We start from the raw sequence: 230,686 nt of genomic DNA, 5'->3' as shown, positions 1-230,686 counted from the left end.
GGAAATGGAAGCCGATGGCGATCCGCCCCGTGAACGTCCCGCCGATCTCGGGAAGGGTGAACCCCCGCTCCAGTACGCCCTCTTCGGCGAACGCGGCAAGGACGTGGCGCACCGACTCGTCGTAGATCTTGAACGGGTCGCGGCCGAGATCCTGCTCGATCCAGTACGTACGGTCGGCGCCCGAGCCGCGTGCCGCCGCCGCGAATCCGTGGTGCTGCGCGGTCATGTGCGCCACCAGGTCACGCAGCGTCCAGCCGGCGCAGGGCGAGGGCCGTTCCCAGGCGTCGTCGCGAGCGGCGCGCAGGACGCGGAGCGATTCCTGGACGGCGGTGCGGTCGAGTGCGATGAGGTCGGTCATGGGGTCCTCACGGTCCTTCCGAGGTGTGAACGGCCTTGTCCGGCCAGGGGGTCGGGTCGCAGATCAGGGCGTGCGCGGCGGCCCAGGAGGCATTGGGGTCGAGCTGGTCCGCCGTCCAGGTGGTGGCGCGTGCCGTGCCCCGGTGCCGGTACGCGCGGACGATCCGCAGGTGGTCGGGGCGCCCGACGAACCCGTACAGCGATCGCTCGTCGGCCCAGACCGAGACGGAACCCGAGCGTTTGTGCCACGGGTCGAGCCAGAGCCACATGCCGACCGCGCCGGGCGTCGTCGGCCAGCTCCGGCGCAGCCGCAGCCCCGACAGGGCGATCGGGAGGGTCCGGCCGTGACGGTCGGCGGTGAACTCCGTGACGCTCACCAGGACCGGGCCCGGCGTGGACGCCTCGGGGCCCGCTTGCCATGGCGCACGCAGAATCGATGGAAGCATGCGATGAGCGTAAATCTAAACGAACGGTCGTGCTACTTGTTTACCGAAGCCGGTTCCACCGCCGAACCGGCCGGACGGTCAGGGGAGTCGAGGCACCAGCGACGGGTCCGTCGCCGCAGCGCGCAGCCGGGCCGTGATGGCGATGGCCGCCCTGCGGTAGGCGTCCGGTTCGTCGTGCAGGACCGAGTGCGCGTTCGCCGTCTCCATGAGGGCGATGAACTCGAAGGCGAGCTGGGGGACATCGGCGTCCGGGCGCAGTTCGCCGGTGTCGCGCGCCTCGGTGAGGCAGCGCTCCACCTGGCCGGTCCAGTCGTGGTTGGCGCGGACCAGCGCGTCGTGCACCGCCCCCTCGCGGGCGTCGAACTCGGCGATCACCCCGTAGAAGAAGCAGCCGCCGGGGAAGATCCGCTGCTCCGAGTAGTCGAGCCAGCGCGCGCACAGCTGCCACACGCGGCCGAGGCCGGGCGGTGACTGGTGGGCCGGTTCCACCACGTTGCCCAGGAAGATGCGTCCCGCCGCGCGGACGGTCGCGAGCTGCAGCTCCTCCTTGGAGCCGAAGAGCGCGAAGACCCCGCTCTTGCTGAGCTTCAGCTCGGTGGCGATCCGGCCGACCGACAGCGCGTCCAGGCCCTCGACCGAGGCGATGTCGACCGTGCGGCGCAGGACCAGGCGCCGGGTCTGGTTGCCGCGCTCGACGCGGCCGTCGAGTTTGGTGTCGACCGTGCCGTCGGCTCTGGTGCCCATCTCGGTCTCCTCGGCGCGGGGGCGGGGTGGTCGGCGACCACGGTGCGGGAACCGGGCGCGACTCCATGCGACCACAGAATATGCGGTGCTCGGGGGAGTCGAGCAGAGGTGGTCGGGCGGCAGGGGTGGTCTGGCGGCAGGGGTGGTCAGGAGGCCGGGCCTCCGGGTGCGCGAAGTGTCCGGCGGACGGCGTCGCGGAGCCAGTGGTGTCCCGCGTCGGCCGCGTGGCGTGGGTGCCATGCCATGCCGATGGTCAGGAGCGGCAGGGGCACGGGGATGTCGAGGACGCGCAGGCCGAGGGTGGTGGCGGGGTCGGTCAGGGGAGAGGGGGTGGCGCCGGGGAGCGCGGTGGGGACGAGGCAGACGACATCGCTGCGGGCCGCGAGGGTCATCGCGGCCAGGTGGCTGGGCAGGACGACGGCGACCCGCCGCCGAAGGTTCCGCTCGGCCAGTGCGGCGTCCAGGGGGCCGGTGAACCGGCCGCGGCGGCTCACCACGACGTGCTCGGCTGCCGCGAGTCGGTCCGGGGTCAGGGGCCCGTCGGTGAGGGGGTGGCCGGGCCGGACGGCCGCCGCCATGCGGAGGGTGACCAGCTCCTCGACCCGGGTCTCGGGGTCGATGTGGTCGATGGATCCGACCTCCAGGTCGATCCGGCCGTCGCGCAGGGCGGGACCGGCTTCCAGCTCCTCGGCCCGGACCCGCAGGGAGACCCCCGGCGCCTCCTGCCCGGCCAGCTCGAGCAGCCCGGGAGCCAGTGCCGCGCCGACCAGGTCGGCCGCCTGAAGGGTGAAGGTCCGTCGCAGGTCGGCGGGGTCGACGCCGGCGCCGGGAGCGAGCAGCGCCCCGAGGCGGTGCACCACCGCGGCGACCTCCTCGCGCAGGGCCTCGGCGCGCGGGGTGGGGACCATGGTCTGGCCGGCCCGGACAAGCAGCGGGTCCTGGAGGACGCGGCGGAGGCGGGCGAGCGTGCGGCTCATGGCGGCGGGGGACGTGCGCAGGCGTGCGGCGGCGCGGGTGACGCTCTGCTCGGTGAGCAGGGCGTCCAGCGCGACGGCGAGATTGGCGTCGACAACAGGCTCTGGACCGCAGGTCATGGGAGTAATTCCATTTCAGGCAATGATTGCGTGCTGAAGTTCCCATTGTGGCAATATCCCCGGCCTCCGCAGGATGAGGGACGTACCGATCCGGCACGGCCCACGAGGTTTTTCATGATCGTCATCACTGCTCCCACCGGGAACATCGGCCGCCACCTGCTGCCCCTGCTCCTGGAGTCCGCCCCCGCCCGCGGCGAGGAACTGCGCGTGATCGTGCGCGACCCCGCACGGCTTCCCGACGCGGTGCGCGAACGCACCGAGGTGATCACCGGCTCGCACGGCGACGCCGAGGTCGTCGACCGGGCCTTCGAGGGCGCGGACGCCGTGTTCTGGCTCGTCCCGCCGGACGCCTCCCTGACCCCCGAGGACGCCTACTCCGGCTTCACGGGCCCCGCCGCGAAGGCCCTCGTCGCTCATGGCGTCGGCCACGTCGTCGGCGTCTCGGCGCTCGGCCGCGGCACCCCGGTCGCAGGCAGCGCGGGACTGGTCACCGCTTCGCTCGCCCTGGACGACCTCATCGCGGGCACCGGCGTCGCGTACCGCGCCCTGGCCAACCCGTCCTTCTTCGAGAACCTCCTGGAGGAGGCCGATTCGATCCGCGAGAAGGGCGTCTTCACCGACGCCGTCGACGCCGACCGCAGGGCTCCCCTCGTCTCCGTCGCCGACATCGCGGCCGTCGCCGCGGGCCTGCTCCTCGACCGCTCGTGGACCGGCAGCGACAGCGTCCCGGTGCTCGGCCCGCAGGACCTGTCCCCCGACGACCTGGCCCGCATCATGACCGAGCAGCTCGGCCGACCCGTCCGCTACGCATGCCAGCCGCTCGACGAGCTGCGCGCCACTCTCCTCGGCTACGGCCTCAACGAGGCGTTCGTCCAGGGCATCGTCGACATGAAGCGGGCCAAGAACGAGGGCCTCGACGCGGGCGTCGCTCGCACTCCGGGCGCCACCTCCCTGACCACGTTCGAGGAGTGGTGCGCCAAGACCCTCAGGCCCGCCGTCATCTCCTGAACGCGCGGAACCGAACACCCGGAACTGAACACACTACGGAGGCACCCGTCATGACCACTGAGACAACCGCACCGCCGGTCACCGCGTTCATGCTCATCAAGACCCAGCCCGAGTGGCTCGCCATGACCCCGCAGGAACGGGTGAACGCCTTCACCACCCAGGTGATCCCCGCGATCAAGGCCAAGACCACCGGAGTCCGGTCACGCTTCTACGACACGGAGTTCTACTCCACCCGCGTCACCGACGTCTGGGTCTGGGAGGCCGACGACCACGAGGCCTACCAGCTCCTCATCGACGCCCTGCGCGAAACCCCGTTCTGGGACCGCTACTTCGAGGTCGTCGACCTCCTCGTCGGCGCCGAGAACGGCTACGCCCGTACGTACGGCCTCGAACCGGTGGCTACGATCAGTACCTGAGCGTGGGGTGCGGCGGGGTGTCGGCTCAGCGCAAGGCCGGGTGGTCGGCGACCACCGTGCAGGAACCCGGCGCGATCTCCGTGAAGCCCGCGTCCCGCACCACCGGCAGGCCGCTCGCCACGAGTTCGCGCCAGAGCGCGGCGTCCGGGGTGCGGACCGAGAGCGCGAATCCGGCGTCGCGCCAGGCCGCGCGCTCCTCGTCCGACAGCTCCCACCAGGCCAGTTGGGCGCCGTGCCCCGCCTGCGCCATCGCCTTGCCGGCCGACATGTCGACATCGGGGTTCATCCACAGGACCGGCGCGGTCGCGTCCGCCGGCGGTACCGGCTCCGGGTCGTCCAGGTCCGTGCCGGACACCTGGAGCCGCGCCAGGTCCTTGGGCCAGCCGTCCAGCGGCACCGGCGGGAAGACGCGGACCTCCGCCGACTTGCCTGTGACGGTGATGCCGGGGAGCGCCTCGGCCCGCCGCCACTCGGCGCCGCGGGCCCGCCGCACCACCTTGCGGATCCGGGCGTCCTGCCAGTCCCGCATGGCCTGCGCCCACTCTCCCTCGCCCAGGGACCGCTCGTCGTCGAGCATGACGAGCACCGCGCGGGCCGCGGTCTCCAGGGCGTCCGTACGGTGCGGAGGCTCGGCGCGCTCGATGCGCGCCACCAGCGGCAGCACGAACTGCGGTGCCTCGTCGCGTGTCGTCTGCGCCACGCGGAACGGGCTGTCCTGGGGGTCTTGGATGTCCTGCGGCTGGGGGTTCCCGGCGGACTGGTCGCTGCTCACGCGTCCAGTCTGCCAGGCGGAAGATCGGGCCCGTCAGGGGCTTTGCCTCTTGCCCCGCCACCGGACCCCTGCGCGAGGATGGCCGCATGGACAGCGATCTTGCGGGGGCCGCGCTGCGGCTCGACGGGGTGGGGCGGCGCTATGCCATGGGCGGGCCGTGGATCCTGCGGGGTGTCGGCTTCGGCGTACGCGCGGGCACGCTGGTGCGGATCGAGGGCGCGAACGGCACCGGCAAGTCGACCCTGCTGAGGCTGCTCGCCGGGATCGACGCCCCGACCGAGGGCCGTGTCGTCGGACGGCCGCGCACGGCGTACGTTCCCGAACGCTTCCCGGCGGCGCTGCCGTTCACGGCCGCCGGGTACCTCACGCACCTGGGCCGCATCCACGGCCTGGCGAAGGGGGTGGCCGCGCGGGCGGCGGAGGAGTGGCTGGAGCGCTTCGGGGCCGGGAGTTACGCGCGTACGCCCCTGTCGGAACTGTCCAAGGGCAGCAGCCAGAAGGTCGCGGTGGCCCAGGCGCTCCTCGCAGGACCCGAGCTTCTCGTCCTCGACGAGGCGTGGACGGGCCTGGACACCGCGGCCCGCGACGAACTCGACCGGGCCGTGGCCGAACGGGTCGCGGACGGCGGCGCCGTGGTCTTCGTGGACCACGACCCGCGGCGGCTCGCGGGGACGGTCGACGCGGCGTACGCGGTGGTCGGCTCGGCGGTGAACCGCCGTACGCCGGAAGGCACTTCACCGGAGGGCGGCGCTTCGGATGCTCCTACGGTCGTGATCGTGACGCAGGGGCCTCCGGGCGCCGAGCCGCCCTCCGTGCCGGGTGCCGTCACGGGGCACTCGCCTGAGGGGGCGCTGCGGCTGACGGTGGCGGCGACGCATTCGGATGTCGCGCTGCGGGCGCTGCTGACGGCGCGTCCGCCGTGGCACGTGGTGTCGGTGTCGGTGACGGGTCCGGGTCCGGGTCTGGGTCTGGGTCTTGAGCCGGGTTCGGTGTCGGGGGCCGCCTCAAGGGCCGTCCCGGAGGCCGTAGTGGGAGCCGACTCGGGGTCAGGCCCGGAGGGTGTCCCGGGCCCTGCCTCCGCCGGGCCCGCAGCACCCGCCCCGCTCGCCGTTCCCGCCCCGCCCGCGGCAAACGCCGTGCCCGCGGGGCCCGCTGCGGGATCCGCCGCCTCGGCGGGGCCCCAGCCCGCGGGGCCCGCGCCTGCAGGGCCCGCGCCGACGACGAGCACGAGTACGAGCGCGAGCGCGAGCACGAGCACGAGCACGAGCACGAGCGAGGTGCGCGACCGGTGAACGCCCTGCTCCACTACCAGTCCGCTCTCCTCCTGCGCTCCCAGCGCTGGCTGGCCCCCGTCATCCTGTACGCCGCGTTCCTCGCCGTCGGCGTACAGAGCGGACAGCCGATCCTCGACTCCCTCGCTTACGCGGCCGCCGCGCTGCTGCCCGTCGCCGCCTGGCTCGTGCGGATCTGCGCCACCAACGAGCCGCCCGCGGCCCGCAGTTGTGCGGCCGCTGCTGCCGGTCCCTGGCGGGCGCAACTGGCCTGTCTGCTCTCCGCGTTCCTCGCGACCGCCCTGCTCGGCGCTGTCGCCACCGTCGTCGTGGCCGTGATCAGCGACCCGGCGAGCACCGATCACCGGACGGCCGTGAACCGGCTCGCGGCGAGCGGTGCGGGGCTGCTCGCGATGCTGGTGAGCGCGCTGACGGGCACCGCCGTGGGCGCCGTCACCAGCCGGCCGCTGATGCGCTCGCCGGGGCGGGCGATCCCGGTGATGCTGCTCGCCTCGCTGCTCGCCCTGGTGACCACGGGTTCCCCCGCGAAGTCGATCATGACCGCACTCGTCACGGGGTCGCGTGACGGGGTGGTGCCGGTGCCGCTGCTGCCGGTCGCGGGGGCGGCGGTGCTCGCGCTGGCGGCGGTGGGGGTGGCCTGCGGGATGGCTTCGCGCAGGGGGTGAGCGCCTGACGGGGCGGGTTCGGCTCAGCCCGAGCAGGCCGTGCGCTGCGCCTCGTGCCACTCGCACACGGGGCACAGCGTCACGCCCTTGTGCGTCTCCGGGTACTCGGTGGGCTCGCGGCACAGCACGCACTCGGCGAACGGGCCCTCGGCGGTGTCGTCCATGCGGCCCAGACTATCCGCGCGTACCGGCCGCCTTTCCTGCCTCGGTCGCCCTACCTGCTTCGGCTGCCCTACCCTCCCCGGCCGCCCGGATCTGCTCCGACACCCGGACGAACCGGAAGCCGCGCTCGCGCAGCTTCGGGACGATCGTCCGCAGGGCATGCTCCGTCCTGGGAGCCGCGCTGCGCGTGCAGTGCATGACGACGACGGAGCCGGGCCGCACCCCGTCGAGCACCTGCCGGGCCACCGCGTCGGCGTCCGTCGCGAAGGCGTCGCCGCTGACCACGTCCCACTGCACGGCCGTGACACCGCCCGGAGCCAGCGCGCGCAGCGCCCGCTTGTCGTAACAGCCGCCGGGGAAGCGGAAGTACGGAACCTGACGCTCGACGCCCGCCTTGCGGAAGGCGGCGAAGGCGCGCTCCATGTCGGCGCGCATGCGGGAGGCGGGGACGGTCGGCAGGCCGTAGCAGCGGCCGGTGAAGGCGTAATGGCTGTACGAGTGGTTGGCGACCTCGAAGAGCGGGTCCCGCCCGATGTCCTTGGCCTGCGCCGGGTACTCCTCGGCCCACCGCCCGGTCATGAAGAACGTCGCCGGAACCTTCAGCCTGCGCAGCGTCGCCACCAGCGCCGGATTGTCGAACCGCTCACCGGCCGCGGCGCGGGGCCCCTGGTCGGCGGTCATGTCGGCGTCGAAGGTGAGGGCGACGGTGGGGGCGGCGGACGCCGGGGTGCGGGGGGCGTTCTTGAAGACGGGGGTGAGGCCGGCGGGGCCCGGGGCGAGGGTCGCCGGGCGGGGCGGAGCACTTGCCGAGTGGCGTGCGGCCTGGTCGCGGCTGCCCGGTGCGGGGCCTGTGCCGCAGGCGGAGAGGGAGGCGAGCGCGGTGAGGGTGAGGGCGGTCAGGGCGGAGGCGGTGGTGAGTCTTCGCGTGGGGGTGATCATCCGGCGAACATAACGTCACATAAAGGACGAAAGGATGAAGAGCGGGCTGCGCCGCCTCGGACGGCCGAACCATCAGAACCACGGTGCTCGCCGCGATGTGCTCCGCAGGGTCGTCGATGCGCTCACTCCACGGGACGGTCTGCGCGCTCCCCGGCCGCCACTCTGCGCCGGCCCTGCCGCGCGCTCACGGTGGACAGGGCGGATCGTCCGTGCCAACGCAAGCAGAAGAGCTCGCCGTCCAGGCGCCAGCCTGCGTCAGCCTGCAAGAAGGACGACCGGCGCCGGTCCGGGAAGACGTGGAAGTCCCGCCGGACGGCGGCCATCGTTTCGGCGCGAGCGATGAATGGCGTGACCGAAGCGGCGGCTGGCCACCGGGCTTCGACGAGCACGCACTACTGCGCGTCGAGGATTCCAGGGGTGTCGTGCAGGACGACACTCTGTTCGAGCGGGATGCGTCCCATGTGGAAGCTGTTCGCCGGTGCGGCCAGGTCGGCGGTACCGAAGGAGATGCCGAACAGCAGCTTGAGATCCTCGGGAACGCCCAGGAACTCGCGGACGGTGTCGGCGTACATCCCGAGCATGGTCTGCGGAATGCCGCCGAGTCCCCGGGCGGTCAGTGAGAGCAGGAAGTTCTGGGCGTACATGCCGATGTCACCGGCCACCCGCACGCCGTCGCCGAACGCGGGCATGAAGAGAAACGCGGCGTGGGGGGCTCCGTGGAAGTCCAGGTTCTCCCGGGCATGGGCGTTCCTTGCTGCCCGGTCCGAGCGGGGTATCCCCAGAGCCCCGTACACGGTCGCGGCGTGGTCGTGCGCCCGGTCGAGATAGGCACCCTCGCCGAAGTCGGCGTAGCTGAAGGAGAAGTCCGAGGAGAACCGCTCCTCCTCATCGGCCTTGAGCAGTTCCTTGCTCAGGGCGTCGCGCGCCGCGCCCGAGACGACATGCACCGTCCAGGGCTGGGTGTTGCAGTTCGAAGGGGCGGCTTGAGCGTCTTCCAGCACGCCGCGGATGTCCGACGGGGGCAGCGGTGTGGGGTGGAACTTCCGGACGGAGTACCGGGAGCGCACGATGTCGGTAATGGGCGAAGCTGTGCCGGGCACAACGATTCCTTTCGTGGGGGCCGGTCCGGTGACCGCGGTTGTGTCTGAGGGGGTTGTCGCAGGCTTGGCGGCGGCGCCAGGCGCGTCAGCGGTGGAGGGAGCGGTTGAGCTCGACGGTCTCGTCCAGCGTGGGCATGGAGGTGAGGGCGGCGAAGCGCTCCATCTGGCGGTCCCGGTTGCGCGGGGCCTCGGCCTTGTCAGCCCGTTCCAAGGCCAACTCCAGGTCCGTCAGGCCCAGTTCGGTGCAGTAGGCGGGCGTCATCGGCTGCTGGCGCCAGGAGTCGGCCAGCACGCCGGCGTCGTACGGGTCGAAGCCGCTGTCGTCCACCAGGCGCATGGCCACGCGCCGCGCCTCCTCGGAGTCGGCGGCTACGGGGAGCGCGATGCGGCCGGGGGTTCCGGCCGGTACGCCCTTGGTCTGCAAGGTGCCGGCCAGGGCGGCGTTCCACGCCTTGACGACGGGCCGTCCCAGTTGCTCGGCGACCCACAGGCTCTCCACCTGGCCCTGCTCCACCGCGTCGATGGGGCCGCTCAGGTGGGGGAAGTAGTTCGAGGTGTCGATGACGACGGTCTCGCCGGGTACGGCGGCGAAGAGATCCGTCAGGGACGGGATCCGCCCGAAGGGGACGGAGAGGATGACCACGTCCTTGTCCCGAACTGCGTCGGCCGCGCTCACCGCCTCCGCGCCGTATTCCAGCGCGGAGGCGTCGATCGTCTCGGGGCCCCGGGAGTTCGCCACCTGGACCTCGTGTCCGGCCGCGCTGAACTTGCGCGTCAGCGTGGCCCCGATCGCGCCTGTGCCGATAACGCCAATTCTCATGATTTGTTCCTCTCGATGTCGCACCACCCCCAGAGAGGGGACGGCAGGGTGTGATGGATGACCGCGCGGGGAGAACGCCGCCGGGACTCCCGACGGCACCGGCGGCCGACAGCGAGGAAAGCGGCCGGTGGCCTACCCCTAGTCGTTCTGTTCGCGGTATCCGCTCTCGATGAGCGTGCGCAGGCGGCCGAGCGATTCTTCATCGGTGGCGCCCGTGCCGCTGATCCAGGCGGTGGAGACGGCCGCGAGGTACAGGTCGTACCCCTTCACCGAGGGCCGCGCGCGCCCTGCGGCCTGCGCGGCGCGCAGATACTCGTCGGTGGTGGCGATGAGGTCGTCACAGGGGAGGGTGAGCGGGTTGTCCGGCTCCCGCTCCCTGGCCGCGGTCATGAGCGGTTCCGGCAGCCCGCTGAAGGCGCTGAAGTACTCCTCCATCGCGCGCAGCCACTGCCGCAGCCTCTCGGAGGCGTCACCGAGCCGCGCGATCTCCGCCCGGCGGGCCACCAGCTCCTCGGAGCGCATCTGGAGCACGGCCGCCAGCAGCGCCTCCCGGGTCGGGAAGTGCCTGTACAGCGTGGCGGGCCCGACACCCGCCTCCTTGGCGACCCCCTCCAGGGAGGCACCGACGCCGTCCTTCAGGAAGTGACGCTGCGCCGCTTCCAGGAGGGCCGCACGGTTGCGCTGGACGTCCGCACGGGGCTTGCGCTCTCGCTGTTCCTTGACGCCCATGTGCCCTCCGACCTCGTGCGTTCCCGCGCTCACAACAAAACGGAGGCTGACTCCGTACAGATCGAGAGTAAAACGGAGGCAGCATCCGGTCAACTCGTGACTGCTGCTCCGTCCACGCCGGGACGGCATGAGGACCGACACGCCTGGTCACACGACACTGAAGAAGTCCACGACAACCGGCCTGCCCCCGGCGGGCACGGCGAGCGCTCGGTCGCCGTCGGCGCACGGCGGAACCCCCTTCCGGACGCCGCGGTTGGCGATCGCGCAGGAACGGAGGATCGTTGCCGGGAGAGGTGTGACTCGGGAGGCGCTTTTGACCCGAGGAGGACAGATGCGTCAGATGCGTCGCGTGTCCGCGGTGTTGCTGAGCGCGTGCGCCGTACTGGTGGTCGGGGCTGCGGGACCCCAGACGATGGCCACTTCGGCAGGTGCGACGGTTGCCGCATCGAGCACGGGCCGTCAGTCGGTCGACGGGCCGTCCCCTCGGGAGCCCGGGGTCGGAACAACGCTGTCCCTGACGGGGATCGGCAGTGGCGAGCGGCTCGACGTCACCGTGGTGAAGGTGGTGGACCCGGCGCGCACCGCGAACGAGTTCCTGGTCCCTGATGCGGGCAACCGGTACGTCGCCGTGCAGTTCCGTCTGAAGAACACGGGCGATGATCCGTACAAGGACAGCCCGTCCAACGGCGCCGCGCTGGTCGACGCGGACGGCCAGCATTTCGACGCTGCGCTGATCGCTGAGACCACGGCCGGTCCGTCGTTCCCCGGCGCTCTCTCCATCTCGCCCGGTGACACCGCGCTCGGATTCATCACCTTCGAGCTGCCGACGTCCGCCCGCCCCGTGCAACTGCAGTTCTCCATGAACAGCGGGTTCTCCGATGACGTCGGCGAGTGGTCCTTGGTGTCGCCGCCGAAGTAGCGCACGGGGCTCCCTAGACCCAACCGTCCAGCGACCCCATGAACGCATCGAAGTCGTCGCGGTGAATCGTGTGTCCGGCGCCCTTGACCGTCCGTACCTCGAATCCGCGGCGCTCCAACTCCCCCTTCAGCTCATCGGAGATGAGGAAACTGGGGTCCGCGACCTGCACCAGGGACGGGACCGTCGGCGTTGCGGGTGTGCGGTCGAGGGCGTTCGGGCCGGAGAGGCCGAGTGCGGTGTCCGGGTCCCAGGCGGCCAGTGTGGCGACCTCGATGTCGATGTCGGCCTCCTCCCAGCGCGGGTTCAAGGTCGCGATCGTCGCCCGGGTCGCGTTCCGGAACTCGACGAACACCGCAGGGTCCACCGGCCCGGCCGCGCCGAGCGCCCACGCCGGGTCGGAGTAGACGGCGCGTGCCGGGGCCAGCCGCTCCGCCGCGAGGGCGAGCGTCAGGCCGCCCAGCGAGTGCCCGACCGCGAGCTCGGCCCCGCTCGGCAGCGTCTCGACCAGGTCGTCCGCGAAGAGCTCAGGGCTGTACGCGCCGCGCCCGCTCGCGCCGTGCCCTCGCAGGTCGACGCCGATCACCCGGTAGCCCTTGTCGGCGAGGGCCGGACCCACGCGGCGCCAGGTGCGGTGGTCCGACATGATGCCGTGGACCAGGAGGGCGACGCGGTCGCCGCTGCCCCATTCGCGGGTGTGCAGCTTCATCGTGGTGGCCTGCTTTCTTGTTTCTCGTACGTGAACTTGTGTGTGCCCGCGCGCAGTTGTGCGTGGACTGGTGTGTGTGCACGCCGTGCGCGGTCGGTTGTGCATGGACTGCTGTACGTCGACTGCTGTACGTCGACTGCTGTACGTGGACTGCTGTACGTGAACCACCTCGCCCCTGCCGCCGATTCCTCAGCGCACTCCGCGGATCGGGCGGACCGCGAGCGCGCCGAGGACGGACAGGGCGGCGCCCGTGACGAACAGGGCCGTGTAGCCGCCGCCGTCACTGCCCCCGCAGAGCGAGACGATGACGGACGCGACGAACGGGGCCAGGATCTGCGGGCCCGCCTGCGCCATGTTCAGGACGCCCAGATCGCGGGCGGCGTCGTCGGCGCTCGGCAGGATCATGGAGACCAGCGCGTTGTCGACGGCCATGAAGCAGCCGAAGCCCAGGCCGTTGAGGGCGGCGAAGACGATCATCGCGGTCCAGGTCGGCGAGACCGCCGGGATGACGAGGGCGACCGCGGAGATCGCGGCGGATGCGGCGACGAACAGCTTGCGCCGGTCCATCCGGTCGGAGAGTACGCCGCCGACGACGGTGGACACGGCCATCGCGACCGCGTTCACGGGGGCGATGATGGCGACGGCGTCCTCGGGCTCGATGCCGGACGGCAGGTCTATGTGGTCCTGGAGGATGTAGAGCTGGTAGCCGAAGACGCAGAAGTAGCCCAGCACCAGCAGCGCGCGCCCGATGAACGCCCAGCGGAAGTCGTGGTGGCGCAGGGCGCCGAGGAACGCGGCGAGCTGCCCCTTGACGGGGGCCGGGGCCGGGGCCGGGGCCGGGGCTGGAACCGGGACCGGCCCGCGCGTGTGCGCCGCCGGCTTCGGCTTCTCGCGCGCGAAGGCGGTGAACAGGACCGCCGAGAGCGCGACGAACAGGCCGAGCACCAGATATCCGGTCCTGAGGTGGTCGGCGAACGCCGAGCCGATCAGCGCGCCCAGGGTCGCCCCGATCGGCAGTCCGATGCCGACGGCGGCGGACGCCTTGCCGCGGGCGGCGAGCGGTACGCGGTCGGGGACGACCGAGGTGAGCGCGGCCTGGAAGACGTTCATCACGGCCTGGCCCAGACACCAGGCGATCGTCACGAGCAGCACCGTCCGGACCCCACCGAGCAGCGCCATCGCGCCGACGGCCGCGACGCCGCCGCCGAGTATCCAGGGATTGCGGCGGCCGCTGCGGTCGGAGAGAGCGCCCGCTATGGGGTTGAAGACGGTGGCGAAGACCGCGCTGACGCCGCTGACGAGGCCGAGCATGGCGACCTTGTCCGCCTTGTCGATGTGCTCGATCTGGAGCGGCAGCAGCACGCTGCCCACGCCGACGTAGAGCGTGTACATCGCGGTGTTGGCCAAGGCCAGGAGGGGCATGAGGCCGCGCGGGGCCCGGGTGGCGGCATCCGGCGGAGTCCGGTCCTCCGGGGGCGTGTGGTCCTGGTGAGCGGAAAGGGCCACGTTGCCCTCCTCCTCAGAAGGTCGGTCGCGATGACCGAACGGTTCGTGACACGTGTAACTTGACACGTGTAAGTGCACTTTCTAGCACTCGCCTCATGCCCGCACCAGAGCCGCGGCGGGAAAGGATGCGCAGCAGGATGAACGACAGCTCAGGGCGCGAGGGCGCCGGACCAGAACGCGGAGGCGCCGGACCAGAACGCGGAGGCGCCGGACCAGAACGCGGAGGCGCCGGACCAGAACGCGGAGGCGCCGGACTCGTGCCCCCGACCAGCACGTCCGTCGCCCGGTACGCCGGAGTCTCGCGTGCGACCGTCAGCTACGTCCTGAACGGCCTGGCCGCGGGCCGCGTCAGCCCCGCCACGCAGGAGAAGGTCCGCGAGGCCGCCGAGGAGCTCGGATACGTTCCGCACGCCGCCGCGCGGTCCCTGCGGTCCGGCAGCAGCGGGCTCGTCCTGATCGCCGTGCCCGCCGATGTGGTGCCCGCCTTCGGGCCCCTGTTCACGGGCTTCATCGCCGCGTTCCAGGCGGAGTTGCAGGCGTACGGACACACCGGAGTCCTGCACGGCGCGAGCGCCGGGGACACGCCGCAGGCCGCTGTCCGCGCCTGGGCGGAGCTGAGGCCCGCCGCCGTCATCGCCATGATCGGCGCACCGCTCGACGAGGCCTCCGTGGAGATCCTGAAGCGCTCGGGCACCTTCGCCGTCGTCTCCTACGGGCCGCCCCCGGCGCCCGGCGCGCACGGCATCGCCATGGATCAGGAGGAGGTCGGCGCCGTGGCCGCCGCGCATCTCCTCGCGGGCGGGCGGCGCGACATCGGCGTCGTCGTCCCGGTCGAGCACGGCCTCGGCCTGTTCAGCCAGCCGCGCCTCAAGGGTGTCCGGGCCGTGGCGGCCACGTGCCCCGGCGCGCGGGTGGTGCCGGTCGAGCTGGCCTATACCGAGGAGTCGGCGGCCGAACTTGCCGACCGGTGGCGCGACTTGGGCCTGGACGCGGTGTTCGCCTACAACGACGAGTACGCGATGCTCCTGATGCGGGCCCTCCAGGACGCCGGGGTCGACGTCCCCGGAGATGTCGCCGTGGTCGGCGCCGACGACCTGCTGCTCGGCAGGCTGCTGCGGCCGACGCTGACCAGCGTACGCATCGAACTCCCCCCGCCCGCCGAGGTGGCCGCTCTGGTCGACCGCCTCATCCGCGAGCCGGAGACACCGCCCGCGGTGCACCGGCGCTCGACGGCACACATCGAGGTTAGGGAGTCCAGCCGCCGCCCTGCGGGATGAGGTCCGCCCGCAGGGTCACCCCGCGCCGACCATCGCCCCGGCCCCCGGCAGTGCGAGCGACGCCGCATCGGCGAACCGCTGCCGCAGCAGTTCGTACTCCGCATGGCGGCGCGGCAGCCGCCCCGGCGGTCGTTCCACGGCGCGCGGGGCCGTGACCTGCTGGCCCAGCAGGAACTGCTCCCGGGTCAGGTCCAGTTCGACCCCGCTCGGGAGGCGGTTCCACCAGTGATGCCCCTGCTGCTCGCCATCGGCCGACCAGACCTCACCGACGACCAACTGGCCGCCGAACAGGTCGTGCACGACGAGCGCGGTGATGTCGCAGTGCCCCCAGGCGGGGTTGTCGGCGGTCCACGGGGCGCGGGCGACGTCGTCGGGGGAGCAGGTGTCGGCGGACCACGCGGCGCGCAGTGCCGCGTGGAGGCCGGGCAGGGTCAAGGGCTTCTCGGAGGCCTGGGCAAGCGGGTTCATGGCGTTCACCATGACACCCACCACTGACAACGCCCCGGCCACGGACGACGCCTGCGCGGCAGGCGGCACCGGACCTCGCGACCGGCGTCAAGACCTCCGGCCGTTCCGCCGTAGCCGCGCGACTATTCGCCAGGGTTCGCCAGGGCCCGCCAAATGGTGTGCCACTGGATCGGGATGGTTGGTATGGGGACACCAGCGTTCAGGAGGACCGGTGTCCGACCGCAGCGAAGATCAACCCAGCACGCCACCACCCCAGATCGAACTACGCCTGGGTGGTGTGCACTTGACGGTCAAGCGCATACCCGCATGGCTGATCTCACTCGCGACCAGTGCTGTTGCCGCCGGGATCACTTGGTGGACGAGCCGCTGAGCGGGGCGGCGGACGCGGACTGTATCGCCCCAAGCGCCTTCGCCCCAAGCTCCTGCACCCCAAGCTCCTGCACCCCAAGCTCCTGCACCCCAAGCGCCTGCGACCCAAGTGCCTGCGGCGTCGCTCGGCCTCCCGCTCACCAGTCGTGCACGGACCCGTCCCGCAGCCGGTTCACCGGCAGGTACCTGCGTTCGTACGGGAAGCGTGCCGCCGCCTTCTCGTCGAACTCGACGCCGATTCCCGGCTGTTCACCGGGGTGCATCAAGCCGTCCTCGAAGCGCCAGGACGTCGTGAAGACCTCCTCGTACCCCGGCAGGTGCTCCATGTACTCCTGCATGCCGAAGTTGGGCACGGACAGGTCGACGTGGAGCGCGGCGGCGAAGGACGCGGGGGAGAGGTCGCCCGCGCCGTGCGAGCCCGTGCGCACCCCGTACAGCTCGGCCAGCGAGAAGATCTTGCGCAGATGGCTGATGCCGCCCGCGTGCGAGACCGACGTACGGATGTAGTCGATGAGCCGGTTGGTGATCAGATACTGGCAGTCCCAGATGGAGTTGAAGATCTCGCCGACGGCCAGGGGCGTCGTGGTGTGCTGCCGGATCAGGCGGAAGGTCTCCTGGTCCTCCGCCGGGGTGGGGTCCTCGATCCAGAACATGCGGTACGGCTCGAGGGACTTGCCGAGCCGGCCCGCCTCGATCGGGGAAAGACGGTGGTGCGCGTCGTGCAGGAGCTGGAAGCCGTACCCGAACCGCTCGCGTACCGCCGCCATGTAGGTGGGGACGAAGTCCAGGTAGGCGCCGGTGTCCCAGTCCTCCTCGGAGGGCAGCGCGCCGTCGGCGGGCTCGTAGGTGACGCCGTCGCCCTTGCGCATGCCGTAGACCCGCTCCAGGCCCGGCACAGCGGCCTGCGCGCGCACCGCGCGGAAGCCGCGGTCGAGGAACCGCTGTACGTCGTCCAGGAGTTGGGGGACGGTGTCGCCGCTCGCGTGGCCGTAGACGGTGACGCCGTCGCGTGCCGCGCCGCCCAGAAGCTGGTAGACGGGGAGCCCGGCCACCTTGCCCTTGATGTCCCACAGCGCGACGTCGACGGCGGCGATCGCGGTCATCGTGACCGGACCGCGCCGCCAGTAGGCGCCCTTGTACAGGTACTGCCAGATGTGCTCGATGCGGTCCGCGTCCTGCCCTATGAGGACGGGGCACACGTGGTCGCTCAGGTAGGAGGCCACGGACAGTTCACGGCCGTTGAGGGTGGCGTCGCCGATGCCGGTCACACCGTCGGACGTGGTGAGTTTCAGGGTGACGTAGTTGCGGCCGGGGCAGGTGACGAAGACCTCGGCGGCGACGATGGTGGCCATGCCTGGGCTCCCTTTCGATAGGGGGAAGTGAAGGACGTGCGGGAGAGGGAGGGGGAGGGGGTGGAGAGGGTCAGCGGGCGGTACGCGGCACTTCTCTCAGTGCCGCCTCGATACCGCTCGGCGTCCCCAGCGCCGTCGCGTACTCGGCGACGAGCGAGGTGAACTCCGCGTTCCCGGCGACCTGTTCGGGCAGGAGGCCACCCGACTCGATCAGGATCCGCGCCGCCTCCGCCGGGCCACCCGCACGCGCCGCGAGCTTTCGCAGCCGCGCGGCCGCCGGGTCGGCCACCACGCCGAGTGCCGCCTCGTCGTACGCGTCGGGGCCTCCGGTCACCACCTTGATGTACGCCGCGACCCCGAGCGCGAGGACCGTTGGGACGCGCCCGGCCGCGAGGTTCTCCTCGATGGCGCCCGCCCAGCGCACCGGGATCTTCAACGAGCCGTCGGAGCCGACCTGCGCGGTGCGGTGCCCCAGGGCGGGATTCGCGAAGCGCCGCAGCAACTCCGCCACGTACGCAGGGCCGTTGACGCCTTCCGGCAGGGTCAGGGTCGGCAGGATCTCGTCGGTCATCGCGGCGCGCACGGCAGCGCCCACCGACGCGTCGGCCACCGCCTGGTCCATCCGCGCCAGACCGCGCAGCAGCCCGAAGTAGGCGAGGAGCGAATGGGCGCCGTTGAGCAGGCGCAGCTTCATCAGCTCGTACGGGGCCACGTCTGATGTGAAGACGGCACCGGCCTCCTCCCACGCGGGACGCGACGCACGGAAGTCGTCCTCCAGGACCCATAGGCGGTACGGCTCCGCGACCACCGGCACGGTGTCGCGCACACCGAAGCAGCGGGCCGCCAGCGCGCGGTGCTCGTCCGTTGTCGCGGGCACGATGCGGTCCACCATGGTGCTCGGTGTGGACACCGATGCGGCCAAGTAGGCCTGGAGATCGGTGCGTTCGGGGGCGGGCAGAGCCCCGATGAACGCGTCGAGCAGCGCCCGCAGACGCCCGCCGTTGTCCATGAGGTTGTCGCAGCTCAGCAGGGTGACGGGTGCTGCCTGGCCGCGCATCCGGTGCTGAAGGCCGCGGACGAGGAGCCCGATCGCGGTCATCGGGTCGCCCCGGCCTGCGAGGTCCGCGCGGACCGCCGGATCGTCGAGGTCGAGCGAACTGCCGTCAGCAGTAAGGGAGTAGCCCTTCTCTGTGACGGTCAGCGAGACGATGCGCGTGATGTCGGAGGCGATGGCCTCGATCACTTCGGGCGTCTGGTGCGCGGCGACAAGGCCGCGGTGATGGACGCCCGGCACCTGGGCGGCTGGACCGCTGCCCTGACTTAGCGTCAGTACCGTGTAGAGCTCGTCCTGTTGGGACATACCCTCGATCACGGGATGCGGCCCGCTGCGGCCCCGGCCGGTGGCCACACCCCGGATTCCCCACGGGCCCTCGGCGTGCCGCAGTGCGTCGGCGGTGTACACGGCCTGGTGCGCGCGGTGGAAGTTGCCGAGCCCGAGGTGGACGATGCCTGCCTCGGGGGCACGCGGCGGACGCTTGATCCCGGGCACGGGCAGGCGGCTGCGGGCCAGGCGGGGCAGGGCGTTGCCGGGAGCGGGGAGGTCAGCCACGGGCCCGTCCCTCCTGCCAGGTTCCGGAAAGCCCTCCGGAGGCCGTCGCGAGCCCCGGTTCGACGAGCACCTTCAGCTGCGAGCGGTCGGTGAGCGCGGCCGTCAGCGCCGCGTCCGCCCGGTCGAGCGGGAACGACGCCGTCACCAGCGGTTCGAGCCGGATCCGCCCCGTCCCCGCGAGCGCGATCGCCGCCGGGAAGTCACCCGCGTACCGGAAGGCGGTGACGAGGGACATCTCCTGGCGCTGCATCCACGCGAGCGGCAGCTCGGTGACCGGCGCCGACGGATTGCCGACGACGACCGCGGTGCCGCCGGGGCGAAGGGCCCGGATCGCACCGACGAGGGCGCCGCCGTTGCCGGAGCAGTCGAGCGCGACGTCGAAGCCGCCCGGGTCGGCGAGGGCGGTGGCCCTGGCCGGGTCGGGGGTCAGCTCCGCAGCGCCGACGGTCTCGGCGCCCAGTTCGGCGGCGTGCCGCAGCCTGGCACCGGCCACGTCGGAGACCGTCACCGAAGCGGCGCCCGAGGCCAGGGCCACCTGGAGGACGAGCAGCCCGATGGGCCCCGCGCCGGTGACGAGGACCCGGTCGCCGGGTGCGATCCCCGACCGGCGTACGGCGTGCACGGCGACGGCCAGCGGCTCGATCAGCGCGCCGTGGCGTACGTCCATGGAGGCGGGCAGCGGGTGGACGAAGCCCTCCGGGACGACGAGGTACTCGGTCAGGGCGCCGTCGGTGGGCGGTGAGCCGAAGCACGTGCCGCGCGGGCAGAGGTTGTAGCGCCCGGCCCGGCACAGCGCGCACCGGCCGCAGGGGTGGGCGGGTTCGACGGCGACGGGCGTGCCGGGCTCGGGGTGTCCGGCGCCGGGCCCCGCGGCCACGACGACACCGCTCGGCTCGTGGCCGAGGACGGTCGGGGCGCGGAGCACGTTCGGGCCGTTCTCGCCGTGCGCGTAGTAGTGCAGATCCGATCCGCACAGGCCGACGGCGGCGATGCGGACGAGGACCTCGCCGGGCCCTGGCGCGGGCACCGGGCGTTCCTCGACGCGCAGGTCCTTCGGCCCGTGCAGGACCGCTGCGCGCTGCGTCTCGGGCCCGTGCGGCACCGCTGCTCGCAGGCTCTTCGTCTCCTCGGTCACGAGGCGTCCATTTCTCTCGCGGGTTGTCTTGCGGGGCGGTCGAGCGGGAGGGGCGTCAGCGGATCGGCAGCGGCTCCACCCGCTGGATCACGAACGCGTACGTCAGCGCGCCGACCACGGAGAGCGCACCGGACACGAGCAGCGGCACCACGTACGAGCCGCCGGAGGCGGCCAGCAGGAATCCCGTGACGATCGGCCCGAGCGCACCCGCGACGTTCGACGCGAAGTTCTGGATGCCGGCCAGCGAGGCGACGTGCCCCGGTGTCGGCGCCACATCGGCGGGCAGCGAGGCGACGCTCGCCGTGGCGAACGTCAGCGAGGCGTAACTGACCGAGAGCAGGGCGAGGGCGCCCGCCGCCGTCGGCACCACGACCGTGAGGGCGATGACCGAGGAGCAGAGCGTGCCGGAGATGAGGCAGGTCTTGCGGACCTTGGTGGTGGACCAGCCCTTGCGGAGCAGCCGGTCGGCCGTCCAGCCGCCGGTCAGGCTGCCGACGATGGCGACGAGGCCGGGGATGGTGCCGAAGAAGCCGAGGCTCAGGAGGTCGAAGCCGCGCTCGTCCACGAGGTAGCTGGGGAACCAGGTGATGAAGAAGTAGATGACGTAGTTGAGGCAGAAGAAGCCCAGCATCATGCCCCAGACGGTGCGGTAGCGGAACAGGTCCCGCCAGCGCAGCAACTTGGCCCCGCCGTCCGTCCGCTCCGCCGCGTCGCCCGCTTCCTCCGGCTCGAAGCGCGCGCCCCCGCCCTCGATGTAGGCGCGCTCCTCCGTCGTCAGCTTCGGGTGGTCCTCCGGCTCGTGGTACCAGCGCAGCCAGGCGACGATCCAGACGAAGCCGAGCAGACCGCAGACGATGAACGCGGCCCGCCAGTGGAAGGCGGAGACGATCGCCGTGACCAGCGGCAGCGCGATGGCCGTGCCCACGCGCGCACCGTTGTCCCAGACGCTGTTGGCCAGCGTGCGCTCACGCCGCGGGAACCAGCGGGACACCGCCTTGGCGGGCGCCGGATACCCGGCGGCCTCACCGGCCCCGAGCAGCATCCGCGCACCGATCAGGGTGCCGACCCCGCGTACGAGACCCATGGCGACGGTGGCGAGCGACCACCAGATCGCCCCGATGGCGAAGACCCGCTTGACGCCGAACTTGTCCAGGGCGGCGCCCGCGGGCAGCTGGCAGATCGCGTACGTGATGAAGAAGGCGCTGAGGACGAAGCCCTGGATCTCCGGGCCTATGTCCAGGTCCTTGGACATGGCGGGCAGCGCCACGCTCAGCGTCGAGCGGTCCAGGTAGTTGACCGCGAGGCCTCCGAAGCAGAGCGCCACGATGCCCCAGCGGACGTTCTTCCCCCGGCCGCGCGGGCGGGGCGGCGCGGTGTCCTCGCCGGGCCCGTCCGTCGGTCCCTGGGGTGTTCCGGCTGCGGATTTCTTCTGGAGGCCCGGGGTGGCCGGCGTCGTCGTCATCGGACTCCTTTGTACGAGGGACGGGCAGTTGCGGCTCGGGCGGCTCCCGGAGCAGCACCCTTTCTACCTGCGACAGAGCTACCATACAAGGCTTGTATGGTAGTGAATTCCAGACGCGGGTGAGAAGCTGACCCCATGGATCGCCGACCGTCACAGCCCCGCAGCGCCGCCTCGCCCACGCCCGAAAGCGCCGCACCGCGGGTCCGGGAAGGCGCCGCACCGCGGGTCCGGGAAGGCGCCGCACCGCGGGTCCGGGAAAGCGCCGCATCGCCGTCCCGGGAAGGTGCCGCATCGCCCGTCCGTGAATCGGTCCGCACGCGCGTGCACGGGATCCTGCGCGGCCAGATCACCTCGCTCGAACTGCCCCCGGGCAGCCCGCTGTCGGAGAACGAACTGGCCAACGAGCTCCAGGTGAGCCGCACTCCGGTGCGCGAGGCGCTGATCCTGCTCGGCGAGGAGGCGCTGGTCGAGGTCTTCCCGAAGCTGGGCACGTTCGTCTCTCGTATCAGCGTCCCCGCGGTGATGGAGGCTCAGTTCGTGCGCGAGGCCATCGAGTTGGCCGCGCTGCACGAGGCGGTCAAGCGCTCCGACGCGCAGGACATCGCCGACCTGCGCGCGATCCTCGATCTCCAGCGCGAGGCCTGTGAGGCGGGCGACGCGGATACGTTCTTCGGGCAGGACGAGGCGTTCCACCGCCGCCTGATGGAGGCCAGCGGGCATCGCACGCTCTGGCGCACGGTGACCACGGCCAAGGCCCACCTCGACCGAGCCCGCCGGCTCAGCCTGCCGCTGCCGCACCGGGTCGAGACGCTCATCGAGGAGCACGCCTCGGTGGTCGACGCGCTGGAGAGCCGGGACGACGCGGCGGCCGTGGCGGCGCTGCGCGGCCACCTCCAGGGCGTGTTCGACGACATCGGCACGATCCAGGCCCGCCACCCCGAGCTGTTCGTGGCCGACGGCGATGGCGCCGTGCCGGTGCGGCGGCGGGTGCATCCGGGAGTGCGCGGCCAGGTCTGATTCCTGACTGGTTCAAGGGGGATGGTTCACCCCCACAGTTCACCCCCACCCACTTCTGAAGCGATCGATTCAGAATGTGCTAGCGTCCTGACCGTCAGTTTTGGAGCGGGTGCTCCAAAAGGTGGGTCGCGATCATGAGGGGCATCAATGCCACCTGCGGTGTACATAGTTGGGCTCGGCATCTTCACCCAAGGAACCTCGGAGTTCATGCTGTCCGGCCTCCTGCCGGGCATGGCAGCCGACCTGGGTGTGTCGATCCCGGACGCGGGGCTGCTGATCTCGGCCTTCGCGATCGGCATGGTCGTCGGCGCCCCGCTGCTCGCGGTGGCCACCCTGAGCTGGCCCCGGCGGACCGCCCTCGTCTGGCTCCAGGCGGCCTTCGTCGCCGCCCACGTGATCGGCGCGCTCGCCCCCGGCTACGGGGTCCTCTTCGTCACGCGCGTGGTCAGCGCCCTCGCCTACGCGGGGTACTGGGGCGTGGCCGTGGCCACCGTGGTCGCCCTCGTGCCGCCGGCGGCCAAGGGGAAGGCGGTCGCCGTCGTGGCGGGCGGGCTCACGCTGGCCACGGTCGTCGGCGTACCGGCGGGGACCGTCCTGAGCCAGTACTCCAGCTGGCGTGCCGCGTTCTGGGCGGTGGCCGCGGCCACCTTGGTGAGCCTCGTGTGCACGCTGCTCGTCGTCCCCGGCGGCCGGGCCGAAGCCGGGCGTACGTCGGTGAAGGCCGAGCTGCGCGGCATGGCGCGTCCCCAGCTCTGGCTCTCGTACGCCGTCACGGCCTTCACCTTCGGCGCGGTCATCGTCACCTTCAGCTATCTCGCGCCCCTGCTGACCGAGGTGAGCGGAGTGTCCGAGGGGTGGGTGCCCGCGGTCCTCGCCCTGTTCGGCGTCGGCGGGATGGTGGGTCTGGTCATCGGCGGACGCACGGCCGAAGCGCACCCTCTGCGGACCCTCGGCCTGGGGCTCGGCGCGCTCGCCCTCTTCTCCGCGCTGCTCGCGCTTACGGCGCGCTCCACCGTCGTCGTGATCGCGCTGGTCTTCCTGCTCGGCCTGGTCGGATACGTGACCAATCCGGCGCTCCAGTCACGCGTGTTCACCCTCGCCCCGGAGGCCCCGACGCTGGTCGGCGCCACCAATACGGCCGCGTTCAACGTCGGCAACACCCTGGCCCCGCTCCTCGGGGGCCTGACGATCGACGCCGGACTCGGCTACGCCTCGGTCGCCTGGGTCGGCGCCGCGCTCGCCACGGCCGGAGCGGTGGCCGTCCTCTGGGCGGCGCGCCTCCAGCGGGCGGGGCGGGACGCCGTGACGGAGCCCCGGGAACGTACGCGAGTGACCGCATGACCCAAGCCGCACGACGCGTCCACATGACAACGACCCGATGAGCAGGACGAGAGACAAGAGATACGACATGTCGCAGATCCCCGCACCAGGCACCTCCGCAGGCACCGCCGCACGCACCCGCGTCACCGCCGACCCCGACTGGTACGCCTCCGCCGGAATCTCGCTCGGCATCCGCGTCGGAGACCTTGTCTTCGCCTCGGGGCAGGCCCCGGTCGACGAGCGCGGCGTCACGGTGGGCGCCGGGGACTTCGAGGCGCAGGCCCGCCGGGCGCTGGCCAATCTGTCCATCGTCCTGACGAACGCCGGATCCCGACTGGACAAGGCCGTGAAGCTCACGGTCTTCGTCACCGACATGGCCCATCAGGACGTCTTCGCCGCTCTCCGTCAGGAGTTCTACGTACCGCCCTTCCCGGCGGAGTCGTTCGTCCAGGTCGCCGCGCTCGCCGATCCCGAGTGGATGATCGAGATCGAGGGCATCGGCGCTCTCGCGTAGCCAGCCACGGGCGATATTTTGTACGCATGTTCCAAAACCCGTACTGTGGGGGCCATGGCCAGGCCACGAGAGTTCGACGAGGACCGCGTCGTCACCGCGGCCATGGAGACGTTCTGGCGTCATGGCTACGAGGGCACGTCCACGCGCGCGCTGTGCGACAGCACCGGGCTCGGCCCCTCCAGCCTCTACAACACCTTCGGCGGCAAGCGTCAGCTCTATCTGCGCGCCCTGCAGCGTTACTACGAGACCAGCACCGCCGAGCAGATCGAGATCCTGCGAGGCGAAGGAACGGCGAAGCAGCGGCTGCGGGACATGATGGTCCACGCCGTGGACGCCGATCTCGACGAGGCGGACGGGCGCGGCTGCTTCGCGATCAACGCGGCCGTCGAGATCGGCGGGCTCGACCCGGAGGTCAAGGACGCGGTCCGGCGCACCTTCGACCGGGTGGAGGAGGAGCTGCGCACGGTCGTGGCGACCGGTCGGCGCACGGGCGAGCTCCGCTCCACGGCCGACGCGGCGGCCGTAGCGCGCCGCGTGCAGAGCACGTACTACGGCCTTCGCGTCATCGCCCGCGTCCAGGACGACCGGCAGGCGCTGCTCGACACGGTGGAGAGCACGCTCGCCGATCTCTGATCCCCGGGGCCGGCGGGACCCCTCCCCGCCGCCACCGGGGTCGCGCGTTTCAGTCTTGGCGGGACACACAAAAACGTCACGCTCCCGCCGCGACTTCTTTGTTCACGTGAAGTATCCCCAGAAGTAATCACGGCTGATTGGATTGCGGCGCCACATCAGTCACATCCCCATCCGTCACATCACGTGCATCCGCACAACAACCCCCCACTCCCAGGAGATTCAGTGCCGCACCCAGCGCTGCGCAGGACTCACGCCGCCGCGATCACCACCGTGCTCGCCGCGGCCACGCTCGCCGCCGTCGCCCCGTCCGCGACCGCCGACGCGCCTGCCGCCTCTGTCGACACTCCCGCACTCAAGGTGCTCTCGTACAACGCGTTCCTCTTCAGCAAGAACCTCTACCCGAACTGGGGCCAGGACCACCGCGCCAAGGCCATACCGGCCGCGGACTTCTTCCAGGGCAAGGACGTGGTCGTCCTCCAGGAGGCCTTCGACAACTCCTCGTCCGCCGCGCTGATGGCCAACGCCGCGGACCGCTACCCGCACCAGACCCCGGTCATGGGCCGGAGCAAGGACGGCTGGGACGCCACCGGCGGCGCGTACTCCTCGGTGTCCCCGGAGGACGGCGGCGTCACGGTCCTGAGCAAGTGGCCGATTGTGCGCAAGGAGCAGTACGTCTACAAGGAGGCCTGCGGCTCCGACTCCTACTCCAACAAGGGCTTCGTCTATGCCCAGTTGGACGTCAACGGCACGAAGGTGCACGTCGTCGGCACCCACACCCAGTCCACCGACCCGGGCTGCGGCTCCGGCGAGGCGGCCGCGACCCGTGCCACGCAGTTCAAGGAGATGGACGCCTTCCTGGACGCCAAGAACATCCCGGCGGGCGAACAGGTCGTCGTGGCGGGCGACTTCAACGTCGACTCGCACAGCGACGAGTACGCCTCCATGCTCGCCGACGGCGGCTTCGCGCCCGCCGACGGCCGCACGGGCCACCCGTACTCCTTCGACACCCAGGACAACTCCATCGCCGCCGAGCGCTACCCGGACGACCCGCGCGAGGACCTGGACTACGTCCTGCACCGCAAGGGCCACGCCCGCCCCGCGAGCTGGCACAACGAGGTGGTCAAGGAGCAGAGCGCGCCCTGGACGGTCTCCAGCTGGGGCAAGCAGTACACGTACACCAACCTGTCCGACCACCACCCGCTGATCGGTTCCTAGCGGTCGCGGACCGACCCACGGGGTGCGTGGCGGCCTACCGCCACGCACCCCGCGTCAGGTCAGGTCAGGTCCTGTGCCACGGCCCCGTCACGGCGAACGTCGTGCCGGGGTTGTAGCAGTTGACGTACATCGTGTCGTGGTCCGGCGAGAACGAGACGCCCGCGAACTCGCCCCACTCGGGCTTCTCCGGAGTGCCGATGTTCTGCCGGCCGCGGGCCATCGTGTAGACCTCTCCGCGGCGCGTCAGGCCGTACACGTGCTGCGCGCCGTCACCGTCCTCGGCCACCATCAGACCTCCGCTGGGGGCGAGGCAGATGTTGTCCGGGGACTCGCCGGGCAGCTGGATGTCGGTGCTCGGGCCGAAGACGATCACGAGGGTGAGGCGGCGCTCGGAGGGGTCGTAGCGCCAGATCTGGCCGAAGTGGTCGCCCGCCGAGCCCTCCGCGCTGTGCGCGAACGACGACACGAAGTAGACGGACTTCCCGCCCCAGTAGCAGCCCTCCAGCTTCTGCGCGTGCGTGATGCCCTTGGGGCCGAAGTCCTGGTTCCTGATGGGTGTTTGAGCGGCCAGCGGGTCAGGTACGTCGACCCACTCGATGCCCTCGAAGCACGCCCCCGTCTCCTGGATCGCGGACAGGTCGGGCACGCCCGGCACCCGCATGGCCTGGAGCTTGCCGCCCGCGCGGAGTGAACCGCGGCCTCCCTCGGGCTTCTTGGGCAGGAAGCGGTAGAAGAGGCCGAAGGGCTTGAGGAAGGCGTCCTCGGTCTCGTAGACGACACCGCGCCTGGGGTCGACGGCGATCGCCTCGTGCTGGAAGCGGCCCATCGCGGTGAGCGGCACGGCTCCGGTGCGGTGCGGGTCGACGGGGTCGACCTCGAAGATGAAGCCGTGGTCCTTGGTGTAGCCGTTCGTGCCGGCCTTGTCCTCGGTCTCCTCGCAGGTGAGCCAGGTGCCCCAAGGGGTGGGCCCGCCGGCGCAGTTGACCGCGGTCCCGGCGATCGCCACGCGCTCGCTCAGGACGTTGTTGTGGCGGTCGAGCGAGAGCGCCGTACAGCCGCCCTTGCCCATCGGGTCGTAGGTGAGGCCCTTGACCGTGGGCACGGGGGTTCTGCCGTTGTGGCGGTTCTCGTGGTTGCGGACGAGGTGGACGCCGCCGTGCTTGCCGCGGAAGGCGTCCATGCCGTCGAAGTTGCTCGGCACCTTTCCCTCACCGGACGGCAGGTCGCCGCCCTCGCGCGAGAGGACCTTGTAGCGGAAACCTTTCGGCAGATCGAGCAGACCGGCGGGGTCGGGCACAAGCGGCCCGTACCCAGCCTTGCCCTGAGCGGCCGCGCTCCCGGCGAAGAGCTCCGAGAGCGCGCCGGTGAAGGCGATACCCGCACCCACCGCACCGGTACGAGCTAGTACTTGACGTCGTGTCGTGGACATTACGGTCGACCTCCTGCTGGCGGACAGGAACATGACCGGATGTGTGTACCACGCGCCCAGGCGTGCGGGAACCACGCGCGTAGAGGCGAGTCGCTACGGCCGCACGAGTCCCTTCGCGTCCCGCGCGAGCGCCGTGAGCCGCGAGATCGCCCGGAAGTACTTCTTCCGGTAGCCGCCGTTCAGCATCTCCTCGCTGAACAGCTGGTCGAAGGGGACACCCGAGGCGAGCACAGGGACCTCGCGGTCGTACAGCCGGTCGGCGAGCACCACGAGACGCAGCGCGGTCGACTGGTCGGGGACCGGCGTCACATCGGTGAGGCAGACGGCGTGGAGCCCGTCGGTGAGCGCTCCGTACCGGCTGGGGTGGACGCGCGCGAGGTGGTCGAGCAGCAGCGGGAAGTCGTCGAGGCTCGCGCCCTCGGTCGCGTACGCGGCCTTGGTGACCTGCTCGTCCGAGTACGGAGCCGGAGCCTCCGGAAGACCCCGGTGGCGGTAGTCCTCGCCGTCGATGCGCAGCGACCGGAAGTGGGTGGACAGGCCCTGGATCTCGCGCAGGAAGTCGGCGGAGGCGAACCGGCCCTCGCCGAGCTTGCCCGGCAGCGTGTTCGAGGTCGCGGCGAGCGCGACGCCCTCCTCGACGAGCCGCGCGAGCAGCGAGGACACGAGCACCGTGTCGCCCGGGTCGTCGAGCTCGAACTCGTCGATGCAGAGCAGCCGGTGCCCGCTGAGCGTGCGCACGGTCTGCTGGAAGCCGAGCGCCCCGACCAGGTTCGTCAGCTCGACGAAGGTGCCGAACGCCTTCTGCTCGGGCGCGGCGGGCGTCGCGTGCCAGAGGGAGGCGAGGAGGTGGGTCTTGCCCACGCCGTAGCCGCCGTCGAGGTAGACGCCACGAGGGCCCGTGGGGGCGGCCGCCTTCTTCTGGAACCAGCGGCGCTTGCCCGCGCCGGACGCGTGCGCCCCGCCGAGCCCGGCCGCGAAGCCGCTCAGGACCCGCACGGCCTCGGTCTGGCTCGGCTGGTTCGGGTCCGGGATGTACGTATCGAAGCGGACGGAGTCGAAGCGCGGGGGCGGCACCATCTCGGCGACCAGACGGTCGGCGGGGACATGGGGCGCACGGGCGCACAGCGACAGGGGAGCCGCTTCGGCTATGGGGCTCTGCCCGGGGGCGGCGGTGGAGGACGACACGGTTCCTAACTCTAAGCGCCGTGCAAGACTGCTGGACATGCGACGCCTGTTCCCTGTGACCGACCAGACAGACGAAACATCAGTACGAGAGTGGGGGCTGGGGGAGCTGGCCGACGCGTATGCCTATCCCTCGGGCGGCGGCGCCTGGCTGCGCGCCAACATGGTGTCCACGCTCGACGGGGCGGCCCAGCACGACGGCCGGTCGCAGCCCATCTCGAACGCCACGGACATGCGGATCTTCGGCACCCTGCGCGGGATCGCCGACGCCGTGGTCGTGGGTGCGGAAACGGTCCGCCAGGAGGGTTACCGCCCGGCACGCGCGCGTGAGGCCTTCGCCGAGCGCAGGGCGGCCGCCGGGCAGACGGTGGCGCCCGCGATCGCCGTGGTCAGCGCGAGCCTCGACCTGGATTTCACTCTTCCGCTCTTCACCGCGCCGCCGGTGCCCACGCTCGTGGTGACCGGTGCGGCGGCGCCCGCCGAGCGGGTCGCCGCGGCCGAGAAGGCGGGCGCCGTGGTGGTGATCGCGGGGGAGGGGGCAGCGGTCGAGCCCGAGCGGGTCGCACCCGCCCTGGCCGAGCGCGGCCTGACCCGGCTGCTCACGGAGGGCGGGCCCCGGCTGCTCGGCCAGTTCGTGGCGGCGGGCGCCCTGGACGAGCTCTGCTGGACGGTGTCCCCGATGCTCACCGCGGGGGACGCGCAGCGGATCGCCTGGGGGTCCGCGGTGGCGGTGCCGGAACGATTCGCTCTGGCTTCCGTACTGGAGGAGGCCGGGTTCCTCTTCACCCGATACCGTCGAACCTGACAATCAGCGGAATCGACCGTTCCGTTTCGCTTCCGCTGGGCACACTAAAAGTCGCAGACCCCGTGCGGCCACGGGGCAGGATGGTTTCCGCAGGGGCCTGTCGAGACAGACTCTCGGCAGCCCACGGATGAGAAGGGCGCCTGTCGTGTTCACAAGCGTATTGATGATCGAGAAGGCCCTGACCTCCGCCGACGTGGAGTTCGTCACCACCTTGCACGGCGACGAGACGGTCACCTTCCGGGTGCTGCTCCAGCCCCGTGGCGATCAGGCTGACCGCCTGCTGCGGGCCATCGACGACGTGGCTCTGGGGGAGCTCGACGAGGCGGCGAGGGAAGGGGACGTCCCGGAGGGGCAGGACGCGACGGCCCCCGCGCAGAAGGCGCTGGAGGTCTCTCTGATGGCGCTGCACGCGGCGGGCTGCGAGGCGACGGGACAGCTGATCGAGGACCACCCCCTCGACGCGCTCAAGCAGCTGGTCGACGAGGCAGACGCGGACGAGGTCATCGTCCTGACGGACCCGCACTACGTGGAAGAGTTCTTCCACCGTGACTGGGCGTCTCGTGCCCGGCACAAGGTGGGCGTTCCCGTCCTGAAGCTGTTCTCGCACACGGAGGACTGAGCGCTTCGCTGGAATTGCGGTGACGGCTCTGCGGGCCGGTGGGGGCTGGTCGCGCAGTTCCCCGCGCCCCTTACGGGGCGCAGATGTGCCCGCTGTCCGCCCGAGGCAATAGTCTGGGCCCTGCTCAGCAGCTCAGCTGCCGTAACTCTTGGATCTTGGGGAGACACACGTATGGCACCCGGCCTGCCCACCGCCATGGACCGACCGCACTTCATCGGCATCGGCGGCGCCGGAATGTCGGGCATCGCCAAGATCCTCGCCCAGCGCGGCGCCAAGGTCGCGGGCAGTGACGCGCGGGAGTCGGCCACGGCCGAGGCCCTGCGGACCCTGGGCGCCACGGTCCACATCGGCCACGACGCCGCGCACCTCGCCTCCGACGCGACCTGCGTGGTCGTCTCCTCCGCGATCCGCGCCGACAACCCCGAGCTGGCCCGCGCCACCGAGCTCGGCATCCCGGTCGTGCACCGCTCGGACGCCCTGGCCTCCCTGATGGAGGGCCTGCGCCCGATCGCGGTGGCCGGCACGCACGGCAAGACCACGACGACGTCGATGCTCGCGGTCACCCTCTCCACCCTCGGCCTCGACCCCTCGTACGCGATCGGCGGCGACCTGGACGCCCCGGGCTCGAACGCGCTGCACGGCGTGGGCGACATCTTCGTGGCCGAGGCGGACGAGAGCGACCGCAGCTTCCACAAGTACGCGCCCGAGGTCGCCATCGTCCTGAACGTGGAGCTCGACCACCACGCCAACTACGCGTCGATGGACGAGATCTACGAGTCCTTCGAGACCTTCGCGGGCAAGATCGTCCCCGGCGGCACCCTGGTGATCGCGGCGGACCAGTCCGGCGCGGCCGAGCTGACGCGGCGCGTGCGCGACCTGGGCGAGCTGAAGGTCGTCACGTACGGCGAGTCCGAGGGCTCCGACCTCCGGATCCACAAGGTCACCCCGCGCGGCCTGACCAGCGAGGTCACGGTCATCCTCAACGGCAAGTTCCTGACCTTCACGGTCTCGGTCCCCGGCCGCCACTACGCCCACAACGCGGTGGCCGCCCTGGCCGCGGGCATCGCGCTCGGCATCCCGGCGCACAACCTCGCGTCCGCCCTCGGCTCGTACACCGGCGTCAAGCGCCGCCTCCAGCTCAAGGGCGAGGCGAAGGGCGTCCAGGTCATCGACTCGTACGCGCACCACCCCACGGAGATGACCGCGGACCTGGAGGCGATGCGCTCCTCCGCGGGCGACTCGCGCCTCCTGGTCCTCTTCCAGCCGCACCTCTTCTCCCGCACGCAGGAGCTGGGCAAGGAGATGGGCCAGGCCCTGGCCCTCGCGGACGCCTCCGTGGTCCTCGACATCTACCCCGCCCGCGAGGACCCGATCCCCGGCATCACCAGCGCCCTGATCATCGACGCGGCCGTGGCGGCGGGCGCCGACGTACGGGCCGTGCACGACAAGACGGAGGCAGCGGCGGTCGTCGCGGGAATGACGAGGCCCGGCGATCTCGTTCTCACCATGGGAGCGGGCGACGTCACGGACCTCGGCCCGCAGATCCTGGCAGAGCTGTCGAAGTAGCAAGTCGAAGCATTAAGGGGTTCAGTCTCATGTCGTACGACGTCGAGAAGCCGGACGAGCAGTGGCGCGCGGAGCTCAGCCCCTCGGAGTACGCGGTCCTGCGCCAGGCCGGGACGGAACCGGCCTTCGTGGGTGAGTACACCGACACGAAGACGAAGGGTGTCTACTCCTGTCGTGCGTGCGGGGCGGAGCTGTTCACCTCGGAGGAGAAGTTCGAGTCGCACTGCGGCTGGCCGAGCTTCTTCGACCCCAAGGACACGGACGCGGTCGAGCTGCTCCAGGACTCCTCGCACGGCATGGTGCGCACGGAGGTCCGCTGCGCGCGGTGCGGGTCGCACCTCGGTCACGTCTTCGAGGGCGAGGGGTATGCCACGCCTACGGACCAGCGGTACTGCATCAACTCGATCTCGTTGACGCTGGCGCCCGAGGAGGGCTGAGCCACCGGGTCGTCGCCCGCTCGGGAGCCGAGAACCGCGGCGACTGCTCCGCTTCCGCCGAACCCGGTACGCCGTCGTCGCTGATCGGCACAATGTGAAGGTGCCCAACTTCACTGAGCTCGAACTCGCCGACGGGACCGCCATCCGTTTCGAGGTGTTCCCCGCCCAGGGACAGCCGCCCGTGCCGGAACCGGAGTCGGACGGGGACCTGCCCGACGGCATGGGCCACAGCGTTCCGGTGTCACGGGGCGGCGACGCGGTGGCCGCGTTCGCCGTCGAGGCGCTGCGCACCACCCTGCGCCCGCTGGGTCCCCTCATCCGCGAGGTCCATGACGCGGTGATGGAGTCCGAACGGCCCCCGCAGGAGGCGAGCGTGACGTTCGGGGTGCAGGTCGGGCAGGATCTCAAGCTCGGCATCGTCGGCGGCAGCGCGCAGGCCCACCTCACCGTCTCGGCGACGTGGCAGCGCCCTGCGTCGGCCGGCTGACATGGGCTGGTTCCTGACCGAGGCCGGGTCCCCCTCGGCCGACCCGCGGCACTGCGTCGTCTCGGTGCTGCGCACCCGCGACGTCAAGACCGCGGGAGCCGGGGTGTTGTTGACCCCGACCCGGCTGCTGACCTGTGCTCATGTCGTCAACGACGCCCTGGGGCGCAGGCCGTTCGAGACCCGGCACCCCGGTCGCGAGACGGTGCACGTGACCCTGCGCGGGCCGTCCGCCTCCGTCAACCACGAGACCAGGGTGGTCCATTGGGTGCCGCCACGCCGTCTCGACGGCGCGGCGGAGGTGCAGGAGAAGAGCGATCACGAATGGCTCGGCGACCTCGCGGTGCTGCGCCTCGACTCGATGCCCCACGAGGCTGTCCCCTCGCCGTTGTGGCAGCCCATGGTGCAGGGGCAGTCGCTGCGGGCCTGGCACGGCAGCGGCATGAGCAGTTCCTTCGCCGACGTACGGGTCAAGACCTGTGACGACCTGCTCGGTTACGTGGACGGAGAGCCCACCGGGATGGCCATCGGCCCCGCCTTCAGCGGCGGCCCGCTCTGGTCGGTCACCGACAATGCCGCCGTGGGCCTGGTGGTCGCCCACATCATGCCGCCCGCCGACCCCGTCACCGGGGCGGCCAGGCCCTTCAGCTCCCAGCACCTCTCGCGCCGCAGCTGGGGCATCCCCTGGCAGCGCATCGAGGCCGAACTGCGGGCCGTCGGCGCCGATGACCTCCTCGACGTCGCCGTGGCCGACCCGGACGATCCCGCGTTACCGGTGCTCACCGAACTCCTCGAGGGCATCATGCCCTCACCCGAGCTGCGCGGGGACCACGCGCGGGCCGTCGCGCGCCGGTGCGGATATGGCCACCCGGGCGGCGAATCCGCCCCCACTCCCGCGGAGTTCGCCCAGCTCCTGGTCACCGAACCCCGCGCGCTCGCGGCGCTCGCCGAAGTGCTGCGGCGCCCCGAACCCGCCGCCGTCCGCCCGCTGTTGGACGCCGGACAGTTCTCCCCGGTGCCCCGGCTGCTCTCGCCCGACGAGCACCGCAGACTCCACCAGGCGCTGAAGGGGGTCCCCGCGGCCACCCTGGCCCGGCTGCCGGAAGCGGTGCGCGCCGCACTGCCCCTGGCGGCCGCCTTCCCCGGGGCGGACTCCACCGACGCCTATCTCGATCACCTGGAATGCCTGCCGGGCGACAGCCGCACGGACGGGGAGGGGTTCCGGGTTCCGGCCCTGCTGCGGGTGATGGAGTACATGGCGGCCCTGTGCCTGCCCGCGCAGTGCGCACGGCTGCGGATGTGGTCGGACGGCGTCGCCAAACGGCTCGGCATCCCCCGCTCGGCCCTCGCCGAACGCCGTTCCGACGCGGTGGACTGGTCCAGGACACAGGGTCAACGGGACGTGCCACTGCGGGTGTTGGTGCAGGTGAGCCGCAGCGGTGAGGACCGCTACCGGCTGCGCGTCTGGTGCGACGAGGGCGCCGGGCCCCGGCAGGTGTCGACGGAGGGCGATGTCACGTTCAGCGCGGCGCTGGCCGCGCGGGAGCTGCTGCGGGTCCTGGAGTCGCTGCACCAGGCCTCGCCGAGCGACCGAAGACCCCTCGTGGAGGCGCTGGTCGACCGGGCGGGTCTGAACCTGCCGATAGACGAGTGGGAGAGCTTCGGGCCCGACGATCTGGTGCCGGGGGTCATCGGCGCGGAGTACCCACTGGTCGTCAACTGTCCGGAACTCCTGCGCCGCAACGAACGTTTTCTCCCTGACTGGCGCCGCCGCTGGCGCCAGCTCGACACGGGCGTCTCCCTGTTGTTCGCCGACGAGTCGCTGGGACGGCGCGAGATCTACGGCGCGTTGATGGACCACGCGGACGCCGTGCGCGTCGCGGTGGACGTCCCGCCGCGGCTGCGCGACGAGGTCGTGCAGGCATGCCTGGTGGTCGGGATCCCGGTGGTCGTGTGGGACCGGGGCCTCGGGCGCGAGTCCCACGCCGTGGAGCGGATGAGCGGCGTGACCACCCGTGAACTCCCCGAAGGCGTGCGGTCGTACCGCGCCAAGACGGTGCACCAGCCCCGCGCCTTTCCCGGACGACCGGTCCTCGCCTGGGCCGACCCGGACCGCACGGTTCCGCAACTGCATCTGTCCGAGCCCCAGGAGGGAACATGAGCACGGACTCCAACGGCAGCTGGCGGATCTTCCGCGGCGACGGCATGCCGCGCCCCGTCACCATGCCGCCCGCCCCGCCCTGGCGCCGGTTCAGCCCGCCGGACGGATCGGCGGCGCCGCTGCCCTATCTGATCGCCCGGGAGCACGCGGACGTGGTCAACGCGGCACTGCATCTGCGCAGGCCGCTCCTGGTGACAGGTCCCGCGGGCACCGGCAAGTCCTCGCTCGCGCGGGCCGTCGCGCACGAACTCAGCCTCGGCGAGCTGTTGCGCTGGCCGGTCAACAGCCGCTCCAGCGTGCAGGACGCCCTCTACCAGTACGACGCCATCGGACGCCTGAGGGAGACCACCCTCAGCCGTGACCGCGGAGACCGCGAGCCCTCCATCGGCAACTTCATCCGGCTCGGTGCTCTGGGCACGGCCCTCGCCCCGACCGGCACACCTCGGGCGCTGCTCGTCGACGAGATGGACAAGGGCGACGTCGACCTGCCGAACGATCTGCTGACCGTCTTCGAGGAGGGCGTCTTCGAGATACCCGAACTGGCCCGGCTGCCCGAGGAGATGGCGACCGTCGACGTCCTGACGGCGGACCACCACGGCTCGGTCGCCGTCGAGCAGGGCCGGGTGCAGTGCGTCGAGTTCCCCGTCGTCGTCATCACCAGCAACGGCGAGCGCGACTTCCCGCCCGCCTTCCTGCGCCGCTGCATCCGGCTCGACCTTCCGGTCCCGGACGAGGACCGGCTGCGCGCCATCGTCTCGGCGCACCTGGGGGACGGAGCGCTCCTGGAGGTCGACGACCTGCTACAGGCGTTCCTGCGCCGCCGGGCACCCGGCGAACTCGCCACCGACCAGCTGCTCAACGCGGTGTTCCTGCGGGCAGGGGGAGTGGACCTGGACGCCGAAGGGCTGCTGGACGCGGTGCTCCACCAGCTGACGGGAACCCTCTGACCGTGGACCGCAGGGACGACACCCTGGCCACCGCCCTGCGGGTCCTCAAGGCGGCTGGGCAGAGCCTCGACGCGCAAGAAGTCCTGGACGTGCTGTGGCTGGCCCACCGCCTGACCGACGGCCCCGGAGAGCTGCCGCTGGAACGTGCGAGCCGCCGCGCGCACAGCCGCCCGGAGCCGTCCCCGCACGGCGAGGCGTCCGAACCGGCCGAGGACGACGGCGAACCCCCCGAACCGGCCACGCCCGACGACGACCTGCCCGACCTCACCACGCCCGAGCTGCACGCCGCGTCCCTGCCCCCTCTTGTTCCCGACCGCCCCGCGCCCCTGCCGGCGGACGAGGAACAGCCCGCCCTTCCCCTGCGTGTCCCCGAGGACAAGGCGCTGCGGCAGGAGCTGCTCATCGGACGCGCGCTGCGCCCGCTGAAGCGCAAGCGGCCCAGCAGGTGGCGTCAGGAACTGGACGAGGCAGCCACCGCGGCGGCGCTGGCCGAGACGCGGCTGCCCGATGTGGTCATGCGTCCGGCGCGTGAACGCTGGCTGCATCTGGCCCTTGTCGTCGACGGCGGCCTCTCGATGCTCCTGTGGCACCGGCTCGCCGCCGATCTGCGCACCGCGCTGCAACGCCTGGCCGCCTTCCGCTCCATCCGGGTCCTCGGTCTCGACACCCGTGGCGCCGACACCCCGGTCCTGCACGGCAGGCCCTTCGACAGCGGCGGCTCCACCATGTCGCCGAGCACCCTGCTCGACCCGACCGGACAGACACTGGTCCTCGTCGTCAGCGACGGCCTCGGCAGCGCCTGGCGGCGCGGCACCATGCACGACACTCTGCTGGAGTGGGCCACCAGAGGTCCGGTGGCGGTGCTCCACACCCTGCCGCCCGCGCTGTGGGACGGCTCCGGCATCCAGGCCGACCGCTGGCAGGCCACCACCCGCAGGACCGGCGGCGCCAACACGTCGTGGGAGATCACCGACCGGGTGCTGCCCGTGGGCGTCGCCGACTTCTCCGGCGTGCCCATCCCCGTCCTCGAACCGGTGGCGGAGTCGCTGCGGGACTGGTCGCTGCTGCTCACCTCGCCGGGCACCACCGTCGAACTGCCCCTCCTGGCCCGCCCGCAGCGGCTCGCGCCGATCACCCCGGGGCGCGAGGTCCGCGGCATCCAGCACTTCCGTGACGCGGCATCCCCGGAGGCGTACCGGCTGGCCGCGCATCTGGCCGCCGTCTCCCCGCTGTCCGTGCCCGTCATGCGGCTCGTGCAGTCCGCCGTGCCCTGGCGGGCCCCGGCCGCGCAGCTGGCCGAGGTCTTCCTGGGGGGTCTGATGCACCCGTACCCGGCTCCCGTGCCGGGGCCGCTGCCCGCGAAGCACCGCATCTTCGACTTCACGGAGGAGAGCAAGACCGCGCTCCTCGACGCCGTGCCCAGCTCCGAACTGCTCCGCACCGGGCGGGCCATCGGCCGGCGCCTGGAACAACTGGCCGGCCGCTCACCGGACTTCCCCGCCTGGCTCACCCACCCCGAAGGAGCGGACACGGTGCCCGCCGCCTTCCATTCCTTCACCGCGGTCGAACGCCGGCTCCTCGCACGGTTCGGCGTGGCGGCGCAGCCCCGTGTCCCGGCCTTCGACGCGCCGGACGGGCCCCGTGCGGAGCCGTGGGCACCCTTGACCCCGCAGGATCCCAAGCGCCTCGGCCGCTTTCAGCTGCTCGGCCGCAGGGCAGGCACCCGCACCTTGGTCTACCGAGGCCGGGACGACAGCGGCGGCGAGGCGGCCCTGCGGGTGGCACGTCCCGATCTGCCCGTGGCCACCGAGCAGTTGCTGATCACCGAGGCCGAGGCGCTGCGCCGGATGAACGGGCGCTACGCCCCCGAGCTCCTGGCCTCCGGACTCGACGACCGCCCCGCCTGGCTCGCCATGCGGCTGGTCGCGGCCCCCGGGAACACGGATCTGCAGCCGCCCCGGCTCAATGAACTCCTCGCGTACGAAACGCCGGAAGGCACCTCCGCGTTCGACATCCTCACCAGCCTGCTGCTCGCCTGGCACCTGGCGAGCGCGCTGAGCATCTGCCATCTCAACGGGCTGGTTCCGGCCGGTCTCACCCCGGACTCGGTGATGGTCCTGGAACGGTCCGTGGTGCTCGTCGGCCTCTCGGACTGCGTCGTGGACGGTGAGTTCTCCGGTGCGGGAGCCGCGCCGACGCGAGAGGACAACGTCAAGTCCCTCGGCGAACTGCTGCGGTTGATCAGCAGCAAGCGGCAGACCTCCCTGCCCGGCCTGCCCGACGGCATGCAGCTCTGGCAGGGCACCACCTGGCAGCCCCTTCGCGACATGGTCAAGCAGTGCCTGGACGCGGACCCGGGCAGGCGGCCCACCGCAGCCTCGGTCGCCGACAGGCTGGCCCGGTACGTCGCGATCGCGCAGGCCATGCGCGGCGACGGGAAGCCCTCCGGACAGCCGGCGGCCTCCTCCGGCCGCGTGCCTCCGCGCCCGCCCCTGCAGACCACGGCGAGCGAGCAGAGCGCTCCGGCCGCTTCCCGGATCGGCCGTCGCAGCCTCCGCGTGGACCTGGGGATCGGAGGCGCCCGCGCCGCGCACGAGAACCGCCTGTCCCTGGCCCGCCGCCCCCTCACGTACAGCAGACGCGTCATCGTGGTCGGCGCCCACCCGAGCTGCGGCCGGTCCACCACCACGTTCATGCTGGGCTCGCTGTTCGTGGCGGTGCGCGGCGAGCCGGTCCTCGCCATGGACGGCGCCCCGGTCAGCGGTGACCTGAACGGCTACCTGGTCCGGCAGAACACCGCGACACCCCGCGATCTCACCAGGCTGCCGATGGACGCGGGCCACGCCGACATCCGCCGCCTGACCAGCCTCGCCCCCTCGGGCCTTGAAATCCTCGCGCACCGGGCCAGCTACGCCGTCCGCAGCCCGGCCTACGCCGAGGAGTACCGCCGCATCCTCACGATGACGGCCCGCCACTACCCCGTGATGCTGACCGACTGGGCGGCGCCGCCGCGGGACCCGGCGCTCGACGTGGCCCTGGACATGGCCGACCGTCTGATCGTCTGCTGCACGACCTCGACCTACTCCGTGACGGCCGCCGCCGAGCTCCTCGACGACCTGCGCGAGCGGGGTCGCGAGGAACTGGCCGGCCAGGCCCTGATCGTCGCGTCCCGCCTCGGCGGCATCGACAAGCCCCTGCGGGACACGGAGGTCGAGGAGCGCTTCACCGACGCGTGCGCCGGCACCGTCCTCATCCCCTTCGACCTCCACCTCTCCGAACACCGCGCCAAGGAACTCGCCCGCCTCAGAGGACGCACGGCGGAGGCGTTCCTGGATCTGGCGGCGCGGGTCGTGTCGGGTCCGCGGGAGGCGGGAGCTCCCGACGCCGGGTAGACGCGGGAGCCACCGCCGGACGGAGCGGGGTCAGAACGTCAGCTTCCAGCTGTTGATGTAGCCGGTGTCCTGCGCCGCCACGTCCTGCACCCGCAGCTTCCAGGCGCCGTTCGCCGCCTCGCTCGACGCGTTGACCGTGTACGTCGCGATGACGTTGTCGGCCGAGTCGTTGCTGCTGGAGTTCTTCAGGCGGTAGGCCGTGCCGTCCGGGGCGAGCAGGTCGACGACCACGTCGCCGCGCCAGGTGTGCCGGATGTCGACGTCCGCCTTGAGGGTGGCCGGGGCGTTGCCCGTGCGGCCGGTGACGTTCACCGTCGAGGTCACGGCCGCGCCGTTGTCCGGGATGGCGACGTCCGTGGTGTTCTCGTACGAGTCACCGGGCGGGACGGGAGTCTCCGTGCCCAGGGTCCAGACGGCGTGGGCGATGGCGTCGCTGTTGCGGTCCAGGGCGGTGTCGTTGATGTTCGCCGTGGTGTCGCAGGACGAGTGGTAGCAGCGGTCGAAGGCCTGGCCCGCCGTGCCGCCCCACTTCTGGGCCTGGGCGCTGGACTTCGTACGGCTCGCGCCGGTGAAGAGGCCGCCGACCGGGATGCCCACGTTCTTGAAGCTGGCGTGGTCGGAGCGGCCGTCGCCCTCGGTCTCTATCTCCGTGGGGACGTTCAGACCCGCGTAGAAGTCCTTGAAGGTCTTCTCGATGGTGGGGTCGTCGTCGTAGACGAAGTAGCCCGGGTTCGGGGAGCCGATCATGTCGAAGTTGAGATAGCCGGAGACCTTCGAACGCTCGGTGGCGGGAAGGTTGTTGACGTAGTACTTCGACCCGATCAGGCCCAGCTCCTCCGCGCCCCACCAGGCGAACCGCAGGTGCTTGGTCGGCTGCAGCTGCGCGCGCGAGACGGCGAGCGCGGTCTCCAGGACACCGGCCGAGCCCGAGCCGTTGTCGTTGATGCCGGGGCCAGAGGTGACGCTGTCGAGGTGGGCGCCCGCCATCAGGACCTTGTTCGGGTCGCCGCCCGGCCAGTCCGCGATGAGGTTGTAGCCGGTGGCGCCGCTGGAGGTGAACTGCTGCACGGTGGTGGTGAAACCGGCCGCGTCCAGCTTGGCCTTCGCGTAGTCGATCGATGCCTTGTAGCCGGGGCGTCCGTGGGCGCGGTTGCCGCCGTTGGCCGTGGCGATGGACTGGAACTGCGTCAGGTGCGCCTTGACGTTGGCGAGCGGGATGTCGGGGGCCGCGAGCGTCGGGGACGGGGCCGCGAGGGCGGTCGGCGCGGTGACGGCGATCAGCCCTGCCGCGGCGAGGGTGGCGACGCCTGCGGTGGCCCGTCTTATGGCGCGGGGCATGGCGGGTCTGGAGATTCTCATGTGGGGCTCCGAATTCCGAACAGCGAGGGGGACGGAACGTACTGACGCCCTGCGACGCGGATGCCGCAGGGCGCTGGAGCTGCGCTGAGCGTGAGGTGAGGTGTGTGGCGCGATGTGCGTTGCCTGATATTGAAGGTGGGACGACCCACCGTCAAGGGAGGAAACCGGTCAGATGCCGGTCAGCCATATTCGGATACCGGACACGCTCCGGACCCCGCTCAGGGAGCCCGGCGGGGCTCAGTCCTCGTCCGGCGTCTCGGGACGCAGCAGCGGGTGCTTCACGCCCGGGAAGACCGTGGCGCGGATCACCGGCTCGGCGGACGCGCCCTGGATCACCGTCTCGGCGACGCCCCACGGGCGGCCGGGCAGGACGACGGTGATCGTGTACGAGGACGAGCAGCCCATGCAGTCGTAGCAGTCGACCCAGGTCTCGACCTCGGTGCGGCTGCCGGGGTAGCGGGCCACGTGGCGGTGGCGGGCGTGGCAGTGGTCGCACTTCTCGCCGGGCTCGCAGGTGCCGCCGCAGGGGCACGGCACGTCCAGGGTCTCGGCGGGCTGCCAGCGCTGCGTGACGACGGCCTCGCGGGTGGCGCCCATGTCCTTCATGGCCTTGAGGTTGCGGGCGGCGACGTTGTACGACTCGCCGGTCGACGTCATCCGGTTCCGGATCACGTCCTTGCGTCCGCGGTTCGTCGTCATGCTGGGCCTCCTGGGGTTCACGCAGCCCACCAGGAGGCCCATGAGATCGGTACCTCTACGGTACCCGCCGTCCGGCCCTCTCTTGTTCGATCCCTACTCGATGACGAGCTCGACCTCGATGTTGCCGCGCGTGGCCTTGGAGTACGGGCAGTACGCGTGCGTCGCCTCGACCAGCTGCTGACCGGTCTCGCCCGCCAGGGAGTCCGGCAGCTCCACGCGCATCACGACCGCGAGGCCGAAGCCCGCGCCGTCCTTGCCGATGGAGACCTCGGCGGTCACCGAGACGTCCTTGGTGTCGACCTTCATCTCACGGGCGACCGCGCCCATCGCGCTGGCGAAGCAGGCCGCGTACCCGGCGGCGAAGAGCTGCTCGGGGTTGGTGCCCTGGCCGTTGCCGCCGAGGGCGGGCGGCATGGCGAGCGCGAGGTCGATCTGGCCGTCGGAGCTGACGGCGCGGCCCTCGCGGCCATTGGCGGTGGCGACGGCGGTGTACAGCGCGTTCATGGGGGTGTCCTCTTCCCTCGGTCGACGAACGAGATGAACGGGGTTCGTTCGCTCGGTCACGTCAGTAATGGTTGCACACGATTTAGTTGTGCACAACTGAATGGCGTGTGGCAGGTACCCTGGATCCATGACGCCATCGCCGACCACGGAACCGGGACTGCCCGACGCCGAGCTCCTCCGCCTCGACCACCAGGTCTGCTTCTCGCTGCACGCCGCCTCGCGCGCCTTCGGCGGCGTCTACCGCGATGCCCTCAAGGACCTGGGCCTCACCTATCCCCAGTACCTGGTGATGCTGGTGCTCTGGGAGAGCGGCCCGCAGCCCGTCAAGGCGATCGGCGAGCGGCTGCGCCTGGACTCCGGGACGCTCTCACCGCTCCTGAAGCGGCTGGAGACCGCGGGGCTCGTACGGCGTGAGCGCAGTGCCGCCGATGAGCGCTCCGTCACCGTCCAGCTGACCGAGGGCGGAGTGGAGCTGCGTGAGCGTGCCCTGCCCGTGCCGCGCCGGATCCTCGCCTCGACCGGCATGACGGTCGAGGAGGTCCTTGTCCTGCAGGGCCTCCTCGGCCGCCTGACGGGCGCCCTCGACGAGGCTCAGTGAGGCGCGACTCGGTGAGACGAGGCTCAGTGAGTCGCGGCCGGCTTCACCGCTTCAGTTCCCGCACGTACTTCCCGAACTTCTCCAGGCCGTCGATGTTGCGCGGCCCGCTGATGCCCTCGTTGTAGTCGAGCACGAAGAAGTTGTTCTTCTTCACGGCGGGCAGTTCCTTGGTGTGCGGGGACTTCTTCAGGAAGTCGATCTTCTTCTTGGCGGGCATGTCGCCGTAGTCGAAGATGATGACGACCTCGGGCTCGGCCTTGGCGACGGCCTCCCAGTTCACCTGGGTCCACCGCTCGTCCAGGCCGTCGAAGATGTTCTTGCCGCCCGCGGACTTGATGATGTCGTTGGGCGGGACCTGGCTGCCCGCCGTGAAGGGCTGGTCCGTGCCGGAGTCGTAGAGGAAGACCGGGACCGGGGCGCCGCCCTTGGGGGCCTTGGACTCTACGGCCGTCACGCGCTTCTTGAGGTCGCCCACGACCTCGTCCGCCTTCTTCTCGACGTGGAAGATCCTGCCCAGACGGTCCAGGTCCGAGTACAGGGCCTTGAACGGGGTGACCTTCTGCGGGTACTTGGGGTAGTTGAAGCAGCTCTCCGTGTGCATGAAGCTCTGGATGCCGAGCTTGTCCAGGATCTGCGGGGTGATGCCCCGCTGGTCGCTGAAGCCCGAGTTCCAGCCGGCGACCACGAAGTCCGACTTGGCCTCCACGACGAGCTCCTTGTTGAGCAGGTCGTCGCTGAGCATCTTCACCTTGGCGTACTCCGACGCCCAAGGGGACTCGCTCACCGGCGGGTTGGCCGGTGGCATCACATAACCCTGGACGTGCTCGGTCAGGCCGAGGCTGAACATCTTGTCCGCGCTGCCGCCCTCGTAGACCACCGCGCGCTGCGGGGTCTTGTACGTGACCGGCTCGCCGCAGCGCTTGACGGTGGTCTTCTCGGAGGGGCCCGCGGACTTGGGGTCCGCGTCGACCTCGGCGCCGCAGCCGCCGAGCAGCAGGGCGGCCGCGAGCGCGGATCCGACGGCGGTGCGTGTACGTGTGCGTGTATGTGTGCGTGTACGGGTTCTGGGCATGGCCTGGTGGTGCCTTTCGGTGTTCAGAGGGGGGGCGAGGGGCTCAGTGCGTAGAGGAGCTGGGGGTCGCCGGTCAGGGGGTGGCTGATCACGCTGGCCTTGACGCCGAACACCTCGTCGACGAGCCCCGTGGTCAGCACCTCTTCCGGCGTTCCGGCGGCCACCAGCGCACCCTGGGACAGCACCCCGATGCGGTCGCACGCGGCCGCCGCGAGGTTCAGGTCGTGCAGCACCACGAGGACGGTGAGGCCCGAGCCCTTCAGGAGCGAGAGGAGCTCGATCTGGTGGCGCACGTCGAGGTGGTTGGTCGGTTCGTCGAGGACCAGGATCCGCGGCTCCTGCACCAACGCCCTTGCAAGGAGAACGCGTTGGCGTTCACCGCCCGACAGGGTGAGTACGCCGCGGTCGGCGAGGCGGGTCAGGTCGAGACGGGCCATCGTCCGCGCGCACAGGTCCCGTTCGCGCGCGCCGAGTGCCTGGTTCCCGCGCAGATGGGGCGCGCGGCCCAGGGCCACGACCTCCGCCACCGTGAAGTCGAGGTCCACCGCGCCGTCCTGGGCCATCGCGGCGACGACCTGCGCGCTGCGGCGTGGGGTCAGCCGTGAGAGGTCGTCGTCGCCCACCCTGACCACGCCGGAGCTGGGGCGGAGCGCGCGGTAGACGCATTTGAGGGCGGTGGACTTCCCGCTGCCGTTCGGGCCGACCAGGCCCACGATCTGGCCGTCGCCCACCGCGAGGGACAGGTCGCGGACGAGGAGTTTGCCGTCGATCGTCACGGACAGCCCGTCGAGTGCGAGTTCCATCTCAACGACCCCCGAACATATAGCCCTTGCGCCGCATCAGCGCGATGAACACCGGCACCCCGACCAGCGCCGTGATGACCCCGAGCGGCAGCTCGCGCGGCGCCACGAGCGTCCGCGACACGAGGTCGACCCAGACCATGAACACCGCTCCGACCAGCGGTGCGACGGCAAGGACCCGCGCATGCGTGGCGCCGACCACCATGCGTACGAGATGGGGCATGACCAGGCCGACGAAGCTGATCGCCCCGCTCACGGCGACCATCACCCCGGTGATGAGGGAGGCGAGCAGGAGCAGGCCCTTGCGGTGCCGGTCGGGGCTGATGCCCAGGCTCGTCGCGGTCTCGTCGCCGAGCGCCAGGACGTCGAGCGCCCGGCTGTACCGGTACAGCACGGCGAGGCCGAGCAGCACGCAGGCGGCCACGACGGGTAGGGCGCCCCAACTGGCGGCGCCGAAGCTGCCCATCGTCCAGTACAGGACCATGCTGGTCGCCTCGCTGTCCGGCGCGAAGTAGATGATCACGCTCATCACGGCCTGGAAGCCGAGCGCCATGGCCACGCCCGTCAGGACGAGCCGCAGCGGCGAGAGCCCGCCGCCGCGGCTCGCGGAGGCGACGTACACGAGAACGGAGGCGACGAGCGCGCCGATGAACGCCCCCGCCGACACCGCGTAGATGCCGAGCGCCGCGAGCCCGCCCGTGACCGTGACGCCGACCGCGCCGACCGACGCCCCGGAGGAGACGCCCAGGACGAAGGGATCGGCGAGGGCATTGCGCACCAACGCCTGGATGGCGACGCCGACCGCGCTGAGGCCCGCGCCCACAAGTGCCGCCAGGAGCACGCGAGGTGTGCGGATCTGCCAGATGATCTGATACGTCGTCACCTCATCGGCATCGATGCTCCCGCCGCTCATCGCGGCCCACAGCAGCCGGGCGGTGTCGCCCGGCGTGACGACGGCGGAGCCGAGGCCGATGGCCACGACGACGGAGACGAGGAGGGCGACGAGCAGTACGGCGCACGCTGTTGCCAGGCCCGCCCGCGAGGCGAGCCGGGTCCGCACGCCCTTGGCCGGGGGATCCGGAGGGGGCGTTTCGGGCGCCAGGGCAACGGCGGCCGTAGAGGAGATCGCGGGCGGCGGGGTCATGGTGGTCGCGCCTTTCGAGTCGGGCGGGATCAATGGGCGGCGCTATGGGGTGGACCCAGGGGGTGGGTGAGCCGGGTGGGACGGGCGAGACGGGTGAGACGGGTCGGTTCGAAGCGGCTCGGTGAGGTGGCCGGAGCGAGGTGGCCGGAGCGCGGCAGTCTTGGACGAGGCCGTTCGCCCGCTGCCAGGACAGGGGGTGGACGGCCGCCCGCGAGGGTCAAGCGGTGGCCCCGGCTCCCTTCGCCGGAGCCTCGTCAGCCGAATTCCCGTCCGCCGGGGCCTCGTCAGGTGAACTTCCGTCCGCCGGGGCCTCGTCAGCCGAATTCCCGTCCGCCGGGGCCTCGTCAGCCGAATTCCCGTCCGCCGGGGCCTCGTCAGGTGAACTTCCGTCCGCCGGGGCCCCGTCCGCCGAACTTCCGTCCGCCGGGGCCTCGTCCGCTGAACCTCCGTCGGCCGGAGCCTCGTCAGCCGAATTCCCGTCGGCCGGAGCCTCGTCAGCCGAACTTCCGTCGGCCGGAGCCTCGTCAGCCGAATTCCCGTCGGCCGGAGCCTCGTCAGCCGAACTTCCGTCCGCCAGGGTCCCGTCCGCCGAACTCCCGTCAGCCGGAGCCCCGTCCGCCAGAGCCCCGTCCGCTGAACCTCAGTCCGGCGGGGCCCCGTCCGCCGAACTTCCGTCCGCCGGGTCCCCATCCACCGGCCCTGCCCTCAGCACGAGTCCCGCCGCCACCAGCGCCGCGACCACCAGCGCCCCGAAGGCCGCTGCGATCCCCGGATAGCCGGCGAGGCCGAGGCCGAGTCCGCCCAGGCCCGCGCCCACGAAGACCCCGAGGCTCATCCCCGCGGCGTTCACGCTCAGGGCCGCGCCCCGCTGGGTTCCGCAGCGCCGGACGAGCAGGCTGACCACGCACGCGGCCACCACGGCGTGGCTGGCCGCGTGCAGGGACGTCATGGCGAGCGCGAGCGGCAGCCAGTGCGTGAAGTAGAAGCCCACGACCGAGACGAGCGCGGCGACCAGGCCGATGGCCAGCATCCGTTCGGTGCCGATCCGCGGCTCGGCGGAGTTCGTGATCCGTCCCGTGAGGAGATTGCTCACGAAGAACGAGGCTCCGCTGAGCGTCCACACGAACGCGAAGAGCCCGGGGTCGAGTGCGAACCGGTCGTCGTAGTAGGCCGCGAGGTAGGAGAGGTAGCCCATGAACACGGCCGTGCGCAGCAGGGCGATGAGCAGCAGCGGCACGACTCCGGGGAGCGCCCCGAGCGCCTTGAACGAGGCTATGTAGCCCAGGCGTTGACCCGCGTCCTGCTCCTCGACCGGCTTGTCCTTGCCGCGTACGAAGAAGACGGCGGCCAGGAGCAGCGACACCGCGGTCACGGCGAACAGGTCGCCCTGCCAGCCCCAGAACAGGGCGGGCAGCGCGATGACAGGCGCCGCCAGCATCGCCGTCATCGACTGGGTCGCCGTGACGAGCGTCGCCGCGCGGCCTGCGGCCTTCCCGGAGCCGAAGCGGTCGGCGGCGGCCGCCGTCAGCGCCGGGTTCAGGACCGACGTACTCGCGCCGACGAGCAGGCAGAACACGGCCAGCAGGATGAAGTCCCCGCTCGCGCCGAGGGCGGCGGACACGCCCAGCGCGGCGAGTCCGCCCGCGGCGGCCCACTCCTTGCGCACCCGGTCGATCAGCGGGGCGAGCGCGGTGCCCACCAACAGGGCGGCGAGACCGCCGAGTCCGCGCAGGCCGCCCAGCGTGGCGACGCTGCTGTCGGCGTCCTTGGCCATGGGGACGAGGTAGGTGCTGAAAACGGTGAACGGCAGCAGACCGACCGCGGACGCGACCAGGACCGGCCACAGCGCGCGGGCCATCCGCAGGTCGCCCGGTATCGCCTCGTCGTCGGCAGGGGCCCGGGAAGCCACGTCGGAGCCCTTGGAGTCGACGCTCACGCCGCCTCCCGGTAGCGGTAGAGGGGCGTCTCGTCGGCGCTGAACTGGGAGAACGCGAAGGGCTCGGCGGACAGGCCGGTGACCCCCGCGGGCAGGAACGCGCGGGCCACGGCGCTGCCGCTCTGCGCGTACACCACCAGCGGCACCTCGTGCTCGCGGCAGTGCGCGAGGATCAGGTCGAAGGTGCCGTTGCTCAGTGTCATGCCGGTGGCGACCACGGCGTCGGCTTCCTTCAAGACCTCGGTCATGTCGTCGGTGATCTGGTCGCCCCACTGGGTCGTGCGGAGATTGAGGTCGCAGGGCAGACAGACGCCGCCCCGCTCACGTATCGCCGCGACGAGCGGGTTGACCACGCCGATGAGGGCCACCTTCGCGCCCGGCTCGATGTCGAGCAGCCCGGCGATGGCGGCGTCGCGGGCCATGGCCCGGACCTCGGGGGTGCCGGTGGGCAGCGTGACGCGCTCGGCTCCCGCGGCGTCACGGTGCGGGCTCACCTGCGCGAGATAGGCGTCGAGCGCGGCGATGCGTACGGGGGTGGACTCGGCGCGCAGGAGCTTGTCGAGGGTGTGGCCCGAGGCGTTCTCGCAGAAGTCCGGGGCGAGTTCACCGGCCTCGAAGGAGCAGGCACCGAACGCCGTGCCGACCCGGAGCAGCAAGTAGTGGTTGTGGTACGTCACTTGGCTGCCCGCGAGGCGGGTGGTGTTGTACAGCCAGAACGCGCTGGTGACGGAGAGGTCCTTGGGGTCGGGTCCGTAATCGCCCGCCAGGACGGCGTCGATGAGCTCCGCGACGTTGTGGGGCGTACGCGGCTCGGGGTGTGACATGTGGAGTGCTTTCAGAGTGGTGGTGGACGCGGTACGCGGTGGTGAGGCCGTACGCGGTGGTGAGGCGGCATGCGGTGGTGACGCGGTCAGGGAAGGTCGGGCCAGGAAGTGGTCGACCAGGGGTGCCTCAGCTCGTCGAGCGAGGTGATCTCGTGCGGCTTCAAGGTGTCGATGTCCGGTGCCTTGGCGTGTTGCGCGTAAGCGCTCTCGACATAGCGGTGGCCCGTGTCCGCCGCGATGAAGACGTACGTACGGGAGTCGTCGCGGCGCTTTTCCCACAAAGTGGTCAGATAGGCGGCCCCGGTGGAAAGCCCGGCGAAGATGCCGCTGGTCCTGAGAAGCGAGACCGCGCCGGACACCGCGCAGTCGAAATTCACCCAGTGCACGCGGTCGTAGGCCTTGTGCCTGACATTCCTGAATTCGATGGCGCTGCCGATCCCGGCGATGATCATGTCGGGGTCGGCCACGTGCTCCGAGCCGAAGGTGACGCTGCCGAAGGGCTGCACGCCGACGAGCGACACGTCGCGGCCCGCGTCCCGCAGATATCCGGCGATGGCGCCGGTCGACGCCCCGGAGCCGACCCCGCCCACCAGGGCGAGCGGCCCTTCGGGGACCTCGGCCTCGATGGTCTGGGCCACATCGCGGTATCCGAGGTAATGAATGCTGTCGTGGTACTGCCGCATCCAGTGGTACGACGGATTCGCCTCGAGTATCTCGGCGATGCGCCGCACTCTCAGCTCCTGGTCGAGCCGGAGATTCTTGGACGGCCGCACCTGTTCCAGCGTGGCGCCGAGTATCTCCAGCTGGATGCGCAGGGTGCGGTCCACGGTCGTGGAACCCACGATGTGGCATTTCATTCCGTAGCGGTGACAGGCGAGAGCCAGGGCCTGTGCGTAGATGCCGCTGGAACTGTCGATGAGGGTGTCGCCGGGTTTCACGGCACCTGAATCCAGCAGGTGACGGACTGCTCCCAGAGCCGAATAGATCTTCATCGTCTCGAATCGGAGACAGACCAAGTCCGGCTCCAGGGATATGAGATCGGGTTTCTTCACCGCTTCGGCTATGTGGTCGTGCATGTCTGCCCTCTGCCCCCTGTGTTCGGTCGCCGAGCCGAGAGCATCACACTAGATGAAAATGATTGTCAAGACGGTTAGGGCTGTGGCAGCCTGTGGGTCCGCAGGGGATGCCGGACGACGAGAGGAGACCCGTGAAGCTGTCCCAGGAGGTCGGACCGCGGCCCCGCCCGGCGGGCGGGAGGCCGGGTGCGGGGCCGGACGCGGGAGTGGCCGGAACCGGAGTGGGCACCGCCTTCGGGACCTTCGGCGAGCTGCTTCAGGGCGTGCTGCCGGAGGAGGACGGGGACTTCCTGGTGACGTTGCCCGTCGCGCGGTGGACGATGGCCACCTATCGGCGGGAGCCCGGCCTCGAAGACGTAGTGGTGCGTCCCGCCGGGAAGACCAAGGCGCTCAGACTCGCCCGTACGATCGGTGAGTTGGCCGAGCGTCAGACCGGAGTTCCGGCCGTGGGAGGAACCCTCCACGTCAACAGCGTCATCCCCGAGGGCAAGGGCCTGGCGAGCTCGTCGGCCGACCTGGTCGCGACCGCGCGGGCGGTCGGGCAGGCGCTGCGGGTCGAGATGCCGCCGTCCCGGATCGAGCGGCTGCTCGCGGACATCGAGCCCACGGACGGGGTGCTCTACCCCGCGATCGTCGCCTTCCACCACCGCACCGTGCGCCTGCGCGGGGTCCTTGGATCACTCCCGGTCATGGCCGTGGTGGGGATCGACGAGGGCGGTTCGGTCGACACGGTCGACTTCAACCGCATCCCCAAGCCATTCACCCTGGCCGACCGTCACGAGTACGCGCGCCTGCTCGACCGCCTCGCCTGCGCCGTCCGCCGCCGCGACCTGGCGGAGGTCGGCAGGGTCGCGACCCGCAGTGCCCAGATGAACCAACTCCTGCGCGACAAATGGTCGTTGGAGCCGATGCGGGAGATCTGCCGGGAGGTCGGCGGCCTGGGCGTCGCCGTCGCGCACAGCGGCACGACGCTCGGCATCCTCCTCGACACCGGCGACCCCTCGTACACGCAGCGCGTCAGTGCGGCGGCGCAGGCGTGCGGGGAGCTCGCGGGCGGGGTGACGGTGTACCGGACGCTGAGTTTCCCCGGGGGTGGGGGAAGGGCCCGTGGCTAGAACGGCCCGGGGCTAGAAGAACACGGAGCTAGAAGAACACCCCGCACCGCAGCAGCACGTTCGCGTACGGAGTGGCCTCGCCGGTGCGCACCACCAGGCGGGCCTTCGCCGTGCGCAGCTTGAGCTCCTCGTGCGGGATCAGAGTGAGAGGCGTGACGCGGGAGGCCAGGAGCGCGGCCGTCGCCGGGTTCGAATCGCGGACCTCGGCCGCCGCCGTGCCGCCCTCCGTCACCAGCTCGGCGAGCAGCCCGTCAAGGACCTCGGCGAAGGACGGGACGCCCGCGCGGAACGCCAGGTCGACGACGCGCGGCCCCGGCGGTATGGGCATGCCCGCGTCGCAGATCAGGACCGTGTCCCCGTGGCCCAACTCGGCCAGGGCGCCGGAGAGATGGCGGTTGAGGATGCCGGTCTTCTTCATGCGGACGGCACCTCGGTCTCGGCCTCGGGCTCGGCCTCGACCTCGTCGGACGTGGGGTACGACTCCTGCGCGCCCCGCCGGGTGACCGACGCCGCCCCGACGCGCGCCGCGTACGCCGCCGCCGTGGGGAGGTCGTCGCCCAGGCCGAGGCGCCAAGCCAGGGCCGCCGTGAACGCGTCGCCCGCGCCGGTCGTGTCCACGGCGTCCACCTTCGGGCTGGGGACGGCGACGGGGGAGCTGTCGCCGTCCGCCGTCAGCGCTCCCTCGGCGCCCAGGGTGATCACCACCGAGCGGGGGCCGAGGGCCAGCAACGCGCGCGCCCAGTCGGCGGGGGAGTCCGTGGCGGACGCGTCGTCGCCCAGGATGTAGCGCGCCTCGTGTTCGTTCACCACCAACGGGTCGCAGGCGGCGAGGACTTCGGAGGGCACGGGCGCCGGAGGCGACGGGTTGAGGACGAAGCGGGTGGCCGCCGGCAGGGTGCGTACCACCTCCGTGACCGTCTCGATCGGGATCTCCAGCTGGGTCGAGATCACCCGGGACGCGGCGAGCAGGCTGCCCGCCGCGCGGATGTCCTCGGGGGTCAGCCGGGCGTTGGCGCCCGGCGAGACCACGATGCTGTTGTCGCCCGACGGGTCGACGGTGATCAGCGCGACGCCCGTGGGCGCCCCGCCGACCAGGACGCCGACCGTGTCCGCGCCCGCCGCGCGCTGCGATGCGAGCAGGAGCCGGCCGTGGGCGTCGTCGCCGACCCGCGCGAGCAGGGCGGTGCGGGCGCCCAGGCGGGCCGCCGCGACCGACTGGTTGGCGCCCTTGCCACCGGGATGCGTGGCGAGGTCGGAGCCGAGGACCGTCTCGCCGGGGGCGGGGCGGCGCTCGACGCCGATCACCAGGTCGGCGTTGGCCGACCCGACGACCAGGAGGTCGTACGTGGCGTCGTCGTGGTCGCGGTCGTGGTCGTGCATCTGTGGATCCAGCTCCTGCTCGTACGGGGTGACGGCGACGGCGGGGCTGCGTGCCCCGGGGGTGGGCTTCAGGAGAAGTCGGCCACGTTCTTCTTCGTGACCACCTTCACCGGGACCTTCACCATCGACTCGACGTCCTTGCCGCGCACCGCCTTCACCGCGTTCCGCACGGCGATCCTGCCCAGCTCCTTCGGCTGCTGCGCCACGGACGCGTACAGCGTGCCCGCCTCAACTGCCTTGAGACCGTCGGGAGTTCCGTCGAAGCCGACCACCGAGACCGACTTGCCCGCCTTGCCGCCGAGCGCCTTGGCTGCGCCGAGGGCCATCTCGTCGTTCTCGGCGAAGACGCCGTCGATGCCGGGGTTGGACTGGATCAGGTTCGTCATGACGTCAAGGCCCTTGGTGCGGTCGAAGTCCGCGGGCTGGGAGGCGACGACCTTGATGCCGGGGTACTCCTTGATGCCCTCGGCGAAGCCCTTGCCGCGCTCACGGCTCGCCGAGGTGCCGGCGACGCCCTGGAGCGTGACGATCTTGCCCTTGCCGCCCAGCTTCTCCGCGAGGGTCTTCGCTGCCAGCTTGCCGCCCGCGACGTTGTCGGAGGCGACGAGGGTCGCCGCCTTCGCCTTGTTCACGCCGCGGTCGGCGGCGATCACCGGGATGTCGGACTTGTTGGCGCCGCGCACCGCCGGGCCCACCGCGTCCGAGTCGACCGGGTTGACGATGATCGACTTCATGCCTTCGCCGGTGAAGTTCTGCAACTGGTTGGTCTGCTGCGACGCGTCGTTCTGCGCGTCCGTGACCGTCAGGTCGATCCCGGCCTTCTTGGCCTCCGCCTGCGCGCCCTCCTTCATCTGGACGAAGAAGGGGTTGTTGAGAGTGGAGAGCGACATGCCGATCTTCGTCGACGTACCGGACGAACCGTTGTTGAAGAAGGAGACGGCGCCGATCACGGCCGCCACGAGCACGGCGGCGATCCCGAGCTTCAGGACCTGCGGCCCCTTCTTGCCGCCCCCGGCCGCTGCGCCGGTGGAGGCTCCAGGAGTCGCCCCCGCCTTCCTGCGCAACGTATCGAGCAGGACCGCGAGCGCGATGACGACGCCGATCACGACCTGCTGCCAGAAGGCGGACACGGAGAGCAGGTTGAGGCCGTTGCGCAGGACCGCGAGGATCAGTGCGCCGATCAGGGTGCCCGACGCCTTGCCGACACCGCCCGCGAGGCTCGCGCCGCCGATGACGACCGCGGCGATCGCGTCCAGCTCGTAACCCTGCGCGGCCTGCGGCTGCGCGGAGACCAGACGGGACGCCAGGACGATGCCCGCGACGGCGGCGAAGAGGCCGGACAGGCCGTAGATGACGAGCTTCTGCCGCTTGACGCGCAGGCCGGAGAGGCGGGCGGCCTCTTCGTTGCCGCCGATCGCGTACATGGAGCGGCCGATGTACGTACGGGCCAGGATCAGCGCGGTGACGAGCCCCATCACGATCATCACGATGACCGGGACCGGCAGCCAGCCGCCGATCGTGTCACCGAGGTTGGAGACCGAGTCGGGGAACGGGATCGGGCTGCCCTGCGAGATGACCAGGGAGAGGCCGCGGGCCACCGAGAGCATCGCCAACGTCGCGATGAACGGCGGGAGTTTGCCGTACGAGACGAGCAGGCCGTTGACGAAACCGCACGCTATGCCGGTGCCGACGGCGAAGATGATCGCCAGCCAGACCGGAAGGCCCTGCGAAGTCGCCGTCCAGGCAAGGACGGTGGCCGAGAGCGCGGCCACCGAACCGACCGACAGGTCGATGCCCGCCGAGACGATGACGAAGGTGACGCCGAACGCCAGGATCGCCGTGACGGCGGCCTGCACGCCCACGTTGAGCAGGTTTTGGGTGGTGAGGAAGTCGCCCGAGAGCAGCGACATCGCCACCAGGAGGACGACCAGGGCGCTCAGGGCGCCGTTGTCGAGCAGCACGCGGCGCAGACCGGTGGCGCCACCCGCGTTGCTCTTCAGCGTTTCAGTGGCCACGGGAGGCCTCCCCTTCGGTTGTTCCGTTCTCGACTGCTGCCTGAACTGCCGGACTGCTGACGGCGAGTGCCATCACCGCGTCCTGTGTCGCGTCGTCCGCCGCGAGTTCGCCCGCGATGCGGCCCTGCGCCATGACGAGCACGCGGTCGCTCATGCCGAGGACCTCGGGCAGATCGCTGGAGATCATCAGGACCGCGTGGCCCGAGGCCGTCAGTTCGTTGATGAGTTGGTAGATCTCGACCTTCGCGCCCACGTCGATGCCGCGCGTCGGCTCGTCGAGGATCAGGACCTTGGTGTCGGCGAGCAGCCACTTGCCGATGACGACCTTCTGCTGGTTGCCGCCGGACAGCGTGCGCACGTGCTGGCCGATCCCGGCCATCCGCACGCCCAGCTGCTCGGCGATCCGGGCCGCCGCCACGCGCTGCCCCTTGAGGTCCACGAGCCCGGACCGGGTCGCCGAACGCAGCGTCACCAGACCGAGGTTCTCCTGCACGGAGGCGTCGAGCAGGAGCCCCTGCCCCTTGCGGTCCTCCGGTACGAGGCCGATGCCCGCGCCCATCGCGGCGATCACGTCATGCCGGGGCAGCCGCTCACCGCGTACGTCGACGGAGCCCGCGTCGTACGGATCGGCGCCGAAGACGGCGCGCGCCACCTCGGTCCGTCCCGCGCCGACGAGCCCCGCGAGGCCGACGACCTCACCGGCCCGCACCTCGAAGCTGACGTCGCGGAAGACGCCCTCGCGGGTCAGGCCCTGCACGGTGAGCAACGCGCCCCCGGTGTCCGGGCGTTCGCGCGGGTACTGCTGCTCGATGCTCCGGCCCACCATCAGGCGGACGAGCTCGTCCTCCGGGGTCGACGCGGGCACCTGGTCGACGCTGCGGCCGTCGCGCAGGACGGTGACGCGGTCGCCGAGCGCCGCGATCTCCTCCAGGTGGTGGGTGATGAAGACGACGCCGACGCCGTCCGCGCGCAACTGCCGCACGATCGCGAAGAGTTTGTCGACCTCCTCGCTCGTCAGGACGGCCGTCGGCTCGTCCATGATCAGGACGCGGGCCTGAAGGCTGAGCGCCTTGGCGATCTCCACCATCTGGAGCCGGGCGATGCCCAGTTCGCGCACCTTGGCGCGCGGCGACACCTGGACGCCGACGCGCTTCAGGAGCTTCTCGGCGGCCTCCTCCATCGCCTTCCGGTCGATCATCCCGAAGCGGCGGGGCTGGCGGCCCAGGAAGATGTTCTCGGCGACGGTGAGGTCGGGTACGAGGTTGAACTCCTGGTAGATCGTGGCGATGCCGAGCCGCTCGGCGTCCTGAGCCCCGTGGATGCGGGTCTCCTTCCCGTCCACGAGGATGCGGCCGCTGTCGGGGCGGTAGGCGCCGGAGAGCATCTTGATGAGCGTGCTCTTGCCCGCGCCGTTCTCGCCGAGCAGGACGTGCACCTCGCCGCGGCGGAGGTCGAAGTCCACGGAGTCGAGCGCGACGACGCCGGGGAAGGTCTTGCGTATGCCTTCGATCCGCAGCAGTTCGGCCGCGTCGTGCTCTGTGGCGCGCGGCAACTCGTCCTGGTTGCTCACGTGGTGCTCCTCTGGTCGGTGGGGGACTCGCCGCAGGAGCGGCGTACGACGAGACGTGCGGGCAGGGTGACGGACCGCGGGCTTCTGCCCTCGATCAGGTCGACCAGGGCCTGCACGGCGGCCCGGCCCAGATCGCCGGTCGGCTGGGCGATGGCGGTGATCGGCGGATCGGTGTGCACGAACCACGGGATGTCGTCGAAGGCGGCGAGCCCGATGTCGTGCGGGACGCTCAGGCCGCGCGCGCGGATCGCGTCGAGCGCGCCGAGCGCCATCAGGTTGTCCGCGGCGAAGATGACGTGGGGCGGCTCGGGCAGCGCGAGGAACCGCTCGGTGGCCCGGCGCCCGCTGTCGGCCTGGAAGTCGCCCTGCCCGATGTGGTCGTCGGGCAGGGGCAGCCCGTACGCCCCGAGCGCCTCACGGAAGGCCTCGACGCGCTCACTGCCCGTGGTGGTGGCCGCGGGCCCGGCGATGATCGCGAGCCTGCGGTGGCCGATGCCGTGCAGGTGGGCGACCAGGTCACGGACGGCCGCGCGGCCGTCGGCGCGGACGACGGGGACGTCCACGCCCGGGATCCAGCGGTCCACGAAGACCATCGGGGTGCTGGAGCGCGCGGTGTCGAGCATCAGCGGGGAGCCGCCGTCGGTGGGGGAGACCAGGAGCCCGTCGATCCGGCGGTCGAGGAGCGTGCGGACGTGGTGGTCCTGGAGCTCGGGCCGCTCGTCGGCGTTGCCGATGATCACGCTGTAGCCGAGTGTGCGGGCCGCCTCCTCGACGGAGCGGGCCAGGGCCGTGAAGTACGGGTTCAGCACGTCGCTGATGACCAGGCCGAGAGTGCGGGTCCGGTCGGTGCGCAGCGAGCGGGCGACGGCGTTGGGGCGGTAGCCGAGGCTCTCCGTCGCGGCGAGCACGCGGGCCCGCGCGGCCGGGCTGACCGAGGGGTGATCGTTCAGGACGCGCGAGACCGTGGCGACGGATACGCCTGCCTCGGCCGCGACGTCCTTGATGCTCGCCATCGCCGGTCCACCTCCTTGTGGAATCGATTACACGGAGGATTGGAATCGATTACACGGGTGGGTGGCAAGACCCTGGAGGGGCAGTGAGACCAGATTGTGATGCGGGGTGCTCAGGTGAGCGGAGTGGTCACGCTCGGCGGCGGAGGGTCACCGGGTCAGAGGGTCACCGGATCATGCGAACGGCACCGTCAGCCACGGGCTGTCCGGATCCGAGACCAGCTCGCGATGGGCCTGGAGCACCGTCGTGTACCAGTCGCCGAACTGCTCCTCGTCGAAGTGGAGGCAGCGGCCGAGTACGTAACCCGCGGAGAACTCCTCCCACGACGTGTACGACGACCGTGCCTCGCGGCTCGCGCGCTCGATCGCCCTCTCCAGCTCCGCGTGGGACGCGTACCGCGCGCCCCGGCCCCAGCGGGCCATCTTCGACGCGCGGCCGATGTCCCAGGCCGCGACGGTGCGGACATGGCCGTCGGGCGGCAGGAGATCGTCGGCGCGGAACCGGGACTCGTAGCGGATGACCTTCCCGACGAGACCGCGCAGCGCCGCGACGAAGTCGTCCAGCTCGGGGTCGTCGCCCGGCTTGTGCGCCGATTCGGGCCCGCCGCTCTCGGCCATGCGGTTGCGGATCGTCACCTCCACGCACTGGCGCCACAGCTCGGCGTCGACGCGCGGGCCGAACTGCTCGATCAGCGACGTACGGGCGCCGAGCACGAAGTCCCAGTACCACGGGCTGACTTCACGGCTCAGGAGCCGCTCCTGCGTGCCTAGCCAGTCCTCGCGGCTGTGCACGCCCCACCACTCCGCAAGGCGCTCGACCTCGGAGTTGTGGCCCGCGCCGTGCCAGTCGAGGGTGTTCCAGGCGTCGCCGTTGGCGAAGCAGAGATGGGCGCCACAGGCCAGGCCGTGCAGGAGGACCGGGGATTCGGGGGCGCCGGTGCGGCGCGTGTCGATGCGGTCGTGCAGGCGGCCGTCGACGTAGTGGTCCGCGTGCAGGTCCGCCCAGACGTCCCGCTCCTCCTCGGTCGTCAGGTAGAACTGCTGGCAGGGCGTGGCCGCGTTGACCACCAAGATGTCTATGTCGTCCGGCAGTTCGGCCGCGAGCGTGCCGAGCGTGACGAACTCGTACACCACCTCGGGGTGCGGGCGGGGGAGCAGTCCGACGGTGTACATCTGTGCGATGCGGCGGCCGTCGGGGAGTTCGACGGTGAGGACCGGGCGGTCGGTCGCGCCCGGCTCGATGTCGGCCACCGACACCGGGCGGTACAGGCCGGTAATGGCTATCGCCCGCAGATATGTGTACCCGTCGTCGGCCTCGCACAGTTCGTACAGGTGCTCTTCGAGGTCGGCGGGCGCCTGCCAGGGGGTGCCGTCGTCGGGGGCGTCGACGTTCGGGAAGACGTCGTCGTGGTACTCGTCCTCGGCTTCGGGGGCGACTGCGCCGTGCATGCGGGGTCTCCGTCGGGGGTGGCGCGCGCGGGTGCGCGGGGAGGACATCGGGGCGGATCTTGAACCGTATCCGATGTCTCCGAGCGGCCGTTCGCGTGCCCGCACCCGCGTCTACATCTGTACCGGCACCGACTTCAGACCGTTGATGAAATTGGAGACCAGGCGCCTGGGCGGGCCCGCCAGTTGGGGAGGTGTGGGCCGTGTGGCGCGGAACTCCTCGTACAGGATGGAGAGTTGGAGACGGGCGAAGTGTGCGCCCAGACAGACGTGCGGTCCGTCGCCGAACGAGACATGGGGGTTGGGGGAGCGGGACAGGTCCAGGCGGTGGGGGTCCGTGAAGACGCGTTCGTCGTGGTTGGCGGAGGCGTGGAAGACGACCACCTTGTCCCCGGCGCCAATCGCCCGGCCCGCCAGGGTGGTGTCCCGGGTGGCCGTGCGGCGGAACGTGAGGACGGGCGGGTGATGGCGCAGGAGTTCGTCCACGGTCGTGGCGGTCGTGGCGTCGCCCGCGTGGAAGCGGCGGTACGCGTCCGGGTGCTCGGCGAACGCGAGCAGCCCGCCGGGCGCCGCGCCGCGCACGGTGTCGTTGCCCGCGACGGTGAGCAGGAAGAAGAACATCTCCAGCTCCGGGTCCGTCAGTTCGGGGTCCGTCGCGAGGGTGGTCATGATGTCGGCGGGCGCGCGGCGCTTGTGTGCCGCCAGGTCCTGCGCGTAGGCGAACATGTCACGCAGCATCGCGGGTGAGCGCGGATCGACCGGCCTGCCGTCCGGGCCGCGGACCGCCTCGCCCGCCTCGTCGGGGTCCTGGTAGCCGATGACGCGCTGCGTCCAGTGCAGGAGCAGGCCGCGGTCGCTCTCGGGAACGCCGAGGAGATCGGCGAGATTGAGCAGGGCGTAGTCGTCGGTGACGGCGGTGACGAGATCGCAGGTGCCGTCGGCGTCACGGGCCCGGTCCGCCGCCGTCGCGAGCAGGGTCCGGGCCCGGTCGCGGACCAGGGACTCGAAGCGCTCCACGCGCCTCGGCGTGAAGGCCCGGCTGACCAGGCGCCGCAGCCTGCCGTGGTCCGGGCGGTCCTGGTTGAGCATCATGCGGCGGATGAACGGCAGGTCGTCCGGGGCGGGATCGCGGATCTGCGTGGCGCCCAGGTGCGAGGAGAACGTGGTGGAGTCCCGCAGGACACGGACGACGTCCGCGTGCCGTGTGACCGCCCAGAAGCCGGGTCCGGACGGCCAGTCGAGCACCCGTGGCTCCTCCTGCCAGGCGACGGGGTGCAGATCCCGGAGCAGGCGGTAGCGGTCGTGCGGGACCCCGGCCGCGTACTGCCGCGGGTCGAACACGTCGGGGACCGCGGCGATTTCACCGCCTCGGGACGAGGTGCCCGCGTTCATGACGCGCCGCTGCCCCCGCCGTCCGCCCGCAAGAAGTCCTCCACCGCGCGGATGAGGGCGAGCGGCGTCTCGTCCATCGCGTAGTGGCCCGACGCGGGGAGTTCGGTGAGTTCGGCGCGCGCGTACCAGCGCAGCCACGTCCGGCGCATCAGATCCGCACCGAGCGCGGGGTCGAGGGCCCCGACCACCGCGAGCGCCGGCACGGTCGAGCCCTCGATCCGGTCGTGGAAGTCCTCCCGCGCCCAGGAGTCGAGCCAGGTGCGGAAGGCCTTGGCGTCGCTGACCTCCAGCGAGCGCGCCACCATGCGGTCGAGCCAGGCCGCGGGCCGCACCCCGCCGGTGGTGATGTCGATGATCGCGCGGCGGTTCTCCGGAAGCCGGTCCGCCTCGGAGAACAGCTCCCACTGCTCGGGCGGGAGGTCGAGTCCGGACGCGGGCACGGGCGAGACGCCGACCAGCCTGCGGATCCGGTGCGGGGCGATCGCGAGGACCCGCTGGGCGACGCTCGCGCCCATCGAGTGGCCGATCAGCGAGAACCGGTCCCAGCCGAGGCGATCGGCCAGGGCGACGACATCGGCCGCCCCCTCGGAGGCCGTGTACGCGCCGACCGCGTCCTTCGCCTCCCCGTACCCGCGCAGGTCGGGCACCGCGTACCGGAACGAGGCGAGGTCGAGGTCCGCGAGCACCGGCGCGTACGCCGAGCGGTCGGCCAGCCAGCCGTGCACGGCGATCACCTTGTGCGGGCCGTCGCCCAGCAGGACATGGGGGAGTGCGAAGGAGGCCACGTCGACTCCGATCAGGGTCAGCGTCAGGAGACGGGCCGTTCGGTGGCGGCCCGCGCACCACCGTGGCCTCAACTCCCCCGTACCGCAAGAGCGCACGGCGTCAACCGGATGCGGGGCACGGGGGAGCCGGGTGAATCCCCGTGAAGAGGGGAAACTTGGCGGACGGCCTGCGATCGGGGCATGCGGTTGGTCAGAATGTGGCATGGCCATCCGCCGACTCAGCTACCGGCTCGACGAGGAGCCGGACACCGGAGCCGTCCGTCTGATCCCCGCACCGGCGGGACCGCAGGAGCAGGAGAAGGAACACACCCTCGAATCCCCGGAGTTGGCGGCGTTCGCGCTGGCCGTCGGACAGCGTCAAGGTCTCAGCCGCAGCAGGCTTCCGGACGGCGCGGGGCTCCTGTGCCACACCGTGGCCGGGCCACCCGGAAGCACGCCCGCCGAGCACCGCGTCGACGTGGCGTACGCGGACGGCACCGATGAACTGCCCCTGTCCCTGACCCTGGGTGACGTCGCCCCCGAGGGGCTGGTCGTCTTCGCCCGCGCGCACGCTCCCCGCGTCGCACCCTTCCTCGCCGACGTGCGCCGTCTGTTCGACGAGCGGGCCGGGCGGCAGATCGTCGTCGCCGAGTCCGCCCCCGAGACCGTGGCCTGCTGGATCGCCCTCGCCTGCGCCTCGCTGCCCGACGCGTACGCCGCATCGCTGACGTTCAGCACCTGGACCGCGCAGCCGCGCAGAGCGCCGCAGCAGATCCTCGGCATCGGGCCCGACGCGGACTTCGACCGGTTCGACGGGCCCACGCTCGACCACTTCTACCGCGTGCACGACGGGCTCGGCGGCCAGGGAAGCACCCCGATCCCCGACCCATGGGCCGAGGTGACCGCCCGGCAGTGGATCGAGGGGACACCGCCCGAGCCGCCGTGCGAGGGCGACGACCCGTTCGCCTTGACCCACCCGCCCCTCGACATGCGGCAGTTGGCGGCCCTTTCGGGCGACACCCGCCGGGACGTCGTGCGCGCCCATGCGGCGTCCGTGGCGCAGGAGGATGCGGGCAGCCCTCTCGTCGACGAGCTGTACGGACTCTGCCGCGCGCTCGGGGCCGAGGACCCCGCGGCGGCCGAACCGCTGGCCCTCGCCCTGGTCCGGCACTACGTGGCGGTGGCCGAGCAGCAGGGCACGCTGCCCGACCTCGCCGCGTGCCGGCGGCTCCCGCTGGACGCCGACGCCTGGCAGCGGCTGTGCGGGGACTTCGGCAGCCGCGCGGACGACACCCTGCGGCGCAGCCTCCATGAACCCATCGGCGCCTGGACCGAACGGCTGCGGCTGGTGCTCGACCTGGGTGCGGGCGCCGGGCGCGGCCTGGAGAAGGCGACGGAACGGCTCGCCAACGCGCTGCTCAACCCCGGGCGGCGGGCGTGCGCGGAGGCCGTCGAGGTCCTGGAGGCGCTCGGCCACACGGGGCTGAACCGGCAGGTCCTGAGTCTGCTCGGCGGGGGACTCACCGAGGGCAAGCTGGGCAAGCTCCGCGACTTCGCCAACTCGCCCCAGGGGGAGTGGCTCCGGCGGCGCGTCGAGGCCGGCGAGGCGCCGCTCGTGCTCCATCTCGCCGAGGCCGGTGCCCGCTTCCAGCGGCAGCCGCACTGCCTGCGGGGCGCCCGGCTCTTCGCCGCGCTCGTGGAGCTGGTGCCGGGCCGGAAGGTGACCGACCCCGTGACGCTGAAGTGGCTGTGGCGGATCGTGTGGGGCGGCAAGCAGCCCGACCCCGCCGACCTGGCGGAGCTCGCCCGCACCTGCCCGACGCGGCTGTTCGTCGAGGCGGGATACGCCGTCCCGCTCGCCGTCCTGCTCAGGTCGCCGGAGCGGGTCGACCGCGACCTGGTCGAGTTCGCGAGGGACCTGCGGGCGACGGGTCAGCTGACCGCGCTCCAGCGCGCCACGGCCGAACTCCTCATGACGTCGTACGAGTTCGCCGACGGGCACCTCTCCCTGCGCACCGCCGTCGAGCGCCTGCGCGTCCAGTCCGAGCAGGCCGCGCGGCTCGGTGCCGTCCTGCGGGAAGGGACCGGTGCCTGGGTCGGCCGGGGGTTCGCCCTGGCGGCTCCCGTCGAGTTGTGCCACCGTCCCGCCCTGGACTTCCTGATGAGCACGGGCGAAGACGTACTGCGGCCCTATCGCGAGATGTTCCTCGACGAAGGCGCATGGGAGCGGCGGTTCCGCGAACTGCCGGGCCGACCGGCCGATGTCGCCGCGTTCTACAACATCTGGCGCCCCCGCCACGGGCAACCGATCACGAAGGAGTGGCAGCGGGTCGCCGACGAGCTGCTCACCCGCGTCCTCGCTCCCGTGGTGCCGTACCTGGACTCCTGGACGCTCGGCCAGGTCGCCACGGAGATCGCCCGGCAGCCGCACGGGCGGGGGTCGCAGCGGGTCCAGGAATGGAACGCCTGGCGCAGCAGGCAGGCGGGGGCGCAAGGGCCACCAAGACCCGGCTCCGGTCCTGGGCACGGCCCTGGCCACATCCCTGGCCACGGTCCTGACCGCGGCCGCTGACCCGGCAGCCCGGACCGGCCGCACACCTGGGCCACCGCCCCGAGCCACCGCCCCCGAGCCATCGACCTCCTGAGCCACCGACCTCCTGAGCCACCGACCTCCCGATCCACCGATCCACAGACGCGCGAGAGGACCAGCGTGAGGAACACCAGCGACACCAGCGACACCAGTGTGACCGTCAAGGCCCATGCCGCCGCCGACAATTTCCCCGGCGGCAGCATGGCCAACCGCCCCGTCCACTTCATCTGGATGCTCGACTGTTCGGGCTCCATGGGCGTGAACGGCAAGATCGGCGAACTGAACTTCGCCATCCGCGAGGCCATCCCCGAGATGCAGCAGGCCGCCGAGTCCAACCCGGCCGCCTCCCTGCTCGTACGCGCCATCTCCTTTGCCAGCGGCGCCAGTTGGCATGTGAGTGAGCCCACCCCGGTGGACCGCTTCGCCTGGGAGGACGTGCACACGTACGGCGGCACCGACATGGGCGCGGCGTTCAAGCTCGCCGCGGGTGCGCTCCAGACCCCGCCGATGCCGCAGCGCGCGCTGCCCCCGGTGCTCGCGCTCGCCTCCGACGGTCAGCCCACCGACGACTGGCGCGCGGGCCTGCGGGAGATCGACGCGACGCCGTGGGGCAAGCGTGCCGTGCGGGTCGCCGTGGCCATCGGGGACGACGCGGACAAGAGCATGCTCAAGGAGTTCCTCGCCAACCCGGAGCTCGAGCCCCTTCAGGCCAAGAACCCCCGCCAGCTCGCCGCGGCCATCCGCTGGATGTCGACGGCCGTCGTGAAGGACGCGTCGACGCCGAAGGTCGAGGACGCCAGGCCCGCGTCCCCGCTCGGACCGGCGCCGCTGACCAAGGACGACGAAGACGACATCTGGTGAGCGGGCCATCGACACCGGCACGGACACGGGCCACGACCGGCGGCTTTGCCATCCTCGGCGCCACCGTCAAGGGAGTCGGCAAGAAGTACAGCCAGGACAGCTGCGGCACCCTCTCCGTGGCCCAGGGGCGCGCCGCGGTGCTCACGGTGGCCGACGGGCACGGTTCCGCCGCGCACTTCCGCAGCGACCTCGGATCCTGGTGGGCCGTCGAGGAGTTCACCGCGTGCGCGGAGGGCTTCGCGCGGGAAGCGGTGCGCGTCGGCGACGACGCGAAGGGCTGGACCGGCCTGCGCGCCGAGGCCCGCAGGCTGCCGCAGCAGGTGGCGCACCGCTGGCGCGAGCGCGCGCTGCTGCACGACTGGAACTCCCCTGCGCACGGTGGACTCCGGCTGCCGGGCGCGGTCGGCGGTGCGCCCGACCTCGCCGTGTACGGCAGCACCCTCATCGGTGCCGTGCTCACCGAACACATGCTCTTCTGCTGGCAGTTGGGCGACGGGGACATCGTCCTCGTCGACGCGGACGGCACCCCGCGCACACCGCTCTCGACGGGGCCCGACATGGGGGACGAGACGGACTCGCTGTGCGAGCCGGAGCCATGGCGCAAGATGCGGTCGCACTGGGAGCCCTTCACCACGGGCCCGCCGCCGGCCGTGCTCATCTCCACCGACGGGCTCTCCAAGAGCTTCGCCGACCACCAGGGGTTCCTGGACTTCGCCACCGGCGTCACCGAGCGCGCCGCGGGGCAGGGCGTGCCCGCGGTGCAGGCACAGCTCGCGGACTGGCTGGAGCGCGCCGCCAAGTACTCCGGTGACGACACGACGTTCGTGGGCGCTCTCGCGGCCACGGCACCCGCTGAGCCCAAAAGCGCAGTCGATGGCTCAGCCGATGGCTCAGCCGAACAGGAAGCCGAGAAAGGAACCGCATGGTGAACGGCATGCTCGCCGCCGGAAAGACCCTGGTGGCCGAGTCGGGGGAGAAGGTCACGGTCGCCGAGCTCTTCGGCTCCGGCGGCCAGGGCGAGGTCTACCGCGTGACGACGCCGCAGGGCGATCGCGCGCTGAAGTGGTACTACCCGCAGCTGGCCGACGCCCGCCAGCGCCAGATCCTCGAAGGGCTCATCGCGCGGGGCTGGAGCGACGACCGCTTCCTGTGGCCCACCGCCATAGTCCTCGATCCGGAGGGCCCCAAGAGCGGTGCGCCGGGCTTCGGCTATCTGATGGACGTACGCCCCGGACGCTTCCAGGACCTGCCCGCGCTGTTCCGCCGCGACCCCTCGGTGTCCGCCGCGACGATGCGCACGCTGGTCACCGTGGCGCTGCACACCGTCGAGGCGTACCGGTCGCTGCACTCCAGGGGCATCGCCTACCGCGACATCAACTGGGGCAACATCTTCTTCGACCCGCGCACCGGGGACGTCCTGGTGTGCGACAACGACAACGCGGTGGTGGAGGGCGAGTCCGCCGCCGTCGCCGGGACCATGGACTTCATGGCGCCAGAACTGGTCCGCCGCGACAAGGGGGCCCAGCCCGGCACGCAGACCGACCTGCACTCGCTCGCGGTGCTGCTCTTCCTGCTCCTCATGAACGACCACCCGTTCAACGGCGCGCAGGCCCTGCAGATCCGCTGCATGGACGAGGCGGCCAAGCGGCGTCTGTACGGCACCGACCCGGTCTTCATCTACGACCCTTCCGACGCCCGCAACCGCCCCGTGCCCGGCGAGCAGCCGACCGTGGTGGCCACCTGGGGCGCGCTGCCGCAGATCCTGCGCGACCTGTTCGTCCGTACCTTCACGGAGGGGGTACGGACGCCGGTCAAGCGGGTGCGCGAGTCGCAGTGGTGCGACGCCCTGAGCCAGGTCCTCGACGCCATCACCCAGTGCGGCTCGTGCGGCAAGCAGAACCTCACGCAGCCGGACGGCGCGGCCCCCGACTGCTGGAAGTGCGGCCGTACGCTGGTGCTTCCGCCGCGGCTCGAACTGGTCACCGGCACCGGGACGTCGCGCACCCGGCGCGGCATCAGGCTCGCCCCGAGCGCGCGGGTCTACGCCCATCACCTGGTCGAGTACCCCGACCGGCACGACTTCCGGGCCGTCGTGGGCGAGGTGACCGAACACCCCCAGAACCGGGGCAGGTTCGGACTCACCAACCACACCAAGGACGTGTGGACCGCGCGGAAGGACGACGGGACGGTGCGGGACGTGGAGCCGGGCCGGACGATCGCGCTGCGGGCGGGTCTGCTCCTGGAGTTCGGGGGTGGGGCGGAGGCGGAGGTGCGGGACTAGAAGCGCAGGTGCTGGGCTAGAAGGGGGCGGGCGTTCGCTTCGAACGCCACCGCTGCCACCACGTCCGCCACCAGGGGGCGGCCACCGGCGGGAGTGTCGGCGCCGGTGGCGGCTCGGCGGGCAGCACGGCCCGCGCCGACGGCGCCCCGATGGCCACGGCATCAGGGCGTGGCAGCGCGGTCACGGTGAACCGGCACTCCGCCGGGGAGACCTGGAGCGCCACGGCCTGCCCCGCGACATGCTGGCTGCGCGCCACGCGCCGCTCACTGCCCCGCGCGCCGTCCTCCCAGGAGATCAGCGTGAGCACGGCGGGCTCGGGCCACGCGAACCGAAGCTCCGCGCGGTCGGCGGCCACCCGCCGCACCTCCAGGTCCCGTACCTCCCCCTGGTGTTCGACGACTACGTTCGGCCCCGAGACGGCGCGGTCGCCGAGCACGCTCACCGCCGTCATCCGCAGCCGCTCACGGGGCGGCGGCAGCACGTCGACGGAGGTCGGCGGGGCGCCGGCGGGCGGTGCCAGCCTGCCGAGGTGCTCGGACACGTCCGCGCCCGGCGGCACGGGATGCGCGAACCACGGCACCAGGTGGCCCTCACCGCGCGACGGCGGCCGCCACGCGATGCGGACGCGGCCGTCGTCGAGGCGCCGCACACTGAGCTCCTCCACCGGTGAGGGCCAGCGCTCGACGCGGGCGGTGATGGTGCGCCCCGGCGACTTGACCAGGCGGCCGGCGGGCCCCGAGTAGCAGCAGCGGACCTCGTAGACGTACGGGCCGACGGCGAGCGGCGCGTCCAGGAGCTGGTCGTGCTCGCAGAACACCCGCTGCCCGGGGCCGTCGTCGCCGTCGGCCTTCCGCACGACATGGACTTCCAGGGCCGAGGGGTCGGGCCGCCACCGCAGCCGCACGCCGTCCGGCACCGCTTCGACGCGCAGCTCCGAGACGTCAGGGGTGAGCAGTACCTGCCGGGTGACGCGCGGCACCCCGGCGATGCGGCCTCGGCGCACCGGGAACACGGCGTAGCGCAGGGGGCGTCCGGTGGGGGCGTCGAGGTCGACCGCCGTGCGGGCGGCGTTGCCCTCCGTCACCTCGACGGCGAGCTCGGGAGCGTCTTCGAGGTACCGCAGCACGCGGTACGTCACCGCGTCCCGGCCGTGGCCCGGGGCGTGCCAGGACAGCCGTACGGTCCGGTCCTCGACGGCGGCCGTCACCTCCGACTCCTCGGCGGCCAGGGGGTCGTCGGCCAGGAGCGCGGCCACGCGCAGGAGGCCCGCCTGCGCGTCCACGTCGTCGCGGGCCTGCCGCAGCGCGCCGAGCCAGGCGGCCGCCGCGGCACGGAGGTCGCCCCGGTCCGCCAACTGCTCTGCGGTGAGCGTCAGTTGACGGACCGCATCGGACCGGGCGTGGAGCGTGCCGAGCGCCGCGGCCAGTACGTGATCCGTGGGCGCCGGAGGGATCAGCTGCGCGAGCCGCTCGGCCTCGCGCAGCCGGGTGCCCGGCCAGATGTCGTGGAGGGTCTCGGCGGCGTGCCGTGCGGCACCGGCCGCGGGGAAACGGACGGCGGTGATGGCGGCCACGAGCAGGTCGGCCTCGCTGCGGTGGACGCCGAGGGCCACGGCGTGCGCGGCGGATGGCGGCGGGTAGGCGGCCTTGGCCCCTCGCCCGTCCTTGGCGCCTTTCCCGGTCGTGGCCCCTCGCCCGTCCTTGGCCCCCCGCTCAGCGGCGCCGTCGCTCAGGCGGCAGCACAGTTCCCACAGCACGATGCGGCGCAGGCCCATCGGGTCTTCGAGCAGGACGGATTCCAGGACGTTCACGACGGCGGCCGCGTCCATGGCGCGCGGATGGCTGGAGGCGATCCACCGGGCGCCGCAGTCCTGGACGTACGCCCGGTCGACCCGCTGCCACAGGCCGCCGCGGGCGGGGAGCCACAGGCCGTCGAGGACGCGGAACCCGTCGTCGGCCGCCGCCTTCGGCAGGGTCCCGAACAGGGCCTGCGTCGACTGCTGGGGCGCTGGGGCACGGAGGGCGTCGGCCGCGTGACGGAAGCTCAGCTTCTGCAGGACGTCGCGCAGCGCCTGATAGCCGCTCATCGCCGGGGTGGCGGGCAGCACGGGCAGGGGCAGGCCCGCCGCGTCGTCCGGCGGGCGCTCGCCAGGGTGCCAGTTCGTCATGGTTCAGCCGCCCGGCGTCGTGTAGAAGTACACCCGGACCTTCGCCGTCGACGCGGGGTCGCCCAGGTTGTGGAAGTCGTCCGTCGCCGTCTTCTTGGTGAACATGTCCGGACGGCCCTTGCCGAGCAGCGAGTTGACGCGGTGCGCGTACGCCTCGCCGTTGCGGGAACCGCCGAACGTCAGCACCAGCGCCGCCTCACGGCCCGCCCACTTCCCTGTGTTCTTGTGGATCTGCCGGGTGAGATCACCCTTGTCCGCGCCTTTGACCCGGAACTCCTCCGGTTTCAGCTCGACCGAGCGCGGGCCCGTGGGGGGCTTGGACGGCGGCGGCTTCGACTCCCTCTCGGACGCCTTGGGGCGGTCGGCCAGGGGGTCGGGGCGGTCGGCCATCGACACCAGGGCGAGGACGAGGAGCAGATCGGCGAAGAGCCACCCCGCGAGGACCACCACGCTGATCCGCCCCCGGCGCCGCGGTCGGCTCACGCGTCGCTCCCGCCGGGCGGCTGGTGCCGGGGTTGCGGCGGCGCGTCGACAGGGCCCGCTGGGGAGGGGATGTGACGTCCGCGGGCGGGCAGCACGCGGGTCGCCTCGCTCCGGAGATCGTCGTCCGGGCCGTCCGGGCCGTCGGTGTTGCGGGGGTCAGCGGCGGTCCGTCCGTCGCCGCCGCCGTGCCCGTTGGCCGGGTAGCCGTGGCCACCGGTCGGATCGCCATGGCCACCGGCCGGATCGCCGTTCGAGCCGCCCCACGCATGTCCGTTCCCGTCGGCCCCGGCCGACGCGGGCACGGTCCGCGTCCCCAGTGAGGCCGACGCGGGCACGGTGGCAGAGCCCGGCAGGCCCGACGCCCCCACCAGCGCCCCGATCCGTGCGTCGAGCCGCGCCGCCGCGTCCTGCCAGTGCGCCGCCGCCGCGTCCCACCGCTCCGTCGCCTCGCGCATCCCCTCCACCGCGTCGCCCGTGCGCCCCGTGCTGGCGACCAGCGCCTGCGACGCCCGGTCGGTGGCCGCCGCCACCGACTCCGACTTGGTGACAAGTGACTGCTGGGCCGCGATCAGGGACTTCAGGGAGGCCTCGACCGTGTCGCCCGCCGCCTTGACGCGATCGGCGATGCCGCGCGCCGCGTCCGTGCCTGCCACGCTCGCCTTGTCCGCCGCCGTCCTGCCGTCGCGCAAGGTCTGCTCGATGCGGGACGCCGCGACGCCCAGCTTCGGCACTTCGACGGTGAGTGCGTCCGCCGCGGCCTTCAGCGCGTCGATGGACCTGCTCACCGCCGTCGTCGTGCCGGTGAGCGCCTTGTGGCTGGTCTCCGCCTTCGACGCGAGCAACTGCATCTGGGTGGCCGCCTTGGTCAGCTCGGAGGTGAACTGCTGGGGCGACGCGCTGCGGTGCGGGGCGAGCACCATCTGCGTACGCGTGAGGACGGACGCCAGCTCGGCGAGCAGGCGCTCGCGCTCGCTCTGCTGCTCCACCTCCTCCCGCTCCGTGCGCGCCCGTACCCGCGCGTGCCACACCGAGAGCAGCACGAGGAGGGCGATCAGGAGCACCGCCATCAGCGCGACGTTCTCGAAGCGGCCGAGGGCCGACAGATGCCCGCCGAAGCCGGACTGCCACAGCTGGAGGAAGGGCCGCGTCGACTCCTTGGGGTCTTCCTTGCTCAGCTCCCCGTACGCGCGCACCGCCTCCCGCAGTCCGAACCACGTCACCAGGAGCGGGATGAAGACGAGGATCCCCAGCGCGGCTTCGAGGCGGCCGTCGTGCCGCCCCGCCTGCCCGACGGGCGGGGTGACCACGCTCTCTGGGCGTACGTAGGCGTCCACGAGGTCCACCTCGGCCCACCGGTCGAGCTGGTGGGCCGGTTTCAAGTCCTGTGCAAGTACCGCAAGTTCGGCCGAGCGGGGTGCGAGTGATGGATGGGCTGCCAGACGCTGCAACTCGTCGACGAGTTTCTGCTTGTCCAGCAGTTCTGCGGGCGTCAAACGCTTCCCCCTGCTCTCGGGCCTCGCCGGCTCCTTCCGTCGCGGTTCAACCGCCGCAACAAGGCCTCGGCATCGGCGTGTTCAGGATCCCATGTGAGGCACTTCCCCAGGGCCTCAATCGCCTCATCGCGTCCCCCGAGGCGCTGCACTTCGACCGCGTGCCGGTAGGTGCGCTCGGCGAGGAGCCCGCGCACGCGTTCGCTGGTCGGGTCATGGCTGTACGCGCACCGCAGCCACCGCTCGGCGTCGGGGAAGTGACCGGGCGCGGAGTCGGCCATCGCGGCCGCGCAGTGCACGTCGATCATCGCGTCGAGCACGTCGGCGCCCGCGGCCTTGGTGGCCGCCCCGAGCCACGCCGCGTGCGAGGCCTGCACGGCATCGTCGTACCGCCCGAGTTCCAACAGGCTCTCGGCTCGGGCGAGTTGCCGCATCGCGATCCGGTCGGCGGGAGGCGGGGTGTCGGACTCGGCGGCCACCGGTGGCGGAACCGGCAGCGCGTTCGGCGGTGCGTCCAGCGATGCCTGCGGTGCCTGCGATGCCTGCGGTGCCTGCGGTGCTTGCGATGCCTGCGCGGCCCGCGCCGCCTTCGACGTGAGCGTGTCGAGCAGCGCCCCCGCCTCCGCGACGATCCCCCGCAGCAGCGCCACCGCCTCATCCGTGCGCCCCTGCCCCGCGAGTACCCGCGCCCGCTCCACGTCCCTGCTGGGCGGCGCGCCCCGCACCGGCTCCGCGCCCCCGCTCCCGCCCGCGCCCCCGACCAGCGTGGCCGTCAGGGCAGGCGGGTCCGAGAGCGTGTCCTCGGCGGGGTCGGCGGGCTGAAGTGGGCCCTCCTCCAGGGCGGCGGACCCGGCCGCCGCACCGCCCGCGAGCCGCACCGCGTGCTTCAGCGCCCCCAGGGCGAGCAGCTCGGGCGGTGCCTGCACCCGGTGGCCGCCGAGCTCCGCCACCCCCGAACTCACCTGCTCCATCAGGGTGTTGCCGCCGGTCAGAAGCAGCGTATCCACGTCCGCCGGTGTCATCCCCGACTGGTCCAGGAGCGACCGTGCCCGGTCCACCGTGCGCCGCACATGCAGGGCGAGGAAGGCGTCCAGATGGGGCCGGGTGATCCGTACTTCCAGCGGCGGCCCCGTGCCCACGTCCAGGGACAGCTCGGCGGCCCCCGCGCTCCCCGGCGTGCTCAGCGCCTCCCGCGCCTCCTGCGCCCGCGCCCGCAGCGCGAGCCACACCTCCGGGGCGACCCCCGACACCGATCCGGGGCCGCGGTGCCTGCGCAGCAGCCGTACCGCCGACGAGAGCACCTCCCCGTCGAAGGCGCGCCCGCCCGAGGTGACCGCCCCCTCGTGGCCGAGCGCGCGGTAGTGGCCCCGCACACCGCGGACCAGGCCGATCTCGAACCCCTCGTACCCCATCCCGTACACGAGGAAGGTGCCGCTCTCCCGCTCCGACGCGTGCCCGACGACCGCGGCCATCGCGTCGCTGATCAGCCGCGCGGGCGCGAGCCCCGCCTCCCGCGCCGCGTCCCGCAGCGCCGAACGCTGCGCCGACCGGTAGGCCGCGGGCACGCTGATCACGGTCTGCGCGACCGTCCCCGACGTCCGGGCCTCGACACGCTCCCGCAGCACCCGCAGCATCGGGACCACCAGATGCTCCGGCGGGAGCGACGCCCCGCGCACCAGGACGGGCCGCCCGCTGCCGAGCCGGCTCTTCACGCTGGGGAAGGTGACGGGCAGTACGCCCGCAGGGGCGGGCTCGCACAGCGGCCACGGCCAGTCGCCGGCCGCGTCGTCGAGCCGTCGCGCTGCCTCTCCGGGCAGCGCGAACAGCGCGCGCACGCCCGTGCTGCCGAAGTCGAGCCCGAGGCACACAGGGGTGCGCCCCACCGCCGCGGTCATCCGTCGACCGTGTCTTCCCCGACCTGGAGGATGCCGCCGTAGTCGGGCCGGTCGGGCAGCGACTGCACCCGGCGCTCCGACTGGGCCACCGCCACCAGACTGCGGAGGTTGCGGGCCTGCTGCGCCGTCTGCACCCGGTTGCCCTGCCGGTGGGCCTGCTTGACGTAGTCGACCGCCTCGTTGATCTGCCGCACCGTGTCCGGCGGCGCGCCCTCCGACGCCAGCTCCGCCTGCCGGAACTGGCTGGCCAGACCGCACTGGTGGAACACGTCGTCGAGCAGCAGCTCGGTGAGCCGCTTGTACTCGCCGCTGTCGCCCATCGCCGCCGCCCGCTGGGCCTGCTCGATGTCGCGGCGCACCTTCATCGCCTGCACCGGCTCGATGTACGTGCCGTACCGCTTCAGGAAGTGATCGGCCTCCCGCTCGGCGTACCCCAGCTCCTCGCGCAGTACATGGCTGTCGACCTCCGCGCCCGTCTCCGGCGGCGGGGTCCTCGGCCGTTCGCGGTTCGGGGTCGCCTCAAGCGTCATGTCCGTGCCGCGCACACTGATGCGTACGGTGATGATGCGGTCGGCGGAGTAGTTGAACGACACGTCCACGTGCCGGTTGACCTCGATCTCCTGCGGGAGGTCGAACTCGACGACGCCCTGCTCGTGGTTCTCGCTCGCCACCTGGCTGTCGCCCTCGTAGACCGGGACGCGGATGCGGCGGCTGTCGGTCGCGTGGAAGGTGCGCCGGCGCGGTTCGGGCAGCGGATACGGCGAACCCGCCGGAATGATCTCGACGAACACATCACGCTGATCGCCCTTGACCGCGGCGATCCCCATCGCCATGGGCGTCGACTCGTAGAGACCGGTCGAGCCGACGGGGCGGGCGTTGACCAGGCTCTCCGCGCAGTCCTCACAGGTCTGCGCCGCGTCGTCGTTGACCTTCGCGCACTGCGGGTCGGGGCACTCCACGCCGTCCAGGGTCTCGGCGAGCACACCCGCCCCGAACGCGACGCACTCCATGGGGTTGATGTTCCTGCGGACCTTGTCCTTGCCGAAGTACGCCTCGACCGCCTCGTAGACGGGCCGCGTGAGCGTGCCGCCGCCCACCAGGAGGACGTCGGAGATATCCGTGGGCGCCAGTTCGTAGCGGCCGAGGGTCTCCGTCACCAGGCCCATCGTCCGGGACACAAGGGGTGCGATCATCGCGTTGAACTCGCCCTGGGAGAGCGTCATCTCGACGTCGACGAGGACACCCTTGTGGCTGCGGTGGGCCGCCGGGATCACGATGTACGTCTCGTCGAGGTCGTTCAGCTCCCGCTTGGCGCGCTCGGCCGCCTTCTTCGCCTGGAAGAGGAACGCCTTGTCGCCCGACGGGTCGACCTGGTGCTCGTCCTTCATCCACTGGATGATCCGCTCGACGATCGCGAGATCGAAGTCGTCGCCGCCGAGCCAGATGTCGCCGGCCGAACGCAGCACCTGGAACTGGCTGTTGCCATCGCGGTCCTTGACCGCGTTCAGGACCGAGATGTCGAAGGTGCCGCCGCCCAGGTCGTAGACCAGGACGCGGCTGCGCTCGCCGCCCGGCTTGTGCAGGCCGAAGGCGACCGCGGCGGCCGTCGGCTCGTCCACGATCTTCTTCACCACCAGGCCCGCACGCTCGGCCGCCTCACGGGTCGCGGCCCGCTGGGCGTCGCGGAAGTACGCGGGCACGGTGATCACGGCGTGCGTCACCTGCTCGCCCAGGGTCCGCGTCGCGTCCTGGACGAGTTTCTCCAGGATCATCCGCGAGACGTCGGCGGGCGTCAGCGTCCTCTCGCCGAGCACCACGTGCGCGCGCGGGTCGTCGTCGGGGCCCGCGACGATCTCGTAGCTCAGCCTGCCGCGCGCCTCGGCCACCGAGGTGTCCGCGAAGTCGCGGCCCATCAGGCGCTTCACGGACACCACGGTGTCCTTGGGCTGCCTGATCGCCCAGTTCAGCGCGTCCTCGCCGACCAGCGGCTGGTGCGGGCGGTCCTGCCGGGCCAGGCCCACCACGGACGGGGTGAGCCGCTCGCCCTTGCTGTTGGTGAGCACCGCGATGTCCGCGCGGTGCGGGTCGTGGGCCGCCACCGCGCTGTTCGTGGTGCCGAGATCGATGCCGATGGCCTTCATGAACGCTCCGTTCCCTGCTCGGCGCCGCCGGTCACGGCGACAACTACCCGGGCGGCGCGCAGGACGTGCCCCCGGTATCGATATCCGCGCTGCACAATCTCCAGGACCTCGTCGTCGGCCGCTCCGGGGGCGGTGCGGACCTCGGTGACGTGATGGGTCGCGGGATCGGCGCGCTCGCCGACCCGGCCCACGGGCTCGACCCCCTGTCCCGTCAGGGCCGTCTCCAGCTGCCGGGCGATCAGTTCCAGGCTTCTGCGGTACGAATTCGGGTCGACGTCCGCCCCTTCGGCGAGCAGCCGGTCGAAGGAGTCCAGGGTGTCGGCGAGCACGAGGAGCAGCTGTTCGGTCAGCGCCCGGTGGGCGGCGTCCCGCGCGGTCAGGGCCAGGGAGTTCTCGTAGGCGAGGCGTGCGGCGGTGGCCGTCGTCGCGGGGTGCGGGTGCGGGTCCTGCGTGCTCATCGAAGGCGGGCTCCTCGGTGTCGCGGGGGCGTCACGTGTCGAAGGTGATGAGGTCGTCGAGGAGGCGGGCGGTTTCCTCCGGGAGCGGGATGGCGGTCGGTTCGGGGTGCTCGGCGGCGGCGAGTGCGCGGTCGAGCGCGGCCTCTGCTGCGGGGACGGCCGACTCCAAGTCCACGTCGTGCAGAAGGAGTTCCACCACCATCCGGCGGCGTACGACGCGCAGTTCGTCCCATGCCTGCTGGGTGACCGGGGTCATCAGGCGCCGGGCGAGCAGCTCGAAGGAGGCGTCCTGGAGGTCGGCGTGCGACGTCCTGGGGGTGACGCCCACCTCGGCGAGCGCGTCGTAGGGGAACGGGCCGCCGTCCCAGCCTGTCGACGGGTCCTTGATCACGGAGCCTCCTCCTGTGTGTCCTGCTGCCCGTCCGTGTCCTGCTGCCCGTCCGTGTCCTGCGGCCCGTCGCCGTCCGTCAGCGCGTCGAGCCTGCGCTGGACGGCGTCGAGCAGTGCGCGCCGGATGCGGCTGTTCGTCGGGTCGGCGCGGGTGGCGCGGATCAGATGGTGCAGGGTGCGCTGGATGTCGCCCGCGCCGAGGGAGTCCTCGGCGCGGTCCGTCAACAGACGTGCCCAGGCGGCCAGTTCGCTCTCGTCGGGCGGCGTCTCCTCGCTGTCGCTGCGCATCAGGTCGCGCAGTCCGTCCACCCCGAGATCCCGGGCGAGCAGCCGCTCCAGCTCGTCGAGGGCCTCGCCGAGCGTCTCGCGGTAGCCGTGCGTCAGGGCCTGCCCGAGGCCCACGTCGAGGAGGCCGAGCGCCTCGTGGAGGATCTTCAGGCGGCCCGGGATCGTGTGCGTGTGCGCGTCGAGGGTGAAGACCAGGGCGCGCGCCAGGTTGTCGCGGGCGTGGCTGGACGCCGGGTTGAGCTTCAGGGCGCGGCGCAGGTCGGCCTCCGCCCCATAGGCGTCGGAGCGCATGCCGTACTTGGTGCGGGTGTAGCCGCGCCACACGCCGCGCATCGACAGCAACGCCGAGAGTTTGGTGTTCAGTTGGTCCACCAGGTCGCGGTCGAGCGGATGCAGGACCGGCGGCACCGCCTCGACGAGCGTGACGGCCTCGTCCAGGCAGTCGCCGCGCTGGGCGCCGCCCCGGTCGACCAGAGCCTCGACGCGGCCGAGCACGGCGGTGACCACCGCCTTCTTGCTGCGGGCCTGCATCCCGGCCCGCCGGGACACCTTGACGAGCTCGGACCACTCCTCCAGAGCGCGCGCGAGGCCGCCCGCGCCGTCGGTGAGGGCGGTGCGGGCGAGGGAGAGCCGCACGCGCACGGCGAGCTCGACGCCGTCCTGGAGCAACTTGGTCCGTCGATCGGGCAGTTGGACGTACGCGGGATTGCGGCGCAGGAAGTCCTCGCAGTGCGCGCAGGCCTCGATGTGCGCGGACGGCGTGGGTCCCGCCGTCGGGCCCGCGCAGTCGGCGGGCAGCGTGGTCAGGGTGGCGAAGGCGGGCAGTGCGCGCAGGGCGGGCCCGAACTTGTGGACTTCGGAGAGGACGAAGCTCTGCGCCAACTCCGAGAAGGCCCAGCGCAGTTCGCGTACCGCGTAGACGCCGGGGTCCTTGCCCTGCTCGGCCGCCGCGTCCAGAGCGGCGGCGAGCGCGCCGAGCGGTGCCTCCAGGTGGAGCAGGCGCAAATAGCGGGGGCCGCAGGCGAGCGGTGCGGCGCCCGCGCCCGGCACGTCACGCAGGCCGCCCATGTCCTTCAGGACGCGGGCCGCGCCCAGCTCGGCCTCCAGGAGGGCGGCCAACTCCTGGTAAGCGGCGGCCTGTTCGGGGCGATCCTGCTCGGTGTGGCGCTGTTCGCAGACGGACAGCTGCCCGAAGAGGTGCTGGCTCAGTTCGAGGCGCAGCTGGGCCATGTCCTCGCCCGGCAGGTCCCGTGCGTAGCAGGCGGCGCGCTCGGCGCGCCAGCCGTCCCAGTACTCGTCGTCGCTCAGCAGTGTCGCCCAGTAGGCGAGCGCCGACTCCCAGGCGGTGACGGCGTGCTCCCAGGCCCCGCTCTGCTCCAGCTCCTGGGCCTGCCAGAACCGGGCGGCGGCCAGTCCGTGCACGACGGCCATGTCCCCCGGAGCCGCCGCGAGCCGCCGCTCCCACTCGGCGGCGGCCGCTTCCCGGTCCCGGGCGAGCAGCAGCAGGAGGGGCGCGTCCTGCGGAAACCGCTCGCACAGGTCGCCGATGAGCCCCGCCCCCGCCCCCTCGTCCGGCGAGAGCCCGGCCATCGCGTCGCGCAGCGCGGCGGGGGAGTGCCACCGGTACAGGAGGGCGTCCAGCTGGAGCCGCCGCCCCGGAAGGCGCAGCCGGTCCCAGGCGACGCGCTCGGACCAGGTCATGCCGCCGCGTTCGAGGAGCGTGTACGAGGCGTCGTTGACGACGTCCATGGTGGCGCCGGGGTCGACGCCCGCGTCACGCAGCGCGAAGTACGGGTACGTGCGGTCGCTCGACGCGAAGGGGTCGGCCACCAGCGGGGCACTGGTCAACCCGTCGGCCCACGGCAGCAGTTCGAGGAGCCGTCGAAGCCTGCGGCACCGGGCGTCGGCTCGGTCGAGTCCGCCACCGGCCCGCTCGTACGCGGCGACGGCATCGCTCCATCGCCCGTCCGTCTCCAGCAACCGCCCCTGCGCATAGGCAAGATGGGCCTCCGCGTCCCGATGTCGCAGGCACGCACGGAAGGCGTCGACGGCCTGCCGCCACTCCTGGTGGGCGTCGGCCAGGCGCCCGCGGGCGTAGGAGCCGAGCGCCGCGGCATCCCGGTGATCCCCGAGCGAGGCGGCCTCCTCCTGGACGCGGCCCCAGTCCCCCTCGGCCTCGGCGAGCCGCACCAGGGCGTACTTCCGGCGGGCGGCGGCGTCCTCGAAAGCCCCGGGTTCCACGGCACTGAAGGCGGCCACGACGGCACGCCACTCCACGGCACTCACGGCGCCACCCTCGGCGATCCGCGCCCGCGCGTACCGCCGCCGCACCACGACATCGGCCCAGCTGTCGGGCAGCGCCTCGTAGGCACGACAGACGTCCTCCCACGCACCGGCGAGCTCGTGGGTGCGGGCGAGGGCGTAGCGGTGGAGGTGGTGGAGCTCTTGGTGGGGGGCGTCGTGGGGGCCGGTTGGGCAGGGGTCGGGGTTGCTGTCTCGCGTGGTGGGGGAGTGCGGGGTGCTGTCCTGTGCGTTGGCGTCCTGCGTGTCGGGGGCGTGCATGTCGGGGGGGTGCGTGAGGCGGTCCGGCGTGCCGCGATCGTGTGTACCGCTGTCTCGCGCGTCAGCGGCCCGCGTGTCGCCGTCCGGCGTGCTGTCGTCCTTCGCTTCGGTGTCCTGCGCGCGGACCCCCGGCGTGCCACTGGCCCGGTTGCCGTCGCGCTGCGTGCCGCCGCCGTCCTCTGCTTCGGCGTCCGTCGTGTCGGTGTGCTGTGCGTGGCTGTCCTGCGCGTCAGTGGCCGTCGTGGCGGCGTCCGCCGTGCTGCTGTCCTCGGCTTCGGTGCCCGTCGTGTCGGTGTACTGCGCATCGGCCGTGTGACCGCCGCTGCCCTGCGCGTCAGCGGTCGCCGCGTCGGCGTACGTCGCGTGGGCGCTCTCCGCGTCGCCGTACGCCGTTGGGGAGTCCTCCGTGTGCGTCCCCTCCGCGCGGACATCCCCCGCGCAATCGCCGCCCCCTTCCGCGTCTGCGGCAAGCGCCCCTGCATAGATCTCGCACGCTCCGGCCCAGTCGCCCGCCGCCTCCGCGAGGCGGCCCTCCGCCTTGCGGCGCAGGGCGCCGACCGCGCCGGCGCGGCCCGTGTCCGGTACGTCCGTGAGCAGGCTCAGGACCGCTCCCCAGTCGCCGCGCAGTTCGGCGGCGACGCGGGCGCGGGCGTAGCGGCGGCGGTCGCGGACCTCGCCATGGGCGTAGGTGTCGGGCAGTCGGCCGAAGCCGTCGATCACGCCGGCCCACTCGGCGCGGGCGTCGGCTGCCCGGCCGCGTGCGTACAGGAGGCGGTCGGGCACGTCGAGGAGGTCCGACGACAGCCGGGTGAAGCAGGCGAGCGCGTCCTGCCAGCGCGACTCGTCCTGGCAGCGGCGCCCCTCGGCGTACGTCCGCAGCGCGTCGGCGTCGTCGAATCCGCAGCCCGCATCGGCCGGGCCCGCCGCGACACACTCACCGAACGCGTCCGCCGCCTTCGGCCAGTCGCCGCCGGAGGCCGCGACCTGGCCCTGGACGTAGCACTTGCGTGGCCCCACATCGCGGTAGCCAGGGGGCAACAGGTCGAGGTTCGCCAGCGCGTCCGCCCAGTTCCCGACCGCCGCCGCGTCCAGAGCCCCTCGGTAGGTCCGCTCCCGCAGCCCGCTCAACCACGGCTCCGTGTCCCACCCTTGAGCGGCGGCGGCCTCCAGGTCGACAAGCGCCTCGGGCCAGGCTTCCCGGTCCGCGGCACCCCGGCCCCGCGCGTACAGCAGCCGTACGCCCGCGTCCAGGAAGCCGTCGGCGCCGGCGAACCCCTCGACGGCTTCGGCCCAGGCACGCTCACCCTCGGCGACTCGCCCGGAGGCGTAGGCGTGCCAGGAGGGGAGGTCGGGGCCGGGGCTCTCCTCAGGGGCCTCTTGGGGGTCTTCTCCGGGGCTCTCTCCGGCGTTCTCTCCGGGGTTCTCGACGGTCGGCCGCAGGTCGCCACCCTCCGCCCTCAGTGCCTCCGCCCTCAGCGCCTCCGCCTCAGCGAACCCCTCGTACGCTGCCCCCCAATCCCCCGCCTCGGCCGCCCCCCGCCCCCGGACGTACGCCACCCGCGCCACGGAATCCGCGAGCCCCGCGCACGCCACGTACCCCGCCTCAGCCGTGCCCCACTCCCCGGCGTCCTGCGCGACCCGGCCGCCCACGTACTCGGCGCCCGCCCTGGCACCCTCATGGCCGGAGCGCCGGGCGACGACATCGGCGTACGCGGCTGCGGCGGTCGCCCAGTCGGTGCGGTGGCGGGCCCGCTCGGCGGCTGCGAAGGCCTCGGCCACGTGGAGTTCGTCGCGGGCCGCGGCGAGGCGGGCCGCCGTGCCCCTGATGCCCGCCGGGTGAGCGGTGAGCAGCTCCTCGTAGCGCGCGATCGCCTCGCCCCAGTCACCGGCCTCCTCGGCGGCGCGCGCCCGCTCCGCGAGCCCCGTGAGGTGCCGGAGCCGCTCCACCTCCGCCGTGAGGCAGGCCGGCGGCGGGCCGGGCAGCGCGTCGCGCAGGGACGCGAACTGGTCGACGACGGCGTCCGCGTCCCGCTCGGCCGCCAGCAGGGCGCAGAGCTTCTCCAGCTCGTCCCAGGCGAGTTCGAACGCCGCCTCCGCCCGCAGCCGCCGCTGCTCGTCCTCGAACTGACGGGTCTCGGCCCGCAGTATCCGCTGCACCTGCGCCCACTGCCCCAGATCGCGCTGGTACCGCGCCGCACCGATCAGGACCGTCGAGTCGACGTGCCCGACCGGGCTCTGGAAGGCCCGCAGCGCGTCCGCGCCCTCGCGCAGCGGATCGGCGACGGCGCCGCCGTCGTCCCGTACCTCCCGCGCCTTGAACAGCCAGCCCTGCCGACAGGACTCGTGCAGGAACAGCGTGGGCGTCGCCCACTCCACCGCCGTGTGCCCCGGCAGATGCGAGATGCGGCGGCGCGCGGCGCCCATGGCCTCGTCGATGGTGCGGTTCGCCGCGAGCCCCTTGAACAGCTCCGGGCTGAACTGCCCCGCCGACACGTCACTCACCCGCCCCCGCATCGCCACCACGGCGGGCACACCCCCGCCGATCAGTGCCTGGGCGAGCCCGGAGAACGGCTCAGCGAGCGAACTGTCCGCCCCGGAACAGAGGTTGAGCGTCACGAGGCGCAGCCCCGGCGCCTTCAGGAGGATCCCGCTGAGCAGATCGGCTGGCACGCGGTCGACGCCGCCGTCCTCGGTCTCCAGGGCCACCACGCCTTTGCCGAGTTCGTGGTCGTACGTTCCGTGCGCGATGAGCAGCAGTGCGGTCGGCAAGGGGGAGTGGGCGCCGATGGCCGCCTCCAGGCTCTTGCGCGTCGCCCGTCCGAGCACCGTGGTCTGCACGGCGACCTCGGGCAACTCAAGGCGCAGAGCGGCTACTTCGGCGTCGGGACGCAGCGGCGGCAGGCCCGCGCCGACGGGTGACGCACAGGCCACGAGCAGCCGGATCAGGCTCGGCTCGTCCGCGGGCTCGGGAAGGCGCTGGCCCAGCGGGCCACCGGGCAGCGAACGCACCAGCGAATAACCGTGGTTGAGGGCGAGCGACTGCTGCGGCTGCCCCGGCGGCGCGCACAGCGCCTCCAGCGGCAGGTCGCGCAGCTCCTCCGGCACGTCGAACCGGATCCGCAGCCCGCGCGCGGGCCGCATCCGCTGCGCCCGCTCCAACGCCAGGCCGACGCACGCACCGACACCTTCCGGGTGCCGCTCGCCTTCGCCCGCTCCGAAGAGCAGGCGGAAGACGCCGCGGCCAAGGCCCCTGAGCTGCGCCACCGTGTGCTGCTCGCCCATGGGGGACAGGCCGAGCTCGGCCGAGATCAGCTGGTCCCACTGGGCACGGAACGCGGCAGGCTCGCCGTTCACCGCGATCACTTCGGCGGCGGTCGCGGGGCCGTTGGCGGTGACGAGATAGCGGGACATGCCGATGGGGCGGATGCGGATGCGGAGTTCTTCATAGGCGAGCATCGGCCGCCGTCACCTCCCGCTCTCTTGCTGTTCTGCCGTGACGTGATCCAGGTCGGCGACGGCCGCGTCGCGCTGCTCGGTCAGCTCGGGATCGCCGGGGAAGTGGACGAGCGCCGCGGTGAGTTGGTCCAGTGCTTCTTGCAGGGTCGCCCTGGCCCCGGACACGCTCCCCGAACGCCAGCGCCGCGCCGCGAGCCCGCGCAGTACGACACCGAGGCTGACCTGTGCGCGCAGCAGATGCGGGTTGAAGGCGACGGAGCGCCGCAGATCCTCGGCGGGCGCGTCGAGCGAGGTGCCGTCCCGGTTGACCGCCGAGATGCCTCGGTCGGCGAGCAGCCGCGCCAACTGCCCCTCCAGGCGGCCTCTTTCATTGGCTCCGGTAATGGCACGCACCGCGTCGAGCGTGTCCACGGCCCGCGTCGGATCCCCCGCGCGATGCGCCGCGCGCGCCGCGCCGAGCGCCAGGTCGACGACGGCTGCCTGGGTCTCGCGGTAGCGCTCCAGCTCCCTGCTGTGCACGAGGGCGCGCCGCCAGGATGCCGCCGCAGCTCCGAAGTCGGGGCGATCAGCGGTGAGTTGACTGCGCCCCAGATCGAGCCGGGCCCGCAGCGCGAGGGTGCGGGCGTCGCGCGCGAGGCGGCGGTGCTTGTCGGGGTGCCCGGCGTAGGAGGGGTTCAGCTCGTCGAAGCGGCCGCAGCCCGGTTCGCAGATGGCGGCGGCCACGGGGGGCGGACTCGCCGCGTCTTTACGCCGAGTTGTGCTCGCCTGAGTTGTGCTCGCCTGGTTCGTGGTCGTCCGCTCGCGGCACCTGCGGCAGCGCAACTCGGTGAGGGCGGCGAGAGCTTCGGCGGGCTTGCCCTGCTTCAGCAGGAGCTGGGCGAAGCCGAGTTCGGAGAAGGCGTAGGTCAGTTGAGCCCGGCCGTCGGTACCGGTACCGGCACCCGCATCGGCGTCCGCGCCCGCACCTGAACCCGCACCCGCGCCCACGTCCGCACCCGCACCGGAATCAGCATCGGTGCCGACGCCGGTCGCGGCGAACGCCCCGAAGTCGTCGACCAGGCCAAGCCCCGCGACACGCAACGGCCCGCACACCAGGGTCTCACCACCGAGCCCGGCCGCGAACCCGCCCACCCCGGCCACGATCTTCGCGGCATCCGCCTCCCGCTGAAGCAGCGCCCCCGGCGGCACGCGGCCCCCTGCGTCGCCCTCCGGCATCCGCCGCTCAAGTAGCTCCCGCAGATCGGCCCGGAGCCCCGCGTCGAGCGCCTCCTCCACGGGCACGCCGAACCTGGCCTCGGCAGATGCGCGCCGGTGTTCCCAGAAGGCGTCGTCGTGCAGCAGCGCGCCCCAGGCGGCGACGCACCGCTCCCAGCGTTGCGCGGCGTCATCGTCCGTACGGCCTTGTGTGTCAGCCGAGTTGAGCAGTGCGAGGGCCAGCGTGTGGGTGATCCGGTGGTCGGCGGGGTGGCGTCGGGCGGCGTCCTCCAGGAGTTCGACGGCGGCTTCGCGGCGCCCGCCGAGTACGAGGGCGACCGCGTACAGCGGCACGAACTCACCCTCCACCGGACCGGGCAGCCGCCGGGAGGCATCGATCAGGAGGGCGACCCGATCCCGGTCCCAAGCCCGACCCCCAGCCCCAGCCCGACCCCCAGCCCGACCCGTCCCGGACTCGCCGCACCCTCCTGAACCACCCGGCATCCCGGCCAGCGCCGCCTTCCGCAGCAGCAGGGCGAGCTCACCCGACGCGCCGCCACCGGACAGCGCCTCCATCACCCAGCGTGCGTCGGCGTCCAGCACGTCCTTGTCGCTCGCCGCGCGCAGATCGTCCAGCGCATCCGCGTACCGCCCCAACCGCGCGCGTGCGTAAGCGCGTTGGACCAGCGATCGGCGGTGGGGTCCCGCACACCTGAGTGCCGAGGTGAAGTACGCGTCCGCGGCCTGGTACGCCGCCCGGTGTGCCGCCGCGCACCCCAGCCAGTGCAGGGGCCCGGCATCGTCGGGCCGCAACTCGTGCGCCCGCTCGAACTCGACGGCACCCTGCTCGGCGTCCCCCGCCGCGAGGCGGACCCGCCCGAGCCCGACATGGACGCGGCCCAGGATGGCCTCGCGGCCTCCCCCGTCGTCGTCCACCCTGTCCCGGCCCTCCCCGTCCCGGCCCTCCCCGTCCCGGCCCTCTCTGTCCCGCTCCCCGACCAGGGCGAGCGCATCCAGGAAGTCCCGCTCGGCGGCGTCCCCGTCGCGGCGCGCCAGGCTCGACTCACCCCTGGAGCAAGCCTCTTCCGCCCCGGAACACGCCTCTTCCGCACGGCCCAGGTCAGCATGCGGCCCCACGTCACACCACCCCCGTTCCCCGTTCTCCGTTCCCCGGCGGGTCAGCCGGCCGCTTCGTCCAGTTCGGAGCGCCAGCGGCCCTGCGCGCTGTCGTAGTGCAGCGGCCCCTCGCTGAACCGTGCCAGGTCGAGGCCCAGGAGCTGCTCGTACGCCTCGCCCGGCAGACCCGGCTCCAGGACCACGCGCAGTCCCGTACGCCGGTCCTGGAGCACCAGCGGCCGAGGAGCGGGACCGGCGGGGTCAGTGCCATGAGCGGGATCCGCCGCGCGCGACGACCGGCGTACGACATCCTTGAACGCCGTGTACGAGTCCTTGACCGCCTCCGCGCCGAGCCCGCTCAGGAACGCCTGTAGGGGCAGGGACGCCAGCATGATCCAGGGGATGTCCGCAGCGCCCCGGTGGTCGACCGCGCGGCGCACCCGCGCCGTGTGGACGCCGAGGCCCTCCAGCGCGGAGACCAGCTCCCGCCGCAGGTCGTCGGAGACGTCCCGGTCGAGGAGCAGCTCCGCGGGCAGCGGTGCGTCGGTCATGTGGGCGGTCCTTCCCGGAGGTGATCTCGATCCCCCGCCCGGAGCCGATGCCGTACTCCCGCTCCTGCCGAGCTGATCTCCGTCCCGCAGCCTAGAGGCGGCGGCCGCACCGGTGCGGGAAAATCTACGATTCCGCCGCTGCCGCTTCCACGGCCCTGCGCTCCAGCTCGGCGAGGCGCGCGTCGGCCGCCGCGCGGCCCTCGTCGGTGTCCTGGAGCGAGCGGTGCAGGCGCTGCGCCCGTATCGCCTGGGTGTAGTCGCCGATCAGTGCCAACTCGTCGCGTAGGACGGCCAGTTGTGCCGTGTCGGGACCCGTGTCGTCCAGCTCGCGGATCAGATAGGTGCGGGCGGCCTCCACCATCCCCTGGTCCCGCGCGAGTTCGAGCCAGGTGGATTCCGGTTCGTCGTCGGGGTCCATCCCATAGTTGGAATCGTCGAACGAGCGAGCCCACTCCTGGACTTGACCGGCCTCGTCCGGGAGCCCGGCGAGACCGCACCAGGTGTCGTACGTCGTCTCGTGGACCTCGCGCAGCAGCGGCAGGTCCTCGGCAAGGCCATGGAGCCCCACCAGGACGACGGCGAGCCGCAGTTCGTCGGACATGGAGGCGTCCGCCTCGTGCTTGAGGAGGTGGCGCAGGAGTGCGCGGTCGGTGTTCCGCCGGTCGTACTGCGCGGCGCGCAGCGCAGCCACCCGGCGCGGCCGGTCCCCGGCGACGCCGTCCCAGACCGTGCGGTCGCCCGTCCGCAGCAGGGCCAGGTCGGTGCGGCCCTTGGCGAGCACCTGTTCCCACAAGGGCGGGCGCGGGTGGGGGTCGAGGCGCTGGTACGCCAGGTGCTCGACCGCGTTGAGGAGGAGGTGGTCCGGTTCGGTGCGCAGGAGCGCGGTGTGCAGGCGCGCGACAAGCTGTGCGGGGGAGCGCTCGGGGAGCCCGAGCGCGGCTCTCAGCTCGGTGCGGCGCGCGTCGAGATCGGGAACGCAGTCCTCGCGGAAGTCACCCTCCGTGTCGGCGATCTCGGCGAGTATCCGCGCCTCGCCGTCGGTGGGCGACAGGCCTACGTAGTCGTGCCAGCCGGGCAGGCCGACGAGGATCTCCAGGGCCTCGTCCACGCTGTCCCCGATGGTCCCCGCGGACCCCTCGGAGTCGGCGTACAGCACGGATCCGTCCCCGCAGACGAAATACGTGCCCCCGGAATCGTCCCCCGCGATCGGTTCGAGCGGCCCACCCGACGCGAGGCGGACCTCTTCGACGTGGTCCGCGCGGGACAGGTCGAATGCGAAAGGGAACGCGGCCAGCTCGGCCAGACGTGGGTCCTGTCGCAGCAGACGGAGTGCACGTTCGGTCATGCTCCGAAAGTAACAGCGGTCACTGACGCCAGACCCTCAACAGGACTACCCGATTCCATATGGGGTTTCCGATACTTTTCTTGCGGAATGAGGGATTCGCGGAACTTGGCCGAGGCGTCGCGAGTCTTTTGATGTAAGGGGGCGGCCACTGACCGGGCCGTTCAACCGGCCGCACACCAGCGGCCATTGCACTGCTTTGCATCGCGTTCTTGCTTTGCATTGATCAACACGGGGGTGTTCATCTTGACCGACATCATCGAGCGCATCACCGACCGCCTGACGGGGCCCGCCGACGCGGACGCGACCCCGGCACCGGCACCGGGGGAGCTGACTCCGTACGTCACACCGCTGCCGGTGCCGCCGGTCCTGCGGCCGGACTCCGTCGACATGCGCGACGAGACCGACGTGCCCGCGGAGACCGAGATCGCGCTGCGGCCGGCCTGGATCCGGCTGCATCCGCAGCTGCCGCCGACCCTGATGTGGGGGTATGGCGGCTGCGTGCCGGGCCCGACGATCGAGGTGCGGCGTGGCCGTCGCATCCGGATCGCCTGGACCAACCGCATCCCGAAGGGCAGCGAGTATCCCGTCACCTCCGTGGAGGTGCCGCGGGCCGACCCGAGCCCCGCCACGCTGCCGGGCCGGGCGGGCGTCGCACCGAACAAGGACGTGGCCGCGCTGCCGCCCTGGTCGGTCACGCACCTGCACGGCGCGCAGACCGGCGGGGGCAACGACGGGTGGGCGGACAACGCGGTGGGGACCGGCGACGCGCAGCTCTCCGAGTACGCGAACGACCACCAGGCGGTTCAGTGGTGGTATCACGACCACGCCATGAACATCACGCGCTGGAACGTCCAGGCGGGGCTCTACGGCACGTATCTGGTGAGGGACGACGAGGAGGACGCGCTCCATCTCCCCTCCGGGGAGCGGGAGATCCCGCTCCTGCTCGCCGACCGGAACCTGGACACGGACGAGGACGGACGTCTGAACGGCCGCCTGCTGCACAAGACCGTGATCGTCCAGCCCAAGAACCCGGAGACGGGCAAGCCGGTGTCGCTGCCCTTCACGGGCCCGTTCAGCACGGTCAACGGCCGCATCTGGCCGTACGCGGACGTCGACGCGGCCTGGCACCGCCTCCGCCTGGTGAACGCGTCGAACGCCCGGATCTACGACCTCGTCCTGGTCGACGAGGACAACAACCCGGTGCGGGGCGCCCTGCACCAGATCGGCAGCGACGGCGGCCTGCTGCCGCGCCCCGTGCCGGTCGACTTCGACGAGGCGCTGCCCACGCTCACCGTCGCCCCGGCCGAGCGGATGGACCTGCTGATCGACTTCCGCGCGCTCGCGGGCAAGCGGGTGCGTCTGGTGAACAAGGGCAGGGGGCAGGCCCCCGGGGTGCCGGACCCGGCGAACGACGTTCGCTACCCGCAGGTCATGGAGTTCCGCGTGCGGGAAGCCGAGTGCGACGACCCCTTCTCGCTCCCGGAGATCCTCTCGGGCTCGTTCCGCCCGCTGAGCCACGACATGGAGCACGGCCACCGCCTGGTCGTCCTGACGCCGCCCGCCACGAAGGGCGGCGGGGGCCACCCGGAGATCTGGGAGATGACCGAGATCAAGGACGCGGGCGACATCCGCGTCCCGACCGAGGGGATCATCCAGGTCCGGGGTGCGGACGGCAAGACCAAGACCTATCGCCGTACGGCCCGCACCTTCAACGACGGCCTGGGCTTCACCATCGCCGAGGGCAGCCACGAACAGTGGAGCTTCCTGAACCTCGCGGTGGACCCGCCGGTGACCCACCCCATGCACATCCACCTGGCTGACTTCCAGCTCCTGGGCCGCGACGCGTACGACGCGTCAGGCTTCGACGTCACCGTGGGCGGCACCCGGGCCCCGATCTCCTTCGACCCGAAGACGGAGATCCCCCTCGCCCCGAACGAGCGGGGCTGGAAGGACGTCTTCCTGGTCCCGGGCGGTCAAATGCTGCGCGTGATGGGCAAGTTCGACGGTGCCTACGGCCGCTTCATGTACCACTGCCACCTCCTGGAGCACGAGGACATGGGCATGATGCGCCCCTTCGTGGTCATGCCGAAGGAGGCCCTGAAGTTCGACCACGGGGCGGGGCACGGCGGTCATGACGGGGGCCACGGCGGGAGCGGGCACGAGGGAGGTCACGCGGGCTGACGGAGACCGCGGGCTGTCGGAGACCGCGGGCTGTCGGAGACCGCGGGCGGCCGGCGTCCGCGTCGGCCGCACACGTGGACGTCACTCTTTCGTGAATCGTCGCGCCGGGTCACGCCGGGTAGGGCTGTGGCCGGAGGCGAGCCATGGAACAGACTGCGTTGCGTCCCAAGCCGATGCCCGGACAGGATTCCGGCGGAGGCGGCAAGTTCGGCATAGGCCGGAAGCTCGGCATCGGCCGGAAGTCCGGCAGAGGCGGCGGGCTCGGCATGGCCCGGAGGCTGGGCATGGGCCGGAAGGCCGGTGCCCGGCGGACATCCGGCACGGGCCACCGATCCGGTCCCGGCCACCGCCCGCACGCCGCGCGGCGGCGCGGACGGCGGCTGATCACCCTGCTCCTCGGGCTGCTCTTCTCGGCCGTCCTCGTGCTGTCGGGGGTGGGGCTCGGCACCGTCAGCGCCACTGTCATCGGCATGAGCAAGCTCGCCGACATGCAGAAGCAGGCACAGAAGCAGGCCCAGGCACAGGGTGGCGCCAAGGGGCAGGGCGGGCAGACGGGACCGGAAGCACCCGGAGGACCGGCGGGGCCCGGCGCGCCGGCCGCTCCGGGTACCGCGTCCAAGCCCGCCGCCCCGCCGAAGCCGTCGAAGCCGCCGGGGAAGGAGCCGGACAAGGCCGGGGAGCGGGCCGCCGCGCGCCCCGCCATCGGCGTGGAGGCCGTCGACGCCCCCACGGGGCCAGGGGCCCTGCTCGTCGGCGTGCACAGTCCGGGTCCCGGCCACACCGCGGGTCTCGTACGCGGCGACGTGGTGCTCGCCTTCGGCGGGACCCGCACCGCTTCGGCCAAGGCCCTTGCGGCCGCGGTCGCCGCCGCGGCCCCGGGAAGGAACGTCACGGTGAGCGTCCGCCACGAGAGCGGAGGGCGGCAGTCCCTGTCGGTGACGCCGGGCTTCGTGACGTGAAGCGACGTGAACGTGCGTGAACGTGAAGGGACGTGGCGGGGGCCGCCGTAACCCGGTCGCGCACGCGCGGCGGTGCGGGCAGGATCGGCTTCATTGGCAGCGCGCCGTACGAGCAGCAGGCCGTACGCGCACCAGTGAGCAGCCCTGGAGGCCCCCATGACCGGCACCCCCGCGCCCTTCACCGCCGACGACTACAAGGCCCGCATGGACCGTGCCGCGGCCACCGCGGCGGACGCGGGGCTCGCGGGACTGCTCGTCGCACCCGGCCCCGACATGGTCTGGCTCACCGGCTACCGGCCGACCGCCGACACCGAGCGCCTCACCGTCCTGGTGCTCGCGGCGGGCCAGGAGCCGGTGCTCGTGGTGCCCACCCTGGAGGCCCCGGACGCAGGGCGGGCGGCGGGCGCGAGCGCGCTCTCGCTGCGCGACTGGACCGACGGGAAGGACCCCTACGCCGCGACCGCGCCGCTCCTGGATGTCGACGGGCGCTTCGGGATCAGCGACAACTCCTGGGCCATGCATCTGCTCGGCTTCCAGAAGGAGCTGCCGAACACCTCCTACGTGTCCCTCACCGAAGCGCTCCCCATGCTGCGCGCCGTCAAGGACGCCGCGGAGCTCGAACGCATCGCGGCGGCCGGTGCCGCCGCGGACTCGACGTACGAAGAGATCAAGAAGGTTTCGTTCGCGGGCCGCAAGGAGACCGATGTCGCCGCCGATCTCGCCGATCTGCTGCGGCAGTTCGGGCACTCCCAGGTCGACTTCACCGTCGTGGGATCCGGCCCGAACGGCGCCAATCCGCACCACGAGGCGGGACACCGCGTCATCGAACGCGGCGACATGGTCGTCCTGGACTTCGGCGGCCTGCTGCACGGCTACGGCTCGGACACCTCGCGCACGGTGCACGTGGGCGAGCCCGACGCCGAGGAGCAGCGGGTCCACGACATAGTCCGCGAGGCGCAGGAGGCCGGCTGCCGCGCGGTGCGGCCCGGCGCCGCCTGCCAGGACGTCGACAGGGCGGCGCGGGCGGTGATCACCGAAGCCGGGTACGGCGAGCACTTCATCCACCGCACCGGGCACGGCATCGGCGTCACCACCCACGAGCCGCCCTACATGATCGAGGGCGAGGAGCTGCCGCTCGTGCCCGGGATGTGCTTCTCCGTGGAGCCCGGCATCTATCTGCCGGGCCGCTTCGGAGTGCGCATCGAGGACATCGTGACGGTCACCGATGACGGCGTACGCCGCCTCAACTCCACCCCGCGCGAGCTGGCGATCGTCAACTGACCCCTGCCGTCGGCCTCATGGCGTCGCGAGCACCGCACACGACTCGGCGGGCAGCCGCAGCAGCCCGTCCGCGCCCGGCGCGGTGACCGGCTCCCACGCCGCGAGCACTCGCGCTCCCCGGCCGCCCAACGGGATGTCGACCGCCTCCTTGCCGATATTCACGGCGATCCGCAGATCACCGCGCCGGACCGCGAACCAGCGCGCGCTCTCGTCGTACGCGACCCGCAGCGCCGCCAGATCGGGGTCGAGGAGGTCGCCGAGGGCGCGGCGCAGGGCGATCAGCTCGCGGTACCAGGCCAGCACGCGCGCGTGCGGGTCGGTCAGGGGCTCGGCCCAGTCGAGACAGGAGCGGGTCCTGGTGGCCGGGTCCTGCGGATCCGGGATGTCGTCCTCGGCCCACCCATGCGCGGCGAACTCCCGCCGCCTGCCCCGGCGCACGGCATCCGCGAGCTCGGGATCGGTGTGGTCCGTGAAGAACTGCCAGGGTGTGGCGGCGCCCCACTCCTCGCCCATGAACAGCATCGGCGTGAACGGTCCTGTGAGGGTGAGTACGGCGGCGCAGGCGAGCAGGCCGGGGGAGAGGGAGGCGGAGAGCCGGTCTCCTTGTGCGCGATTGCCGATCTGGTCGTGGGTCTGCGTATAGCCGAGGAAGCGGTACGCGGGCGTCCGGGCGCGGTCCACGGGACGGCCGTGCCTGCGCCCCCGGAAGGTCGAGTACGTTCCGTCGTGGAAGAAGCCGCCCGTGAACGTCTTGGCGAGCGCGGCGAAGGGGGCGTGGGCGAAGTCTTCGTAGTAGCCGTGCGATTCGCCGGTGAGCGCGGTGTGCAGCGCGTGGTGGAAGTCATCGTTCCACTGCGCGTGCAGGCCCAGACCGCCCTGCGCGCGCGGGGTGACGACCCGCGGATCGCCCTGGTCGGACTCGGCGATCAGCGAGAGCGGCCTGCCGAGTTCCCCGGCCAGCTCGTCCACGGCCGCCGAAAGGTCCTCCAGGAAGTGGCACGCGCGCGTGTCCCGCAGCGCGTGCACCGCGTCCAGACGCAGGCCGTCCAGACGGTAGTCGCGCAGCCACGCGAGCGCGCTTGTGATCAGATACGCGCGCACCTCGTCCGAACCGGGGGCGTCCAGGTTGACCGCGGCGCCCCACGGCGTGTGGTGGGTGTCCGTGAAGTAGGGGCCGAACGCGGGCAGATGGTTGCCGGACGGCCCGAGGTGGTTGTGGACCACGTCGAGCACGACACCCATGCCGTGCGCGTGCGCCGCGTCGACGAAGCGTTTCAGTGCCTCGGGGCCGCCGTACGGCTCGTGCACGGCCCACAGGGACACGCCCTCGTAGCCCCAGCCGTGCTGCCCCGGGAACGGGCAGACCGGCATCAGCTCCACATGTGTGACGCCCAGTTCGGCCAGATGGCCGAGCCGCCCCGCGGCCGAGTCGAGCGTGCCGTCCGGTGTGTACGTCCCCACATGCAGCTCGTACAGGACCGCGTCCCGCACCCCGCGCCCCGCCCAGGGCGCGCGCCACGCGTACCGGTCGTGGTCGACGAGGGCGCTGAGCCCGTCGGGGCCGTCCGGCTGGCGCCGCGAGCGGGGATCGGGCAGCACGGGGCCGCCGTCGAGCGAGAAGCCGTAGCGCGCCCCGTCGGCGGCCTCCGCCTCCGCCGTCCACCAGCCGGCCCGGCCGTCGGCGCGCTCCATCGCGCGCGTGGTGCCCTCGCACAGCAGCGCCACGCGCTCCGCTCCCGGTGCCCACACCTCGAACTCCACTGACAGTTCCCCCTTGTCTGTCATCCGCTGCCGGTCATCCGTGTCGATCTGTCTTCATCCGTACGTCATCAGTGGTGACGCCCGTCCATCGTGCTGCAGAAGTGATCGGTCCGGGGTCGTTCCGCGTTTTCTGGACACCCCGGCCGAGCTGACCGACAATCAGCAGGGTGACGTCGTCCTTTGAGATCCACACGTACCCCGCGCGGCTGACCGACGCCGAGCGCGACAGGGCACTTGAGGTGCTCAGGGAGGGCGCTGCCCTCGGCAAGCTGTCGCACGACACGTTCGTGCGGCGCATGGAGCTGGCGCTCGCCGCTCGCCAGCCCGACGAACTCGCCGCGCTCACCGCCGACCTGCGGACCGAGGGGCGCTTCTCGCGGGCGGTGTTCGGCACCGTCGGCGCGGTCTCCGGGTTCACGGTCAGGCTGCGCAGGGCCTGGCAGGCCGAGAAGCTGCCGAAGCTGCTCCTGCCGGTGCCGACGAACCCGCATCCGCTGCGGATCGGCCGCGACCCCGCGAACGGGCTCAGGCTCAGCCACGAGACCGTCTCCCGGGTGCACGCCGAGCTGAGCAGGCAGGGCGGCATGTGGGTGCTGCGCGACCTCGGGTCGACCAACGGCACGTCGGTGAACGGCCGCAGGGTGATCGGTGCGGCCGTCGTCCAGGACGGCGATCAGATCAGCTTCGGGAAGATGGGCTTCCGGCTCTCCGGTTCGTGAAGCCCCTTCGGGGACGGCGCGCGTTGTGCGTGCGGTCAGTTGTGCGTGCCGTCAATCGCCCCGCACGCGCGCGTGGCGCACGGCCGCGACCGTTGTCCGTGACTGGTGCTCGACCTGGTCCGCCAGCGGCACCCAGCGCGCCCCGAACCGCTCGGCGAACGCGTCGCTCCAGTGCAGGACGAGCCGTTCGAGGCGGGGCGCGGCCCGGTCGCCCGCCGCGTCAAGGACCCGCAGCAGCATCGCGGCGGCCCGCAGCGGAAGACGGCGTCCGAAGGCGTCGACGCTGCCGATGTACGCCATCGACGTCCCGGCGGGCGGCAGCCCCGCCCAGTCGTCGGCCAGGCCGGGCACCAGGTCGAGTGCCCAGCGCGCCGCGCGCAGCAGTGGCCCCTGCGCCTCGGGGAGCCGCGGCAGCGCCTCCCGGAGGATGTCCTCGACCAGGCGCGCGTCATGGCGCAGCCGCTGCGAGAAGCCGCGCAGCGCGAGCACCGGGGAGGGATGGAGGGTCAGGTCGTCCACCAGGTCGCTGGCCCACATCGGGACCTCGACGATGGCGGTCAGGCCGCCGTACCGGTGGGCGTGGTGCCAGGTGGTGTGCCGGGCGTCCTCGGGGAGGCTCGGATAGGCGGCCGCGGACCCGGGGCCCGGCAGCACATGCACCCCCGGCCCCGAGACCGGCCAGCCCGCGGCGTCCGAAGCCCCCGTCTCCACCGGGATGTGCAGCTCCGCCGCGGACTTGGCGAACGGCTCGGCGAGCCCCGGTATGTCCCGCGTCAACTGCACCCAGCTGCCGCCGAGATCGGTTCCGTGCAGGGACACCTGGAGGTAGGGGCGCAGCTCGTCGATGACGCCCGTCAGGGTGCGGGTCTCGGGCGGCAGCCGGTCGGGCGGAAGCACCGAGGGCGACCACTCCGGCTGCTCGGGGCCCGCGGGGCGGAAGAAGTGCCGGTGGTAGTCGAACAGGGTGCGCGGGGCGGGCGTGCGGTGCAGGTTCGCGCCGTCCGGGTCGGCGCACAGGAGGAAGTGCCAGGAGGTGTCCGAGCGCAGGTCCTCGTCCCGCAGGGCCCACTCGGCGAGGTTGAGCAGCGTCGAACCGCCGGTCGGTTCGTTCGAGTGCGCGCCGGCGACGATCAGGACGGCGCGGCGGGAGCGGCCGACGGACAGCAGGTGCAGTGGCCTTCCTGCGCGCGACGAGCCCACCTGGCGCAGGGAGCTGAGCTCGGGGCGGTGGGCCGCCAACTCCCGGGCGGACATCACGAGTTCGGCCACATTGGGATACCTCTGCTCCGCCAGTTGACTCACCCCCGTCTTGTCCGCTGACGCAATCCGCAGTACGCCACGCAGTAGGGCGGGTGTCAAGCGCCCGACCCAAGGGATGTCATCCCGCGGCGGCCTTGCCCCACAGCGTCACCCGAATGGGCGTATGGAACTGCGCACGGCGCCCTCCGATGGTGCCCTGAAACCGTGTCAACGAGCTCGGCCCCCAGCGGGCACCGCCTGTCACCGGCTCCGCCGAGCTCGTCCCCGAACGCCGGACGGGCCGGGGCCGCCTCGCGCGCCGTGCTGCCCAGTCTCCTGGCCCCTGGCGTGGAGCGTGACCCCTATCCGGTCTATCGCGCCCTCCGTGAGGACTTCCCCCTCGTCCACGACGAGCTCCTCGGAGCCTGGCTGCTCAGCCGGTACGCGGATGTGCGGGCCGCGCTCGGTGACGTGCGGTTCGGGCCTGCGGCCGACGGGCCGGGCCCGGCCTATCGGAGGCTCATCGAGCCCTTGCTGCGGGCCGCCGCCGAGCGCACCGCCCACGTCCTCGCCCGGCGCCTGGCCGGACGGCGCGAGGTCGATCTCGTCGCCGAGTTCAGTGCCTGGCTGCCCGCCGCGGCCGCCGTCGCCGCGCTCGGGCTGCCCTGGGAGGACGCAGCCCGGGTACGGGAGTGGTGCCGTACGGGAGGGCTCGCGCGTCCCGGCGGCCTCCACCCGGAGCTGAACGGCCTCCTGCGGCCCCACGTCACGCGGCGGCGCGCCCACCCCGGCGCGGACCTGCTCTCCGTGCTGTGCGGCGCCCGGGTGGACGGGCAGGCCCTCTCCAACGAGGCCGTCACCGGCCTTGCCGGGACGCTCCTCACCGGCGGCGGCGAGGCCACCGCCCTCGCGCTGGCCTCCTTCCTGGCCAACCTCCTCGACCACCCCGCCCAGTTGGACCTCGTACGCACCCGTCCGGGGCTGATACCCGCCGCCTGGGCCGAGTCCCTGCGCCGGGATCCGCCCACCCCCGTCGTGCTGCGCCGCGCGAGCGTGCCGGTGTCCCTGGGCGGCACCACACTGCCCGCGGGAGCCGTCGTCGCCTGCCTCATAGGCTCCGCGGGACGCGACCCGTTCCGCTTCGCCGACCCCGACCGCTACGACATCTTCCGCACGGACCCGGCCCACCTCGCGTTCGGCGCCGGACGGCACTTCTGCCCGGCCGCCACCCTGGCGGGGCTCGCCGCCGAGTGCGGCCTGCGGGCCCTGCTCGACGTCATGCCGGGCCTGCGCTGGGCGCCCGGCTTCAGGCCCGCGCCCCAGGGGCTCATGGCGCGGGCCCCGCGCCTGCTACTCGTCCGCCCCTGAGGCAGCGGGGTCAGTGGACACGCGCTCCAGAAGCACCACCGGCAGTTCCCCGAAGAGCTCCTCCACGCGCGCGTGCCCCGTGAACTCCCGCTCCCGGGTGAGCAGATCTACCCACCGCCCTTCCGGAAGCGCGAGTTCCGTCGTCCGCCAGCCGCCCGCATCGGCCAGGCGCAAGGAGAGCCGGGTCACCGCCGCGATCACCTCTCCGGAGCGAGCGAAAGCCACGCAGTGCGCCGCGCCGGGGCCCCGCGCCGCCAGCGGCTCGTACGTCGCCGCGCCGCCGAACAGCTCCGGGCGGCGCCTGCGCAGCCGCAGCGCGGTCGCCGTGAGGGCCAGCTTCTCCTCGGAGAGGTCCCAGCGGTCACGGTGCTGCTCCAGGTACTCCAGGACATGCGCCTGGAACCGCACGGGCCGCCGGTTGTCCGGATCCACCAGGGCCCGGTACTCGCCCTCGGTGCCCTGGTAGAGGTCGGGCACCCCCGGCATCGCCAGCTGGAGCAGCGTGGCCCCCAGGACGTTGGCCCGCACATGGGGCCGCAGGCCGCCCGCGAACTCCGCGACCGTGTAGAGCGGCGGCCCGCAGGGACCGGCCTCCACGAACGCCGTCACCGCCTTCTCGTACGCCTCGTTCGGCTCGGTCCAGCTCGTGTGCAGGCCCGCCTCGCGCACGTGCTTGAGCAGGGCCTTCTGGAGCCGTTCGTCGTAGGGGAAGCCGAAACCGACGGCCGTCTGCCAGGCCGCCCAGGCCAGTTGGGGATCCGGCGCGCTGGTGCCGCCCACGCGCGCGGTCTGCTCGGTCACGTCGACCAGGAGGTCGGCCCACCGCTCCGGGACTTGCGTGAGCACGGCGATGCCCGCCCGTACGTCCGCGCTGCGCTTCGTGTCGTGCGTGCTGAGCACCGTCCCCGCGTACGGCCAGTCGCGCTGCACGCGCGCGCAGTAGGCGTGAAAGGCCTCCGGGGTCACCGCGGGCCGCTCGGGAGAGCCCCCCACCTCGGCTGCCGAGAGGAGCGGCGCGTGCCGGTAGAACGCCGTGTCCTCGACCGCCTTGGCCCGCAGCGCCGACGAGGTCTGCGCGAACCGCGCGCGGAAGCCGTCGAGCGCGGGCCCGGACCCCAGACGCCCGAGGACCAGGTCGCGTACGACATCGACCGCCTCGGCCTCCTCCCGCACGGCGAAGGCGGCCTTGGCCTCGTCGGCGGCCCTCACCGTGAGCACCGAAGCCGGTTCGGCGCCCCCGGAGACGTAGGGCCGGTAGACGGGAAGACGCACGAGCAGTTCCACGAGCGCGGTGCGCAGCGCCCACGGCGCGTGGTCGCGCAGCGCGGGGTCCGGGGCGCAGAGCGCGGTCGCCTCGCGCGTGAGGCGGTCGGTCTCGGCGGCCAGCTCATGGGTGAGCACCTTGTACGCGGCGCGCCGCACCGTCGCCCCCCAGTCGCCGCCCCGGTCCACCGCGGGCGCCGTGAACCTCCGGTACTGGCCCAGGAGCTCACCCGCCCCCGCCGGGTCCGTGAACAGGCCGTCGAGGTGGCGCAGCGCGTCGTACCCGGTGGTGCCCGCGACGGGCCACGCGGCGGGCAGCTGCTCCCCGTCGGCGAGGATCTTCTCCACGACCGTCCAGCGCCCGCGCGTGGCCTCCTGGAGCCGCTGGAGGTACGCCCCCGGGTCCGCGAGCCCGTCGGGGTGATCGACCCGCAGCCCCTCCACGACCCCTTCCCGGAGCAGTTCGAGGATCTTCGCGTGGGTCGCGTCGAACACCTCGGGGTCCTCGACGCGCACCCCGATGAGGTCCGAGATGGTGAAGAAGCGCCGGTAGTTGAGCTCGGTGCGGGCAAGGCGCCACCACGCGAGCCGGTACCACTGGGCGTCCAGGAGCTGAGGAAGCGGCAGCTCCCCGGTGCCTTCACGGAGAGGGAACGCGTGCTCGTGGTAGCGCAGCTCGTTCCCGTCGACCCGCAGGCGCTCCAGCTCGTCCCCGACCCCGCGTCCGAGCACGGGAAGCAGCACCTGCCCGCCGCCCGCGTCCCAGTCGATGTCGAACCACCGGGCGTAGGGCGAACGGGGGCCCTCCCGCAGCACCTCCCACAGGGCGTGGTTGTGGCGCGGAACCGCTGCCATGTGGTTCGGCACGATGTCCACGACGAGACCCAGACCGTGTGCCCGCGCGGTGCTCGAAAGGGCCCGCAGCCCTTCCTCGCCGCCCAGCTCGTCGCGCACGCGCGCGTGGTCCACGACGTCGTAGCCGTGCGCGGACCCCGGAACGGCCTCGAGCACCGGGGACAGATGCAGATGCGAGACTCCCAGCGAGGCCAGGTACGGGACGGCCGCTTCGGCGGCCTCGAACGGGAACTCCGGCTGGAGCTGCAACCGGTAGGTGGCGGTGGGCGGTGGTGGCACCGCGGGCTCTGGGCGCTCAGGCGTCATGGGAACGTACGTACCCGCCTGGCGGGCTTTCGTGTCATCGGCTCATGCGTGTGCCCGGCCGGACGTCGTTAGCGTCGGACGATGGCGACGAAGGAACAGACCGGACGGCACGAACCCGGCGCACGGGGACTCCTGGACACCTACCGGGAAGTGATCGGGCACACCGGAGCGCTCCTTCCGGTGATCTCGTTCCTCGGCAGGCTCCCCGTGGCCATGATCCAGTTCGGCAGCGTCCTGCTGGTCACGGAGACCAGCGGATCGCTCGCCACGGGCGGCGTGGTCGCCTGCGCGCTCGCGCTCGGCCAGGTGACCATGGGCCCGGTCGTCGGCCGCCTCGCCGACCGCAGCGGCCAGCGCGCCGTCGTCCTCGGCTTCTCGCTGCTCAACGCCGTCGCCATCGCCGCGTACACGCTCGGCGCCCTCATCGAGCTGCCCACACCCGCGCTGATCGTCCTCGCCGTGCTCGCCGGTGCCAGCATCCCCGGGATCGGCCCGCTGGCTCGCGCACGCGCCGTCCCGCTGGTCCGCGGGGCGGGCGGCGACGGCCGTCTGGTCAACACCGTGCTGTCCCTGGAGAGCACCATGGACGAGCTGTCCTTCGTGCTCGGCCCCGCCCTGGTGGGCCTCGCAGCCGTGGCGGGCCACCCGGCGTACGCCTTCGGGGCGGCCGCGCTCCTTGTCGCCGTCTGCGGCTCCGGCTTCGCGCTGCACCCCACGGGCCGGACGGCCCACACGGCGGAGCGAGCGCCACGCGCGCGTGGCGGCCGGGAACGGCTCCCGCGCCAGGTCGTCGTCGTCCGCGTGGGGCTCGTCTTCGTCGGTGTCCTGCTCGGCGCCTGTGGAGCGGGCATCACGGCCCTCACCGAGGAGTTGGGACAGCCGGGCCAGGCGGGCCTCGTCTACGCGGCCATGGGCGTCATGAGCGCCGTCGTGGGGCTCTCCATGGCTGCGCTGCCCGAGCGCTTCGGCCTGTACGCGCGCTGGCGCGTGGCGACGGCGGCCGCGGCGCTGCTCTCGCTGCCGCTGGTGTGGACGGACAGCATGACGGGCCTGTACCTCGTGGTGACCGTGTTCGGCGCCATCTTCGCCCCGAACCTGATCACCGGCTTCGCGCTCACCGAGCGCTCCTGCCCGCCGCGGCGGCTCGCCGAGGGGATGACGTGGGCCGCGAGCGCCTTCGTCGGCGGCCAGGCGGTCACGCTCGCCGTGGCGGGGCGCCTGGCCGAGTCCTACGGCCCCGGAGCGGCGTTCGCGCTCGGCAGCGCGGCCGCCGCCGTCGCGTTCCTCGTCGCGCTCGCCGCCCGCCCCGCGGCGGACGACAGCGCGCACACCACCTCCTTGGTCAGGCAGGGCGCTGCAGGACGGTGAGGCTCCGGTCGGCGAGCGTCAGGCGCTCGCCGGCCCCCGCCTTCGGCCCCGTGTCCGGCGGCACACCCTCCGCCCGAGCGGTGTCCACGACCACCTGCCACTGGCGGCCGTGATTGACCGGAATCACGAACTCCAGCGGCTCGGCCGACGCGTTGAACATCAGCAGGAACGAGTCGTCGGCGATCCGCTCGCCGCGCGTGCCCGGCTCGGAGATCGCGTTGCCGTTCAGGAACACCGTCAGCGCCCGCGCCTGCGAGGCGTCCCAGTCCTCCTGCGTCATCTCCTCGCCCTCGGGCGTGAACCACGCGATGTCCGAGAGCTCGTCGTGCGTGCCCTCGACCGGGCGGCCGTGGAAGAACCGCCTCCTGCGGAAGACGGGGTGGTCGCGCCGCAGCCACGCCATCGCGCGCGTGAACTCCAGTTGCGTGCTCCCGCCCTCGGGCCAGCGCACCCAGGCGATTTCGTTGTCCTGGCAGTAGGCGTTGTTGTTGCCCCCTTGCGTCCGGGCGAACTCGTCGCCGTGGCTGAGCATCGGGACGCCCTGGGAGAGCATCAGCGTCGCGATGAAGTTGCGCATCTGCCGCGCGCGCAGCTCCAGGACGTCCGGGTCGTCGGTCTCGCCCTCGGCGCCGCAGTTCCAGGAGCGGTTGTGGCTCTCGCCGTCCTGGTTGTCCTCGCCGTTGGCGTCGTTGCGCTTGTCGTTGTACGAGACGAGGTCGTGCAGCGTGAAACCGTCGTGGCAGGTCGTGAAGTTGATCGACGCCAGCGGGCGCCGGCCGTCGTCCTGGTAGAGGTCCGACGAACCGGTGAGCCGTGAGGCGAACTCGGCGAGCGTGCGCGGCTCGCCCCGCCACATGTCGCGCACCGTGTCGCGGTACATGCCGTTCCACTCGGTCCACAGCGGCGGGAAGTTGCCGACCTGATAGCCGCCCTCGCCGACGTCCCACGGCTCGGCGATCAGCTTCACCTGGCTCACCACCGGATCCTGCTGCACGAGGTCGAAGAACGACGACAGTCGGTCCACCTCGTGGAACTGCCGGGCGAGCGTGGCCGCGAGGTCGAAGCGGAAGCCGTCCACGTGCATGTCCGTGACCCAGTGCCGCAGCGAGTCCATGATCATCTGGAGGACGTGCGGCGACCGCATCAGGAGCGAGTTGCCGGTCCCCGTGGTGTCCATGTAGTAGCGGGGATCGTCCGTCAGGCGGTAGTACGAGGCGTTGTCCAGGCCCTTGTAGGAGAGCGTCGGGCCCAAGTGGTTGCCCTCGGCCGTGTGGTTGTAGACGACGTCGAGGATCACCTCGATGCCCGCCTCGTGCAGCGCCTTGACCGCCTGCTTGAACTCCAGGACCTGCTCGCCCCGGTCGCCCCAGGAGGCGTACGCGTTGTGGGGCGCGAAGAAACCGATGGTGTTGTAGCCCCAGTAGTTGTTCAGGCCCATGTCGACCAGACGGTGGTCGTTCACGAACTGGTGCACCGGCATCAGCTCAAGAGCCGTCACCCCCAGTTGGGAGAGGTGATCGATGACCGCCGGGTGCGCGAGCGCCGCGTACGTGCCGCGCAACTCCTCGGGAAGATCGGGGTGCTGCATGGTCAGGCCCTTCACATGGGCCTCGTAGAGCACGGTTTCGTTGTACGGGGTGCGCGGCGGACGGTCGTCGCCCCAGTCGAAGTACGGATTGACCACCACGGAGGTCATCATGTGCGGCGCCGAATCCAGGTCGTTGCGCTTGTCCGGGGCGCCGAAGCGGTAGCCGTACACCTCCTCGCCCCAGTCGATCCGGCCGCTGACCGCGCGGGCGTACGGATCGAGCAGGAGCTTCGCCGAGTTGCAGCGGTGCCCCTGCGCGGGGTCGTACGGACCGTGCACACGGAAGCCGTACCGCTGGCCCGGCATCACGCCGGGCAGGTACGCGTGCAGCACGAACGCGTCGGACTCCCGCAGCTCGACGGCTGTCTCCGAGCCGTCGTCGTGCAACAAACAGAGCTCTATGCGGTCGGCGGTCTCGGAGAAGACCGCGAAGTTCGTTCCGGCGCCGTCGTACGTGGCACCGAGTGGATACGCCTGCCCTGGCCACACCTGCATGCATACGACTCTTCCACTACCGCCCCCTCGGCCCGGGGTCACTTTGGTCAGAGTCTCCCCGAAAGTGGGGCAACCACGCGGGAGTTGAAGCCGTCTAACCGACCGACCACAAACTCGGTATGCCCCTTCTTGGGGCTCGTGGGGGAAAAGGGGAGTAAGTGCGAGAGCTAGTCAGACGCAACCTGGGCAAGGTGATGGCGGGCGCGGCAGTCGCGGTGGCCGCCACCGCGGTGCTCGTGGGCGTCACACTGCCGGGGGCGGGCGAGTCGGGGGACCGCCAGGCCAACGCGGCGGACGCGAAGCAGAACGCCATCGCGAAGGACGGCGTCGTCGAGGCGGCGCCCGACGAGGGCGAGAAGGGCATAGGCAGCGACCCGCTGACCGACGCCGAGATCGAGCGCGCCGAGAAGGCATCGGTGTCGGGCGCCATGCGCTCCAGCGCCAGGGACGTCGAGGGCGACCGCGGCCCGCAGCTCCTTTCGACGAACCTCAGCGAGCCGGACCCCAGTGACGCGGGTGCCGCGGGCGCCGCGGCTCCGCGCCGCGCCGAAGTCGTCTACTACGACTACAAGAAGGACGCGGTCATCACCAAGACGGTCAACGTGGAGACCGGCAAGGTGGAGGACTCGAACACCACGCAGAACGTCCAGCCGCCGCCCAGCCAGGAAGAGCTCGCCGAGGGCGCCCAGCTGCTGATCGCGGACCCGCTCGGCAAGGGCCTGAAGCAGGACTTCAAGCACGCCACGGGCAAGGCGCTGACCGGCCCGGGACAGCTTCAGCTGAGCGGCATGGTCTTCCGCAAGGAGACCGTCGAGCGCGTCCCGTCCGACCTGACCGAGTGCGGAAAGCACCGGTGCCTCCAGGTCGTCACCAAGGTCAAGAACGGCCCGTGGATCGACACCCGGTCCCTCGTCGTCGACCTGAGCACCCGCTCCGTGGGCCGCCTCGGCTGATTCCGGCCGCTCGCGCACGACACCACACTTCTGCTTCTCCTCGTACGAGGGAGTTCACACCGCAATGCACGTCAACAGACTTTCGCGCGCCCGCACCAGGGTCACCAGGGCCCTAGCGGTCTCCGCGCTGATCGGCGGCGTCGTCACCGTCGCCTCGCCCGCAACGGCCGCCCCCCAGGCGCCGAGCGCCCCCGCGGCGCCGGCCGCCGACTGCAGCGACGCCTACAAGATCGAGCAGACCGTCGACGGCGGCACGACCTGGCGCATGTGCTGGCACTACAACACGCTCTCCGGACTGATCCTCGACAAGATCAGCTACCAGCCCAAGGGTGAGGCGAAGCCGATACCCGTCCTGACCAGCGCCCGGCTCGCGCAGGTCCACGTCCCCTACGACGACGGCGAGGCCGAGTACGACGACGTCACCGGCACCGACTTCGGCCAGGCCCTGCAGAACCTGAACCCCGGCGAGTGTCCCGGCGGCACCATCAAGACCGTGAAGGTCCCCCAGCGGGGCAACGTGAAGGGTCTGTGCACCACCACGCGCGCGCGTGGGCACGCGTACCGCCTCAACGACGACGAGAGCACCGGCGGCACCGGCAAGGTCTACACCGGCCAGGGCAAGGACCTGCTCGTCTACACCGTGAACAAGGCCTCCTGGTACGAGTACATCACCGAGTGGCGCTTCTCGTCGGACGGCACCATCACCTCCCAGGTCGGCGCGACCGGCAGCCTCTCGCCGTTCGACTACGACGGCGGTGACAGCCGCGGCTGGCCCATCGGCAAGGGCGACCAGGCCAAGGCTGAGAGCCACGCCCACAACGTCTTCTGGCGGCTCAACTTCGGCCTGGACGGCTCCCCGAAGGCCAAGGTCGAGCAGTACGACTCCAAGGTCACCCCGCCCACCGGCCAGGGCAGCCCCAAGACGAAGACCACCCGCACCAAGGTCACCAAGGAACTCGCCGGTGACCGCAAGGACATGCGCTGGTGGCGCGTGGTCAGCGGGGCGGGCAAGAACGCGGACGGCCACCCCCGTTCGTACGAGATCGTGCCGGGGCCCAGCACCAAGCACGCCGGACGCCCCTTCACCAAGCACGACGTGTACTTCACCGAGTACAAGAAGTGCGAGCAGTACGCGAGCAACAACCCGGGGTGCGCCAACGGAGCACCGACGAGCGTCGACAAGTGGGTGAACGGTCAGTCCCTGACGCATCCGGTCACCTGGGTCCACGTAGGCTTCCACCACATCGCCCGTGACGAGGACCAGCAGCCGATGCCGGTCCACTGGCAGGGCTTCTCGCTGGCCGCGCGCGACGTGACCGCTATGAGTCCGCTCACTCCGCAGGACCTCGCCGGCCAGAACGGGCAGCCGCCGCTGGGCGGTTGAGAATCCACCCTTGCCATCCGGCTGCACCGCCCGCCGCTCCCGGAGTACCCTTCCTTGATCGTTGAACGGGGGAGTGCTCGGGGGAGCGGAAGGGGTGCGCTGGGTGAGCTCGGGAGGGCGGGAACTGCCCCCTGGTGACGAGGGTCACGAGGGGGGTTCCGCGGACGGCCCGCCCGGAGCGGTGTCCCTGGCGCGGCCGATGGAGATGGGATCTCAGATCGGACCCGAACTGGACTGGGGCGCCGACGCCTGGCGCGAGGTGCGCACGCGCGCGCAGCGCGCCGGGCGGGCCTACATCTGGCTGAATCTCGTGGAGCAGCGGCTGCGCGCGGTCGTGGCCGCTGTTCTGCGACCCATCTACGAACCCGTCCACGCCGACGACTGGGTGGTCGCCGCCGCAGGACCCGCGGGGCAGGAGTGGGTGCAGCGGGCCGTCGCCGTACGCGAAGTCAGCCGGCGCAAGGGCTACTTGCTCGACCCGGCCGACGACAACGTCCTCAGCTTCCTCACGCTGCCCCAGCTGCGCGAGCTGATGGTGCAGCACTGGCCGTGCTTCGAGCCGTACTTCGACGACCGCAGGGACGTCGAGCTCGCTCTGGACGAGCTGGAAGTGACCCGGAACGTCGTGTCGCGCAACCGCGCCCTGTCCACCGCCGTGCTCGCCCAGGCGGAGCGCGCATCGGCGAAGCTCCTGGACATACTCGGCACGGGCACCGACACGCCTTCCGTGCGCCGGTTGCCCATCGACGCCGTCGAGTCCCTGGTCGGCGACCGGTACGCCGACGTGGTGGGCGTCCACTCGGACCGCGTGCGGCTGCTTCGGCAGTTCCCGGCCGAGGACATCTTCGGCGGGGCCCGCCGCCTCGACGCGATCGGGATAGGCCTGAACCTCCTGGTCCAGAACTTCTCCGGACGCCGTCTGGTGCGCCTGGCGGAGTCCGGCTGCCGGGTGCGGCTGCTCTTCCTCAACCCGGCGAGCAGCGCGGTCAAGCGCAGGGAGCGCGAACTGGGCCTGAAGCGGGGCGAGCTGAGCCGCAGCGTCGAGATGAACATCCTGCACATGCGCCGGGTGCGGGCCCGCCTGCGTGATCCGGGCGCCTTCGAGATCCACGTCTTCGACGAGACGCCGCGCTTCACCGCGTATCTGGTCGACGGGGACGGCGCGGACGGCATCGCGGTCGTCCAGTCGTACCTGCGCAGGACGCGCGGGATGGAGGCGCCGGTGCTCGTCCTGCGCGGTGGCCGCCGGGTGGTCAAGGCGGACGAGCCGGAAGAGAGCGGACTCTTCGAGACGTACCGGGAGGAGTTCGAGCTGGCCTGGGCGGACTCGCGGCCGGTCTCCTGAGCCGTCCGGGGCGCCCGCCGGGGCGGCAAGCGGAATGCGCGCCTCGGATTGTCAGTGGTGCGTGGGATCGTGGTGGTCAATGGGGGAAAGCACCACAGAGAAGGGGGCGGCCATGGGCTGGCACCGGGAGCTGCTGATCGGGTTCGACCTGGAGACGACAGGGACGGACCCGCGCGAGGCGCGCATCGTCACGGCGGCCGTGATCGAGGTCAGAGCGGGCGAGACGCTGGGCCGCAGGGAGTGGCTCGCCGACCCGGGGGTCGAGATCCCTGCGGAGGCGGTGGCGGTGCACGGCATCTCGAACGAACGGGCCGCGGCGGACGGCAGGCCGGCCGACGAGGTCGCCGACGCGATAGCGGCGGTGCTCGTGTCGTACTGGCAGTCGGGCGTTCCGGTCGTGGCCTACAACGCGACCTTCGACCTGACCCTGCTCTCCGCCGAGTTGCGCAGGCACGGCCTGCCGTCCCTGCGCGAGCGCCTGGGCGGCGCGCAACCGGCCCCGGTCATCGACCCGTACACCATCGACCGCTCCGTCGAGCGCTACCGCAAGGGCAAGCGGAACCTGGAAGCGGTCTGCACGGAGTACGGAGTGCTTCTGGAGTCGGCCCACGACGCCACGTCGGACGCCCTGGCCGCGGCCCGCCTGGCCACGGCCATAGCCGACCGCCACCCCAAGCTGGCCGCGTTCGGCCCGGCCGAGCTGCACCGGCGCCAGATCGACTGGTATGCGGAATGGGCGGCGGACTTCCAGAAGTTCCTGCGGAAGAAGGGCGAGACGGACGCGGTGATCGACGGCACGTGGCCGCTGCGCGAGGAGTTCAGCGCGTCCGGCGTCTGAGGGCGGCAGGCCGCGGCTCGGCGGCGCTCAGAAGGGGTACCACCGCACGGCCGGATCCCCGTCCCGCAGCGAGGCCACCCGACGACGGAACTCGGCCAGGGCCTTCGGATTGCTGGGGGCGTGCTGGGCGACCCACGCACAGCTCGCCGTCTCCCGGGCGCCCCGGAGCACCGCGCACCCCTCCCACTCCCGCACGTCCCAGCCGTACTCCGCGACGAACCCGTCGTACGCGTCGGCGGGCAGTCCGTAGCGGTCCCGCGAGAGCGCCATCACCACGAGGTCGTGCTCCCGCAGATCGGCGGAGAAGGTCTCCAGGTCCACCAGGACCGGGCCGTCCGCGCCCACCAGGACATTCCGGGGGAGAGCGTCGCCATGAATGGGGCCGGGAGCGAGGCGGGGGGCGAGCGCCGACGCCGCCGCCTCGAACCCGTCCCTGCGCTCCCGCAGATAGTCCGCGTCCTCGACGTCGATCGCGTCGCCGGCGAGCCGCAGCCACCGCTCGACCCCGCCCAGGAGCTCACGCCGGGGCAGCTCGAACCCGGGCGCGGGAAGCGCGTGCACGAGCCGAAGCAGCGCGGCGAGGTCACGCGGCTCGGCAGGGCGCACGGCCTGCGGCAGCCGGTGCCACACCGTCACCGGATGCCCGTCCACCAAGCGGGGCTCCTCCTCGGCCGCCCGCACCGCGGGCACGCCCGACTCCTCCAGCCACCGCGCGACCCGCAACTCCCGCCGCGCGCGGTCCAGGAGCTCCGGCGCCGCACGCCCGACCTTGACCACCGACCCACCGCTGCCGAACACGGCGTTCTCGCCCAGCGCGAGCAGCGCCGCGTCCCGCTCAAGACCCGCAGCGCCCAGTACGTCCCGTGCCCGCGCCTCGTCCATCCCTTGCCTCCCGCACCGCTCGCTGCATCCGCCACGTTCGCCGGCACAGTCTCCCATTCGCACAGGCCAAGCGGCTGCGGGGCCTGCGCAGCTGCTTGACGTATCAAGATCCCATCAGCACGATGACGGGGGCCGCCTGGGCGGCCAAACCCCGATGAGCCGCCCAAAGGAGCCGATTCCGTGACATTGGCGACCGCAACGAAGCGGTCAGCGAACGGCGCGTCCGCCCGTAGAGGCGCGGACCACGGCGCCTGGTTCCTGGTGCTTCCCGCGCTGATCCCGATCCTGGTCCTGAGCGTGGGCCCGCTCCTCTACGGCATCACGCTCGCGTTCACCGACTCGCAGTCGGGCCGCACCGAACCGACCCAGTGGGTCGGCGCCCTCAACTTCCAGGACCTGCTGCACGACACGCTGTTCTGGGACTCGTTCCGCATCGGCCTGATCTGGGCGTTCGGCGTCACCGTGCCGCAGTTCTTCCTCGCGCTCGGCCTCGCGCTCCTGCTCAACCAGCCGTTGCGGATGCGCTGGCTGGCGCGGGCGCTCGCGATCATCCCCTGGGCGATGCCCGAAGTGGTCGTCGGCATCATGTGGCGGCTCGTCTACCACCCGGACGCGGGCGTGCTCAACGAGACGCTCTCCAACCTGGGCCTCGGGGAGGGCAAGGACTGGCTGACCGGGACGGCCACGGCGCTCTTCGCCGTCATCGTCGTCGGCGTCTGGGCCGGCATGCCGCAGACCACCGTCGCGCTGCTCGCCGGGCTGCAGAACACCCCGCGCGAGCTGCACGAGGCCGCCGCGATGGACGGCGCGGGCGCATGGCGCCGCTTCCGCACCGTCACCTGGCCCGCGATCAAGCCGATCGCCCTCGCCATCACGGCGCTCAACTTCATCTGGAACTTCAACTCCTTCGCCCTGGTCTACGTCCTGACCCAGGGCGGCCCCGGCGGCCGCACCCGCCTGCCCATGCTCTTCGCCTACGAAGAGGCCTTCCGCTACGGCCAGTTCGGCTATGCCGCGGCCATGGGCTGCGTGATGGTCGCGGTGATCTCGGTGATCCTCGCCTTCTACCTCGTCGGCCGCCTGAAAGGAGGCGACGAGTCATGATGCGTACGAAGAAGTCGACGCGCGCCGCGCAGTACACGGCTCTCGCCGCCTATCTCGTCTTCCTCGCCTTCCCGTTCCTCTGGCTGATCTCCACGGCCTTCAAGCCCGCACGGGAACTTGGCAGCCTGCACCCCACCTGGATCCCTAAGGATCCGACCCTGGAGAACTTCCGGCAGGCCTTCGACGAGCAGCCGCTGCTCCAGGCCGCGGGCAACTCCCTGATCGCGGCGCTCAGCGCGTCCCTGATCGCGGTCGTCATCGCGACCCCCATGGCGTACGTCATGGCGCGGCACCGCAATCGCGTCTCGAAGGCGGCGACGGGCTGGGTGGTGATCAGCCAGGCGTTCCCCTTCGTCCTGATCATCATCCCGCTGTTCCTGATCCTGAAGAACCTGCACCTGATCAACTCGCTGCTCGGCCTGATCATGGTCTATGTGGTGTGGTCGCTGCCCTTCGCGCTGTGGATGCTCGTCGGGTACGTCCGTGCCGTGCCCACCGAACTGGAGGAGGCGGCGGCGGTCGACGGCGCGAGCAAGGTGCGTACGTTCGTCTCGGTCGTCGCGCCACTGCTCGCCCCCGGCATCGTCGCCACGGCGATGTTCGCCTTCATCACCGCATGGAACGAGTTCTTCTTCGCGCTCGTCCTGCTCAAGACCCCGGAGAAGCAGACCTTGCCGGTCATCCTCAACCGCTTCATCGGCTCCGAGGGCGTCGCGGACCTCGGGCCGCTCGCCGCCGCGGCGTTCCTCGCGACCATCCCCTCGCTCGTCATCTTCGCGATCATCCAGAAGCGGATCACGGGCGGCATGCTGGCAGGGGCGGTGAAGGCCTGATGCGCACGGCACCACGCCTCGGCCCACGCCTGGTGACCGCGGCCGCCACCGCCCTCGCGCTGCTGCTCACCGGCTGCAGCGGTGACTCCGGGGACGACGACGGGAAGATCACCCTTCAGTTCCAGTCCCTTGCCTGGCAGAAGGAGTCCGTCGACGCCAACAAGGCGCTCGTCAAGGAGTGGAACGCCACCCACCCCGATGTCAAGGTCGAGTACGTCCAGGGCAGTTGGGACAGCGTCCACGACCAGCTGCTCACCTCCTTCGAGGGCGGAGAGGCGCCGGACATCATCCATGACGCCTCGGACGACCTCGCCGACTTCGCGTACGGCGGCTATCTCGCGGACATCGGCGACCTGCTCCCCGAGCGGCTCAAGTCCGATATCCCGAAGCGCAGTTGGGAGACGACGACCTTCGGGGGCAAGGTCTACGGAGTGCCTTTCCTCCAGGAGCCGCGCGTCCTGATCGCCAACGCGAAGTGGCTGAAGAAGTCCGGCGTGCGGATTCCCACGCCCGAAAAGCCGTGGAGCTGGGCGGAGTTCCGGTCGGTCAGCAAGGAACTCGGCGACGGCACGGACGGGAAGTACGGGGTGGCCTGGCCGCTCAAGGAGCCGGTGTCCGCGACGCTCAACCTCTCGCTCTCGACCGGCGGAAAGATGTTCCACCGGGGCGCGGACGGCAAGGTCGACGTCCGCTTCGACGCGGCCGACGAGATCATGCCGCGCACGGTCCACGACCAGGTCAACACCGACAAGAGCGCGTCCGGTACGACCCTGGGCATGGGCGGCTCCGACACGCTGCCGGGTTTCTTCGGCGGCAAGTACGCGATGGTCCCGCTCGGCTTCTCCTACCGCCAGCAGATCGTCCAGCAGGCGCCCAAGGGCTTCGACTGGCAGGTGCTTCCCGCCCCGGCGGGAGCGGAGGGGCTCGCGCAGGGCGTCAGCCCGCAGACGCTGTCCGTCTCCGAGGACAGCCCGCACAAGAAGGAGGCGGCCGAGTTCATCGACTTCTTCCTCCAGCCGGACAACATGGTGAAACTCGCGCGCGGCGACTGGATGCTGCCGACTGGCGCGGAGGCCCTGAGGGATCCTGCCCTGCGGACGAAGAAGGACGACTGGGCGGCGGGCACGGCGCTCGCGGAGCACTTGCGCCCGGCGCCCGCACAGTCGGTGCGGGGGTATCCGGAGTGGAAGGACAAGGTGGCGACCCCGGCGCTCCAGGAGTACTACAGCGGGGCGATCGGCCTGGACGAGTTGCGCAAACGGCTCGTGAAAGACGGGAATCTGGTGCTCAAGAGGTACCAGCGGTAGGCCGTGGCCGGGAGTTCAGGGACGGGCCCCGTTGCCCTGCCCCGCCCGCACGAGCCCCGACTCGTACGCGGCGATGACCGCCTGCGCGCGGTCACGGACGCCCAGCTTGGCGAAGACGCCGGTGGCGTGGTTCTTCACGGTCTGGACGCCGATCTCCATCCGCTGCGCGATCTCGGTGTTGTCGAGGCCCGCGGCGATCAGGCGGAGCACGTCGACCTCGCGCGGGGTGAGCCCGGCGAGGTCCGTGGCCGGCGGATGCGACGCCGGAGCCGGGGTCACGAAGGTGGCGAGCAGCCGGGTGAGCAGCCGCGGGGCGACCACGGACTCACCGCGGTGGACGGTGCGCAGCGCGGCCACCAGCTCCTCGGGGGAGACGTCCTTGGGCAGGAACCCCGAGGCCCCCGCCCGCAGGGCACCGACCACGTGCTCGTCCATGTCGAAGGTGCTGAGCGCGAGGACCCGGCACCCGGGCAGCTCGGCGGTCAGCCGCTCGGTGGCCCTTACGCCGTCGAGGACGGGCATGCGGATGTCCATCAGGACCACGTCGGGGCGGAGTTCGAGGGCCGAAGCGACGGCCTGCTCGCCGTCGCCCACCTCGCCGACGACCCGGATGGCGGGGTCGGAGCGCAGGATCAGGGACAGGCCCCGGCGCACCAGCGGCTGGTCGTCCGCGATGAGGACGGTGAGGCCGTCGGGCTCGGCCCCGGTCCCAGCCACGGGCGCGGGTTCGGGCGCGGGTTCGGCGGAGGATGTCATCGGATCCTGTCCTTCTCGTAGGTGTCGGCGGGCAGCGGCACGCTCGCGACCACCTCGAACCCGCCTTCCGCGCGGCTTCCGACACGCAGTGAACCGTCGTGCAGAGCGATGCGTTCCCGCATCCCCAGCAGACCGTATCCGCCGCCCGCGACGCTCCCGCCGGGTGCCTTGCCCTCACCGGTGCCGTCGTCGGCCACTTCGACGGTGACCCGGTCCGGGAGGTACGCGAGCCGCACCGTGGCGCGGGCCGCGGGGCCCGCGTGCTTGCGGGCGTTGGTCAGCGCCTCCTGCACGATGCGGTAGAGGGTGAGGCCGACCGTCATCGGCAGGGCCACGGGCCGCCCGGTGACGTGGAGTTCGGCCGGCAGACCCGCGGCGGTCGAATCGGCGACGAGCCGCTCGATGCCGTCCACCCCTGGCTGGGGTTCCGACGGCGTCTCCTCCAGCGTGTCGGTGCTGCGCAGGACCCCGAGGAGCTGGCGCATCTCGTGCAGCGCGGTGCGGCCGGACTCCTCCAGGGTCACCAGGGCCTCGCGTGCCGTCTCGGGATCGCGGTCCAGGGTCGACCTGGCCCCGCCGGACATCAGGTACATGGTGGTGATGTGGTGGGCCACGATGTCGTGGAGCTCCCGCGCGATGCGGCGCCGTTCCTCGGTCACCGCGCGGTCGGCCAGGAGCGTGCGGTTGATGTCCAGCTGCCGCTTCCACTGCCGCACGGCCAGGCCCACGGCGACGATGAGGCAGGGCGTGAGCAGCACATCGGTGATGCCCATGCCCAGGAACGGTATGTCGTTGTGCAGATAGCGCACGAGCTGCACGGGCGCTGTCGCCACGACACCCAGCGCCACGGCGCGCGGCCCGCTGTACCTGGCCACGGTGTAGAGCGCGACCGCGACGGCGCCTCCGTAGCTGTTCGACATCGGGGCGCCCGGGTCGACGGCGAGACCCAGATTGACGGCGAGCTGCACGACGAGGACCGCGCCGAGCACCGGCACGGGGTGATGGCGCCGGAAGAGCAGCGGGAGCACGGAGGAAGCGACCAGCAGGACACCGAGCACGGTGACCGGCGCCCCCGGGCCCTCCTCGCCCGGGGCGAGGTAGGCCAGTACGTCGAGCCCCACCGCGACGACGGCGACCGCCACGTCACCCGGCGTCGGCCGCGCCCTGCCCGTGGGCGGTACGGGTGGGAAGAAATCGCGGCCCATCCGGGCGCCTCCAAGAAAGCCGGTTCGGCGGGCCCTGTCGTCCCGCCTTTACGCCCCATTACATCCCGGCGCACGGGCACATGAATGGCCGCAGGGGCGGTTCTTCCACCCAGTACCGGAGTACTGCCCGCCACGAAGTACCGGACCAGGGTCAGGGGTGCGTCCCCTTCCGGCGGCCGACGCTCTCAAGGGGCCCCGCGTGATGACCTGTTGGCATGATTCGCAAGCTGACCTCGTTCTCCACCCGACACCGATGGCTGACCATCGTCGTCTGGACCATCCTCGGAGCGGCACTGTCGTTCGTGGGGCAAACGATGATGTACGACGTCACCGACTCCCAGGCCGGGGACTTCCTGCCCAAGAAATACGACTCGGCCGTCGCATTGCGCATCGCGGAGGACGAATTCGGCACCAAGCCCGACCCCAACGCCCTGACCGTGCTGGTCGCCAGGGACGACGGCGGCAAGCTCACGGCGGGCGACCAGCGGCACATCGCGGCCACCGCGGCCGACCTGGGCCGGGAGCGGATCGTCGCACCGAAGCCCGAAGAGCTCATGAAGGACCATTCCCAGACCCCGCGCGTCTCGCCGGGTGCCGTGGCCCCGGACAAGAGTTTCCGGCTCCTCACGGTCTCTCTCGACGGAAATCCCAATGACCCGGGTCTGCAGGACGTCTACAAGGAATTCCGTGACGGCGCGAAGGACGAATTCGCCGCCGACGGCCTACGCGTGGGATTCACCGGCGGATTGGCCTCCACGGTGGACAACACGGACGCGGAGGAATCCACGGGGAAAGTCGTCGGCATGCTGACGATGGGCCTCATCGTCCTTCTGAACGTGCTGGTGTTCCGCAGCCTGGCGGCCGCGTTCGTGCCGCTGATCGCGGTGGCGCTGATCGGCGGTGTCGCATCGGGAGCGGTGGTCGGCGCGGCGAAGCTCTTCGGTATCGTCCTCGACCCTTCCACGCCCTCGCTGATCGGTGTCGTGCTCCTGGGAATCGGCATCGACTACTTCCTCTTCCTGATGTTCCGCTTCAGGGAGCAGTTGCGTAACCACCCCGAGCAGAACGCCCGGACGGCCGCGGCCGAGACGACCGGGCGTGTGGGCAACGCGATCACGTCCGCCGCCCTGACCATCGTGGCGGCCTTCGCGACCCTCGGCCTCGCGAGCTTCGGACAGTTCCGGGTCCTCGGCCCCGCGATCGCGATCTCCGTACTCGTGATGCTCCTCGCCAGCCTCACGCTGATGCCCGCGCTTCTCGCCCTGCTCGGGCGCGGCATGTTCTGGCCCGCACGTGCCTGGAAGAAGGAGCGCACCGGCGGCGTCAGCGCACGCCTGGGGCACGCGGTGAGCGCCAGGCCGGTGCGGTACGCCCTCGGCAGCCTGGTGCTCCTGTGCGCCCTCGGCGCGGGCGCGGTCGGCATGAAGATGAGTTACGACCAGCAGGGCCTGCCCGAGACCGCGTCGGTCAGGACGGCGGAGCAGATCGCGCGCAGCCTGCCCGCGGGCGTGTCCGACCCGCACAGCGTGTACGTACGGAGCACGAACGGCTCCGACATCAAGGAGAGTTCGCTCACCGGGATGACCCGTGCCCTCGGCAAGGCGCAGGGCGTCGGGGAGGTCGGCGAACCGGTGCTCAGCAAGGACCGCACGGCCGCGCGGGTCGATCTCTTCCTGAGCGTCGAGTCCGATACGCAGAAGGCGCGCGACCTGGTCTCGGGGCCGGTCAGGGACACGGTGGCGCGGACCGCTCCGGAGGGCACCGAGGCGTACGTCACGGGAACGGCCGCGCTCTTCGCCGACATCTCGACGGCCGTGGAGAAGGACCTGCGTCTGGTGTTCCCGGTCGCGGCCCTGCTGATCGCGGTGATCCTCTTCCTGCTGCTGCGCTCCTTGCTGGCACCGGTCGTGCTGCTGATCGCCGTGGGGCTCGGGTTCGTGGCCACCCTCGGCGCGAGCACGCTGGTCTTCCAGCACGGCCTCGACAGGACCGGGGTCTCGTTCACGCTGCCCCTGGTGCTCTTCCTGTTCGTCGTCGCCCTCGGCACCGACTACAACATCCTGATCACCGACCGGATCAGGGAGGAGATGGAGAAGCCGGTCCCGGCAAGGCACGCCGTGGCCGAGGCGGTGCGGCACACCGCACCCGCCGTCGCCACGGCCGGAATCGTGCTCGCCGGTTCCTTCGCAAGCCTGGCCGCGAGCCCCGCGACCCAGGAGATCGGCTTCGCGACCGGCCTGGGGATTCTCCTGTCCTCGCTGGTGCTCTCCCTCGTCCTGGTGCCCGCGCTCGCCGCGATCCTGGGCCGCGGGCTGTGGTGGCCGCGCAGGTCGAACAAGACCCGGGGCCGCCACCACACGCCGGACGGGCCGCCACCCGCTCCCGAGGAGTACTGGCCGCAGGCCTCTGCCCGGGCGTACTCCGAACGGCACTAGGCGGCACGGCCGTCACGGAGTCGGTGGCCGTCACACGGCCACCGACTCCTCCATCTCCTCCTCCTGCTCCCGCTGTTCGTGCCCGGCCTCGTGGCCGGGCACGGGCGCGTCCACCGCTGCCCGCGCACGCCGCTCCCAGAGCGCCGCGATGCCGGTGATCACCAGGCCGAGCAGCAGCCACGCGGCCAGGGTCCACACGTGCTGGGCGAGGCCGTGGACGCCGAAGTACAGGTGGCTGCGGATGCCCTCGACGAATCCGGCACCGTTCCAGAAGGCGTGCAGGGAGCCGAAGAAGCCGTTCTGGAGCTCCGGCCTGAACAGACCGCCGGACGAGGTGAAGTTGAGCATGACGAAGAGGACCATCATCGTCAGCGTCGTCCAGCGCTTCAGGAACGTGTGCAGTCCGATGCCGATGAAGAGGATGCCGGCCGCGTAGAGCCATGCCATGGCCCACACGCCCCACAGGCCCTGGTGCACCAGGTGGAAGACGGGCCCGGCGAGCGCCGCGCCGATCAGGCTCACGGCGAACGAGACGCCGAGGGCGAGCGCCGCCCGGGCCCGCATCCGCATTCCGGCCCCGGCGGCCCCCAGCGCCGCCACCGACGCGTACGAGCCGATGCTCACCGCGACGAGCAGGAAGAACAGGCCCTGCCCCGTGGGGTCGTCGTCGACGGTCGGCGCCACATCGGAGACCTTCAGCGGCACGCCCCGCTCCGCCGCGACCGGCGTGAAGATCTTCTCGACCGCCATGGCGCTCATGTCGGAGCCCGCGGTGGCCACGATCACCTCGGGGGTCTTGGCGTCGGGGACGTAGGCCCCCGATATATCCATCGACTTGAGCGCGTCGACCGCCTGGGCGCGTGAGCCGACGGTCCGTACGTCGAGGGCGTCGCCCGCCTTGTCCTTGACGGTCTGCGCGAGGGCCTGCGTCTGCTCGCCCGAACCGACGACGGCGATCGGCAGCTCGTGGGGCTGCGGCGTGACGAACGCGCCCATGTAGGCGAGGCCCATGCCGAGGCACATCAGCAGGGGTGTGACGAGGTGCAGCAAGACGTGACGGAGTGGTCCGGAGGCTGTTGCCGGGCCGGCTGATGCCTTGTGGGCGGGCGCCGAGGTGGCGGTCATCGGAAGACCTCTCGCGATAGTTGGCGTATACACTCATTCTCGGTGTTGTACTGTACAACCATTCGTGGAGAGGGAGAAATCGTGGCCGACCGGGACGCGTCCATCGAGATCATTCAGCGGGAGATGACGGCGTTCGCGCGGCGGGCCCGCGCCACCGCCGCGCGGATGCACCCCGAGCTCTCGCTCGTGTCGTACACACTCCTGAGTCACCTCGAGTACCAGGGCGGATGCCGGGCCACCGATCTCGCGGCGCACTACACGCTGGACAAGTCGACGATCAGCAGGCAGGTGGGGGCCCTGGAGAAGGCCGGTCTGGTGGAGCGGCGGCTCGATCCGACCGACCACCGGGTGCACGTGCTGCACCTCACCGACCGGGGTATCGAGGTGCTCGCGCAGGTCACCGATGCGCGCCGGGTCGCGTTCCAGGAGCGGCTCACGGAGTGGAGCGGGCCCGACCTGGAGAAGTTCGCCGAGTGTCTGCTGCGCTACAACGACGCCGCGTCGCGGAGCGGCCTTGACGTCGAGTAGGCCGGGCGGATCCGGAGGTATCGAGTAGGCCGGGCGGATCCGGAATGGGGTTGCACGAGACGTCTCGTCTCGTTTAAGGTCCGGGCATGACCACACGCCAGCGTGCCCATATCGCCATGTTCTCCATCGCCGCGCACGGGCACGTCAACCCGAGCCTCGAAGTGATCCGCGAGCTCGTCGCCCGCGGCCACCGCGTCACGTACGCGATCCCGCACCTCTTCGAGGAGAAGGTCGCCGAGACCGGCGCCGAGCCCGTCCTCTTCACGACGACACTGCCCGGCCCGGACGACGACCCGGAGGCGTGGGGCACCGAACTGATCGACAACATCGAGCCGTTCCTCACCGAGGCGATCGAGACGCTGCCGCAGCTGGCGGCGGCGTACGAAGGAGACGAGCCGGACCTCGTGCTGCACGACATCACCTCCTATCCCGCGCGCGTGCTCGCCCGCCGCTGGGGTGTGCCCGAGATCTCGCTCTCGCCGAACCTGGTGGCCTGGGACGGGTACGAGGAAGAGGTCGCGGAGCCGATGTACGCCGACCTGAAGGAGACCGAGCGCGGCAAGGCCTATTACGCGCGCTTCCACGCCTGGCTGGAGGAGAACGGGATCAGCCAGCACCCCGATCCCTTCGTCGGCCGCCCGCCGCGCTCCCTCGTCCTGATCCCCAAGGCGTTCCAGCCGAACGCCGACCGGGTCGACGAGACGGTGCACACGTTCGTCGGCGCCTGTCAGGGCGACCGGTCGGCGCAGGGCGACTGGGAGCGTCCCGCCGGCGCGCAGAAGGTACTGCTCGTCTCACTCGGCTCGTCCTTCACCAAGCAGCCCGCCTTCTACCGTGAGTGCGTCAAGGCGTTCGGGGGTCTGCCCGGTTGGCATGTCGTGCTTCAGGTCGGCAAACATGTCGAGGCGAGTGAACTGGGGGACGTCCCGGGGAATGTGGAAGTCCGTCAGTGGGTGCCGCAGCTCGCGGTCCTCAAGCAGGCCGACGCCTTCATCACGCACGCAGGCGCGGGCGGCAGTCAGGAAGGTCTCGCCACCGCGACGCCGATGGTCGCCGTGCCGCAGGCCGTCGACCAGTTCGGCAACGCGGACATGCTCCAGGGGCTCGGGGTGGCCCGGCACGTACCGGTGGAGGAGGCCACCGCCGAGACGCTGCGGGCGGCCGTGCTCGGCCTGGTCGACGATCCGGAGGTGGCGCGTCGACTCGCCGATGTGCAGGCCGGGATGGCGGGGGAGGGCGGCACGAAGAGGGCGGCCGACCTGATCGAGGAGGAGCTCGCGAAGGCGGCCGGGCGGGCCGGGGCGTAACACTCCGTGAAGCGTTTCTGTTACGAACTGGTCATTTTTGTTACGACCCGGTCATTCGGTAACGCTCAGGTAACGCAGGGTGGTTCTGGCATAGGTATTGACTCGTCCTGAAAGGTTGACCGTTACCCCCCACCAAAGGTTGCACACCCAGGTTCTTGTTCCTTGAACCAATGTCTTCTTAGCGTGAGGTGAACGTTCCGCGAACGCCAGGAAGTTGACCCCCATGCGACGAGACATACCGCCCCTCGACGAGGTGCGCCGCATCACCCAGAAGAAGCGCGATGCCTGGTGGACCGTGATTCTGGTCGACCCGGTCGCCACGCCGCTCGTGCGGTGGACGGCGATGCGGACCAGAATCACGCCCAACCAGATCACCTGGGGCGCGTTCTTGCTGGGGCTCGTCTCCGCGGCGTTCTTCGCGCTGGGCGACTGGCAGTGGCTGGTCGCCGGTGCCGTCGTCTACCACTTCAGCTTCATCCTCGACTGCATGGACGGCAAGGTCGCCCGCCTCACCGGCACCGGCTCGGTGTTCGGGGCGTGGCTCGACTTCGTCTTCGACCGCATCCGTGTGATGGCGTGCGCGGTGGCCCTGATGGGCGGCCAGTTCCACCGCACCGGGGACGCGTTCTACATCTGGGCCGCGGTCGCCGTGGTCGCCCTCGACACGCTGCGTTACATCAACGGGCTCGAGATCTTCAAGATCCGTCACACCATGCGTAAGCAGATCAAGGTCCGCATGAGGGCGGCCCGCCGGGCCGAGAACGAAGCCGAGCTGGCCTTCATGGAGGACCTGCTCCGGGACAACCCCGAGGCCGACATCGAGCAGGACATGCAGAAGGCGCAGTCGGAGCAGGGGGTTCCGGAAACCCCGGAGGCCCCTGAGCCCGTGTCCAAGCGCCAGGTCATCGACCTGCACCAGGAGTTCCGCCACAAGTTCCCCGCGTACCTGCGGGCGCGGTCCTTCCTGCTGCGGCACCGGATCCGTACGCACCTGGTGAGCGGCATCGAGTTCCAGATGGGTGTCTTCATGATCGGCCCGCTGTTCGACGTGGTGCTCCCGGCGACGATCGTCTCCGGTGCGCTGCTCCTCGTCTTCGAGCTGGCCATCATCTACAAGCTGCTGCTTTCGACGCGGGACTTCACGCGGACGATCGATTCCTTCGAGGAGCGCAAGCTGATCGCGGCAGCGTAGGCGGGCCGGGGGCCTGGGGCGCCGTTCATCACCGGCTTCGCCGAGTTCGTCCTCAAACGCCGGACGGGCTGAAGCTTCCCGGCCGGGCTGGATGTCTCCAGCCCGGCCGGGAAGTTCTAGCCCGTCACTCGGACCCGCTCCCCGGGCCGGGACACCGGCACCTCCTCCGCGGAGGACTCGTCATGCGTGAAGTCCGGTAGCCACCTCAGCCACCGCGGTAGGTACCAGTTCCGCTCCCCGAGCAGCGCCATCACCGCCGGGAGCAGTACGCCCCGGATCACCGTCGCGTCGATCAGGACCGCCGCCGCGAGGCCTACGCCCATCTGTTTCATGGACTGCATGGACAGCGTCCCGAAGATCGCGAAGACGGCGACCATGATCACGGCCGCGCTCGTCACGACGCCCGCCGTGGTCACCACGCCGTGGCTGATCGCATCCCTCGTCGTACGCCCCTGAAGCCGCGCCTCCCGGATCCGGGACACGACGAACACGTGGTAGTCCATCGAGAGGCCGAACAGGATCACGAACAGGAACAGCGGCAGCCACGCGATGATCGCGCCCACTCCCTCGGCGCCCACCAGCGACGCGCCCCAGCCGTGCTGGAAGACCATCACGAGGATTCCGTAGGCCGCCCCCACCGACAGCAGGTTGAGGACGGTCGACGTGACCGCGATCGTCAGCGAGCGGAACGACAGCAGCATCAGCACGAACGCGAAGACCACCACGAATGCGAAGACCGGCGGCACGGACGACGAGAGCTGGTCGTTGAAGTCCTTCGACCCGGCCACCTGGCCCGTCACCGGGGCCTCGACCCCGTCGACCTCGCCCAGCGTCGCGGGCCGCACGTCATCCCGTAGCAGGTCGAGACTCTTCTCGGCCTTTTCCTGGTCGGAGCCGCCGACCAGCGGCACGGTCAGGAACGCGACGTTCTCGCCCTTGTGCACCTTCATGTCGACCGGTCCCTTGGAGGCCCCCGAACTCACCGCCCGCTCGCGGAAGTCGGCGATCGCCGCCCGCACCGGAGCCGCATCGATGTCGTCGGCCTTGACCACCACCTCGGCGGGTTCCGAGCCGCCGGGGAACGCCTCGTTCACCCGCTCGTACGTCGCCACGATCGGCAGCGAGTCGCCGAACTCCTGGTCCAGCGTGAGCTGTTGGGTCTTCATGCCGAGCGCAGGCAGCGCGATCGCCGCCAGGACGCCCGCCGCGATCACCACCGAGACGACCGGACGCTTCAGGACCCGGCCGACGACCGCGCGCCACAGCCTGCTCTCGCTGGGTACGCCGCCCGCCCGCTCCTTGCGCCGCAGGAACGGCACGCGGCCCTTCTCCACCCGCTCGCCCAGGAGGGAGAGCAGCGCGGGCAGGACCGTCACCGAACCCACCATGGCGACCGCGACCACCATCAGCGAGGCGACGCCCATCGCCTCGAACTCGCCGATGCCGGTGAACAGCATGCCCGCCATCGCCACGCACACCGTGATGCCCGAGACGACCACGGCCCGGCCACTGGTGGCCGCCGCGATGCGCAGCGCGGTCTGCGCGTCGTGGCCCTTGGCGCGCTCCTCGCGTTCGCGCCGCAGATAGAAGAGGCAGTAGTCGACGCCGACCGCGAGGCCGACCAGGAGCATCACCGAGTTCGCGGTCTCGCTCATCGGCTGGACCTGGCTGACCAAGGCCATCAGGCCCATCGTCGCCATGATCGCGGTGACGGCCAGGGCCACCGGGAGCAGCGCGGCGACCAGCGCGCCGAAGGCGATGAGCAGGATGCCGAAGGCCACCGGCACCGCGGAGTACTCGGCCTGCTGGAAGTCCTTGCCGAAGGCGTCGTCGAACGTCTTCTGCATGCTGGCGCCGCCGAGCTCCTCGATCCGCAGCCCCTCGCGCTCGTGCGCGTCCGCCACCTTGTCGACCGCGTCGAGGACCGGCCCCACCCGGTCGCCCGCGGTCTCGTCGTCACCGCGCATGTCGAACCGCACCAGGGCACTGCGGCCGTCCTTGGAGACCGAGTCGCTCTTGTACGGCGACGTCACCGCCGTCACCTCACCGGTGGCCCCGACCGCCTTCATGACGTCGTCGACGGCCTGGCGGAAGCGTGGATCGGTCGCCTTGAGGGCGTTGCCGCCCCGCTCCTTCGTCTGGATCAGGACGCTCTCGCCGACCGGTTCCTTGATTCCGGCGTCGTCCACGATCCCTGTCGCCTGGTTGATCTCGCCCTTGAGATCGTTCTGGTCGACGTCGGTACGGCCCACGGCCGAGCCGATCCCCATGGACACGACGACGAAGAGCACCCAGATGCCCACGGCCGCCCATCGGTGCCTGGCGCTCCATCCGCCGGCACGGGCGGCTATCCCCCGTACTCGCCTGTTCTGATTCCCCATGGCTCGAAGCTAGGGCGGGGCCGGGAATCGCTCGTCGTGCTGGCCGGTGAACCGGGCGGGCGCGCTCTCCTCCCTGCGGACCGCAGGCCCTCCTCGTCAAGAAGGAGCAAGGCCGTCACAAGCCCCTTACATCTATGACGACTTGAGGGGAGGGGCCGCGCGGTGTCCGATCTGCCGACGGGGGCCCGTTTTGTTATTACAGAACCTTGTTGAACAAGTCACAGGTGCATGTAGGTATTGATCTGCGCGCGTCAATCAGACATGGTTTCGTCCCAACGCCCGGAGATCTTCCGGATCTCGGGGGCCGTTGCAGTGAAGTTTTGAAACCCCCCACATCCCCCCACATCACCACGAGGAGATCCCTCTTCATGGCAACACACAAGCGTGCACGCTCGGTGAAGCTCGTCTCGGCGATAGCCGCGACCGCCACCGCAGTCGGCGTCACCGTCTTCGCCACCTCGTTCGCCGGTGCGGCAACCCCCGCCGAGGGCAAGGTCTACGGAGCCGACGCCAAGGGTGCCGTCTCCGGCAGCTACATCGTCATGCTCGACGAGAAGGCCGACAAGGGCGCCAAGTCCGACCTCGCCGAGGAGTACGGCGGCGAGCTGAAGCGGAACTACTCGTCCGCGATCAACGGCTTCTCGGCCAAGAGCCTCACCGAGACCGAGGCCAAGCGCCTGGCCGCCGACCCGGCCGTCGGCAAGGTCGTCCAGTCCAAGAAGTTCAGCATCGACGCCACCCAGGACAACCCGCCGTCGTGGGGCCTGGACCGCGTCGACCAGGCGGACACCGCGGGCGACAAGAAGTACACGTACCCCGACGCGGCCGGTGAGGGCGCCACGGCGTACGTCATCGACACCGGCGTCCGCGTCAGCCACAAGGACTTCGGCGGTCGCGCCACGTCCGGCTTCGACGCCATCGACAACGACGACAACGCGGACGACGGCAACGGCCACGGCACGCACGTCGCCGGCACCATCGCAGGTGAGGCGCACGGCGTCGCCAAGAAGGCGAAGATCGTCGCGGTCCGCGTCCTGGACGACCAGGGCTCCGGCACCACCGAGCAGGTCGTCGCGGGCATCGACTGGGTCACCAAGAACCACCAGGGCCCCTCGGTCGCCAACATGAGCCTCGGCGGCGGCGCCGACGAGGCGCTCGACGCGGCGGTCCAGAAGGCGATCGCCTCCGGCGTCACCTTCGCGGTCGCGGCCGGCAACGAGTCCTCGGACGCAGGTCAGGGCTCTCCGTCCCGCGTGAAGGAAGCCATCACGGTCGCCTCCTCCACCAAGGACGACGAGCAGTCGGACTTCTCCAACTTCGGTTCGGTCGTGGACATCTACGCCCCGGGCTCGGACATCACGTCCGCCTGGAACACGGACGACGACGCCACCAACACGATCTCCGGTACGTCGATGGCGACCCCGCACGTCGTGGGCGCCGCAGCCATCTACGTCGCGGCCCACCCGGACGCCAAGCCGGACGCCGTCGCCAAGGCGCTGACCGACGGTGCGACCGCGGACAAGATCTCGAACCCGAGCGAGGGCACGCCGAACAAGCTGCTCAAGGTCGTCGAGTAACACCCGGTCGGGCAACACCCATAGGACCGACGGCCGTCGCGCCCACCCCCACGGGGTGCGACGGCCGTCTTATGGTGTGCGGATGACGGTCAAGGCATACGCGGCGCTTCTTCGCGGCATCAATGTGGGCGGCAAGAGGAAAGTGCCGATGGGGGAGTTGCGCCCGCTCCTCTCCGGTCTCGGATTCGGCGACGTACGCACCCATCTGCAGAGCGGCAACGCGGTCTTCACCTGCGAGGCCGCCGACGAGGACGCCCTGGCCGCGCGGATCGGCGAGGCCATCGAGCGGCACTTCGGCTTCGACGTGGACGTCCTGGTGCGCGACGGCGCGTATCTGAAGGCGGTCGCCGACGCCTGCCCCTTCCCCGCGGCCACGCTCGAAGGAAAGCAGCTGCACGTCACGTACTTCTCCGAGCCGGTGGACGCCTCCCGGTTCGACGCGCTCGACCGGGCGGCCTTCCTGCCCGAGGAGTTCCGACTCGGTGACCGCGCCCTCTACCTCTACGCCCCGGACGGCCTCGGCCGCTCCAAACTGGGCGAGGTCCTGTCGCGTCCGGCCCTGTTCAAGGGCGTCGTCGCCACCTCCCGCAACTGGAACACGGTCTCCAAGCTGGTCGAGCTGACGCAGGAGCCGAGCCGTGGCTGACCGCACGCCCGCCGTCGACGCGGCCATCGAGGCCGAACTGCGCCTGCTCGCCCCCGAGGTCCGTGCGTCGCCCGAGCTGCTCGGGGAGCTGCTGCACCCGGAGTTCACCGAATTCGGCACCTCGGGCACCCACTGGGACCGCGCGTCGATCATCAAGGCCCTGACCGAGAGCGCGAACAGGACCGGCCGCCCGATCATGACCTCGCGGATGCGGGGCGTCCAGCTCGCCGACGGCGTCGTGCACCTCACCTTCGACACCGAGAGCAACGGCCGCCTCGCGCACCGCAGTTCGCTGTGGCGGCTGTACGAGGGCGAGTGGCTGCTCTGGTTCCACCAGGGGACGCCGTTCAGCGTGGAAGCGCCGCCGGAAGCCTGATCTTCGCGCCGTGATGTGCGAGGCTCGGCCCCATGCGCTACATCATCATCGGAGCAGGGGCGATCGGCGGCACCGTGGGCGGACGCCTCGCCGAGAGCGGACATGACGTGGTCCTCGTCGCGCGGGGTGCGCACTACGAGGCGGTACGGGAGAGCGGGCTGCGGGTCAGGACGCCCGACGGGGCGGTGACCCACCGTCTGCCCGTCGTCCAAACACCCGCCGAACTGGGCGAGTTGAGAGCGGACGACGTGCTGTTCCTCGCCGTGAAGACACAGGACGGCGCGGCCGCTCTCGACGCCTGGAGCGGGCGTCCGGTGGCGGGCGGCGGCACGGCGGGCGAGGTTCTTCCGCTGGTCTGCGCGCAGAACGGCGTGGAGAGCGAGCGCATCGCGCTGCGCCGCTTCCGCAGGGTGTACGGCATGTGTGTCTGGCTGCCCGCGACCCATGTCGAACCGGGCTCGGTCTCCGCGGCGGGTGCCCCTTACACCGGCATCCTGCACCTCGGCCGCTACCCGCAGGGCACGGACGACACCGCCCGCCTCATCTCCGCCGACCTGGAGAAGTCGAAGCTGCTCTCGCCCGTCGTGGCGGACGTGATGCGCTGGAAGTACGGCAAGCTCCTCGCCAACCTGGCCAACTCCATCGAGGCGGTCACGGGCGTGCTCAGCGGCAACGAGGCCATCGCGCTCTACCGGCGGGCGCGGGCCGAGGGCGAGGCGGTGCTCGCCGCCGCCGGCATCGAGGCGGTGAGCGAGCAGGAGCAGAAGGAGGCCCGCGGCGACCGCATCCGCTTCGAGCCCTTCGACGGCGCGGAGCGCGGCGCAGGCTCGTCCTGGCAGAGCCTGAGCCGGGGCACGGGCACCATCGAGGCGGACTACCTCAACGGCGAGATCGCGCTGCTCGGCCGCCTGCACGGAGTGCCGACGCCGGTGAACGACACCTTGCAGGGCGTGGCGAACGCGTTCGCGCGCGAGCGGCGCGACGCGGGGTCGATGCCGGTGACCGAACTGCTGGGACTCGTGGCGAAGGCAGAGGAGAGGGCGGCAGGGGAGAGGTCCTCGTAAGGCCCGTCGGCAGGGGCGGCGCATGGCCCGGAGGCCTCGACTTCAGCTGCGTACCTTCAGCCGAGCACCGACGTCATCAGGAGCGTGGTGCGGCCGTTGTCCTCAGGGACCGCTCGGCCCTGCGTGAAGCCGAGGCGCTTGAGGATGGTGAGGGACGCGATGTTCTGGGCGTCCACGGTCGCGTGCACCTCGCTCAGGCCCAAGGTCTCATGGCCGTACGTGGTGAGGAGCCGGGCCAGCTCCGTGCCGAGGCCCTTGCCCCAGCTGCCCCGGAAGAGGCCGTAGACGATCTCGTGGCCGTCGAGCCACTTCTCGGGGGACGGCTTGATCTCGGCGTGGCCGACATAGTGCCCCTCGTGCCGCACCGCCCAGACCGGGAACTGGTTCTCGGCGTACACGAGGCCGAATATCCGGCGGAACAGGGCATGGGTCTGCTCCACGCTCTGCATCCCGTCGCCGAACCAGCGGCCCACGGCCTCGTCCTGAAGGAGCGAGACGAACTGCTCCTCGTCGGCGGCGACATAGGGGGTCAGGCTCAGACGCTCGGAACGGAGTACGGGGGTCATCGGCGTGACGGTAGGGGCAGGAACCGTACTTCGGCAACCGGATTGACTAACCCGTGGGCTGCGGAAGGCCGATGGGATTGGGGAAGGGGACGACGTTCGCCGCCAGGATGTGCCGCACCGGACGTTCCAGCGACGCCAGGAGCGTGTCCGCGTCCCGCGCGGCGAGCGGGCGCAGCAGGCGCGCCGACAGGCGGTCCGTGTCGTCCTCGATCAACTCCCGCTCCGTGCGGCCGCGCTCGGTGATGTGCCCGTCACCGTCCACCAGGCCACGCCCGCGCAGCCGGTCCACCGCGTGCGCCCAGTCCTGCTCGCTCCACCCGCGGTCGTGCCGGATGGTGTCCGGGTCCACGCGGCCCGTGGCGGCGGCGAGCACCAGCGCCTCGCAGGCGTCGAGGCCGTGGTCGGCGAGTGCGGCGACATGCGCGTCGCCCCTGAACTCCCTTACGCAGGTCACCAGTTGCCACAGCCGCTGCACAGGGTCGGTCCGCTCGCTCACGTCGCGGTTCGCCGTGAACAGTGGGCGGGCGAGCGAGGGGGCGTCGTCGACCATCGCGGTGAGGGGCGGACAGAGGGCGATGGCCTGGTCGTCGATGCCCGGCACCAGTGCGCGCAGGGCCCGCGCCGTGTAGGCCGCGCGCTCCTCCACGATCCGGCCCGGCGACACGTACTGCCAGGCGGAGGGGAGGGCCCGCTCCACCATGCCGGGGGCGAAGACGCCGAGCGCGGCCGTCGCGGGGCCCGACTCGACCGGGCCCATGGGGGCGGTGCGGGCCGCGAAGTAGCCCATCCAGAATCCCTTGAGGCCCAGCGCCCTGCCCAGATCGCGGCAGTGCTCCTCGAAGTAGATCACTGCGTGCAGGGGCTCGGTCCGCAGCCAGAGCGTGCGGGATCTGGTAAGGGTCATGAACCCACAAACTAGGCCAGCACGGGAACCCGCGCCACCCGCCCGACCGCACCGGACTCGGCGCGTGCCTCGTCGTAGCGCTGCACGAGCAGCCGCGCCAACCCGTCCGAAGGGCCAAGGACTTGGGCCGTGACGTCCGCTTCGGCCGCGCCCCGCGCGATGCGGTCCGGCAGGAAACCGGGCGCGATGACGTACGGCGCCACCGCCACCCGTCGCACACCCAGGTCACGTAGCTCCCGCACGGCGTCCTCCGTACGGGGCAGAGATGCGGAGGCGAACGCAGGCCGCACGGCGCACCAACCGGTGTGCCGCCACTCCCGCGCGATTTCAGCGATCACTGCGATCGCCTCCGGGTCCGATGACCCCGCCGAGGCCAGTACGACCCCGGTCGAGGACTTGTCGGCGGGCGTGAGGCCCGCCTCGTACAGCCGCTGGTCCAGAGCGGTCAGGAGCAGCGGCGAGGGGCCGAGCACCGCCGCCTGCCGGATGCGCAGGCGGGGCGGGGCCTGGCTCAGGACCGCGGGGATGTCCGACTTCGCGTGGAACGCCCGCGTGAGGAGCAGGGGGAGCGCGATGACGTCGCGCACTCCCTCGGCGTCCAGGGACTCCAGGAGCTCGGGGACCGAGGGCGAGTCGAAGTCGAGGAATCCCGTCTCCACCCGCAGCCCCGGCCGCTGCTCCCGGACCCGTCGCACCAGGGCGCGCACCGTCGCGGCATGCCGCGGATCGCGGCTGCCGTGGGCGATGACGAACAGGACGGGACGGCCGTGCATGGTGGGTCAGCTCCTCACGAGGAGTCCGCGGCTGCGCAGGACGCGCCGCTCAAGGGGGCTGAAGATCAGCAGGTCGATGGCGATGCCGACGATCAGGATGAGCAGGATCGCGAAGAACACCTGCGACATGCTGCTGTTCGTGCGGCCCGCCTCCAGGAGCTGGCCGAGCCCCATGCCCAGGTCGGGCGACTGCGCGATGATCTCCGCGGCCATGAGCGAGCGCCACGAGAACGCCCAGCCCTGCTTGAGCCCCGCCAGGTAACCGGGAAGCGCCGCCGGCATGACGATGTGCCAGGTGTGGCGCAGGCCCGTCGCCCCCAGGGTGCGGCCCGCCCGCAGGAAGAGCGGCGGCACCTGGTCGACGCCCGCGACCAGGCCGTTGGCGATCGAGGGGACCGCGCCGAGCAGGATCACCGCGTACATCATCTGGTCGTTGAGCCCCAGCCAGATCACGGCGGGCGGCACCCACGCGACCGAGGGCAGCGACTGCAGACCGGACAGGATGGGCCCGATCGCGGCCCTGACGAACCGCACCCGGGCCACGATCAGACCGAGCGGCGTGCCGATCACGAGCGCCATCAGGAAGCCGAGCAGACCGCGCGAGACGGACGTCCAGATGTACTCCAGGAGCGTGCCCTGAAGCCAGGCCTCCTCCACCTCGTCCCAGACGGCGGAGGGCGCGGGCAGCTTGTAGGAGTCGGTGACCTTCGCCCACACCAGGACCTGCCACACCACGAGGACCAGCACGATGGCGGTCACCGGGGGCAGGATCTTCTGGACGAGGGTCTGGCGGAAGGGCGTACGCCGGGTCTGGACCGCGTCCAGGGCGTCGAGGCCCGCCTCCAGACCGGCCAGGTCCTGGCTGCTGTCCCTCGCGGCGCCGCTGTCCCTCTCGGCCTTGTCGACCGGAGTGTCAGTGCTGGCCATGTCGGCGGATCTCCCCACGCAGTTGTTCGGTGATCTCGACGGACAGTTCCGCCACGGCGGAGTCCTCGATGCGGCGCGGGTGGGGGATGTCCACCCGCCACTCGTGCGCCACCCGGCCCGGACGCGACGAGAGGAGCACGACGCGCTCGGCGAGGCGGACCGCCTCGCGCACGTTGTGCGTGACGAACAGGACGGAGACGTTGGTCTCGCGCCAGATGCGGGTCAGCTCGTCGTGCAGGACGTCACGCGTGATCGCGTCGAGCGCCGCGAACGGCTCGTCCATCAGCAGGATCTTGCTGTCCTGCGCGAGTGCGCGGGCCAAGGCAACGCGCTGGCGCATGCCGCCGGACAGCTCGTGCACCCGCTTGCCGTACGCCCCTTGGAGCCGTACGAGGCCGAGGAGCTCCTCGGCGCGCTCGCGCCGCTCGGCCTTCGCGACACCGCGCAGCTTCAGGGCGAGCTCGATGTTCTTGCCCGCGGTCAGCCACGGGAACAGCGCGTGCTCCTGGAACATCAGGGCAGGGCGGCCGTCGGTGGCGATGTCGCCCGCCGACGGCTTGTCGAGCCCGGCCACCAGGTTGAGCAGCGTCGACTTGCCGCAGCCCGAGGCTCCCAGGAGGGTGACGAACTCGCCAGGAGCGACATCGAGCGTGATGTCGTCCAGGACGAGCTGCTGCCCGGCGGGCGTGGCGAAGGACTTCGAGACATGCTCGATCCGGGCAGCGTGCGGGGCGGCCGTGATGTCTTCCGCCGCCTTGGCGAGGGTGGTCGTCGCCATGGTCGTCACCTCCTGGGAACTGGTCGTATTCCGGGGTTACTTGACGCCGAGACCGGCGTCGTCGACAGCGGGCCTGCCCTCGGCCTTGAGGACCTTGTTCAGCGGCTTCAGGTCGTAGATGCCCTTGAGGTTCGGCTTCTCCAGGAGGCCCGCCTTCACGGCGTGCTTGGCCTCGGAGTCGAGGGTGCGGGCCAGCGGGTCGTCCGTGGTCTGGATGGACTTCCATGCCGGGTCGATGACCTCGGCGGGCAGCGCCTTGCCCGACGCCTCCTTGAGGGCGGCGTTGGCGGAGGCCTTCGCCTTGTCGGGGTTGTCCTTGATCCACTGGTTGGTCTTCACCGAACCGCGCAGGACCGCCTCGACGACCTTCGGGTGCTCCTTGAGGAACGACTGCGACACGATGATGTTCGTGATCACGAACTTCTTGTCCGGCCACAGGTCGGCCTCGTCGAGGATCACCTTGCCGCCGTCGGCGACCAGCTTCGACGCGGTCGGCTCCGGCACCCAGGCGCCGTCGATGGAGCCGGACTTGTAGGCGTCCGGGGTGATCTTGTTGTCGGAGCGGACCACCGAGACGTCGCCCTTGCCGCTCTCCGCGTCGACCTTCCAGCCCTTCTCGGCGACCCAGTTGAGGAAGGCCACGTCCTGGGTGTTGCCGAGCTGCGGCGTCGCGATCTTCTTGCCCTTGACGTCGTCGAGGGACTTGATCTTCTTCGGGTTGACCACCAGCTTCACGCCACCGGACGCCGAGCCGCCGATGATGCGCAGGTTCTTGCCCTGGGACTTGGTGTAGCCGTTGATCGCGGGCGACGGGCCGATCCAGCCGATGTCGATGGACTTCGAGTTCAGCGCCTCGATCTCCGAAGGACCGGCGTTGAACTGCGTGTACTTGGCCTTCGTCGCGCCCAGTTCCTTCTGGAACAGGCCCTCCTGGTCACCGACCAGGGCGGTGGCGTGCGTGAGGTTCGGGAAGTACCCGATCTTCACCTCGTCCAGGCCCTCGATCTTCTTCGCACCGGCGGCCACCTTGGCCTTGTCGTCCTCCTTGTCCGCGGAGGATCCGTAGCCGCAGGAGGTGAGCACCACGGCGAACAGCGGCAGGGCGGCCACGGCGGCAAGAGCGCGGCGGCGGCCGGTGGTGCGTGGAGTGCGGAAGCTGGCAGGCACGGGAGGTGGTCCTCTCGTTGGCCCGGCTCTCACGCCCTCAGGGCGTGGCCGGGAGATCGGCAGGTTTTCGTCTTCGCAGGTCGAACTCGCGGGGGGTGTGGGCGCGCAAGCGGTGCGCGTACGTCATCACGCACATCGCCCCACCCCGCCCTGACCGCTGCCGAGGGCGCCGCTGCCGACGCGGCCGCCCTCCTTCGCGAAGGTCGAGAAGTAGTCGATCGAGGTCATGGTCAGAAGTCCCAGCCCTCTTCGTCCGCGACCGGCGCGGCCTCTTCGGCCGGCTCGGAGACGGTGGCGAACGCGTCGCCCGCCATGCCCGCGGCGAGCGTCGTGCCGTCCGCCGGGTCGATCAGGAGGAACGAACCCGTGCGGCGCGACGCGGCGTACGAGTCGACCGCGATCGGCTCCGCGGTGCGGATGACGACGCGGCCGATGTCGTTGGCGACCAGCTGTCCGGGGTCCGGGTGCTGGGAGAGGTCGTCCAGGGTGAGCCGCGAGGGGATCTCCTTGACGATCGCCTTGACCGTGCGCGTGGTGTGCTTGAGCAGCACCCGCTGGCCGACGGCCAGGGCGGTGTCCGCGACATGGCAGACCGTCGCCGTGAGGTCCTGCGAGATCGGCGGCTGGTCACCGCTCGGCACGATCAGGTCGCCGCGCGCGATGTCGATGTCGCTCTCCAGGAGCAGCGTCACGGACTGCGGCGTCCAGGCGACGTCCACCGGCTCGCCCAGGAGGTCGATCCCGGCGATCTTCGACGTCTTGCCCGAGGGAAGCACGGTCACGGTCTCGCCGACCCGGAAGGTGCCCGCCGCGATCTGTCCCGCGTAGCCCCGGTAGTCGGGGTGCTCGGCGGTCTGCGGGCGGATCACGTACTGGACGGGAAGGCGCGCGTGGCAGGAGGTCAGGTCGTGGCTGACCGGGACCGTCTCCAGGTGCTCAAGGACCGTGGGGCCGCCGTACCAGTCCATGTTGGAGGACGGCTCCACCACGTTGTCGCCGGCGAGCGCGGAGATCGGGATCGCGGTGATCTCCGGGACGCCCAACTCACTGGCGTACGCGGTGAATTCCTCGGCGATCTTCGCGAAGACGGTCTCCTCGTACGCGACGAGGTCCATCTTGTTCACGGCCAGCACCACGTGCGGGACGCGCAGGAGCGCGGCGACGGCGGCGTGCCTGCGGGTCTGCTCGATGACGCCGTTGCGGGCGTCGACGAGAACCACGGCGAGGTCGGCCGTCGAGGCGCCGGTGACCATGTTCCGGGTGTACTGCACATGGCCCGGGGTGTCGGCGAGGATGAACCGGCGCGCGGGGGTGGCGAAGTAGCGGTAGGCCACGTCGATGGTGATGCCCTGCTCGCGCTCGGCCCGCAGACCGTCGGTGAGCAGCGCCAGGTCGGGCGCCTCCTGGCCACGGCCCAGCGAGACGCGCTCCACGGCCTCCAACTGGTCGGTGAGGACCGACTTGGAGTCGTGCAGGAGCCGCCCCACCAGGGTGGACTTGCCGTCGTCGACGGACCCCGCGGTGGCGAACCGCAGCAGGGTGGTGGCCGACAGCTGCTCGGTGGAGAGCGGCTGCGCCTTGTCGGGTTCGGTGGTGCTGGTCATGTTTAGAAGTACCCCTCGCGCTTGCGGTCTTCCATCGCGGCCTCGGACATCTTGTCGTCGGCGCGGGTGGCGCCGCGCTCGGTGAGACGGGACGCGGCGATCTCGGCGATGACGGCGTCCAGCGTGGTGGCGTCGGAGTCGACGGCGCCGGTGCAGGACATGTCGCCCACCGTGCGGTAGCGGACCAGCCGCTTCTCCACCGTCTCCTCGTCCTTGGGGCCGCCCCACTCACCGGCGGTCAGCCACATGCCGGAGCGGGCGAACACGTCCCGCTCGTGCGCGAAGTAGATCTCGGGGAGCTCGATGCCCTCGCGGGCGATGTACTGCCAGACGTCCAGCTCGGTCCAGTTGGAGATCGGGAAGACGCGGACGTGCTCGCCGGGAGCGTGGCGGCCGTTGTACAGCTGCCACAGCTCGGGGCGCTGGCGGCGCGGATCCCACTGCGAGAACTCGTCCCGCAGGGAGAAGACGCGCTCCTTGGCGCGGGCCTTCTCCTCGTCCCGGCGTCCGCCGCCGAACACGGCGTCGAACTTCTCGCTCTGGATCTTCTCGGTGAGCGGCACGGTCTGGAGCGGGTTGCGCGTCCCGTCGGGGCGCTCGCGCAGCTTGCCCGCGTCGATGTAGTCCTGCACGGAGGCGACGTGCAGGCGAAGGCCGTGCTCGGCGACCACGCGGTCGCGGTACTCGAGGACCTCGGGGAAGTTGTGCCCGGTGTCCACGTGCAGGAGGGAGAAGGGAATCGCCGCGGGGGCGAAGGCCTTCAGCGCCAGGTGCAGCATGAGGATCGAGTCCTTGCCGCCGGAGAAGAGAATCACCGGCCGCTCGAACTCGCCCGCCACCTCGCGGAAGATGTGCACCGCCTCGGACTCAAGGGCGTCCAGGTGGGACAGTGCGTACGGGCTGTCCGTCCCCTCGGTCACGGTGGCCACGGTGGTCGTCATGCCAGACCCCTTTCGATGAGCAGCGCACGCACGGCCGCCGCGGACTCCTGCACGGTCTGGTCCTGGGACTCGATGCGCAGATCGGGTGACTCGGGTGCCTCGTAGGGGTCGTCGACGCCCGTGAGTCCGGAGATCTCGCCGGCCGCCTGCTTGGCGTACAGACCCTTCACGTCGCGTACGGAGCAGACCTCCACCGGCGTGGCCACGTGGACCTCCAGGTAGGGCGTGCCGCCCGTCTGGTGGCGCTTGCGCACCGCCTCGCGGCTGTCCGCGAACGGCGCGATCACCGGCACCAGGACCTTCACGCCGTTGCGCGCGAGCAGTTCGGCGACGAAGCCGATGCGCTGCACGTTCGTGTGCCGGTCCTCGCGGCTGAAGCCGAGGCCCGCCGAGAGGAACTCGCGGATCTCGTCGCCGTCGAGCACCTCGACGCGGTGGCCGTCCTCGCCGAGCTTGCCCGCGAGTTCGTAGGCGATGGTGGTCTTGCCCGCGCTGGGTAGACCCGTGAGCCAGATGGTGGCTCCGGTGGTCACGTGCTTCTCCGATACGTGTCGGGGCTCGGTCGCCGTCTGAGGACCTGTCAGCTCTGTCATCAATGGATCCCGCACTCGGTCTTGGCGTTGCCCGACCAGCGTCCGGCGCGTGCGTCCTCGCCCTCCAGGAGGCGGCGGGTGCAGGGCGCGCAGCCCACGGAGCCGTAACCGTCCATGAGAAGGGGGTTGGTGAGGACGCCGTGCTCCAGGACATAGGCATCCACGTCGTCCTGCGTCCAGCGCGCGATCGGGGAGACCTTGACCTTCCGGCGCTTCTCGTCCCAGCCGACGACCGGGGTGTTGGCCCGGGTCGGGGACTCGTCGCGGCGCAGGCCCGTCGCCCACGCGGCGTACGAAGTCAGGCCCTCCTCAAGGGGCTTGACCTTCCGCATGGCGCAGCACAGGTCGGGGTTCCGGTCGTGCAGCTTCGCGCCGAACTCGGCGTCCTGCTCGGCGACCGTCTGCCGAGGGGTGAGCGTGATGACGTTGACGTCCATCACGGCGGCGACGGCGTCACGGGTGCCGATGGTCTCGGGGAAGTGGTAGCCGGTGTCGAGGAACACGACGTCCACGCCGGGGCGGGCCCGCGAGGCGAGGTGGGCGACGACGGCGTCCTCCATGGAGGAGGTCACGCAGAAGCGCTCGCCGAACGTGTCGACGGCCCACTGGAGGATCTCCAGCGCGGACGCGTCCTCCAGGTCCCGCCCGGCCTGCTCGGCGAGAGCCTTCAACTCGTCGTTCGTACGCTGCTCTTGGGTCTGAACGGCTCTCATATCTCTTCCCCTCCACCACTGCTGCGCTGAACTCCCTGGGCGAGGAGCCCGAGGAACTTCAACTGGAAGGCTCGATTGCACGCGGCGCATTCCCATGCGCCGTGACCGGTCTCGTTCGGGCGCAGGTCCTCGTCACCGCAGTAGGGGCAGTAGAAAGGGGCGGCACGTTCGCTCACTTCAGTGCCTCCTCGCTCGCACGGGCCACCCAGGTGGCGAAGCGCTCGTCGTCGGCGCGCTCCTCCTGGAAGCGCGTGAGGACCCGCTCGACGTAGTCGGGCAGCTCGGCCGAAGTGACCTTCAGGCCGCGGACCTTGCGGCCGAACCCGGCCTCAAGTCCGAGCGCGCCGCCCAGGTGCACCTGGAAGCCCTCGACCTGGTTGCCTTCGTCGTCCAGGACGAGCTGGCCCTTGAGGCCGATGTCGGCGACCTGGATGCGGGCGCAGGCGTTCGGGCAGCCGTTGATGTTGATGGTGATCGGGTGGTCGAACTCCGGGATGCGGCGCTCCAGTTCGTCGATGAGCGAGGCGCCGCGCGCCTTCGTCTCGACGATCGCCAGCTTGCAGAACTCGATGCCGGTGCAGGCCATGGTGCCGCGCCGGAAGGGGGAGGGAGTGACCCGCAGATCGAGGGCTTCGAGCCCGGCGACGAGGGACTCGACCTGCGCCTCTTCGACGTCGAGCACGATCATCTTCTGCTCGGCGGTGGTGCGGAGGCGGCCCGAGCCGTGGGCGGCGGCGACGTCGGCGATCTTTGTGAGCGTCGTGCCGTCCACGCGGCCGACGCGGGGGGCGAAGCCGACGTAGAAGCGGCCGTCCTTCTGCTTGTGCACGCCGAGGTGGTCGCGCCAGGTGCCGGTGGGCTGCTCGGGCGCGGGTCCGTCGATGAGCTCGCGCTTGAGGTACTCGTCCTGAAGGATCTGCCGGAACTTCTCCGGGCCCCAGTCGGCGACGAGGAACTTCAAGCGGGCGCGGGTGCGAAGGCGACGGTAGCCGTAGTCGCGGAAGATGCCGATGACACCGCCGTACACGTCCGGGACCTCGTCGAGCGGCACCCAGGCACCGAGCCGTACGCCCAGCTTCGGGTTGGTGGAGAGGCCGCCGCCGACCCAGAGGTCGAAGCCGGGGCCGTGCTCGGGGTGGTTGACGCCGACGAACGCGATGTCGTTGATCTCGTGCGCGACGTCGAGCTGGGGCGACCCGGAGATCGCCGTCTTGAACTTGCGGGGCAGGTTCGAGAACTCGGGGTTGCCGATGAAGCGGCGCTGGATCTCGTCGATGGCGGGGGAGCCGTCGATGATCTCGTTCTCGGCGACACCGGCGACGGGCGAACCGAGGATGACGCGGGGCGTGTCACCGCAGGCCTCGGTCGTGGAGAGCCCCACGGCTTCGAGCCGCTCCCAGATCTCGGGAACGTCCTCGATGCGGATCCAGTGGTACTGCACGTTCTGCCGGTCGGTGAGGTCGGCGGTCCCGCGCGCGAACTCCTGCGAGATCTCGCCGATGACGCGCAGCTGCTCGGTGGTGAGGCGTCCGCCGTCGATCCGCACCCGCAGCATGAAGTACTCGTCGTCCAGCTCTTCCGGCTCAAGGATCGCGGTCTTGCCGCCGTCGATGCCCTGCCGACGCTGGGTGTAGAGCCCCCACCAGCGCATACGCCCACGAAGATCGTTCGGGTCGATGGAGTCGAACCCGCGCTTGGAGTAGATCGTCTCAATGCGTGTCCGCACATTGAGACCGTCGTCGTCCTTCTTGAACTGTTCGTTCCCATTGAGCGGCGTGAAGTGGCCAACGGCCCACTGGCCCTCACCACGGTGACGGCTCGCCTTGCGCCGGGGCGCGGCAGTCGTGGGTTTTTCAGGGGTGGCAGCCATGGCTATACGTCCTTCAAGGCGGGCTGAGGGCGGCTCTGACCTGCACACTTCGCGCTAGGGGCGCGGCGGTGCGCAGATAAGGGGTCAAGCAGAGAGAGTCGTCGGCGCTGGTGCTGTCAGCTCGCCGGACACATGGCGCTGGACATGCGGCAGAGATCGACGTGACGCCGACTCACCAAGGCAATTCCAGTGCGATCCATGACGGAAGCGTGTCACGGGACTTTCGGCCCAGTCCACCATTATCCAGAATGTGGACGGAGTGGTCTCGCAATGCGAGACGTGTGGTGTCGGTCACTCGCCATCGCCCCGGCGATGGCGCCCCAAAGGGGCGCGGGGAACTGCGCGCCCAGCCACAACGAACCCGCAGTCGAATCCCGCACGGCCGCCCGCACGGCCGCCCGCACGGCCGCCCGCAGGGCTACGCGCCGGGCCAGGGGCCAGGCGTAGCTACGTCCCGCTCCTGCGAGACCTCCGTGTCGAACAGCTTGAAGCCCCGCCGCAGGTAATTGTCCATGGCGTGCTCGCCGTCCTTGGAGCAGGTGTGCAGCCACACCCGCTTGGTCGGCGTGAGCTCGGGCCAGCGCTCGGCCAGGTCCCAGGCCCGCCGCACCCCGTACGAGAGCAGATGCCCGCCGATCCGCCGCCCCCGGAAGGCGGGGATGAGCCCGAAGTACACGATCTCGACGACACCGCCCTCCTGCGCCGCCAGCTCCACATACCCGGCGGGAGTCCCCTTGTCGTACGCGACCCAGGTCTCGACGCCCGGCTTCCCGAGCTCCTCCTGCCACTGGGCGTAAGAGAGGGAGAGCCGGTCCGTCCATCGGATGTCGCCGCCGACGGAGGCGTAGAGGAAGCGGCTGAACTCGGGGGAGGGGACCTCGGCCCGGACGATCCGTACGTCATCGCCTTCGGGGGCGGCGGCAGGCAGCAGATCGGTGGGAGCGGTCTGCTCCAGGGACCAGGTGGTGACAGTGAGGCTCATGCAGGTCAGAGAACCATGGGGCGGGGGTGAGGGCCAAGGCGGGCCCGCCTCGACGCCGTCCCCGGGCGGCGGTACGACTGCCGGCGGTCAGACGCACTCAAGGCTCCGGCACCCTCCGTGCCTCGCGCACCGCGGGCGCCGTCGAATGCGGCAGGAGGTTCGCGGGGTGCTCGGGCAGGATCACGTCCACGTCCACGTCCTCGGGGAAGCGATAGGGGCGGTGGGCCAGGAGTCCGCCCAGATAGCGGCGGACCCGGGAGATCTCGGCGCGGACCGTCACCGTGCGCGCCGGGTCGCCGAACATGTCCTCGGCGAGGCCCGAGGCGCTGCGGCCCTTGCGGTGGGTGGACAGGAGATAGAGCAACTCGGCGTGCCGCGGGCTCAGTTCATGCGTCCAGCCGCCCGCGCCACCGCCCTCGACGGTGACCGACCAGCGGCGCGGCCCGCTCACGTCAAGCACCACGCGGGTCGGGGCCAGCGGCTGCGGCTCCTCCTCGACGCGCAGCAGCCAGCCGCAGGGCAGCGGCTCCACCGCGCAGGTGCCGAGCGAGGGCAGCCACATGTGCCCCGCGGCCAGCTGCTTGGGCAGGGCGAGCCGGTCGGTGTGCGGGATTCCGGTGACCGCCGCCGTCCAGCCGTGCGAGTCCACCGCGACCGCGCGGCCCTCCAGGCGGGCGAGGACCGGCGCCGCCACCGAGCGCAGCCGGTCAAGCGCCGTCAGATGGCTCTCGCGCAGCCGGGCCTCGGCGAGCTTCGCCACCGTGTCGACCAGGGCGAGCATCGCCGGATGCATCGTGTTCAGCGGACCGCTGATGTCGACCACGCCGAGCAGGCGGCCGTCACGGGGATCGGTGATGGGCGCGCCCGTGCACGTCCACGCGTGATGCGTCTCCACGAAGTGCTCGGCGGAGAACACCTGCACGGGCCGGCGCACGACGAGCGGTGTCCCTATGCCGTTCGTGCCGACGATGCTCTCGGCCCAGTCCGCGCCCAGCTCGAAGCCGAGCGAGTCCGCCTTGCGCAGCACCGTGGAGTTGCCCTCGCGCCACAGCACCCGGCCCTCCGCGTCGCAGACGACCATGATGTGGTGCGCCGTGTCCGCCACCGAGACGAGCGCGTCCCGCAGCACCGGCATGATGTCCGTCAGAGGCGAGGCGCGGCGCCGCTCCTCCAACTCTTCGTAGCTGAGCAGCCGGGAGCGGAAGTCGCGGTCCGGATCCACCCCGTCGAGCAGCATGCGCCCCCAGGACTCCTCGATCACCGGACGCGGAAGCACGGGCGGCTGCTGTCCGGCGAGCGCCGCGTGGCGGACACCCGCGAGCAGTCGCGCGGCCCGCGCGGAGTCCATGGTGGAGATCTTCGCGAGGTTGATCGTCGAAGTCGCGTTCATCACCGGGTCCTTCCCGAGCGGGGCCAGTGCGCCGGGGCATCCACCCATCGTGCCCCCTCGGCGCACGCAAGGGTATTGGTTCAGTAATGAACCGATGTAGTCCGGTGATGAACCGATGGCGGCTTGCAACGGTCTGCAACTCTCGCGAACAGCAGTGCGGCGGTCGAAGCTGATGACAACGCCGCTCAGGCGGTGTTCATGCTCCGCAACGGGGCTTGAGAGCGGGGGTGGTGCCGTGTCGGCGCAGCACCACCCCCGCGCTCCCGCTACTCGCCGCCGGGAGCGGCCCGCTCCACCACGGAGGCCAGATCGAGGGTGTGCGGCAGCGTCCCGAACGCCGAGCCCCAGTCCCCGCCGAGCCGCGAGGCACAGAACGCGTCGGGCACCTCCGGGGGCGCGTACCGCACGAGCAGCGAACCCTGGAGCACCAGCGCCATCCGCTCCACCAGCCGCCGCGCCCGCGCCTCGATGCCGTCCAGATCGGCCAGTTCGGTGAGCAGCCCCTTGATCGCGCCGTCCAGACGGTGATCGGCGCCGCGCGCGCGGCCGACCTCCTGGAGGAAGGCGTTCAGGGCCAGCGGCTCGCGTTGCAGCGCACGCAGCACGTCCAGGGCCTGTACGTTCCCCGAGCCCTCCCAGATCGAGTTGAGCGGCGACTCGCGAAGCAGCCGCGGCATCCCCGACTCCTCGACGTAGCCGTTGCCGCCGAGCACCTCGAGGGCCTCCACCACGAGCGGCGTGCAGCGCTTGGTCACCCAGTACTTCGCGGCGGGCACCGCGATCCGCAGGAACGCCCGCTCCTGCTCGCCCCCGTCGTCGTACGCCGCCGCGAGCCGCAGCGCGAGCGTCGTGGCCGCCTCCGACTCCAGGGCCAGATCCGCGAGGACGTTGCGCATCAGCGGCTTGTCGACGAGCTTGCCGCCGAACGCCTCCCGGTACGTGGCGTGGTGCACGGCCTGTGCGACGGCCTGCCGCATGATCGCCGCCGAGCCCACCACGCAGTCGAGCCGGGTGGCCGCCACCATCTCGATGATGGTGCGCACCCCGCGCCCTTCGTCGCCGACCTGGCGCGCCCACGTCCCGTCGAACTCGACCTCGCTCGACGCGTTCGACTTGTTGCCCAGTTTGTCCTTCAGGCGCTGAATGGCGAAGGCGTTCCGGGTGCCGTCCTCAAGAACACGCGGCACGAGAAAGCACGTAAGTCCCGCGTCGGTCTGCCCGAGCACGAGAAAGCCGTCGGACATGGGTGCGGAACAGAACCACTTGTGCCCCGTGAGTTCATAGGTGCCGTCCTCCGCGAGGGCGCGCGCACGCGTCGTATTCGTGCGCACATCGCTGCCGCCCTGTTTCTCCGTCATGCCCATCCCGAAGAGCACTCCGGCCTTCTGGGAAGCGGGCCGAAGACCTTCGTCGTAGACAAGAGAAGTGAGCCCCGGCTCCCACTCGGCGGCGAGCGCGGGATCGGTCCGCAGCGCGGGCACCGCCGCGTGCGTCATCGACAGGGGGCAGCCGTGCCCCGCCTCGACCTGCGTCCACACCAGGAATCCGGCAGCGCGCCGCAGATGACCGCCCGGCCGCGACCAGGCGGTCGTCAAGCCGTGCGAAACGGCCTTGCCGAGCAGCCGGTGCCACGAGGGATGGAAGGCGACTTCGTCGATGCGATTCCCATAGCGGTCATGGGTGTGCAGAACGGGCGGATTCTCATTGGCGAGCACTCCCCATTCCTGCGCCTGGGCCGATCCCGCCGTGCGCCCGAGTTCGGAGAGTTGCTCACGAGCGGTACCGAGAAGGGCGGGATCGAGATGCCGTTCGACTCCCTCTGCGAGAGCGCGGTCTGACGTAAAGACGTCATATCCCACCAGGGGCGGAGCCTGGTTGGTCACTGTGTGGGTGGTGGCTGCCATGCCGCTACGGTAAGGAGGTGCACCAGGCAAATGAAACACCCGGGAGGCCGTCCGGCCGCTGGCACCGGGCCCGCGCTCTCTACAGCAACGTCTCCAAGCGCAGGACTGCCTGGCTGCTGCTCAAGGACACGGTCAACTCGTGCGTGGAATACCGCATCCTCGGTCTCGCGGCCGAGGCGGCGTTCTTCACGCTCCTGTCCGTGCCGCCGCTGCTCCTGAGCCTGATCGGCCTTCTCGCGTACGTGGACCGCTGGACGGGCGCGAACACGATCGCCAGCGTCGAGAACAACATCCTTGAGGCGTCCCGCACGGTCCTCTCCGACAAGGGCGTCAGCCAGATCGCGCAGCCGATACTGGAGGACGTGATGCGGGTCGGCAGGCCCGACGTCATCTCGATCGGTTTCCTCTTCGCCCTGTGGTCGGGCTCGCGCGCCGTGAACGTCTTCATCGACACGATCACGGTCATGTACGGCCTGGACGGCGCACGCGGCATCGTCAAGACCCGGCTGCTGGCGTTCGGCCTGTTCATCGTGGCGCTGCTGATCGGTTCGGTGGCGCTGCCGCTGATGGTGGCGGGGCCCGACGCGGTGGTGAAGCTGGTGCCCGGTTCCACGACGGTGGTGCAGGTCCTGTACTGGCCGGTGGTGACGCTGCTGTCCGTGGTGTTCCTGACCACGCTGTACCACGTGTCAGTGCCGGTGCGCTCGCCCTGGGTGGAGGACATGCCCGGTGCGCTGATCGCCCTGGGGATGTGGGTCCTGGGGAGCTTCCTGCTCCGGATCTACCTGACGAGCACGGTCGAAGGGCCCACGATCTACGGCTCGTTGGCGGCGCCCGTCGCCGTGCTCCTGTGGATAGGCGTGTCGGCGTTCGCGGTCCTGGTGGGGGCCGCGGTGAACGCGGCGATCGACCGGGTGTGGCCCTCCGTCGCCACGGCGGCCGCGCGAGCGGCCAACGACCGGATCAGGGAGGCGCGTGCGGTGGAGGTGGTGGCCCGCGCGGCCGCCGCGCGGGAGGCTTCCGCGGACCCCGACGACCAGGACATGCCGTCCGAGTTCCCGGAGCGGTGGTCGCGTTTCCTTCCGCCGGACGATGTCTCCTCGCGCCTGCGGACGCATGTGAAGAAGAACGGGGGGGACGGGGAAGCACCGCCGGAGTAGGGCCTTTTCCGCCCCGCTCCGCAAACGCCGGAGGGCTGAATTTTCAGCCCTCCGGCGTTTGAGGAGGCCCCCGCGCAGCGGGTTTTCGGGAAAGGGTGGGGTTGGGGAAAATTCACGCCTTCCAGACGCCCGCCTCCGCATGCTCCCTGGCGAATTCGGCGAAGTCACGAGGCGCCCGCCCCAGTACCTCCCGCACCCCCTCGGAGAGATGCGCGTTGCGCCCGTCCAGATTCGTCTCGAACAGCTCGATCAGGAACTCCGTCTCCTCCTCCGGCACCCCGTACCCGGCGAGAGCACCCCCGTACTCCCTCGCCGATACGGGGACGTACCGGATCTCCCTCCCCGCGGCCGCCGCAATCTCGGCCACCGCGTCGCGGAACGACAACAGGCGCGGCCCCGACACCTCCACCACCCGTCCCGCGTAACCCGAGTCGGGACGGAGCACCGCCACCACCACGTCCGCGATGTCCCGCGTGTCGATGAACGGTTCGAGCACCTCCCCGCCGGGGAACACCAGTTCCCCTTCGCGCATGCTGTCGAGGAGATGGCCCTCGCTGAGGTTCTGGGCGAACCAACTCGCCCGTACGACGGTCCACTCCGCTCCGGACTCCCGCACCGCCCGCTCCGTGGGCTCCGCCTGGTCCTCGCCCCGTGCGGACAGGAGCACGATCCGCCGCACACCGAGCTCCACCGCCTGCCGGGCCAGCGCACCCACCGCATCGCCCGCGCCGGGCGCGCCGACGTCCGGCTGGTAGGCGAGGTACGCGGCGTCCGCGCCCCGCAGCGCGTCCTCCCACGTCGAGGGGTCGTACCAGTCGAACCGCACCGCGCCCGACCGCGAAGCGGCCCGCACCGTGTGGCCCGCCGCCTCGGCGGCCTCCGCGACCCGGCGTCCCGTCTTGCCGGAAGCGCCCGTGACCAACACCGTCATGCTCTGCGTGTTTACCGCGTTTTCTGTCATGCCTTCAGTGAACTGGCCCGCGCCACAAGGAGCCATCCGTCAGGGACTCACCCCCATACGCGTGCGTCTACGCTTCCGGTATGGACGTACTCGCAGGCTTGCTGGAGGGCCCCCGCGCGCGAGGAGCCTTCATGATCCGTGCGTGCTTCGACCCGGCCTGGTCCGTCCGCATCGCGGACGAGGCACCGCTCTCGGTCATGATCATGGTGCGGGGCACCGCCTGGATCGTGCCCGACCACGGCGAACCCCAGCTGATCCGCCCCGGAGACGTCGCCGTCGCGCGCGGCCCCGACCACTACACCGTCGCCGACGACCGGACGAGGAAGCCGCACGTCGAGATCCGGCCCGGCGAGCGCTGCGTCCCCCTCGGCGACACCCCGGCCGAGCAGTACCGCGACCTCGGCCGGCGGACCTGGGGCCAATCGCCCGACGCTGCCGCGGAGATGCTGATCGGCACCTACCAGGCGCGCGGCGAGATCACCGGACGGCTCCTCGACGCGCTGCCCCCGCTCCTGATCCTGCCCACCGAGGTGTGGGACTGCCCGCTCACCCCGCTGCTCGCCGACGAGATCGACAAGGACGAGCCGGGGCAGGACGTCGTGCTCGACCGGCTGCTCGACCTGCTGATGATCGCCACACTGCGCGCCTGGTTCTCCCGGCCCGAGGCGGAGGCCCCCGCCTGGTACCGGGCGATGGGCGACCCGGTCGTCGGGCAGGCGATCCGGCTGCTCCAGGACGACCCCGCGCACCCTTGGACCATCGCGGTGCTCGCCGCGAAGGCGGGGGTCTCGCGGGCCGCGCTCGCCCGGCGGTTCACCGAGCTCGTGGGCGAGCCGCCGATGGCGTACCTGACGGGCTGGCGGCTCGCGCTCGCCGCCGACCTGCTGCGGGACACCGAGCAGACGATCGCCGCGATCGCCCGCCGGGTCGGGTACGGCAGCGCGTTCGCGCTGTCCAGCGCCTTCAAGCGGGTGTACGGGGTCAGCCCGCAGGAGCACCGCTCACCGGCCGCGTAGCCCCCGGGCGGCGTAGCCTGGAAGGCGTGTCGCACGAGACCGTCGAGTACGCGGAGTGGCCGTCCCGGGTCCCGGGCGCGGTCCTGTGGACGCGTGCCGGCGGCAGCGCGGACCGCGCCGTGTACCCCGTGCTTCCCGACGGCTGCATGGACCTGCTGTGGACCGGCGGCAGGCTCCTGGTCGCGGGACCCGACACCCGCGCGTACCGTCCCGAGGCCAACCCCACCGCCCGGTACGTGGGCATCCGCTTCTATCCCGGCACCGCCCCCGCCTTCCTCGGCGTGCCCGCGCACGAGCTGCGCGACCGGCGCGTCGACCTCGCGGACCTGTGGCCGTCAGCCGACGCGCGCCGCCTGACCGAGCGCATGGACGCGGCCCGCGATCCGGCTGCCGTCCTGGAGTCCCTCGCCGTGGCGCGCGCGGGCGAGAACGAGCCGCCCGACCCGCTGCTCGCGCACGTCGTCAAGGCCCTGGAAGCGGGGCGGTCCATCGCGGCGACCGCCGACGAGGCGGGCATCAACGCCCGCCTCCTGCACCGGCGTTCCCTGGCCGCGTTCGGCTACGGACCCAAGACGCTGGCCCGCGTCCTGCGCCTGCAACGCGCCCTCGCCCTGGCCGGGGGAGGCCTGGCCTACGCGGAGACCGCGGTCGTCGCCGGCTTCGCCGACCAGGCCCATCTGGCGCGTGACGTCAAGGAGTTGGCGGGCATGCCGCTGAGCGAACTGCTCAGCCGGCGTCCGGACTAGGCAGCCGTACTAGGCAGGCGGGCCGGGCAGCGGCGCGAACAGGTCGACGCCGTTGCCGTCCGGGTCGAGGACCGAGGCGTACCGCTGGCCCCAGAAGGCGTCCCACGGCTCCAGCTCACCGTGATACCCGGCGCCGACCAGCTCCTCGTACGCCGCGTCGACACCCTCGGGGATCTCGCAGTGGAAGGCGAGCCCGATGCGGCCCGCGCTCTGCGGCGGCTCCCAGTTCTTGTCGAAGGAGCGGATGGTCTCCTCCGTGTCGAACGCGATGCGCAGACCGCCGGGGAGCGCCGCCTCGACGTGCGGCTGGCCCTCGGAGCCCTCGGGGAACTCCAGGCCGAGTCGGCGGTAGAAGGCGAGCGTGGCGGCCATGTCGGAGACGACGATGCCGACGAGATCGAAGCGGGGTGTGATGTTCGTGTTCATGCTCCGCAGCCTAGGCAGCCGCCGTCGGCCCGTCTTGAAGAAAACGGACCGCGCGCAGGGGCGCCGCACAAACGGACGCCGCGCCACTCCTTGCCGCCGCCCGCGCACGGTCGTACATGTGCAGGAGGTCCACAGCACGGGGGCGAGGGGAGCTGACCGCCATGTCCGCCACGTCCGCCGCCGTGCCCGCGTCGACCACGCTCGACAAGCACCCGGCAAGTCCGGTCCGTCTGGAGGTGCGGGACGACGACGAGGTGCTGTCCCGCTGGCTCTGGCTGGTGAAGTGGCTGCTCGTGATCCCGCACCACGTCGTCCTGTTGTTCCTCTGGATCGCCTTCCTGCTCGTCACCGTGGTCGCCTTCTTCGCGATCCTGATCACCGGCGGCTATCCGCGGGCGCTGTTCGACTTCAACGTCGGTGTGATGCGCTGGACTTGGCGCGTCGAGTACTACTCGTACGGATCACTCGGCACCGACCGCTATCCGCCCTTCGCGCTGCGGGACGTCGCCGACTACCCGGCCCACCTGGACATCGCCTACCCCGAGCACCTCTCCCGGGGACTCGTCCTCGTCAAGAGCTGGCTCCTGATCCTGCCGCAGCTCCTGGTGGTCGGTCTGTTCACGGGCGGCATGCGCGTCAACTTCGGCCTCGCCGGGATCATCGCCTTCTTCGCGGGCGTGTCCCTGCTCTTCACGGGCCGCTACCCCCGCGGCATGCACGAACTCAACGTCGGTCTGCACCGATGGGCCGCGCGCGTCCTGGCCTATGGCCTGCTGCTCACGGACGTGTACCCGCCGTTCCGCCTCGATCAGGGAGACCGGGAGCCCCTCGGCTGACTGTCCCGGTCCCCGAATCCTCGCTACGGTGGGTGCCATGGACTTGCCGAGCGACAACCGACTGGCGGCTGCCGTCGTGGCGCACCGCGGGCGTGTGCTGCTCGTGCGGCGCAGTGAGACAGAGCGGTTCCTGCCACGGGTGTGGGGCGTCCCCTGCGGGAAGCTGGAGCCCGGCGAGAGTCCGCTGGACGGCGTGCTGCGGGAGCTGAAGGAAGAGACCGGACTGCGCGGCGAGGTGCTGCGCAAGGTCGGCGAGTCGTCCTTCGTCAGCCGGTATCGCGGGCACGAGGTCAAGAACTGGCAGGACAACTTCCTGGTGCGGCCGTTGAGCCTGGACGTGTCGCTGCCGCACCCCGACCAGGACCACCGCTGGCTCGCCCCTGCCGACCTCGGAACGGTCGAGATCGACGACTACAACCTGGGCATCGTGCGGCAGGCGTTCAGCGGCTGAGCAGTTCCGCGAGCGACTCCAGCTCCGCCAGGTAGTCCTTCACGTCCATCGGCCGCTTGACGACCGCCTCCGCGCGGCCGCCCGAGCCGGTCGCGTCGGTCGCGTCGGCGAACACGTCCGTGTACCGCCGCCGCCCCGCACCCGTCTCCAGGAACAGGGTCACCGCCGTCCCCGCCGAGGCGCACCACGCGCGGTGCAGGGCGTACGACGGCAGTCCGTAGCCGCTGCCCGTGCCGTACTCCGCGGTCTGCGTGAGCCGCAGCCGCGCCGGGCCCGCCGGTTCCAGGAGCCAGTGGCCCTCCACGTCCGACAGGGACTCCCGGAACCAGGAGGCCGCGACGCCGCTCTCGCCCGGGTTCGCGGTGCTGCGCAGCGGCTCGTACAGCTCCATGCCGAGCCTGCCCCGCACCACGTAAGAGGCAAGCGGCGAGCGGTGGTTGTGGATGTCCTCGCGGCCCGCCGAGCGCGTGCCGGGGTGCCAGACGTGGGCGCGCAGCATGTGTCCAGGGCCGCCGTCGATCAGGAGCAGCTTGTCGAAGCCGAGTACATGGCGGTACGAGAGGAGCGCGCAGGCCGAGGGGGCGCCGACGCCCGTCGCGAGTTCGCGCACGAGGTCGAAGAGCCTCTCGGGGGAGCCGAGTTCGGCGACGACCGCACGCGCCGCCCGCACCAGCTGCTCCTCGGGCAGCGCCGCGTCCAGGGTCCCTTCGAGAAGATGCCGGGCCCTGTGGACGTGCCGACCACCCATGCGGTCACCCCTCCCCCTCGGTCGCGCGCGCCGCCGGGGATCATCCGCCCGGCTGATACATCCATACGGCATGGGCCCGCAGCGCCGAAAGCCCTTGATAGGTCATCCACATCGGGCGGCCGAGATCGTACCCGTCCCAGTTCCAGATCCCGTCGTCCTGCTGACGCCACACCGCGCCGACCGCGCCGGCCACCAGCGCGTGCCACGCGTCCTCGCGGCCCTCCTCCGACGCGATCTCCCAGGCGGCCGGCGTGAGCAGCGCCCGCATCATCCACGCCGCGGTGAAGTGCCGTACGGAGAGCACCTCTTGGCGCCAGGAGTCGACCGGATGCGGGCGGCGCACCTCCTCCTGGGTGTTGCGCAGGTCGGCGCAGTCCTCGTGGGCGGGGGCAGGGCAGGCGAGCAGCCAGCGGATGCCGTCCTCGCGTGCGGCGCGGGTGTTGCTGTCCTCGCCGAGCACGCGGGCCGCGCGATCGAGGGCGACCACCGCCTGCGCGGTGTGCACCGCCGACGGGCGCGTGACCGGGGCGCGCAGGGCGGGGCCCCAGCAGCGCCGGTGCTCCCGCAGGGGATCGGTGACCGTCCGGTCGACCAGCTCGGCCCGCAGCCGCGTGAGGTCGGGGGAGTCCGGGGCCGCGCGCAGCAGACCGCGCAGCATGGTGGTCACGACATGGGTCCTGCCGAGCCCGGACGGTTCGAGCTCCTCGGTGAAGTGCGCCGCGCACCGCGCCGCCTCCTCCGCGAGGCGCCCCGGATCCGCGCCCGCCCGCGCGAGCGCGCCGAGCACCAGGGCGGTCACCTCGGGGCGGGCCGTCGACCCCTGCGAGCGTGCGGCCCAGCCGCCGTCCGCGAGGCGGAGGCGCCACAGGGTCTCCACCAGTTCCGACGCCCTCAACCTGCCGTCGTGCACGCCGAGTTCGAGCACGATGTGCAGTCCGTACGCGGTGCCGGTCGGGGTTGGCCGCACCGGCAGCGTCGGCTCGTCGAGGGCGTGTGCCCAGCCGGTGAGGCGGCCGCTCCCGGGGGCGTCGACGGTGGCGAGTTCCGCGGTGAGCGTGGCATACGTGGCGGCGGCGAGCCGCGGGAAAGGGCCGGGGGCGGGCGCGGCCCGCGGCCCCGGAAGGGCGGGCCGCAGGGCGCTGTCGTCCGCGTCGGCCCTGGCCCGGATCAGCGCGGCGGCCAGCCAGGCGGCGACGCCCGTGCCGATGCCGCTGACCGCCGCGATCGCATAGCGGGCGGTGTCGCCGGAGATCGCGTCCGGCAACACGCCCACCAGGGACTGGAACACCGCGTACCCCGCGGCGGCGCAGCCGAAGCCGCCGAGCCAGCCCACGAACCGACCGGGGCGCGAGTCGCCCGGCGGGGGAGGAGGGGTGGACGGTGGCCTCAACGGACTGCGGCCCAGCCGCGGTTGTGACAAGGGGTGCTCCCTCCCCCCAAGGCGGCACGTGGTTCGACGGTGGCTTCCAGTCTAGTGCTGAGTCACCGGAAAACCCCGGTCAGGGCGAGGTTCGCCCCGGCGGAGGTCCTACCGGCGGCGGCACCTGGGGTGCGGCATCGCGGCGCGCGAAGGTGAACGCGAACTCGGCAGGCGCTGCGTGGAGTTGGTGCTGCGGCAGCACCCCTGGCCCACAGGACTGCGAGCCGATGCCGTGCTGCCCGTGGTCGAGATGGACCCAGACCGTGTCGCCGGGCACGAGATCCGTGCGGTGCGTGGCCGCGTCCAGCTGCTCGGTGGTCCAGCGGCGCGCCGTGAACCAGAAGGCCGGCTCCCCGGCCACGCGCACCCCTTCGCCGTCGAAGCCCGCCCGCAGCTCGGCCCAGCGGACGTCCGCTCGCGCTCCGTTCTCCTGCGGGCGCACGTAGGGGGTCTGCATCCGGTCGACCTGCATGAACCAGGTGCCGATGTCGGAAGCCGCCGCCGTGTCCGGATACGCCTCGCAGGGACCGCCGCCGAACCACTGCGCGACCCCGTACTCCGCCGGAAGGCCGAGCCGGATGCCGAGCCGGGGCAGCGGCACGGTCCACTCGCCCTCGGGCATCACGGACACGGCGAGGCGCAGCCGGGTGGCGTCGGAGGTCCAGCGGTAGACGGTGCGCAGGCCGATGTCGCGCGCGGCGGGCGCCACGCGGGTGCGGACGGTGAGCAATTCGTCCGTCAACTCGACGGCGTCCAGGCGGTGTTGCATGCGATGCAGGCCGAGCTCGCGCCAGACGAGCCCGTTGCGCTGCCCGCCCTGCCAGGAGGCTCCGTTGTCGTTGTCGGTGGGGGCGCGCCAGATGTCCAGGCGCGGCGCGCTGGTCAGGGGGATGTCGTTCAGGGTGTGCAGCTCGCCGGTGCGGGCGTCGAAGGTGCCGGGGCCGAGGGTGATGAAGTCCCCTTCGCGCTGAGGGCGTTCACCGGTCGCGGGTGGGATGGCGGGCCGTGGCGAGACGCGGAACTCGGCCCGCGCGACGCCGTGGTCCAGCTTCGTCCAGTTCGTCGTCGTGACGCCCACCATCGCCGCCAGATGCAGGAAGGTCTCGGCGTCGCGGCTGGCCAAGGGCGGGTCGGGCAGCTTCAGTTCGACGGATTCTCCGGGGCCGAGCTCCGGCGGCACGGCCAGCTCCCCGCCTTCGGAGGCCTCGTCGTCGCTGATGTACGTCCACTCGAAGGACAGATGGGAGAGGTCCGCGAAGTCGTGCAGATTGGTGACCCGGACCGTCCCCGCTCCCGCGTCGTACGCGAAGCCCACCGGCTGGATGACCCGCTTGTACGCCTCCAGCCCCGGCGACGGCATCCGGTCGGGGAAGACGAGGCCGTCGCAGACGAAGTTCCCGTCGTGCAGCTCCTCGCCGAAGTCGCCGCCGTAGGCGTAGCCGAACTCCGGGTGCGCGAGGCCGTGGTCGATCCACTCCCAGATGAAGCCGCCCTGATTGCGCTCATGGGCGTCGAACAGTGCCTGGTACTCGCTCAGGCCGCCGGGGCCGTTGCCCATCGCATGCCCGTACTCGCAGAGGATGAAGGGGAGGTGACGACGTGAGCGCGGGCCGTCCGTGTCCTCGCGTCGGCCGATGCGCTCGACCTCGGCGTGGTCGGCGTACATGCGCGAGTACATGTCGGTGTCCGCGCAGGTCGCGTCGCCCTCGTAGTGGATGAGGCGGTCGGCGTCGCGTGCGCGGATCCAGCGCGCCATGGCGGTCAGGCCGCGGCCGGTCCCGCACTCGTTGCCGAGGGACCAGATGATCACCGAAGCGTGGTTCTTGTCGCGCTCGACCATGCGGGCGGCGCGGTCGAGGAGGGCGGGTGTCCAGCGGTCGTCGTCGACGGGGTTGCCGCGCCACCCCTGCTCGGTGAAGCCGTGGGTCTCCAGGTCGCACTCGTCGATGACCCACAGGCCCAGCTCGTCGCAGAGGTCGAGGAAGGCGGGGTGCGGCGGATAGTGGCTGGTGCGCACGGCGTTGATGTTGTGCTGCTTCATCAGCAGGACGTCGGTGCGCATCGTGGCGAGGTCGAGCGCGCGGCCCGTCTGCGGGTGGAACTCGTGCCGGTTCACGCCGCGGAACAGGATCCGGCGGCCGTTGACCTTGATGACCCCGTCCTCGACGGCGACCGTACGGAAACCGATCCGCAGGGGGACGCGCTCGCCCGGCGTGGCGAGGACCCCGTCGTACAGGCGGGGTGTCTCGGCCGTCCAGGGCTCGACGTCCACCGTCACCGACTCACCCGTGGCGACATCGACGCCCAGCTCGGGCACGGTGACCCGGCCGTCCACGTCCGAGTCCACCCGCAGCGTCCCCGTCCCCGCGCGATGGTCGTACGAGGCGTGCGTGAAGAAGTCGAGCGCGCAGCCCTCGGGGCGGTGCAGCAGGGTCACGTCCCGGAAGATGCCGGGCAGCCACCACTGGTCCTGGTCCTCCAGATACGAACCGGAGGACCACTGGTGGACGCGGACCGCGAGGACATTGCCCGAGGGCTTCAGGAGGTGGCCGACCGTGAACTCGTGCGGAAGCCGGGAGCCCTTGAACTCGCCGAGCTCCGTGCCGTTCAGCCAGACGCGGGCGCAGGACTCGACGCCGTCGAAGCGCAGCGTCGCGCCGCCGATGGTCGTCGTGGGCCAGTCGTCCGGCAGGTCGAAGGTGCGCAGGTGGTCGCCGGTCGGGTTCTCGGTGGGGACGCGGGGCGGGTCGACCGGGAAGGGATAGACCATGTTGGTGTAGATGGGCGCGCCGTGCCCCTGCAACACCCAGTGTCCTGGCACCGCCACGGTGTCCCAGGCCCCGGCGTCGTAGCCGTCCGAGGCGAAGGAGTCGTCGGCGGTGTCGGCGGCCGGGGAGAGCCGGAAGCGCCAACTGCCGTTCAGGGAGAGGGAAGTGGCGTCCGACCGTGCGTACCACGCGCGGGGCGGGAGGCTGCCGGTGCCGGGGGATACGTCCTCAAGGTAGGGGAGCTCCATGGCTTCCATCAGACAGCGGGGAGGTGGGACGTCACAACCGTCACGCGGCGGGGGTTGTTGGATTCTCGGCGGCGGAGTTGGACGAAAGGTGCAGGGGCTGCGGATTTCGTCGTACGTCGTCGATGTGGCGGTTGTAATTCGTTGAGGTGTGGCATTTCGGGCGCGATATCGGTAGCTTGCGGAGGCGTGACCACCAGCAAGCAGCAGACCACGCTCCCGGAGACCGACCGCACCCGCCACAGGCGCCTGCGCGAACAGGGCAGCCTGAACCGCGCCGACCTCGAAGCGATCCTCGACGCCGGGTTCATCTGCCATCTGGGCGTCGTCGTCGACGGCCACCCCATGGTGGTGCCCACCGTCTACGGCCGCGACGACACCCAGCTGTATCTGCACGGCTCGGTCGCCAGCCGCAGCCTGGCCGCCGACCCCGAAGCGACGATATGCGTCACCGTCACCCACGTGGACGGCCTGATCCTGGCCCGCTCCGTCTTCGAGCACGGCGTCAACTACCGCAGCGCGATGATCTACGGCGTCCCGCGCAAGGTAACCGACCCGGACGAGAAGCTGACCGGCCTGCGCCTGCTCACCGAGCACGCGACCCCCGGCCAGTGGGACTACGCCCGGAGCCCCAGCCGCAAGGAACTCGCGGCGACGACCGTGCTCGCCCTCTCCCTGGAGGAGGCATCGGTCAAGACGAGCGTGGGCCCTCCGGACGACGGCGACGGGCCGGACGCCGAGCTCGGCATCTGGGCCGGGAACCTTCCCCTGACGGCCAGTTGGGGCACCCCGGTCGCCGACCCGCTGCTCCCGCCGGGCATCGCGGTCCCGCCGCACATCGCCGAGCGCGGCGGCACGCGGCACGGCTGATCAGGTCAAGGCTTGACGGAATCAGGCGTCCCGCAGCCGTGCGCCTTGGCCGAGCCTTCCGCGAAGGCCTTGAGCGCGGCGCGCTGATAGGCCCGGTCGGCGGGCGTGGGCTTGTCCTTCTGGTCCTGTTGGTACGAGGGGGAGTCGGACCCCGGCGGCTCGACGGTGAACAGGGCCCGCTCGCCGTCCTTCTCGCACGCCGCGCTCACCCAGTAGCCGCCCTCCGGGAGGCGGCCGGAGGGCGCCGCGCCGGGGATGCGGTCCTGCGCCAGGTAGTCGTAGCGGTCCTGATAGCGATACCGCTCGTCCTGCGCGTACGGGCCGTAGGAGGCGCTCAGCCGATAGTGCCCTCCCACGTCGTCGGTCGACCTCGCCACCGGAAGGCCGTCCCCCGTCACGGTCCCGGGCCCAAGGACACACACCTCGACCGGCGTCCCGCCGCGTGCGCCCTCCCACACCCGCGCGACCTCGGAGCCACGCCCCGGAACGCCCCGGCAGGACGCGGTGGCATCGGCAGGCGGCACCGCCTCGTCCGAGTTCACGGGCAGGGCCACCGTGCGCGGGGGCTTGCCCAGGCCGGCGTCGCAGCCCCAGTGGCCGGAGGCGTTCGCCGCCGTGGCGGTGGCGATCCGGGCGAAGGCGGTGCGCTGCCGGGGGTCGTCGAGGGGCACGCCCTCGTCCTCGGCGTCGACCGTGACCAGGAGCCCGCCACGGCCGCGCGCGCAGTCGAGCAGGACGGCGGTGGTGGCCGACGCCTTGCCGCCGCTCGACTCGTCCGCGGAGAAGACGCCGTTCCAGCCGGGGCCGACCGCGACCGGTGGCAGGGAGGAGTACACGTCCGGGTACACCCCGTCGTACTCGCCGGTGAAGTCCTCGCGCCGCCGCTCCCGTGCCGCAGAGCCGGTGTCGTCCTTCGCGACCCGCTCCGGCACCGCCCGCACGTTCACCTTCACCGCGCCGTGGCGCGTGGGCGCGCCCGTGTGGTGCTCGGTGTCGCGGGCGATCGTGCAGTCCACGCGCAGCGAGGCATCGCTCAGCGCGCCTTCCGCCCGGTCGCGCGTGTCGTCCTTGAACGGCCCCGCGCCCAGTACGTCACGTACTTCGGCGGCCGGGAGCACTCCGTCGCAGGCCCCGGCCACCAGGCGCTGCGCCACCCACCGGTCGTAGCCCCCGCTGAACCAGAAGTACCCGCCCGCCACCAGCGCGAGGGCGAGCAGCGCCCCGGCCGCCGTGGTGAGCTTCCTTCCCGCCCCGGACCGCCAGGTCAGCCCTGCCACTGCTCCACCTCTCCCATGATCTGCGTGTCACGGCAGTGCGAGCGCCGGGGCCAGCCGTCGTCCGCGGCCAGATAGCGGTCGAGCACGGCCCGCGCGTCCGCCGGGATCCGCCGCCATTCCTTCTTGTCCACGACGACCTCGTCCTGGTGTCGGAAGTCGAGGGCGGGCGTGACCGTGACCCGGTGGAACGTCGGCCCGCCGTCGCACACCGACCGCGCCCAGAGCGCGAGCAGCGGATCGTCGCCCGGCATGCCGAAGGTCAACTGGCCCTCGGGGCCCCGCTCATGGCGGCTCTGCTCGGTCCCGGGGACGTGACCGCTGCCGCTGAATCTCTCGTACGCGCCCGCCGCGAGGACACCGGACCAGCTCTCGGCGCCCGCCGCCTTGACCTTCAGATCGTCGGCCCAGCCCGCCGCGTCGTCCCACTGCCCGCCGCACGCACCGGCGCGCTCGCTGTACGCCGTGTCGTTCTCGTCGAACCGCCATGTGCCCCGCGCGAACTTCAGCGGCTTGGGGGAGAGCCAGTCGCACAGGGCGTCGGCGCTCCTCGGCTTCTCGGCATCGGCCAACGGCTCTGTTCCGCAGCCCTGTTCGCGGCTCACCCAGTCGGCGACCCGGACCGCGGTGCGGGACGCCAGGAGCCGGTCGGACTTGGGGATGTCGTACTCGCTGTCGGCGTGTGAGGGCAGGTCCACGGAGACGAGCAGATCCTTCGACGGCCGGACCCGACCGCTCAGCCCCTTCGGGCACTCGGTGAGCAGGGTGGCCGACACCTGGCTGCCGTCGAGCCGGTCCTCGCTGGAGCCCGTGCCGCCCAACGTGCCGCTCGGCAGGGGCAGTTCGAAGTCCCCGGCCGGTGCCTGGGCCTTGCCGAGCACGGCCTCGGCCCGGACCCGCACCTGCGCGTCGGGCTCAAGGCCGCCGGCGTCACCACCCCACGACAGCGTGCAGTCCAGCAGCGCCCTGCTCTGCTGCCGTGACGTCAGGAGCGTGCCGTACTCGTCCAGTACGCCCTCCGAGTCGTCCGGCACGAAGGAGCTCAGCTCCTCGGGGAGCAGGCCCGCGCAGGCCCGGTCCAGCTGGTCCCGGTTGGCGGCGATGCGTTCGTCACGCCCCTGCGACTGCGAGACGGCGATCCCGGTCCCGGTGGCCGCGAGCGCGAGGACCGCCACTCCGGCGACCACCAGCCACGTACGCCTCCGGACGGCACGCACCCTGGGCATGGCGCTCCCCTTCCCCCGCGAGCCACGTCAGACGACACGTTCAGATGACATGTCAAGATCAGAAGAGCGACGCTATCAACCGGGGGCGGGCCTCCCGGACGAGGGTCAGGCGAGCTTCAGTTCCCCGGAGATGACCCGCCGGGCCACTGAATCGAGGGACTCGCCCACGGCGTACGCCCGTGCCTGGATGAGGGCCAGGGCGTCATCGACCGATCTGCCCGTCTGCTGGGACAGCACGCCCGATGCCTGGTGGACCACGGCACGCAGATCCGTGCCGCCGTACAGGCCGGGGTCCGCGTCCGGGCCGAGCAGGACGGACCCGGTCAGCGCGTCGGCGACGGCGTCGAAAGCCCCGGCCCGGACGAGTTCGGGCAGGGGATCGAAGACGGTGAGTGCCCCGAGACAGCCACCGGGCACCCGCAGCGGCAGCGCGGCGACCGAGCTCAGGCCGAGGGCCGCGAGGCCGGAGCCATAGCCGGGCCAGCGCCTCTCCAGGTCCGCCCCCGACGCGTGGACCGCATGGCAGCTGCGGGTCGCGTCACGCCCGGGGCCCGAGGTCATGACGTACTCCAGATCCTGGGCGCCGCGCGAACGCCGGTCCGAGGCGGCGACCGCGAGCTGGTTCAGGTCCACCCCGACGAGCGTGAGTGCGGCGCTGAGGGTCCCGCAGGCCTCCGCGACCCCGGCCATGAACAAGGGGCCGCGATCGTCCTCGCCTCCTGCGCGCGGCGGATCCGCGCGGCCCGCCGACCATGCCCTGACGCGGCGGGCGTACGTCTCCTGCAGTCTGGCCGCCGTGCGATGCCGTTCCTCGACCGCGCGGTGCCGCTCCGCCATCTTCGCGTGGAACTCGCGTCCGGACTGCCGGTAGAGCCTCTCGTGCCGCTCGGCGGTCATCGATGCCAGCGCCGCGCGTTCGCCCGCCGTTACAGCACGCTGCCAGGCGGCGTCCGCCCGGCCGTCACCTGCGCGTGAACTGCCCTCCATGGCGCTCATGTTCACAGAATACGACTGGGGCCGTCAGCTGCCGTCCCCGTTGGCGAGGTCTTCCATCAGCAGGACGACGCCGCCGTTGTGGCCGTCGAACGGAGAACAGATGATCGAACAGTTGATTCTCCGCCCGATGCGGTTCACAGCGGGGATCGTCACCGGGCCCGCGCGCTTGCCGGATGCGACGCACTCCTGGATGATCCCGCGCAGGTCGTCGGTGGGGAGCCCGAAGTCCAGGGCGAAGAAGTGCTCGCCGAGCACCTCGTCGGGCCGAAGCCCCCACAGGTCGACCGCACCGCGGTTCCAGCTCTTGGCCCGCATGTCGGCGGAGAGCACCACCACCCCTGCCGCGATGCTGCTCACCACGCCCTCCAGGAAGGCGCGGGCCTCGTCCAGGTCAGTGGTGCGCAGGCGCATCTCGTCGTTCATGGTCTCGAGCTCTTCGTTGCCGGACTGGAGCTCTTCGTTCGTCGTCTCCAGCTCCTCGTTCGTGGACTGGAGCTCTTCGTTGGTGGTCTCCAGCTCCTCGATGCTCGACTGGAGTTCCTCGTTCGTCGTCTCCAGCTCCTCGTTCGTGGACTGGAGTTCCTCGTACGCGGTCTCCAGGTCTTCGCGTACGCGCTTGACCTCGGCCTTGAGCTGCATGGCCAGGGTGACGTCCGTGAAGGTGATGTTGGTGGCGACCGGCAGGCCGGGGCCGCTCGCGATCGGCTGGATGACGATGTCGAAGTACTGGATCTCGGTGCCGATGCGCCGCTCGGCACCGTTCACCCGCAGGGTCCGGCGCTCATGGACGGCCTGGTCGATCAGGGAGCGGAGCTCGGTGGGCCGGTAGGAGAGCTCCAGGTCCTGGAAGGGGCGTCCCACGTCATGGGTCGTGAGCCCGAACTGGGACCGGGCCTCGTTGTTGATCATCACCAGAATGCCGTCGCCGTCCAGGGCGACAGCGGCACCCGGAGCCGCGTCGAGGATCAGGTCGCGCAGCTGGCGGGTGCGGGTGGCCGCCTGCATCTCGATGCCCACACCGGGCCTGATCTTCACGGGAATCGAGGGGTAGGGAGCGGCGCTGCCGCCCGGCCGGCGCCGGAAGACGCGCTGGCGGATGCTGACCGCCTCGAACCGCTCACCGTCATTCAGGAGCATCTCGGCCTTGCCGAGGAAGAGGTAGCGGCCCTCGCGCAGGGCGAAGTGGAAGCGGTCGACGATCTGGGCCTGCGCCTCGACGTTGAAGTACATCAGGGCGTTGCGGCAGACGAGGAGGTCAAGGCGGGAGATCGGGGCGTCGCGGGTGATGTCATGGCGTCCGAAGATCACCCGGCGCCGCAGGTCGGGGCGGAAGACGTAGTGGTTGTCATGCTGCTCGAAGTACTTGTCACGCAGCTCGACCGCGAGCGATTCGAGGCTCTTTTCCGGGTACTGCCCGGCGCGTGCGTCGCGCAGAGCCTCCTCGTCGACGTCCGTGGCGTAGATCTTGACGCGGTTCAGGCTCTCCTCGATGCCGAGCGCCTCCGCGAAGATGATGGCCAGGGAGTACGCCTCCTCGCCGCTGGAACAGCCCGCGCTCCACACCCGGATCTCGTCGTCGGCACCCAGGTCCGCGATCAGCTCCGGCACCACCTCACGCTGGAGAAGCTCCCAGGCCTCCGGGTCGCGGAACATCGAGGTGACGTTGATCAGGATGGTGTTGAAGAGGGTGCGGAACTCCACCGCGTCGGTCTCGAGCACATCGCGGTAGTCGGCGTAGTCACGCGTGCCGACGTCGTCCATCCGCTTGCGGATGCGGCGGCCGAGGGTGGACCGCTTGTAGCCGGTGAAGTCGAATCCGCGCGAGTCGCGAATGAAGCCGAGCAGGTCCTCAAGACCCTGGTCGACAGCCGGGTCGGGCGCGCGCTCGGATTGTCCGGCTCGCGGCTCGGCGCCTTCATCGGTACCGGCGCCGGACGACTCACTCATCACTGCCTCTTGTCCTCGACAAGTCCGCGGACCGCCGCGGCGATTTTCTCAAGACGGAGCACGAAGTCCGCTGCTCCCGTGGCGACCGCCGCCTGGGGCATCCCCGCGAACTGCGCGGTCTCCGGATCCTCGACGATCACGGTGCCGCCCCGGTGCTTGACCGCGGCCACGCCCGTAGCGCCGTCCACGCCCGTGCCGGTCAGGACGCAGACGATGGCCCTCGACCCGTACGATTCGGCCACCGACTCGAAGAGCAGGTCGCCGGAGGGGCGCACGAAGTGCACGGGGTCCGTGCTCGTCAGGGCGAGAACCCCGTCGGGCCCCACGAGGAGGTGCAGGCCGGGCGGCGCGATGTACACCGTCCCCGGCTCTATGCGCTCCTGGTCCTCCGCCAGCTTCACCGCCAGCTCCGTGCGGCGCGAGAGCACTTCGGGGAGGAGGGTCCTGTGGCGCGGATCGAGGTGCTGGACCACGAGCACGGGCACGGGAAGGTCGGGTCCCAGGCGGCTCAGGAGGGCTACCAGGCCTTGGATGCCACCGGCTGATGACGCGACAGCCACGACGGCGTACGGCCTTGAAGTGTGCTGTTCCGACATCACGTGACGAGCCTAGCCGCTGGCGGTCCGGCAAGCTGCACATGGATGGCCGGGCCCTGACCCTTGTCGGCGGTCCGGGCATCTGCTTGACTCCGCCCGCCCAGCACGCCAGAAGATCAGAAGACCAGAAGGTCCAGTACGTCAGTAGATCCAGAACACCAGAACGCCACATCGCCAACGCACCGGCGGAGGACGCCATGGAGATCACCCGCAGACGCCTGTTGTCCGCTCTCTCGGCCGCCGGTCTCCTGGCGGTGCTCCCCACGCTGCCGGTGAGCGCCGCGGAGGCCGCCGCCGACAGCGCGCGGCTCCTGGCCAACACCGTGGGGATCTTCGCGGGGACCGCCGAGTCCAACGCGCGCCCCGAGACGGCCGCCAAGCTGGCCGCCGTCGCCAAGACCGCCCGGACGAACCTGAAGGCGATGGACGACGCGGGCGACGGCGAGCTCTTCGACGGCCTGGTGCTCGGCACGGACGACGCCAACCTCAACACGGCCTACAGACGCCTGTACGAGATCGCCCTCGCCACCCGCACCCCGGGCACCCCCTCCGACCTCCACGACAACACCGCCGTGCAGCGCCGCGTCATCGACGGTCTGGTCTGGCTGCACGAGCGCCACTACGGCGACCAGTCCAAGGGCTATTACGGCAACTGGTTCAACTGGGAGATCGGCATCTCCCAGTCCGTCAGCAAGACCCTCGTACTCCTCGTCGACGAAGTGCGGACCTACAAGCCCGGCCTCATCGCCACCTACGTCGCCTCGATGGACGCCTATCTGCGCAACGGCACCGACGGGGACGTGAACCTCGACTCGCGCTTCCACACCGGCGCCAACCTCGCCGACATCACCACCAACCGGATCCTTCAGGGCGCGCTCATCGGCGAGGGCGGCGAGGCCCGCATCCGCAAGGCGCTCACCGACCAGCTGACGGTCTTCGTCACCATCGACCCCTACCACCTCGACCACGGTGTGACGGACGGCTATTACGCGGACGGCTCCTTCATCCAGCACGCCTCCGTCGCATACACGGGCTCGTACGGAAAAGGCCTGCTCACCCGCGTGGTGCAGACCCTCAAGATCCTTGACGGCACAGGCTTCGCACACGGCGAGGAGCTGGTGCCGACCGTCCGGAGATGGGTGCGCGACGGCTTCGCGCCGGTCATCTTCGAGGGCTGGATGATGGAGATCGTCAAGGGGCGCGCGGTGTCGCGGCCGGACGGCGGCTACACCGACGTCGCGGTCGTCGTCGAGGCCGTCGTCGACCTCTCCTCGCTGGCGAGCGGCGCCGACGCCACCGCGCTCAAGAGCTACGTCAAGCACATCCGCTCGACCTCGCGCGCCGCCCTCAACCCCACCGGCTTCGTCTCACCCATCAGCATCGTGCGCTACACCGACATCATCGGCGACGCCTCGGTGCCGCCCGCGGACCTGAACCCGGCCTCGCGCAGCGTCGCCTTCAACGCCATGGACAAGACCGTCCACCGCAGACCGGGCTACGCCTTCGCCCTCGCGCGCAGCTCCGACCGGATCAGCAAGTACGAGTACATGAACGGCGAGAACCTCATGCCGTGGTTCCAGGGAGACGGTGCGTACTACCTCTATCTCTCCGGCCAGGACCAGACGCAGGCATACGGGGTCGACTACTTCACCACGGTCTCTCCGTACGGCCTCGCGGGCGTGACGGCGCCGGTCGAGCAGCGCAGGACGGTCCCCGACCTGTACGGGAAGCCGTACTACGACAACCCGGGCCATCCGCTGAACTTCACTTCCTCCTCCGAGTCGCAGAACAAGTACGTCTACTTCCCGCGCGGCACCAACCAGTACTCCGGGGGCGCGGTCCTCGGGACGTACGGCGCGGCCGGGGCCGTGCAGTCCAGCGATGTCGCCTTCCGCGACCGGGAGTTGCTGCCGGACGACTTCGTGGTCCACCGGGGCGCGACGGCCACGAAGTCGTGGTTCCTGCTCGACGAGGAGATCGTGGTGCTCGCCGCGGGGGTGGGCGACGGTGCGGGGCGGGCCGTGACGACGACGGTCGACGCGCGGACCGCGGCGCCGGGCGACCAGGTCTCCGTGACGGGGGAGCTGCGTGACGGCACCCCGTGGAAGGGCGCGGGCACGGGTGACCTGCGGTGGCTGCGCCACGCCAACGCCACGCAGCGCACCTCCGTCGGCTACGTCTTCCTGGACACCCCGAAGGTGCGGGTCACCCTGGACGAGGTCACTCGCAGCCGCCGGGTCGTGCGCACCGCGAACCCGGACACCCCGGTGACGCGCAGGGTCCTTGGCGTGACGGTGGACCGGGTGGCCGGGGCGAAGCCTGTCTCCCTCGCCTACGCACTGGTGCCGAACGCGGGCGAGGCGGGGCTGAGGGCCTACCGGAGCGGGCGGCCGCTGAAGGTCCTCTCGAACACGGTGCGGCTACAGGCGGTCAGCCACGCGGGCCTCGGTCTGACCGCGGCGAACAGCTTCACCTCAGGCCGCCATGAGGCCGCGGGGCTGCGGATCGAGGGCCCCGCATCGGTCCTCGTACGGCGCGAGCGGCGCGGCCCGACCACCGTGGCGGTGTCCGATCCGACGATGGACCGCGACAGGGTGAGCGTGCTGCTCCGCGGCCGTGCGCTGCGGAAGGTCACGGCCGACGAGGGGGTGCGCGTGCGCCGGGTCCGGGGCGGGACCCGGATCGACGTCGACACCCGGCACGCCTACGGACGCAGCTTCACGGTGACGCTGCGCGAATAGGGCACCCGGCGGGGCGACCTCGCCGGTGCGGCATGATGCCGGGATGCCTGATCCACGGGGGCAGTCCAGTGCGTCCTGACGCTGCTGCTGCGCGGCAGCGTCAGGACGCTGCTGCTCGGCGTCTGCGTGATGCGCGCCGCCGACGCGGGCCGCCCCGGCCCGGTCCGCGTCCTGCACCGCTGGCTCGCCGGTCTGTGCTGGCTGCCGCTCCAGCCCTGGTAGGGGCTCCGGGAGAACTTCGGCGGCAGCACGGAGAACTCGGTGCGCAAGAGCTGGACGGGCGAGCTCTACGACACCGCCATCGCCGGGCTCCGCTCCGTGCTGAGCCCGAGGAGCGTTCAGGAGTCGTCGACGCTGACGGTCACGGCCTGCACCGGGCAGGCCCGCACGGCCTCACGCACCAGGGGGTCGCCGCCCCCGTCCTCGCGGCCGGGGAGCACCTCGCTGAAGCCGTCGTCGTCCTGGGTGAAGACGCTCGGTGCGGTGAGTGCGCACATGCCCGCCCCCACGCACCGCTCGGATTCGACATGGACCCGCACGCTCATGTCCTGCCCTCTCTCGCCGCTGTCTCGTCCATCTCCTACCAAATGACGGGGAGTTCGAGCATCCCCTGGATCGTGTCGCCCGGCTTGAACGGAATCTCCCGCGCGGGCACGGCCAGGCGGAGCTCCGGCAGCCGGTCGAAGAGCGTCCGCAGGGCGATCTCGATCTCGGCGCGGGCGAGGTTCTGGCCGAGGCACTGGTGAATGCCGAACCCGAAGGCCAGGTGGTGGCGGTTTTCGCGGTGGAAGTCCAGTTCCTCCGGCGTCTCGTAGGCCGAGCCGTCACGGTTGATGAGGGAGGTGGAGAAGATGACGCCGTCGTCCGCGCGAATGGTGCTGCCCGCGACGTCGATGTCCTCCTTCGCCACCCGCAGCATTCCGTCCGCGATGGACAGGAAGCGCAGCAGCTCCTCGACCACCGCGGGCATCAACGACCGCTCGGTACGCAGTTCGGCGAGCTGCTGCGGGTGCTGAAGGAGGGTGAACGTACCCAGGGAGATCATGTTCGCCGTGGTCTCGTGCCCCGCGACCAGCAGGATCGTGGCCAGGCTGACCAGCTCCTCGCGGTCGAGCGCGCCCTCGGCGAGCTGTCGGTGGATGAGCTCGTCGAGGAGCCCGTCCCCGGGCTCCCGGCGCTTGCTCTCGATCAACGCGTGGAAATACGCGTCCAGTTCGTCCCGCGCCCGCTCGGTGTCCTCGGCGCGGGGGCCGCGCAGCAGCCGGCGTGACTGCTCCTCGAAGAACTCGTGATCGGCGTAGGGCACGCCGAGCAGGGCGCAGATCACCATGGACGGAACCGGCAGCGCGAACGCGCCGACCAGCTCGGCCGGAGCCCCCTTCGTGATCATGGTGTTGATGAGCCGGTCGACCGTCTCCTGGATGCGCGGCCGCAGCGCGGCGATCCGCTTGACCGAGAAACTGGGGATGAGCATGCGGCGCTGCGCGTTGTGCTCGGGGTCGTCGACGCCGAGCAGGGCGATACGGCGGTTGCGTACGTTCGCGAAGCGCTCGGTGGGCGCCGGGAACGCCTCGTTCTCGCGGTCGGTGGAAAGGCGCGGGTCGACGAGCAGGTCACGGGCCGTCCCCTGCCCGGTGACCACCCACACGGAACGCCCGTCGAACAGCCGGACCCGGGAGAGCGGCCGGGCCTCGCGGAGCGGTTCGTACGCCTTTGGCGGGCGGTAGGGGCAGGTGCGGTCCTGCGGGAAGGCGACTGATTCGGACGCGACTGATTCCGTCATGGACTTACCTCACAAGCGGAGGGGCTCCCTTTACCTGTTCCAGTAGATGCCTGGGGCATCTACTTGGTCCACGGCAAACCAAGCCAGAAAGCGAGCGGTCCAGCGGTCGAATCTGGCCGGAATCACCCCCTCCGCTCAACCTTTCTGCGTCGGCGGCCTCCGGCCGGCCCCGGTCGGCTCCGGAGCACGCGGGGCGTACGGTCGCGCCGTGGGGGCGTGCGGTTCGTGGGTACGCTTGTCCGGCGTGTGCCGAGGGCAGGTGTTCGGTGTGCGACCCCTTGGGGGATTCGAAGGGATCCCCGCCCCAGGTGTCGCTAAAGTCCCCCCATGCTCATCCCCGCCTTCGTCGATATGCGGCCCATCGGAAGGTGCAATCTCAGCTGCCCCTTCTGCTTCGGCCCGAGGCATGAAGTCCCCTCCATGCCCCGGGAGACCGCACTCCGGGTCGCATCCGCGCTCAAGGACGGGGGAGTGCGTGGCGTCGTCATCTCCGGGGGTGAGCCGACCTTGCTCTCCTATCTCGCGGAGCTCGCCGCGGCGCTGCACCGCCCCCTTGGCGACCGCCCCTCGCCGCAGGTCGTCCTGAGCACGAACGGCCTGGCACCGCTGCGCACGATGGAGCGCGTACTGCCGAGCCTCTCCTGGATCGCGCTGCCCCTGGAGTCCGCGGACGCTGCGGAGCACAGTGCCCTGCGCACCGGAGTCGCCCCGCACCGGGAGAAGATGCTGACCCTGCTCGGCGAGGTCCGCAAGAACCACCCGTACGTCCAGGTGAAGCTCGGCACGGTCGTCACCCGACTGAACGTCGGGGGCGCGCCCGACGTACTGAGCCTCATTGACGACGCCTGCCTGCCCGACGTATGGAAGGTCTACCAGATGTCCGAGACCAACTACGGTTCGGACAACCGGGATTGGCTCGCCCTCGGCGACGAGGAGTTCGAGGACGTGGTCCACCGCTGCGAGGCGGCGGCGCGCGAGCGCGGAGTGAAGCTGAGGGTCTATCGCAACAGGACCCGCACGGGCAGCTACTTCTTCATCGACCCGGACTGCGAGGTCGTCGTCATCGACGAGGACGGGGAGCGCAGGATCGGGAACTTCTTCGCACGGCTCGCGGACGCGGACCCACCGCTGTCGCACCAGGTCACGGGGGACAGGAACGTCGAGAATTTCACCGGCACTTACCCGATGACACGGGACACGCACCCGGATGCATGAGGAGTCCGCGATGACGACACAGGTACGTGTAGGGGTCCAGGCGATCGTCCGTGCGGGCGGCCGCGTACTGCTCGGCCTGCGGGCCAACACCTTCGGCGACGGCACCTGGGGACTGCCCGGCGGGCATCTCGAAGTGGGGGAGTCCCTCGTCGGCGCCGCCTGCCGCGAGCTGGCGGAGGAGACGGGCCTGCGCGCGATCGGTACGCGCGTCGCGTGCGTCACCGACCCCGACCCGGCGGCCAATCACCACATGCAGGTCGGCGTGGAGATCCTGGACTTCGCCGGTGAACCCCGGGTCCTTGAGCCCGAGCGGTGTCTGCGCTGGGAGTTCTGGCACCTGGACGAGTTGCCTGACCCGCTGTTCGTCGGCTCGGCGGGGGTGCTGCGCAGCATCAGGGACGGTGCTCTGCATCTGCCTTGAACCGGTCGTCCGACTGCGCGCGCACGGCGTCCCGCAACGCGGTCTTGTGCTGTTCCTCGCTCGCCTCGAACTGGTCCAGGGTGCTGGCCAGTTCCCACTGGATGTCGAACTCGGCCCGGCTGTCGGAGTAATACCTGCTGTCCTTGTGAAACTCCACCTCAAGGACGTTGAGTTTGCGCCGGGTCCTGCGCTCCGGATTGGAGGTGATGTAAGGCTCGAAGAATCCGCGGTCCGTGGTGAGCAGGGTCGACCCGGGGATGTCGATGTGCGTGAGGCGTAACTCGATCCGGTCGTGATACGTATCCCGGAGCGTGCGGTAGGCGTCTATGACATGCAGAAAAGTCTTTGAGTAGTAGTCGCTCGCCGCGATGATGTCCACGATGTTGTGGGAGTTGGGGCGCTCCGCCGTCGCGTCGTGCTTGGTGAAAATGGCGAGGTTGTTCCAAGGGCTGCTGATGATGACGTAGAAGTAACTGCCTTGATTCAGGGCGTGGATGACCTGCGGATGGAAGAGCTTCAGGTCTTTCAGGAAGAAGGACGCGCCCGCGTGCGCGACCAGCCTGATCACATTGCGCTCCTGCCGAAGGGCCTGGCCCTTGGCCTTGTTGCGGGCGCTGTTCTCCTGGGGTGTGTAGACATGCTCGATGAGATAAGGGAGTTCGTCCGACGGCGTGGTGGCATCGCGCATGTCCGCGAGCGCCGCGCGCAGCGCGAGCGTCTGGGAGTGGTCACGGCCCAAGGTCCTGGCGGCCGTGACGGCCGCCGAGTCGAGCAGGGACACGGCCTGCTGCCTGCGTGACGCGCAGAACGCGGTGCCGTCGGCCGCGTCGAACTCGGCCGTGGCGAGCGCCGCCTGGGCGACCAGCGTCTCCTGGTGATCGGCCCCGAGGAGCGTGGCGGCGCGGAGATGGGAGATCTCGAGCTCGGCGAGTTCCGCCTCGATCCGCTCCTCGTCCTGCACCGCCTTGGCCGCCTGGAACCTCGCCTGGGCCAGCGCCGAACGGGCCGCGACGGCCTTCGGGTCGTCGTCGTTCGTGAAGCTCGTGTACCAGTCGACCGAGGAGGCGAAGTCGCCCAGGGTGCGGGTGAGTTCGGCGGTGTCCCGGCGGATCGACGCCACCTCGACCCGCACCCAGTCGGCGGTCAGCCGCGCCTCCGGGTCGCCGCCGTAGTACTTCCCCAGTACGGTGACCGCCTTCTGCGCCCAGACCCTGGCGTCCTCCAGATGCCCGGCCCGCAGGCTCACGGCGCTCAAGTTGGCCAAGATCCTGGCGAGTTCGGGGGCCGCCGCGCGCTGCGCGCGGTTCAGGGCGTAGTTCAGGACCATGCGGGCCCGGTCGAGATCGTCGTGCTCCGCGAGCAGCGAACCGAGTTCGTTCCAGGTGTCGGCCGCGAACAGCTCCTGGTCCGCCTCGGCAAGCTCCATGTGGCGCAGGGTCACGGCGGCCAGGGCGTGCGAGCGTTCCCTCATGTCGAGCGCGAGGAGCAGCTGCGCGAGATTGATGTGCTGGCGGGCGTGGGGCCGAAGGAGTGCGTAGGGCGCTTCGGGGCTGGTGAGGCGCTCCACATAGCCCGCGAGTGATTCCTTGAGCTCGGACCGGGCCTTGCCGTCCGCCTCCAGGGCGTCCTCCGCTGCCGCCAGCCCCTCGCTGACGTTCGCGATCTTGGTCATGTCCCCTCCGGGAGACGGGCCGCCGTGGTGGGCGGCATGCTCTTCACGGCCGGGGCCGGTGCCAGCGCAGGTTCACATAGCTGGTCACGGCGGCCAGGCCGGCGGGCACCGTGCGGTCCTTGCGGGCCAGTGCTTCCGCTTCGTGGTCCTGGCGCACCTCGTAGATGCGTTCGGAGCCGGACAGTGTCTGTTGTGGTGCGGGGCGGAACTTGAAGGTGTCGAATCGCCGCACCGCCTCGTCGATCGTGCCGGCGAACAGCGTGTCCTGAGGCGCGTCCGTGGTGGCGGGCCGTGCGACGAGGAGCCCGAGGACGACCGAAGGCAGGTCGGGGTCGGGCTCACCCCGGCCGACGGGGCTGCCGGCGAACTTCCGCACGTCGTCGTGTGCACCGTCGTGCCGCAGCCGGTGGCAGTTGACGGCCTGCTCGCCCGTGCTCTGATAGATGACCGATACGTCGCTCACGGTTCCGCGCAGCATGCCGTCGTCCGGCCGGGGGTGGACCGCCGTCCATGATTCGCCTTCGCGCGCGACATCGAAGTGGATGCCGGGAAGCGGCACACTTTCGCCTTTCTGGAACACGATCTTCAAGAGGGCCATGTCGGCGAGGAGATCGAATTGCTGCACCTCGCCGTCCAGGTGCCTGCCGTCCGGAAGGCGGAGGAGGACCGGGCGCATGCGATTCTCTCTGTCATCTCCCAGGCAGTGTGCGGCAGTCAGGGCGAAATACCTGGTGAGGCGCACACCCGAACCGATGTGATCGTTGTTCCGGAATACCTGGATCAAGTGCTTCTGGTGCGGCTCGTGATGCGACATGGGTTCGTCCCCCCGTCCGATCCCAGGAGCGAGCAACTGCCCCGTGCAGTGGACTGCCCCGTGCAGTGGGTGGCTGCTCGTGCGCTGTGAATATGCAATGGTAGCCACGAACGGATCCAGGGCGGGAGCTACCGGACAAGAAACGTTCTCAGGCCCCGAGTTGAGGAGATCCATCCGGATCCGCACGCCGGAAAGGGCGCCACTTCCACCACGATCTTCTTGGTTTCCTCTTTCCGTGCACCTCATCGCGCAGGATGCCCAGGAGCTTGTGGTCGGAATCCTCCGATTCCTCGACGAGCTCGGTGAATCTTTTCCACAGCGGGTCGGTCTGGCTCACCCGGGGATTGGTCCCCTCCTGGTTGTCCCAGTCGTGCCACGCGCCGATCCAGGCACGCATCGCCTGGAACGCCGTCCAGTGCGCTTCGAGCACCTGATCCGTGGCGTAGATCTCCAGCCGGGCGGCGAGCACATGGACGTCGCTCACCGCGGCGCCGGTGTCGTCCGGCCACTCTCCCGTGCTCGACAACTGCGCGCGCAGGTTGCCGACGCGGTGGACGGCGACCATGGCTTCTTCGTAGACGTCCATGCACCGCGACCACACGCGGTTCTCGCGCTCGCGCCTGTCCGTCGCGTGCTGGGTGAGCCAGGCCCCGGAGAAGGAGGCGATGGCGCCCAGGGTCATGCCGGTGATCGCCGCTTCGGCCGGATTGAGTCCCACCCCGTCAGCATGAGGGGTCGGCCGTGACGGCGTGGCACGGTTGCGGCTGGATTTCCTACTGCGGGGTAGGCCCGCATGGCGCCCTTGTTGTACGTTCCGTCCAGCATGCCTCGGCCGCGAGGGCCGTACGCGGCAACTCCGGGAGGCGGCAGTCGAGTTGGAGGACGTTGATCCGTGGCTGACCACGACCTGACGGGATTCACGCGGAGCCTGTTCACGCACGAGGGCACCACCCGCAAGGTCCTGCGGCGCGGGGAAGGGCCCGCCGTCATCGTGATGGCGGAGGTCCCCGGGATCACGCCCAAGGTCCTTTCCTTCGCCGAGAAGGTGGCCGCCATCGGATGCACGGCCGTGCTCCCCGTCCTCTTCGGCACGCCGGGGCGCGACGCCAACCCCAAGGCCCACGGTGCGCTGAAGTCGAATCTCTACATCGCCTCGACCATGCTGAAGGTGTGTGTGAGCCGGGAGTTCACCGCATTCGCCACCGGTCGCAGCTCGCGCGTGGTGACCTGGCTGCGGGCCCTCGCCGCGCACGAGCACAAGCGGTGCGGCGGCCCCGGGGTCGGCGCCGTCGGCATGTGCTTCACCGGTGGCTTCGCCCTGGCGATGGCCACCGACGACCGGCTGCTCGCCCCCGTGCTCTCCCAGCCCTCGCTCCCGCTGCCCGTCAACGGCCGCCGCGCGTGCACCATCGACATCTCGGACGACGAACTCGCCGTGGTGAAGGGCCGTTGCGAGCGGGACGGGCTGCGGGTCCTGGGGACGCGGTTCAAGGGCGACCGGCTGGTTCCCGACGACCGGTTCGCCTTCCTGCGCCGTGAGCTCGGCGACGCGTTCACCGCCGTCGAACTGGACGACAGCGACGCGAACCCCGAGGGCGTCCTGGCGCCGCACTCCGTCCTGACCGAGCACCTCATCGACGAACCGGGGCAGCCGACGCGGGCCGCCCTTGACGAGGTGCTCGACCTCTTCCGTACGCGACTGCTTCAGGAGACCGGCGGCCCGGCCGCCCCATAGCCGCGCGCCCGCACCGCCCGCGGTGTCGCACCCCACCAGCGCCGGCAGCAGCGGTTCAGGGCCGACTGCTCGGAGAGGCCGAGCAGCAGGGCGACCTGGCCCAGGGGCAGGTCGGTGCCGATGAGATAGCGGCGGGCCGCGCTGCGCCGCTCCTCGTCGATGATCTCGGCGAAGGTCGTCCCGGCTGCGCGCAGTCGGCGCTGCAGCGTTCGCGCGTGGACGTTCAGGAGCCGGGCGACGGTATCGATCTCGGGCGGCGACGTGCCGAGCGACCGCCCCACGACGGCACGGACACCGCTGACGATGTCCGCGCGCTCACTGGGCAGTTGCTCGTCGAGGTAGGCGAGCGCGAGGCGGCGCAGATGCGCGTTGCCGCCGCCGAGCGGCCGGTCGGCCAGGCTGAGCGGGACACGCAGCAGGGCCGCGGGGCGGTCCGCCTTCACGGGTACGCCGAAGAAGTCCTCGTACACCGACAGCGGGGCGAGCAGCGGATGCGGGAGCTCGACCGAGCCCAGGCCGTAGGGGCCGACCAGATAGACGATGGCCCGGTGCATGAACCCCAGGGAGAGGTCGATGCCCTGGGGCGGTGCCTCGACCCCCTCGCGCACGCCGTAGCGCAGGGCGGCGACCCCCGGCGTGCCGTACGGATCGGGCTCCAGGCTGAGGCTCAGTGAGCGCGCGTGGACGAAGAGGTAGCGGGTGGTGCACTCCAGGGCGTCCCCGAGGGTGGCGGAGTTCTGGATGGCGAGCGCCAGGGCGCCGAGCATGCCCAGGTCCTGCCGGGCCGCGATGCGCAGACCGAGATCCGGGCAGCCGAGATCCTCGGCGGCCAGCTCGAGTACCGTGGCCATCGCCTCCTCGGGCACCAGGAGGTCGTCCCCGTCGAGTGCGGCCGTGGGGCAGCCCGCCTGCCGGGCGTAGGTCTCGGCGTCACCGCCGAGCTCCGCCACCGTGGCGCGGAACCCGCGCAGACCCGCCGATCTGATCACGGACATGTCGTCCAGGGTCAAAGATCTGTCGTCCCGGGTCAATTCCTGCCGGGTGTGCTTCCGGACACTGAGAAGCATGACGCACACCGCAGACTCCAGCACCGAGGGCACCGACGACACTGCAAGCACCGACGGCACCGCGGGTACCGGCACTCCGGTCGAGCACATCGACGTCGTGATCGTGGGCGCCGGTCTGTCCGGCGTCGGCGCCGCCTACCGGCTGCAGACCGAGTGCCCCGAGCGCTCGTACGCGATCATCGAGGCGCGGCAGTCCATGGGCGGGACGTGGGACCTGTTCCGCTACCCGGGTGTGCGCTCGGACTCCGACATGTTCACGCTCGGCTATGCCTTCAAGCCCTGGCGCGAGTCGAAGGTGCTCGCCGACGGCCGGTCCATCCTCGACTACATCAAGGAGACCGCCGCCCAGTTCGGCATCGACCGCCGGATCCGCTACGGGACCAAGGTCGTCGGCGCCGACTGGTCCACGGCGACGGCCCGTTGGACGGTGACGCTGGAGCGCACCGAGGAGGACGGCAGCCGCATCCTGACCACCGTCACCTGCGACTTCCTGTACTCCTGCGCGGGCTACTACAACTACGACCAGGGACACGCCCCCGAGTTCGCGGGCGCCGACTCCTTCACCGGCACGATCGTGCACCCGCAGTTCTGGCCCGAGGACCTGGACCACACCGGCAAGCGCGTCGTCGTCATCGGCAGCGGCGCCACCGCCGTCACGCTGGTGCCCGCGATGGCGGGGAGCGCCGCGCACGTCACCATGTTGCAGCGCAGCCCGACCTGGATCGGCTCGCTGCCCTCGCGGGACAGGCTGGCCGACGGCATCCGCGCCGTACTGCCCGCGAACGCGGCCCACCGGGTCGTACGGACGAAGAACATCCTCTTCGCCATCGGCCTCTACCAGTTCTGTCGGCGCAGCCCGAAGGCCGCGCGGAAGCTGCTGACCGGGCTCAACAAGCGCATCGTCAAGGACGACCGGCTCGTCGCCGACCACCTCACGCCGTCGTACGACCCGTGGGACCAGCGGCTGTGCGCGGTGCCCGACGCCGACCTGTTCGAGGTTCTGAAGACGGGCGAAGCCGAGATCGTCACCGACCACGTCGAGCGCTTCGTCCCCGAGGGCATCCGGCTGAAGTCCGGCCGCGTCCTGGAGGCCGACGTGGTCGTGACCGCCACCGGACTCCAACTCCTCGCCTTCGGCGGCATCGAGCCGCGCGTCGACGGTCAACCCGTGGAGCTGAACCGGCAGTTCGTGTGGCGCGGCGCGATGATGACGGGCGTACCGAACTTCGCGGTCTGCATCGGCTACACCAACGCGTCCTGGACGCTGCGCGCCGACCTCACGTCACGCCTCGTGTGCAAGGTGCTCAACCACATGCGCGCGCACGACTACGCGGCCGTGGAACCCAGGCCGACCAGCACGCTCGACGAACGCCCGCTGCTCGACCTGGCCTCCGGATACGTCCAGCGCTCCATCGACGCCTTCCCCCGGCAGGGCGACCGCGGCCCCTGGAAGGTCCGGCAGAACTACGTGCTCGACGCCGCGTCGACGATGCGCACCAACCTGCGCAAGACGCTGGCGCCCACCCCGCTCTCCGCCGTGCGCGGGGCCCGCGCCGCGTCCGAGAAGTCGGCCGCGGCCGAGCAGCCCACCGCGCCCGGGCAGCCCACCGCGCCCGAGCAGCCCGTCGCCGCCGGGCCGGAAAAGAGGTGGCGCTCCGCCTGAGCCCGAAGCTAGGGTTCCTTCTGTTCGTCGGTGGCCGCTCGGCCGCCGGTGCCGGTTGAGTGTGATCCAGGAGGTGTGACCGATGGCTGTCGTTGAGATGGGCGCTGCCCGCATCGAGAAGTCCGTTCATTCCACCTCCGTGGTCACCGGCTGACCTTCCTCTTTTCCACGCGCCACAGTGCGCGTGCGCCGGGGCCACCCCTGTGAAGGGTCCCCCCTTGTCTTCCTCTGCATCTCCGCAGCCTTCTTCTTCTCCCTCTTCCAAGTCTTCTTCGGATGCTCTCGCGCCCTACGGCTGGGACGAGGACCGGGAAGCCGACTTCACCCCGTACGCGGCGCAGGGTCTGCTGCCCGGCCGCGTCCTGCGCGTCGACCGCGGCCAGTGCGACGTCGTCACCCCGGTCGGCACGGTGCGCGCCGACACCGAGTTCGTCGTGCCCCGCGACCCGATGAAGGTCGTGTGCACGGGGGACTGGGTCGCCGTCGACCCCGAGGGTGGTGACCCGCGGTACGTCAGGACACTGCTGCCGCGCCGCACCGCCTTCGTGCGCTCCACCTCCTCCAAGCGGTCCGAGGGGCAGATCCTCGCGGCCAACGTCGACCACGCGATCATCGCCATCTCGCTCGCCGTCGAGCTCGACCTCGGCAGGATCGAACGGTTCCTCGCCCTGGCCTGGGAGTCCGGCGCCCAGCCGCTGGTCGTCCTCACCAAGGCCGACCTGGTCCCGGACGCCACGGGACTGTCCTACCTCGTCGAGGACGTGGAGACATCGGCCCCCGGCGTCCAGGTGCTCCCGGTCAGCGCCACCACCGGGGAAGGCGTCGACATCCTGTGCGCCGTCGTCTCCGGCGGTACGTCCGTCCTGCTCGGCCAGTCAGGAGCGGGCAAGTCGACCCTGGCCAACGCGCTGGTCGGCGAGGACGTCATGCAGGTCAACGCAGCCCGTGACGTGGACGGCAAGGGCCGCCACACCACGACGACCCGCAACCTCCTCGTGCTCCCCGCGGGAGGTGTCCTCATCGACACACCGGGCCTGCGGGGCGTCGGCCTCTTCGACGCCGGGAACGGCGTCGGCCAGGTCTTCTCCGAGATCGAGGAGCTCGCGGCCGACTGCCGCTTCCACGACTGCGCCCACACCGCCGAGCCCGGCTGTGCGGTACTCGCGGCCGTGGAGGACGGCACGCTCCAAGGCCGCCGCCTCGACAGCTACCGCAAGTTGATCCGCGAGAACCAGCGCATCGTCGCCAAGACGGACGCGAAGCTCCGGGCGGACATGCGGCGTATGTGGAAGCTGAGGGGCGCGGAGGGCAAGGCGGCCCTGGAGGCCAAGCGGGGCCGGATCCGCTAGCGAGCGGCAGCGTTGCGGGGGCGCTCGGGCGCCCCCGCAACGTGGTGTCCGATTTCCGCCAGCCGAAGCGCCGGCCAAGCCGCACACTGGAAGACGTGATCGATGAAGAGACCAGGTACGAGGCGGTTCGCAGCCGCGACGCGCGCTTCGACGGGGAGTTCTTCTTCGCCGTCGAGACCACCGGGATCTACTGCCGGCCAAGCTGCCCCGCCGTCACCCCCAAGCGCAAGAACGTCCGCTACTACACCACTGCGGCAGCCGCCCAGGGCTCCGGATTCCGGGCCTGCCGACGCTGCCGCCCGGACGCGGTGCCGGGGTCAGCGGAGTGGAACGTACGCGCGGACGTCGTAGGCCGTGCCATGCGCATGATCGGTGACGGCGTCGTCGACCGCGAGGGCGTCCCCGGTCTCGCCGTGCGGCTCGGCTACAGCTCCCGGCAGGTGCAGCGGCAGCTCACCGCCGAGCTGGGGGCGGGGCCCGTCGCCCTCGCCAGGGCCCAACGGGCGCACACCGCGCGGGTGTTGCTGCAGACCACGGGACTGCCGATCACGGAGATCGCGTTCGCGGCGGGGTTCGCCAGCGTGCGGCAGTTCAACGACACCATCCGGGCGGTGTACGCCCTGACGCCCACCGCACTGCGGGCCGCCGCGCCGCGTGGCGGGGGCGCGGGGCGGGCCACCCCGTCCGCCGGGGTTCCGCTGCGGCTCGCCTACCGGGGGGCCTATGAGGCGGGCGCCGTCTTCGACCTGCTCTCCGACGAGGCCGTCGACGGGGTGGAGCAGGTGTCCGGGGAGCGGGGCGGGCGTACCTACCGGCGTACGTTGCGGCTGCCGTACGGCACGGGGATCGTGGCCGTCGAGGAGAGCGATCACGGGGTCGGGGGGTGGCTGGACGCCCGCCTCCACCTGACCGATCTGCGGGACCTCACGACCGCCGTGCAGCGGTTGCGGCGGCTCTTCGACCTGGACGCGGATCCGTACGCCGTGGACGAGCGGCTCGGCGCCGACGCGCGGCTCGCTCCGCTGGTCGCGGCGCGGCCCGGCCTGCGCTCGCCGGGGGCGGCGGATCCCGAGGAGTTCGCGGTGCGGGCGCTTGTGGGGCGCGGGGAGGCCGCGCTGCTCGTGGAGCGGTACGGGAAGGCGCTGGACGCGCCGTGCGGATCCCTCACCCACGTCTTCCCCGAGCCGGGAGCACTGGCCGGGGAGCCGGGCCCCTTGGGGGAGCTGGCTGCTGCGCTTGCCGATGGGCGGGTGCGGCTTGATGCGGGGGCGGATCGGGAGGATGCGGAGGCGGGCCTCCTGGCCTTGGAGGGGGTGGGTGCGGGGGTTGTCGCTTCGATTCGGATGCGGGCGCTCGGGGACCCCGATGTGGGGTTGCCGGGTGAGACGGTGCCTGATGCGTGGCGGCCTTGGCGGTCGTACGGGGTGCGGCATGTGCTGACCGCGGGCGGTGCGGGGTAGCCGCCTTTTCTTTTCCCCAACCCCGCCCCTTCCCGGCTGCATCTATTGGCGGCTCCGCCGCGCAGGGGGCTCCGCCCCCAGACCCCCGCTCCTCAAACGCCGGAGAGGCTGGCACATCTATCCCGTCCGGCGTTTGAGGACGAACTCGGCGAAGCCGGTGATGACGGCAACGAAGGCCCCCGCGCCAGCGGCCCGCGGCGGAGCCGCTAATTGATGCAGCCGGGAAGGGGCGGGGTTGGGGACTACTTACTGCTCCAGCCCCCAGCTATGGATCCGCCGAGGATGAATCCGGATCAGCTCCTCACTGAAGTGAGGGCCCAAGTCATGTGGCCCCGTGAGGAGTTCCGCATCCCCACGGATGTCGACCCCCCGCACCTTCCACGGCCGCTCACTCACCATGTCGTCCACGACCAGCGACACCTTCGGATTCCCCTGCAGATTGCGCCACTTCTTCGTGCTCCCCAAGGCATACCCCCCGATCAGGATCGTCCCGTCGTCCTGCGGGAAGAACCCCACAGGGTTGGCCTGCGGCTGTCCCGTCGCGTCGACGCTCGCCATCCGCCCCAGACGCTGGGACTTGAGGTACGCCCGCTCGGCCTCGCTGAATTCGGTCATGACGCGAGCCTAAGCCGCGGGCAGGCCCCAGCGCGGCGCCGCCTCGTTCGGTTCGACCGGGGTGATCCGCAGATCCGGACGGTCACCCTCCGCGGTGATCAGCGCCGACTCGCCCCGCCCGAGAGCGATCCTCACAGCACCCCCGTCCCCGTCCCCGCCCACATCCTCGTACGACAGATGACGCCCCCGCCCGTCCCGCACCTCGACCGCCCCCGCGATCCCGTGCCGCACCACGCACGGCGCCCCCGCCTCGCTCACGAGCCGCACCCACCGGGTCGCCCCGCCCTGCCGCACCGCGCTGAGCAGAAACGCCCCCTGCGTACGGAAGTTGTGCACCGTGAGGTCCGCCCACGCCGACGGCAGCGCGGGGAAGACGCGGATGACATCGCCCCAGGACTGGCAGACCATGTCGTGCAGGGACTGCGCTGCGGAGAGCGGGGTCTCGATGACCGGGCCCGACTCCTTGTACATGGTGTTGGGCTGGATGAATCGCGTCATCAGCTCACCCAGGTACTTCAGTGCGTCCTCTCCCTTGCCGAGCAGCGCCGACATCGACGCGGCGCCCGTGAACGTGTAGCCCTGAAGGGCTCCCTCGAAGCCGACCCAGTGGGCCAAGGACCGCTCGATCAGGGCGCGTTCGTCCGCCGTGCGGCCCGTCACCTCGTACAGCGGGTACACCGCGAGCATGTGGGAGTAGTGACGGTGCGACTTCGCGAAGGGGATGTCCGCACCGATCATGTAGCCGTTCGCGTCGGTCGGGTACGCGGCCAGTCTGCTGCCGACCTCCCTCCAGCGCGGCGCCAACTTGTCCTCCACGCCCAGGAGTTCAGCGACTTCCAGCAGCGTGCGGCAGCCCCACTTCACCAGCATCAAGTCGTAGTTGCAGTCCCGTGAGTTGCCGCCGTACTCGGGTGAGTAGGTCGCCGGCAGGTGCAACTTGCCGTCCGTGCCCGGCTCCAGGAAGTGCAGGTAGTAATTGATCGCCTTCCGCAGCAGCGGGAAGAGGACGTCTCGCAGGATCGACTCGTCCATCGTGTGCCGGTAGCTCAGCCAGACGTTGTGCAGCGCCCAGGTGAGGTTGCCGACCTCGGGGGTCGGCGGGTCCTGGCCGGGGATGCCGACGCCGTAGCCGCCGTCCGTCACCGATGCGCCATTGACGAGCGACGGGTCCGTGGTGCGGGGGATGCCGAGCGAGTCGGCGCGGTAGGGCGCCGCCATCTCCTTGGTGAGGTTGGACCGGAATTCGCTCAACGCGCGCGTGACCGCGTCCAGTTCGAGGTGGTTGGAGCCGTGGATCAGCCAGTACTCCAGCTGCACGTTCAGGTTCCACCAGGTGTTGGGCCACGGCGTCGGCTCCAGCCACGGGCCGCAGGTCGCCATCACCGGGGCGTCCCGGCGGGCGGCGGCCGCCGTCTTGTAGAGCTGGATCCAGTAGAACCGCTGCATCCGGGCGTCGGGCAGCGACAGGAAACTCTTGCGGTAGTACGCGTGCCACCAGGCCCGGTGCGACGCCGCGAGCCCGTCGTACGAGAGGCCCGCCGCACCCCGCACCGCGCGCACCGCCCGGTCGCGGGCCGTGGTGCCCGGATGCGAGTGCGCCACGTTCACGTACAGCGTCCTGGCCCCGCCCCGCGTCCGCTCCCGCCACGCGGTGACGTGCTGCCCGCCCGCGAGCAGCGGCTGTACGGCGGCCGTGACGCCGTCGTACTCCTTCACCTCGGCGGGCGGGTTGCCCCCGTAGCCCTCCGGCAGCGGCTTGAACGCGGCGCGCGGGCTGATCGCCTCCGCCGGGTGGAACACCCAGCGGAAGCCGCGCTCGCCCGCGCTCGCGGTCACCTCGACGGCCAGGACGGAGCGCGTGTTGTGCACCTGCGCGCGGAGCTTCAGGGTGCCCTTGTCCGTGGTGAGGGTGCCGGTCAGTTCGGCGTCGCGCAGCCGCAGGCGCCAGTCGATGCCGGTGATCCTTCCGACGGGTTCGAGGGTGAAGTGGCCGATCGGCAGGCGGGCGAGGCCGAAGAGGGAGCCGAACTCGGGGCGGTGGTCCTGCACCTCGGAGTGCTGGATGTTGAAGCGCAGTGCCGTGGTCGCGCCGTCCGGCCGCGCGCTCGGCTCGGCGTAGATCCCCGAGCCGAGGAAGCCGTTGCCGAGGTAAGGGCCCTCGTACCAGGTCTTCGGCAGCTTCTGCCAGACCAGGTCGGCGTCGTCGAGGACGGTGCGCCAGGGGTCGCCCGGCGCGCTCACCTCCGTCGTCTCCTGGGTCGCGGTGGTGGCCTGGGCGGGCAGGCCGCCGGACAGGAGTGCGCCGCCGACCGCGGTTCCGGTGGTGGCGAGCACGGTTCTTCTGGACGGGCTTGGCATCGCTTCTCCCGGAGTCATCGGAGTCATCAGAGTCATCGGAGCTTTACCTCGCTGAAAGCTAGAGAGGGTGCGGCATCCAGTCAATGAGTCGGGAGAGATCCGATGGGAGTATGTGTACGTGAACGCGTGCTGTGTATGCGTAGCGCCACGGATGGTCCAGCCGGGGGCTCGGTCGGCTCGGCCCGCTCACCCCCAGATCACGGCCCCCAGCCACGCCCCCGCGATCAGCAGGCACGCGAACAGCTCGGTCAGCACGCTCCAGCCGCCCGCCCGCATGGCCGTCCGCGTCGCCGTCACCGCTTCCCCGTGTCTGCCGAGCCGCAGCCGTTCGCCCAGGTAGATCCCGCCGATGAACCCCGGGATCGACCCGATCACCGGCACCACGCAGAACCCGACAAGCGCCCCGGCCCCCGCGTACACGGCCGTGCGGCGCGTGGCACCGCTCTCCCGGAAGCGCCGGGGCGGCAGCAGCCATCGGATGCCCTGCGCCACGAGGAGTACGACGGACGCGCCCACCAGGACCCACCAGGCGACCGGCTCGGGGTCCTGCAGCGCCCACCACAGAACCGCGGCCCACACCAGCCACGGCCCCGGCACACCGGGCACAAGTACCCCGCCGATCCCGAGCAGCAGCACCACCGCGACCAGCAGGAGTTCCCACGCTCCCATCTGCCAAGCGTGCAGGAAACGAGGCAAACCCGCAGGTCGCGCAAGTCCCCGCAGGCCTCAGGGCGGGACCTAGCGCGCCACCCAGCCCCGCTCGTACGCGTGCCAGCCCAGCTGGAGGCGCGTCGTGACGCCCGTCAGCTCCATCAGGCGCTTGACCCGGCGCTGCACCGTCCGAAGCCCCAGGTCGAGCTGTTTGGCGACGCTCGCGTCCGTCAGGCCCGCGAGCAGCAGCGAAAGGATCTCCAGGTCCGCGCCGTCAGGGCCGTCGGGGGCGTCCTCGGTGACCGAGCGGCCGCCCTCGCCGAGCCGCAGCGGCAGCGCGTCGCGCCACACCGCCTCGAAGAGCCCCGTCAGGGATTCGAGCAGGCCGCTCGCGTGCACCACGAGCGCGGCGGGCTCCGCCGTGCGCGAGGTGAGCGGCACCATCGCGAGCGAGCCGTCGGCGATCACCAGCTTCGTCGGGACGCGGTCCACGACCCGCACCTGTTCGTCGCGGCCGATCGCCGTCGACAGTTCGATGAGGCCGGTGGGGAGCGCGAGCACGGAGCGTTCGACCACCACGCGGTAGGTGACGCCACGGCCCGCGGCCTGCGCCTCCGCGTCGTTCTCCATGCCGGTGATCGCCACGGGGTTGCCGGTCACCAGGGCGCACACCTCGTCGCTCGCCCCCAGCTGGAGCTGGAGGAACCGCTGCGAGACCGCGCCCGCGCCGGTGACCACCTCGACCAGGTCGTGCACCGCGGGCTCGGCGGCCTGTGCGCGGTACTCCTCGGCGAGCAGCTTCGCCGCCAGCTCGGCCTTCTCCAGTTCGTGCCGCTGCTGGGTCAGGAGCGCGCCGAGCGCGACACCGGGCGGGGCCGCCACCCACCGCCCCGCCTTGCCCGACGCCTGGGCCGCGAGGCCGTGCAGCTCCAGGTGGCGCAGCGCGCGCACGGTGTCCGGTTCGCCCAGCGAGAGCCGCCGCGCGAGATCGGGCACGTCGGCGGCGCCCACCGCCACCAGGGCGCGGTACGCCGATTCGTGCGTCTCGTCCAGGCCTATCGAAGCCAGCATGCGGCGACGTCCCTCCCCAGGATCCGTTCCGACGGAGCCCTGGCGGAAAGAAGCCACGGCGTAAACCCGCCTCGGGACATCATCCCCGCACCCCCCGCCCCTCTGCCAAGGTGACGCCACCGCAGCACCAACGGCAGCCGCTAATACGGCCTTTGGTCCGATATCGGCTGTGGTTCCGCATGCCCGACAACCTTGGGGAGAGCGATGCGCCCGATATCGCGTACGGCCTTGGGGGCGGCGTCCGCCGCCGTCCTCGCCGTCACCGCGGCCGTCCCGTCCGTGGCCGAGCCACGCGCTGCCGTGGCGGAGACGAGTCCGCTGGTGGGGGGTGCCCCGCGGGGCGAGGGAAGCTCCGTCGTCACCCTCGTCACCGGTGACCGCGTCCTGGTGACGTCCGACGGCAAGGACCGCGCGGGCGCGAGCGCGCTGCCCGGCGCCGACGGCACGGTGCCCCTCATTCAGACCAGGCAGTCCGGCAAGGACCTGTACGTCTACCCCGAGGGCGCCGTCCACGCGATCGCCGAGGGCAAGGTCGACGAGGAACTCTTCAACGTCACCGGGCTCGTCCGCCAGGGCTACGACGACGCGCACGCCAAGAAGCTGCCGCTGATCGCCGTGTACGACACGTCCGTCGACGTCACGCGTTCGGTGCCCGCGACGCCGCGCGGCGCGGAGCGCGGGCTCGTCCTCGAACCCGTCGACGGTGTCGCGCTGAAGGCCGACAAGAAGAAGACCGCGGACTTCTGGGCGGACATCACGTCGCCCACGTCCCGTTCCGCGTCCGACCTGAAGAAGCTGTGGCTGGACGCCAAGGTCAAGGCCACTCTCGACCGGTCGACCAAGCAGGTGCACGCCCCCGAGGCCTGGGCCGCGGGCTACGACGGCAAGGGCACCAAGGTCGCCGTGCTCGACACCGGCGCCGACGCCGAGCACCCCGACCTCAAGGGCCGGATCGGCGCGACCAAGAACTTCACCGACTCGCCGGACGCCGAGGACCGCCAGGGCCACGGCACCCACACCACCTCCACCGTCGGCGGCACCGGCGCGGCGAGCGGCGGCAAGAAGAAGGGCGTGGCGCCCGGCACCGAGCTGCTGCACGGCAAGGTCCTCAACGACAGTGGTTCCGGGGCCACTTCGTGGATCATCGCGGGCATGCAGTGGGCCGTCGACGAGAAGGCCGACGTCGTCTCCATGAGCCTGGGCAACCCGGCGCGCACCGACTGCACGGACCCGATGAGCACGGCCACGGAGGAGCTCGCGCAGTCGAGCACGGACACCCTCTTCGTCCTCGCCGCGGGCAACACGGGACCGAGCCTCAACTCCGTCTCCTCGCCCGGCTGCGCCCCGAGCGTCCTGACCGTCGGCGCCGTCGACCGCGACGACTCGACGGCCTCCTTCTCCAGCCGGGGTCCCGCGTTCGGCTCGCACACCCTCAAGCCGGAGATCGCCGCGCCGGGCGTCGACATCTCCGCCGCGGCAGCGGGCGGCAGGGGCGTCTACGCCTACCAGTCCATGAGCGGTACGTCGATGGCGACCCCGCACGTCGCGGGCGCCGCCGCCCTGGTCAAGCAGCGCCACCCGGACTGGAGCGCGCAGCAGATCAAGGCGGCCCTCGTCTCGTCGGCGGACAGCGCCATCCCCGGCGACGTCACCGAGACGGGCGGCGGGCGCCTCGACGTGAAGGCGGCCGTCGACCAGAAGGTGCTCGGCTCGCCCGCCGTGCAGGGCGGCACCTTCGGCTGGCCCCAGGACAACTCGGACCGCACAGCGGTCGACATCCCGTACACCAACACCACGGACAAGGCAGTGGAGTTGAAGCTGTCCGTGCAGGGCGTCACCGGCAACGACGGCTCGGCCGTGCGCTCAAGCATCGCCAGGCTCGGCGAACGCTCCGTGAAGGTCGCCGCCGGGGCCACGGTCAACGTCCCGCTGAAGCTGGACCCCGCCGCGGACCTCAAGAAGGCGCAGTACGGCGACGTGACCGGCCGCGTCCTGGCGAAGGCCGCCGGGGGCGTCGCGGTCTCCACGCCCTTCTCCCTCTACGTGCAGCCGGAGACCGTCAGCCTCCGCGTCAAGCTCGTCGACCGCGCGGGCAAGCCCGCGGACGGCCCGTCGTCCGTCGACCTCATCGGCACCGATGACGCCAGCGGTGAGCGCCGCTTCAACGAGGGCGCGAACGACCAGACGTACCAAGTCCGCCCCGGCGCCTACTTCCTGACCGGTTTCGTCGCGACCCCGGACGCGGACGGCGGCACGCTGACCGACTCGCTCACGCACATGGCCCGGCCCCAGGTCGAGGTCAAGAAGGACATGACCGTCACGCTCGACGCCCGCAAGGCGCACCGCCTGACCGTCAAGACGGACAAGGAGTCCGAAGTGCGCGGCGCCACCCTCGGGTTCGCCCGCACCTGGGGCGCTGACAACTGGCTGCACGCGGGCACCGCGTCGGGGCCGCGCTCCATCCGCGGCTTCTACCAGTCCGTCGAGGGCAGGGCGACCGACGGCACCTTCGAGTCCGGCAGCTACTGGCGCGCGGCGGCGCCCCTGCTCTCCGAACTCGCCGTCGTGGGGGGCAAGTCGCTCCATCCGGTGACCGCGTCCACCGGCTCCGCCAACCTCGACGGCACGGGCAGGGCGGCACTCGTGGACGCCAAGTCCGGTACGCCGCAGGAGCTTGAGGCCGCCGGGGTCAAGGGCAAGATCGCCCTCGTCAAGGTCCCGGACAGCGGCAGCGCGAACGCCGTCGCGACGAACGCGAAGGCGGCGGGCGCACTCGCCGTCATCGCCCACCGCGCGGCCCCCGGCCGCTGGTACCCCTCGACCGGCTTCACCGGATCCCCGCTCCCGGTCCTCGGCGTCCAGACGGCCGATGCGGCTTTCCTCCTGACCCAACTGGCCGATGGGGCAGTTGAATTGAAGTGGAAGGGAACGGCGAAGAGTCCCTACGTCTACAACCTCGCCTTCCCCGAGACCGGCCAGATCCGCGACGACCGCACCTACCGGGTGCGGGACAAGGACCTCGCCGCGAACGAGGCGACGTACCGCGCGATGGGCACGGCCACGGACTACGTGGACCTGCCGTCCGCCGTCCGCCCCTCGGGCCTGGAGGTGTACTTCGCCGACATCGAGTCGGTCCCGGCCCCCGGCAAGCGCACCGAGTACTACTCGGCGGGCACGACCGGCTGGGGCCACCAGGTGTCCAGCAGCTTCCCGTTCGGGGAGTTCATGATCGACCCAGTGCGGACGTACGAGAAGGGGGAGCGGCGCAGCGAGAAGTGGTACGAGGGTGTGCTGACGCCCGCCGCGCCGCGTGACGCCCAGGGCAAGCAGGCGCTCGCGGCCGAACGTCAGGGCAACCTGATCGGCGTCGCCCCCGGATTCTGGGACGACGGCCAACACGCCGGAATCCAGGGCAGTTTCGGCGACATCGGCGGCCTGGAGCTGAAGCGGGACGGCGAGGTCGTGGGCGATTCGGGCTGGCCGTCCGGGGTGTTCTCGGTCCCGGCCGACGACGCGGCGTACGAACTCACCCTCCACACCAACAAGATCGGCTCGAAGGTCTGGCAGCGGTCCCTGAGCACGCAGACCACCTGGGCGTTCCGCTCGCACCTCGACGAGGAGGTCTACTCGCAGGGGATCCCGATGCTCTTCCCGCGCTATCAGCTGCCGGAGGACGGCATGAAGACGCTGGCGGCGAAGGACGGTCAGAAGATTGGGATCACGGCGACAGGGCACTCGGGCTACAAGCCCGGCGCGCTCAAGTCGGCGGCCCTGTCCTACTCGTACGACGAGGGCAAGACCTGGACCGAGGCCAAGACGTCCGCCTCCAAGGACTCCAAGGACTCCAATGCCTCCAAGGGGGAGTGGACCGCCACCGTCAACCACGCGGGCGCCTCGGGGAAGCAGGTCTGGCTCAGGACCGAACTGACGGATGCGAACGGAAGTTCCGTCACTCAGACGGTGGCTCGCGCCTACGACGTGCGCTAAACACACAGACACCGCCGGGCGGTCCTCCCGTGGGGGGTGGGTCCGCCCGGCGGCCCTCATCACTCTTCCGGTGGCCGGAATTTCCGGATGAACCGTTTTCGTACGGCCTCCGCGGTGGACAATAAGGGGCATGAGCCAGCAGGGGGAGAGGCACGACGGAGCCTCCGGCCAGGAGGACGACTGGTGGGGTCAGCTGTACGACGACTCCGCTCATGACACGGGTCCGGCCGAGGTGGCCGACACCCTCGACGACAGGTTCGCCTCGGCGGTTTCCGCGGCGGCGGGCGAGAGCGTGGCCGATCCCGCCCCCGGGGACGGGGGCGCGGAGGGAACACTCCCGGGCCCCAGCCGTTTCCCCGATCCGGAGCCTTCGCCCCCGGATCTCAAGGACCGGCGGGGCGTGCAGGGCCCCACCCCGGGCCCCACCCCGGACCTCGCTCCCCGGATGCCGGGCTCCGGACCTCCGGGGGAGCCGTCCGTCCGAGGCGCTGGACCCGCAGCAGGCGAACCGCCCGCTCCACGCGAGCCGCTGGCTCCACCCGAGCCGCTGGCTCCACCCGAGCCGCAGGCTCCACCCCAGCCGGTAGCGCCCCCCGAGCCCCCGCCCGCCGCCCGCACCCGCCCGGGCGCCGCCCCCTGGGAGCCCCCCGCCGCACCCTCGGGCCCTGTGACCTTCCCGGCGGGGCCACCGAAGCCTCCCGGCGACCCGAGCCGCACCACCGCCGTCCCCGCGCCCCGCGCGCCCGAGGAGTCCGCGGCTCCGGACCAGCCGGCGCCCGCCCCGGTGGCAGCGCGGCAGACCCTGGCGGCAGCGACGGCGGACGCCGTCTCGTACGTCGGTGACGGACCGCCCACCTACGACGCCGAGCCCACCGTCCTGCCCGCCGCCGACCCCGACGACCTCGGCGATCTGGTCGCGGACACCGTCCTGGACGGCGCCCGCTACGGCACCTCCACCCTGCGGGCCGTCTCCGTGCGCGGGGACTCCGCGCGCTATCGGGGCGAGCCGCGGCGCGACTCGCTGCTCACCGCGCGGTTCGGGACCGGGGAGGGCGCCCTCGTCCTGGTGGCCATGGCCACCGGCGCGCGGGCCACGCCCGGCGCCCATCGCGCCGCCGCCGAGGCCTGCGCGTGGATCGGCCGTGCCGTGGGGCGCAGCCATCAGCGGCTGTCCGAGGACATCAGGGCCGCCCGGCGCGGGGACCTCAAGAGCGGTCTGCACCGCCTCACGGACCGCAGCCTCGGCAAGCTCCGCGCGCACGCCGTCGACCTCGGCATCGAGCCCGAGGAGTACGCGGCGTCCCTGCGCTGCCTCCTCCTGCCCGCCGACCCCGAGTGCCGCACCCGCGTCTTCTTCGGCGTCGGCGGCGGCGGTCTCTTCCGGCTCAGGGACGGCGCATGGCAGGACATCGAGCCCCAGGTCAGCGACTCCGCGGTTGAGGCGGGGCTTCCTGTCGTCGGCTTCGGTTCCGTGCCCCCGGAAACCCCGGAGGGCGATCGGCTCACCATGGACATGGGGATCATCACGCCCCCGAGTCCGTACGAGCCCGCCCCCGAGCCCCCGGCCCGCGAACCCTTCCGCTTCCGTGCCTCCGTAGCCCGCCCGGGTGACGCCCTGATGCTCTGCAGCGGCGGCCTCGCCGAGCCCCTGCGCGGCGAGCCCGAGTTCGCCGCGCACCTCACGCAGCGGTGGGCCAAGAGCGGCCCGCCGGGCCTCGCGACCTTCCTCGCGGACGTCCAGGTCAGGGTCAAGGGGTACGCGGACGACCGAACGGCGGCCGCCGTTTGGGAGGCGTGAGCGCCCTCACTGTGAATTCATGGACCCCAAGAGAATCAAGGGGACTGAAGGGTTCGTGAAGCCATGGCCAAGCAGAACGTCGCCGAACAGTTCGTCGACATCCTCCACCGCGCCGGTGTGCGCCGCATGTACGGAGTCGTGGGCGACAGCCTGAACCCGGTCGTGGACGCGATCAGGCGCACCAAGGGCATCGACTGGGTGCAGGTCAGGCACGAGGAGACGGCCGCCTTCGCGGCGGGCGCCGAGGCCCAGATCACCGGCAGCCTCGCCGTCTGCGCCGGTTCCTGCGGCCCCGGCAACCTCCACCTGATCAACGGCCTCTACGACGCCCACCGCTCCATGGCGCCCGTCCTCGCCCTGGCCTCGCACATCCCGTCGAGCGAGATCGGCCTCGGGTTCTTCCAGGAGACCCACCCCGACCGGCTCTTCCAGGACTGCAGTCACTACAGCGAAATGATCTCCAACCCGAAGCAGATGCCGCGGCTCCTCCAGACCGCCATCCAGCACGCGATCGGGCAGTCCGGCGTCAGCGTCGTCACCCTGCCCGGAGACATCGCCGACCAGCCCGCCCCGGACAAGTCCCCCGAGAGCGCCCTCGTCACCTCGCGGCCCACCGTGCGCCCCGGCGACACGGAGATCGACAAGCTCGCCGCGATGATCGACGAGGCCGACAGGGTCACCCTCTTCTGCGGCAGCGGCACGGCAGGCGCGCACGCCGAGGTCATGGAGTTCGCCGAGAAGATCAAGTCCCCGGTGGGCCACGCCCTGCGCGGCAAGGAATGGATTCAGTACGACAACCCGTACGACGTCGGAATGAGCGGGCTCCTCGGCTACGGCGCCGCGTACGAGGCCACGCACGAGTGCGACCTGCTCATCCTGCTCGGCACCGACTTCCCGTACAACGCCTTCCTGCCCGACGACGTCAAGATCGCCCAGGTCGACGTGCGGCCCGAACGCCTCGGCCGCCGCTCCAAGCTGGACCTCGCCGTCTGGGGCGACGTACGCGAGACCCTGCGCTGTCTCACCCCGCGCGTCACGCCCAAGACCAACCGCAAGTTCCTCGACAAGATGCTCAAGAAGCACGCGGACGCGCTCGAAGGCGTCATCAAGGCCTACACGCGCAAGGTCGAGAAGCACATCCCGATCCACCCCGAGTACGTGGCGTCCGTGGTCGACGAACTCGCCGCCGACGACGCCGTGTTCACCGTCGACACGGGCATGTGCAACGTCTGGGCCGCCCGCTATCTCTCGCCGAACGGCAAGCGCCGCATCATCGGCTCCTTCAGCCACGGCTCGATGGCCAACGCCCTGCCGCAGGCGATCGGCGCCCAGTTCACCGACCGGGGGCGCCAGGTCGTCTCCATGTCGGGCGACGGCGGGTTCTCCATGCTGATGGGCGACTTCCTCACTCTCGTCCAGTACGACCTGCCGGTGAAGGTCGTCCTCTTCAACAACTCCTCCCTGGGCATGGTCGAGTTGGAGATGCTGGTCGCCGGGCTCCCTTCGTTCGGCACGGCCAACCACAACCCCGACTTCGCCGCCGTGGCCCGCGCCGCCGGTGCCTACGGCGTGCGGGTCGAGAAGCCCAAGCAGCTCGTGGGCGCCCTCAAGGACGCCTTCGCGCACAAGGGGCCCGCCCTCGTCGACATCGTGACGGACCCCAACGCCCTCTCCATCCCGCCCAAGATCAGCTCCGACATGGTGACGGGTTTCGCGCTCTCCGCCAGCAAGATCGTCCTGGACGGCGGAGTCGGCCGGATGGTCCAGATGGCACGCTCCAACCTGCGGAACTTGCCTCGCCCCTGACGCCCGGTCAGGCGGGCCGCAGACGCAGCGTCAGGATCTGGAACGGGCGCAGCGCGAGCACGAGCCCCGCGTCGTCGGTGTGGGCCGGTTCGAGCGGACGCTCCAGGAGGTCGGTCACCTCGGCCGCGCTCACCGCGAACGACGTGGTGAGCGCGGCCGCCGCACGCCCGCCCCGGGACTCGTAGAGACGCACCACGACATCGCCGCTCCCGTCGTCCGCGAGCTGCACCGACTCCACGGTCACCGCCGGGTTGTCGACGCTCACCAGGGAGGGCAGGACGGGCGCGGCGGCGATCCGCAGCGGCAGGTTCAGCGCGAGACCTTCCGCGACCGCGTCGCCCGTCGTGGCGCCGGGCAGCAGCGCGTACGTGAACCGGTGCACGCCCAGGTCCGTCTCCGGGTCCGGGCTGTGCGGGGCGCGAAGCAGCGTGAGCCGCACGGTGGTGCCGAGGCCGTCGCCGTGCGGGGCGCGCGTCACGTCATGGCCGTACGTCGAGTCGTTGAGCACCGCCACGCCGTACGCCTCCTCGGCGACCCGCAGCCAGCGGTGCGCGCAGATCTCGAAACGGGCCGCGTCCCAGCCGGTGTTGGCGTGCGTGGAGCGGTGCACATACCCGAACTGGATCTCGGCCGCGGACCGTTCGGCGTGCACATCCAGCGGGAAGGCGGCCTTGAGCACCTTCTCCGACTCCTGCCAGTCCACCTCCGTGACGACGTCGATGCGACGGCTGCCCGCCGCGAGGCGGATCTCCTGGGTGATCCGCGATTCCCCGAAGGCCCGCACCACCCGGACGGCGACCCGCAGCGGACCGTCCTCGACCAGCTCCACGGACTCGGCGTCCGTGAGGTCGGTGTGCGTGTTGCGGTAGTGCTTGTCGAGGTCCCACGCGTCGTAGTGCGTGGGGTGGTCGGGGTGCAGCTGGAGCAGGTTGCCGCGCGCGCCGGGGGACAGGACCTCCCGCTGTGCGTCGACGTCGTGCACGGAGGTCAGCAGACCGTCCGCGTCGATGGCGACACGCAGGTGCTCGTTCAGGAGCTGGATCTCGCCGTCGGCGAGCAGGGCGGTCGCCCCGGTCTCCCGCGTGTACGAGGCTGCCTCTTCGAGGCTCTTGCTCCCCAGGGCCGGGACATCGACGTGCACCAGGGTGCCGTCGTCGGCCGTGACGACCTCACTGCGCGCGTACGGTGACGCGTTGAGCGCGGCGGGTCCACCCGGGCCGAGGGAACGGACCGCCGCCGCGGTGATCTCATCGAGCTCGGCGAGCACGCGCTCGTACGTGTCGCGGGCCTCGCGGTGCACCCAGGCGATCGACGACCCCGGCAGGATGTCGTGGAACTGGTGCAGGAGAACGGTCTTCCAGAGCCGGTCGAGGGTCGAGTACGGGTAGACGTACGCGGGGTCGCGCACCGCGGCGGCCGTGCACCACAACTCGGCTTCGCGCAGGGCGTGTTCGGTGCGGCGGTTGCCGCGCTTGGTGGCCGCCTGCGTCGTGTACGTCGCGCGGTGCAGCTCCAGATAGAGCTCGCCGGACCAGACGGGCGCCCGCGCCCCGTACTCCTCCTCGGCGGCGGCGAAGAACGCCGAAGGACGCTCGATCTCGACGCGCGGCGAACCCTCCAGGGAGCGCAACCGCCGTGCCTTCTCCAGCATTTCGCGGGTCGGACCGCCGCCTCCGTCGCCCCAGCCGAACGGCACGAGGGAGCGGGACGCGCGGCCCTTCTCGGTGAAGTTCTTCTCCGCGTGCGCGAGTTCGGCGCCATGGATCTGGGAGTTGTAGGTGTCCACCGGGGGGAAGTGCGTGAAGACGCGCGTGCCGTCGATGCCCTCCCACCAGAACGTGTGGTGCGGCATCTTGTTGGACTGGTTCCAGCTCAGCTTCTGCGTGAGGAACCAGCGGACGCCTGCGAGCTTCGCCAGCTGCGGGAAGGCGGCGGTGTAGCCGAAGGAGTCCGGCAGCCAGATCTCCTCGGTCTCCACCCCCAGCTCCTCGCGGAAGAAGCGCATCCCGTGCGTGATCTGCCGAGCCAGGGCCTCGCCGCCCGGCATGTTGGCGTCCGACTCGACCCACATGGAGCCCACCGGTGACCAGTTCCCGTCCGCGACGGCCTTCTTGATGCGCTCCCAGATGTGCGGCTGGTGCTCCTTGACCCAGGCGTACTGCTGGGCCTGTGAGCAGGCGAAGACCAGCTCGGGATAGTCCTGGGCGAGGGCCGTCACATTGGCAAAGGTGCGGGAAGCCTTGCGCACCGTCTCGCGCAAGGGCCACAGCCAGGCCGAGTCGATGTGGGCGTGCCCGGTGGCCGATACGCGGTGCGCGCTGGCGTGGGCGGGGCTCGCGAGGACCTCCGTCAGCTCGGCGCGGGCCGCCGCCGCGGTACCCGACACGTCGTGCAGATCGAGCGCGTCGAGCGCCCTCTCCAGGGCGCGCAGGATCTCGTGACGCCGCGGACGGGCGGCGTCCAGTTCGTACATCAGCTCCGAAAGGACCTCGATGTCCAGTGTCAACTGCCATACGTCCTCGTCCAGTACGGCGAGATCGGCAGACGCGAATCGGTAGATGGGGCGATCGCCCGCGGTCAGTACGTCGCCCAGGGGCGTGGGTTCGAAATCGTGCAGAACGGCCGGGTTGGCGGCCGCCTCCAGGAGGAGGTGCACCGGCTCGCCGCCCTGTGCGCAGGACGCCACGGTGATGTGGCGGTTGCGGGGGTGAATGCCCTTGATGGGCACGCCCGCGGCGTCGTACACGAGCCCCTCCGCCTGGAAGCCGGGCCCTTCACCGGTGAAGCCGGGGTCGACGACCACCTCGACATGGCGCCCGCGCCAGGATTCGGGCACCTGACCGCGCAGCCGGAACCAACTGGTTGACCAGGGCTTTCCCCACTCGGTGCCCGTCTCGAAGGGGTCGTACGAGGCGTCGATGGCCTCGGCGACGGGGACGGGTTCGCCCGGCGCGTGCCAGACGGAGAGGGCGAGCGGCACACGGTCCGCGTACTGGGCGGGGCGGATGAACTGCCGCAGGGCGCGCTCCAGGCGTCCCTCCACCAGCAGTCGGTCGTCGTGCACGGCGGCTCCTCGGAAAGCTCGGGCGGGCCCGGTGCGGCGCGGTCGGGCCCGGTCGGGATCATGCGGAAACGGTCCACCGCTTCACTTCCCCGCCGGGCCGGGGCGCACCCACTCCAAACGTTGATGAATGGACATGAGTGCCGCCAACCGGGTGGGGCATGCATCCCGTGAGCGTGTTCGAGCAGGAAGGAACTGACTCGTTTTGTGGGCGGGGGTCATGACAAGGCAGGTAAGAGGGGGCGGTCCCATTCATCTCGGGACTTCTTCGCCGAAAGCAAGGGACGAGCCGACCGACAAGAAGCCGGACGAGCTCCATCGGGCTCAACTCCGGCGCCGATTAGGGCGATCCGACCTGCGGGCGGTGCCTGAAGTGAGAGGTGCGCTGCGCGAACTGCTCCGGTCCTGGGGGAGGCCCGGAAGATCCGAGATAGCCGAGTTGCTGACCAGCGAACTGGTCACGAACGCACTGGTGCACACCGACCGGGATGCCGTCCTGACGGCGACCCTGCGGCCCGGCAGGCTGCGGGTCGAGGTCAGGGACTTCGTGGGGCGCCGCCCGAAGCTGTGCGTGCCGAACGCCGACTTCAGCACGCACGGCCGCGGCCTGATGCTCGTGCAGTCCCTCGCCGACGCGTGGGGTGTGCGGGCGCACGGGGTCGGGAAGGTGGTGTGGTTCGAACTGGACGGCGGCCCGGCCTGAACCGAGCCGCCGTCCAACTCCCGTCCTGCGCTGCTGACATCAGCCGAACTGTTGCTCCAGATCCTTGAGCTTCTGCTCCAGGGAGTCGAGCCGTGGCAGCGTCTGGGTGTCGTCCTCGGCGGTGAGGTCGACGGTGACGGGTTCAGAGCCGTTCTTCACGGCCTGGAGGGAGGGACGGGAGCGCAGCGGCAGTTGTTCCTGCGGCTGCGCCGCTATGGCAGGGTCCGCGCCGACCTGCGCGGACCCGGTGGCCGGCGCGACCGCCGGCAGGTCGACCTGGCGGCCCTGGCCACGGCCGGGGATGCTGCGGTGGCCGCGGCTGATCGCCTTGAGCTGCGCACGCTCCAGCTTCTCCCGGTCCCGCCTGGTGGTCCGGGTGCGCTCCTTCTCGCGCCGGTCCTCGCGGACCTCCTCGACCGCCTCGTCCAGGGTGCGTACGCCTTCGAGGAGCATCAGCGACCAGGCGCCGAAGGTCTCCCGGGGCGCGCGCAGCCACCGCACGATCCGGATCTGCGGCAACGGCCTGGGCACCAGGCCCTGTTCGCGCAGTGCCGCGCGGCGGGTCTGCTTCAGCGCGCGGTCGAAGAGCACCGCGGCCGACAGCGACATCCCGGCGAAGAACTGCGGGGCACCCGCATGGCCGAGGCCCCTGGGCGCGTGCACCCAGTTGAACCACGCCGCCGCGCCCGCGAACGTCCACACCAGGAGCCGCGAGCCGAGGGCCGCGTCGCCGTGGCTCGCCTCGCGCACGGCGAGTACGGAGCAGAACATCGCCGCGCCGTCGAGCCCGAACGGGACCAGGTACTCCCAGCCGCCGGTGAGGTTGAGGTTCTGGCGACCGAAGCCGACCAGGCCGTGGAAGGAGAGTGCGGCGGCGACCGCCGCACAGCAGAACAGCAGAACGTACGAGGCCGTTCCATAGACGGCTTCCTTGCGCCTGCGGCGCTCCTCGCTGCGTTCCCAGGTGTCGTCGCTGGAGGCACTGGCGGCCGCCTTCTGGCCGGCGCGCTTGCCGCGTGCGAGTACCGCCACCGCCACCAGCATGCCCAGGAGCAGGACGCCACCCGGAAGCAGCCAGTCCAGCGATATGTCGGTCAGTCTCATCTGGGGTCCCTTGCGTCGCGGTAGGGCGTTCGGGCGCAATAGTGGCCCAATCCCGATGGCCCCCAGAGGGGTTTCGGGGCAAGAGAACGCCAAGGGGGGTGCAAAGGGGTGCGGCGCGCGCCGTTTTGCTCGAACTCAAGGCCCGGAAGGGGGAGTTGAGTTCGATTAAACGAACACGAAAGGGTGGTTCAAGGGGGAGGGGTTGCGCTTTCGGCGGGGAGAGGGGCTCCGGTCAGGCCGCCGCGGCGGCACTGAGGCGCTCGACGCGCTCCGCGTCACAGGTGCGCGGGCAGGTCACACAGGTGTCCTCGGGGCGCAGCGTGTAGAACATGCAGCAGCTCGCGCGGTCACGCGTCGGCAGGGACTCGCCGTTCGGCCCCCGCAGCTCACGGAAGCCCGCCGTCCCCACGTACGGCTTGGTGGCGCCCGGAAGCAGCCGTTCGAGCTCGGCCGTGGCGCGCTGCTCCTCGCCGAGGAGATGGGCGATGTACCAGAGCCCCTCGACGATCTCGTCCGTCGCGACGCTCCACAGGGCGCGCGAACGGCGCCGCATCCGGGGCCCGAAGGCGTCCAGGAGCGGTCCCAGATGCTCGGCGACGGCGGCCCGCACCTCCCCGCGCAGCGCCTCCTCGTCCGGCACGACGCGGGCGCCGGGCAGCGAGGCGGCCGGATCATCGGGCAGACAGGCGAAGCCCGTGCTGCGGACGGCCAGGCGGCCGAGGGTGCGCTGGAAGGAGACGTTCTGTACGGGATAGCGGGGCACGCGGCGGTGCAGGAACCACGGCATGGTGATCAGGAGGGTGGCCGGCCAGGCGTAGCGGTGCAGCGCGAAGCTGGCGATGACGTCCGGACGCCCCGCCTGTCCGTAGTCCTTCAGTACCTGTGACTCGTCCCACGCCATGAAGGCGTCGAGGTCGGCCCCGCCCTCCGCGAGCCGGGAGGCGGTGACCCAGCCGCCGCCCTGTGGGGCCTGTGCGTACTCGCCGAGGTCGTCGAGCTCAGTCACGCGCAGTCCGGGGAACACCTCGGTGAGGCGTGCGTAGGCGTCCGCGAGGGCGCTCGGGGCGCGCTTGGCCAGGGTGGGAACGGACATAGGGGGACCACCGAATCGCGATCGATTGCAGGTAAGCCTAACCTTACCCGGAATGATCGAGGTTTCAACTGCGGGGCTGTCCGCCTATGGTGCCTCTCGTACCTTTCGGACCGAGCGGACTTTGGGGTGGACCTCGTGGAGCAGGCCAGAGCGCATGACGCGTACCGCCTCGCCGTCCGTGTACCGGAGCAGGTGCGGGCCTCATCGGCCCCGGCCCCGGCCCCGCCCCCGGCCCGTGGTGAGCACACCCACGGGGAAGCGGCGGGAGCGGCGGTGCCCGCGCCCCGTAAGACGGTGCGGCGGAACTCGGTCCGCGGACAGATCCTGGACGCCCTGCGCGCCGCGCTCGTCGGGGGCGACCTCGCGCCGGGCGAGGTGTACTCGGCGCCCGTGCTCGGCGAGCGCTTCGGGGTCTCGGCGACTCCGGTGCGCGAGGCGATGCAGCAGCTGGCGATCGAGGGGGCGGTGGAGGTCGTACCGAACCGCGGCTTCCGTGTCACCGAGCGGAGCGCGCGCGAGCTGGGGGAACTCGCGGAGGTGCGGGCGCTGATCGAGGTGCCGGTGATGCTCCGCCTGGCCCGTACGGTGCCCGCGGCGCGGTGGTGCGAGCTGCGGCCGCTGGCCGAGGCGAGTGCGGTGGCGGCGGCGGGCGGGGACCTGGCCCGGTACGCGGAGGCGGACCGGGCGTTTCACGGGGCGGTGCTCGGCCTTTCGGGGAATCAGCAGCTGGTGCAGGTGGCGGATGACTTGCACCGCCGGTCGCAGTGGCCCCTCGTGAGCGGTCCCGTCCATGCCCGCCGCGCGGACCTCGTCGCTGACGCGGCGGAGCACATGGCTCTGCTCGAGGCGTTGGCGGTGCAGGACCTCGGGGTCGTCCAGACCTTGGTGCGGGAGCACTTTGCGGGGGCGGGGGGCTAGGTTCGGGCGGTTCCCTGCGGGGCTTCCCCAATCCCGCCCCTTCCCGAAACCAAGGGGCTCCGCCCCCTGGACCCCCGACAAGATGTCCTCAATCGCCGGACGGGCTATCTCTAGCCCGTCCGGCGATTGAGGACGAACGCGGCGAAGCCGGTGATGACGGTACGCAAGGCCCCCGCGCCGAGCGGGTTTTCGGGAAGGGGTGGGGTTGGGGAAAAGTAACCGCTCCTACCTCACGCCGCCGGCGCCGGCGGACTCAACTGCTGCGCCAGCCACGCCGGCACCCCACCCATCAACCGGAACAGCCGCGCCGCCTCGGCCCGAAGTCGACCCGCCTCGGGCTCCGGCTCCGCGTCGGCCAACGCGGCCAGCGCAGGCGCCGTACCCACCAGATACCCCAGCTCCTCCCTGATCCGCAGCGACTCCGCGAACCCGTGCCGCGCCTCCGCCAACTCGCCCTCCCGCAGGGCCAGTCCGGCCAAGTGACGCCAGGTGAAGGAGAGCAGCAAGGGATCCGCGTGCGCCGTCGCCCCCGCATGCGCCCGCCGGTAGGCGGCCCGCGCCGCCTGGGGCGAGTCCGCGATGTGCTCCGCGATCAGACCCCGGCGGAAGTCGAGGAGAGGCCGCCCCGAAGCGTTCGGGGCAAGCAGTGCCGCGGCCCGCCCCAGCGCCGTACGCGCCTCGTCCGCCCGGTCCCGCACGGCGAGCACCGTGGACGCGTACGCCAGCTGACCGCGCTCGCACGCCGCGGCCCCGCGGTCGTCGTCCTCCACGGCCTGCGCCTCCGCCGTACGCAGTCCGTCCTCCGCCTCGGCCCAGCCCTCTCCCGTGAACAGGCACCGCTCCACCAGGAGTGAGGTTCTCTGGAGCGCTGCCGCGGGCCCCTCTCGTGAGGCCAGCAGCGCGGCCGCGTCGGTCCAACAGCCGCGCGAGCGCAGCCGCCATACCGCGGTCTGGAGTGGATCGTCCCCTGCAGTCGTTCCGGAACCAGACATGGCGGTATGCGCCACGTTGCCCTCCCCGAGCACGCCATTGAGCTGTTGAGTCGTGGGCGCATCTCAGCATGGATCGGCGCACCCGGCCAAGGGGCTGGGTGAAAGAATTCACAAAGGGCGGGCCATGAAAGGGGTTTGACCGAGGTCGCCCGTGTCAGCTCATCCGCAGTGCCAGGAAGAAATCGAGCTTGTCCTCGAGCCGCGAAAGGTCACGACCCGTCAACTGCTCGATACGGCCCACCCGGTAGCGCAGCGTGTTGACGTGCAGGTGGAGACGGGCCGCGCACCGCGTCCACGAACCGTCGCAGTCGAGGAACGCCTCAAGGGTGGGAATGAGCTCCGCCCGGTGGCGCCGGTCGTAGTCCCGCAGCGGGTCAAGGAGCCGGGCCGTGAACGCCCGGCGCACGTCGTCCGGGACGAAGGGCAACAGCAGGACGTGCGAGGCCAGCTCCTGGTGGCCCGCCGCGCAGACCCGCCCCGGACGCGCCGCCGCGACCCGGCGGGCGTGCCGGGCCTCCTCCAGGGCGCCGCGAAGGCCCTCCGCCGAGTGCACGGACGCGCTGACGCCGAGCGTGAGGCGTCCGTCGCCGTCGAGGCCCGCGGAGAGCGGGTCGCGGACGGACTCCAGGAGCGAGTCGGCAAGGAGGCCCGTCTCCGAGCCGTCGTGCTCCGCGGAGACCGCGGGCAGCGGGACGAGCGCGATCGCCTCGTCACCCGTATGGGCCACCGCGATGCGGTCGGACGGTTCGGGGCCCGACGAGAGGGGGTCGACGAGGATCTCTTCCAGGAGGGACTGGGCCACGGGGCCGCCCTCGATCTCGCCGCCGTCCCACTCGACGCGGGCCACCACGACCTGCCAGTGCGGTGCCGCGCCCAGGCCCGGAAGGAGCACGGGGGCGGCGACCCGCAGGCGCGCCGCGATCTCCGCAGGGGCCGCGCCCGTCTGGACCAGTTCGAGGACCTCCTGGGCCAGCCTGCGCCGCACCGTGCGGGCGGCGTCGCGCCGGTCGCGCTCCACCGCGATCAGCTGGGTGACGCCCTGGAGCAGGTCGAGCCGCTCCTCGGGCCAGTCGCCCGCGTCCGCCTCGACCGCCAGGAGCCAGTCCGAGAGGACCGTCTCGCGCACGTCACGCAGGGCCGCCGTGCTCGCCGCGGTCGCTGCGGAAGCCGAACCGCGCCCACTGCTCCGGATGGGGAACAGGGAGTACGCCGTGCCGTCCACCTGGACCCGGTGCGGGCCACGGCGCCCCGTGCGGGCGGCGGCCAGGTGCTCGGCCGCCAGGCGCGCGCACACCGCCGTGGAGAGGGCGGGGCCCGCCGCGCTCGACCCCGCGATGGCGCGGCCCGCGGGGGACAGGACCCAGGCCCGCAGGTCCAGGTCGGTGCCGAGCAGGTCGAGGACGACGTCGGGGCCGCCGCCCGTCGGGCCCGAGGTCATCAGGCGGCGGTGCCGGTCGACGACGGCCGCCAGATCACCGGCCCGCTCGCCGGAGACCTGCCGGACGACGTGCTCGGTGATCGTCGCGAAGGCGACCCGCTCGTTCACGGCGAACAGGGGCAGGCGGTGCCGCGCGCAGGCCTCGACGATGTCGTCGGGGATGTCGCCCAACTCGGCCTCGCCCGCCGCGAGGGCCGCCACCCCGGCGCTCGCGAGGAGGCGTACGAAGGGTTCCGTGTCCGATGCGTCGCGGCGCCAGGCGAGGCCCGTCAGGACCAGCTCGCCGCCCGCGAGGTAGCGGCTGGGGTCGCGCAGGTCGGTGGTCATCACACCGCGCACGGTGCGGTCGAGCTCTTCCTCACCGCCGAGCAGCCGCAGGCCCAGCGCGTCGGTGTCAAGGAGTGCGCGCAGCCGCATGGTGGTCGCCGCCGATCTTGTCTCGAATGGGATGTACAGACAGTCCAGGTCTGTCGACTCTGTGTCGCCAAGAGTCGACCCGGGCCCCTCGTGTCCTGGGGTGCCTCCGGTTTCCAGGGGGATTCCGCGAGGTTGCTGAGGCCCGTTCTTCATACGAATCTACAAGACGCGCGCCTTGGCCAGCCAACTCCTTCATGGTTTCGGTGACTGACCGCAGTGGACGGCGGGGCGGTGTACTTGCCCCACTCCGCGTTAACAGCACATGAACGAGCAGTCGAGGGACGAATGGCCCGAGTGGCCGGAACGAAGTCCCCCGAAGCGAATGACCCACGAAGAAGAAGAGAGCCTCATGGACTTCCTTCGCCCCGCCAGCTGGGAGGAGGCGCTCGCCGCAAAGGCCGAGCACCCCACCGCTGTGCCGATTGCGGGTGGCACCGATGTGATGGTCGAGATCAACTTCGACCACCGTCGTCCCGAGTACCTGCTTGACCTCAACCGCGTCGCCGAGCTGAGCGAGTGGTCGGTGGGCGAGGAGACGGTCCAGCTGGGCGCCTCGGTTCCGTACACCCAGATCATGGAGGAGCTGCGCACGGAGCTCCCCGGTCTCGCGCTGGCCTCGCACACGGTGGCCTCCCCGCAGATCCGCAACCGCGGCGGCGTCGGCGGCAACCTCGGCACGGCGTCCCCGGCCGGTGACGCCCACCCGGCGCTGCTCGCCGCCGACTGCGAGGTCGAGGTGGAGTCCGTACGCGGCTCGCGCCTCATCCCGATCGACGACTTCTACACTGGTGTCAAGCGCAACGCGCTCGCCGCCGACGAGCTGATCAAGTCCGTCCACATCAAGAAGGCGGACGGCCCGCAGCAGTACTCGAAGGTCGGCACCCGCAACGCGATGGTCATCGCCGTGTGCGCCTTCGGCATCGCCCTGCACCCCGAGACCCGGACCGTACGGACCGGCATCGGTTCCGCCGCCCCGACCCCGATCCGGGCGAAGGCAGCCGAGGAGTTCCTGAACGCGGCGCTCGAAGAAGGCGGCTTCTGGGACAGCAAAAAGATCATCACCCCCTCGATCGCCAAGCAGTTCGCGGAGCTCGCCTCCGGTGCCGCCAACCCGATCGACGACGTCCGCGGCACGGCGAACTACCGCCGGCACGCCGTAGGCATCATGGCCCGCCGCACGCTCGGCTGGACCTGGGAGTCGTACCGCGGCAACGGCCGCAGCACTGAGGGAGTCGCATAATGCGCGTGAACTTCACGGTCAACGGCCGTCAGCAGGAAGCCGACGACGTCTGGGAGGGCGAGTCCCTTCTCTACGTCCTGCGTGAGCGCATGGGCCTTCCGGGCTCCAAGAACGCCTGTGAGCAGGGCGAGTGCGGTTCGTGCACCGTCCGCCTGGACGGCGTACCGGTGTGCTCGTGCCTGGTCGCCGCCGGTCAGGTCCAGGGCCGAGAGGTCGTCACCGTCGAGGGCCTGGCGGACTACGCCAAGCACCGCGAGGACTCCCACCCGGGCGGCGCCTGCGGCTCCGTCTGCGGCGGCACCAGCCTCCAGGAGGCCCGCCAGTGGCAGGCCAAGGGCACCGACGGCCAGACCGGTGAGGGCGGCGAACTCTCCCCGATCCAGCAGGCGTTCATCGACGCCGGCGCCGTCCAGTGCGGTTTCTGCACCCCCGGTCTCCTCGTCGCGGCCGACGAACTGCTCGAGCGCAACGACTCGCCGTCGGACGCCGACATCCGTGAGGCGCTCTCCGGCAACCTCTGCCGCTGCACCGGTTACGAGAAGATCCTGGACGCGGTCCGCCTGGCGGCCGCCCGTCAGGAAGAGACGGTCTGATCATGGCTGGAACCAAGACCACCACGGGCGCGCCCACCGAAGTCACCCAGAAGCACAACAAGGGCGGCATCGGCGAGTCCACGCTCCGCCCGGACGGCACCCTGAAGGTCACCGGCGAGTTCGCCTACTCCTCGGACATGTGGCACGAGGACATGCTCTGGGGCCAGACGCTCCGCAGCACCGTCGCGCACGCCGAGATCGTCTCGATCGACACCGTCGAGGCGCTCAAGACGCCCGGCGTCTACGCCGTCCTGACGTACGACGACCTGCCGGCCGAGATGAAGAACTACGGCCTGGAGATCCAGGACACCCCGGTGCTCGCGCACGGCAAGGTCCGTCACCACGGTGAGCCGGTCGCCCTCGTGGCCGCCGACCACCCGGAGACCGCACGCCGTGCCGCCGCGAAGATCGTGGTCGAGTACAGGGAACTGCCCGTCATCACCGACGAGGCCTCGGCGACCGCTCCGGACGCCGTCCTCGTGCACGAGGGCCGCAGCGACGAGTACATCGAGCACGTCCCGCACCCCAACATCGTGCACAACCAGCCGATCATCCGGGGCAACGCCGAAGAGGCCGCCAAGAAGGCCGACTTCATCGTCAAGGGCGAGTACACCTTCGGCATGCAGGACCAGGCCTTCCTCGGCCCGGAGTCCGGCCTCGCCGTACCGTCCGAGGACGGCGGCGTCGACCTGTACGTCGCCACCCAGTGGCTGCACTCGGACCTCGAACAGATCGCCCCCGTCCTCGGCCTGCCCGAGGAGAAGGTGCGCATGACGCTCTCCGGCGTCGGCGGCGCGTTCGGCGGTCGCGAGGACATCTCGATGCAGATCCACGCCTGCCTCCTCGCACTGCGCACCGGCAAGCCGGTCAAGATCGTCTACAACCGCTTCGAGTCCTTCTTCGGCCACGTGCACCGCCACCCGGCGAAGCTCTACTACGAGCACGGCGCCACCAAGGACGGCAAGCTCACGCACATGAAGTGCAAGATCGTCCTGGACGGCGGCGCCTACGCGTCGGCATCCCCGGCGGTCGTGGGCAACGCCTCGTCCCTGTCGGTCGGTCCGTACGCGATCGAGGACGTCGACATCGAGGCGATCGCCCTCTACTCCAACAACCCTCCGTGCGGCGCGATGCGCGGCTTCGGCGCCGTCCAGGCCTGCTTCGCCTACGAGGCCCAGATGGACAAGCTCGCCGACAAGGTGGGCATGGACCGGGTCGAGTTCCGCCAGCTCAACGCCATGTCGCAGGGCACGCTCCTGCCGACCGGACAGCCGGTCGACTCGCCGGCCCCGGTCGCCGAGATCCTGCGCCGCGTCAAGGCACGCCCGATGCCGCCCGAGCGCCAGTGGGAGTCCAGCGAGGGCGCGGACGTCCGCGCGCTGCCCGGCGGACTGTCCAACACCACGCACGGCGAAGGCGTCGTCCGCGGTGTCGGCTACGCGGTCGGCATCAAGAACGTCGGCTTCTCCGAGGGCTTCGACGACTACTCCACCGCCAAGGTGCGCATGGAGGTCATCAACGGCGAGCCGGTCGCGACCGTGCACACCGCGATGGCGGAGGTCGGCCAGGGCGGCATCACCGTCCACGCGCAGATCGCCCGCACCGAACTCGGCGTCCAGCAGGTGACCATCCACCCCGCCGACACCCAGGTGGGCAGCGCCGGTTCGACGTCCGCGTCCCGTCAGACGTACGTCACCGGTGGCGCGGTCAAGAACTCCTGCGAGCTCGTCCGCGAGAAGGTCCTGGAGATCGGCCGCCGCAAGTACGGCTCGTACCACCCCGCGTGGGCCACCGCCGAACTCCTCCTGGAGGGCGGCAAGGTCGTCACCGACGGCGGCGAGGCCCTCGCGGACCTGGCCGAGCTGCTCGAAGGCGAGAGCGTCGAGGTCGAGGCCGAGTGGCGGCACCGTCCGACCGTGGCCTTCGACAAGAAGACCGGTCAGGGCAACGGCCACGTCCAGTACTCGTTCGCCGCGCACCGCGCGGTCGTCGAGGTGGACACCGAGCTCGGCCTGGTCAAGGTCATCGAACTGGCCACCGCCCAGGACGTCGGCAAGGCGCTCAACCCGCTCTCCGTGGTCGGCCAGATCCAGGGTGGCACCACCCAGGGCCTGGGCGTCGCGGTGATGGAGGAGATCATCGTCGACCCGAAGACCGCGAAGGTGCGCAACCCCTCCTTCACGGACTACCTCATCCCGACCATCCTCGACACGCCGACCATCCCGGTCGACGTGCTCGAACTGGCCGACCCGAACGCGCCCTACGGCCTTCGCGGCATGGGCGAGGCCCCGACCCTCTCCTCGACCCCGGCCGTCCTCGCGGCGATCCGGAACGCGACGGGTCTGGAGCTGAACAGGACGCCGGTACGTCCGGAACACCTCACGGGTACCTGACCGGCACCTGATCCCACGATCTCTCCGGGCGGCGCGTGCCTCCCGCGGAACGTCACACTTCCTGTCGCCCGCGCCGCCCGGAGAACGCCAGTACCGCTACCGCACCGCTCGCGGTCAGCGCAGTACCGAAGCAGTACCGACGCAGCACCCACGCTCTTCGGAGCCCCAGTTCGTCTCGGGCCGTCCCCCGGGTCGTGCAGCCAAACGCACCATCCCAAATCCCGCAGTCTCCACAGGCCAACCCTTTATGAAACAGCCTGTTGCGGGTGCCCCTTTGAACCTTGGGAGTTAGGCACCATGACCCAGCAGTCAACGGAGCCGAAGACCACGGCAGAGGACGCGGGCAACGGCTCACGCGTCCCGGCCGGCAGGTCCTGGCTCGACCGGTATTTCCACATAACCCACAGAGGATCGACGGTCGGCCGGGAGGTGCGTGGCGGCATCACCACCTTCATGGCGATGGCCTACATCATCCTTCTGAACCCCGTGATCCTCTCGGTGCCCGATGCCACCGGACACCGGCTCGACGGTGATCAGCTGACCACCGCCACCGTCTTCGCGGCGGCCGCCACCACCATCGTCATGGGGCTCCTCGGCAATGTGCCACTGGCCCTCGCGGCGGGGCTCAGCGTCTCCGCCGTCATGGCCTTCCAGGTCGCCCCGGAGATGACCTGGGGCAACGCGATGGCGATGTGCATCATCTACGGCGCCATCATCATCCTGCTGGTCCTCACCGGCCTGCGGACCCTGATCATGGACGCGATCCCCCTGGCGCTGAAGCACGCCATCACCATGGGCATCGGCATGTTCGTCACGCTGATCGGCTTGGTCCAGGCGGGCTTCGTCACCTCCATGCCGTCCAAGCACGGCGACATGTACTCGAAGCCGATCCAGCTGGGCGTCGACGACAAGCTCATGGGCTGGCCCGTCCTCTGCTTCGCCGTCACCGTCCTGCTGATCTTCCTGCTCCAGGTCCGCAAGGTCCCGGGCGCGATCCTCATCGGCATCGTCGGCGGCACCGTGTTCGCCGCGATCGTCAACCAGGTCGCGGGCATGAGCCAGAAGGACTGGGGCCTCAACGCCCCGGAGCTGAGCGGCTCCGTCGTCTCGTCGCCCGACTTCGGCCTCTTCGGTGAGGTGTCCTTCAGCGGTATCGGCGACATCGGCGCCATCACCGTGGGCGTCATCGTCTTCACCCTGGTCCTCGCCGGGTTCTTCGACGCCATGGGCACCATCATCGGTATCGGCCAGCAGGCCAACCTCGCCGACAAGGACGGCAAGATGCCGGGTCTGAACAAGGCCCTGGCGATCGACGGTGCCGGTGGCGTCGTCGGCGGTTTCGCCGGGGCCTCCGGCCAGACGGTCTTCGTCGAGTCCACCGCGGGCGTCGGCGACGGCGCGCGCACCGGCTTCGCGAGCGTGGTCACCGGCCTCGCCTTCGCGCTGTGCCTCTTCTTCACCCCGCTCGCCCAGCTCATCCCGACCCAGGTCGCGTCGGCCGCCCTCGTCGTCATCGGCGCGATGATGCTGAGCAACGCCCGGCACATCGACTGGACCGACCAGGCAACCGCCATTCCGGTGTTCCTGACCACCGTCCTGATGCCGTTCACGTACTCCATCACGGTGGGTATCGCGGCCGGTGTCATCGCCCACGTCCTGATCAAGGCCGCCCAGGGCAAGGTCCGTGAGATCGGCTGGCTGATGTGGGTGCTCGCGCTCGTGTTCCTGGCCTTCTTCGCGCTCCATCCGATCGAGAACTGGATGGGCGTCAAGTAGCCGCCCATCCTGTAACCACACACCCGTAAGGAGACGGACATGCTGGACATCGCCGAAGAGTTGAACCGGTGGGTCGAGCAGGGACGCGACTTCGCCGTCGCCACCGTGGTGGCGGTCGGCGGCAGCGCGCCCCGGCAGCCCGGTGCGGCCCTGGCCGTCGACTCCGACGGCACGGCGATCGGCTCCGTCTCCGGCGGGTGTGTGGAAGGCGCCGTCTACGACCTGTGCCAGCAGGCACTCGAAGACGGCGAGAGCGTTCTGGAACGCTTCGGCTACAGCGACGAGGACGCCTTCGCCGTGGGTCTGACCTGCGGCGGCATCATCGACATCCTCGTCACCCCGGTCCGCGCGGACTGTGCCGCGCGGCCGGTTCTCGCCGCCGCGCTCGCCGCGGCCGCGTCGGGCGAGGCCGCGGCTGTCGCCCGCATCACCGCCGGACCCGCGGAACTCGTGGGCCGTGCTCTTCTCGTACGTTCGGACGCCGACGCCGCTCATGAGGGCGGGCTCGGCGGACATCCCGAGCTCGACCGCACCGTGGCGGGCGAGGCGCGCGCCATGCTGGACGCGGGCCGTACCGGCACGGTGGAGATCGGGGAGGACGGCTCGCGCTGCGGGCAGCCGCTCACGATCCTCGTCGAGTCGAGCGTCCCGCCGCCCCGCATGATCGTGTTCGGCGCGATCGACTTCGCGTCGGCGCTCGTCAAGGTCGGCACGTTCCTCGGCTACCGCGTGACCGTCTGCGACGCGCGGCCCGTGTTCGCGACGGCGGCGCGCTTCCCCGACGCCGACGAGATCGTCGTCGAGTGGCCGCACAAGTATCTGGAGCGGACGGAGGTCGACGGGCGCACCGTCCTCTGCGTGCTCACCCACGACGCCAAGTTCGACGTGCCGCTGCTCGAACTGGCCCTGCGTCTGCCGGTCGCCTACGTGGGCGCGATGGGATCGCGCCGCACGCATCTGGAGCGCAACGACCGGCTCCGTGAAGTCGGCGTCAGCGAACTGGAGTTGACCCGCCTCCGCTCGCCCATCGGCCTCGATCTGGGTGCGCGCACCCCGGAGGAGACGGCCCTTTCGATCGCCGCGGAGATCGTCGCGAACCGCCGGGGCGGCAGCGGCGTATCGCTGACCGGCGCGCACACGCCGATCCACCACGACGGCTCGCGGCGTCCCGCGGGGCGTATCGGGTCCGTGGCCTGACGTCCCTCCGCGTCTCCGGGATCCGCCGCCCGAGGTCCACGGGCTCGCCCCTCATTCCTGCTACGTTGCGTCACAAAATGACCACTTTGTGACGCAATGGGAGCATGTGTGAAGGTCGCCTGCGTCGGCGGCGGTCCCGCCGCCCTGTATCTCTCGATCCTGCTCAAGCGGCAGGACCCGTCCCACGACATCACCGTCCACGAGCGGAACCCGGCCGGGTCGACGTACGGCTGGGGGGTCACCTACTGGGGCGGCCTCCTGGAGAAGCTCCGCGCAGGCGACCCCGAGTCCGCGCGCGCCATCAGCGAGCACTCGGTCCGCTGGAGCGACGGCATCGCGTACGTCGGCGACCGCACGACCGTCAATCACGGCGACGAGGGCCACGGCATCGGGCGCCACCGGCTGCTCGACATCCTCGCCACGCGGGCCCGGTCCCTGGGCGTACGCGTCGAGTTCGAGAGCGAGATCACGGACGCGGCCCAGCTGCCCGATGCCGATCTGGTCGTCGCGGGCGACGGCGTCAGGAGCGTGCTGCGCGAGCGTCACGCGGACCACTACGGCGCGGAGGTCGCACTCGGCCGGAACAAGTACATCTGGCTCGGCACCACCAAGGTCTTCGACTCCTTCACCTTCGCCTTCGTGGAGAGTGCGCACGGCTGGATCTGGTGCTACGGCTACCGCTTCAGCGACGAGCGGAGCACCTGCGTCTTCGAGTGCTCCCCGGAGACCTGGACGGGCCTCGGCCTGCACGAGGCGAGCGAGGCCGAAGGCCTCGCCCTCCTGGAGCGGCTCTTCGCGGGACCGCTCGACGGGCACCGCCTGATCGGCCGCGCGCAGTCCGACGGCAGCGCGCAGTGGCTCAACTTCCGTACGCTGACCAACCGGACGTGGCACCGGGGCAACGTGGTCCTGCTCGGCGACGCCGCGCACACCACGCACTACTCCATCGGCGCGGGCACGACGCTCGCCCTGGAGGACGCGATGGCCCTCGCGGGCGCGCTGCGGGGGAACCCGGAGCTCGCCCCCGCCCTCGCGAGCTACGAGCGGGAGCGCAGGTCCGCCCTCCTGTCCGTCCAGAGCGCGGCCCGCTACAGCGCCCAGTGGTACGAGAACCTGCCGCGCTACATCGGCCTCGACCCGGCCCAGATGTTCGCGCTCCTCGGCCAGCGCCACTCGCCGCTGCTCCCGCACATCCCGCCGCAGCTGTACTACCGAATCGACCGCGCGGCAGAGCAGTTGGAGCCGCTGCGCAGGATGAAGCGGTGGCTGGGGCCGCGGGTCGCGCGGACGCTGCACGGACGGGCGCAGGCTTCGCGGGACTGAGCCGCGGGACTGACATCGTGGGATTCAGGTGCGGGACTCAGGTGCGCGCTCCGCGGGGCGGCGCGAACTCCCCGACGGCATAAGGGCCTGGGCGACATCAAGCGCCTCGAACTCGAAGACCCCGCCGACCCCGCCGACCCCGCCGACACCGGCAGCGAGGCCGACCTGCCCCGCCCCGTCTGACCACGGGCCGGGGCGTGCGCCCCCGTTCGTGAGCCCCCCGTCACACGAAGGGGCGGGGCGGGGGAGAGGAGAGCAGCCCGTCCACCGCCCGCCCGAACATCCACCGGGCGGCGGCCACGAGCACCCCGTCGAAGATCCGCGGCAGCCACCGCACGCGCAGGTCCTCCCGCCAGGCGACCGCCGAACCGGCCTCCGCCCGGGGTGACACCTCGATCTCGGCCCACCCGGTGACGAACGACCCCCGCTTCTCGAGCCGGCACAGGCCCCCGCCATCGGTGGCCGGGCGCCATGTCACGACCTCCATCACGTCGTCGAAGCCGACGGGACCGAGCGCGCTGCGGGCGACGAACACCGTCCCCTCGCCGCTGGGCGGCGGCGTCCGGACGGTCACCCGCGTCAGCGGGACCACGTCGGCGTGCCGCTCCCACGCGGTGAGCCGGCGCCAGACCTCGCCGGCGGGCAGGGACGATTCCCGGTCGATACGGAAGAGAGCCATACGGCGATCCTGGCAGGCCGCGGCACAGAAGCCCGTAGGCCGGCTACGGCCGGTAGATCTTCCCGGGCTCGGCCTTGCCCGGCGCGAGCAGCTGGGGCACCGTCACGAAGACGTAGCCGCGCTTCTTCAGCTCGTCGATGATGCCCGGCACCGCGGGCACCGTCCCCTTGTAGATGTCGTGCAGCAGGATGATGCCGTCCCGCTGGGTCTGATCGATGACGCGCTTTTGGATCAGGGCGGAGTCGTTGGTCGTGTAGTCCTTGGCGGTCACGCTCCACAGGACCTCCGAGAGGCCCTCCTTCCGCGAGATCTCGTTCACGTCGGGGTTGGTGCGTCCCTGCGGCGGGCGCATCAGCGTCGGCTTGTGGCCGATCAGCTTCTCTATCGCCTCGTTGGGCTTGCGCAGTTCCTCGCGGGCCTCGTCCGGCGTGATGTCGGTGAGGATCTTGTGCGACCAGGTGTGGCTCGCCACCTCGTGGCCCTCGGCCGCCATGCGCTTCACGAGCTCGGGGTGCTTGGCTATGTGGTTCTTGCCGAGCAGGAAGAAGGTGGCGGGCACCTTCTCCTCCTTGAGGATGTCGAGCAGCCGCGGCGAGTTCTCGCTCGGCCCCGCGTCGAACGTCAGGGCCACGCACTTCGCCTTGCGGCAGTCGACCGTGCCGAGCCGCGCCTGGCTCTTGAGGCTCGCGGCCGCCGCGTCCTTGCGGGCGGAACTGGGCGATGTGGTGTCCACCTTGGTGCATCCCGTCAGGGCGACGGTCATGACCGCGGAGGTCATGACCGTCATCACAGAGGCGTGACGGAACCCTTGGGCGGATCGCTTCATCTTGCTTTTCACAGCGAGCATGGTGTTTTTCGCAGCAGGCATGCCCGCACTATACATAGCGTGTATACGCGGTGTGTATAGAGGGGTCCCCGAGACGCGCCCCGGGCCCGTGGTCAGGAGGTATGTGCCCTCTAGCGGCCGCCCGCCAGGCCGCCCGCCAGGCCGCTCATCCAGGCCTCGACCGCCGTGGCACCGCGCGGCAGACCTGCCGAGAGGTTCTCGTTGCCGTCGGCCGTGACGAGGATGTCGTCCTCGATGCGGACCCCGATGCCCCGGTACTCCTCGGGCACGGTGAGGTCGTCCGGCTGGAAGTACAGGCCGGGCTCGACGGTGAGCACCATGCCCTCCTCGAGTACGCCGCCGACGTACTCCTCGGTGCGGGCCTGGGCGCAGTCGTGGACGTCGAGGCCGAGCATGTGGCCCGTGCCCGCCATGGTGAAGCGCCGTTGCAGGGCGAGCTCGAAGACCCGCTCCGGGTCGCCTTCGAGGAGGCCCCATTCGACGAGCTTGTGCGCGAGGTACCGCTGCGCGGCGTCGTGGAAGTCGCGGTACGCGGCGCCCGGCTTCACCGCGGCGATGCCCGCCTCCTGCGCCTCGAACACCGCGTCGTAGATCTTGCGCTGGAGCGGCGTGAAGGTGCCGTCGATGGGGAGGGTGCGGGTGACGTCGGCGGTGTAGAGGGTGTGGGTCTCCACGCCCGCGTCCAGGAGGAGGAGTTCGCCGGGGCGCACGGGCCCGTCGTTCTGCTCCCAGTGCATGATCGTGGCGTGCTCGCCCGCCGCGCAGATCGAGCCGTAGCCGATGTGGTTGCCCTCCAGGCGGGCGCGGCGGAAGAAGGTGCCCTCGATCCAGCGCTCCGACGTGGCGACGGCGGTGGCCAACTCCCTTACGACATCGGTGAATCCGCGGACCGTGGAGTCGACCGCCTTGCGCAGCTCGCCGATCTCCCAGTCGTCCTTGACCAGGCGCAGGCCGGAGAGCGCCTCCTCCAGTTCGGCGTCGCGCTCCTCGTCGGTCGACACGGCCGCTTCGAGCGCCGCGTCGTGGCCGCGCACGATGCGGGTCGGCACGTCGGGCGAGGCGGCGAGCTCGGCGGGGGCGTCGCGGACGTCACGGCAGGGCAGGCCGAGGAGCAGCTCGGACTCGGCGAGGCTGCGCCTGCGGCCCATCCACAGCTCGGCCGTCATGCCGATCCAGAACTCGTTGCTGTCCCGGCTGTCACGGGGGAGTTGATAGAGGTGCGCGTCGTGGCCGCCGTCCTCTCCGGTGCGCGGTTCGAGGACCAGGGCGCAGTCCCTCGCCTGGTCGCCGGTCATATGGACGTACGCGGAGTACGGGCGGAAGGGGTAATGGCTGTCGTTCGAGCGGGTCTTGAGCTTCCCCGAGGGGATCACCAGGCGCTCGCCCGGGAACAGCGCGGACAGGGCGGCGCGGCGGCGGGCCGCGTGCGGGGCCTGTTCGGCCGGGCGCAGGTCGCGCTGCTCGGTGTCGGCCCAGCCGGTCCTCATCAGGGCGGAGAGCTCGTCGGAGATCTCGGGGTAGAGGCCGTTCTTGCGCACCTTGGACTTGGCCATGGGGTTCACCTTTTCCTCCCCGTTCGGGGCTCGTGGCGGAGTGCTCGATGGCGGTTCCGTCAGCGTTCGGTGGCGGTTCCGCCAGCGTAGAGACCCTTGGCCCGTAAGGGAACATGTGACATAGTACTGGCGTGACAAAGCGGCTGACCTGCGATGTTGTGGTAGTCGGCGCCGGGATGGTGGGCGCCGCCTGTGCCCTGTACGCGGCGCGGGCCGGGCTGTCCGTCGTCCTGGTGGACCGCGGTCCCGTGGCCGGCGGCACGACGGGATCCGGCGAGGGGAACATCCTCGTCTCCGACAAGGAACCGGGCCCCGAGCTCGAACTGGCCCTGCTCTCCGCCCGGTTGTGGACAGAGCTGGCGGCCGATGAAGACGTGGGCGCGAGCATCGAGTTCGAGGCCAAGGGCGGCGTCGTCGTGGCGTCATCCGGTGAAGGGCTCGCCGCGCTGGGGGAGTTCGCCTCCGGGCAGCGCGAAGCCGGGGTCGACGCGCGGGCCGTCGGGGCGGACGAACTGTACGAACTGGAGCCGCACCTCGCCCCCGGCACTGCGGGCGGCGTCCACTACCCGCAGGACTGCCAGGTGATGCCGTCCCTGGCAGCGGCCCAACTGGTGCGCATGGCGCGGGCGTTGGGGGCAGGGCTCCGTACGCGCTGCACCGTCACGGCCGTGCTGCGGACCGCGGGCGGCGAGGTGCGCGGGGTCCGCACGGACCAGGGGGAGATCCACGCCCCGTACGTCGTGAACGCCGCGGGCACCTGGGGCGGCGATCTCGCCGCCCTCGCCGGAGCCGACCTGCCCGTGCTGCCGAGGCGCGGCTTCGTCCTCGTCACGGAACCGCTGCCGCGCATGGTCCGGCACAAGGTGTACGCCGCCGACTACGTGGCCGACGTGGCCAGCGGATCCGCCGCGCTCCAGACGTCGCCGGTGGTCGAGGGCACGGCCGCGGGGCCGATCCTGATCGGCGCGAGCCGCGAACGGGTCGGCTTCGACCGCTCCTTCTCGCTGCCGGTCATGCGGGCCCTCGCGGCGGGGGCGACCCGGCTCTTCCCGTTCCTGGAGGGCGTCAGCGCGATGCGCGCGTACGTGGGCTTCCGCCCCTACATGCCGGACCACCTGCCCGCCGTCGGCCCCGACGCCCGGGTGCCGGGGCTCATCCACGCCTGCGGGCACGAGGGGGCGGGGATCGGCCTTGCCGCGGGGACGGGCCACCTGATCGCCCAGGTCCTGAGCGGTGCGACCCCGGACCTCGACCTCACCCCGTTCCGCCCCGACCGCTTCGCCGACCGCCCGCCCCAGGAGGCGTCATGAGCAAACGCACCCCGCTGAACCTGGTCCGCGCCCACCCGGAACCACCGCACACCGTCACGTTCGACGGCCGCGAGATCCCGGCCCTGCCGGGCCAGACGGTGGCCGCAGCGCTCTGGTCGTCGGGCATCACCGCCTGGCGCACCACGCGACGCGAGGGCGAGCCGAGGGGAGTCTTCTGCGGGATCGGCGTCTGCTTCGACTGTCTGGTGGAGGTCAACGGGCGGCCGAACCAACGGGCTTGCCTGCTCCCGGCCACGCCCGGCGACGAGATCCGGACGCAGCACGGAAGAGGTCACGGCGGGGAGGCGGGGGAGTGGCGATGAGTGCTTCTCGGGTGCTCGCCGTGGCCGGAGCGGGGCCCGTCGGGCCGCCGCACGCCGGTCCGGCCCGCGGCGAGTGGGGCGGCAGGCACGGCAGCCTGCCCTGCGGTGAGCGGCCGACGGGAGGTGGCCGGTGACGGCGGCGGCAGATGTGTCCGCAGGCACGGCCCGTACGGGCGCGCTCGCCGTGATCGGAGCAGGCCCCGCGGGCCTCGCGGCGGCGCTCGCCGCGGCTCGGCGTGGTGTGCGGGTGACGGTGCTCGACTCGGCCGCGCAGGCGGGCGGCCAGTTCTACCGTCAGCCCGCCGGGGCGCTCGGGGCGCGGCGCCCGAAGGCGTTGCATCACCAGTGGCGGACGTGGGAACGGCTGCGGGACGGGCTCGCGGAAGAGATCGCGGCGGGCCGCATCATGCACCTGACGGAGCATCATGTCTGGTTCGTAGAGCGTCACTTCGGCGGAGCGCAGCCGCAGCGGCCGGAGACATCTGGGTCCTGCGAGCGGGTCGAAGGGGCGTCTGGCGTACAGGCCTCTGGTGCGGCGGGCGGTGATAGGGCGTGTGCGTCCGAGGGACAGCGGCTTGGCGGGAGCGCGAACGAGGGGGTCGGGGAGGCGACTTCCACCCTGGCTGCGTCCGCGGCGTCCGCCGTGCCGGGTGGTGCTGCGGCGCACCCGTCCGGCCCGCGGCCGTCCGTAGCGGCGCCCGGTCAGGCCGAGGCCGCAGCCCCCGCCCCGGATTCGTACGCCGTGCCCGACCCCAGTGGTCCTCGCTTCACGGTGCATGCCCTCCTCGGGCCCGGCCAGGAGCAGTCCGTGGCCGTGCGCGCCGACGCCGTGCTGCTTGCGACCGGGGGGTACGAGAAGGTTCTGCCCTTCCCCGGCTGGACCCTGCCCGGTGTGGTCACCGCCGGGGGTGCGCAGGCCATGCTCAAGGGAGGTCTCGTGCTTCCGGGGCGCATCGCCGTCGTGGCCGGGAGCGGGCCGCTGCTCATGCCCGTGGCCGCCGGGCTCGCGGCTGCCGGGGCCGAAGTGGCCGCCCTGGTCGAGTCCGCCGACCCGAAGGCCTTCGCGCGGCAGGCGGTCACCCTCGCCGCCCATCCGGACAAGCTCGTCGAGGGGGCGCGGTATGCCGGTCAACTGCTGCGCCACCGTGTTCCGTTGGTCTCGCGGTACGCCGTCGTCGAAGCGCACGGCAAGGACGCGCTCGAAGCGGTGACCATCGCCGCGCTCGACTCGGCGGGGCGCGTCAGGCCCGGCACCGAGCGGCACATCCCCTGCGACACCCTCGCCGTCGGGCACGGCATGCTGCCGCACACCGATCTCGCCGAGGGGCTCGGCTGCCGCGTCGAGGGCCTGAACGTCGCCGTCGACGCCGAGCAGCGCACCGACGTCCCGGGCGTCTGGGCCGCGGGGGAGACCACCGGCATCGGCGGAGCCGCACTCTCGCTCGCCGAGGGACACATCGCCGGACGCTCGGCCGCCGCCCGGCTCCGGGGCCGCACGCCCGACCCGCGCGCATGGGCCGCCGCCGCCAAGTCACGTACAAAGATGCGGGAGTTCGGGGCCGCGCTCGCCGCCGTGTACGTGCCGCCCGCGCACTGGGCCGAGCAGCTCCGCGACGACACCCTCGTCTGCCGCTGCGAGGAGGTCCCGGCCTCGGCGGTCCGCGAGGCCGTCGACGAGCTCGGGGCCACGGACGCGCGGTCCGTGAAACTCCTGACCCGGGCCGGCATGGGCTGGTGCCAGGGTCGGATGTGCTCGGCCGCCGTCGCCGGGCTCGCCGGCTGCCAAGAGGGCTCCGCGCGGCGGCCCTTCGCCCGTCCGGTACCCCTCGGCGTGCTCGCACGGACCGCCGACGATGCCGCCCAAGCCGATGTCGACGCCGATGCCGATGTCGATGCCGACGCCGAGGGTCCCTCCTAGCCACACCTCCGTACCGCACGCGCACTGCACCGCACCGCACCGCACTGCACCGCACCGCAACGAAGGGACCCGCCCATGACCACCCCCGCCGACCGTCCCCGCCCCTGGCACGGCGTCCTCGTCGCCACCGCGCTCCCGCTGAACGGCGATCTCTCCGTCAATTACGGCAAGTTCGCCGAGCACTGCACCTGGCTCGTCGAGAACGGCTGCGACGGCGTCGTGCCCAACGGATCACTCGGCGAGTATCAGGTGCTGACTCCCGAGGAGCGCGCCAAGGTCGTCGAGACCGCCGTCTCGGCCGTCGGCGGGCAGCGCGTCATGCCCGGCGTCGCCGCGTACGGCTCCGCCGAGGCCCGGCGCTGGGCCGAGCAGGCCAAGGACGCGGGCTGCGCCTCCGTGATGCTCCTGCCGCCGAACGCCTACCGCGCCGACGAGCGCTCCGTCCTCGCGCACTACGAGGAAGTGGCCAAGGCGGGCGTCCCCGTCGTGGCGTACAACAACCCCATCGACACCAAGGTCGACCTGGTGCCCGAACTCCTCGCCAAGCTGCACGCCGAGGGATACGTGCACGCCGTCAAGGAGTTCTCCGGAGACGTACGACGCGCCTACCGTATCGCCGAACTCGCCCCGGAACTGGACCTGTTGATCGGAGCCGACGACGTCCTGCTCGAACTCGCCGTCGCGGGCGCCAAGGGCTGGATCGCCGGCTACCCGAACATGCTGCCCGCCGCGTCCGTCGCGCTCTACCGCGCCGCCGTGGCCGGTGACCTGGGCACGGCGGGCCAGCTCTACCGGCAGCTCCACCCGCTGCTCCGCTGGGACTCCAAGCCCGAGTTCGTCCAGGCCATCAAGCTGTCCATGGACATCGCCGGGCGGCACGGCGGCCCCTGCCGCCCGCCCCGCGTGCCGCTGCTCCCCGAGCAGGAGAAGGCGGTGCGCACCGCCACCGAACGGGCCATCGCCGCCGGACTCGCCTGAACCTCCCCCGCGTAGGACTCGTACGAAAGGCACCGCACATGCGCAGCAGACTCGTCCTGCACGCGGTCGACTCGCACACCGAAGGCATGCCGACGCGCGTGATCACCGGCGGCATCGGCACCGTCCCCGGCGCGACGATGAACGAGCGCAGGCTCCACTTCCGTGAGCACCGCGACGACATCAAGCAGCTCCTGATGAACGAACCGCGCGGCCACGCGGCGATGAGCGGCGCGATCCTCCAGCCGCCCACCAGGCCCGACTGCGACTACGGCGTGATCTACATCGAGGTCTCCGGCTATCTGCCGATGTGCGGGCACGGCACGATCGGGGTCGCCACCGTCCTCGTCGAGACCGGCATGGTCGAGGTCGTCGAGCCGGTCACCACGATCCGCCTCGACACCCCGGCGGGCCTCGTCGTCGCCGAGGTCGCCGTCGAGGACGGCGCGGCGAAGTCCGTCACGCTGAAGAACGTGCCGTCCTTCGCCGTCGCCCTGGACCGCAAGATCACCCTGCCGGACGGCCGTTCGGTGACGTACGACCTGGCCTACGGCGGCAACTTCTACGCGATCCTGCCCCTGGACCAGTTCGGCCTGCCCTTCGAGCGTGGACGCAAGGACGACATCCTCGCGGCGGGTCTCTCGCTCATGGAGGCGATCGACGCCGAGGACGAACCCGTGCACCCCGAGGACCCGTCCATCCGAGGCTGCCACCACGTCCACCTCTACGCGCCCGGCGCCACCGCCCGCTACTCCCGGCACGCGATGGCCATCCACCCCGGCTGGTTCGACCGCTCGCCGTGCGGCACCGGGACGAGCGCGCGCATGGCCCAGCTGCACGCGCGCGGCGAGCTGCCGCTGAACACCGAGTTCGTCAACGAGTCCTTCATCGGCACACAGTTCAGCGGGCGGCTCCTGGCCACCACCGAGGTCGCGGGCACCCCCGCCGTGCTGCCCAGCTTCACCGGGCGCGCCTGGGTGACCGGCACCGCGCAGTACCTCCTCGACCCCGACGACCCCTTCCCGGCGGGGTTCGTCCTCTAGAGCCTGGGATACTCATGGCACGTGACATTGCACCCAGGAGGAACCGCCCCCATGGCCGCCAAGGGCAACCGCGCTCCGTCCGCAGCCCCCGCCGCGCTGCCCAGCCTCGGCGGGACGCGCAGCAGCTACCGCGAGCGGGTCGCGGACGCGCTCCGCGCCGCGCTCATCGCGGGCGAGCTGCGCGCGGGCGAGGTCTACTCGGCGCCCACCCTCGCCGTGCGCTTCGGCGTCTCCGCCACCCCGGTGCGCGAGGCCATGCTCGACCTCGCCAAGGAAGGGCTCGTCGACACGGTCCCGAACAAGGGCTTCCGGGTCACCGCGGTCTCCGAGAAGCAGCTCGACGAGTACAAGCACATCCGTGCGCTGATCGAGATCCCGACCACGGCGGAGCTCGCCACGTCGGCGGACCCCGCCGCACTCGAAGCGCTGCGGCCCGCCGCGCAGGCGATCGTCACCGCGGCGTCGGACGGCGACCTCATCGCGTATGTCGAGGCCGACATCCGCTTCCACCTCGGTCTGCTCGCGCTCTGCGGCAACGACCACCTGGTCGAGGTGGTCGGCGACCTGCGCAAGCGCTCTCGGCTCTACGGGCTCCAGGCACTGGTCGACGCGGGCCGTCTGGAGGCGTCGGCCGAGGAGCACCTGGAGATCCTCGACGCACTGTTGGCCCGCGACGAGGAGGCGGTACGCGCGGTGATGACCCGCCACCTCGGTCACGTGCGCGGCCTGTGGGCCGCCGAGTAGGTCAGTGGCCGGTGTAGGTCAGTGGTTGTTGCCCGGGATCAGGAACAGGTGGATCGACTGGTCCTTCTCGCGGAACCGCTCGTTCTCCGCGCCCTTCTTCGCCCGGTCGGACACGATGACCACGTAGTCGGCCGAGACCCAGGACACGCCCTCGGGGTTGCCGTAGAGCGTGCGGCCCTTGTTGTCGGTGGGGAGGCGATAGACCGTGCCCTCGTCGACCTCCCACTTCTTGGTGGAGATGCGGCCCACCCAGAGCGCGGACGACGCCTGCGACAGGACGGCGATCCGTCCGTCGCGCACGGAGACGCTCGCGTAGTCCTCGAAGGGCAGCGACTTGGGCAGCCGGATCGTGGCCGTGTTGATCCAACGCTTGCCGCCGCGCCGGAAGACCTGGATGCGGCCGCCGCCCGGCGTCCTGCCCTTCTTGCCGCCCTCGCACCGGTTTCCCTCGCACAGGGCGAGGAGGTGGCCCGTGCCCGAGCGCTCGACCCACTCCAGGCCCTCCATGCCCTTGTTGGCGTCCGCCAGATCGAATTCCAGCTGCGCAGAGCCGACAGGGCGCAGCTTCCCGTCGTACTCCTGGACGCGCGCGCGGAAGCCCTTGGACTTGACCGGCTCGGCCTCGCTCAGCGTGTAGTAGTGGTCGCGCCGCTCGTCGTGGGCGAGATCCTCGTACCCCTCGTTCGCCTTCGCGCCGCCGGACTTCTTGCCCTTGGCACGGGTCAGGACGCCGTTCTCCGGAGCCTTGGGCGACAGCTCGCTGCTGACCCGGATGAGGGAGGGCAGGTTGTCGCAGACGATCAGGAAGGCGCCGTCGCGGTAGATGACGCCGCTCGCCTCCAGACGGGTGCCCGCGCCGTCGCCGATCAGGTCCTGGATCTTCGCTTCCTTGACCAGGCGGAGCTCGCGCGCCGCCGACTTCTTCGTCGATGTCATGAGGGCAGTACCTCCATCGCGCCCGGGAACGTCGCCCCACTGGCTCCGTTCGGGTAGGTCTTGCGCAGCTCGGCGAGCTGCTGGCGTGCGTGGTCGTAGCGCATGCGCGTGTAGTGGAAGATCCCGTACGTGAACTGCGAGCCCCGGCTCATCTCCCACTGCCGGTACGCGGCGCGGTACACCTCGTCGTTGGTGAACTGCCGCCCGGTGAAGGGCTGTCCGTGCGGGCTCGTGGACTCGCCGTACGCGGCGGACGAGATGAGCTGCCACAGGCCGTCGGTCCGCCCCGAGCCCTCCGTGCCGAGCAGCGCGGCGACCCGCTCAGGGCCGAACTCCGTGTCCAGAAGGAATTCGAGGTGGTCGAGGTAGTACTGGCAGAAGTCGTGGTGCCGCAGCAGGTTGGTGAACAGCGGCAGGTGTGACACCTCGTGCGGCGCGCGCGTGATCCGGCAGTAGTTGCGGCTCATCGCGGGCCAGTCGAGCAGGTCCGTGTACTGCCACTGCGTCGAGAAGAAGTCGATGCCCGAGCTGTTGTCGTAGTCCCACGGGATGAACGTGAAGTACGGGCGCGCCATGAAGCCCGTCGGGTCGCCGAGCCGCCCCGAGTTGTAGAGGTAGTAGTTCGACGGTGTCGCGAAGTAGTTGTCCCAGCTGCCCAGGAGGACGTTGGCGCCCGCCCAGCGCAGGAAGGCCGGGACGTTCAGGACCTGCTCGACCGCGTCGCGGAAGGCGTCGGACGCGAACCGGTCCTCGCCGCCTTCCAGTTGGACTCCGTTGACGGTCCTCACGAGCGCGGCGAGGTCGTCGTAGGTGTTGGCGGACGGGTTGTCCTCGTTCGTCTTCAGGCGGTACGTGCGGTCGTCCTCCAGGCTGCCCGCCGTGAAGTACTGCCGTCCGCTGTCGGCGCCGTCCGTGCCGGTGCGGTGCTCCAGGGTCGCGCAGCCGACGTCGCCGCAGTAGGCCTTGTAGAGGTTGCCCTCGGAGTTCTTGCCGAAGTGGTCCTTCAGGAACTTCTTGTCGACCTGCTCGATGACCGAGAAGAGCCCCATGTAGCGGTCGTTGATCGAGAACGTCGCGTACGTGTGCTGCGCCGCCGGGATGCCCGCGCGCTCCAGGAGCCGCCAGGCGACGGCCTCCCGCATCTGCGACGGGTCGTTGTACATCGCCTTGAGGTTGATCCGCTCCATGCCGTAGAGCCGGTCCTCGCTCTCGCCGACCTCGAAGTCGACCTTCCAGGAGCGCTTGGGCGCGTGGGCCGTCATGTTGCCGCTGTTGACCATCGAGAACGACGGTGTCGCGAGCATCGTGTCGTCCGGGCTGCTGCTCCTGGCCAGGGTCAGCCGGGCGCCCTGCGGAGCCTCCATGACCTCGTCGGCCGTCAGGACGCCGGGTGGCCAGCCGGTGACCTTGACCTGATACATGTCCTGAGCGAAGAACTCCGCTTTGTTCTCGGCCGAGTTGAGGAAGTCGTCGACGATCCGCCCGATCGCGGTGAGCTGTCCGTCCGTGTCGAGAAGGACCAGGCTGCCGTCCGCCGACGTGTCACCCTGCTCGGCGAGCAGCAGGTCGTACAACGTGCTGAACTCGGCCTTCGTCCGCAGTGCGGCATCGGCCGGACCCGCTGTCGCGTTGGCCCGCTCGGCGAGCCGCCGTCCCGTGCCCGGCGCCAGCGCGGAGAGTGCGATGACCTGGTTCTTGAACGCGTCCCGGAACGTTCCCTTGCCGATGGTCCTGTCCACTGGGCCTCCCTGGGCGTGCCTGGGGTGCTGGGGTGAACCTTCCTCTCTACGCCCGACGCCACATGACCGCCAGACCGATATCCGGCCTGGCGGTCACGTGGTCCGTCAGACCCCGAGGATCCTGATCGAGGGGTGAATCGCCGTGTTCAGGTACAGCTTTTCCTTCTTGTGTTCCTGCTCCAGCTCCATGACGAGCCGGTACCTGTGCACGCCCGGCTTGGCGGTGCTCAGGACCGTGCCGGCCCAGTAGTAGTAGACCGGCGTGAACTTGTCCCGCATGCGGTCGGGCATCCCGTAGATCTTCAGCTCGGTGAAGATCTTCCGCTCGGCCACGTCCTCCTCGTCACCCAGTTCGGTGTCGAGGAAGGTGATGTTGTTGATCTTCGGCATGGGGGGCCAGGTGCCGTCCCTGCGCTTCTCCATGTCGAGCGGGCGCACGATCCAGTTCAGGACCTGGCCCTGCTTGCAGACCGTCTCCAGGGACGACGTGCCCTGTCCCTTGCCGCCGATGCTGTTGTCCATCATGTAGATCGAGTCGCTCAGGGAGCCCGTCTCCACCGCTCGCTCCATGTTGATGAGCGTCACGATGTTCAGCTGGACCGAGTTCAGCTGTCCGGGATTCTGCTTGTGGTGCGCGCCGCTTGCCGACTTCTCCTGCACGCTGCTGCTCAACGCTCCTCCTTCGCGTACGCCGTCATGCCCGGACCTAGCCGATGAGGGACGACGACAGGGTGGTGGCGATCGGTTCGTCCCTCGTGCCCAGCTTGAACTTGATCTGGTACGTGACGTTGGGCGCGTCCTTCTTCACCGTGCCGATCCAGTAGGCGACGTCGGTGCCCGGATAGACCTTCCGCTCCGGTACGCAGATCGAGCTGTCGATCACGATGCCGTCGATGGCGACATACGCCTCGCACTCCAACGCCAGCGCGTTCCACAGGAGTTGGTCGCCCTTGCGGGCGCGCGTCTGCAGCTCCTCGGTGCCGAAGCCGGTGGATCCCGCTGACTTGTTCGTGTCGTACATGTACAGGTGGCCCTGCATGTTGCCGGCTGCCAGGGCACCCACACAGTCCACTACGGCGGTGATGGAGATGGGCCGCTTCGCGGCGCCGGTCTCCCGCCGCCTCGGCGTGGTGGTCATCTGCTCCTCCTTCTGGCTGAAGTCCTTGCGGGATCAGTGGCTGCCGGGACGCGCTCCCGCGTCCGGGGGGATGGGCAGCAGGCCCATGCCTGCCTTGGTGAAGGCGTTGCGCCGGGGCTCCGAGGTGATCTTGAGAGTGGAGGGACAGATCAGGTTGACCGCCTCCCACCGCAGCTCGCCGTTGAGGCCCACCAGCTTGTGCAGCTGGATCCGCATCACGTACGAGTAGGTGCCCGGCCGCGAGGTGTCGACGGTCGCCGACCAGTACCAGCCGTCGGTGACCAGGTCCGGGGAGCCGTACTCCGCCGGATACATGATCTTCGAGTCGACTGCCTCGCCGTAGATGTCGGTGATCACCGGGGCGGGGTAGGTGTACGCCGCCGTGTTGTCCTCGGTGACCACCTTGCCGGTCACGTCCAGGATCTTCTGCCCGGACATGCGGCCGCGCGTGCGCCGCGTGGTCTTGACGCGGGCTCCGACGGTCTTGCGGATCTGGCTCAGCTGCTCGGCCTGGTCGACGCCGGCGACCGAGGACTTGGTCGCCAGGTCCTGGAGGTCTTCGAGCGCCTTCTCGTCGCTCCGCCGCGCCCGCTCGAACTCATAGCCGCGGGGCACGGTCGGCGGGATGGAACCCAGGCTGTACGGAAGCCAGTTGAGCACCTGCTCGCTGGCCTGGGACCCGTCACTCCAGTAGGAGCCGTTGATCGCCGTCACGAGGTCGCCGGTTCCCTGGTTCGTGGAGCCTTGCAGCTTCATGTTGTCGAACAGGTAGGTGTTGCCTTCGAGTGACTCGGACTCCAGCGCACTGCCGACGTCCACGAGCACGATGATCGCCAATTGTTGGGGCATGATTCCGCCTTTGTCGCCGCTACTTGATTCCCGGCCCTTGCCGCCCTGCTCCGGCTGCTACTCGCACATCAACGCGGGGGTGTCGATGTGCATGACGCTGTTCTCGCCCTCGTACATCTGGAGTTCCAGGCGGTACTGGTAAGCGACCCCGGGCGTCAGCCAGTTGGGGACCACGCCCGTCCAGACGTCGAGGTCGAGCTTGTCGCCCTCGGCGTGATTGCCGCCCTGGGCGCCCTGCGCGTGGCTCTGGGACTGGCCGTGGGACTGGCCGTATGGCTGACCTTGGGGCTGGCCGTAGGGCTGGCCCGGCATCTGGCCTTGTGTCTGCCCCTGCCCCTGGCCTTGCGTCTGGCTTTGCGCCTGGCCCGAGGTCTGCCCAGACGTGTGGCCGTTCTGGTCCGCGGGCACGAACGAGATGTTCTTGATCTCCACCGGCGTCTGCAGGTCCACGGCCAGGGCGGACCACGAGACGACCTGTCCCGGCTTGACCACGGTGCACAGGTTCGGCGTCCCCTGGTGGGCGCTGTTGTGACCGCCGTCGTCCATCATGCAGAGGTTGCCGTCGAGCAGCGTGCTGCCCGACAGCGCTCCGATGACGTCGACGACAGCGATGATGTTGACTTGGTGCTTCATCCTCACTCCTCCTGTAGGCGCTCTGTCGGCGCTAGCCCCGGTCCCGCACCAGCGGGACCTTGCCGACGGCCGTCCGCTCGATCTCGGCCGAGAGCCGGGGCACGAACTTGAGCCGGAAGCTGTAGCCGGTCTTCTCGATCGACGCGGGGTTCGCTTCCCCGTGGTTGAACAGCGAGAGGGAACGCGGCAGGGCGTTCACGAACACCTGCTGGACCCCGTAGGGGCCAAGGGTCGTGTCCGTCCGGTACGTCATGCCGAGCACGTCGTCCACCGAGACGAACAGGGTGATGGTCCTGCCCTCGCGGTGGTTCACGAACTGGACGTCGTGCGCCACCGCGTCCAGGTCCACCGCCTCGGTGGCCTTCAGCTCGTCGCGCAGCGCGGTGTAGGCGCGGGCGGCGGAGTACTGGCTGTCGTTGATGTGGAGCACATCGCCGGTGCGGCCCGCGAACTCGAACTGCTGGGTCTTCAGGCCAGGGCCTTCGGTCCGTGGCCGCCGGATCATCCGGTCGCCCAGCTTGAGCCGCAGGAGCGGTGTCTCGTGGGCGTGCAGGCGGGTGACGACGAGTTCGCCCTCCTCGCCCTCGGGAACCCACTGCCCGTTCTCGTCGACGATCTCGATGAGGTGCAGGCCGGGCACCGCCGACAGGTTGGGTGACGCGGGGTCCAGTTGCAGGCCGATGGTCTCCGCCTGGGTGGCGGCGAAGTAGCTGAGGATCGCCAGGTTCGGGTACAGCGCCTGCAGCTCCACCCGCTTGCGCTGCGAGAGCACCCCGCTGCCGTACAGGGCGACGCGGAAGCTCTCCCGCGACTCCCTGCGCATGCCCGCGCCGAGCTCGCTGAGGATCCCGATGCCCGCGGAGATCCCCATCAGGGCTTTGGGGCCCTTGTACGAGAACATGTGCTCCAGGACGGGGGCCGTGACGGGGCCCGCGCCGACGTAGTTGACGCCGGGCACGTGCTGCAGCACGCCGCCCACCATCGTGCCGCTGCTCCACATCTGGTAGTCGGCCAGCGTGGTGAACAGCCACTTGGGGTCGGCGCCCGTGAGGTACCTCGCGAGCTGGTAGGCACCCATGAAGCGCCCTGCGATCTCGTACGTGTCCTTCAACTCCCGCAGGGAGTACACGACTTCGAGCGGGCGGCCGCCGCTGGTGCCGCCGCTGGCCACGATCTCGAACTCGCCGCGGGTGAGGGGCACCACCATGCCGGGCCGCGAATCCATGAAGAAGTCGCGCTGGATGTCCTTGTCCGACAGCGGAATCCGCTGCCAGGCCTCGTAGGTCTCGGGGGCCTGCACGGTCCCCGCGTTGCGCAGGCGGTCGCGCCACAGGGGATTGAGCATCGCCGTGTTCACCATTTGCTGGAGGCGACGCAGGACGACGGCTTCCTGAACGTCGTGCGACACCTCGCTGTACGGCGTCTGACAGACCCGTTCGCATTCACGTAACTTCTCGGCGAACGAAGGAAGTGCGGTTACGGCTTCAACTGATTCCGGCAGCAACTCACCGTCCGGGATGAGCCAGTCGGCCAGTTCACGGGCGCCGCCAGGCGTCAGTGCGGTCGGCGGAACGTGGGTGGCCTGTGGAACATGAGATGTACTCAACATCCGTCCCCTCTAAGCTGTTTCTGTTCCCGCTTCGCTGCTGAGCAGGTCTTGACCTGTCCTTCTGATCTCGGAGATCAGCATCCGGAAGTGTTCGCCGGTGATCTGGTGGTTCATCATGACCACGCGCAGTGCGGCCACACCGTCGACGTTCACTTTCGAGATGAAGAAATTTCCCCGGAGCTTCACGCTGTTGCGGATGGCGATCTGGAGGCGATGGACATCCTCTTTCCTGACCCCGGCCGGGTGATATCGGAAGCACAGGATGTTCGCCTCCGGACGGTGCAGTGCCTCGAAGTCGGGCTCGGCCCGTACGATGCCGTGGGCCTCTTCCGTCAATTGGCAGAGGTACTCGATCTTCTCCGCGAACAGGGCGGGACCGTACATGGCCCAGAGCGACCACAGGGTCATGATCATGGGCCGTTTCGTGCACTCGAAGTTCTTGCCCCCGCTGTCGTACGCTGTGTAAATGTCCGGCTCCTCGTCGAACACATAACTGGCCTTCTGCCGGAAGGCGGTGAGGCTCGACTCCTTGTCCCGGTAGAAGAGCATCGTGCACGGCGCGGGCACGAACATCATTTTGTGCGCGTCCCAGGTCAGGGAATCCGCCTTGTCGATTCCGCGCAGCTTCTCGCGGAGCGTGTCCGACACCAGGAGACTCGCTCCGTGGGCGCCGTCGACGTGCAGCCAGAGATCCTTCTCCCGTGCCAGGTCGGCCAGTTCGTCGATGGGGTCGAAGGCGCCCACCGATGTGCTGCCGGCCGAGGCGACGAGGCAGAACACCTTCAGGTTCTGCCGCTCGGCCGCCTCCAGGGCGGGCCGTGCGTCCGCCACGGAGATCTGCCCCCGGCTGTTCAGCGGAAGGCGCACGAGCTGTGCGTCGCCGATGCCCATCACACCGGCCGCCCGCGCGACGCTGTAGTGCACGTCCGAGCCCACCGCGATGGCGGGCCGCGGCTGGCCCCGGAAGGAGGAGCCGCCCTCCGACCAGTAGCCCGGCAGCTTCTGGTTGCGGGCCGCCAGGAGCGCGGTGAGGTTGGCCAGGGACCCGCCTGAGGTGGTCACCATGGTGAACCGCGCCGGATCCCAGCCGATGAAGCGGTTCAGCTCATCGGCCATGATCCGTTCGACCGCGTTGGGCAGCTGGGCCGCCTCGTAGAACGAGGCCGGCTGGTTGACCACCGAGCTGACGAAGTCGATGACGCCGGCGAGTGGTACGACGCCAGAGAACTGGCGGCCCATGTATCCGGGCGAGTGCACCTGGATCCCGGTCCTGATGTACAGGTCGATGATCCCTGCCAGCTTCTCCTCGTCGAACGTCGCCACCCTCTCGCGCTCCGTCGTCATCAGGGCTTTCGCCGCATCCGACAACGTCGCGGGATCGATCAGCTCGAGACCCCTGATGGAGAGATCGGAAAGGTGCTTCTCCAGCTTCGCAAGAGCGGTTTCGGAAGTTTCCCGGAACAGTTGAGCATCGAACGCCTCGAGCAGTAATCCGCTCCCGTCGGAAGTGGGATTGTGCGGCCGAGATTCCGTCACGGGGGTCTCCTTCGGAAAGTCCCTGTGTTGCCCGACATGTAGGTGTGGGGCGGACGCGGACTGCGCAGAGTCCAGCGCTTTGAGCATGCCGATGGGCAGAAGGACTTCGAATGCCGATTCGATTTCGATGGGACGGCCCGGCTGGTCAAGCCGGACAGCACCATCTGCTCCGGCGGCACCCGGTCAGTGGCAGCCGCACAGAGCCCCCTAGAAAGAACAGCCTTTGGTGTTACAGGGCGGCGCGGACCCCCCGGTTCTCGCGCCACACCCACACGATCGGCGTTTCCCCCCTCGTGCCCCTCGTGTTTCCCCCCACTTGAAGCAACCGTAGAGCCATATGTTTCGAAGAGGTCGACTCTTTCAATGGTCTGTCCAAAAAGAAGCGCGAGCCGCCTGACGGGCCGTCAATGACTCTTGGCCTCATCTGTATTCACAGGCACCTCGGCTTTCGGGCGGCGTCCTCGACTTTCGGACAGCGGCCGGCCGTTCCGGCTCCAGGTGGCGTAAGGAGTCAAGGGGGGATTCATCGACGAAATCCGGTCATGGGTAAAAGTCGCTTGCCGTTGTCATGTGCCCGACTAGACTGTCGTGTTCCGGCGAAGGGAGCGTCTCATTCTGGGCGGGTGAAATTCTGGCCATGGTCGGCAGCGGCGATAGATCACCATTTCGCTTGAATAAGAAAAGAAAAAGGGTGGCGGCCCGTGGGGCCGCCACCCGATGTGGTGTCAGTCGTCGACGGCGTCGAGTACGTCGCCCAGGTCCACGAACTTGAAGTTGGTGGAGGGCCGTTCGGGATCGCCCGGTACGTCGTGACCGTCCTGCACGACGAGCAGACCGTGCGGATACCTGGCGCCGAGCGGCTTGTTGAGGACCGCGGCACCGTCGCATTCCTCGGAGCCGTCGAGCGCGGAGGAGGCCGCGGTGACGCGGAAACCGCCCTCGTACTCGTTGTGGTCGGACGGCTCGCGGTCGTAGGCGGCGAAGGTGTTGTCGCCCTGGCTGGAGGCCAGCAGCTGTCCGTCGCCGCTGCCGTCGCCGTCGTCCAGCAGCGTCAGGCCCTCGACGTCGGCCTTGAGGTGCTTGCCGCCGTAGCCGGGGTCGGCTCCCGCCTCGCACTCCTCGGTCGAAGGGTCGTACGTCCCGGGGACACCGAACTCCCGTACCTTGTCGACGAGTTGGGGCTTGCCGGTCAGATCGGCACGGAGTCGCCAAATACCGACGTCCTCCTGTCCCGCGTAGAGCGTGCCGTTGGCCGGATCCACGACCATGCCCTCCACCTGGGGCAGCTCGCCCGGCTCGCCGCACGGCGACCACGAAGTGCCGTTCGGCAGGCGGAAGTCGGCAGGCAGGTCGAGTGTGCGGACCTTGCGGTAGCCGACCGTGCCGTCGCTCTTCGGGGTCAGTTCGAGGAGCGCGATGCGGGTCCGCTCCCGTCGGCTGACCAGGGCGTAGGACCGGCCCGTCGACGGGTCCGTCCAGGTCGCGAGGCCGTACGCGGTGCGCTGCTCGTTGATCTCCTCCTGCGAGGACGAGAAGACGGGTGCCGCGGACGGGTCGGTGACGTCGGTGAGCGGGCCGCCCGCGCGGTCGCGGTCGATGCGGTAGACCCGCAGCCGGTCGCTGCCGCGGTCGCTCGTCACGGCCAGGTCGGTGCGGCCCGACGGCAGGCGAAGGCCGTGCACCAGGTCGACGTTGTTGAAGCGGCCGGGTGCGTCGTCAGGTCCGGGCGCGGCAGGTGCGGGAACCGACTGCACCTCGCGCGCGGCGAGGTCGTACACGCGAAGACCGCCCTGCTTGGCGGTGGCGACGACCAGGCTGCGGTCCGGGTCGGCGGTGTTGCGCCAGATCGCCGGGTCGTCGGCGTCGGCGTCGCCGCCCGCTTCGTCGTCGTGCAGGGCGGGGGTCTCGGCGCGCGGCTCGACGGCGGGCAGTGCCGTGGCCGCGAGCGCGCCGGAGTTCAGGGGCACGGCGGCGGCGACCGCCGCGAGGGCCGTGACGAGGGCCAGTCGGCCGTAAGTGGTCCGGTGTCTGCGGGAGTTGGCCATGGAAGAGATCCTCTCTGTCATGGGCATTCCATGACAGAGAGCACTCTGTGATCTTGCCGTGAAGCCTGTCCGGCAGGTACGGCGTCGGGCGGAGGGCCACGGGGTGAACGGATGGTGCCGCCTCCGGCTGCCCATTGATACCTTTCGCTTGTCGAGTGAAAGCAAACGATTTCACTCGCGATGAGCAGGAGCAGCGAGCAGTGAGAGGGGCATGCGGGTGCTGACAGAAGAGCGGCGTGAAGCGATCCTGCGCATGGTGGAGCGCCGGGGGACCATCAAGGTCAAGGAGGCGGCCGCCGAGATGGGTGTCTCCGCCGTCACCTTGCGCCAGGACGTGCGGGACCTGGCCGGCCGCGGGCTCCTCGTCCGCGTGCACGGTGGCGCGATGTCCCCGGCCGCGGCCCAGCAGGCCACTTCCTCCGGCCCCGCGGCGCCGAGGCCCGCGGTGCGTCAGGGACACGTACTGGGCCTCGTCGTGCCCCCGGGGAGCTACTACTACCCCGAGATCATCCGAGGGGTGCAGGACGCGGCGCGTACGCACGGCGTCCGGGTCGTGCTCACGGTCTCCGGCGAGACGCTCGCGGACAACAAGGAGCAGGTGCGGCGGCTCGTCGCGTCGGGCGCCGACGGTCTGCTGCTGATGCCGCGCGCGGGCCTCGAACCCGCCGAGGAGGCCGAGGAGTGGCTGAGCGGCCTCGACGTGCCGGTCGTCCTCGTGGACCGGCGGGCCGGCGCGCAGGCCGGACGGCTTGAGCAGGTCGCGTCCGACCACGCTTTCGGCGCGGGCCTCGCGGTGCGCCATCTCGCCGCGCTGGGGCACGAGCGGATCGCGCTGGTGGCCAGGGTCGAGAGCCCGAACACGCCCCTGATCCGAGAGGGTTACGCCGCGGCGTGCGCCGCCCTGGGGCTGCCGACGGGCCCGGAGCACCACATCGGTTCCGCCGACGAGCCCGCCCCGTTCGAGGAGCAGTTGGCGGAGCTCGTACGGGCCGTCGAGGCGGGCGAGGTCCGGGCGGCGCTGGTCCACAACGATCTCGACGCCGTCACCCTCGTCGGTCTCCTGCAGGCGCGCGGCCTCGGCGTCCCGGATGACCTGGCCATCGTCACCTACGACGACGAGGTCGCCGAGCTGAGCGACGTCCCACTCACGGCCGTGGCGCCGCCCAAGCGGGCGGTGGGGGAGTGGGCGGTCGACCTGATGATGCGCAGGCTCGCCGACGCGACACCCCCGCTCGCCGAGCTGCTGCTCCGTCCGGAGCTGCGGGTCAGGGCGTCCAGCGGGGCGCCCTTGGAGGCCGCCGAGCGCAAGTAGGGCGCGACTCGCGCGCATCGTTTGCTTTCGTTTGGCGTTGAATGAAACCAAAAGCATTGACGAAGCCTTGGTGCTGGCTAATGATTTCGTTCGACATCCCAGCGAACGATCGGCGAACATCATGCTTCGCAGAACCACGGCCGCCCTGGCCGGCCCTGTCGCGGCCCTCGCCCTGCTTGCCACGGCGTGCGGAGGAGCAGGCCAGGGGTCCGCCCCCGCGGCCGAGAAGACCGGAAAGGTCACCTTCTGGTCCTTCGTCAAGGGCTCCGACGAGGTGGCCGCGGCTTTCAACCGAAGCCACCCGGACATCGAGGTGACCTTCGAGACGGTCCCGTCGGGGCAGGAGTACTACTCCAAGCTCACCAACGCGGTGAAGGCCGGCACCGCCCCGGACGTCGCGGTCGTCGAGTACCCGAACCTGCCGGAGTTCGCGGCCCAGGGGAAGATCGAAGACCTGAGCGAAACGCTCGGCCCCGTGGTCAAGGACCAATTCCCCCAAGCCGTACGCCAGTTGGTCGACCTCGGCGGCAGGACCTGGGCGGTCCCCCGTGACGCGGCGCCCCTGATGATGATGTACCGCAAGGACTTCTTCGACCGGCACAAGATCGGCGTACCCAAGACGTGGGACGCCTACCGGACCATGACCGAGAAGGTGAAGAAGGCCGATCCCGACGCCCGCGGCGGGGTCCTCTACACCGACAACCCCGGCCTCCTCAGTGCGCTCACCTGGCAGGCGGGCGGCAAGTGGTTCACCGCCGGGAAGGACTCCTGGAAGGTGACGGTCGACGACGCCCCCTCCAAGAAGACCGCGGGCTACTGGGGCGACCTCGCCCGCAAGGACCTCGTCCGCTCGCTGAGTTCACTGGACCCGTTCTGGACGAGCGTCCAGAAGAACCAGACCGTCGCCTATGTCTGCGCCAGCTGGTGCGCCGGGGCGCACCAGGCGACCGTCCCCGACCAGAAGGGCAAATGGGCCGTGGCCCCCGTGCCCACCTGGGACGGCAAGCCGGCCTCGGGCATGTACGGAGGCTCGTCCTTCGTGATCCCGAAGGGGGCCGACAACAGCGGTGCCGCAGCCGAGTTCATCAAGTGGATCACCACGGACCCCGAGGGCATGAAGGCATGGGTGTCCTCCGGCACCAGCAGCATGTTCCCCGCCGACCCGAAGCTCGTGCCGGTCACCAAGAAGGCGTTCGGCACGCAGTACTTCGGCGGACAGGACGTCTATGCCATCGGTGCGTCGTCGTACCGGGCGATCCGGCGCGGCTGGACCTGGGGCCCCGCCATGGGCACCACCAACACCGCCATCGTGGACGAGCTTCCCAAGGTCGCCGAGGGCAAGGCAGACCTGCCCGAGGTGCTCTCGGACGCCGAGAAGACCACCGTCAAGCACATGAGGCAGCGCGGCATGAAGGTCACCGCTCCGTAAGCGTGCCGGTCAACCGCTCGACCCGTCCCACCGAGAAAGGCCGGCATGGCATCCCCATCCACCCGTGGACAGCGCCGAACCGCCACCCTGCTCCTGTCCCCGTTCTTCGTCCTGTTCACGGTCGTCACGCTTGCCCCGCTGGCGTACGCGGCCTGGCTGAGCCTGTTCACCACTCGCACATCCGGCCTCGGGTTCGGCGGTACGGAGAACGTCTTCTCCGGCCTGGACAACTACGCGGAGGCATTGACCGACCCGCAGTTCCTGGACGGCTTCCTCGTCGTCGCCGCGTACTGCGCCCTCTACATTCCGGTGATGATCGGCGGCGCACTGGTACTCGCCCTGCTGCTCGACAGCGGCCTGGCCAAGGCCCGGTCCTTCTTCCAGCTGGCGCTGTTCCTGCCGCACGCCGTGCCGGGTCTCATCGCCGCGCTGATCTGGGTGTACCTCTACACGCCGGGCCTGAGCCCGGTGATCGACTTCCTGAAGTCCGGCGGCATCGACATCAGCTTCCTGTCGGCCGACGTCGCGGTGTTCTCCGCGGCCAACATCGCCGTGTGGGAGTGGATGGGCTACAACATGGTCATCTTCTACGCCGCCCTGCAGGCCGTGCCCCGCGAGACACTGGACGCGGCGAAGGTCGACGGCGCGGGTGCCATCCGCACGGCGCTGGCCATCAAGGTCCCGATGATCCGCCCGTCGATCGCGCTGGCCGTCCTGTTCACCGTCATCGGGTCGATCCAGCTCTTCACCGAGCCGAAGGTCATCTACAGCGCCTCCAGCGCGATCGGCAGCACCTGGACACCCAATATGTACGTCCAGACGGCCGCCTTCCAGAACAACGACTTCGGCCTCGCGGCGGCCGCTTCGCTGCTGATCGCCGTGTTCGCCGCCGTGCTTTCGTTCATCGTCACCCGTATCTCACGCCGCGGGAGCAAGCCGTGACCAAGCCACCGTCCGTCCTGCTGTCCAAGGCAGGGGTCACCGCGATGCTGGGCCTCGCCACCCTCTACACCCTGCTGCCCCTCACCTGGCTGATGCTGTCCTCCACCAAGAGCCGCGAGGACCTGTTCGGGACGAACGGCTTCTCCCTGGGCAACGAGATCCACCTCGCCGAGAACCTGGAGCAGCTGTTCGCCGCCGACGACGGCGTCTACCTGCGCTGGGTGCTCAACACCGTGGGGTACGCCGGTGTCGGCGCCCTGCTGGCATCGCTGTTCGGCGTCGCCGCCGGGTACGCCTTCGACAAGCTCGTGTTCCCCGGCAAGGAGCGGCTGTTCTCGCTGGTCCTGCTCGGCGTGATGGTGCCCGGCACGGCGATGGCGATCCCGCTCTACCTGCTCGCCGCCGAAGCCGGTGTGGTGAACACGTTCTGGAGCGTGTTCGTGCCAGGCCTCGTCTTCCCGTTCGGCGTGTATCTGGCCCGCGTCTTCAGCGCCGCCTATGTGCCGGACGAGGTCCTGGAAGCGGCGCGGATGGACGGGGCGGGGGAGTTCAGGTCCTTCTGCCGCGTCGCCTTCCCGATGATGGCACCCGGCTTCGTGACCATCTTCCTCTTCCAGTTCACGCAGATCTGGAACAGCTTCTTCCTGCCCCTGGTGATGCTCTCCGACCAGGACCTCTACCCGGTCAACCTCGGTCTTTACGTGTGGTACTCCTCCGCGCTCTCCCAAGGGCACCCCGAGGACTACCTGCTGGCCGTCGTCGGTTCGCTGGTGTCCGTCGTACCGCTGATCATCGTCTTCCTGATGCTCCAGCGGTTCTGGAAGTCCGGCATGACCGCCGGCGCCGTCAAGTAGGCCACGAGCAAGCCACCACCGTGAGGAATCCCCGTATGCACTCGACCGCGGCCTCCCGGCCCCGCGCCCTGTTCGCCATGGGCCGCCGGCACCGGGACGCGATGTTCCCGCCTGCCGAGAGGCAGCGTCTGACGGCGTACGTCGACATCGATCCGGACCATGTGGCCGAGGACTTCGACGACGAACCGGCCCTGAAGGACGTGGAAATCCTGATCACCTCATGGGGCTGCCCGGTCCTCGACGAGGACCTGCTGGCCCGCGCACCGGCCCTGAAGGCGATCGTGCACGCGGCAGGGAGCGTCAAGCACCATGTGACGCAGGCCTGTTGGGACCGCGGGATCGCGGTCTCCTCGGCCGCCGCGGCCAACGCCGTGCCCGTGGCCGAGTACACCGTCGCCGCGATCCTCTTCGCCAACAAGCGGGTCCTTGAGATCGGCGGCATCTACCGCGAGCACCGTGACGTGTCCGACTGGTCGCAGCGCTTCCCGGGGTTCGGCAACTACCGCAGGACCGTGGGCGTGGTCGGTGCCTCGCTCATCGGCCGCAAGGTGCTCGAACTGCTGCGGCCCTACGAACTGGATCTCCTGCTCGCCGACCCGTACATCGACGCGGAACAGGCGGCGGCACTCGACGCCCGGCACGTCGAACTCGACGAACTCGTCGCGGACTCGGACGTCGTCACACTGCACGCCCCCGCCCTGCCGGAGACCCACCACATCCTGGACGCCCGCAGGCTGGCGTCGATGCGGGACGGCGCCACTCTCATCAACACGGCCCGCGGCTCCCTCGTCGACACCGCCGCGCTCACCGCCGAAGCCGCGAGCGGGCGCATCCACGCGGTCATCGACGTCACCGAGCCGGAGGTGCTGCCCGCGGCATCACCGCTCTACTCCCTTCCCAACGTCCTGCTCACCCCGCACATCGCGGGCTCGCTCGGCGGCGAGCTCCGGCGCATCACCAGCAGTGCCATCGACGAAGTCGTGCGCTACTGCTCACAAAGACCGTTCGCCCACGCCGTCCACCGGGCGGCCTTGGCGACGTCGGCCTGACGGGCGGGGGCGGCGTCCCCCACGCACCGCCCTCACCACAGGCCACCAGCGCTCTCCCGTGAGCTCCGCTCACCCACTTGTGCGCTGTCCCCCCCCCACATATCCCGCACTGACAAAGGAGTTCACGTGCGACACCACACATCGATGAGCAGGCGCAGACTGCTCCGGGCAGGCGGAGGCATCGGGCTCGCCGCGGCAGCGGCACCGCTGCTCAGCGCGACGGCCCAAGCCGCGCCGGAAGGATTCCGTACCAGGGTCACCGATCTCGGCCCCGGCATCGTCCAGTTCGCGCTGATGAGCGGGATCCAGGTCGGCGACACCGTCTACATCGGATCACGCAATCTCACTCCCACCCGGGTGATCGGGTTCCATCTGCCGACCCGCAAGGTGGTGTCGCAGACCGAAATCGGCTACGGGCACTCGATCCAGGCGCTCGCCGCCGACAAGGACGGCAAGTACCTGTACGCCGGCATCCTGACCAAGGGCGATGAAGGCAAGCCCAACCTCTTCCGGTGGGACCTGAGCACCCCGGACAAGCCCGCCGTGGGCGTCGGCCGGACCGAGGACCGTGACATCCGCGAGCTGGCCGTCGCCCCGGACGGCACCGTGTACGCCGTGGGCGGCATACCCGGCAAGGCCCCCGCGCTGTGGATGTACGACCCGGCCGACGACAAGATGACCAACCTCGGCATCCCGGACCCGAAGGCCACTCTGGCCAGGGCCGTCGCGGCCACGGACAAGACCGTCTTCTTCGGAGCGGGCAGCGTCCTGTCCGGCGGCGGCGAGGCCAGCAAGGCGTCGCTGTACGCGTACGACCGGGCGAAGGGCACGTTCAGCAACGTCACACCGCCGGAGCTGCAGAAGGACCCAAGCCTGCGTGAGCTCGCCGTCGTCGGCGACCGCCTCGTCGTCGGCACATCGGGGTCGACCCAACCCGCCAAGCTGGCCGTGCTTGACCTGGCCGACCTCTCCTCGTACAAGGTGAAGACCACCGAGGGCAAGGTGGTCAAGAACCTGACCGCCAAGGGCGACGTGATCTACTTCGCCTCCGACGCCGGTCTGTACTCCTACTCGGCGGCCACCCAAGCGCTCGCCCCCGTCGAGTTCGACGGTCCCGACCTCGGTGAGATCTGGGGCCTCGACCACGCCGACGGCAAACTGACCGTCGTCTCGGGGTACGGCTTCGTCGGCGAGATCGACACGGCCGCCGGTACGTCCGTCATCACTGAACTCGGCAAGGCGGGCGCACCCCTCAGCCCGCAGACCGCGATGGGCATCGCCGCCGACGACAAGTACGTCTTCGTCGGTGGCAACAACGTCATCACACGCCATGAGTTGGGCACCGACACGGTGGTCAACCTCCGGGCGCCCGGCGAGGCGAAGGACGCCGAACTGCTGGCCGGCGTGCTCTACACCGGCCAGTACAGCTCGCAGGGCATATGGGCGTACGACCCGTCGGACGACAAGCAGCCCCACCAGATCGCCTCGTTCCCGAGCGAGCAGAACCGGCCGCTCGACATCTGCCACGACCCGGTCAACCGGCTGATGCTCGTCGGTGTGCAGTCCGACACCGAGGGCGGTGGCTCGCTGTGGACCTACTCGCCGAAGACGGGCAAGAAGCGCGCGTTCATCAACCCGGTCGACGACATCCAGCTGGTGCGCGCGGTCGCCACCCGGGAGGGCATCGCGTACCTCGGCGGTGACAACCCCACCACGAAGGGGCCGCGCGGCACGGTCGTCGCCTTCGACCCGGTCGTCGGGAAGGAGCTGTGGCGCATCGACCTCCCCGATTCCCTGACCACGGGAGTGGCCGCACTGGCGGTTCAGGGCGGCAACCTGTACGGACTCACCAGAAAGGGCGGCTTCTTCGTCATCGGCCTACGGGCCCGCACCGTGGTCCACACCGCCGACCACGGTGACATCTGTCCCGGATTCGCGGCCATGGTCACCAGCCGGGGAAGGGTCTACGGCGTCTCCGACACGACCCTCTTCCGCTTCGACCCGAAGACCTTCGCCGTCAGCAAGGTCGTACCCGAGATCAACGGTGCGTGGTACAGCGGTCCCCACGTCAACGCCGACAGCGACGGCAGGCTCTACACGCTGCGAGGCCACGACCTCGTCCGGATCGACGACAAGAAGGCGAGCTGAGCATGGTGAACGAGCAGCGCAGGACGACGCACCGGTCGACGCGGAAGGCAAGGACGAGGGTGCGGACCGCTGCCGCCGCAGGGCTGGCAGGGACGCTGACGATCGTTGGCCTGGCCACCGCCCAGGCGGGTCAGGAGGACAAGCCCCGGCCTGCGAAGAGCG

Annotated in this window: 192 protein-coding genes and 1 pseudogene (2 of these 193 only partly in view); 84 read left to right on the top strand and 109 right to left on the bottom strand. The window is 71.1% G+C overall.

The window, feature by feature from the left end:
• The 4 genes from M4V62_RS11330 to M4V62_RS11315 form a co-directional block, all read right to left on the bottom strand.
• A protein-coding gene (locus M4V62_RS11330; protein WP_249587127.1) for a TIGR03086 family metal-binding protein crosses the window boundary here: on the bottom strand, positions 1–358 show its 5' portion. It extends 233 nt beyond the left edge of the window; the window shows 358 of its 591 coding nt (coding positions 1–358); its start codon is at positions 356–358; its stop codon lies off the left edge, out of view.
• A gap of 7 nt (positions 359–365) precedes the next feature.
• Entirely contained in the window at positions 366–803 is a 438-nt protein-coding gene (locus M4V62_RS11325) for a hypothetical protein (RefSeq protein WP_249587126.1), read from the bottom strand.
• 78 nt (positions 804–881) lie between these two features.
• Complete coding sequence (locus M4V62_RS11320) at positions 882–1,547, bottom strand: TetR/AcrR family transcriptional regulator (RefSeq protein WP_249587125.1); 666 nt, start codon at positions 1,545–1,547, stop codon at positions 882–884.
• A 146-nt stretch (positions 1,548–1,693) separates the two neighbouring features.
• Positions 1,694–2,641 (bottom strand): LysR family transcriptional regulator, encoded by a 948-nt coding sequence (locus M4V62_RS11315; protein ID WP_249587124.1) that lies wholly within the window; start codon positions 2,639–2,641, stop codon positions 1,694–1,696.
• Between the two features lie 114 nt (positions 2,642–2,755).
• On the opposite strand from M4V62_RS11315, the gene M4V62_RS11310 reads away from it, so the two are divergent.
• Both M4V62_RS11310 and M4V62_RS11305 read left to right on the top strand, forming a co-directional pair.
• Positions 2,756–3,649, top strand: coding sequence for an NAD(P)H-binding protein (locus tag M4V62_RS11310; protein ID WP_249587123.1), 894 nt, complete (start codon positions 2,756–2,758; stop codon positions 3,647–3,649).
• Positions 3,650–3,699: 50 nt separating this feature from the next.
• Positions 3,700–4,065, top strand: coding sequence for a darcynin family protein (locus M4V62_RS11305; RefSeq protein WP_249587122.1), 366 nt, complete (start codon positions 3,700–3,702; stop codon positions 4,063–4,065).
• A gap of 25 nt (positions 4,066–4,090) precedes the next feature.
• Here M4V62_RS11305 and M4V62_RS11300 read toward each other — a convergent pair whose 3' ends face one another.
• Entirely contained in the window at positions 4,091–4,837 is a 747-nt protein-coding gene (locus tag M4V62_RS11300) for an aminoacyl-tRNA hydrolase (protein ID WP_249587121.1), read from the bottom strand.
• An 86-nt stretch (positions 4,838–4,923) separates the two neighbouring features.
• On the opposite strand from M4V62_RS11300, the pseudogene M4V62_RS11295 reads away from it, so the two are divergent.
• Both M4V62_RS11295 and M4V62_RS11290 read left to right on the top strand, forming a co-directional pair.
• Positions 4,924–5,775, top strand: a pseudogene (locus tag M4V62_RS11295) (ABC transporter ATP-binding protein); the annotation flags it as partial.
• A 350-nt stretch (positions 5,776–6,125) separates the two neighbouring features.
• Positions 6,126–6,794, top strand: a complete 669-nt coding sequence (locus tag M4V62_RS11290; RefSeq protein WP_249587120.1) for an ABC transporter — start codon at positions 6,126–6,128, stop codon at positions 6,792–6,794.
• Positions 6,795–6,817: 23 nt separating this feature from the next.
• Here the strand turns inward: M4V62_RS11290 and M4V62_RS11285 are convergent, their stop codons facing one another.
• The 5 genes from M4V62_RS11285 to M4V62_RS11265 form a co-directional block, all read right to left on the bottom strand.
• Positions 6,818–6,958 carry a hypothetical protein gene (locus tag M4V62_RS11285; protein WP_249587119.1) on the bottom strand — a complete coding sequence of 47 codons (141 nt, stop codon included), beginning with the start codon at positions 6,956–6,958 and terminating at the stop codon, positions 6,818–6,820.
• A gap of 10 nt (positions 6,959–6,968) precedes the next feature.
• Positions 6,969–7,895, bottom strand: coding sequence for a polysaccharide deacetylase family protein (locus M4V62_RS11280; RefSeq protein ID WP_249587118.1), 927 nt, complete (start codon positions 7,893–7,895; stop codon positions 6,969–6,971).
• Positions 7,896–8,287: 392 nt separating this feature from the next.
• Positions 8,288–8,995 carry a nitroreductase gene (locus tag M4V62_RS11275; RefSeq protein ID WP_249587117.1) on the bottom strand — a complete coding sequence of 236 codons (708 nt, stop codon included), beginning with the start codon at positions 8,993–8,995 and terminating at the stop codon, positions 8,288–8,290.
• Between the two features lie 85 nt (positions 8,996–9,080).
• The gene (locus M4V62_RS11270; RefSeq protein WP_249587116.1) at positions 9,081–9,815 is read right to left on the bottom strand and encodes an NADPH-dependent F420 reductase; all 735 of its coding nucleotides are present in this window, start codon (positions 9,813–9,815) and stop codon (positions 9,081–9,083) included.
• Positions 9,816–9,953: 138 nt separating this feature from the next.
• Positions 9,954–10,544, bottom strand: coding sequence for a TetR/AcrR family transcriptional regulator (locus M4V62_RS11265; RefSeq protein WP_249587115.1), 591 nt, complete (start codon positions 10,542–10,544; stop codon positions 9,954–9,956).
• A 331-nt stretch (positions 10,545–10,875) separates the two neighbouring features.
• On the opposite strand from M4V62_RS11265, the gene M4V62_RS11260 reads away from it, so the two are divergent.
• Positions 10,876–11,463 (top strand): DUF4352 domain-containing protein, encoded by a 588-nt coding sequence (locus M4V62_RS11260; protein ID WP_249587114.1) that lies wholly within the window; start codon positions 10,876–10,878, stop codon positions 11,461–11,463.
• A 13-nt stretch (positions 11,464–11,476) separates the two neighbouring features.
• Here M4V62_RS11260 and M4V62_RS11255 read toward each other — a convergent pair whose 3' ends face one another.
• Both M4V62_RS11255 and M4V62_RS11250 read right to left on the bottom strand, forming a co-directional pair.
• Positions 11,477–12,169: an alpha/beta fold hydrolase gene (locus M4V62_RS11255; RefSeq protein WP_249587113.1), complete on the bottom strand. Its 693-nt coding sequence runs from the start codon at positions 12,167–12,169 to the stop codon at positions 11,477–11,479.
• A 189-nt stretch (positions 12,170–12,358) separates the two neighbouring features.
• Entirely contained in the window at positions 12,359–13,675 is a 1,317-nt protein-coding gene (locus M4V62_RS11250) for an MFS transporter (RefSeq protein ID WP_344646307.1), read from the bottom strand.
• A 257-nt stretch (positions 13,676–13,932) separates the two neighbouring features.
• Between M4V62_RS11250 and M4V62_RS11245 the strand changes: the two genes are divergently transcribed.
• Positions 13,933–14,952: a LacI family DNA-binding transcriptional regulator gene (locus tag M4V62_RS11245; protein WP_249587112.1), complete on the top strand. Its 1,020-nt coding sequence runs from the start codon at positions 13,933–13,935 to the stop codon at positions 14,950–14,952.
• Positions 14,953–14,967: 15 nt separating this feature from the next.
• Here M4V62_RS11245 and M4V62_RS11240 read toward each other — a convergent pair whose 3' ends face one another.
• From M4V62_RS11240 to M4V62_RS11220, 5 genes are all read right to left on the bottom strand, one after another.
• Entirely contained in the window at positions 14,968–15,420 is a 453-nt protein-coding gene (locus M4V62_RS11240; protein ID WP_249587111.1) for a YunG family protein, read from the bottom strand.
• A gap of 506 nt (positions 15,421–15,926) precedes the next feature.
• Positions 15,927–17,141 carry a D-mannonate dehydratase ManD gene (manD, locus tag M4V62_RS11235; protein WP_249587110.1) on the bottom strand — a complete coding sequence of 405 codons (1,215 nt, stop codon included), beginning with the start codon at positions 17,139–17,141 and terminating at the stop codon, positions 15,927–15,929.
• A gap of 70 nt (positions 17,142–17,211) precedes the next feature.
• Positions 17,212–18,750 carry a mannitol dehydrogenase family protein gene (locus M4V62_RS11230; RefSeq protein WP_249587109.1) on the bottom strand — a complete coding sequence of 513 codons (1,539 nt, stop codon included), beginning with the start codon at positions 18,748–18,750 and terminating at the stop codon, positions 17,212–17,214.
• On the bottom strand, positions 18,743–19,885 hold the full coding sequence (locus tag M4V62_RS11225; RefSeq protein WP_249587108.1) for an NAD(P)-dependent alcohol dehydrogenase: 1,143 nt from the start codon (positions 19,883–19,885) through the stop codon (positions 18,743–18,745). Before M4V62_RS11225 ends, M4V62_RS11230 begins: the two co-directional genes overlap by 8 nt.
• A gap of 55 nt (positions 19,886–19,940) precedes the next feature.
• On the bottom strand, positions 19,941–21,347 hold the full coding sequence (locus M4V62_RS11220) for an MFS transporter (protein WP_249587107.1): 1,407 nt from the start codon (positions 21,345–21,347) through the stop codon (positions 19,941–19,943).
• Positions 21,348–21,668: 321 nt separating this feature from the next.
• Between M4V62_RS11220 and M4V62_RS11215 the strand changes: the two genes are divergently transcribed.
• The 5 genes from M4V62_RS11215 (at position 21,669) to sph (ending at position 26,046) form a co-directional block, all read left to right on the top strand.
• Positions 21,669–22,364, top strand: coding sequence for a GntR family transcriptional regulator (locus M4V62_RS11215; protein ID WP_249587106.1), 696 nt, complete (start codon positions 21,669–21,671; stop codon positions 22,362–22,364).
• A gap of 147 nt (positions 22,365–22,511) precedes the next feature.
• Positions 22,512–23,705 (top strand): Cmx/CmrA family chloramphenicol efflux MFS transporter, encoded by a 1,194-nt coding sequence (locus M4V62_RS11210; RefSeq protein ID WP_249587105.1) that lies wholly within the window; start codon positions 22,512–22,514, stop codon positions 23,703–23,705.
• Positions 23,706–23,742: 37 nt separating this feature from the next.
• Complete coding sequence (locus M4V62_RS11205; RefSeq protein WP_249587104.1) at positions 23,743–24,198, top strand: RidA family protein; 456 nt, start codon at positions 23,743–23,745, stop codon at positions 24,196–24,198.
• Between the two features lie 54 nt (positions 24,199–24,252).
• Entirely contained in the window at positions 24,253–24,831 is a 579-nt protein-coding gene (locus M4V62_RS11200) for a TetR/AcrR family transcriptional regulator (protein WP_249587103.1), read from the top strand.
• A 222-nt stretch (positions 24,832–25,053) separates the two neighbouring features.
• Positions 25,054–26,046 carry a sphingomyelin phosphodiesterase gene (gene sph / locus M4V62_RS11195; protein WP_249587102.1) on the top strand — a complete coding sequence of 331 codons (993 nt, stop codon included), beginning with the start codon at positions 25,054–25,056 and terminating at the stop codon, positions 26,044–26,046.
• A 64-nt stretch (positions 26,047–26,110) separates the two neighbouring features.
• Here sph and M4V62_RS11190 read toward each other — a convergent pair whose 3' ends face one another.
• Both M4V62_RS11190 and zapE read right to left on the bottom strand, forming a co-directional pair.
• On the bottom strand, positions 26,111–27,475 hold the full coding sequence (locus M4V62_RS11190) for an alkaline phosphatase PhoX (protein ID WP_249587101.1): 1,365 nt from the start codon (positions 27,473–27,475) through the stop codon (positions 26,111–26,113).
• A gap of 93 nt (positions 27,476–27,568) precedes the next feature.
• Complete coding sequence (zapE, locus tag M4V62_RS11185) at positions 27,569–28,660, bottom strand: cell division protein ZapE (RefSeq protein ID WP_249587100.1); 1,092 nt, start codon at positions 28,658–28,660, stop codon at positions 27,569–27,571.
• Positions 28,661–28,697: 37 nt separating this feature from the next.
• Between zapE and M4V62_RS11180 the strand changes: the two genes are divergently transcribed.
• The 8 genes from M4V62_RS11180 to M4V62_RS11145 all read left to right on the top strand — a co-directional run bounded on the left by M4V62_RS11180 (position 28,698) and on the right by M4V62_RS11145 (position 39,068).
• On the top strand, positions 28,698–29,462 hold the full coding sequence (locus M4V62_RS11180) for a pyrimidine reductase family protein (protein ID WP_249587099.1): 765 nt from the start codon (positions 28,698–28,700) through the stop codon (positions 29,460–29,462).
• A 145-nt stretch (positions 29,463–29,607) separates the two neighbouring features.
• The gene (locus M4V62_RS11175) at positions 29,608–30,081 is read left to right on the top strand and encodes an indole-3-glycerol phosphate synthase (protein WP_249587098.1); all 474 of its coding nucleotides are present in this window, start codon (positions 29,608–29,610) and stop codon (positions 30,079–30,081) included.
• Positions 30,082–30,252: 171 nt separating this feature from the next.
• Positions 30,253–31,647 (top strand): UDP-N-acetylmuramate--L-alanine ligase, encoded by a 1,395-nt coding sequence (gene murC / locus M4V62_RS11170; protein ID WP_249587097.1) that lies wholly within the window; start codon positions 30,253–30,255, stop codon positions 31,645–31,647.
• Between the two features lie 29 nt (positions 31,648–31,676).
• Positions 31,677–32,084 carry a peptide-methionine (R)-S-oxide reductase MsrB gene (msrB, locus tag M4V62_RS11165; protein ID WP_249587096.1) on the top strand — a complete coding sequence of 136 codons (408 nt, stop codon included), beginning with the start codon at positions 31,677–31,679 and terminating at the stop codon, positions 32,082–32,084.
• 100 nt (positions 32,085–32,184) lie between these two features.
• Entirely contained in the window at positions 32,185–32,571 is a 387-nt protein-coding gene (locus tag M4V62_RS11160) for a CU044_2847 family protein (RefSeq protein ID WP_249587095.1), read from the top strand.
• A 1-nt stretch (position 32,572) separates the two neighbouring features.
• The gene (locus M4V62_RS11155) at positions 32,573–34,729 is read left to right on the top strand and encodes a VMAP-C domain-containing protein (RefSeq protein ID WP_249587094.1); all 2,157 of its coding nucleotides are present in this window, start codon (positions 32,573–32,575) and stop codon (positions 34,727–34,729) included.
• A complete protein-coding gene (locus M4V62_RS11150; protein ID WP_249587093.1) occupies positions 34,726–35,676 on the top strand; it encodes an AAA family ATPase in 951 nt (316 codons plus the stop codon). Before M4V62_RS11155 ends, M4V62_RS11150 begins: the two co-directional genes overlap by 4 nt.
• A 2-nt stretch (positions 35,677–35,678) precedes the next feature.
• Positions 35,679–39,068: an SAV_2336 N-terminal domain-related protein gene (locus tag M4V62_RS11145; protein WP_249587092.1), complete on the top strand. Its 3,390-nt coding sequence runs from the start codon at positions 35,679–35,681 to the stop codon at positions 39,066–39,068.
• Between the two features lie 30 nt (positions 39,069–39,098).
• Here the strand turns inward: M4V62_RS11145 and M4V62_RS11140 are convergent, their stop codons facing one another.
• The 3 genes from M4V62_RS11140 to M4V62_RS11130 all read right to left on the bottom strand — a co-directional run bounded on the left by M4V62_RS11140 (position 39,099) and on the right by M4V62_RS11130 (position 41,630).
• Positions 39,099–40,406, bottom strand: coding sequence for a M28 family metallopeptidase (locus M4V62_RS11140; RefSeq protein ID WP_249592787.1), 1,308 nt, complete (start codon positions 40,404–40,406; stop codon positions 39,099–39,101).
• A gap of 258 nt (positions 40,407–40,664) precedes the next feature.
• Positions 40,665–41,126 carry a hypothetical protein gene (locus M4V62_RS11135; protein ID WP_249587091.1) on the bottom strand — a complete coding sequence of 154 codons (462 nt, stop codon included), beginning with the start codon at positions 41,124–41,126 and terminating at the stop codon, positions 40,665–40,667.
• A 93-nt stretch (positions 41,127–41,219) separates the two neighbouring features.
• Positions 41,220–41,630, bottom strand: coding sequence for an organic hydroperoxide resistance protein (locus tag M4V62_RS11130; protein WP_249587090.1), 411 nt, complete (start codon positions 41,628–41,630; stop codon positions 41,220–41,222).
• Positions 41,631–41,757: 127 nt separating this feature from the next.
• Here M4V62_RS11130 and M4V62_RS11125 point away from each other — a divergent pair, with 127 nt between their 5' ends.
• Positions 41,758–42,228, top strand: coding sequence for a MarR family winged helix-turn-helix transcriptional regulator (locus tag M4V62_RS11125; RefSeq protein WP_249587089.1), 471 nt, complete (start codon positions 41,758–41,760; stop codon positions 42,226–42,228).
• 43 nt (positions 42,229–42,271) lie between these two features.
• Here the strand turns inward: M4V62_RS11125 and M4V62_RS11120 are convergent, their stop codons facing one another.
• The 6 genes from M4V62_RS11120 to M4V62_RS11095 form a co-directional block, all read right to left on the bottom strand.
• On the bottom strand, positions 42,272–43,300 hold the full coding sequence (locus M4V62_RS11120) for an ABC transporter substrate-binding protein (protein ID WP_249587088.1): 1,029 nt from the start codon (positions 43,298–43,300) through the stop codon (positions 42,272–42,274).
• A 23-nt stretch (positions 43,301–43,323) separates the two neighbouring features.
• On the bottom strand, positions 43,324–44,103 hold the full coding sequence (locus M4V62_RS11115) for an ABC transporter ATP-binding protein (RefSeq protein ID WP_249587087.1): 780 nt from the start codon (positions 44,101–44,103) through the stop codon (positions 43,324–43,326).
• A 1-nt stretch (position 44,104) separates the two neighbouring features.
• On the bottom strand, positions 44,105–45,244 hold the full coding sequence (locus M4V62_RS11110) for a FecCD family ABC transporter permease (RefSeq protein WP_249587086.1): 1,140 nt from the start codon (positions 45,242–45,244) through the stop codon (positions 44,105–44,107).
• A 640-nt stretch (positions 45,245–45,884) separates the two neighbouring features.
• On the bottom strand, positions 45,885–47,180 hold the full coding sequence (locus M4V62_RS11105) for an MFS transporter (RefSeq protein ID WP_249587085.1): 1,296 nt from the start codon (positions 47,178–47,180) through the stop codon (positions 45,885–45,887).
• The gene (locus tag M4V62_RS11100; RefSeq protein ID WP_249587084.1) at positions 47,177–48,004 is read right to left on the bottom strand and encodes a Rossmann-like domain-containing protein; all 828 of its coding nucleotides are present in this window, start codon (positions 48,002–48,004) and stop codon (positions 47,177–47,179) included. Before M4V62_RS11100 ends, M4V62_RS11105 begins: the two co-directional genes overlap by 4 nt.
• 86 nt (positions 48,005–48,090) lie before the next feature.
• Positions 48,091–49,080, bottom strand: coding sequence for a pyridoxal-phosphate dependent enzyme (locus M4V62_RS11095; protein ID WP_249587083.1), 990 nt, complete (start codon positions 49,078–49,080; stop codon positions 48,091–48,093).
• Between the two features lie 221 nt (positions 49,081–49,301).
• Here M4V62_RS11095 and M4V62_RS11090 point away from each other — a divergent pair, with 221 nt between their 5' ends.
• On the top strand, positions 49,302–50,195 hold the full coding sequence (locus M4V62_RS11090) for a GHMP family kinase ATP-binding protein (RefSeq protein ID WP_249592786.1): 894 nt from the start codon (positions 49,302–49,304) through the stop codon (positions 50,193–50,195).
• A gap of 28 nt (positions 50,196–50,223) precedes the next feature.
• Here the strand turns inward: M4V62_RS11090 and rbsD are convergent, their stop codons facing one another.
• The 8 genes from rbsD to M4V62_RS11050 form a co-directional block, all read right to left on the bottom strand.
• Positions 50,224–50,613 carry a D-ribose pyranase gene (rbsD, locus tag M4V62_RS11085; protein ID WP_249587082.1) on the bottom strand — a complete coding sequence of 130 codons (390 nt, stop codon included), beginning with the start codon at positions 50,611–50,613 and terminating at the stop codon, positions 50,224–50,226.
• Complete coding sequence (locus tag M4V62_RS11080) at positions 50,610–51,575, bottom strand: ribokinase (RefSeq protein ID WP_249587081.1); 966 nt, start codon at positions 51,573–51,575, stop codon at positions 50,610–50,612. Before M4V62_RS11080 ends, rbsD begins: the two co-directional genes overlap by 4 nt.
• Before the next feature lie 68 nt (positions 51,576–51,643).
• Positions 51,644–53,590, bottom strand: coding sequence for an ABC transporter permease/substrate-binding protein (locus M4V62_RS11075; RefSeq protein WP_249587080.1), 1,947 nt, complete (start codon positions 53,588–53,590; stop codon positions 51,644–51,646).
• Complete coding sequence (locus M4V62_RS11070) at positions 53,580–55,160, bottom strand: sugar ABC transporter ATP-binding protein (protein ID WP_249587079.1); 1,581 nt, start codon at positions 55,158–55,160, stop codon at positions 53,580–53,582. The genes M4V62_RS11075 and M4V62_RS11070 overlap by 11 nt, the downstream gene beginning before the upstream one ends.
• The gene (locus M4V62_RS11065; protein ID WP_249587078.1) at positions 55,157–56,173 is read right to left on the bottom strand and encodes a LacI family DNA-binding transcriptional regulator; all 1,017 of its coding nucleotides are present in this window, start codon (positions 56,171–56,173) and stop codon (positions 55,157–55,159) included. The genes M4V62_RS11070 and M4V62_RS11065 overlap by 4 nt, the downstream gene beginning before the upstream one ends.
• Positions 56,174–56,344: 171 nt before the next feature.
• Positions 56,345–57,619 carry a DUF1266 domain-containing protein gene (locus tag M4V62_RS11060; RefSeq protein WP_249587077.1) on the bottom strand — a complete coding sequence of 425 codons (1,275 nt, stop codon included), beginning with the start codon at positions 57,617–57,619 and terminating at the stop codon, positions 56,345–56,347.
• 111 nt (positions 57,620–57,730) lie between these two features.
• Positions 57,731–59,008, bottom strand: a complete 1,278-nt coding sequence (locus tag M4V62_RS11055; protein ID WP_249587076.1) for a cytochrome P450 — start codon at positions 59,006–59,008, stop codon at positions 57,731–57,733.
• Positions 59,005–59,793 carry an alpha/beta fold hydrolase gene (locus M4V62_RS11050; RefSeq protein ID WP_249587075.1) on the bottom strand — a complete coding sequence of 263 codons (789 nt, stop codon included), beginning with the start codon at positions 59,791–59,793 and terminating at the stop codon, positions 59,005–59,007. Before M4V62_RS11050 ends, M4V62_RS11055 begins: the two co-directional genes overlap by 4 nt.
• Before the next feature lie 202 nt (positions 59,794–59,995).
• On the opposite strand from M4V62_RS11050, the gene M4V62_RS11045 reads away from it, so the two are divergent.
• The 4 genes from M4V62_RS11045 (at position 59,996) to M4V62_RS11030 (ending at position 65,504) form a co-directional block, all read left to right on the top strand.
• Complete coding sequence (locus M4V62_RS11045) at positions 59,996–62,344, top strand: GTPase-associated protein 1-related protein (protein ID WP_249587074.1); 2,349 nt, start codon at positions 59,996–59,998, stop codon at positions 62,342–62,344.
• A gap of 219 nt (positions 62,345–62,563) precedes the next feature.
• Positions 62,564–63,223 carry a vWA domain-containing protein gene (locus M4V62_RS11040; RefSeq protein WP_249592785.1) on the top strand — a complete coding sequence of 220 codons (660 nt, stop codon included), beginning with the start codon at positions 62,564–62,566 and terminating at the stop codon, positions 63,221–63,223.
• Positions 63,220–64,152, top strand: a complete 933-nt coding sequence (locus tag M4V62_RS11035) for a PP2C family serine/threonine-protein phosphatase (RefSeq protein WP_249587073.1) — start codon at positions 63,220–63,222, stop codon at positions 64,150–64,152. Before M4V62_RS11040 ends, M4V62_RS11035 begins: the two co-directional genes overlap by 4 nt.
• Positions 64,146–65,504, top strand: coding sequence for a serine/threonine protein kinase (locus tag M4V62_RS11030; protein WP_249587072.1), 1,359 nt, complete (start codon positions 64,146–64,148; stop codon positions 65,502–65,504). Before M4V62_RS11035 ends, M4V62_RS11030 begins: the two co-directional genes overlap by 7 nt.
• Positions 65,505–65,520: 16 nt before the next feature.
• Here M4V62_RS11030 and M4V62_RS11025 read toward each other — a convergent pair whose 3' ends face one another.
• From M4V62_RS11025 to M4V62_RS10975, 11 genes are all read right to left on the bottom strand, one after another.
• Complete coding sequence (locus M4V62_RS11025) at positions 65,521–67,671, bottom strand: hypothetical protein (RefSeq protein ID WP_249587071.1); 2,151 nt, start codon at positions 67,669–67,671, stop codon at positions 65,521–65,523.
• Positions 67,672–67,674: 3 nt separating this feature from the next.
• Entirely contained in the window at positions 67,675–68,154 is a 480-nt protein-coding gene (locus M4V62_RS11020; RefSeq protein ID WP_249587070.1) for a hypothetical protein, read from the bottom strand.
• The gene (locus M4V62_RS11015; RefSeq protein WP_249587069.1) at positions 68,151–69,647 is read right to left on the bottom strand and encodes a hypothetical protein; all 1,497 of its coding nucleotides are present in this window, start codon (positions 69,645–69,647) and stop codon (positions 68,151–68,153) included. Before M4V62_RS11015 ends, M4V62_RS11020 begins: the two co-directional genes overlap by 4 nt.
• The gene (locus M4V62_RS11010; RefSeq protein ID WP_249587068.1) at positions 69,644–71,539 is read right to left on the bottom strand and encodes an Hsp70 family protein; all 1,896 of its coding nucleotides are present in this window, start codon (positions 71,537–71,539) and stop codon (positions 69,644–69,646) included. Before M4V62_RS11010 ends, M4V62_RS11015 begins: the two co-directional genes overlap by 4 nt.
• A complete protein-coding gene (locus tag M4V62_RS11005; protein ID WP_249587067.1) occupies positions 71,536–73,680 on the bottom strand; it encodes an Hsp70 family protein in 2,145 nt (714 codons plus the stop codon). Before M4V62_RS11005 ends, M4V62_RS11010 begins: the two co-directional genes overlap by 4 nt.
• Entirely contained in the window at positions 73,677–74,138 is a 462-nt protein-coding gene (locus tag M4V62_RS11000; RefSeq protein ID WP_249587066.1) for a nucleotide exchange factor GrpE, read from the bottom strand. Before M4V62_RS11000 ends, M4V62_RS11005 begins: the two co-directional genes overlap by 4 nt.
• A gap of 31 nt (positions 74,139–74,169) precedes the next feature.
• Positions 74,170–74,529 carry a hypothetical protein gene (locus tag M4V62_RS10995; RefSeq protein ID WP_249587065.1) on the bottom strand — a complete coding sequence of 120 codons (360 nt, stop codon included), beginning with the start codon at positions 74,527–74,529 and terminating at the stop codon, positions 74,170–74,172.
• Positions 74,526–80,834 (bottom strand): CHAT domain-containing protein, encoded by a 6,309-nt coding sequence (locus M4V62_RS10990; protein ID WP_249587064.1) that lies wholly within the window; start codon positions 80,832–80,834, stop codon positions 74,526–74,528. Before M4V62_RS10990 ends, M4V62_RS10995 begins: the two co-directional genes overlap by 4 nt.
• Before the next feature lie 9 nt (positions 80,835–80,843).
• Entirely contained in the window at positions 80,844–83,165 is a 2,322-nt protein-coding gene (locus tag M4V62_RS10985; protein WP_249587063.1) for a hypothetical protein, read from the bottom strand.
• Positions 83,166–83,206: 41 nt separating this feature from the next.
• Entirely contained in the window at positions 83,207–83,695 is a 489-nt protein-coding gene (locus tag M4V62_RS10980) for a hypothetical protein (protein WP_249587062.1), read from the bottom strand.
• A gap of 124 nt (positions 83,696–83,819) precedes the next feature.
• Positions 83,820–85,040, bottom strand: coding sequence for a hypothetical protein (locus tag M4V62_RS10975; RefSeq protein WP_249587061.1), 1,221 nt, complete (start codon positions 85,038–85,040; stop codon positions 83,820–83,822).
• 243 nt (positions 85,041–85,283) lie between these two features.
• Here M4V62_RS10975 and phsA point away from each other — a divergent pair, with 243 nt between their 5' ends.
• From phsA to M4V62_RS10960, 3 genes are all read left to right on the top strand, one after another.
• The gene (phsA, locus tag M4V62_RS10970) at positions 85,284–87,221 is read left to right on the top strand and encodes an O-aminophenol oxidase PhsA (RefSeq protein ID WP_425575002.1); all 1,938 of its coding nucleotides are present in this window, start codon (positions 85,284–85,286) and stop codon (positions 87,219–87,221) included.
• Between the two features lie 143 nt (positions 87,222–87,364).
• Positions 87,365–88,180 carry a PDZ domain-containing protein gene (locus tag M4V62_RS10965; protein WP_249587060.1) on the top strand — a complete coding sequence of 272 codons (816 nt, stop codon included), beginning with the start codon at positions 87,365–87,367 and terminating at the stop codon, positions 88,178–88,180.
• A 156-nt stretch (positions 88,181–88,336) separates the two neighbouring features.
• Positions 88,337–89,461 (top strand): M24 family metallopeptidase, encoded by a 1,125-nt coding sequence (locus M4V62_RS10960; protein WP_249587059.1) that lies wholly within the window; start codon positions 88,337–88,339, stop codon positions 89,459–89,461.
• 15 nt (positions 89,462–89,476) lie between these two features.
• Here the strand turns inward: M4V62_RS10960 and treZ are convergent, their stop codons facing one another.
• A complete protein-coding gene (gene treZ / locus M4V62_RS10955) occupies positions 89,477–91,222 on the bottom strand; it encodes a malto-oligosyltrehalose trehalohydrolase (protein ID WP_249592783.1) in 1,746 nt (581 codons plus the stop codon).
• Positions 91,223–91,389: 167 nt separating this feature from the next.
• Between treZ and M4V62_RS10950 the strand changes: the two genes are divergently transcribed.
• Positions 91,390–91,941 carry an FHA domain-containing protein gene (locus M4V62_RS10950; protein WP_249587058.1) on the top strand — a complete coding sequence of 184 codons (552 nt, stop codon included), beginning with the start codon at positions 91,390–91,392 and terminating at the stop codon, positions 91,939–91,941.
• Between the two features lie 51 nt (positions 91,942–91,992).
• On the opposite strand, the gene M4V62_RS10945 is transcribed toward M4V62_RS10950, so the two are convergent.
• On the bottom strand, positions 91,993–93,243 hold the full coding sequence (locus M4V62_RS10945) for a M14 family zinc carboxypeptidase (RefSeq protein WP_249587057.1): 1,251 nt from the start codon (positions 93,241–93,243) through the stop codon (positions 91,993–91,995).
• A 162-nt stretch (positions 93,244–93,405) separates the two neighbouring features.
• On the opposite strand from M4V62_RS10945, the gene M4V62_RS10940 reads away from it, so the two are divergent.
• Positions 93,406–94,548, top strand: a complete 1,143-nt coding sequence (locus M4V62_RS10940; protein WP_249587056.1) for a cytochrome P450 — start codon at positions 93,406–93,408, stop codon at positions 94,546–94,548.
• On the opposite strand, the gene treY is transcribed toward M4V62_RS10940, so the two are convergent.
• Complete coding sequence (treY, locus tag M4V62_RS10935) at positions 94,531–96,972, bottom strand: malto-oligosyltrehalose synthase (RefSeq protein WP_249587055.1); 2,442 nt, start codon at positions 96,970–96,972, stop codon at positions 94,531–94,533. The two genes, M4V62_RS10940 and treY, sit on opposite strands and share 18 nt — an antisense overlap.
• 81 nt (positions 96,973–97,053) lie before the next feature.
• Here treY and M4V62_RS10930 point away from each other — a divergent pair, with 81 nt between their 5' ends.
• On the top strand, positions 97,054–98,340 hold the full coding sequence (locus M4V62_RS10930; protein ID WP_249587054.1) for an MFS transporter: 1,287 nt from the start codon (positions 97,054–97,056) through the stop codon (positions 98,338–98,340).
• On the opposite strand, the gene glgX is transcribed toward M4V62_RS10930, so the two are convergent.
• Positions 98,315–100,423, bottom strand: a complete 2,109-nt coding sequence (gene glgX / locus M4V62_RS10925; protein WP_249587053.1) for a glycogen debranching protein GlgX — start codon at positions 100,421–100,423, stop codon at positions 98,315–98,317. The two genes, M4V62_RS10930 and glgX, sit on opposite strands and share 26 nt — an antisense overlap.
• A 158-nt stretch (positions 100,424–100,581) precedes the next feature.
• On the opposite strand from glgX, the gene M4V62_RS10920 reads away from it, so the two are divergent.
• The 4 genes from M4V62_RS10920 to M4V62_RS10905 all read left to right on the top strand — a co-directional run bounded on the left by M4V62_RS10920 (position 100,582) and on the right by M4V62_RS10905 (position 104,943).
• Positions 100,582–101,376 (top strand): Tat pathway signal sequence domain protein, encoded by a 795-nt coding sequence (locus tag M4V62_RS10920; RefSeq protein ID WP_249587052.1) that lies wholly within the window; start codon positions 100,582–100,584, stop codon positions 101,374–101,376.
• Positions 101,377–101,440: 64 nt separating this feature from the next.
• Complete coding sequence (locus tag M4V62_RS10915) at positions 101,441–102,760, top strand: copper amine oxidase (RefSeq protein WP_249587051.1); 1,320 nt, start codon at positions 101,441–101,443, stop codon at positions 102,758–102,760.
• 103 nt (positions 102,761–102,863) lie between these two features.
• Complete coding sequence (locus tag M4V62_RS10910; RefSeq protein ID WP_249587050.1) at positions 102,864–104,105, top strand: DUF5919 domain-containing protein; 1,242 nt, start codon at positions 102,864–102,866, stop codon at positions 104,103–104,105.
• 112 nt (positions 104,106–104,217) lie between these two features.
• The gene (locus M4V62_RS10905) at positions 104,218–104,943 is read left to right on the top strand and encodes a 3'-5' exonuclease (RefSeq protein ID WP_249587049.1); all 726 of its coding nucleotides are present in this window, start codon (positions 104,218–104,220) and stop codon (positions 104,941–104,943) included.
• 27 nt (positions 104,944–104,970) lie between these two features.
• Here M4V62_RS10905 and M4V62_RS10900 read toward each other — a convergent pair whose 3' ends face one another.
• The gene (locus tag M4V62_RS10900) at positions 104,971–105,825 is read right to left on the bottom strand and encodes a phosphotransferase enzyme family protein (protein WP_249587048.1); all 855 of its coding nucleotides are present in this window, start codon (positions 105,823–105,825) and stop codon (positions 104,971–104,973) included.
• 180 nt (positions 105,826–106,005) lie between these two features.
• On the opposite strand from M4V62_RS10900, the gene M4V62_RS10895 reads away from it, so the two are divergent.
• Genes M4V62_RS10895 through M4V62_RS10885 form a run of 3 tightly spaced genes read left to right on the top strand, consistent with a single transcriptional unit; the run spans position 106,006 to position 109,069 of the window.
• The gene (locus M4V62_RS10895) at positions 106,006–106,929 is read left to right on the top strand and encodes a carbohydrate ABC transporter permease (protein ID WP_249587047.1); all 924 of its coding nucleotides are present in this window, start codon (positions 106,006–106,008) and stop codon (positions 106,927–106,929) included.
• On the top strand, positions 106,926–107,762 hold the full coding sequence (locus M4V62_RS10890; RefSeq protein WP_425575003.1) for a carbohydrate ABC transporter permease: 837 nt from the start codon (positions 106,926–106,928) through the stop codon (positions 107,760–107,762). Before M4V62_RS10895 ends, M4V62_RS10890 begins: the two co-directional genes overlap by 4 nt.
• Complete coding sequence (locus tag M4V62_RS10885; protein WP_249587046.1) at positions 107,762–109,069, top strand: ABC transporter substrate-binding protein; 1,308 nt, start codon at positions 107,762–107,764, stop codon at positions 109,067–109,069. Before M4V62_RS10890 ends, M4V62_RS10885 begins: the two co-directional genes overlap by 1 nt.
• 15 nt (positions 109,070–109,084) lie before the next feature.
• Here the strand turns inward: M4V62_RS10885 and M4V62_RS10880 are convergent, their stop codons facing one another.
• Positions 109,085–109,825 (bottom strand): response regulator, encoded by a 741-nt coding sequence (locus M4V62_RS10880; RefSeq protein WP_249587045.1) that lies wholly within the window; start codon positions 109,823–109,825, stop codon positions 109,085–109,087.
• On the bottom strand, positions 109,822–111,030 hold the full coding sequence (locus M4V62_RS10875) for a sensor histidine kinase (RefSeq protein WP_249587044.1): 1,209 nt from the start codon (positions 111,028–111,030) through the stop codon (positions 109,822–109,824). The genes M4V62_RS10880 and M4V62_RS10875 overlap by 4 nt, the downstream gene beginning before the upstream one ends.
• Before the next feature lie 215 nt (positions 111,031–111,245).
• Here M4V62_RS10875 and M4V62_RS10870 point away from each other — a divergent pair, with 215 nt between their 5' ends.
• Positions 111,246–113,465: an MMPL family transporter gene (locus tag M4V62_RS10870; protein ID WP_249587043.1), complete on the top strand. Its 2,220-nt coding sequence runs from the start codon at positions 111,246–111,248 to the stop codon at positions 113,463–113,465.
• 30 nt (positions 113,466–113,495) lie between these two features.
• Here the strand turns inward: M4V62_RS10870 and M4V62_RS10865 are convergent, their stop codons facing one another.
• Positions 113,496–114,590 carry an ABC-2 transporter permease gene (locus tag M4V62_RS10865; protein ID WP_249587042.1) on the bottom strand — a complete coding sequence of 365 codons (1,095 nt, stop codon included), beginning with the start codon at positions 114,588–114,590 and terminating at the stop codon, positions 113,496–113,498.
• Positions 114,591–114,671: 81 nt separating this feature from the next.
• On the opposite strand from M4V62_RS10865, the gene M4V62_RS10860 reads away from it, so the two are divergent.
• From M4V62_RS10860 to M4V62_RS10850, 3 genes are all read left to right on the top strand, one after another.
• Entirely contained in the window at positions 114,672–115,118 is a 447-nt protein-coding gene (locus M4V62_RS10860) for a MarR family winged helix-turn-helix transcriptional regulator (RefSeq protein WP_249587041.1), read from the top strand.
• Positions 115,119–115,204: 86 nt separating this feature from the next.
• The gene (gene mgt, locus M4V62_RS10855; RefSeq protein WP_249587040.1) at positions 115,205–116,425 is read left to right on the top strand and encodes a macrolide-inactivating glycosyltransferase; all 1,221 of its coding nucleotides are present in this window, start codon (positions 115,205–115,207) and stop codon (positions 116,423–116,425) included.
• A gap of 223 nt (positions 116,426–116,648) precedes the next feature.
• Entirely contained in the window at positions 116,649–117,617 is a 969-nt protein-coding gene (locus M4V62_RS10850; protein ID WP_249587039.1) for a CDP-alcohol phosphatidyltransferase family protein, read from the top strand.
• A 116-nt stretch (positions 117,618–117,733) separates the two neighbouring features.
• On the opposite strand, the gene M4V62_RS10845 is transcribed toward M4V62_RS10850, so the two are convergent.
• The gene (locus tag M4V62_RS10845) at positions 117,734–119,998 is read right to left on the bottom strand and encodes an MMPL family transporter (protein WP_249587038.1); all 2,265 of its coding nucleotides are present in this window, start codon (positions 119,996–119,998) and stop codon (positions 117,734–117,736) included.
• A gap of 368 nt (positions 119,999–120,366) precedes the next feature.
• Here M4V62_RS10845 and M4V62_RS10840 point away from each other — a divergent pair, with 368 nt between their 5' ends.
• From M4V62_RS10840 to M4V62_RS10825, 4 genes are all read left to right on the top strand, one after another.
• On the top strand, positions 120,367–121,575 hold the full coding sequence (locus M4V62_RS10840; RefSeq protein ID WP_249587037.1) for a S8 family peptidase: 1,209 nt from the start codon (positions 120,367–120,369) through the stop codon (positions 121,573–121,575).
• Between the two features lie 82 nt (positions 121,576–121,657).
• Positions 121,658–122,221, top strand: coding sequence for a DUF1697 domain-containing protein (locus M4V62_RS10835; protein WP_249587036.1), 564 nt, complete (start codon positions 121,658–121,660; stop codon positions 122,219–122,221).
• A complete protein-coding gene (locus tag M4V62_RS10830) occupies positions 122,214–122,597 on the top strand; it encodes a nuclear transport factor 2 family protein (protein WP_249587035.1) in 384 nt (127 codons plus the stop codon). The genes M4V62_RS10835 and M4V62_RS10830 overlap by 8 nt, the downstream gene beginning before the upstream one ends.
• 32 nt (positions 122,598–122,629) lie before the next feature.
• Positions 122,630–123,661, top strand: coding sequence for a ketopantoate reductase family protein (locus tag M4V62_RS10825; protein WP_249587034.1), 1,032 nt, complete (start codon positions 122,630–122,632; stop codon positions 123,659–123,661).
• Between the two features lie 56 nt (positions 123,662–123,717).
• On the opposite strand, the gene M4V62_RS10820 is transcribed toward M4V62_RS10825, so the two are convergent.
• The 16 genes from M4V62_RS10820 to M4V62_RS10750 form a co-directional block, all read right to left on the bottom strand.
• Positions 123,718–124,227, bottom strand: coding sequence for a GNAT family N-acetyltransferase (locus M4V62_RS10820; RefSeq protein WP_249587033.1), 510 nt, complete (start codon positions 124,225–124,227; stop codon positions 123,718–123,720).
• 46 nt (positions 124,228–124,273) lie between these two features.
• On the bottom strand, positions 124,274–125,131 hold the full coding sequence (locus M4V62_RS10815) for an SCO6745 family protein (protein WP_249587032.1): 858 nt from the start codon (positions 125,129–125,131) through the stop codon (positions 124,274–124,276).
• Between the two features lie 11 nt (positions 125,132–125,142).
• The gene (locus M4V62_RS10810) at positions 125,143–125,904 is read right to left on the bottom strand and encodes a sirohydrochlorin chelatase (RefSeq protein ID WP_249587031.1); all 762 of its coding nucleotides are present in this window, start codon (positions 125,902–125,904) and stop codon (positions 125,143–125,145) included.
• A 6-nt stretch (positions 125,905–125,910) separates the two neighbouring features.
• The gene (locus M4V62_RS10805) at positions 125,911–126,831 is read right to left on the bottom strand and encodes an ABC transporter permease (RefSeq protein ID WP_249587030.1); all 921 of its coding nucleotides are present in this window, start codon (positions 126,829–126,831) and stop codon (positions 125,911–125,913) included.
• Positions 126,818–127,609 (bottom strand): ABC transporter ATP-binding protein, encoded by a 792-nt coding sequence (locus tag M4V62_RS10800; protein WP_249587029.1) that lies wholly within the window; start codon positions 127,607–127,609, stop codon positions 126,818–126,820. Before M4V62_RS10800 ends, M4V62_RS10805 begins: the two co-directional genes overlap by 14 nt.
• 36 nt (positions 127,610–127,645) lie before the next feature.
• Positions 127,646–128,776, bottom strand: coding sequence for an aliphatic sulfonate ABC transporter substrate-binding protein (locus tag M4V62_RS10795; protein WP_249587028.1), 1,131 nt, complete (start codon positions 128,774–128,776; stop codon positions 127,646–127,648).
• Positions 128,777–129,006: 230 nt separating this feature from the next.
• Complete coding sequence (locus tag M4V62_RS10790; protein WP_249587027.1) at positions 129,007–130,380, bottom strand: sulfate adenylyltransferase subunit 1; 1,374 nt, start codon at positions 130,378–130,380, stop codon at positions 129,007–129,009.
• A gap of 2 nt (positions 130,381–130,382) precedes the next feature.
• Complete coding sequence (gene cysD, locus M4V62_RS10785; RefSeq protein ID WP_249587026.1) at positions 130,383–131,321, bottom strand: sulfate adenylyltransferase subunit CysD; 939 nt, start codon at positions 131,319–131,321, stop codon at positions 130,383–130,385.
• The gene (cysC, locus tag M4V62_RS10780) at positions 131,318–131,914 is read right to left on the bottom strand and encodes an adenylyl-sulfate kinase (protein WP_249587025.1); all 597 of its coding nucleotides are present in this window, start codon (positions 131,912–131,914) and stop codon (positions 131,318–131,320) included. The genes cysD and cysC overlap by 4 nt, the downstream gene beginning before the upstream one ends.
• Positions 131,914–132,627 carry a phosphoadenylyl-sulfate reductase gene (locus M4V62_RS10775; RefSeq protein WP_249587024.1) on the bottom strand — a complete coding sequence of 238 codons (714 nt, stop codon included), beginning with the start codon at positions 132,625–132,627 and terminating at the stop codon, positions 131,914–131,916. The genes cysC and M4V62_RS10775 overlap by 1 nt, the downstream gene beginning before the upstream one ends.
• Positions 132,624–132,803, bottom strand: a complete 180-nt coding sequence (locus M4V62_RS10770; RefSeq protein ID WP_249587023.1) for a hypothetical protein — start codon at positions 132,801–132,803, stop codon at positions 132,624–132,626. Before M4V62_RS10770 ends, M4V62_RS10775 begins: the two co-directional genes overlap by 4 nt.
• Entirely contained in the window at positions 132,800–134,497 is a 1,698-nt protein-coding gene (locus tag M4V62_RS10765) for a nitrite/sulfite reductase (RefSeq protein WP_249587022.1), read from the bottom strand. Before M4V62_RS10765 ends, M4V62_RS10770 begins: the two co-directional genes overlap by 4 nt.
• A 116-nt stretch (positions 134,498–134,613) precedes the next feature.
• Entirely contained in the window at positions 134,614–134,697 is an 84-nt protein-coding gene (locus M4V62_RS43720; protein WP_323178717.1) for a putative leader peptide, read from the bottom strand.
• 218 nt (positions 134,698–134,915) lie between these two features.
• Positions 134,916–135,479 (bottom strand): GNAT family N-acetyltransferase, encoded by a 564-nt coding sequence (locus M4V62_RS10760; RefSeq protein ID WP_249587021.1) that lies wholly within the window; start codon positions 135,477–135,479, stop codon positions 134,916–134,918.
• A gap of 97 nt (positions 135,480–135,576) precedes the next feature.
• Positions 135,577–136,869 carry a GAF domain-containing protein gene (locus M4V62_RS10755; protein WP_249587020.1) on the bottom strand — a complete coding sequence of 431 codons (1,293 nt, stop codon included), beginning with the start codon at positions 136,867–136,869 and terminating at the stop codon, positions 135,577–135,579.
• Between the two features lie 266 nt (positions 136,870–137,135).
• Positions 137,136–138,773 (bottom strand): acyl-CoA dehydrogenase family protein, encoded by a 1,638-nt coding sequence (locus M4V62_RS10750; protein WP_249587019.1) that lies wholly within the window; start codon positions 138,771–138,773, stop codon positions 137,136–137,138.
• A 17-nt stretch (positions 138,774–138,790) separates the two neighbouring features.
• On the opposite strand from M4V62_RS10750, the gene M4V62_RS10745 reads away from it, so the two are divergent.
• Positions 138,791–139,933, top strand: a complete 1,143-nt coding sequence (locus M4V62_RS10745; RefSeq protein ID WP_249587018.1) for a YihY/virulence factor BrkB family protein — start codon at positions 138,791–138,793, stop codon at positions 139,931–139,933.
• 112 nt (positions 139,934–140,045) lie between these two features.
• Here M4V62_RS10745 and M4V62_RS10740 read toward each other — a convergent pair whose 3' ends face one another.
• Positions 140,046–140,894: an SDR family oxidoreductase gene (locus M4V62_RS10740; protein ID WP_249587017.1), complete on the bottom strand. Its 849-nt coding sequence runs from the start codon at positions 140,892–140,894 to the stop codon at positions 140,046–140,048.
• An 80-nt stretch (positions 140,895–140,974) separates the two neighbouring features.
• Here M4V62_RS10740 and M4V62_RS10735 point away from each other — a divergent pair, with 80 nt between their 5' ends.
• Both M4V62_RS10735 and M4V62_RS10730 read left to right on the top strand, forming a co-directional pair.
• Positions 140,975–141,910 (top strand): AraC family transcriptional regulator, encoded by a 936-nt coding sequence (locus M4V62_RS10735; RefSeq protein WP_249587016.1) that lies wholly within the window; start codon positions 140,975–140,977, stop codon positions 141,908–141,910.
• 26 nt (positions 141,911–141,936) lie between these two features.
• Positions 141,937–142,656 (top strand): DUF6597 domain-containing transcriptional factor, encoded by a 720-nt coding sequence (locus M4V62_RS10730; RefSeq protein ID WP_249587015.1) that lies wholly within the window; start codon positions 141,937–141,939, stop codon positions 142,654–142,656.
• 9 nt (positions 142,657–142,665) lie between these two features.
• On the opposite strand, the gene M4V62_RS10725 is transcribed toward M4V62_RS10730, so the two are convergent.
• The gene (locus M4V62_RS10725; RefSeq protein ID WP_249587014.1) at positions 142,666–143,082 is read right to left on the bottom strand and encodes a VOC family protein; all 417 of its coding nucleotides are present in this window, start codon (positions 143,080–143,082) and stop codon (positions 142,666–142,668) included.
• Between the two features lie 161 nt (positions 143,083–143,243).
• Here M4V62_RS10725 and M4V62_RS10720 point away from each other — a divergent pair, with 161 nt between their 5' ends.
• A complete protein-coding gene (locus tag M4V62_RS10720; protein WP_249587013.1) occupies positions 143,244–143,918 on the top strand; it encodes a DUF4389 domain-containing protein in 675 nt (224 codons plus the stop codon).
• 37 nt (positions 143,919–143,955) lie between these two features.
• Positions 143,956–144,369 (top strand): NUDIX hydrolase, encoded by a 414-nt coding sequence (locus M4V62_RS10715; protein ID WP_249587012.1) that lies wholly within the window; start codon positions 143,956–143,958, stop codon positions 144,367–144,369.
• Here M4V62_RS10715 and M4V62_RS10710 read toward each other — a convergent pair.
• The 3 genes from M4V62_RS10710 to M4V62_RS10700 form a co-directional block, all read right to left on the bottom strand.
• Positions 144,359–145,117 carry a hypothetical protein gene (locus tag M4V62_RS10710; RefSeq protein WP_249587011.1) on the bottom strand — a complete coding sequence of 253 codons (759 nt, stop codon included), beginning with the start codon at positions 145,115–145,117 and terminating at the stop codon, positions 144,359–144,361. The genes M4V62_RS10715 and M4V62_RS10710 overlap by 11 nt on opposite strands.
• A 40-nt stretch (positions 145,118–145,157) precedes the next feature.
• Positions 145,158–146,450 (bottom strand): hypothetical protein, encoded by a 1,293-nt coding sequence (locus M4V62_RS10705; protein ID WP_249587010.1) that lies wholly within the window; start codon positions 146,448–146,450, stop codon positions 145,158–145,160.
• A 166-nt stretch (positions 146,451–146,616) separates the two neighbouring features.
• On the bottom strand, positions 146,617–149,553 hold the full coding sequence (locus tag M4V62_RS10700) for a glycoside hydrolase family 2 TIM barrel-domain containing protein (RefSeq protein WP_249587009.1): 2,937 nt from the start codon (positions 149,551–149,553) through the stop codon (positions 146,617–146,619).
• A 186-nt stretch (positions 149,554–149,739) separates the two neighbouring features.
• Between M4V62_RS10700 and M4V62_RS10695 the strand changes: the two genes are divergently transcribed.
• Positions 149,740–150,420: a pyridoxamine 5'-phosphate oxidase family protein gene (locus tag M4V62_RS10695; RefSeq protein ID WP_249587008.1), complete on the top strand. Its 681-nt coding sequence runs from the start codon at positions 149,740–149,742 to the stop codon at positions 150,418–150,420.
• 5 nt (positions 150,421–150,425) lie between these two features.
• Here M4V62_RS10695 and M4V62_RS10690 read toward each other — a convergent pair whose 3' ends face one another.
• The 5 genes from M4V62_RS10690 to M4V62_RS10670 form a co-directional block, all read right to left on the bottom strand.
• Positions 150,426–151,697 (bottom strand): hypothetical protein, encoded by a 1,272-nt coding sequence (locus M4V62_RS10690; RefSeq protein ID WP_249587007.1) that lies wholly within the window; start codon positions 151,695–151,697, stop codon positions 150,426–150,428.
• Positions 151,685–152,920, bottom strand: a complete 1,236-nt coding sequence (locus M4V62_RS10685) for a hypothetical protein (protein WP_249587006.1) — start codon at positions 152,918–152,920, stop codon at positions 151,685–151,687. Before M4V62_RS10685 ends, M4V62_RS10690 begins: the two co-directional genes overlap by 13 nt.
• A gap of 105 nt (positions 152,921–153,025) precedes the next feature.
• Complete coding sequence (locus tag M4V62_RS10680) at positions 153,026–153,916, bottom strand: ANTAR domain-containing protein (protein ID WP_249587005.1); 891 nt, start codon at positions 153,914–153,916, stop codon at positions 153,026–153,028.
• A gap of 24 nt (positions 153,917–153,940) precedes the next feature.
• The gene (locus M4V62_RS10675) at positions 153,941–155,863 is read right to left on the bottom strand and encodes a CheR family methyltransferase (RefSeq protein WP_249587004.1); all 1,923 of its coding nucleotides are present in this window, start codon (positions 155,861–155,863) and stop codon (positions 153,941–153,943) included.
• Entirely contained in the window at positions 155,863–156,459 is a 597-nt protein-coding gene (locus M4V62_RS10670; RefSeq protein WP_249592781.1) for a chemotaxis protein CheB, read from the bottom strand. The genes M4V62_RS10675 and M4V62_RS10670 overlap by 1 nt, the downstream gene beginning before the upstream one ends.
• Positions 156,460–156,656: 197 nt before the next feature.
• Between M4V62_RS10670 and M4V62_RS10665 the strand changes: the two genes are divergently transcribed.
• Complete coding sequence (locus tag M4V62_RS10665) at positions 156,657–159,200, top strand: polysaccharide lyase family 8 super-sandwich domain-containing protein (RefSeq protein WP_249587003.1); 2,544 nt, start codon at positions 156,657–156,659, stop codon at positions 159,198–159,200.
• A 338-nt stretch (positions 159,201–159,538) separates the two neighbouring features.
• Here M4V62_RS10665 and M4V62_RS10660 read toward each other — a convergent pair whose 3' ends face one another.
• Positions 159,539–159,745: a ferredoxin gene (locus M4V62_RS10660; RefSeq protein ID WP_425575004.1), complete on the bottom strand. Its 207-nt coding sequence runs from the start codon at positions 159,743–159,745 to the stop codon at positions 159,539–159,541.
• A 35-nt stretch (positions 159,746–159,780) separates the two neighbouring features.
• On the bottom strand, positions 159,781–160,983 hold the full coding sequence (locus M4V62_RS10655; RefSeq protein ID WP_249587002.1) for a cytochrome P450: 1,203 nt from the start codon (positions 160,981–160,983) through the stop codon (positions 159,781–159,783).
• 327 nt (positions 160,984–161,310) lie between these two features.
• Here M4V62_RS10655 and M4V62_RS10650 point away from each other — a divergent pair, with 327 nt between their 5' ends.
• A complete protein-coding gene (locus M4V62_RS10650) occupies positions 161,311–162,198 on the top strand; it encodes a radical SAM protein (protein ID WP_347277060.1) in 888 nt (295 codons plus the stop codon).
• Positions 162,199–162,208: 10 nt separating this feature from the next.
• The gene (locus M4V62_RS10645; RefSeq protein ID WP_249587000.1) at positions 162,209–162,619 is read left to right on the top strand and encodes a nucleotide triphosphate diphosphatase NUDT15; all 411 of its coding nucleotides are present in this window, start codon (positions 162,209–162,211) and stop codon (positions 162,617–162,619) included.
• Here the strand turns inward: M4V62_RS10645 and M4V62_RS10640 are convergent.
• The 3 genes from M4V62_RS10640 to M4V62_RS10630 form a co-directional block, all read right to left on the bottom strand.
• Positions 162,591–164,291: a hypothetical protein gene (locus M4V62_RS10640; protein ID WP_249586999.1), complete on the bottom strand. Its 1,701-nt coding sequence runs from the start codon at positions 164,289–164,291 to the stop codon at positions 162,591–162,593. The genes M4V62_RS10645 and M4V62_RS10640 overlap by 29 nt on opposite strands.
• 43 nt (positions 164,292–164,334) lie before the next feature.
• Positions 164,335–165,105 carry a S1 family peptidase gene (locus M4V62_RS10635; RefSeq protein ID WP_347277111.1) on the bottom strand — a complete coding sequence of 257 codons (771 nt, stop codon included), beginning with the start codon at positions 165,103–165,105 and terminating at the stop codon, positions 164,335–164,337.
• 148 nt (positions 165,106–165,253) lie between these two features.
• Entirely contained in the window at positions 165,254–165,823 is a 570-nt protein-coding gene (locus tag M4V62_RS10630; RefSeq protein ID WP_249586997.1) for a hypothetical protein, read from the bottom strand.
• 174 nt (positions 165,824–165,997) lie between these two features.
• Here M4V62_RS10630 and M4V62_RS10625 point away from each other — a divergent pair, with 174 nt between their 5' ends.
• Positions 165,998–166,840, top strand: a complete 843-nt coding sequence (locus M4V62_RS10625) for a dienelactone hydrolase family protein (protein WP_249586996.1) — start codon at positions 165,998–166,000, stop codon at positions 166,838–166,840.
• On the opposite strand, the gene M4V62_RS10620 is transcribed toward M4V62_RS10625, so the two are convergent.
• On the bottom strand, positions 166,810–167,835 hold the full coding sequence (locus M4V62_RS10620) for an AraC family transcriptional regulator (protein WP_249586995.1): 1,026 nt from the start codon (positions 167,833–167,835) through the stop codon (positions 166,810–166,812). The two genes, M4V62_RS10625 and M4V62_RS10620, sit on opposite strands and share 31 nt — an antisense overlap.
• 70 nt (positions 167,836–167,905) lie before the next feature.
• Here M4V62_RS10620 and M4V62_RS10615 point away from each other — a divergent pair, with 70 nt between their 5' ends.
• The 3 genes from M4V62_RS10615 (at position 167,906) to M4V62_RS10605 (ending at position 172,379) form a co-directional block, all read left to right on the top strand.
• The gene (locus tag M4V62_RS10615; protein WP_249586994.1) at positions 167,906–169,570 is read left to right on the top strand and encodes a flavin-containing monooxygenase; all 1,665 of its coding nucleotides are present in this window, start codon (positions 167,906–167,908) and stop codon (positions 169,568–169,570) included.
• 218 nt (positions 169,571–169,788) lie between these two features.
• A complete protein-coding gene (gene rsgA, locus M4V62_RS10610) occupies positions 169,789–170,919 on the top strand; it encodes a ribosome small subunit-dependent GTPase A (protein WP_249586993.1) in 1,131 nt (376 codons plus the stop codon).
• A gap of 98 nt (positions 170,920–171,017) precedes the next feature.
• Positions 171,018–172,379: a DNA-3-methyladenine glycosylase 2 family protein gene (locus M4V62_RS10605; RefSeq protein WP_249592779.1), complete on the top strand. Its 1,362-nt coding sequence runs from the start codon at positions 171,018–171,020 to the stop codon at positions 172,377–172,379.
• Positions 172,380–172,625: 246 nt separating this feature from the next.
• Here M4V62_RS10605 and M4V62_RS10600 read toward each other — a convergent pair whose 3' ends face one another.
• The 4 genes from M4V62_RS10600 to M4V62_RS10585 all read right to left on the bottom strand — a co-directional run bounded on the left by M4V62_RS10600 (position 172,626) and on the right by M4V62_RS10585 (position 177,074).
• Positions 172,626–172,994: a PPOX class F420-dependent oxidoreductase gene (locus M4V62_RS10600; RefSeq protein ID WP_249586992.1), complete on the bottom strand. Its 369-nt coding sequence runs from the start codon at positions 172,992–172,994 to the stop codon at positions 172,626–172,628.
• Between the two features lie 9 nt (positions 172,995–173,003).
• Positions 173,004–175,352, bottom strand: coding sequence for a glycosyl hydrolase family 95 catalytic domain-containing protein (locus M4V62_RS10595; protein ID WP_249586991.1), 2,349 nt, complete (start codon positions 175,350–175,352; stop codon positions 173,004–173,006).
• Positions 175,353–175,538: 186 nt separating this feature from the next.
• The gene (locus tag M4V62_RS10590; RefSeq protein WP_249586990.1) at positions 175,539–176,021 is read right to left on the bottom strand and encodes a DUF456 domain-containing protein; all 483 of its coding nucleotides are present in this window, start codon (positions 176,019–176,021) and stop codon (positions 175,539–175,541) included.
• Between the two features lie 69 nt (positions 176,022–176,090).
• Complete coding sequence (locus M4V62_RS10585) at positions 176,091–177,074, bottom strand: helix-turn-helix transcriptional regulator (protein WP_249586989.1); 984 nt, start codon at positions 177,072–177,074, stop codon at positions 176,091–176,093.
• Between the two features lie 204 nt (positions 177,075–177,278).
• Here M4V62_RS10585 and M4V62_RS10580 point away from each other — a divergent pair, with 204 nt between their 5' ends.
• The 3 genes from M4V62_RS10580 to M4V62_RS10570 all read left to right on the top strand — a co-directional run bounded on the left by M4V62_RS10580 (position 177,279) and on the right by M4V62_RS10570 (position 184,665).
• Complete coding sequence (locus M4V62_RS10580) at positions 177,279–181,061, top strand: S8 family peptidase (protein ID WP_249586988.1); 3,783 nt, start codon at positions 177,279–177,281, stop codon at positions 181,059–181,061.
• 130 nt (positions 181,062–181,191) lie between these two features.
• Positions 181,192–182,859 carry a protein phosphatase 2C domain-containing protein gene (locus tag M4V62_RS10575; protein WP_249586987.1) on the top strand — a complete coding sequence of 556 codons (1,668 nt, stop codon included), beginning with the start codon at positions 181,192–181,194 and terminating at the stop codon, positions 182,857–182,859.
• Positions 182,860–182,922: 63 nt separating this feature from the next.
• Positions 182,923–184,665 carry a pyruvate dehydrogenase gene (locus M4V62_RS10570; protein ID WP_249586986.1) on the top strand — a complete coding sequence of 581 codons (1,743 nt, stop codon included), beginning with the start codon at positions 182,923–182,925 and terminating at the stop codon, positions 184,663–184,665.
• A gap of 7 nt (positions 184,666–184,672) precedes the next feature.
• Here the strand turns inward: M4V62_RS10570 and M4V62_RS10565 are convergent, their stop codons facing one another.
• Complete coding sequence (locus M4V62_RS10565) at positions 184,673–187,729, bottom strand: alpha-mannosidase (protein ID WP_249586985.1); 3,057 nt, start codon at positions 187,727–187,729, stop codon at positions 184,673–184,675.
• Positions 187,730–187,946: 217 nt separating this feature from the next.
• Between M4V62_RS10565 and M4V62_RS10560 the strand changes: the two genes are divergently transcribed.
• A complete protein-coding gene (locus tag M4V62_RS10560) occupies positions 187,947–188,429 on the top strand; it encodes an ATP-binding protein (protein ID WP_249586984.1) in 483 nt (160 codons plus the stop codon).
• Positions 188,430–188,468: 39 nt separating this feature from the next.
• Here the strand turns inward: M4V62_RS10560 and M4V62_RS10555 are convergent, their stop codons facing one another.
• The gene (locus tag M4V62_RS10555; protein WP_249586983.1) at positions 188,469–189,533 is read right to left on the bottom strand and encodes a DUF2637 domain-containing protein; all 1,065 of its coding nucleotides are present in this window, start codon (positions 189,531–189,533) and stop codon (positions 188,469–188,471) included.
• Between the two features lie 232 nt (positions 189,534–189,765).
• The gene (locus M4V62_RS10550; protein WP_249586982.1) at positions 189,766–190,626 is read right to left on the bottom strand and encodes a (2Fe-2S)-binding protein; all 861 of its coding nucleotides are present in this window, start codon (positions 190,624–190,626) and stop codon (positions 189,766–189,768) included.
• Between the two features lie 135 nt (positions 190,627–190,761).
• Between M4V62_RS10550 and M4V62_RS10545 the strand changes: the two genes are divergently transcribed.
• The gene (locus tag M4V62_RS10545; RefSeq protein WP_425575005.1) at positions 190,762–191,544 is read left to right on the top strand and encodes a GntR family transcriptional regulator; all 783 of its coding nucleotides are present in this window, start codon (positions 190,762–190,764) and stop codon (positions 191,542–191,544) included.
• A gap of 230 nt (positions 191,545–191,774) precedes the next feature.
• Here the strand turns inward: M4V62_RS10545 and M4V62_RS10540 are convergent, their stop codons facing one another.
• Together M4V62_RS10540 and M4V62_RS10535 are read right to left on the bottom strand one after the other, a co-directional pair.
• On the bottom strand, positions 191,775–192,536 hold the full coding sequence (locus tag M4V62_RS10540) for a hypothetical protein (protein WP_249586981.1): 762 nt from the start codon (positions 192,534–192,536) through the stop codon (positions 191,775–191,777).
• Positions 192,537–192,690: 154 nt separating this feature from the next.
• A complete protein-coding gene (locus M4V62_RS10535; RefSeq protein WP_249586980.1) occupies positions 192,691–194,391 on the bottom strand; it encodes a PucR family transcriptional regulator in 1,701 nt (566 codons plus the stop codon).
• A 349-nt stretch (positions 194,392–194,740) separates the two neighbouring features.
• On the opposite strand from M4V62_RS10535, the gene M4V62_RS10530 reads away from it, so the two are divergent.
• The 6 genes from M4V62_RS10530 to M4V62_RS10505 all read left to right on the top strand — a co-directional run bounded on the left by M4V62_RS10530 (position 194,741) and on the right by M4V62_RS10505 (position 202,913).
• Positions 194,741–195,631, top strand: a complete 891-nt coding sequence (locus tag M4V62_RS10530; RefSeq protein WP_249586979.1) for an FAD binding domain-containing protein — start codon at positions 194,741–194,743, stop codon at positions 195,629–195,631.
• On the top strand, positions 195,631–196,224 hold the full coding sequence (locus tag M4V62_RS10525) for a (2Fe-2S)-binding protein (protein WP_249586978.1): 594 nt from the start codon (positions 195,631–195,633) through the stop codon (positions 196,222–196,224). The genes M4V62_RS10530 and M4V62_RS10525 overlap by 1 nt, the downstream gene beginning before the upstream one ends.
• Before the next feature lie 2 nt (positions 196,225–196,226).
• Positions 196,227–198,617: a xanthine dehydrogenase family protein molybdopterin-binding subunit gene (locus tag M4V62_RS10520; RefSeq protein WP_249586977.1), complete on the top strand. Its 2,391-nt coding sequence runs from the start codon at positions 196,227–196,229 to the stop codon at positions 198,615–198,617.
• Positions 198,618–198,914: 297 nt separating this feature from the next.
• The gene (locus M4V62_RS10515) at positions 198,915–200,393 is read left to right on the top strand and encodes an NCS2 family permease (RefSeq protein ID WP_249586976.1); all 1,479 of its coding nucleotides are present in this window, start codon (positions 198,915–198,917) and stop codon (positions 200,391–200,393) included.
• A 39-nt stretch (positions 200,394–200,432) separates the two neighbouring features.
• On the top strand, positions 200,433–201,590 hold the full coding sequence (locus tag M4V62_RS10510) for an XdhC family protein (RefSeq protein ID WP_249586975.1): 1,158 nt from the start codon (positions 200,433–200,435) through the stop codon (positions 201,588–201,590).
• A 108-nt stretch (positions 201,591–201,698) separates the two neighbouring features.
• The gene (locus M4V62_RS10505) at positions 201,699–202,913 is read left to right on the top strand and encodes an FAD-dependent monooxygenase (protein ID WP_249586974.1); all 1,215 of its coding nucleotides are present in this window, start codon (positions 201,699–201,701) and stop codon (positions 202,911–202,913) included.
• 223 nt (positions 202,914–203,136) lie between these two features.
• On the opposite strand, the gene M4V62_RS10500 is transcribed toward M4V62_RS10505, so the two are convergent.
• The 3 genes from M4V62_RS10500 to M4V62_RS10490 form a co-directional block, all read right to left on the bottom strand.
• Positions 203,137–203,592, bottom strand: coding sequence for an SRPBCC family protein (locus M4V62_RS10500; protein WP_249586973.1), 456 nt, complete (start codon positions 203,590–203,592; stop codon positions 203,137–203,139).
• A gap of 43 nt (positions 203,593–203,635) precedes the next feature.
• Complete coding sequence (locus tag M4V62_RS10495; RefSeq protein WP_425575006.1) at positions 203,636–204,379, bottom strand: polysaccharide deacetylase family protein; 744 nt, start codon at positions 204,377–204,379, stop codon at positions 203,636–203,638.
• 170 nt (positions 204,380–204,549) lie between these two features.
• On the bottom strand, positions 204,550–205,992 hold the full coding sequence (locus M4V62_RS10490; RefSeq protein ID WP_249586972.1) for an aminopeptidase P family protein: 1,443 nt from the start codon (positions 205,990–205,992) through the stop codon (positions 204,550–204,552).
• Positions 205,993–206,123: 131 nt separating this feature from the next.
• Here M4V62_RS10490 and M4V62_RS10485 point away from each other — a divergent pair, with 131 nt between their 5' ends.
• The 7 genes from M4V62_RS10485 (at position 206,124) to M4V62_RS10455 (ending at position 212,305) form a co-directional block, all read left to right on the top strand.
• Positions 206,124–207,302 carry an NAD(P)/FAD-dependent oxidoreductase gene (locus M4V62_RS10485; protein ID WP_249586971.1) on the top strand — a complete coding sequence of 393 codons (1,179 nt, stop codon included), beginning with the start codon at positions 206,124–206,126 and terminating at the stop codon, positions 207,300–207,302.
• Positions 207,299–207,625, top strand: coding sequence for a (2Fe-2S)-binding protein (locus M4V62_RS10480; protein ID WP_249586970.1), 327 nt, complete (start codon positions 207,299–207,301; stop codon positions 207,623–207,625). Before M4V62_RS10485 ends, M4V62_RS10480 begins: the two co-directional genes overlap by 4 nt.
• Positions 207,622–207,759: a hypothetical protein gene (locus tag M4V62_RS10475; protein WP_249586969.1), complete on the top strand. Its 138-nt coding sequence runs from the start codon at positions 207,622–207,624 to the stop codon at positions 207,757–207,759. The genes M4V62_RS10480 and M4V62_RS10475 overlap by 4 nt, the downstream gene beginning before the upstream one ends.
• Positions 207,756–209,543 (top strand): FAD-dependent oxidoreductase, encoded by a 1,788-nt coding sequence (locus M4V62_RS10470; protein WP_249586968.1) that lies wholly within the window; start codon positions 207,756–207,758, stop codon positions 209,541–209,543. The genes M4V62_RS10475 and M4V62_RS10470 overlap by 4 nt, the downstream gene beginning before the upstream one ends.
• A gap of 75 nt (positions 209,544–209,618) precedes the next feature.
• A complete protein-coding gene (locus tag M4V62_RS10465; RefSeq protein ID WP_249586967.1) occupies positions 209,619–210,521 on the top strand; it encodes a dihydrodipicolinate synthase family protein in 903 nt (300 codons plus the stop codon).
• A gap of 38 nt (positions 210,522–210,559) precedes the next feature.
• The gene (locus M4V62_RS10460) at positions 210,560–211,561 is read left to right on the top strand and encodes a proline racemase family protein (RefSeq protein WP_249586966.1); all 1,002 of its coding nucleotides are present in this window, start codon (positions 210,560–210,562) and stop codon (positions 211,559–211,561) included.
• A 51-nt stretch (positions 211,562–211,612) separates the two neighbouring features.
• Positions 211,613–212,305, top strand: a complete 693-nt coding sequence (locus M4V62_RS10455; RefSeq protein ID WP_249586965.1) for a GntR family transcriptional regulator — start codon at positions 211,613–211,615, stop codon at positions 212,303–212,305.
• 18 nt (positions 212,306–212,323) lie between these two features.
• Here the strand turns inward: M4V62_RS10455 and M4V62_RS10450 are convergent, their stop codons facing one another.
• The 9 genes from M4V62_RS10450 to M4V62_RS10410 all read right to left on the bottom strand — a co-directional run bounded on the left by M4V62_RS10450 (position 212,324) and on the right by M4V62_RS10410 (position 222,790).
• Entirely contained in the window at positions 212,324–213,241 is a 918-nt protein-coding gene (locus tag M4V62_RS10450; RefSeq protein WP_249586964.1) for a hypothetical protein, read from the bottom strand.
• Positions 213,238–214,980 (bottom strand): CotH kinase family protein, encoded by a 1,743-nt coding sequence (locus M4V62_RS10445; protein WP_249586963.1) that lies wholly within the window; start codon positions 214,978–214,980, stop codon positions 213,238–213,240. The genes M4V62_RS10450 and M4V62_RS10445 overlap by 4 nt, the downstream gene beginning before the upstream one ends.
• A 105-nt stretch (positions 214,981–215,085) precedes the next feature.
• Positions 215,086–215,652 (bottom strand): hypothetical protein, encoded by a 567-nt coding sequence (locus M4V62_RS10440; RefSeq protein WP_249586962.1) that lies wholly within the window; start codon positions 215,650–215,652, stop codon positions 215,086–215,088.
• Between the two features lie 34 nt (positions 215,653–215,686).
• Positions 215,687–216,118 carry a hypothetical protein gene (locus M4V62_RS10435; protein ID WP_249586961.1) on the bottom strand — a complete coding sequence of 144 codons (432 nt, stop codon included), beginning with the start codon at positions 216,116–216,118 and terminating at the stop codon, positions 215,687–215,689.
• A 33-nt stretch (positions 216,119–216,151) separates the two neighbouring features.
• Complete coding sequence (locus tag M4V62_RS10430; RefSeq protein ID WP_249586960.1) at positions 216,152–216,967, bottom strand: hypothetical protein; 816 nt, start codon at positions 216,965–216,967, stop codon at positions 216,152–216,154.
• 57 nt (positions 216,968–217,024) lie between these two features.
• The gene (locus M4V62_RS10425; protein WP_249586959.1) at positions 217,025–217,600 is read right to left on the bottom strand and encodes a hypothetical protein; all 576 of its coding nucleotides are present in this window, start codon (positions 217,598–217,600) and stop codon (positions 217,025–217,027) included.
• 31 nt (positions 217,601–217,631) lie between these two features.
• On the bottom strand, positions 217,632–219,206 hold the full coding sequence (locus tag M4V62_RS10420; RefSeq protein WP_249586958.1) for a phenylacetate--CoA ligase family protein: 1,575 nt from the start codon (positions 219,204–219,206) through the stop codon (positions 217,632–217,634).
• 12 nt (positions 219,207–219,218) lie between these two features.
• Entirely contained in the window at positions 219,219–220,745 is a 1,527-nt protein-coding gene (locus M4V62_RS10415) for a pyridoxal phosphate-dependent decarboxylase family protein (RefSeq protein ID WP_249586957.1), read from the bottom strand.
• 725 nt (positions 220,746–221,470) lie between these two features.
• Positions 221,471–222,790, bottom strand: coding sequence for a phytase (locus tag M4V62_RS10410; protein WP_249592776.1), 1,320 nt, complete (start codon positions 222,788–222,790; stop codon positions 221,471–221,473).
• 211 nt (positions 222,791–223,001) lie between these two features.
• On the opposite strand from M4V62_RS10410, the gene M4V62_RS10405 reads away from it, so the two are divergent.
• From M4V62_RS10405 to M4V62_RS10375, 7 genes are all read left to right on the top strand, one after another.
• Positions 223,002–224,102 (top strand): substrate-binding domain-containing protein, encoded by a 1,101-nt coding sequence (locus tag M4V62_RS10405; RefSeq protein ID WP_249586956.1) that lies wholly within the window; start codon positions 223,002–223,004, stop codon positions 224,100–224,102.
• 121 nt (positions 224,103–224,223) lie between these two features.
• Positions 224,224–225,531 carry an ABC transporter substrate-binding protein gene (locus tag M4V62_RS10400; RefSeq protein WP_249586955.1) on the top strand — a complete coding sequence of 436 codons (1,308 nt, stop codon included), beginning with the start codon at positions 224,224–224,226 and terminating at the stop codon, positions 225,529–225,531.
• Between the two features lie 45 nt (positions 225,532–225,576).
• Positions 225,577–226,473: a carbohydrate ABC transporter permease gene (locus M4V62_RS10395; protein ID WP_249586954.1), complete on the top strand. Its 897-nt coding sequence runs from the start codon at positions 225,577–225,579 to the stop codon at positions 226,471–226,473.
• Positions 226,474–226,517: 44 nt separating this feature from the next.
• Complete coding sequence (locus M4V62_RS10390; protein ID WP_249592775.1) at positions 226,518–227,327, top strand: carbohydrate ABC transporter permease; 810 nt, start codon at positions 226,518–226,520, stop codon at positions 227,325–227,327.
• 35 nt (positions 227,328–227,362) lie between these two features.
• Positions 227,363–228,376, top strand: coding sequence for a hydroxyacid dehydrogenase (locus M4V62_RS10385; RefSeq protein WP_425575007.1), 1,014 nt, complete (start codon positions 227,363–227,365; stop codon positions 228,374–228,376).
• Positions 228,377–228,502: 126 nt separating this feature from the next.
• A complete protein-coding gene (locus M4V62_RS10380; protein ID WP_249586953.1) occupies positions 228,503–230,524 on the top strand; it encodes an outer membrane protein assembly factor BamB family protein in 2,022 nt (673 codons plus the stop codon).
• 2 nt (positions 230,525–230,526) lie between these two features.
• On the top strand, positions 230,527–230,686 hold the beginning of the coding sequence (locus M4V62_RS10375) for a heparin lyase I family protein (protein ID WP_249586952.1). It continues 719 nt past the right edge of the window; the window shows 160 of its 879 coding nt (coding positions 1–160); the start codon lies at positions 230,527–230,529; the stop codon falls past the right edge of the window.

The organism is Streptomyces durmitorensis, from assembly GCF_023498005.1.
Classification (GTDB): domain Bacteria; phylum Actinomycetota; class Actinomycetes; order Streptomycetales; family Streptomycetaceae; genus Streptomyces; species Streptomyces durmitorensis.
This window is presented reverse-complemented; position numbering and strand designations above follow the sequence as displayed.

Excerpts from the sequence above, each read along its gene's own strand:
- M4V62_RS10560 (WP_249586984.1), top strand. The coding sequence starts at position 187,947 with ATGACAAGGCAGGTAAGAGGGGGCGGTCCCATTCATCTCGGGACTTCT.
- murC (WP_249587097.1), top strand. The coding sequence starts at position 30,253 with ATGGCACCCGGCCTGCCCACCGCCATGGACCGACCGCACTTCATCGGC.
- M4V62_RS10475 (WP_249586969.1), top strand. The coding sequence starts at position 207,622 with ATGAGTGCTTCTCGGGTGCTCGCCGTGGCCGGAGCGGGGCCCGTCGGG.
- M4V62_RS10930 (WP_249587054.1), top strand. The coding sequence starts at position 97,054 with ATGGCGACGAAGGAACAGACCGGACGGCACGAACCCGGCGCACGGGGA.
- M4V62_RS11325 (WP_249587126.1), bottom strand. The coding sequence starts at position 803 with ATGCTTCCATCGATTCTGCGTGCGCCATGGCAAGCGGGCCCCGAGGCG.
- cysD (WP_249587026.1), bottom strand. The coding sequence starts at position 131,321 with ATGACGACCACCGTGGCCACCGTGACCGAGGGGACGGACAGCCCGTAC.
- M4V62_RS11060 (WP_249587077.1), bottom strand. The coding sequence starts at position 57,619 with ATGCACGGCGCAGTCGCCCCCGAAGCCGAGGACGAGTACCACGACGAC.
- M4V62_RS10550 (WP_249586982.1), bottom strand. The coding sequence starts at position 190,626 with ATGTCCGTTCCCACCCTGGCCAAGCGCGCCCCGAGCGCCCTCGCGGAC.
- M4V62_RS11030 (WP_249587072.1), top strand. The coding sequence starts at position 64,146 with ATGGTGAACGGCATGCTCGCCGCCGGAAAGACCCTGGTGGCCGAGTCG.
- M4V62_RS10400 (WP_249586955.1), top strand. The coding sequence starts at position 224,224 with ATGCTTCGCAGAACCACGGCCGCCCTGGCCGGCCCTGTCGCGGCCCTC.
- M4V62_RS10450 (WP_249586964.1), bottom strand. The coding sequence starts at position 213,241 with ATGACATCGACGAAGAAGTCGGCGGCGCGCGAGCTCCGCCTGGTCAAG.
- M4V62_RS10395 (WP_249586954.1), top strand. The coding sequence starts at position 225,577 with ATGGCATCCCCATCCACCCGTGGACAGCGCCGAACCGCCACCCTGCTC.
- M4V62_RS10465 (WP_249586967.1), top strand. The coding sequence starts at position 209,619 with ATGACCACCCCCGCCGACCGTCCCCGCCCCTGGCACGGCGTCCTCGTC.
- M4V62_RS10835 (WP_249587036.1), top strand. The coding sequence starts at position 121,658 with ATGACGGTCAAGGCATACGCGGCGCTTCTTCGCGGCATCAATGTGGGC.
- M4V62_RS10510 (WP_249586975.1), top strand. The coding sequence starts at position 200,433 with ATGCTGGACATCGCCGAAGAGTTGAACCGGTGGGTCGAGCAGGGACGC.
- M4V62_RS10640 (WP_249586999.1), bottom strand. The coding sequence starts at position 164,291 with ATGACCAAGATCGCGAACGTCAGCGAGGGGCTGGCGGCAGCGGAGGAC.
- M4V62_RS10885 (WP_249587046.1), top strand. The coding sequence starts at position 107,762 with ATGCGCACGGCACCACGCCTCGGCCCACGCCTGGTGACCGCGGCCGCC.
- M4V62_RS11115 (WP_249587087.1), bottom strand. The coding sequence starts at position 44,103 with ATGGAACTCGCACTCGACGGGCTGTCCGTGACGATCGACGGCAAACTC.
- M4V62_RS11285 (WP_249587119.1), bottom strand. The coding sequence starts at position 6,958 with ATGGACGACACCGCCGAGGGCCCGTTCGCCGAGTGCGTGCTGTGCCGC.
- M4V62_RS11140 (WP_249592787.1), bottom strand. The coding sequence starts at position 40,406 with ATGCCCCGCGCCATAAGACGGGCCACCGCAGGCGTCGCCACCCTCGCC.
- M4V62_RS11135 (WP_249587091.1), bottom strand. The coding sequence starts at position 41,126 with ATGACGACGAACCGCGGACGCAAGGACGTGATCCGGAACCGGATGACG.
- M4V62_RS11130 (WP_249587090.1), bottom strand. The coding sequence starts at position 41,630 with ATGAACGCGCTGTACACCGCCGTCGCCACCGCCAATGGCCGCGAGGGC.
- M4V62_RS11045 (WP_249587074.1), top strand. The coding sequence starts at position 59,996 with ATGGCCATCCGCCGACTCAGCTACCGGCTCGACGAGGAGCCGGACACC.
- M4V62_RS11205 (WP_249587104.1), top strand. The coding sequence starts at position 23,743 with ATGAGCAGGACGAGAGACAAGAGATACGACATGTCGCAGATCCCCGCA.
- M4V62_RS11005 (WP_249587067.1), bottom strand. The coding sequence starts at position 73,680 with ATGAAGGCCATCGGCATCGATCTCGGCACCACGAACAGCGCGGTGGCG.
- M4V62_RS11210 (WP_249587105.1), top strand. The coding sequence starts at position 22,512 with ATGCCACCTGCGGTGTACATAGTTGGGCTCGGCATCTTCACCCAAGGA.
- M4V62_RS10850 (WP_249587039.1), top strand. The coding sequence starts at position 116,649 with ATGCGACGAGACATACCGCCCCTCGACGAGGTGCGCCGCATCACCCAG.
- M4V62_RS10845 (WP_249587038.1), bottom strand. The coding sequence starts at position 119,998 with ATGGGGAATCAGAACAGGCGAGTACGGGGGATAGCCGCCCGTGCCGGC.
- M4V62_RS11155 (WP_249587094.1), top strand. The coding sequence starts at position 32,573 with ATGGGCTGGTTCCTGACCGAGGCCGGGTCCCCCTCGGCCGACCCGCGG.
- M4V62_RS11095 (WP_249587083.1), bottom strand. The coding sequence starts at position 49,080 with ATGCACGACCACATAGCCGAAGCGGTGAAGAAACCCGATCTCATATCC.
- M4V62_RS10890 (WP_425575003.1), top strand. The coding sequence starts at position 106,926 with ATGATGCGTACGAAGAAGTCGACGCGCGCCGCGCAGTACACGGCTCTC.
- M4V62_RS10815 (WP_249587032.1), bottom strand. The coding sequence starts at position 125,131 with ATGACCCTTACCAGATCCCGCACGCTCTGGCTGCGGACCGAGCCCCTG.
- M4V62_RS10620 (WP_249586995.1), bottom strand. The coding sequence starts at position 167,835 with ATGTCCGTGATCAGATCGGCGGGTCTGCGCGGGTTCCGCGCCACGGTG.
- M4V62_RS10875 (WP_249587044.1), bottom strand. The coding sequence starts at position 111,030 with ATGGGCCGCGATTTCTTCCCACCCGTACCGCCCACGGGCAGGGCGCGG.
- manD (WP_249587110.1), bottom strand. The coding sequence starts at position 17,141 with ATGGCCACCATCGTCGCCGCCGAGGTCTTCGTCACCTGCCCCGGCCGC.
- M4V62_RS10535 (WP_249586980.1), bottom strand. The coding sequence starts at position 194,391 with ATGCGGCTGCGCGCACTCCTTGACACCGACGCGCTGGGCCTGCGGCTG.
- M4V62_RS10515 (WP_249586976.1), top strand. The coding sequence starts at position 198,915 with ATGACCCAGCAGTCAACGGAGCCGAAGACCACGGCAGAGGACGCGGGC.
- treY (WP_249587055.1), bottom strand. The coding sequence starts at position 96,972 with ATGACGCCTGAGCGCCCAGAGCCCGCGGTGCCACCACCGCCCACCGCC.
- M4V62_RS11265 (WP_249587115.1), bottom strand. The coding sequence starts at position 10,544 with ATGGGCGTCAAGGAACAGCGAGAGCGCAAGCCCCGTGCGGACGTCCAG.
- M4V62_RS11180 (WP_249587099.1), top strand. The coding sequence starts at position 28,698 with ATGCGACGCCTGTTCCCTGTGACCGACCAGACAGACGAAACATCAGTA.
- msrB (WP_249587096.1), top strand. The coding sequence starts at position 31,677 with ATGTCGTACGACGTCGAGAAGCCGGACGAGCAGTGGCGCGCGGAGCTC.
- M4V62_RS10405 (WP_249586956.1), top strand. The coding sequence starts at position 223,002 with ATGCGGGTGCTGACAGAAGAGCGGCGTGAAGCGATCCTGCGCATGGTG.
- M4V62_RS11240 (WP_249587111.1), bottom strand. The coding sequence starts at position 15,420 with ATGAACCCGCTTGCCCAGGCCTCCGAGAAGCCCTTGACCCTGCCCGGC.
- glgX (WP_249587053.1), bottom strand. The coding sequence starts at position 100,423 with ATGCAGGTGTGGCCAGGGCAGGCGTATCCACTCGGTGCCACGTACGAC.
- M4V62_RS11055 (WP_249587076.1), bottom strand. The coding sequence starts at position 59,008 with ATGAACGCGGGCACCTCGTCCCGAGGCGGTGAAATCGCCGCGGTCCCC.
- M4V62_RS10590 (WP_249586990.1), bottom strand. The coding sequence starts at position 176,021 with ATGGGAGCGTGGGAACTCCTGCTGGTCGCGGTGGTGCTGCTGCTCGGG.
- M4V62_RS10990 (WP_249587064.1), bottom strand. The coding sequence starts at position 80,834 with ATGCTCGCCTATGAAGAACTCCGCATCCGCATCCGCCCCATCGGCATG.
- M4V62_RS10650 (WP_347277060.1), top strand. The coding sequence starts at position 161,311 with ATGCTCATCCCCGCCTTCGTCGATATGCGGCCCATCGGAAGGTGCAAT.
- M4V62_RS10900 (WP_249587048.1), bottom strand. The coding sequence starts at position 105,825 with ATGGACGAGGCGCGGGCACGGGACGTACTGGGCGCTGCGGGTCTTGAG.
- M4V62_RS10740 (WP_249587017.1), bottom strand. The coding sequence starts at position 140,894 with ATGACAGAAAACGCGGTAAACACGCAGAGCATGACGGTGTTGGTCACG.
- M4V62_RS10655 (WP_249587002.1), bottom strand. The coding sequence starts at position 160,983 with ATGACGGAATCAGTCGCGTCCGAATCAGTCGCCTTCCCGCAGGACCGC.
- M4V62_RS10480 (WP_249586970.1), top strand. The coding sequence starts at position 207,299 with ATGAGCAAACGCACCCCGCTGAACCTGGTCCGCGCCCACCCGGAACCA.
- M4V62_RS10880 (WP_249587045.1), bottom strand. The coding sequence starts at position 109,825 with ATGACATCCTCCGCCGAACCCGCGCCCGAACCCGCGCCCGTGGCTGGG.
- M4V62_RS10765 (WP_249587022.1), bottom strand. The coding sequence starts at position 134,497 with ATGGCTGCCACCCCTGAAAAACCCACGACTGCCGCGCCCCGGCGCAAG.
- M4V62_RS10965 (WP_249587060.1), top strand. The coding sequence starts at position 87,365 with ATGGAACAGACTGCGTTGCGTCCCAAGCCGATGCCCGGACAGGATTCC.
- M4V62_RS10575 (WP_249586987.1), top strand. The coding sequence starts at position 181,192 with ATGAGCCAGCAGGGGGAGAGGCACGACGGAGCCTCCGGCCAGGAGGAC.
- M4V62_RS11000 (WP_249587066.1), bottom strand. The coding sequence starts at position 74,138 with ATGAGCACGCAGGACCCGCACCCGCACCCCGCGACGACGGCCACCGCC.
- M4V62_RS11255 (WP_249587113.1), bottom strand. The coding sequence starts at position 12,169 with ATGAAGCTGCACACCCGCGAATGGGGCAGCGGCGACCGCGTCGCCCTC.
- M4V62_RS10755 (WP_249587020.1), bottom strand. The coding sequence starts at position 136,869 with ATGAACGCGACTTCGACGATCAACCTCGCGAAGATCTCCACCATGGAC.
- M4V62_RS10715 (WP_249587012.1), top strand. The coding sequence starts at position 143,956 with ATGGACTTGCCGAGCGACAACCGACTGGCGGCTGCCGTCGTGGCGCAC.
- M4V62_RS10905 (WP_249587049.1), top strand. The coding sequence starts at position 104,218 with ATGGGCTGGCACCGGGAGCTGCTGATCGGGTTCGACCTGGAGACGACA.
- M4V62_RS10520 (WP_249586977.1), top strand. The coding sequence starts at position 196,227 with ATGGCTGGAACCAAGACCACCACGGGCGCGCCCACCGAAGTCACCCAG.
- M4V62_RS10665 (WP_249587003.1), top strand. The coding sequence starts at position 156,657 with ATGGAGATCACCCGCAGACGCCTGTTGTCCGCTCTCTCGGCCGCCGGT.
- M4V62_RS11125 (WP_249587089.1), top strand. The coding sequence starts at position 41,758 with ATGACGCCATCGCCGACCACGGAACCGGGACTGCCCGACGCCGAGCTC.
- M4V62_RS10660 (WP_425575004.1), bottom strand. The coding sequence starts at position 159,745 with ATGAGCGTGCGGGTCCATGTCGAATCCGAGCGGTGCGTGGGGGCGGGC.
- M4V62_RS11150 (WP_249587093.1), top strand. The coding sequence starts at position 34,726 with ATGAGCACGGACTCCAACGGCAGCTGGCGGATCTTCCGCGGCGACGGC.
- rbsD (WP_249587082.1), bottom strand. The coding sequence starts at position 50,613 with ATGAAGAAGACCGGCATCCTCAACCGCCATCTCTCCGGCGCCCTGGCC.
- M4V62_RS10615 (WP_249586994.1), top strand. The coding sequence starts at position 167,906 with ATGACGCACACCGCAGACTCCAGCACCGAGGGCACCGACGACACTGCA.
- M4V62_RS10670 (WP_249592781.1), bottom strand. The coding sequence starts at position 156,459 with ATGTCGGAACAGCACACTTCAAGGCCGTACGCCGTCGTGGCTGTCGCG.
- M4V62_RS11190 (WP_249587101.1), bottom strand. The coding sequence starts at position 27,475 with ATGTCCACGACACGACGTCAAGTACTAGCTCGTACCGGTGCGGTGGGT.
- cysC (WP_249587025.1), bottom strand. The coding sequence starts at position 131,914 with ATGACAGAGCTGACAGGTCCTCAGACGGCGACCGAGCCCCGACACGTA.
- M4V62_RS10750 (WP_249587019.1), bottom strand. The coding sequence starts at position 138,773 with ATGGCAGCCACCACCCACACAGTGACCAACCAGGCTCCGCCCCTGGTG.
- M4V62_RS10960 (WP_249587059.1), top strand. The coding sequence starts at position 88,337 with ATGACCGGCACCCCCGCGCCCTTCACCGCCGACGACTACAAGGCCCGC.
- M4V62_RS11320 (WP_249587125.1), bottom strand. The coding sequence starts at position 1,547 with ATGGGCACCAGAGCCGACGGCACGGTCGACACCAAACTCGACGGCCGC.
- M4V62_RS10775 (WP_249587024.1), bottom strand. The coding sequence starts at position 132,627 with ATGAGAGCCGTTCAGACCCAAGAGCAGCGTACGAACGACGAGTTGAAG.
- M4V62_RS10570 (WP_249586986.1), top strand. The coding sequence starts at position 182,923 with ATGGCCAAGCAGAACGTCGCCGAACAGTTCGTCGACATCCTCCACCGC.
- M4V62_RS10595 (WP_249586991.1), bottom strand. The coding sequence starts at position 175,352 with ATGCCAAGCCCGTCCAGAAGAACCGTGCTCGCCACCACCGGAACCGCG.
- M4V62_RS10455 (WP_249586965.1), top strand. The coding sequence starts at position 211,613 with ATGGCCGCCAAGGGCAACCGCGCTCCGTCCGCAGCCCCCGCCGCGCTG.
- M4V62_RS10460 (WP_249586966.1), top strand. The coding sequence starts at position 210,560 with ATGCGCAGCAGACTCGTCCTGCACGCGGTCGACTCGCACACCGAAGGC.
- M4V62_RS10500 (WP_249586973.1), bottom strand. The coding sequence starts at position 203,592 with ATGGCTCTCTTCCGTATCGACCGGGAATCGTCCCTGCCCGCCGGCGAG.
- M4V62_RS43720 (WP_323178717.1), bottom strand. The coding sequence starts at position 134,697 with ATGGATCGCACTGGAATTGCCTTGGTGAGTCGGCGTCACGTCGATCTC.
- M4V62_RS10725 (WP_249587014.1), bottom strand. The coding sequence starts at position 143,082 with ATGAACACGAACATCACACCCCGCTTCGATCTCGTCGGCATCGTCGTC.
- M4V62_RS10495 (WP_425575006.1), bottom strand. The coding sequence starts at position 204,379 with ATGACGGTCATGACCTCCGCGGTCATGACCGTCGCCCTGACGGGATGC.
- M4V62_RS10810 (WP_249587031.1), bottom strand. The coding sequence starts at position 125,904 with ATGCACGGCCGTCCCGTCCTGTTCGTCATCGCCCACGGCAGCCGCGAT.
- M4V62_RS10680 (WP_249587005.1), bottom strand. The coding sequence starts at position 153,916 with ATGAGCGCCATGGAGGGCAGTTCACGCGCAGGTGACGGCCGGGCGGAC.
- M4V62_RS10435 (WP_249586961.1), bottom strand. The coding sequence starts at position 216,118 with ATGACCACCACGCCGAGGCGGCGGGAGACCGGCGCCGCGAAGCGGCCC.
- M4V62_RS11025 (WP_249587071.1), bottom strand. The coding sequence starts at position 67,671 with ATGACGAACTGGCACCCTGGCGAGCGCCCGCCGGACGACGCGGCGGGC.
- M4V62_RS10490 (WP_249586972.1), bottom strand. The coding sequence starts at position 205,992 with ATGGCCAAGTCCAAGGTGCGCAAGAACGGCCTCTACCCCGAGATCTCC.
- M4V62_RS10710 (WP_249587011.1), bottom strand. The coding sequence starts at position 145,117 with ATGGGTGGTCGGCACGTCCACAGGGCCCGGCATCTTCTCGAAGGGACC.
- M4V62_RS11040 (WP_249592785.1), top strand. The coding sequence starts at position 62,564 with ATGGCCAACCGCCCCGTCCACTTCATCTGGATGCTCGACTGTTCGGGC.
- M4V62_RS10430 (WP_249586960.1), bottom strand. The coding sequence starts at position 216,967 with ATGCCCCAACAATTGGCGATCATCGTGCTCGTGGACGTCGGCAGTGCG.
- M4V62_RS11220 (WP_249587107.1), bottom strand. The coding sequence starts at position 21,347 with ATGACGACGACGCCGGCCACCCCGGGCCTCCAGAAGAAATCCGCAGCC.
- mgt (WP_249587040.1), top strand. The coding sequence starts at position 115,205 with ATGACCACACGCCAGCGTGCCCATATCGCCATGTTCTCCATCGCCGCG.
- M4V62_RS10980 (WP_249587062.1), bottom strand. The coding sequence starts at position 83,695 with ATGACCGACGCACCGCTGCCCGCGGAGCTGCTCCTCGACCGGGACGTC.
- M4V62_RS10975 (WP_249587061.1), bottom strand. The coding sequence starts at position 85,040 with ATGACCGAACGTGCACTCCGTCTGCTGCGACAGGACCCACGTCTGGCC.
- M4V62_RS10635 (WP_347277111.1), bottom strand. The coding sequence starts at position 165,105 with ATGTCGCATCACGAGCCGCACCAGAAGCACTTGATCCAGGTATTCCGG.
- M4V62_RS11110 (WP_249587086.1), bottom strand. The coding sequence starts at position 45,244 with ATGACCCCGCCGCCCGCGATCTCCTCTACGGCCGCCGTTGCCCTGGCG.
- M4V62_RS10600 (WP_249586992.1), bottom strand. The coding sequence starts at position 172,994 with ATGACCGAATTCAGCGAGGCCGAGCGGGCGTACCTCAAGTCCCAGCGT.
- M4V62_RS10760 (WP_249587021.1), bottom strand. The coding sequence starts at position 135,479 with ATGAGCCTCACTGTCACCACCTGGTCCCTGGAGCAGACCGCTCCCACC.
- M4V62_RS10530 (WP_249586979.1), top strand. The coding sequence starts at position 194,741 with ATGGACTTCCTTCGCCCCGCCAGCTGGGAGGAGGCGCTCGCCGCAAAG.
- M4V62_RS10685 (WP_249587006.1), bottom strand. The coding sequence starts at position 152,920 with ATGCCCAGGGTGCGTGCCGTCCGGAGGCGTACGTGGCTGGTGGTCGCC.
- M4V62_RS10585 (WP_249586989.1), bottom strand. The coding sequence starts at position 177,074 with ATGCTGGCTTCGATAGGCCTGGACGAGACGCACGAATCGGCGTACCGC.
- M4V62_RS10540 (WP_249586981.1), bottom strand. The coding sequence starts at position 192,536 with ATGTCTGGTTCCGGAACGACTGCAGGGGACGATCCACTCCAGACCGCG.
- M4V62_RS10915 (WP_249587051.1), top strand. The coding sequence starts at position 101,441 with ATGCACGTCAACAGACTTTCGCGCGCCCGCACCAGGGTCACCAGGGCC.
- M4V62_RS10805 (WP_249587030.1), bottom strand. The coding sequence starts at position 126,831 with ATGGCCAGCACTGACACTCCGGTCGACAAGGCCGAGAGGGACAGCGGC.
- M4V62_RS10720 (WP_249587013.1), top strand. The coding sequence starts at position 143,244 with ATGTCCGCCACGTCCGCCGCCGTGCCCGCGTCGACCACGCTCGACAAG.
- M4V62_RS11065 (WP_249587078.1), bottom strand. The coding sequence starts at position 56,173 with ATGGCGAGCATCAAGGACGTCGCGGCCGAGGCAGGCGTATCCGTCGCC.
- M4V62_RS10555 (WP_249586983.1), bottom strand. The coding sequence starts at position 189,533 with ATGAGACTGACCGACATATCGCTGGACTGGCTGCTTCCGGGTGGCGTC.
- M4V62_RS11200 (WP_249587103.1), top strand. The coding sequence starts at position 24,253 with ATGGCCAGGCCACGAGAGTTCGACGAGGACCGCGTCGTCACCGCGGCC.
- M4V62_RS11270 (WP_249587116.1), bottom strand. The coding sequence starts at position 9,815 with ATGAGAATTGGCGTTATCGGCACAGGCGCGATCGGGGCCACGCTGACG.
- M4V62_RS10425 (WP_249586959.1), bottom strand. The coding sequence starts at position 217,600 with ATGAAGCACCAAGTCAACATCATCGCTGTCGTCGACGTCATCGGAGCG.
- M4V62_RS11280 (WP_249587118.1), bottom strand. The coding sequence starts at position 7,895 with ATGATCACCCCCACGCGAAGACTCACCACCGCCTCCGCCCTGACCGCC.
- M4V62_RS11310 (WP_249587123.1), top strand. The coding sequence starts at position 2,756 with ATGATCGTCATCACTGCTCCCACCGGGAACATCGGCCGCCACCTGCTG.
- M4V62_RS10870 (WP_249587043.1), top strand. The coding sequence starts at position 111,246 with ATGATTCGCAAGCTGACCTCGTTCTCCACCCGACACCGATGGCTGACC.
- M4V62_RS10385 (WP_425575007.1), top strand. The coding sequence starts at position 227,363 with ATGCACTCGACCGCGGCCTCCCGGCCCCGCGCCCTGTTCGCCATGGGC.
- M4V62_RS10840 (WP_249587037.1), top strand. The coding sequence starts at position 120,367 with ATGGCAACACACAAGCGTGCACGCTCGGTGAAGCTCGTCTCGGCGATA.
- M4V62_RS10580 (WP_249586988.1), top strand. The coding sequence starts at position 177,279 with ATGCGCCCGATATCGCGTACGGCCTTGGGGGCGGCGTCCGCCGCCGTC.
- M4V62_RS10865 (WP_249587042.1), bottom strand. The coding sequence starts at position 114,590 with ATGACCGCCACCTCGGCGCCCGCCCACAAGGCATCAGCCGGCCCGGCA.
- M4V62_RS10735 (WP_249587016.1), top strand. The coding sequence starts at position 140,975 with ATGGACGTACTCGCAGGCTTGCTGGAGGGCCCCCGCGCGCGAGGAGCC.
- M4V62_RS11010 (WP_249587068.1), bottom strand. The coding sequence starts at position 71,539 with ATGACCGCGGCGGTGGGGCGCACCCCTGTGTGCCTCGGGCTCGACTTC.
- M4V62_RS10700 (WP_249587009.1), bottom strand. The coding sequence starts at position 149,553 with ATGGAGCTCCCCTACCTTGAGGACGTATCCCCCGGCACCGGCAGCCTC.
- M4V62_RS10800 (WP_249587029.1), bottom strand. The coding sequence starts at position 127,609 with ATGGCGACGACCACCCTCGCCAAGGCGGCGGAAGACATCACGGCCGCC.
- M4V62_RS11100 (WP_249587084.1), bottom strand. The coding sequence starts at position 48,004 with ATGTCACACCCCGAGCCGCGTACGCCCCACAACGTCGCGGAGCTCATC.
- M4V62_RS11315 (WP_249587124.1), bottom strand. The coding sequence starts at position 2,641 with ATGACCTGCGGTCCAGAGCCTGTTGTCGACGCCAATCTCGCCGTCGCG.
- M4V62_RS10645 (WP_249587000.1), top strand. The coding sequence starts at position 162,209 with ATGACGACACAGGTACGTGTAGGGGTCCAGGCGATCGTCCGTGCGGGC.
- M4V62_RS10410 (WP_249592776.1), bottom strand. The coding sequence starts at position 222,790 with ATGGCCAACTCCCGCAGACACCGGACCACTTACGGCCGACTGGCCCTC.
- M4V62_RS11260 (WP_249587114.1), top strand. The coding sequence starts at position 10,876 with ATGCGTCAGATGCGTCGCGTGTCCGCGGTGTTGCTGAGCGCGTGCGCC.
- M4V62_RS10790 (WP_249587027.1), bottom strand. The coding sequence starts at position 130,380 with ATGACCAGCACCACCGAACCCGACAAGGCGCAGCCGCTCTCCACCGAG.
- M4V62_RS10820 (WP_249587033.1), bottom strand. The coding sequence starts at position 124,227 with ATGACCCCCGTACTCCGTTCCGAGCGTCTGAGCCTGACCCCCTATGTC.
- M4V62_RS10390 (WP_249592775.1), top strand. The coding sequence starts at position 226,518 with ATGCTGGGCCTCGCCACCCTCTACACCCTGCTGCCCCTCACCTGGCTG.
- M4V62_RS10825 (WP_249587034.1), top strand. The coding sequence starts at position 122,630 with ATGCGCTACATCATCATCGGAGCAGGGGCGATCGGCGGCACCGTGGGC.
- M4V62_RS10525 (WP_249586978.1), top strand. The coding sequence starts at position 195,631 with ATGCGCGTGAACTTCACGGTCAACGGCCGTCAGCAGGAAGCCGACGAC.
- M4V62_RS10675 (WP_249587004.1), bottom strand. The coding sequence starts at position 155,863 with ATGAGTGAGTCGTCCGGCGCCGGTACCGATGAAGGCGCCGAGCCGCGA.
- M4V62_RS11120 (WP_249587088.1), bottom strand. The coding sequence starts at position 43,300 with ATGCCCAGAACCCGTACACGCACACATACACGCACACGTACACGCACC.
- M4V62_RS11305 (WP_249587122.1), top strand. The coding sequence starts at position 3,700 with ATGACCACTGAGACAACCGCACCGCCGGTCACCGCGTTCATGCTCATC.
- M4V62_RS11080 (WP_249587081.1), bottom strand. The coding sequence starts at position 51,575 with ATGCACGACCACGACCGCGACCACGACGACGCCACGTACGACCTCCTG.